The sequence below is a fragment of the Spirosoma radiotolerans genome (assembly GCF_000974425.1).
GTDB classification, from domain to species: Bacteria; Bacteroidota; Bacteroidia; order Cytophagales; family Spirosomataceae; genus Spirosoma; species Spirosoma radiotolerans.
In genome coordinates this window covers 173,015-403,700 of sequence record NZ_CP010429.1, presented here as the reverse complement: position 1 = coordinate 403,700, position 230,686 = coordinate 173,015, and the positions used below count along the sequence as shown (strand labels likewise).

Below are 230,686 nucleotides of genomic sequence, written 5' to 3'. Positions count from 1 at the left end.
GTTTAACCAAATAATCAACAATTTCGAGGTCATAGCAATCCAGCGCGTAATCGGACGAGCTAGTGGTCACGATCACTGGTGGGCGGTGTGGTGAGGTTCGCAACCAATCGATGCCCAGCTGGCCAGGGAGATTTAGATCCAGGAACAGTAAATGGCAAGGTTGCGTCATCAGGTGTGCCAGGGCCTCATTCACAGCCCCACATACAAAGACTTGTTTTAAAATTGGGATCAGACTAAGCTGATGTTTAAGTAACTCTACGTCTGCCGGTGAATCGTCAACAATTAGATAGGTGTGGTTGATCATGACCTGTTTAGTTAAAAAGAAGGAAGTATACTATTTACTACGTTGAGCAACAAGATTTACTAGCCTATTTACTTTGAAGCTACTCTGATCAAGTGAAAAAATCAACCTTAGTAAAGAATTACTAAAGATTATGAACTATATCTCATAACTAGAGAAAGGTGTTCTATGCGAATAAAACGCCAAAATGCAGACTGCCACTTGCTTTTAATGCACTAAACTTTTTTTCGGAAGACAGCCCGATATGCGTATTAAATGCTCTGAAACTCTACACGCCTATCACGCTAAATGCTACTGTTGCTTCTAATTCCTTTTCTATAGCAGACATTGATTTGTTACCAATCGAATCCAATGAATTAATAGATACTGATTATAGGTGCTTCATGTAAAACATAATATTAGTTTATATAATCATTTATTAGGCTACATAATTATATGACACTATACATAAAGCTGCCCATATGTTTCACTGTTGGCAAATGTATTTAAAAAACAGTAACCTACAAAGTAGTAAGTGCCAACCCTACCCTGACCTATTAAGAGTGAAAACGTGCCGGTTTATGAACCAAAGCCGACAAAGTCAGGAAAATACAAGTTTGTTATTTGGATAGTTCTATACGCAAACCAGCACTGACGAACGTTGTCGTTGATGCTGGTTTAGAGGCCTTACCCCTAATCCTCAGGGGCATTATGCAGAAATTAGGAAAATCCGGATTTTAACCCAGTATCGCCAAAATCCTGCTATCCATACATATAGCGTCGTCCATTTTATCGGGGTGAATCCGCCGATAACGACCGTTCGCTCAAGCGTATTTGGTTTATTCAAAAAGAAAAGCGTAGGTTTGTAGCCTTAACTGCGACCGCGCTGGCGGCTCCGACAACGCCCATGATTTTCCTCGCTTAAAACCGCACTATCGGTTTTTCTTCTTCTGATTTCTGCCGCCCGCCTGGGCTGGCCATTTCTGTTCGTCCATTCTTCCTGCACTGTCGGTCACCACATCGACTCGACATAATCCATTGTCCCAATGACCAAATTTATTCGGTTATTTCTGGCCGCATTGCGTGGATCAGAAACCAATTTCACATCCGGTAGTATTAACCGGGCTATCTTCCTGTTGTCAGTTCCCATGATTCTGGAGATGGTAATGGAATCGCTGTTTGCCGTAGTCGACGTGTTTTTCGTTGCCAAAATCGGAACAGAAGCCATTGCCACCGTGGGCCTGACGGAGTCGGTCCTGACCATTGTCTATTCCATCGCCATTGGCCTCAGCACGGCCGCAACAGCCCTGGTGTCCCGACGGGTTGGGGAAGACAACCACCGGGGCGCGGGTACGGTAGCCGGGCAGGTAATTCTCGTCTCTATTGCGATGAGCCTGTTGATGGGTGTTGCCGGTTTTGTGTTTGCCGAAAACATCCTGCATCTGATGGGGGCCGACCAACGGCTGATCGGAAATGGCGTAAATTTCACCCGGATGATTTTCGCCAGTTCACCGGCAATAATGCTGCTGTATACCTTGAGTGGTTGTCTGCGTGGGTCGGGCGATGCGTCCGTAGCGATGCGGTCGCTGTGGCTGGCTAACGGCGTCAACATTGTGCTCTGCCCGGTGTTTATTTTCGGACTGGGCCCTATTCCCGAACTAGGCGTCATGGGATCAGCCGTGGCCACCACCATTGGCCGAACGATCGGAGTTTTATACCAGTTGTATGCCCTGACCCGAGCTAAAGGAGCTATCCAGGTTCTTCGTTCCGACGTCGTGCCAGACGCCGGTCTTATCCGAAACTTGCTCAGTCTGGCCATCGGTGGAACCAGTCAATTCCTGGTTGGTTCAGCCAGTTGGATATTCCTGACACGCATTCTGTCAACGTTTGGCAGCGATGTGGTAGCCGGTTATACCATTGCCATCCGCATCATTGTGTTCACGATTTTGCCTTCGTGGGGACTTGCCAACGCAGCCGCCACACTGGTTGGGCAGAACCTGGGGGCCGGACAGCCCGAACGTGCCGAAACATCCGCGTGGCGGGCGGCTTTCTGCAACATGCTCTTTTTAGCGGCCGTAGGCATTGCTTTTTTTCTGGGTGCCACGCCTATTGTTGGTCTGTTCGACAACAACGTTCACGTGGTTGCCATTGCCGTCGAATGCCTTCGGATATTCTGTCTGGGGTATCTGTTTATGGCCTATGGTATGGTGCTAAGCCAGTCGCTCAACGGTGCCGGAGACACCCGTACCCCAACAATGATCAACATTGTGTGTTTCTGGCTGGTTGAAATTCCGTTGGCGTATACCCTGGCTCATGTGTTTAACTGGGGACCTCCTGGCGTGTTCTGGTCGGTGGCCATCAGTGAAACATTGCTGGCCGGTATTGCGGTTCTGGTCTTCCGTCGGGGACGCTGGAAAACGGTTCAGGTCTGATGATACCGGCTTGTTTCGGCGGGGGTCATGGCCGAAACTTTTACCCAATATGGCCCGTTATAATTTGTAGGCTTATCGCTTTTTCTGCGCATGATTCAGTTCATTTTCCGCAAGTAATAAACCGCCTAATCACCTTTAAGCATATCCATGTTCGACACACATAAACCACTCGAAACCGCTGTTCTGGTCGCTCTGATTACCCAAAAACAGACGGCCGAGCAGACGAAAGATTACCTGGATGAATTGGCCTTTCTGGCCGAAACGTCGGGCGTTAAAACGATTAAGTCGTTTACGCAAAAACTTGAGCACCCAGACAACCGCACGTTTGTTGGTAAAGGCAAGCTGGAAGAAATTCAGACATTCATTCTGGATAATCCTGTCGACTGCATCATTTTCGATGATGACCTGACGCCCTCTCAGGTGCGAAATCTGGAAGATAGTTTCAAAGAAATCAAAGTCCTGGATCGTAGCCTGCTCATCCTGAATATTTTCTCGATGCGGGCGCAAACTGCTCAGTCCCGCGTACAGGTTGAGTTGGCGCAATACCAGTATATGTACCCCCGCCTGACCCGGATGTGGAGCCACTTAACCAGCCAGAAGGGTGGTGTGGGGATGCGTGGGCCGGGGGAAAAAGAGCTGGAAACCGACCGCCGGATCGTGAAAGACCGGATTGCCTTTTTGAAGGAGAAACTTGAAAAGATTGACAAGCAAAGCGTGACCCGCCGTAAAGAGCGTGACCGCCTGGTGCGGGTAGCTTTGGTAGGATACACCAACGTCGGAAAATCTACATTGATGCGTACTCTGGCAAAAACCGACGTATTCGCCGAAAACAAGCTGTTTGCAACGGTCGATTCGACGGTGCGCAAGGTGACTCTGGGCAATATTCCATTTTTGCTGACCGACACCGTGGGGTTCATTCGTAAACTGCCCACGATGCTGATCGAATCGTTTAAATCGACGCTCGACGAGGTGCGCGAAGCTGACATTCTGGTTCATGTCGTGGATGTATCCCATCCAAACTTTGAGGAGCAGATTGAAGTCGTAAACGCGACACTGGCCGACATCAAAGCGGCTGATAAACCGATGGTACTGGTTTTCAACAAAATGGATCGGTTCTCTCCGAAAGATTCCTGGATGGAGAAAGCCGAATTGCCGGAAGAAGACGAGGTGTTCAACGGAGCCGAAGAAGTGATGATTCCAGTGGCCGTGCGCCGGAAAACCGCGCTGGAGTACCTGAAGAAAACGTATCTGTCTCAGAAAGCAGACTATGTAGCCTTTATCTCAGCTGAAACGGGCGAGAATGTAGGCGAGTTACGGGAGTTGCTCTATACGCTGGTGAAAGAGAAACATTACTTTATTTACCCAAACTGGGTAGGCGTTCCGCTCAGCGAATCAGCAGATGACTTTGGCGATGGTTTGGCTGGTTGAGGGATTTTCAGCAATTTTGCATAAACAAGCGAGCGGTCACTATGACCGCTCCTTTTTTGGTCCCGTAGTTCAACGGATAGAATAAGCGTTTCCTAAACGCTTGATATGGGTTCGATTCCCGTCGGGACTACATTTATATTGGGTTAACTTGTTGACGTTCTGCAAGTTAACCCATTTATTTTATTATTTGGTGACGGTTTTGTTGACGGATTCATATCATTTCTGTTATGTATAATGCAATTGACAAAGTTCTTAGTGCAGTAGAATTCATCAATATAATAGATGGCACTTTAAGAAATAATCCAACTTATGAACACTTTTTCAAACATGTAGAAGATCAGCCATACAAAAGCGTAGTTATAGATGACGTCATCATAAATGAGGATATCCATCTAACTGATACATTTAATACAAATGAAATAATATATATATGGGGAGGAACATTTAATGGTGTGATGTACCTTGACAAAGGAGTGTTTGAAAACTCATTTTATATTTGCGGAGGAGAATTTAAATCGTCTGTTAATCTAGGTAGTACGCATAACAGTTATATATCTATTTATAATGCTTCTTTTTCAGTGTTAAGATTCTCAGGAGGATACTATAAAGGCTGGGTTAGTATTAGTGGTAAATTTGATCAATTACAGATTGGCGGTGAGGCTGTTTTCAATTATATTTTTACTTTAGAAGACTGTGAAGCAAAATCTTTAATTCTTATTTCAGATGGATACTTCAAAGACAAGTTTGAAATAAGTGGTAAAATTATTGCAGAAAAGTTTCGAATAGGTACTAGTAGAAAAGATCATTCAAACCCTTTTTTTATAAATGAATTACATTTTATTAATGAAAACCCTATAAACATAACAGTAGTTAATAACCCAATCATAAACTACATGTACTTCAAAAATATAACTGTACATAAAGATTCAAAACTTTATTTTTCAGATTTTAAAATCAATCAAATTATTTTTGATAATTTTAGTAACCATGGATATATAAGCTTCAAAGACATCAATAAAAGTAATTTTAAAAATACTACCCTTAAGATGCTTCGCTTTCCTGAAAAGTATAGAAGGAAAGAACATGAAGATTTAATTAGGCCTATCTTAACGTTAACAAATAACAATAATATTAAAGCCAAAATTTCTATTGAATACTCGAATTTAGGTAAGATAGATTTTATAGGCTGCAACCTAAATGAATTTAACTTTGAATTTGCTTATTCTAAGATAACTGAAGTGTTCTTAGCAGGAACTAATATGCCCGATTTAATAAGCGTCCCTGTAAACAAAAGTGAAGAATTTTATAAACAACAAAGGTTAGGCTACAGCCAAATAAAGAAAATATATGAGAATCGTGGAGATTTTGTAGAATCTGGTAATTATTATGCAAAAGAAATGGATAGTTATTTTAAGTCCCTTAGCTATTCTGAGAATGGCTGGGAAAAGCTTAATCTACTATTAAGTAAAGTATCATCAAACTATGGCCAAAGTTGGATAAAGGGTCTTATCTCTTCACTAATTGTCTCCGTTTTTCTTTTTTCTTTGTACTGTAACTCTTTAGGATACAAGTTATCATTACCTGCAACGGATCACACTTTAAACAATTTTCATGAAATAGAATCATACTTACTAGAATTCATGAATCCTCTTCACAAGGCTGATTATATACCAGAGCAATTATACATTTTTGAAAATCACACAAAATTATCAGCAGAATACATTATCCCTCGTAAAGCTAGAGTACTAGACGTACTAAGCCGGATAGTCATTGGTTACTTTCTGTACCAATTCGTTCAAGCATTTCGTAGATATGGAAAGAAAAGCGCTTGATAAAAAGAAAAATAGTTTTATCTCACCAAGTACTCCTCTAAGCTTTTAAGCTTTGTTTTTTTCGATTTGTCAGCTATTTCAGTCCACCTCAATACTTTTTTAGCTTTGGGTGTCGGCTTATTTCGATAATGCTTCTTTACATAGGGTTTGAATAATTCATCGTAAGCAGCATCGAGCTTAAAATCAGGCCCGAACGTTTTATCTATCCATCTATAATGTTTGGAATAGGTTTGACTTTCATACAACGTTCCCCTTTGTGCTTTACGGGATGAAAAGTAATCACCAGCTTTATAAAGAGTTCGGCAACGCTCACCAGTCAACGGACAGATAAAGTACCATACAAACCCTTTACCTAAGTTACTTGGTATTTGTATAAGCTTAATTCGGTAACTTATCGGCCGACTGTCAACTGTATAATCTAGCTGAACATAGTTACCTTGTTGTAGAAGGTTGAGATTGACTACAATATTAATAGTTGCTCGCTTGTTGCCGTTTCTGGTCCATGTAAGGGCAGCAGAGAACCAACCTACCATGTAACCGTGTCTTTTAAGATCGGCTAAGCTAAATTTCAATAAGTCGTTATAGTTGTCTTTATATGTTGATGAGCGGCTCATATGAAGATAGAATGAAGCGATAGTTGATTAGGAACGATTATAGTTTAAGATTGCCTCCCTCAAAATAAAATTCAACTTAGTATTATCATCATTAAGAGATCTAATTAAAAAATCGTAACGATTAGGCTCTTTCAAATTATAAATTATTTCATCGTAATTTATACTGTCTGGTTTAATTCCTTTATAATACCTTAATAGGTCAATAATCACAGAGTCAATCATGAAAATATGCTCTGATTCTAAAAGATCGTATTTATTTTCTAAACTGTCATACTTATGTAAAAAATCAACTAGGACGTCGGCGGCAAAAGGGCTAACCAAAGTTTTGTCTAAAGGGCTAAAACCATTATCTAACATCGTATTTTAATTTAAATTATAATTAATAATTTGTCGATTTATATTGCTTGTTTTACCAGACTCATTATATATTCAATCTGGCTATCTTCGTCAACTTGTACTAAATAATCCCCATATCCTCTGTGGCCAATGTTTGACACGTCTTTAGCAATTCCTTTGGGGTCATCAAGTTGGCCAGCTTTAAGATTTATTGTAATTCTTATAGATTTCTTTAAAATTTCGATATATGCAAAATTATTTACCTTTTTGAACGCTACATACCATTTTTGAGGATTCACTTCTACACTGTCACTAAGGTTTAATATTGAGTTCTTATACTTTTCGTATAGTTCGGAAATAATATATGAAGCTTTATTTATATGATCTTGTTCCGTATATACCTTAATTTCATCAGTTATCTTCTTGAGAATATTATTCTTTTGTGATAGAGTTTTTACGCTTTCTGCGGATGGAGTCTTTTTGATCTGATTCACAACGAAAATGCCGTTTTGGAATCGTTTAATCTCCCACAATTCAATTGCAATATCTTTAAAATTAGTTGCTTGAATCTGGTTTTCAGTAAAACTTGGTGAGACAAAAACTACTCGTGATTGTGACCAATCAACGTCGTTACGTTTAAGTGGCTTCTTCAGATTCTCACTATATTCTACAATAAAATCAGCCCTGTTCTCCAGCATCAAACTCAAATAAGTAAATCCTTGATCAACAACACTTACATTTCTATCACGCTTATATTCAATTATTACAAAAGCCATTGAGGAAGCATCAAATGCAAGTGTATCAATTCGTCTACTTTTTATTGTAAACTCAGATTTCACAAGCTCTAATGACATAAGTGTCAACAAGTTCGCTTCAAATAAAGTCTGAATATCTCTTTCCAGCTTAAAAGGTCTCTCCTCTAATACAGTAAGTTGGTCGTCACTATTTGTAAACAAGGTCATGTTCAAGTTAGCTTTTATATTATATAATGTGACAAACCTAAATTCTTAGAGAAGATATGATTTAACCAAACATACTCTGTAAACTATTTTCTAGAAAAATGATACTAATGGACAGAAAATAAAAATGTCTAGCGGTATCGGCGTCGTTTGAATTTCCCATATTTTACGACCAATTTGCAAGTCGCCGTAAACAAACCTTTACGCCTAAATATCTCACTTGTTATGCAGTACCCCAATATACAAGCCATTTTGAAAGGGTCAAAATTCTCGTTATCAACGTTTAAAGAGGAAGAAATACAATTTATAGAGGACCGAATTCTAGCCCATAAGGATAAGAAAGGCAACGATGCTTATGTGATTGAGTGTCTCAAACGAGGTATCAATTTAAAGGTGACACCCGAAGAAGTGGTACGCCAAATCTTTCTTCATCGCTTGCTGACTCATTACAGGTATCCAAAAGACCGTATCAGAGTTGAAGATATGGTACGGTTCGGTACCGATACTTCTAAACGGGCTGATATTGTAATCACTCAGAAAGACCGTCCAGAAGCAGTGTATATCATCGTTGAGCTTAAGAAGCCAACAGCGAAAGATGGCAAAGACCAACTTAAAACCTACTGCAACGGTACAGGAGCTCCCCTGGGTGTGTGGACAAACGGTGGGGCAGTTGATTTTTACTTTCGGAAAGATCCTAATTTGTTCGACAGTATACGGGATATACCTTCTGTTAATCAAAGTATAGATGACATTCGGGATTCTCGTTTCACAATCTGGCACCTAATTACGCAAGATCAAACCAAAACCAAGACGCTTAAACGCATCATTGAAGAATTTGAGGATGAGGTACTTGCCAACGCCGGTGTTGATGTATTTGAGGAGGCTTTTAAGCTAATTTTCACCAAACTATACGACGAGCAGAAATCAATAGAAGACAAGAAAGCTATTAATTACTGGCTGTCGTTTAATAAGAATAAGGAGATTAGCGATATACCGGAAGAGGTAACAAATAATTTCCGCAACCTTGATTTTCGGAGTCGTGGGGCCGAGTCAGATACCAAGAAAGCGATTGACGATCTGTTTGATGAAGCAAAAGAAAATTGGAAAGGCATATTTCCTGAAAGTGCTAAGATTGAGCTAACCCCTTCCCATTTACAGACATGCGTTTCGTATTTAGAAACATATAAGCTCTTTAACTCAAACTTAGAAGTTGTTGATGAGGCCTTTGAGTACTTAGTTAACAAAGATTCGAAAGGTGACAAGGGCCAATACTTTACGCCCCGTTATGTTATCGATATGGGCGTGAAAATGCTTAATCCCAAACAAGATGAATACATAATTGATACAGCAGCAGGTTCGTGTGGCTTTCCTGTTCATACGATCTTCCACGTGTGGGAACAGATGAACCCCAACGGTGCGAATCATTTTACTATTGACCAAAAGACACCTGAACAAACTAAATATGTCAAAGAAAAAGTCTTTGCTATTGACTTCGATTACAAGGCTGTTCGTGTTGGTAAGACGCTTAATCTGATTGCGGGAGATGGTGAAACCAACGTTTTACACCTTAACAGCTTAGACTATCCACGTTGGGAAGCGGACTTTGTGGAAAACAAAATCTGGCAAAAGCAATTCGGTAAGGGCTTCGACAATCTAGCCAAGTTGGCTACTAAGAAGAATGAATATCGGAACTTCAACTTTGATGTCCTGCTAGCCAATCCTCCGTTTGCTGGAGATATAAAAGATCAACGAGTTATTCACCTCTTCGACATAAGTCGCAAGTACGAAGAGAAAGAAGACAAGACTACAGGTAAGAAATTGACCCGTGAAAAGGGCTGGCATGAAAAGATTTCGCGTGACGTTCTATTTATAGAGCGAAACTTAGATATGCTTAAGGATGGGGGTCGTATGTGCGTAGTATTACCCCAGGGCCGGTTTAACAATTCTTCCGACAAAGCTATACGACAGTTCATTGCCAGTCGGTGCCGTATTTTGGGCGTGGTTGGGTTGCATGGAAACAGTTTTAAACCACATACTGGCACTAAGACATCATTACTTTTCGTACAGAAGTGGCACCCCGAACTTTGCCCAAAACAGGATAACTACAACATATTTTTTGCTACGCAGCAGAAAGAAGGCAAAGACAACTCAGGCGAAAAACTGTATTGGGCAGACTTCTCTTCAGAGGCTTTACAAGCCATACAGGACGAAATAACTGAGGGTAAGACACCGACAATACCCGACCTGACAACGAATGAAACTGAAAGGGCACTCAAAGACCGCTTCGGCCACCCGATTGTTTACCACGACCTCTTTTCAACGCCAACGCAATATGAAGGTATTAGCACTCCTAAAGGCATAACTGAAGCCTTTACTGAGTTTGCAAAAAAAGAGCAACTCAGTTTTTTTCACTAAGCCCCTTCAATGAGCCGGAATATAAACGGCTATTGGAGGGGCTGGAAGTGTCTGAAGTTAGTTTAACAGAGATTGCAGAAGAGAATTATTCTTTCAGGATAGACAGCGAGTTTGTTATGAAGGAGTATCTACTGAATCAAAAGACGATCAAAAATTATTCACTTGGCTTCTCACAACTCGGAGCTTTAAGTACAGAAGTTACAGGCGGTGCTACACCATTAGGAGCTGCCTACTTGAATAGTGGTGTTATGTTTCTTAGAGTTCAGAACATTATGCCTAATTACTTTAACCTTAATGATGTAGTGTATATCTCATACAAAGATGATAATTCACTGAGTCGTAGCCGGTTGAAGTTAAACGATGTCCTTCTGACAATCACCGGAGTGTCTTATGGCAAATCCGCAGTTGTTGAACAGAGTTTAGTTGGTTGTAATATCAATCAACACTCAGTTAGAATTAAACTCAAAAAAGGTTTAAATCCCTATTTTCTCTCAACCTTTCTTAACTCAAAACACGGAAAGTTACAGTCAGATAAAAATGTAGTTGGCGTAACAAGACCCGCCTTAGATTATCCCTCTATTAGGAATTTCTACGTTCCTAATATATCTACATTGTTCCAGAACAAAATCGAAATGCTTGTCAAACAAGCGTACCAGGTTCAAGATCGTAGCAATACCTTTTATCAAAAGGCTGAAACAATGTTGCTAGCTGAATTGGGAATAAAAGATTGGCACCCTGTCACGGAGACTGTAGAGGTAAAATCATTTGCTGACTCTTTTGGTACTAGTGAGCGATTAGATTCTGAATTTTACCAACCTAAGTTTAGAGAATTAGAAGACAAACTACGAGCCACAAAAAAGGACGTTACTTTAGGTAGCGTATTAACCTTTTGTCAGCGGGGTACTCAGCCAATATATGTGGAAGAACGAGGAACAATTGTCCTCAACTCCAAACACGTTCGGGAAAATAAGATTCAATTCACAGACAACCGGATTGCTTCATTGGCAGAAACGCGCCCCGATTTAATAATTCGTAAAGGAGACGTTCTTATGAATGGAACAGGTGTTGGCACCATTGGCCGAGCAGCTGCTTATCTATCAGATAATAATGCGTTACCAGACAATCATGTAACTATTCTGCGATCAAAAACGATAGACCCTGTATTTCTGGCTTTACAGCTTAATAGTATTGTCGGCAAGTTACAAGTTGAAAAATATTACAAGGGGTCATCAGGTCAGATTGAACTTTACCCGGATGACATTAAACAGTTTATGATTTGGCAAGCTCCCGATGAAACGCAGAAGAAGGTGAGGGAAACTATTGAATCCGCTCAAGAACAAAGCAAACAGAGTAAACAGTTACTCGGCATAGCCCAAAGAGCTATTGAATTAGCTATTGAAACTTCAGAAAATGAAGCCCAAATCTGGTTAGATAAACAAATATGAAGTACAAAAACATAACTGTACGTAATCTATCTAAATTAGATGAAGAGTTTAATTTATCAGCAGAGTTCAATGTATCTGTTGATGAAAAAGAAAAAAAATATTTATCAGCCTTAGGTAGTAAATATAAAGGACAAAAAACACGGTCTTTTCATGAAGTAGCTGAGTTATCAAAACCACGTGTTATTGAGCGTGGAGCACTTTGTTATCAATCATCTCCAAATGGTTTGATAAATTTATATATCGCGAAAGAAAATAAAGAAAATAAGGGAGGTATTCAAATCATTACACTTAAAGATAGCAGAATAACAGCTAGTTATTTAGTTTGGTATATCAGTCAAACTTATGTTCAAGAGTACCTTTCTTTATTTGCTCTTGGAGCTGTGTTTTCATATATACCCATCAGTGCTTTCAATAAGTTAATTATCCCCATCCCTAAAAGTCAATTACTGAACGTAGTAAATGAATCAGTTGATGAAGTAAGAATTTCTATTAATAACAATCCGTTACGTCATCTGATAAGCTTGTATTACCAAGAGTTTACAGAAAATTTTAAGAGAGGTAATTATATGTCAGCAGCAATAATGGCTGGTGCAGTTGGTGAATCAATTGTTTATATGTATCTCTTAGAAAAGGAAGTGCCCGAAAGTTTATTACAAAGAAAAACCTTTGGAAACTTACTTGAATTTATACAAATAATGAAATCTGAAGAAACTGAGGGCTTCCCGTTAAATCACTTCATGGAATTACAAAAATTAAGAAATAAAGCTGTACATCCTGGAATAGCTAAAGATAATGTACAACCCGAAGCAGAGTTAGAAAAGCCAGACTTTGCATGCTTGGATAATATTGTACGATATTTTGGACTATAGCCCTATTCCGTTTCTCTCTAATAATAAAGGTAATTCAACCTTAAACAGTGTCGAATTATGGACAAAGTAGTTAATTACGGAATTCTCACATCTGTCGATTGGAACTCTAAAAAATGGCAAGCTCAGTCGGATGAGGATTTGCCACATGTAGATTTTGGATTCGTCAAAGAAAACGGCATAACATTTACGTCGCTAAACTTTGGACAAGACCTTTTCCCATCCGATGAAAAAGGTTACTATTCAGGATTGTTACCACAATTATACACGAAGACCCTTGATAAAAAAAAGTCCAAAAATCTATTGGTAGTATTTATCAAATCTAAAGACTGGCATAACGGGAACACTTATATTGTTGGGCTATATGCTTTTCCCCTATTTGACAAGGGAACAAAGAACGTACTGCTTGATAGAATTTTATACCCTTTCCTATACAATGTGATGTCATTACCGAAAGACATTCACGTACTTGATACTTTCATTAATATTGATACTTACCCAAAGAGCAAAAAATTTATTCCCAACGATAAGGAGTTTGGGAAACAAGGATTTAATTATTTAACTCAATCCAACGTCGGGAACATACTTGATGTTATGGAAGAGTTTAATCCAAACGACGCAAAACTGAGGAGTATTAAGGGTAGACTATTAATGGCTATGAGTAAGTAGCTTACACTAATTTCACTTACTAATCTCATGGCAGTTAACATACCAAAAAATGGCCAAATTGAAGCCTTTGCAATGATAGTTGATATTAACAGCTTCACAAAGATAGTTTCTAAATCAGAGGGAAATTCAATAGCCCAATACATTCGTGATATTTTATCTGGGGGTATTGATGCTGTTGAAAAATATGAAGGTGAAGTAGTGGGGTTCATGGGTGACGCTTTCTTAGCTATTTTACCAACAGCGGAAAGTGTGTTTCTGTCCTGCGTAAGTATTGCGAAGGATTTAGATAGATTGTGTGAATATCTTTCTGATAGAGATTGGAAAGCCGACTATCAGTACAAAGGCCCAAGTTTAAAAATAGGAATAGAATACGGCCTAATTGACACTTCTACCATTTACTCCGAGTTTTTAGGAGAGCAAGTTTTGTTAATAGGTGATGCCATAAATTATGCAAGTCGAATAACGTTAGGTGGTAGGGGTAATAGATGTTTAGTTGGGCCAAAAGCTATTGAACAGGGGTTATTGCAGTGGAGTAATCATGGTCCTTACGTAGTCAAAGGTAAGAAGGGAGAACAAACATATACGTATTACCAATTAGAATTGGGGGACATATGGCGTGAAGGAAGCGGAAAAGAAACTTATTGGGGGTAGTAATTTAGATCAGACAAATAGTTTGCCTCGCCCTGCCCTATTTTTGTCTAACACTTCTCGGATTGCCTGTATATTACCGCCAGCGGCTTTAAAGAGCAACGTAACAGCACTAGTACACAAGTAGCAAACAGGCTTTCTTGTGTCTCCATAGCAAACGTTTCACGTTCATAGGTTCCTTCTTGATTAGTGAGGTCAATCGTAATGTTTATACCTTTGGCTTAGGTATAATCTGATTAGGACGTGTAAAGCCATATTCATCTAACAGTTCTAGAACGATATTGTACCCATACGTTTCTAGAAAACCATACACGTTGTTAACAAACTCCTGTCCTCGTTTGGAGGGATCCGCAAGCATTTCGAGCCAATAATAAATGTATGGCTTTAAATCCTGTTTAGCTACCAAACCAGATTTTATGTAGATGCCAAACATAGTTAATTTATCAAAAAAAGCATCAAATAATTCTCGTACTTTCGCCTCTTCATCTGAAAAGCCTTCACCATTAATTCCACTCCCAAGAGGATACAGAGACGCAGTAACCATCGCCTCGTCCACTGTAAAAAATTTATCTTCACTTCTTCCTGGAAATAACTCAATTTGACCTTTGTCCCAATCAAGCATTGTCGTCACTTTTCGGACTTGTATATCCGTACTAAAATCTTTAATCTGCTGCCCAAGAAATTCGAATCGCTTCCACCGCTGTGCACGAATGTATTCATGAATGGCTTTGAATGCTAATCCAGCCGTAACAAGGAATGTGAGTGCCTTTAGAAGCAAATCAATGTAATCTTTAAGGTACATGGTACCAGCAGCGCCTAAGGAAGGGAGCATAGTTTAAAGGAGTTTTGAGGTCAAGATATCAAAATAATTATATTTTAAGAAAACTTTATGATCGGACGATTGGTGCTTGAATCTATGCTGTCATACAATGAATAGCTTTAAAGTTTGCCGTACGCATTATCCATAATAGCTCTATAAGCAGCTGTATTACCTTTCAGGGCTTTAGCAACTATGGTAATGGTGATAAGTTCTTCAATGCTTAATGTTACTGTTTCCTTTTTTAACTGGTTGTCAGCTTTAGTAGATACGCCCAAAACTTGCCGTATGCGTTTTGCCTTTCCCCGGCTTCCTTTGGGCCGTCCTTTGAGGTTTCCGCTTTGCCCCTTTTGAAAACGGGTTTCTATACCCTCTAAATAAATATCGTCTCGCATTGCTTGAGCCGTATAGCCTGTTAATAGCCTGTTATTGATTCGATAACCGGAAAGGTTGGCCGGTTTTTGGATTCACTAAATCAAACTGATTTATCAAATCCTGTAAAACCGGGTTTCGCTGATTCATTCGTTGCAATGTCTGTTCAAGGAGCGTTAACGGCAAGGGTGTAATATTTTGGTCACTGTTATTACATACAGCCGAAGTGCTAAGCGACTGAGCTGGAACAGCTAACGGGTTATAGTCCCAAAATAATGGATAACCGGAATCAGTCAACGCCCAACCTGCTAACGGGTCACGGTTACGAATTAGGTAATCCGCTAAATCATACCCTTTCTCTCGGTCGGCATCATTAGCCCGTTTTTCTAATACGTCCGAAACAGTAAGCCGACGACCAATAACGGGCCTAAACTCCTCAGCCTTTTGACTCCACTTCTCAAAGCCGTTCAGATCAGGAAATAGTGTAACAGATCGTCCGGCTACGGGTAGTAACTTTTCCGTTGATAGATTGCTCAGACTACCGCAAGCCAACCAGATGTATTTGGGTAAATAGACCGTTGCAAGAATGGCTGTCTTTTCGCTTTCAACAATGGCCACCGGGCGGCTATCGGGTTGGTTCTTCAATTGGTGCAACCCAAACAAACATTGACTTAACTCAAACTCAGCGAACCGGCCCTGTTTAGTCAGAACACTATGCACCCAATGAATATGACTGAAAGGCTGTTTAACCCTTTTTAACGTCAGCGGATTATACAGCATAATCTTACCCGTTCGAATTTGGCCGCTCTTATCGATCTGCCAAAACACAGTTGCCCCTGGCCAGTGTTTAGAAGTACCTATATAGAACCGGCTAATCAGATCGTTTGTAATCTCATTATTGAACAATCCCTGTAAGCCGTTGGCAAATTCGTTCCGGTCGTACTGATTCAGACTTTGCCGGAACAGGTTGAACGGAATATACGACGGTTGCGGGACCGGACGAGCGGATTTAGGCGATTGGTAAGCCGTTCGGGTTTTCGAGGCTATTTCGTCGTTCATCCATATTTTGTTATCCTCAAAGTATTGGCGGGGCGTGTAGTGATAGCCGCAGTCAGCTTCCCGATTACAGCGGCCAACATGGTCCGGTAATAGTTCACCCGTTTCCTTATCCAAATACCGGCTGAGTTGCTTTGGCTTTTCGCAAGCAGGGCAAGTGTAACGGGTACTCATACCTTTGTAGGGTTGCAGTGTATAACGGTATTGGTTCATGTTTTTGCGTAGAAAGCCCCCGTTTCCATTTGGAAACCAGAAACGGGGAAACCTAACCTCATGCGTTTAGCCATTTCCAAATAGTCCCTTTCCTCTTTGCATCACCTAATACATCAGCCGCTATCTCAGCGTAGTTTTTGCCCTGGCTGTACAATTTTCGGGCTTTTTCTAACTGCTCAGATTTTGTTAAAAACTTGTTAGTATCCTGACTTTTCTTTGGCTTAGGTATCTGGTTGTAAAGTCGCAAAACATGGCGTTTCAGCATTTCTACAATTTTCAGGGCGTTATCGAAATCTAAATCTGAGCAGGTCAACATGTCGGTAATTGCACCTGTATCAAAGGCTCTGAGCGTCGTAAACATCATAGCAATACGAAAAGCAATCAAACCCAACCGATTGACAGAACCATCTAAATCCTCGCTGACAAATTCGCGTATTTCATCTTTCCAGTGTTGAAACAGCCGAATAAACCGTCCTTCCTGATCGGGCGTTAACCGAATGGTCAGCGGCTCCGCAAGGCTTACCAAGTGGTCGTATATTTCGGCAAGTTGTTCGCCTATCCTCCCAAAATGAGCCGGGTAAGAGCTCTTACCCGAATCGAATACGTTTTTAAAATTCGGGTTAGGTGTCAGGTTGTAGAACAGGAACCTACTGAATAAACCGTTTTCAGCGGTTGGCATCAGATTTAGCAGTTGGTCAAATGTACTGCTGAGGACTACCGACATTTCTGGATTTTCAATCTCGCAGTATTCTTTGCCAGTTCGTCGGTAATAGGTTATTGATTCGTGGTGAAACGCTTTCCGTAAACCATCACTGTAATTGCCATAATCCTGCTTTACAGAATCCGCTAATGTATCGCCCTCAGTCTCAAAGATGATTCCCCGGCCTTCATTATTATTGAGTAATTCAAAAGCTCCAGTCCGGCTGTTATTAGCTGGAATAAATAGGACTGTCAACGGCGGTTCTGCGGGTTCGGCTGGCTCTTCAATTAGACCTTTTTTATCGGCTTGAAACGTTTTCAGCTCTTTCTTATACCGAGCAAGGTCTGCTTTGTACACCGTCAAGGCTTGTTGATATTGTTCTTTTTTTCGTCGGTGTACAACAGCCCCTAATAAATACGAAAGGCTTAAAGCTCCTTTGCCGGAACCATACCGGGCTAAGACGTAACAGTACAGATTAGTACTGTAATACCGGGTATCATAGAAACCTCGGACGTTGGGCAACAAACCACTAATAACGCCCAGTGCACCCACCAAGAAAACTTCCTTCTCGATACGGTCAGTAAGGATTGAACAACCATTTTTTAGTGTATCGGGTAAATTGTTAAAAATAGCTTGGGTAAAGTATTCGGTTTCTGGCGTTTCCGTTTCCGGTTGGAAACTACCTTTGGGTGTAAAGTCTGAACCTTCGGGCGGTCGGGGCTCGGTTTCCTGTTGTAAATCGTTAATAGGAATAACCGTTTCGGGCTGGCTAGCTATCCATGTATTAAAATCGAACACAGGGCCAACATCGGGGGTACCTTTTAAGGTCGTATCTTTGTGCTGCGAAGCATCGTTTGTCATAGCCTTGCTCTATTTGAGGTTCTTTCAGAGACCGGGTTTGTGGGGACGAGCCCGGTTTTGTTTTAGGTACGGTCGAGTCTATGCCCGTTGGTACTTCACAGTGTTGATCTCAGTTAAAGCGGCTTCTACATCTTCAGGACGGTATAGCACACGACGGCCTACCCGATAGCCGCGAATAATTCCGCGTCGGGTGTAATCATCCAACGTTGGCAAACTAATATTTAATTTTTTGGCCGTTTTCTGACGGGTAGATAAGTTCTCAGCGTTAATTGCTGATTTCGGCGGGGCACACGGGAGGGCTTTGAAGAATTGCTCTAGTTCTTGCCGAAACAGTTGCCGAACTTCGGGAATTGATAGTTGGGTGAAAACAAGATTTTCCATTTGCTCAACGATTTTTCGTGATTTCATTGAGCAAATATTTACGCCAAAAACTCAGTTGGGTAACCCAACTGAGTTACCCAACTAACCTCCTATTAAGGTTTATCTATCTCATTATTAATAGCTTTTACTACTTCTGTCGCTCCTAACTCTTCAAAAAATTTTCTTATAAATCGTAAATCATCAACCTCAGCGGTAAAGAGATCCTTGTTGTACGGATTTCGCCAAAGTTTGTATAGATTCTCCTTACTCTTACCTGTCAGAAAATGCAAGAATCTCTCAGCCGCTTTATCATTTGTAACGTTAATTTTGGCGTACTCCAGAAGAAACTTCATTGCTAGTACTTGCCGGGCTGTTGTATGATCTGGGGGGTGATTTGGCGTTTCAGCCTGAGGAACTGATATAAAAGGCAAGTATTTTTTACGCTCATTTATACGCTTTTTAAGTGAATTTATAGTTTTGTCACCTTCTTTTAACTGATGACAGTTAGTAGGGTTCTGGCAGCGTTTTTTATGGTCTTCTAAGGTTTGTACAACCCCATCTCTAACAAGCTCTAAAAATTTTATTGCTTGTGTATCAGTTAACTCTGAAATAGTATCGTCAAGTTTGTTATAATCACTTTTACTCAATTGGCCTTGACCAAAGTCATTAGCAAGGTATTGGGCATCATCCAAATAGGCTTGGGGCAATTCATTCTCCATGATCAAGCAGGGATTAGGAAGTTTTAGAAATTAGTTGGTTATTCCAATGCTTCTTAAGCAGTTTGGCGTGTTGCTTAGAATCTACTTTGATATAGCTGAGGAACGCCTTTTCTGTTTTATGGCCAGTAATCGCCCTGATTGTAATTGTGGGGACTCCTTGTAAATAAAGGTTGGTAGCAAAACTGCGCCGTTGTGTGTGAGTACTAACTAGCTCCCACTTCTCTGAGACCTCAGAAATACGTTCGTTGCCTCGTTTTCGGTTAATAACAACCGGGCTATTTAATTCTGCGACCTTAGCAATCTCTTTCAAATATTCGTTTGCTTTTTGGTTGCTAAGTACCCTAGGTAATTGTCCTCTATATTTTTCAATGATTGATTCAACTACGGGGTGAAGAGGTATATACACATCATCGTAAACCTTTTGAGTACGAATCTTGATGTAATTATTTTCTTCTTCTTTTATAAAGTGTTCAGAACGTAGTTCTGCTAAATCAGAGTATCGTAAGCCAACCCAACAACCTATCACAAACATATCCCGTACTCGTTCCAAACGTGGATTCTTAGTTAGGTCTAGTTCATAAAGTCGGTTGATCTCTTCTTCAGTTAAATAGATACTGTCCGTGTCATCGGCTAATGTTCGAAACGATTTTTTCTTAAAAGCAAAATTTTGATGTAAGTCCTTTTCAGCAGCATCATTCATCACAGACTTTAGCGTCTTGATATACTTACCAACTGAGTTATTGAAAAGCCCGCAGTCAGTACTTAAATAGCTTGTAAAGTCATGGTAAAAGTCTAAATCTATAGTATCAAAATCAACACGCTTCTTACGAGCTTTTGCATAGTTACTGAGGTGGTTAAGAGTTGTCTGTTTCACCTTCAACGTATTAAGCTTTTGTATGCTCCGGTTAGTTTCGATATGCTTATCAAAAAATCTAAGCAATGAAATAGACTCGTTTTTTTCTTTGGGAAACAGAATAGACAGAAGCTTTTCCCGTACCTGATCAACAGTTGGCCGTTTAATTCCACTTTCAACTAAAGTATCAACAGCATCTTTACCAGCTTGTTCGATCTCGTCAAACCGGTTGTTAAATTCTCTGTATTTGGGAAATTGTTTAGTTTCTCGCACTCGCTGGTTATTGGGATTCCAGTAAAGCGGATGGATTTTCTTTTCGGTTGGATATACCAGCCTTTGATTGTGGAAACGAACAATTAGATGAACTTTCGTTTCCTCGTCCGCGTCGGGGTCACGCAAGACAAACGAAGTTGTTGCCATACCTATACTGTTTCTTTATTGATTTGAGGTATGACAAATATAATGTTTGTTGACAGATTTGTTGACGGTATTTTCTTTTCTACTTTTGTTTTAGTTTGCTTAATTCACTTTAAGTATTCCTATAGATAACTGATTTACAATGTATTTAAGGGAAGGTACAATAAGGATAATAAAAAAGGTGTTAGTCCCGTCGGGACTACCATAAATCGCTGCTAGCTAGCAAGCGGTTCATTACGATTCGTTTCTTAAAGACGGTTTTCACATACAAGAGCCTTTAACGCTTACAGTAACCGTCGTTTTGGTAACGTGGATATGAATTTGTTCGCCACAACAGAAACTAAGCTTCTCTTCGGGCTTTGTAGAGCCTGTTTTATTCACGTTGGCCAGAACGACTTTCGCAAATCGGACAGGCAATATCAAGAGAAGGGATTTGCAGCACAGTTTATTTTCAACACTATACGCTGATTACTCCCTTATTTAACTGACTACGTTTGGTTGCTCATGTGAGTTACAGAACTTGACCCAATGAACCGTTTAGTGACAGGCTACTGCTCATTAAATAATAGGTTACGTTCCAGTCATAGTAGCGTAAGAATACGCATTGGTAATGTATTGATGTGTTTTTTGCGCTAACGGAAAGTCGTTACGAGACTGTAAAGATTTATCCAGAGTAGAGCGCACCGCGACGCCAGGCTGTACACTTAAGCAATGTGACTCGTCGTGCTTATGTTTGTTAGCAAGAATAGCCTATTAAACTCAACCCCGATGACCGTTCTACTTCACCTGCTTTTGTTGTTTAGCTCTGTTCGTTTTGTAAATCAACCCTTTCGGTCAAGTCAGCGGGTTGGCGCTGGTCATCTGCCAGTTTTGGTAGCCGATACCAAAGGGCAAGTCCATATCGTATATGGGCTGGATTCAACCATTTATTATGCGGTGGCCAGCCAAACACCCGATCAGTTTAATCCACCCATGGCGGTGGCTAAACTACCGCACCTGGTGGCCGGAGCTAAACGCGGCCCACAACTAGCCGTTACAGAAAGGTATGTCGTTATTACGGCCGTTAATCAGATGGGCGATCTGTTTGCTTATTCGCTTGATCGGCAACGTGGCCGATGGTCAGCTGCCGTACGGATAAACGATATAGCCGAGGTGGCCAAAGAAGGCTTCCAGGCGGTAACGGGCGCATCGGATGGTACGTTTCACGCCGTCTGGCTCGATCTGCGCCAGGACAAAGCCAACAAAATTGTGATGGCTACCTCCCCAGATGGGGGGCGCACCTGGTCAGCGAATCAGGTTGTTTACCGCTCGCCCAGCGGCTCAGTTTGTGAATGCTGTAAGGTGTCGATTGCCGCCAACCAAAGCGATGTCTACATTCAGTTTCGCAACTGGCTCAACGGCTCACGTGACCTATACCTGGCCCACTCCACCAATGGCGGAACTAGTTTCGGTTCGGTACAAAAACTTGGCTCAGGCACCTGGAAACTGAACGCCTGTCCAATGGACGGCGGAGCCGTCAGTCTTTCACCGACGGGGCAACCCTTTACCGTCTGGCGACGAGAAAATACATTGTATACCTGTCGACCAGGTGAACCGGAACAAGCTATCGGGACTGGCCGGAACGTTACTACAGCAACCGACTCAGTAGGACGTGCCCTGGCCTGGAATGAAGGGAATCTGGTTTGGCTGAAACTTGATAATAGGGAGCCCATTCGGCTCGGCACCGGACAGATGCCGAGCGTTGCATTGGTTAATGGGTTTGCCATCTGTGCCTGGGAAGCGGACGGGCAGGTGGTGAGCGCTGTCACGGCTCGCTAACTCTTCTTTGACTAAGGTGCAGCGTTACTTGTCTTAGTTCACAAAATGAATGATTGGCACAAACGTCACAGTCGTTACAAACTAGCCTTTGACCGATTCACCCGTACAAAGCAGGCAATCTTTCCAGGACAACAGTCCGTTTATTGGCGGGTCATCACAAAGGTTTTACGAAGCAGCTTGATTCCTTTGTATATCGTTACGGTTAGGGCACGTGGCTCCTCCATATGCACCTCTACACTCAACGACATGCCTGTTTTGGGGTGAGTCAATCGCCCACCGGTCCAGTCCGCTCCATTGTAGCCCAGATCACGAATCAACACGCTGTCTTTCACCAAACCATAATTTTTCTCGCCTGCCTGATCTACCTCCGCTACCCTGACAAAATAACGATTTCCCTGCCGGTAAATATTAACGCTGGAGCCCTGGGAAGGAAACAACCAGCGACCCAGGATCTGGTCGCCTGGAGGATCGGGCACGGCGCCTACCAGCGCGATGATTAATAATCCCAGAAAAATTCGGCACACACGGGTTACTACTAGCATTCGGAAACAGGATTTTTGCCCTTAGACTAGGTCTGGCAGTTTATTGGCAGGAGGTAAATAGCTCATATTGATAAACTTGTGCAATCAGAAAAGCAACCCCTCCCTTTATATAAGCCAAGTTGGCACTAATTGTTGTTAAAAACCAGTCGTATGCTGCATATTGGTGCAGTTATTCAGCAAAGCACCTCAAAATCAGAAGTATAGCTAAGTTTCCATTTTTGTGCCAGTCTAAGTCGTTGGCGGCATACGCCTGCAACGTATCCGCTTGTTTCTGCCTCTTTAAGCATACCATTCATCTTAACTGCAATCGTCTCCATGCGTCAACTCTCTCTGCTGGTAGCTTGTCTGCCCCTCATCGTTTCAGCAGCTCATGCCGATGATCTGGATGATTTTATCCGGCAACAACTGCGAAAACGACAAGTACCTGGCTTATCCATCGCCATCATTCAGGACGGCAAAATTGTTAAAGCACAAGGGTACGGTTTTATCGACAAAAGCGGCAAGATTCCCGTTACTCCCGCCACTTTATTTCAGGCCGGTTCGATCAGTAAATCAGTTGCAGCGGTTGGCGCGCTGAAGCTGGTAGAAGCGGGTAAGTTATCGCTCGATGAAGACGTTAATGCGAAACTACGCACCTGGAAAGTGCCCGAGAATGAGTTTACTAAAGAGAAGAAGGTTACGATCCGCGGGTTGCTTAGCCACACGACTGGGCTAACGGTTCATGGTTTTCCAGGCTATGAGGTTGGCAAACCGATTCCGACGGTCGTGCAGATTTTAGACGGGACCACCCCGGCCAATACCGCTGCGGTTCGTGTCGATTTTGTTCCGGGAACCCGTTGGCGGTATTCGGGAGGGGGATATACCGTTATGCAGCAACTTATGCTGGATGTAACAGGCAAATCGTTTCCGGACTATATGCAGCAAACGGTCCTGGGTCCGCTGGGCATGAAGCAAAGCACTTACCAACAACCGCTCCCTACCGACAAAGCAAAAGCAACGGCAACAGGCTACTATGGGGATCGAGGTGTCGTGAACGGGCGTTGGCATATTTATCCCGAAATGGCTGCGGCTGGTCTGTGGACAACTCCTTCTGATCTGGCGCGTTTTGCCATTGGTATTCAGCAAGCGTTTGCCGGTAAGGCGGGGGGCGCCTTGTCTCAGGCAATGACGCAGCAGATGCTTACGGATCAAAAGGATAACGATGGATTGGGGGTTTTCCTGCAAGGCAAGGGACATACCATGCGTTTTGGCCATACCGGTCGGGATGAAGGGTTCGATGCGGCCATGACAGCTGGTATTGAAACGGGACAAGGCGTCGTGATCATGATTAATGCCAACGATAACTCGCACATGGTCGACCGAATTATAAATGAGGTGGCTAAAACGTATCATTGGACTGACTTCTCCGAAGCAACCGCCATCAAGCGTATAGCAGTCCCCGTCCCGGCGGCACAGCTTATAGCCTATGAAGGACGGTACGAACTGGCCAATAACCAGATCATTACCTTTATGGCCACGCCGGATCGGCTGGTTACGCTGGCCGATGGCCTTCCCGATGAAGAATTCGTTCCTGAAACAACGACCCATTTTGCATCAATGGATCGGGATGCCTTTTTAACTTTCCAGCCCGACGCGAAGGGGAACGTAACGAAATTGGTCTGGAAACGAGGGAAAGACGAACGCAAAATACCCCGGATAGGTCCTCTATTCCAGACCTTAAAGCCCGTTCCGGACCCAGATTCGGCTCGTACCCATAAAATTGAAATAGCCTTAAAAGCCATGGCCCAGGGGGGTAAAGCCGTTGAGACAGCTCCCACTGTAACGGCAGGGGTACGGAAAGATTTCGCGAGTGGGGCCAATGTGCTCTCCGACCTCAAAAACCTTACGTTTGTCAATATAGAAAATGTTGACGGACGTAGCATCGAACGCCACGAGGGTAAAGTAAGTCAAATCGCACACTACACATTTGCTGGTGAACATGGTACGCGTTACTTGCTGGTCTACCTAACGGCCGACGGCCTGGTCACCGATTATGATGTAGTTGAGAAATAGTACGTCTGCTACCTGGCCCAGCCCCCGCTCTATTCCAAAAAATAATCGGTCAAGCGGGTAACAATACGGATAAATCGCCTTATTTCGGGAGTATTTCGAAAGCATACCCCCATGACTTTTCTGCGTTCTTTTTTCCTTACCGCCTTTTTGGTCTTCATATACTTTGCGGCCCAGGCGGCCAAAGTCGATACGGTAGACACCTACAGTTCGTCGATGAAGAAAACGATTAAAGCGGTTATTGTTACGCCAGATTCGTATTCCATCGGGCAGGAGCTGCCGGTTGTGTATTTACTCCACGGCTATGGCGGTAATTACAGCGATTGGGCCAAAAAAGTACCCACCATCAGTAATGCCGCCGACCTTCATAAAGTGATCATCGTTTGCCCGGACGGGAATGTCGGTAGCTGGTATTTCGATAGCCCGGCCGACCCCTCGTTCCGCTATGAAACCTATGTGGCCGATGAGTTGGTAAACTGGGTCGATGGACATTACAAAACCATCAAAAACCGCTCAGGACGCGCCATTACCGGCCTTAGTATGGGTGGACACGGTGCGTTGTACCTGGCATTCAGGCATCAGGCGGTATTTGGCGCGGCTGGCAGCATGAGTGGCGGAGTCGATATTCGCCCCTTTCCAAACAATTGGGATATGGCCAAACGCCTGGGGCCCTACGCGCAGTTTCCGGAGCGGTGGGAGCAAAATACCGTCATCAATCTGCTCTACCTGCTGACGCCGGGCGCATTGGCGCTGATTATTGATTGCGGAACGGAAGACTTTTTCTTTCGGGTCAATAACAACCTGCACGACAAGCTCCTGGAACGAAACATTGCCCACGACTATATAACGCGACCCGGTGGCCATAACTGGACCTACTGGACCAACGCCGTAACCTATCAAATGCTGTTTATGCGACAGTATTTCGATAGGCCCAAAGCGAATTGATTGATACCTGTTTACCACAGCTTAACATCAATCCGCAAAAAAGAATATTTTAGCCAAAAGCGGTGTTACCTGTGTATGGATTGCCAGGACATGTACTGAAAATCGGGCATTGACTCGGTAACCCGCTAATAAACCCATGAAAACCGAAGCTATTTACGAACTACTCACGAGGGCAGTCCACGAGATCATTACGGAACCCTGGACCATTGCCGAACTCAACATCCGATACCTGGTGTCGACCAATGAGGCTGAGTGCGATGGTACGTACCTCGACGCGTCGGGAGAAGCCCAGGTACTATCGACTGAATTTCCCGATGAGCTAATCGACGTGCTTCCCGAGCTATTTACGAATCGGGCGAGCGAAGGAAATCCACCCGCCAATAGCATTCAGTTGACTGTTTCTGCCCAGGGGCGCTTTGCCGCCGATTATGAATGGGACCAGGAGATTCAGGACGAAGATGACCATTTTACCAAAGGCGGAACCGTTAAAGAATGGCTGAAAATCCGAAAAGAGAAGTACGGAACTTCGCCAGAACCAGAATAAAACAGCGCTCGAATCCCGAAAGACATCCGGCTTCTGTTCATTCACGCTCGTCTCTAGCGAGGTCAATGATGAACAGAAGCCGGATGTCTGCGTCGAAGCCAATACCCCACAGGACTTTCGCTTAGACACAGAAAACAACGATTTCTGGCCCGATAAAACCAGCCTAAACAGAAACACGCTCCAGCCAGCGTTCGCCCTGCGTATACTTGGCCTCCTGAAGGTCTGTGAGGGCCCGCTGAAAGTTGAGCAATACACCCCAGACATCCATGACGAATCGGTTTTCGGCTTGCATTTGCCGGAAGAAGTTGACCGCTTCGGCATGCGACAGGCCGCCGGTTGTTTTGGCAATATTCATAAGCACCTCGAATACATCGTCGGCCATTTGCGCATCACCACAAACGTAGTAATGGCAATTAGGCTGCGAAAGTACATCCCACAGGTCTTTACTGCGCTGACCGATCAGATCCTGCACGTATATTTTTTCCTCGTCGAGCCGGGAAAAAGCCACATCCAGATGTGTCAATACACCCGCTTCGTGCCAGGTCTCCAATTCCTGTTGGTAGAGGTAATCGTTTAAATTTCGACAGCCGAAGAACAGCCGGGCGTGCCCGACAGGCGCCGACACGGGTGTGATGAACTCATGGCCATTGACATACTGATAACTTGTTTCATGCAGGGCCCGAAGCTGAACTTCGCGGTGTTGCAGAAAGCCCAGTAAGGGCGACAGGCCCGTTCCGGCCCCTACCATTAGCATGGGCGCATGAGGATCAACCGGTGGTCGGAATGTTGACGATCGCACACACATTCTTACCTGCGCATCCCCGTTCGGTATCAGGCCTGCCAGGTAATTGGAACAAAGCCCCGGAATCACCTTACCCGAGTCGGTCGTCAATTGAACAACGCCCACAATGAGGTGAACCTGCTTTGGGTGAACCAATGAGCAGGATGAAATGGAGTACAGGCGGGGTTTCTGTTTAGGCAACAGTTCAATGAGCTGCGCAAACGACAATTGGGCTGATGGAAATACATCCAGCAGATCGGCTACCGTTAGAAATGTATCGGCGATGTACTTCTTCAACGCCATATACTCCTCATTTTCTTCCTGATTTCGACTCAGTATCTCCAGCCAGGATTCCAGCCGGTTTTTATCCGTGGTCGATTGAGCCGTTTTCAGGATCGCACTAAACAGCTCGTCATAGGGTTCACGGATGGCCAGATCAATGTCTTCGGTTAACACCTGCCCTACCTGCACAGGATCTGGATAAGCATGCTCACCAGGAACCCTTATCCCTCGGCTATTGATGAGCGAGGTGGTAAACCAGGCATCGGTATCAACGCCCAGTCGATTGACCAGTCGGTGTACTAACTCAGGCGGGTTCTGCGGATAGATCGCTACGTGATCGCCGGTTTCATAGGTCTGATCGGTATTACTGATGTCAAGCGAAATAAATCGTGTGGAGCGGCTGCCAATAATCACTTTTTTCAGCAACTCCCGATTCTCGAGAACCGGAACGACACAACCCGGTAATCTCTGGTTTCGAACTGCGTCAGCTTCAGCCTTAACCGGCACCTCCTGGGGTTCTAAAAAAGAAACCTGTAGCCGTGTGTCGGCGGTGGTCGAAAGGTCGACGCTGGTTGGGTCTTCGCCCAATAAACGGGCCACCAGATCGAGCCATTTCCGAAAGGTATCCGCCTGCCCTTTGATCTCATCGCCCCGATGCATGGCAATAACGCGGTTGCCCCCCACACGCGCCAACTCACGATCGAGTGTGACACCGGCGGCACAGAAATGCGTGTATACAGTGCTTCCCAGAGCCATGACGGAGAAGTTCAGTTGCTTGAACGCTCCGGTCGGCTGCGCAGTAATCCGGGCGTGAAACTTCTGGGCATTGCCCGGCAAATCCCCTTCTCTAAATGTCGACGTGACAACGAGTAGTAAATCTTCCTGACTCAGGTGTGAAATGGTGTATTCATCAAGCGCCATAACGCGCGGATGGTAGCGACTCAGCCGACGCGCCGTTTTCCGGGCGTAGCTCTCGGCCGTACCCGTCTCCGAACCATATAAAATAAGAATACGCTGGGGCCGATGTTCGGGCGCCGTAGTCCGGTCTGGGCGAAGCGCCTGAACTTGCATTCGGCTCGTGCCCGACAGTTCCGTTTCGCCCTCTTCGTCTGCGGTCATCAACTCATCGTTAATCACTACCCACCGGTCGGCCGTATAATGATAGCTCGGACTGAGGAAAAAGTCACGCATTTCGTGGTGCCAGACCGGTGTGACGCTCCCTCCCGCCGAAGGAACCACCCACGACCACTGAGCGGGGCATTCGCGACCAGCCCGTTTTTCGCGCAGGTCGTGCGTTAAAAACTGCCGGGCGGCCGTCTGATGATCAACCAGAGTCACCTTAGCTTTGGAAAACGAGTGCAGGACAGCCGCATTCAGTTCCAGAAACGCCCGGTCGCGCCAGAGGGTTTGTTCACTGGACGTATCCAGTCCTATGGCACGGGCAATGGCTTCGGCCTTTTCATAACGCCCGTCTTCCCAGAGGTTACGGGCGATTTCAGTTTCCATGAACCAGCCGTTGAATGGAACACAGCCATACTGAATTCCCCCAATATCCATGCGAAAGTTGGCGATAGCGGGAATGGCGCACCATTTAAGGTCAAGCGCACTCATGGCCGGATAAGTCGGATGTTCGATGGATACTTTCAGGATATCGTCGTCGCTGAACTGATACATCCTGGGTGATTGACCAGGTACATCAATCACGAGCGGCAACGTGTCATAAGCCGTTTTGGTGGCTGGGGGCGTCCATCCCTGCCGAATAAGGGTTTGGGTAAACTTTAGATTTGCCTTATCGCCTAATATTGATCCGTCTTCCTGTTCATAAGCCGCAAAGCGAATGTACTGGCTGTTCCAGATGCGCGGCCCCCAGCGTTCCATTGGTTTTTTGGGCCGAAACACGTTCATCACAATCTGCACATTGCCGCCATTGGTGGCCATTCTTAGGTGTTCGGTGCATTCCCGAAACATCTCGTCGGGGTCGGTAATGTGGCGTAAATCCCGCACAATCATGTTGCGCCACGAAATCCGGCCAATGCATTTGGCCGAGTTACGCCAGGCAAGCTGGGCGCCATAAGCCAACTCTTCGTACGTATGCGTATAGCTTCCGGTTGCCTGAATTTCGCGCTTGATTTCTTCCCACCGACGTTCGCTGTCAATGGCATCCCAGGCTAGTTCATCACCAATCAGATCAATGTATTCCTTTGCCTTAGCCAGTATCCGCTGCTGATTGATCATGGGTTGCCGCAAGACGTTGGTCACCCGGTTCAGCAAAATACCCCAGGCGTGTTCCTGTTCGGCAGTGAAGTCAGGAATGTATTTTTTCAACACCGTCATCATGGGCCCAACCAGTTTTGGGTAGGCTTCGGGCGGTACCGAAAAATTAGTATGCACCTGACTCAAGTCACGTAATTCCTGAACAATGTTCAGGCCACTATCCAGCGACCGAACCAGAAACGCAATCGCCTGCATCAGGTGCTCGGTCAGGCTGTCTACGTCGGTACGGCCAAAAAACGGGATGATTTCGGGGTGCGTCTGAAACAGGATATGGTAGAAATCAGTCCCTATAACGCGCGCATCGGCCGCCAGTCGATCTCCTCCCTGCCGCATCGCCCGAATCATATCGGGTGTCAGAGCCTCCTCATAGTGTTTGGTGGCTGCCAGCGCAGGCGTTAAAATAACGATCGTGAAAAACCGGTACATGGCTGAACCCGGCCCTTTAGCCAAATTTTCGCGGTCGTATTCTTCCAGATGGGGCACGTGCTGTAGCATCCAGGTCCATACCCGGCGAGCCGTGAGCCAGTGTTCGGGACGCATGCCCAGGTCGGCCAGCAACGCCACATAATCGTCAACCGATTTGAGCCCTTCGGCCGGTTCAGGATAAATACCGCGGTAACTTTCGCGAAGAATTCGTTCGCTATGGGGCATCAGCCGCCGAACGCTCACATCGAACAGCGTAGCAAAATAGGCGGGAACCAAATCAACGGCATCGCCGAAGAGGTCAGCCAATTCAGGTTCTTCGTACAGAAGCCGCTCGAAAAACAGCTCAACGAGCATGTCCTGGTAAGCCAGAAGCTTGTTCCAGATGTCTTTGACCAGTACTTGCTCGGGCGCCGTTAGTTGCGGCAGATCCGTAACGTCTTCTGGTATGGTGAATTCGGCTGCCTTTCTGGCCGCATGAACGGGAGTCGTTGTGGGGGCGAAAAAGGGACAGCCTGCTAGGGTTGCGTTTGCGATATCGGTAGCCGAATGCATGAAGGGGGGTGCTATAGGTTCTTCTGCCAGCTCTCGGGTCATCCGAATACGAACCTGCATGTGAGGAGCCTCCTGCCAACCCCTTAATGGTAAATAAACATCAGTACTGCTTTGTCCGTCGGGTTGTGTGTGCAGCGGTAAGGTAAGTTGATCAATTCCATGCCAGCGCTGGCTACCCTCCTGACGGAACTGCAAAATTATATAAAGTTCGCCAGACCCCTTGTGCCGACCATTGACTAACCATTCTGGTTTGCGTCTTGTTTGCAAGATTTGCTCCCGCAAAATTGTACCCGAATCATCGTGCGCCTGAATTAATCCTCGGTACTCATACCCGTTTTCAGGATAGTCCAGGGCCACGACTTCTGTGATACGAACCACGCTCAAGGCGCCATGTTGCGGTTCTTTATCGGGGGTATTGGTAGAGATAGACACAGGATGATTATTTCGTAAGGTAGAACGCAGCGATAAAAGGCAAATAGGTTGGCTAGCTAGATTAAATTTAGCTCTATATTAGCTACTTTACCAATTAGTCCGTTCGATAACTATAATATTACTATTATATTTTTATGACGCTATTATTTTTTTAACTAAGGAGAGGAATAAACACTTAGAAGGCCTACCGAGCAGTCAGCGGGCATAAGTATAATCGTTATGTTAGCGTTTTCCCGGATCAGGGAAGATCCTTGCCGAACCAGACGTCTGCGGGTAGTACATAACTACCGCTGCGGGCAGCTATGTACGTTATCACAGCAGATTTAGCCGGTTCATTAATTCAGGTTTATTAGCCCGGCTAATGGGGATAACCTTATTGCTGATTACCAACGTATTATCTTCAATATCAACAATCTTGTCCAGATGGACAATGTAGGATCGGTGGACGCGCAGGAACCGAAGACCCAGTTTTTCTTCCAGATACTTCATGGTAGTGTACACAATGTGTGTTTGCGTATTGGTGAAGATTTTGACGTAATCACCCGTATTCTCGATGTAGGATATATTATCGAAAGGCAAGCGGATGTAGCGCCCGTCGGTTTTAATATAGATCTCCTTTCGCTCGTCTGATGGGTTCGTTTTAGCGCGCGCATGCAACTCCAGTACTTTTTCAACAGCTATGTTGAAACGAGGGAAGGTGATCGGCTTTTTCAGGTAATCGGTCACGTTATACTGAAAAGCCTCAAACGCATACTCGATCTTACTGGTCGTCAAGATCACGTAGGGAATAGACGGGAGCTGTTCCAGCAATTCAAAGCCCGACAGCCCCGGCATTTCTACATCCAGCCAAATCAGATCCACTTCCTGTTCAGCTAGGAAATCGAGCGCACTCACCGCATTATCGAACACGGCCAGCACCTCTAAAGCACTATGTTGCTCACAAAGGCGTTGCAACGATTTGCGAGACATGAGTTCATCTTCAACAATTATACAATTCAGACTCATACCTGCGAAAGCTTTTGTAATTCAGTTTGCAAAATGGGCAGCACCTTATCCATCTCAATCATAAAATCGTGGCAATACTCCTCGATCAAGTCCAAATCTTTATCCTGCCGAGCGCTGTTCTCCAGCCGACGCATTTTCTCTTCAAGATCCGATAGGCCAACCATGGCCAGCGTCGGCTTTAACTTATGAGCAGCACTGGCCAGATTGGGCCAATCTTTTGTCTCACAAATACCCGGTAACTTGCGTATATCAGGCACAATATCCGTCAGGAACATAGCGAACATTTCTGATGCATAGGCGGCATCGCCACCATACAATTCCGATAAACGCTGACGATCGAGGGCCTCATCGAATAAGATACACCCCTCACTTCTGATTTGTTCGACGGGTGCGAAGCGCTGTAGGACAGACAACAGCTGGTTCGGCTCGAATGGCTTGGTCAGAAAGTCGTTCATGCCAGCCTCCATGGCTACGCTTTTGTGATCGAGCATAGCCGAGGCCGTGAGCGCAATAATGGCCGTGTGCTGGTTCGGGTTCTGGGTGCTCCGAATCGCCACCGTTGCTTCGTATCCATTCATGATGGGCATTTGAATATCCATCAGAATAATGTCGAATCGTTGACTTTTGGCTTGCTCGACAGCCTGCTTTCCGTCTGACGCCATGGTGTACGGTATGTTCCACTTGTTGAGCAGACTACCAATGTACGTTTGGTTCATCAGGTTATCTTCCACAATCAGCACGTTACAGGTTTGTAGTTCTTCAACCTGCGTCAACTGCTTATCGATGTTCTTTTGATCGGCAGGCACCAGTGACTTAACATAAGGCACCGTGAATGTAAACGAACTACCAACATCAACCTGACTCGTCACCGAAATAGTACCTCCCTGAATCTCAACTAGTTCTTTCGTAATAGCGAGGCCAAGACCAGTGCCTTTGTGCTTGAAGCCATTTGGGTTTACCTGCTTGAATTTCTGAAAGACCATATCCTGCTTTTCGGCAGGAATGCCAACGCCCGTGTCGGTTACCGTAAACTCAACCCACTGTCTATGCTGTTCTTCTTTAGCGATCCGGGCAATGATCTGAATTTTGCCCTGCTCGGTAAACTTCTCCGCATTTCCGACCAGATTCATCAGGATCTGGTTCAGCATTACATCATCGCCAATAAACTCATCGGTAATGCGGTCATCCAGCACCACATCCACCGAAATCGGTCGATTCTGAAGTTTCATCTGAAACACTTTTTGCGTACTCCGAAGCAACCCGGCCAAATCGAACGGCCGGGCGTGAATCTCAATCCGACCGGCTTCAATTTTTGTCATATCGAGCAAGTCTGAAATGAGGCTATGCAGGAAATCGGCCGATGTCTTCAGAATGTCGATGTATTCGCGCTGCTGCTGGGTAGGCTGGGTATCGAAGAGCAGGTGCGACATGCCGATAATGGCGTTGAGTGGCGTGCGGATTTCATGGCTCATGTTCGCAAAAAATTGCTTTTCAGCCTGTTGGGCTTCTTCAGCAAAACGTTTAGCCCGAGCCAGTTCGTGCTCAAGCTGTTTGCGTTCCGTCATGTCATAATGGATGCCCATCGAACCCACAATCGTCCCGTTCTCATCCTGAATCGGAACGCCACTCACCAGTACCCAAATGCGATTTCCGTCTTTTTTAATCAACTGCAATTCATAAGAGCCCGCATTCCCTTTTTTCCGTTCTTCCTGTTGCCGGTCAACAACGGAGACAAACTCGGCAGGCACCAACAGATCAGTCGCATTTTTACCGATCATTTCCTCCTCCGTATAGCCCAGCATTTTACAGCAGCGCTCGTAAGACCGAACAATGATCTGGTTGTTATCTACCTCGAAAAGCCCCAGCTCCATGTTGTTCATGATGCCCCGGTACTTCTCTTCGCTCCGGCGGATCAGTTCCCGAGCCTGGTATTTCTCCGTTACATCGGTGTACTTCCAGAGATGACCCATGTACTGGTTGTCATCCAGGAAAATAGGAATGTAATCCAGTTCCAGAATACGGCCGTTGGCCATGCTGATTTCTTCGCCAACACGGGCCTGCCGGTTTTCCAGCAGCTCGTTCATTCGGTCAACGAACGCATCAGGATGCACAAACAGCGGTTTTACCTCCTGCCTTGCCAGAGAGCAATTGTAGCCAATCAAGTCATTGGCCGTAAGCGGAATCTCGAACAGGTCGCAGAACAGTTGGTTGGCCAGAATGACGCGCCCGTTTTCATCTTCAACCATTACGCCCGACTGTAGGTTGGTAATGAGGGTTGAAAGCCGCGTCTGGGTAGTTTCCAGTTCAATTTCGGCCAGCTTACGATCCGACACGTCGCGTGCCACGGCCACTAGTTCCAGTGTCTGGCCGTCCTGCTCAATAAGTCTGACCGTTTGCCCGATCCAGACGACGCGCCCATCTTTGGCCACAACCGGGAACTCGTTGTAGGTGCTGTCCTGCCGCTCCAGCATCATTGTCCGGTAAAACTCGATCAGCTTCATCCGATAGCCAACCAGCACGAAGTCAGTAAAGTGACTTCCCAGAAACTCCGCTTCGGTATAGCCCAGCAGTTTTTCAACTACAGGACTCACAAAGGTAAAATAACCGGCGGGCGAAATTTTATAAATAATATCCTGAACGGATTCAATGAGCTGGCGATAGCGCTGTTCGCTCTCCCGAAGTTCGGCTAGCTTGTTGCGAATCTGCTGCTCCAAATTTTCATTTAAGTGCAACAACTGTTCGTTGGCGTTGTAAAGCGCCAGTGCCTTCTTTTCCAGGATAGCTTCTGCCTGTAATCGAGCTGTTTTTTCGCGGACTAGCCGCCGTTTAAGTAGATCGATGTCCTCCATACCCTTACTCCTTCACAATGTCAAATAGAACCTGACTTCCGTCTTCTACAAGAATGGTTTTAGTGATTGTTGCTGTCTCACCAAAGGTTGCCAGGCAACCTTCAATCAGCCCATGGGCAAAATCGGCCAGTTTACGCTCCGATGTGTAGTGCATACGAAGGTGGTTCTCGGCGGGTTGGTCAATGGTAAAATGGGGAAGTTCGGCATCAGGATACAGCTTTCGAACTTCTACATGGATATATTGCTGAACGGAACTAAGTAGACTAAAAGCAGAATCGGCCCGGTCCACAAAGGGTCGGTAACTTCGGGTAAAGGCCGTAAACATATACTGCCCGTAAGCGCGGAGCAATTCCGGTACAGGCACTTTGGTTTGTTTACTCAGGTTCGTAACCAATGTCACCATTTCAGCGTGGTCATAGGTACCGATGGCGGTATAGATACCCCCCGATTGAAGACTGCTGTCCTGAAGTAAATGGTCAACTAATTCATAACCGAACTTCTCTTCGATCATTTCTAATAACTCAGTAAAGACAATCCCTTTCATTTAAGTAAAAATCCGTACGGTGAAACTTGACAATAAGTGATTTTATAGCGCAATATAGTAACAATTTGATACATTATTATGTATAGATTTAACTAAAAATGACCAAAAACCGGGCATTCCTACCAAAAAACCGGCAAAATATGCAGTTCATCGAAAAGTGGTCCGGTGTGTTATGTTTTAAGGACAAGTTTGCAGTAATCGAAGTTAGCAATCCACCCTTCAAAAACCGTAACTATTCCTGTCTATGAACCTCACTCTGAGTGATGAAGAAATGATCCGGCAGCATCTGAACGCAAATTTCACCGGTTGCCTTGAGAACCTATATAACCGGTATGTAGCTAAAGTATACAACCAGTGTTTTTCAATAACAAGAGATGCAGTGCAGGCACAGGATTTTACACATGATATTTTTCTCCGCGTTTTCGCTCGTTTAGACCAATTTCAGGGACGATCCAGCTTTTCGACCTGGTTGTACAGCCTTGCCTACAATTATTGCATCGATCAAATCAAGCGATCTAAGCGACTGGCAACAACCTATTTAAACGATGATGTAGAGTACTATTGTACGAGTACTGAAGAGGCCGAGAAGGTTGATTATACCTTACACCAACTTGCCCAGGTCATGAACCGCATCTCCCCACAGGAAGCTACTGTATTAAGACTCAAATATCAGGATGGTCTACCGCTGAGCCAGATTGGACTTCAGCTAAATTTAAAGGAAAGTGCCGTAAAAATGAGGCTTAAACGGTCACGAACAAAGGTTAAGCAGTTATGCCAGACGGCGATGGGTTAGTCATCGTCGTCCTCATCTTCCTCAGAGCCAGCCAACCAGGCGGGGTATCGTTTTTTACCTTTGGCCGTAAACCACAGAATCCGATTCAGCAGGTCGTCATGGCCCCGGTCAATCTGATGAAACCCATACCGGATCGACTGATTGGTGAACTTAAGTGATGCTCCTTTCAGCCCGGTTGGCGCTGGATTCATGTCAGTTAAGGAAACCCGGTTTGGCAGCGCCTTATAGGCAAATGACAAATCAGGCTTGTCGCTAAAACAGTCGAACATAGGCAGGGCCGTGGCGTCAATAACGTTCATGGGTGGCAGGCCCAGAATCTGCTCCATCGTTCGGACGACCGATGTTTGGTTGTAGTTGGTATGAACGGTTTTCTGTAAACGCGAGTATGGGCTGACAATATATCCCGTGGTGCGATAAGCCGACACATGGTCCCAACCCGCCTGTGAGTCATCTTCCGTAATAAAAATAACGGTTGACGCAGCAAACCGGCTGTGTGTGATGGCGTCCACAATTCGGCCCACGGCCAGATCGTTGTCGGCTACCATGGCCCTTGGAATCGGGAAGCCGGGGCTCATCCCCGATGTATGGTCATTGGGTAACGACATAACCATCAGATTTGGCAAGTCGGCGTTGGGGTTAGCGGCTGTTTCGTTGAGCTCTTTTATGAACGCATCGGCGCGCATCTGATCGCTGATCGTCTCGTCATCGCAACCCGGAAAATTCATAGCCAGTATGGGCCTCACCCGCGAAATGGTTGTTGTGTTGGTGAATGAGAACGGTTTGCTCGTCTGGCGTATCTGAAACAGCTTGCTCCAGTTGTACTCTTTTTTGTCGTAAGCACAGGAACAGGCTTCGCCGTACATGCGCACGGTTTTGCCATGATCGAGGGCGTTGTTCCAAATCAATCCTTTTTTGTCGTACACCATCGCGTCATACAACACGTGCGGGTAGCTCCGAAACCAGGCCCGCACGCTTTTTTCTGTGTAATCGGTCACCATGGCCGCACTTGCCCAGTGGTGCCCCTCGGCCGATGACTTCCCAGAAACATAGTAATTGTCCATCAGCAGATAGTCTTTTGTAAGCTGGTGCTGGTTGGGCGTAATGCTATCGCCAAATATGCATAGCTCGGGCATACCATCGCCCTGCGGCAGATCACCCAGCACCTGATCGTATGTCCGGTTCTCTTTGATGATGTATAGTACGTGCTTGAATACCGATGGCTCGCCAATGCGCTCGGGTACTGGTTTGGGAGCCACATTGGGGCGGGGAGCCTGCTCCGTCAAGGCCAGACGAAATTGAAGGCTGAGCTTTTTGACCTTCTCGGTATACGCTTCCAGTTGTTGTTGGTTAGGAACCGGAATAAAGGAAATTGACGCAAGTTGCTTGTGCGAATTATACGCTTTCAGGGTTCCTCCTGCGGGATTTTTTCCCTGCCCACCCTGATCGACCGGATTGGCAATCCGTGCGCCGATAGCTTCCAGATTGGTTACGTATAACTCGTTATTATGCAGCACAATTCCCGCCGGATAAGCCTGGGTAGGAATGTAACCTCTGATCGTATTGTTGCCTTTACCTGCACTGGATGCTTTGCTGCCTAGCCCGACCACACAGAGGGCGTTATCCAGTCCGTTCGCCACATAGAGTGTAGTTCCGTCGGGGCTGATTGCCAAACCATTAGGCGTACTTCCGATATAGCCATTTCCCCGGTTATACAAGCCGACAAAAACAGAATCAACGACTTGCTGATTCGCGACGTCGATAATGGACACGTGATCGCTGTTGCCATTGGCTACGTACAGAAACTTCTGGTCAGGGCTGCCAATGATGGCGTTCGGGTGCAGTCCGACCGACAGTTCTCGCTCCACTTTACCCTGTGTTATGTCAATTACCGAAACGGTACCACGGGCCATAGCCCCCGTTTTGGGATCAACGTAGGCGCTTCCCCAGGGAACACCGGCCGTTTCGAACCCATTGGTTACATCGGGAACCGGTCCGGCCCAGTTCGTCACGTAGGCTTTCGTATCCAGAATGGTCAGACCAAAAGGGGCTACGCCTGTGGGTGCCGTCCAGACTACCTGCTGGTCTTTCACCCGGAGTTTAACCAGTTGGTTGTTGCCATTCAGCACGGTGTATAACATAAGTTCACCGGCTTCTTCCTTCAATACGACTTCGTTGGGCAGAGCAATGGTGGCGGGTGCAATGGGCATGAAGGGAATCGCCCGAACCAGGCGAGCCCGCGAACCGTCCCAAACAACTTGCATCACGTGCGAATTGGGCTTTCCCCTGCCACCGGCACCCCAGAAAATATAGGTTGAATCGTGATGAACGATGGCCTTTATGCCCGAAAAAGAACTCATGCTCCCTTTAAGATCAGAGCCTTTGTTATAGTCCCAGCGCGAAATGAGTTTCCGCTGGTTTACATCGAAAAAAGCGATTCCAAACCGATCTTCAACCACGAGCGTCTTCTGATCGGGCAACAGCACGGCGTCCAGGCTATGGTTTTCAACACTGGCATCACCAAAACTAACGGATTGGCCTGCCCCGTCGATGATGCGGTTATAGGGCATCAGAAACGGCGATGTATCGCCCAGGGGACCATTGTCGGTGGGTGTTTTATATACCGATGAAAGCGGGCTCGGTTTAGTGCCAGAAGGACCAAAGTGATGGCATCCACCCAGCAAAAACAAGCTGATTAGCGTAAAAAACCCATAACCCACTGACGCAACGTTGATTTTCATGCGAGCAAACAAACTGGTTGACACTGTATCGAAACTGATAACGGCGACCAAGCTAAGGCCAAATCCACGTAAAAAAAAGGATTTCTTTTCTGCTTAACCTTAGCAGGTTATGGCCATGGTCCGTGAGACACGAACCACTCAGGCGTCAGCCACACCATCCGGTCAAGTGGCCCGTGGAGATCGGAACGCCAACCGCACGGACCACGGACATGCACAGACCACACAGACGTCAGCAAGGTCAGCCAAGCAGGGCAAAGTCCAACAACGCAAACTTTATAAAAAAGCCCGGCGTCGTAAACCATTCGTTCACGACGCCGGGCCTCTGTATGAAAATCTCCGCGTCTAATTCGTTTCTTTCAGGGTTGATAGAAAGCTAACCACATCCCGGATTTCACGCTTGGTGAGCAGGTATTTCATTTCGGGCATGCTCGATGGAGAGTTCGCGCGTTTGGCAATCTGATCTTTCCGAATGGCAACATCGGGCTGGTCACCTACTTTCACCATCACCTCGGTGTTGGTTTCGCCCTGCAGGATACCGCTTACGGTCTTGCCATTCTTAAGCGTCAAATTGACCGTTCCGAATCCGGGGGCCAGGCGGGCACTTGGGTTGATGAGCGCTTCCAGTAACTGCTCACGAGTGAGCCGACTGGCAACGCCATTCAGACGGGGACCGGCATTACCACCCAGATCATCATACGAATGGCACCGAATACACTGTGCCGTTTGGTGACGGAAGAAAATTCGGCGGCCTAAATCGGGCTCTCCACCCAGCAAACTACCCTTGTAGGAAGCCGCCAGCGCATCGGGCGACAGTTTGGCTGTAATGGCTTTGTACCGGGCCGTTAACTGGGGCGAATGGCTACTCTCAATCGCTTCCTCCAACTCCAGTTGAAGCTCGGGCGAAAGCGTACCCGCCGACAGTTTGGCCAGCAAGGGATCGAACACCTTTTGCGAATTGGCAACCGGCAGTTTTCCGAGCGTCAACAGAGCAGCCTGTTTTTCTTCGGTTGTGCGGTTATTGATCACCTCCGACAGCAGCGTTACCATGCGGTCTTTTGGCATGCTCGATTTGGCCACTAAATCCAGACCGGCCACCCGAACGCTTTTCTCATTATCGGCCAGCGCCGTTTCAATGGCTTTGCTCAGTTGCTTATCGTTCAGCGAAGCCAGTGCCCGCAAGGCAGCTACCCGCACAACGGCTTCTTTATCGCCCGTTAACCGGTTGAATAATGGCTCCGACGCGCCCGTTAAGTTCAATTTCGTGATCGCCTTGATGGCACTTAACCGGAGCGCTAACTCCTGGTGCGTCAATAGCTTGGTGTACAGATCAGCCGTTTTGCTTTTGACCAGGGCCGGATCGCGTTCGATAACGGCCCGATAACGCCCATCTACACGGTCCAGAACCGATGGCTTGGCCCAGGTACTAAGCGCTTCCATGGCTTCGGCGCGCATCGCTAACGGAGCCCCTTCTTTCTGTGCGTAGTCGATCAGGATTTGCATCGCTTCGGGCGTACCAACTCGCAGATTGGCGTTGATGGCGCGACGGATCAGCGGCTCATTCGTGAAACTCGTGCTCTGCATCACCTTGCCGAGCGCGGGCAGGGCCGCTGGAATGGACAAATCATCGTTGATGCCCCGAGCAGCTTCAGTGACAACGAATTCATCTTTATCGGCCAGGAAAGTAGCAATACCAGGGTCGTTCATCCGACGCAGGGCAACGACAGCGGCAATCCGAACGGCTTTTGACGGGCTGCTCGACAGCGCCACGACCGGAGCCGGTTTGCCAATACGCGCCAGTGCCAGACTACCTGCATGGCGGATGTAGGCATCTTCGTCATTGTTGGCTTCCAGCAGTTGAATGATAGGCTGAATGGCGGGTTCGTAGGCGATCCGTCCGAGGGCTTCAGCAGCAAAGAAGCGTGCACGGCTGTTGGCATCTTTCAGGACCGGAATCAGGGCATCACCCGCTTCTTTGTAGCGGACATCGCCCAGCCATTTGGCCGCCTGTGCGCGAATTTCAGGGTCTTTATCCTGCAACAAGGGTACTAAGGTCTGTGCATACTGCTTGTTCTGACGAGCCAATTGACTAATCCCCCAGATACCATGTACACGGGCCAGTTGGTTATCGGTTTGTTTGATGGACGCGGTCAATACATCAGCTCCTTTTGCCCCTCGTTTAACTAGTTCGAACTGGGCTTTCTGCCGAACCCGCATATCCGGATTCTTCAACAAGTCGCCCAGATCCGTTTCCGAACGAGCCCCAAATTTCTCGGCCAGTAACGCTTTGGTACGCTGCCGATCAGCGGAGCCAGCCCCGGCTTTGTCGTCCATTTTCCAGATGCGGCCATAATCTTTGGCATCCCAGCCATTGATCCAGTCAGCCACGTACAAGGCACCGTCGGGACCAAAATCAATACCCGTCGCTAGCACGCCACCTAACACCTTTTTCTGCTCACCCAACTCGAATGAGGCTCCTTTCGGCTTCAGTTTGAATGCGTGAATACCCGATTTGGCCGGATTTCCGACGAATTCGGCCACGAAAAACATGTTTTTGTACGCTGGACTCAAAGCTGTGCCGGGGTTGTAACGCATACCGGCCGGCCCACTCACATAGTTGGTAATGGTCGGAGTGATGTAGGCCGCCTGCCCTTCGAAGCGCGGTTTATACATCTGCTCATCCATCCAGACTTTATACGTGTTGTTGTTCGGATCGCGGTATTTACCGTACTGCCAGTTACTGCGCCAGCCCGTATCCGACCCGTTGACGATGTACACCAGCCGCTCTTTCTCGCCCGGATGGTCGCCGTCGTTATCCTCGCTGATCAGGTTGCCGTATTCGTCGAAAACAAACTCGTGGACATTCCGGACGCCATGAGCAAAAACCTCAAAGTCACTGCCGTCGGGGTTCGACCGCACAACGACGCCACTGTTCGGATGTTCCCACTTCTTGCCATCCGGTCCCTTCCCGTTGAAGCCAATGTCGCCGATCTGCCAGTAGATTTTGCCATCCGGCCCCATTTCGATTCCTGACATGCCGTGCCCACCGAAACCAACATGCACCCCGTATCCGTGCGAAATGGAGGTTTTTGTTTCGGCGATACCGTCGCCGTCTTTGTCTTTCATGCGCCACAGATCGGGCGCAACGGCTACATATAAATCGTCGCCATTAATCATCACGCCCCCGGCTACGTCGGTCACTTCGTCGTGAAAATCGTCCACGACCAGTTGCGATTGATCGGCTACGCCGTCGCCGTTGGTGTCTTCAATCCGGTACACGTTTTCTTTCTCAACGGTCATGTCGCGCCAGTCGTGAGAGCCATCGCCATTGAGGTCTTTCAGCCATTCGTTTTTCTTACTATTTTCCGGGGATAGCACTCGGTGGAGGAACGCCCGTTTGTCTTCAATACTTTGCAGTCGGTTCGATTCGATTTCCCAATCCTGGTGACCGCGAATGTCGAACTCGGTGTTTTTCTGCCGGTTTGTTCGGGTGTAATAGATCCGCCCGTTTTCGTCGGTGTCGATAGCGATTGGATCGGCAACCAGCGAATCCACACCCCACAAACGGAGAGTAAGTCCTTCGGCCAATTCGGGGGTTACCGTTGCTTCGATAGCCTTCGCTAGTGCAGCCGCTTTTTCAGGAGCCATCCGCTTGATGCGCCGGTCAATGGGGTCCTTTTCGTTCTGGTATCCAAGCAACCCCAGCATGGGAGCTAAGGCGCACAACCAGATCGCTTTTTTGTTTACTCGTAAAAATGCCTTGCCTTTTCTCATCCTAAACAGCTGTTAACAAGTCTATTGAAGGAACGTCGATTTGTCTAACAGGGTATACCTGACGTTTTAGCACCCATCTTTACAGGCCTAAAATTGACGCTCCATCTCAGGAGTTGAAAGGCGTTTTCCGGCCTACACTACTTTATTTTGGAAATATGTTTTCCAAATAGGCATGGCTCCTGCTTCGCTTATTGACGTGCACTGGTGTAAATCAGGATAGCTTCGGGCTGAACAACAACCGACGCCTGACCGTCCAGCAGCAAGGGTGCGGCCAGGGGACCGCGCCAGGCCGGCTCGGCCGAATCCAGTAACTTATGCCATTGGCTTTCACTGGCGGGCAGCGTAAACGATTGGGCTTCGCGGGAGAAATTCATTAAACAAACCACGATCTCCTCCAGAGCGAATGCACCGGGCTTCACCTCTTTTTTGTGTTGCCGGAACAAGGTGAGCGTCTGTTTAATGTCGTCAACAACTACGGCTACCGACTCCCGGTCCGGATGGCGAAGGGACGATGTTTTACGCAACCGTAACAGCGTTTGGTAGTACCGAAAAAGCGTCCGGTGTGGTTCCTGTGTGAGTCGCTGCCACTGTAGTTTCGAACGGTCAAACGTCCGTTCATCCTGCGGATCGGGAGCCTCGAAATCCGTTTGAAAATCAGCGAATTCTTTTTTTCGACCCTGCCGAACGGCTTCCACCAGCGTTGGTTCGGAATGGCTCACAAAATAGAGAAACGGATTTAGCTCGCCCCACTCCTCGCCCATAAACAGCATGGGCAGATAAGGGCTGCTCATAACGGCTCCGGCCATCAGTTTCTGCATCTCAAAACTAACCAGTTGACTGGGTCGTTCGCCCAGCATCCGGTTACCGATCTGGTCGTGGTTCTGCGAGAAAACCACAAACTGCCGACCAGCATGGCCCGCCGTCGATTTTCCCACGATCCGGGCACGACGGGGCATGTAGGTTCCGTCGTATACATAGGCATCCCGGTACGATTTTGCCAGGTCCTGCAGCCCATTATAATCGGCGTAATAGCCGTTGCGCTCTCCACCCGCCGTGACACGCAGCGCATGATGAAATTCGTCGTTCCACTGCGCATCCATGCCGTATCCATTGGTCGCCAGCGGATCAATGAACCGGGTTTCGTTTTGGTCCGACTCGATGATCAGGTAATGTTGCCGCCCGGTTTTCGCCATCAGCGCATCGACATATTGTTTGATCTCGCGAAGAATATGCGTTTCGCTCTCATCACAAATCGCATGGACGGCATCCAGACGTAAAGCATCAACGTGAAAATCCCGAAACCACATCAACGCGTTTTCAATGAAAAACCGGCGGATGCTATCGCTGTAATCGTCATCGAAGTTGAGGCCATTTCCCCAGGGTGTTTGGTGTTTGGCCGTGAAATACGGCCCGAAGTCACCCAGATAATTACCTTCCGGCCCAATGTGGTTATAAACGACATCGAGCACGACGGCAAGCCCCCGGCTGTGGCAGGCATCTACCAGTTTCTGTAGACCCATAGCCCCGCCGTAGGCATGCTGAACGGCAAAAGGCAATACGCCATCGTACCCCCAGTTTCGGTTGCCGGGGAACTGCGCGACAGGCATAATCTCAATGGCATTGATGCCCAGTTCGACGAGGTAATCCAGCCGGTTTTCAATCCCGGCAAAGGTGCCCTCGGGTGAAAATGTGCCCGTATGAAGTTCATAGAGCAAATAATCTTCCAGCGGCAGGTTGTGCCAGCCGGCATCTGTCCAGGCGAACGCGCCTGTATCCACCGCCTGCGAGGGGCCGTGTACGCCCTGAGGCTGTGCCATCGACGCCGGGTCGGGCCGTTCGAGAGAGTTGTTCAGCACAATGGTGTAGGTATCACCGGGCTGTAGCTGGGCGGTAGTGAGCTGCCAGTAGGCACCCTCTTTCAGGAGCGGAAGCGTTAATTGACGATCACCGAGACGAAGTGCAACACTGTTGGCAAAAGGAGCCCAAACTCGAGCCGTTGCGCCATCCTGGGTGAAGGTAACGCCAAGCATTCGGTGGCTTAATAGTGCCTGATTCATAAGGTATGCTGGATGGTTGAGTAAGTGGTTACTCAAACAACTCGCTGTAGCCGCTATGTGTTGGGAGAAATGGGATTTGACAGGCTTTATAGAGCCTCTCTTATACCATAACTGTCTGTTAAAGGCTGATTCCATCTATCCGTGGTCCGTGTCCTCACAAACCACCTGACCGGATGGAATGGCTAACGCATGAGTGGTCCGTGAAGACACGAACCACAGCATCAAGGATATGAACCATGAACTCCGTTTAGCGGGCTTTGCAGCAGTTATATTTACACGGCCACTTCGACGGTTGTTCCCTCTTCAATGAATACCCGGAAGGTGCCGCCTAACTCCTGCGCGCGGGTTTCCATGTTGCGCAGACCGTAGTGATGGCTGGCTACGGCACCATTCGTCCAGCTAAACCCCTGTCCATTGTCGTGTATCCGCAGGTTGATATGCCCATCGGCTTCAACGAACAATTTCACGATGGCCTCAGTGGCCCTGGCATGCTTAATAACATTATTGAGGGCTTCCTGCACAATTCGGAACAGGTTCAATACTTGCGATGAGCTCAGCTTGTAGGCCTGCGAGCCCGACACCTGCACATCGACATGAAGGCCGTCGGTTTCGTGCACGTAGCGATTGATGTACTGATTGAGCCGCTCGGCAAACTCTTCGACCGTAAAGCTTTCCTGATGAATGGCCCAGATCGTTTCGCGAAGCAGTTTCACCGCTTCGCGGGTGTGTGTAACGATGGTTCTCAGTTGAACCGACAATCGCTGTCCGTCGGTAATGGGTGTCTTTTCGGCCTGGTCGCTGATATGGGTCAGGTTCGTCACTACGAAAGCCAGGTGCGCGCCTACATTGTCGTGCAAATCGCGGGCGATGCGTTCCTTCTCGACCAGGAGGCTATTTTTCAGCCCTAACGTCTGCACTTCGGCTTCGTAGGTGCGCTGCTGCTGCACAGTACGCTCTTTGATAAGCCGTTCGGTTTGGTCGCGGTCGAGTTTATAGCGGTATGCCAGACCGACCATCAGTACCAGCACTTCAAACAAAGCGGCTGGTGCATAATAGGCAAAACAAGACACAGGCTGGTAGGTAGGTAACAAACCGAAATTAGCAAAAACCAACCCTAGGTTAAGGGTGTAAAAGGGAACAATGCCCACCAGATAAAGCCAGGCTTCCTGCACATGATACCGGCGTATGATGCTGATGCTGATGTAAGCCACAATAACCGGCAGAGGGAGCCAGTAAAGGGCCGTAAACAGCCGAACCAGAATCAGCTCCATCGTGGGTGATAGGGGGGTGAACCATTCGGCCGTCAGGGCAACCAGACACAAAACACCGCTCCAGAGCACAACCGTACCAACCGTATGCCAGCGGTGCGACGGGGTGTGCCGCAGATTTAAAAACCGCCGGACAAACGTTAGTTGCGAATAGAACAGAATGAGCGGAAACAGGAAATAAACGTTCTGGCGCGGCATCCAGAACTGCGCATCGAAACCAAATTGATTCAGAAAACCGTCATTGATGACAAAAAAGCCCACCAGCCCTAGCAGGCAGAAAATGTATCTCGAATAGATTTGATCGAAGGTGGTCAGGAAGAAGATGAGGCTCATTATGGCCACAAAGGTGAGCGCAAACAGCACCCCGCCCCAAAACAAATAGCTCTCCTGAACAACCGTTTCATAATCGGCCTCCCGAATCAGTTCGACAGGAAGTACCTGCGCACCCCGGTGTTTGACGACTCGTAAATAAGCCGTTACGACCTGCCCGCCCGGAACCGTGAATGGAAACCAGAAATGACGATTGTTTCGGATTCGCTGGGTAGCCCGCGTTTTCCAGCCAATGGTTGGTGACGTTGACAAGACGTTATTCTGGGCATCAACAAGATAAAGCTGAAGCTCGTCGAAGCACCAGAAGTCAATTTCGACAAGCCATTTTTGTGGCGTATTGACCGGGTTCTGCAACCGAACCCGGAGCCATAGCGGGGTGGCGGTTTTGGTGCCTGTAATGACACCAAAGTTAGGTACGGGCGATGTGATGGGCAGAAAATCGGACGTATTCGCCAGTTGAATTACGTCGGTGATTGTTCGTGTGTGGGATGAATCCCGTAGGTACGCCAGCGCTCCCCGAAGTGCCGGTTGATCTCCATTGGCGGGTAGCACCACAATGGGTTGACTACCTACCGGTTGTGCTGATACCCGTAGCCCTATCTGGCAACAAAGCAAAAACGACAGGACGAGTAGGCGCAAACGTATCATCAGTAGCAGAGGTCACCACTAATGTATAACGAGCATAACTAATAAGCAAGTAATTAGGAACCGGCCGCTGTTGAACGAAAATCTGGGCTCTTCCTTCCCGTCTATCACAGGCACAATAACAACCGAGTGAAGGGGCAAACCAGGGGTTCAGGAAATCGTCTGATCAGCCCATTCACTCGGCTACCGTTACCCCATTATCTGGCCCATTTTCATGGCAATACCCATATCACCTTTGATTTTGAGCTTACCCGTCATAACGGCCATCATTGGATTCAGGTCGCCGGTACCCATTTTAATGAGGTTATCGATGCTTACCTGCAAATCGCAATCGGCAGGTTTATCCTCATTAGACACAACAGCGGGCGATTGAGAGGCATCGATGTAGATAGGTCCCTGGTCGGTCACCAGCTTGATCGTAGCATTAATACTGTCGGCATGCGTAACTTTGGCCCGAATTTGCTCGGTTAGTTCTTGCAGAGTCATCTGATTTGGATTTCGTTGGTATAAAAGTCTTAGTAAAAGAAACTCAGCAGCGAAAATAAGGTTTCCAGGTAACGCGGACATCCTACCCGCTTAAATTTCATGGCAGACAGCAGTCTGCGTTTTCTATGCGTTCTCAATTCTTAACTCTCCTCTGCATCCTTACGTTTCTTAGTTGTGCCTGGGGCCTGCTGGATGCCATCGTCTCGTTTGTACAAGCAGACGCCGTTTCCGAAACGGTTTACGTCGAACAGAAAAGCACGGACCCGAAGCAGGAAAAACAGTCGAAGAAGTATTTCGAAGATCGCTCCTCCGACGATGTTCCCCTGCCGGGCAACCCCGAAAAAATCGAATCGCTGGCGGTGGCGCAATTCATCTATTCACTGCTCACACTCATTGGCGCTTTCCTGATGTTTCGGTTACGCAAGATCGGCTTCTGGATTTATGTAGCGGGGGTAGCCGTTGGCCTGATTTTACCGGTTATCCTGGCTGGATTTGGGGCGTTAAACACCTCGTTCGGTGTATTTTTTAGTGTAATTTTTGCGGGCCTATACTGGGTTTCGTTTAAGGAAATGAGTTAGATAACCAACTACGTGTTCAATTAACACATAATTTTTCAAGCGAGACTTTACAAAACTCCCTGAATCAACTCTAACGGATAAGCAGGCAATCGACGCATCTTTCCAAAAATGTGTTATTAGATATATCCTGTTTATTATAGAACGAATCGCATTTAGGGCAATTAATAGACAAACACCCCGGCGATTCCGTTTATATACCAAAACACGCACGTATGAACGCTTTTCGCTTAACTACACTACTCCTACTCGCCTGCTTTTCCTTATCGTCTTTCGCAGCCAGGGCCGACGACCCCGATGCGATCGTCGGTAAATGGCTTAGTTCAAAAAAGAGAAACCAGGTTCAGATTTATAAACAGGGGAACAAATATTTTGGTAAGCTGGTCTGGATGCTTGAGCCAACTTATCCGGGCACAAACAAGCCTAAAGTGGACAAAGAAAACCCGGACGAAAAGCTGCGTAACCGGCCGCTTATGCAGTTGGAATTGGTAACAAACCTAGTTTATAAGGGCAACAACACCTGGGGGGATGGCGAGATTTATAACCCGGAAGATGGCAAAACCTACAACTGTGAAGTGTTCCTCAAAGACGCGAATTCGATTGACTTACGGGGCTACATCATGGGGCTTAGTTTCCTGGGCAAATCCAAGACCTGGACGCGGGTGAAGTGAGAACCCGTAAAGTTGTGTGAAAGCGTTTTTCATCATCCCTCCTACATCGGGATGATAAAAAACGCAGGTAATCTTACCCTTTTACTCACTCAACAACCCACCTTGACAGGGTATTATACCGGCCTTCCAGCACAATTTTGTAGAAGCCCGTTGGCAACGCCGATACATCAATAGTGGCCGTCTGGGCGTTGACGGCCACCTCGGCCATAAGCAGGTAATCATCTCGCTTGCCTTCTTCGAAGTGATTCGTTGGGGATACCCAGACTTTAACGGTTCCCACTGGCTCAACGGCTTTCCAGTTCAGGGTAATTTTACGCGCTTCTTTCTTGACTGATGGCTCCGTAATGGACAATTTGCCCGTTAGCGGAACGCCGTCCAGTTCAAACGATTGCTCTTTTGGGATCGACAGTTGCAGGTGGCGGGCCATTGTTGGCATAATATCAACAATGCCGGGGGTGTTCTCTTTGAATTGGCTGTTCAGGTCTTTTGCGTTGGTTACTATCCAGGTAGCACGCTCCCGGTCCGACTGCCCGCCATGGTTTTTACCCGTATCGGCACTTCGGCCGTGGTCGGTGGTGATGAAGAACTGCCAGTCTTCGCCAGCTGTTTTCTGCCGATACTGGATAGCTTTCCACAGCCGCCCAATCTGATCATCCATAATCTTGACGGCCTTGTAGAACGGTTCGCTATCGCCGTATTCATGCCCCATATCATCTGTGTATTGCAGATAGACCCACGCCAGATCCGGGCTCTCCTCATGAATGTATTGAGTGGCTTCGTCAACTACTTTCTCGTCAATCCGGTGAATGTACTCCGACTCCCTGTCGTGGCGATAAAGCAGGGTATCCCGTTCCAGCCCATCAAACGAATAGTCAATGCGCAGGTGGCCCGTTTGTGGCAGGTCCTCACCAACGAGCTTGGTTCGGTTGTCGAGCCAGGTTGAAAAGACAGCCGTTCGTTTTTGCGGATACTGGCTTTCAAAAAAGCGAAAGATCGTCCAGTACTGGTAATTGGGCGCTTTTATGCTGTTGCCCCATACGTTGTGTTTGTTCACCCAGGTGCCGGTGAGCAGGCTGTTGTAACCTACCGCCGAAATGGTCGGCGTTTGCGAATAGGTGTTTTTTTTGCCACCCACATACGCTCGTGCGTAGCCACCTACGCTGGCAATAGCATCCAGATTAGGTGTTGGCTGCTTTTCAATTACATCGGCTGGAATACCATCAACGATGACAAATAAGGCTTTTTTCGGTTTACTCTGCGCCCAGCTATAGGGCGCTAGAAGCAGGCAACAGCCAAGGAGACATAGAAGTATCGATGTGCGGGTCATATATCTGGTGGAAACGCTCAAAGTACGGACAAGCCAGCCTATATATAAAACGCGGGGCTGAAATTTCACAACTTCATAATACGGTTTTCCCGTGGCCCGTGAGGACACGGGCCACGGGAAATGTACAGCTAAAAACCAATTGAATTGCCGCCATCAACGGGCAACGAGACGCCGGTAATGTATTTGGCTGCATCGGAAGCCATGAATACGGCCGCCCAGCCAATGTCGTCGGGTTGACCAAATTTCCCCATGGGCGTCCGGCGCATGGCGCGGGCAAACCGGTCGGGGTCGCCCCCCATAGCGGTTTTACTCATGGCCGTCTCGATGAAGCCCGGTGCAATGGCATTAACCCGAACGCCATTACCCGAAAATTCCGATGCCAACACCTTGACCATGCCTTCAACGCCTGATTTCGACGCGGCATAGGCGGCCACCCGATCGATACCGTAATAAGCGGCCATCGAAGAAATCATGATGATCGATCCCTGCTGACGAGCCATCATGCGTCGGGCGCAGGCCCGTGTCAAACTAAATACCGAGTTTAGATTTGTGTGTACGATGCGGTCAAAATCCTCATCCGTAACCTCCAGTGCCGGTTTTTTCATATTGATCCCGGCATTGTTGACCAAAATATCAATGGGTCCATACGTGGTCTCAATCTGCTCAACCAGGCCGTCGAGTAGTGCCCGCTCGGTTACGTCATTGACCATATAATGCGCCCGATTACCCAGCGTGTCAGTGGCTTCCTGAAGGGGTTGTTCTCTCCGGCCCGTTATGACAACAGTGGCCCCAGCCTGCACCATACAGCGGGCAATATCGAAGCCGATACCGCTGCCTCCACCCGTAATAAGAGCCAGTTTACCGGCGAGCGAAAAAATGGATTGACCAGGTATCGATTGATGTTCTTCCTCCATGTCTTGTCTTTTACTAGCGTAGTTTATAAATTTCAGATAATCGTTTTACATCCTCCAGCGTCCGGTCGGGTTTCTGAAACGGCGCGGGAATCGGTTGTTTCGAGTACGTCTGTAAATACAAAACCCAGGAGTCCCGCCACCAGATGGCTTCGTTGTGCTGGGTAGCCAGACGACCCGTTACGTCTGCAAAAATTTGCGGGTCAATAGCCGGTTTAACCTGTGCCCATTGCTGCTGCATCCAGCCAACTGAATCAGCGCCGGTGTAAAAGTGAGTACAAAGTTCATCCCAAAGCGTTCGCCCGGTAGCCAGCTTCTTTGTCCAGGGTACATGATGAAACCAGAGCAGGTAGGGCAGCGGACAAGTGTCCGGGTTCTGCCATATTTTTTGTACTTCCGGCCGATACTGTGCCAGGGCATTACTCCCCGTTGCCGTCCGGTCAAAGCCCAATCCGATCGAGTCGGCGCGATGGTAATAAATGGCGGTCCAGTCAGGACGGGGGCTTTTTTCCTGCCAAGGTTCGGGTGCAAAGTGAACACCCGCCCACGGACGCGACAGTCCAAGTGGGGTATTGTAGCTGACGTAAATATTCCGCGACCGGAGCATCAAGTCTGTAATTGTCTTTACGGCCTTCGGCTCCGACGTAAGCGTCATGTTGACCCACTCACGAGCGATGCCTTCCGACGTTAACGTATGATCCCACGCCAGCCGGCCGTAGGCGTACCAGTTGGCCTGCGCCATCGGGTTTCCGGTCCAGTTTCGATCGGAGCCCGTGTTCGCTACCCCCGCAATGGCCGTCATGGCGTACTGGTGTAAGCTGCCATCAATTACGTTCGCCACGGTCGAGCCCGTTCCTTTATCTTTTACGTGGGTATCCGTGTCCAGACATTCTTTAAACAAGGGCGCTTCATATACCCAATGCGTCGCGAAACCGAGATACTCCTGCGTGATTTGAAACTCCATGGCCAGGGGCGTTTTGGGCATGTTGCCAAACAGGGGCGAGTAAGGCTCACGGGGCTGAAAATCAATCGGTCCATTTTTCACCTGAATAATCACCTTCTTGTCGAACGTTCCATCCAGGGGCGTAAACTCTTCGTAGGCCGCTTTGAAACGGTCAGACTTAGGATCAGATTTATAGACAAAAGCTCGCCAGAGTACAATGCCGTCGTACGGTTTGAGGGCTTCAGCCAACATGTTGGCTCCGTCGGCGTGGGTACGGCCGTAATCCTGCGGTCCCGGCTCTCCCTCGGAATTCGCTTTAACCAGAAACCCGCCAAAATCGGGGATGGCTTTGTAAATATCTTTGGTTTTTTCGGCCCACCATTTCCTCACGGCCGGATCGAGCGGATCGGCCGTTTTAAGTCCGTTGGGCGTTAGGCTACCAAGCGTTTTAGGAGCCGGAAAATAAACCGACAGGTAAATCCGGATTCCGTACGCCCGGAAAACGTTGGCCAGCGCGGCTACTTTCTGAATGTATTCATCGGTCAGAAAACGGGCGCTGGCATTGACGTTATTGACCACCGTTCCGTTGATGCCCAGCGATGCATTGGCGCGGGCATAATCGCGGTAACGGGGATCAACCGTTTCGGGGAGTTCGTACCATTTCCAGAGCGACTCCCCCGCATACCCACGTTCGATGGTGCCGTTGGTATTGTCCCAGTGGTTAAGCAACCGGTATTGTATTTTGGGATTGCTGGTTACGGCAAGATTATCGATGGACTGACCCGTTTGCACCTGTCGCAGCAAAGCAAAAACGCCGTATAACACACCCGCGTTGGTCTTGCCAGAAATCGTCAGATTACCCGCTCTCCGGCTGGTCAATCGATAGCCGTCCGCCATAAGTATCTGTGATCCGGCAGCAGGTCCATTTGCCACCGATAAAACAATTCCCCCCGTTCGGCTTGTGGCATTGGCAATAATGGGCACCGATTTGCCGAGCAAGCCCTGCAAGCCCATTTGAAGTTCATCGGCCGCTGATTTCAGCATTGGGCTGGTACCCGTCACCGCAATAAACTGCGCCGAACGGGCATACGCTTCCCGTTTGGGCATGTCTTTAATCAGATCATATTTCAGCCACAGCCGGTAACCATCGTCCGCCACGGCCAACTGACTAATCAATAGAAGAAAAAGTAATATCCGTTTCATTTTCAGGTTGATTTTCAGACGCAGGTACATTGCGTCGCGTTAAGTGACCAGAATGTCGCCCTGGCATCCTCGGTCTGTGTCCTCACAGAACGCTTTGATGAAGACTAACCCCAGACGTTCTGTGAAGGCACAAATCGGGGATGCGGATGCTAAGCCAGCCAGACAAATACAATCCCAAATAGCTCTTTTTACAAACTCCGCTCAATGCCTATTTCTAATCCCCGAATCTCGGCCAATCCACGGAGTCGGCCAATGGCCGAATAGCCGGGATAGGTTTTCTTGTGCAAATCGTCGAGCATCTGGTGACCGTGATCGGGGCGCATGGGAATGGCCGTTTCGCCAACACCCTGTTGCGCCCGCCGTTTCTGTTCCAGCACAATGGCTTTCACGACGGCATACATATCGACATCGCCCGCCAGATGATCCGCTTCATGGAAATTGCCGGGCCGGGTCGCCGTTTCAGCTGACTCTCGTTTGGTTGTACGCAGATGGATGAAATGAATCCGTTCGCCAAATCGCTGTATCATACCCGGCAAATCATTATCGGAGCGAATGCCCAGAGAGCCTGTACAGAACGTAATGCCGTTGGCGATTACGTCGCAGGCGTCCAGCAGTCGGGCCAGGTCGGCTTCGGTACTGACAACGCGGGGCAGCCCCAGCAACGGATATGGCGGATCGTCGGGGTGAATGCACAGATTCACGCCCACTTCCTGCGCTACCGGAGCTACCTGTTGAATAAAGTAATAGAGATTCTGGCGAAGTTCGGCATCGCCAATGGACGCGTACTCGTTCAACAAACCCTGAAACGTATCGAGGGTAAAGGCTTCTTCGGAACCGGGTAAGCCGAGCAAAACAACATTCGACAAATCAGTAATCTGTCCGGGTGTCATTTGATCAAACTTCTGACGAGCCGATTCGACAATTTCGGGTTCGTAGTCGATCATGGCGCCGGGTCGTTTGAGTATGTACAGATCGAAGACGGCGAAATCTTCCCAAACAAACCGGAGTGCCCGCGAGCCGTCGGGCATTTCGTAACTAAGGTTCGTGCGCGACCAGTCCAGCACCGGCATGAAGTTGTAGCAAACGGTTTTGATACCACAAGCCGCCAAGTTTCGAATCGACTGTTTATACGTCTCGATATAGTCTGTGCGCGTTGGCCTCCCCTTCTTGATGTCTTCATGAACTGGCAGACTCTCGACCACTGCCCACTGCAAGGGCGAATACTGGTGATTAGCCGCTTCGATGAGTTGTTTTCGTTCGGTTATAGCCTCAACCGTCCATAATTCACCCACCGAAATCTGGTGCAAGGCCGTAACGACGCCCGCGCAGCCCGCCTGCCGAATATCCATCAATGAAACCGGGTCATTGGGCCCGAACCACCGCATGGTTTGTAACATTCCCATTCCTACTCTATTGCTTGTTTTGGTTAGTTGTGGTGTCGGGTTCTCTTCTGTGGTGTCGGATTTGAGATGGCACCGGCCACCCGGCCCGACACCACAGAAATTATTTCAACTTAAACTCCCGCTTCGCAAATTCCAGAAAAACAGGCCAGTCGAGTATGTCGACATGGCCGCCTTCGTGATTGCGGAAAGCCAGGTCGCCGTCAATGAGGGCCACATCGGGGGCAGGCATCTCGTTTGTTCCAACGCCCTTTTTACCAAGTAACGTATAAACCGGGCTTGCCCCAACGCAGGCCAGAAACTCCCCTTTGGGGTCGGCCCAACTATCTTTCGTGCCACCGGTAATAAACAGCGGTCGGGGCGCAATGAGCGCCATTAAGTCGTGGGCATCAACGGGCATCGCAGCCCAGTTGCCGCCATACTTCAGGAAATTTCCAGCCATCCAATGGTATTCACCCGAACCTGCTACGTTATCAATGGTTTCGCCGAAGCTGCGCTTCTCCAACGAAGCGCCCATCGACCCCGAGCAACTGGCGAAAACGATGGCCCAGCGTGGGTCGAGCGCTCCGGCCAGCAGGGCCGTTTTACCCCAACGCGAATGTCCCTGAATACCAATCTGTTTGGCGTTGATGCCGCTGTCTTTCTCAAAGTGATCGAGCACCCGGCTAAGTCCCCAGCTCCAGGCCGCCAACACGCCCCAGTCGTCAGGCTTCCGGTCTTTTCCTCCATTCATTAGCCCGATAATGCCTTCGTGTAAACCGGCGCCACTATCCATCTGAATGGCACCCGTATTGACGAGGGCAACGGCCCAGCCGGCATCAATCAGTTTTTCGATACTAGGCAACGGCTGCGGAAACGAGCCCCACACAATGACCATCATCGGAATTTTCCCTTTGGCATTAACCGGTCGGTAGTAGGTAATGGGAATACTCGGAGTTGCCGCCGGATATCGGGCGTTGTCAATGCGGCCAAGCAGCATTTTTCGGATCGCCTTACCAGCCAGAACTGTGCTATCGGTTCCGGTGGGGCCAAAGGTTACGCCGGGCGTGTTGGCAGGCGTTTTGCCGTAAATCTCCGTCTGGTAATCAGCCAGAATTTCGGGTCGGCGCTGTTTCCACCAGGTAGCCGCATTCGTGACGGGCTTGCCGTTTTTCAATAACAGCGGGTCAGGAAGTTTATAGTTGCTGGCTATAACTTCGTCGTAATTCGTCCAATTCCCCCACCCCGACCGGACGTGTGTCTGGCCTGCTTCATCGAACCAGTTGGTAGAGCCCTCTTTTGGGTTGAGATGCGGTGGCCGTTTAGGATCTTCGGCAGGAGATGGCAGGGTCGGCAACGTCAGATGGAGCTTATCCATCATTTTCTGCCAGTCTTCCTGGCTGGCCGCCCGCATTTTATTCATATAGGCCGTCCGTTCCTCCGGCGTCATTTTCTGAAAGTCGGGGGATTGGGCAATTAGATTGGCCATTGACAGCAAACCCATTATACCTACACAAAACACCCGTTGGCAGCGTTGATTGACTGATGGACGATTTTTCATTTTCAGGCAGAGGATTGGCAGCGTGCTGGCAGAAAGGAGGTCTGATGGCGCGAACGTTTTCGTTCGTGCTGACTATTCATCGGCCTCTGGCCGACTAGCTACGATTTCCTAACGGCCAGAGGCTGGTTCATAACTGGCACAAACGAAGACGTTCGCGCCATCAAGACCATCAGGCACGAGCTTTCACCCGGCTAAAAACGAAAATATACAACATCGTCCAGGCCGCCAGATACGCCAGACCCGCAATGTAGAATATAATGTAGTACCCTTGTGAAAGACTTCCCAGCGCTTTGTAATGATCCAGGATGCGCCCTACAATGAGTGGAAAAACAGCCCCTCCCAGTGTTCCGGCCATGGTGCCTAAACCAACGACCCGGCTGATGACCTGCTTCGGAAACTGATCGGCGGCAACCGTAAAAATATTAGCGGACCAGGCCTGGTGAGCGGCTACAGCCAGGGATAAAATGGCAATGACCGGCCACATACTGCTCATTTGGCTGATCAACATAACGGGCATGACAAAAATGGCAAACAAGGCCATGGCCCACTGCCGCGCCCGTGTTGGATGCCAGCCTTTGCGAATCAGCATCGACGACAGCCATCCACCCCCAACGCTGCCAATGGTCGCAGCCAGATAAATAACGATCAATGGAAGACCCAGCTTTTTGAGATCAAGGTGGTAGATATTGGCCAGGTACGAAGGCAACCAAAATAGGAAAAACCACCAAATAGGGTCGGTCAGGAGCTTGCCACTCATGAATCCCCAGATGGCCTTGTTGGCGAAAATCGGATAACGGGTTGTTTTATCGGCCAGCAGATCTGTGGCGGCAGCATCACCGGCAATGGTTGCGTCAACGGGATCGGATGTGATATAGGTTAATTCAGCAGCACTTACACGCTTGTGCCGAGCGGGTACTTCATAGTAAAACCACCAGGCCACAATCCAGAGGAAACCCAACGCACCTGTAAGAATAAATGTCATCTGCCAGCCTAGCATCAGGGCCAGGGGCGGCACAATAGCCGGGGCAACCACAGCGCCGATATTGGCACCGGAATTGAAAATACCCACCGCCAGCGCCCGCTCTTTCTGCGGAAACCACTCGGCCACAGTCTTGATCGAAGCGGGGAAGTTACCGGCCTCGCCAATGCCCAGCATGGCTCGGGCCACCATGAATCCGGCCGTACCACCCGCCAGCGCGTGGCCCATGGCGGCCAAACTCCAGACCAGAATAGCCCCGATATAGCCCAGTTTGGTGCCAACCCGGTCGATGATGTAGCCAGCCAGCAACGTTGTCGCTCCGTAGAAAAACGTAAAAACGGTGACAAGGTCACCATAATCCGTTTCACTCCAGTTAAATTCTTTTTCCAGAACGGGCTTCAGCAAACTCATAACCTGTCGGTCGAGGTAGTTGATCGTTGTTGCAAAAAAGAGAAGCGCAACAATTATCCAGCGATAATTGCTGGAGGTGGGCAACGTACCACCGGTAGGCCGCAGGATATCGGCAGCAACGGGAGTGGGTTTTGTTGTCAAGTGAACAGGTCGATTAGGATGAGTGTCTGTCAGACTACGCTAAAACACGATTAGCCCGGTTAAATACTGTATGCCACAAATGGAGGGATGCATTTGCCCTATTTGGGGGTCAGTTTTGTCTACTAACATGCCAGGATGTTGTGTAATCCGCCGGCTTTATCCACAGATAAAAAAGTTATCCACACATTTAGGCAGAAATGGGCTTACTTGTCCACATTAGCCTGGCAAATACCAGGTCATTTTTTTCAGACAGAATTAACAGGATATGGTGTCAGCAGCGTGTCTAAGAAACCGTCTGTTTAGAACAATCCAGTCTGATTCAGAATCAACCGGTCAATCCTGTCTGAAAAATTTACTATACAAAGAACGGCACGTCTTTCGGTGCATATTTCCGCATACCCTCTTCGTTGATTTCGACACCGATACCCGGCTTGTTGGATAACGGAATGAATCCTTTCTCTACCATCGGCCCGTCGAAGGTGACGATCTCCTTGAACATTGGCTCTTCGTGGAAGTAAATCTGCCACTCCAGAATCAGGAAGTTCGGCACGGATGCGCATACGTGGCTCGATGCCATCGCGCCCAGATACGAGGCCACCATGTGCGGAGCAAACGGCACGTAGTACAGGTTGGCCAGGTTAGCAATCCGCTGCGCTTCGCCCAGACCGCCCGCTTTCTGCAAGTCAGGCATAATAATGTCGACGGCACCTATTTCGAGAAGCTTACGGAAGCCGTGCGCCAGGTAATGGTTCTCACCGGCGCAGATCGGCGTGTTCGACGCTTCCCGGATTTGCCTGTACGCTTCGGGATTTTCGGCCGGGATGGGCTCTTCCAAAAACAGCAGGTTCAGGGGTTCCATCATCTTGGCAACCCGGCGGCCGGTTGTTACGTCATACTTCCCGTGCATATCAACGCAGATGTCGATTTTTGGACCAACGGCTTTGCGGACACCCGCAATCTGGTTGTACATCCGCTCGAGTTCGCCGGGGCTGGCCGTCCAGTTGTAAGCATCGTATTTGTTGGGGTCGTTCCGTTCGTCGATGTCATATTTCACCGCCGTAAAGCCCATATCAACGGCTCGTTTGGCGCTTTTCCCGAACGCATCGGCGCTGGTATCCGTTTCCCGATAAGCGCCGGTATCGCAGTAAACACGAATTTTATCCCGGAATTTACCACCCAGCAGCTGATACACGGGCATACCAAGAGCTTTACCGGTTAAGTCCCAGAGCGCGGTTTCAATGGCCGACAATACAGAAATATATATTCCGGATTGTGCCCCTTCGAAGAAACCCGACTTCCGGACATCTTCAAACAAGCGATTGACATTAAGCGGACTTTTCCCCTTTATACGCTCGCCCATCAGTTTTACCAGATGGTAGGTTCCCACGGAGGCATCGACGGCTTCGCCACAACCCCAAATGCCCTGATTGGTGTGGATTTTAACGAACAGGCTATGTCCACCCCGTGTGTATCCGCATTTGATATCAGTAATTTTCAGGTCGGATGGGGCCGACGATAAGGGCGCGTTATGAACGGCGGTTTCCAGTCCTTCGCCAAACGTTGTTAGTGTACTGGCAGCTAAGGCACTGGCAATGGCTCCTTTGGTTAAGAAAGAACGACGGGATGTTTTCATGATTTAGGAAAGGAATAGGCGTTTGCTTGTGATGTGAGGTTAGTACCAAACAACTGGAAGCTGATTGGTACATAAAGCTACCAGGTACGGGTTTTGAGGTATTCCTGAATTTGTTCTTTTGGTACGGGCAGTTCGCTGACGTGGGCATTGAGCCACTGCGAAAAATCCTTCTCGATCGCATCCGACCAGCGTGAATCAATCTGACCCGGTGTGTACTTCTGCTCCCGCAACCGCAAATGCCCGAACATATCCCGCAAGCGTATAATCTCCGACGTTTTCACCACTTTCTCCGCCAGATGGGGCGGAATGAACGCCACACCACCATCACGGCCCAGTACGATGTCTCCGGGCATCACCATCACCTTTCCGATACGCGTCGGGCGGTTGATGCCCACCAGCGTAGTATTCAAGTTACCCTCCGGATTGTGGTGCGACGGGTGATAACTTCTGAAATACGATGTAAAACCGCCAATCTCTTTTAGTCCGGCTACATCCCGAAGAGCCCCTTCGTAGACAATGCCATTCCCCGTTTTGGCAAAAATCGAGTTGCCCAGGTTATCGCCAATGGTCGGCCCATCTTCGTGCATACCATACTGATCTACCACATACACATCGCCTTTTACGAGCATGTCAATTGGCCAGGCGTTCTGCGATTTTACCCGGCCATCTTTGGTATGTCCTTTTTCGTCGGTTACCCGATGCACATCCGGCCGGCCAGGCATAAACGTTGCGGTGAGGGCGCGGCCTACGAGTACACTATCGGGGTTGATCGTTTGCCAGTCACCGGCATACTGATAGCGGTAGTTTTCGCCTTTCATAACGGCCCAGGCTTCTTCGTGTGTTACGAGTTTCATGCGTTTGATGATCGCATCAGGCACTTTCGGGCGTCCATCGGGGAAACGCTCCCCTTTCCAGTCGGGTGTGAGGAAGATGAGTTCTTCCTTAGAAATCTGCTGCGCAACTGACACCGACGCCAACCCGGTCAGCAACAACACAGCGGTCATTACGATTACCTTTTTCATTCAAAAAATGCGCTAGATTAAGTGTTTAGGACTCGGACGAAATAAGGCATATAAGCGGTGCATCTACCCTTCGCTTGGCTAAGGAATCTGATGAATTAAGTAATATGTCATCCTATGGCTTGACCAATTTACCGCCGTCAAATTCTTGTTGCCAATAAGTAAAGGTTAGTCCAGATATGGTTTATATTTCGAATATTGTTTCACTACGTCTGCCAACCAATGGTTTCAAAGCAAAAAAACACGGCTCTTTTCGTTTCGATCAGCTTATTAACTTTTCTCTTTTCCGGACCACTGTCTGCTCAGGATCTCCGCCCACCCGCCTATCCACTCATTACACACGACCCCTACTTCAGCGTCTGGAGCACCACCGATAAACTAACCGATTCGCCTACCCGCCACTGGACCGGAAAATCGCAATCGCTGGAGGGCATTGTTCGGGTAGATGGCCAGGCGTATCAGTTTCTGGGCGCTGTACCAACAACGTATGAAGCGATTGCCCCAACGGGCGAAACCCAGGCATATCCAGCCAAATACACGTTCAAGAAACCTACTGCGGGCTGGGAGAAAACGGATTATGCCGCCACTGGCTGGACATCAGGAACGGGGCCTTTTGGTGATACACCAGAGGCTAAGACCAAGTGGACCAACAGTGGGCCATCGAACGCATCGACCGATATCTACTACCGGCGGGAGTTCAATTACGACGGCAATGCCGACCCGGCCAAGCTGGTCATGTCCATCAATCACGACGATGATGTGGTCGTTTACCTCAACGGCACGAAGATTCTGGACAAACCCGACTACATCAACGAATACATTTATCTGCCGCTATCGGCCGCTGGCCAGAAGGCCATCCGCAAAGGCAAAAACGTGCTGGCCGTTCACTGTGTGAGTCCACGGGGCGGGTCGTTCATTGATGTGGGTATTTTCAACCCAGTCAAGACAACGGGTGTGACGACCGCCACCCAAACGGGCGTAACGGTATCGGCTACGCAAACGAATTACACCTTTTCGGCCGGACCAGTGAATCTGGCCGTCACGTTCATGTCGCCCCTGCTGCTGGACGAGCTGGAGGTGGTTGCCCGTCCAATTACCTATGTTACCTTCGAGGTTCGGTCGCAGGATCGCAAGTCGCATTCGGTGCAGGTGTTTTTGAGCGAATCCGGCACAATGGCAACCAACACCATCGGACAGGAAGTCGTGCTGAAAGCCGGGCAGGCTCCCGGCCTGATCTACCAAACCGTGGGCACCGAGGCTCAGCCCATTCTGTCAAAAAAAGGCGATAATGTCCGCATCGACTGGGGTTACGCTTACTTAGCCGTTCCGCAGGAAAGCGGTAACCAGACGGGAAATGGCATGGCACCGGGTCTGAAACAGGCCTTTCTGATGACGGGCCAACTCCCCACCGACAATAAGGCGTCGGTACCTGGAAACAAGCCCCGCGCAGCCGCTGACGTAGCCCTCGCGACCGTACTTGACTTCGGTAGCGTGTCGAAACCGGCCGAAAAGCACCTAATGCTGGCCTACGACGACTTGTATTCCGTTCAGTATTTTAAGCAGAATCTTCGTCCCTGGTGGCGACGGGACGAAAAAACAACGATGCCCGCCCTACTGCAAACAGCCGAAAAAGACTACAGCCGCCTGAAAGAGAAGTGCGACAAATTCGACACCAGATTACGCGCCGATGCCAAAAAAGCAGGCGGTAAAGAATACGCCGATTTGTGCGTGCTGGCGTACCGGCAGGCCATTGCCGCACACAAAATTGTAGCGGGCCCGAAAGGCGAAACGCTTTTCCTGTCGAAAGAGAACTTTTCCAATGGCTCGATCGGTACGGTAGATATCACGTACCCGTCGGCTCCGCTGTTTCTGCTGTATAACCCAACCCTGTTGAAGGGCATGATGGAGCCGATTTTCCAGTATTCGGAAAGCGGTCGGTGGAAAAAACCTTTCCCAGCACACGATGTAGGGACGTATCCACAGGCCAATGGGCAAACCTACGGCGAAGACATGCCCGTTGAAGAATCTGGCAACATGCTGCTACTGGCCGGTGCCATTAGCGGAGCCGAAGGTAATGTTGACTATGCCAAACAACACTGGAAAACCCTGACAACCTGGGTCGAATATCTTAAAAAAGATGGCTTCGATCCGACAAATCAATTATGCACCGACGACTTCGCGGGTCATATCGCCCGCAACGCCAACCTGTCGGTGAAGGCGATTCTAGGCATTGCGGCTTATGGTCAGATGGCCGCCCAGTTAGGGGATAAAACAACGGCACAGAGCTATCTGAAAACGGCGCGGGACATGGCCGTGAAATGGCAACAACTCGCCCTCGACAAAACACCTGGCCAGAAAGAACACTATGACCTGACCTTCGAGAATCAGGGCGATACCTGGAGCCAAAAATACAACCTAGTCTGGGATAAACTGCTAGGACTCGACGTGTTTCCGAAGGAAGTGACAGCGGTTGAAGTCGACTATTACCTGACAAAACAGAAACCGTACGGGCTTCCATTGGACAGCCGTAAAACCTACACCAAGTCGGACTGGATCATCTGGACGGCCACGTTAGCCAAATCAGACCGCGACTTCGAAGCGTTTGTAAAACCGGTTTGGAAGTATGTTAATGAAACGCCAACGCGAGTCCCCCTCTCCGACTGGCACGAAACGACAAATGCCAAGCAGGTGGGTTTCCAGGCGAGATCTGTTGTGGGCGGGTATTATATCAAAATGCTGGAAGGGAAGCTGAGTAAGTAATTAATTAAACCACCCCCAACTCCCTTCTTTCAAGGAGGGGCTTGGGGTGGTAAACCGAAACAACCAAGCCTATTCCTTTTAAAGCATGAAAACTCTCCGGCTTTTATTGACTTTACTTCTCCTTCTGTTGGCAGAAGGCCTCACCCATTCACAAACGCCAACACCCACTCAGAATTTACCCCGTGCAGCGCCCATCATGAGCCGGTGGGAAAAACAGCTCACGCCCGAAAATGCCTGGCGTGAATACCCGCGCCCGCAACTGGTTCGTAAGCAATGGCAAAATCTCAATGGCATGTGGGATTATGCGATCACGGCAAAAACAGCTCCGGTCCCAACAGACTTTTCAGGGAAAATTCTGGTTCCCTTCGCGGTTGAATCGACCGTCTCAAAAGTCAACAAAGGGCTCACGGCCGATCAACGCCTGTGGTATCGCCGAACCGTTAACCTCCCTACCGATTGGGCCGGGCAACGCGTCTTGCTCCACTTCGGTGCTGTAGACTACGAATGTATGCTATGGGTCAACGGGGGGCTTGTGGGGTCGCACACGGGCGGGTCCGACGCCTTTAGTTTCGATGTTACGGATTACCTGAAAGATGGGCAGAACCAATTGGTTTTAGGCGTAACAGACCCTACGTCTACCGGCGAGCAACCGCGCGGTAAACAGTTACTGAATCCAAACAGCATCTGGTATACTCCCGTATCCGGTATCTGGCAAACGGTCTGGATGGAGCCCGTGCCAAAGCAAGCCTACATCGAAGAAATTCAGCTAACACCCGAAGTCGACTCAGGACGTATTCGGGTCGATGTATTGCTCGACAAACCAGCTAATAATTACACAACAGCCATTCGATTGACGGCTATGGATGGTAGTCAGACAGTGGCCACCACGCTGGTTCGGGCGGGAAGAACGGCTTACCTATCCCTGAAAAATCCCAAATTATGGTCGCCCGACAGCCCGTTTCTGTACAATTTAAAAGCAGAACTGGTGACTGTTACCGATCCGTTTGGCGAAATGCCCCGTAACCAGCGCCCACGCCAGGATGCGGCCCTGAACAAAGCATTTTCCAGCGCCACGGTGACGGGCAATCCGCTCGATGTTGTCACCAGCTACTTTGCCATGCGTAAAATAGCAATGGGCAAAGGCCCGAGTGTTGCTACGTCGGTAGCCAACCAGCCAGTGCTGTTGCTGAACAACAAATTTGTGTTTCAAAACGGCCCTCTCGATCAGGGCTGGTGGCCTGGTAGCTTGCTGACACCACCATCAGATGAAGCCATGGCGTTCGAAATCGACTTCCTCAAAAAATCCGGTTTCAACATGCTTCGCAAGCACATTAAAGTTGAACCCGACCGCTATTATTACCTCTGCGACAAACTCGGTATTCTGGTTTGGCAGGACATGCCATCGGGTTTTCTGGAAGGTCAGAACGAAGCGCCGGGCGATCAGTCCGAACCCATTCGCCGGTCAAAAGGGAAAGAGCAGTTTGAACTTGAATTGCGCCGAATGATGAACCGGCTACACAACCACCCCAGTATTGTGACCTGGGTCGTGCATAACGAAGGCTGGGGCCAGTACGACAACAAACGACTGGCTGATTGGGTAAAAGCCCTTGACCCAAGTCGGACGGTGAATGCCAGCAGCGGCTGGAACGACTTGGGTGCCGGCGATTTCTATGACATCCATACCTATCAGGAAGAACCACACGCACCAGCGCCCAAAGCCGACCGCGTGGTCGTTATTGGGGAATTCGGTGGTATCGGCTGGCCAGTTCAGGGGCACCTCTGGAATCCTGAGATGCGCAACTGGGGCTACCAGACCTATCAATCGGCCGATGATGTATTAAAAGCCTATCAGAAAAAGTACGCCAAGATCATTGAGTATTATCAGAAACAGGCACTTTCGGCGGCCGTATATACGCAGACGACGGATGTAGAAGGTGAAGTAAACGGGCTACTCACCTATGATCGGGAAGTGATCAAGATTCCGGTCGAAACGCTTCGAAAAATCCACGCGCCATTGTTCAAATAGCCAGTCGCTTTCCCTCCAAGGCCTGAACCGGGCAGCAATTAAAATACCCCTTTCCAGCGCTGGAAAGGGGTATTTTAATTTTATCAAACTTTTAACTAATATATTAGTTGTAAAACTAAATCATTAGTCATATCTTTCAATCGTAATCACTACTATTCATAAAAATCATGCCGATACGTGAACTTACCAAAGCCGAAGAGGAGATTATGCGCGTGCTTTGGCAGCTCAAGAAAGGCTTTGTCAAAGATGTTTTAGCTGAACTGCCTGAGCCCAAACCCGCCTATAACACGGTTTCGACGATTATCCGCATTCTGGAGAAGAAGGAATTAGTGGGCTATACAGCTTATGGAAAAACGCATGAGTATTACCCGCTTATTTCGGAAGAAGAGTACCGGCGTTTCCAAACGGAGCAGTTGATGGCCAATTACTTCGATAATTCGCTCAAGAAGCTGGTGTCATTTTTCGTGCAGGACAAGACGATCAGCCTGAACGAAGCTGATGAAATTATCAAACTCTTAAACAAACAGAAGGACCAATGAACGCGCTCGACTATCTACTTAAAGCGAACCTGTACGGGCTGCTGTTTGCGAGCTGCTACTGGTTCTTCCTGCGTCGGCACACGTTTTTTACGTTGAACCGGGTGTATCTGCTGATGTCGGCGGTTCTGTCGCTGGTTTTACCATTGGCCAGTTTACCTGCGCAAACGGTTGAGACCTTGCCCGCTGACTGGCCGGTACCCGTGGGCGTCATCAACTTACCCGTGACCACTGTGGCTATGGCACCCACCCAAATTAGTCAGGTGAATACAGCGCTCGACTGGCAGCTAATAGCCATGCTTGCGTATGGCCTTATTGCCCTGGTGTTCGTGCTGCGCCTGGCTGTCCGGGTGGGCCGTTTATACTGGCTCATTGAACGATCCGAGCGGCAGGTTCAGGCCAATCACATACTGGTGGTAAACCTATCCGGACAGGCCAGTGCCTCTGACGCACCTACTTTTTCGTTTTTCCGGTATCTGGTTCTTAACCCAGCCGATAAACACAATACCCTCATCATCCGGCATGAGCTGGTGCATATTCGCCAGTACCACAGTGCCGATGTGCTTGGCCTGGCCCTGCTTCGGGCGTTGTTCTGGGCGTGCCCGGCCTTGTGGTTCATCGACAAAATGCTACGGCAGGTACACGAATTTCTGGCAGATAAAGAAGCCAGTCAGCCAACCGAATACGCCCGCTTTCTGCTTGACTACACGTTTGGCCTACAACCCGACGCGCTTACCAACGGCTTTTTTAACCCGCCTTTACTCAAACAGCGTATTCAGATGCTTTATCAGACAGCTACGCCACGCTGGGCACTAGGAAAATATATGCTGGTGCTCCCTCTGATGCTGAGTTTACTGGCCATGACTACCGCCCGGAAAGAGATTAAAACTCTCATCCGTCAGGCAACTGAGGATACAATAACCATTACAGGGCGAATAAAAAGCGCCATAAGTGGAAAGCCGTTGGCAGGGTCTATTGTCTTAATTAGCGGCACAAGAAAAGGGACACAAACAAATGCAAAAGGCTTCTTCACTCTTATAAATGTTCCCAAGAATGCGACATTAAGCGTCAGTTTTGTTGGATTTCAAACGATGACCATACCGGTTGATGGGCGAACAGCGATTAGCGCATCATTAGCCTTGACCGACCCAAACGAACTACCCACTATGGGCGCTACGGCAGCGTATAGAGCCGTCAAACCTAATCCTGCTATGCCGATACGTACACCGCCATCAGTTGATACCATCAATGGTGAGGTGTATAGGGCGGTCGAAGAACGGGCTGTTTTTCCAACGGGTATTCCAGGATTGATGCAATATGTAGCTCACGCACTGCGCTATCCGGAAAAGGCTCGGACCAATGGAATTGAGGGCAGTGTGCTGGTATCGTTCGTTGTATTGCCAACAGGTGCTATCGGCTCAGCCAGCGTGAAAAGGGGCATCGGTGGTGGTTGTGACGCCGAGGCCCTCCGTATCGTGAAACACATGCCGTACTGGCTACCAGCTAGACAAAACGGGCAGGCAGTTGCCACACAGCACGTTTTACCTATTCAGTTTTCACTGGAAAAGAAAACCGAGGATAAACGAACTGGGCAGGTCATGTCTGGCTCAAAAACTAGTTCGGAGCAGCCAGCCGTCAATATTCTGGACAACAACAAACATGACGGTATTGCCTTATATAACGAGATGTTAGCCAACAGTAGAACTCGTTGGAGATACCTACCGGATTCCATTAGAAAATCTAGTTCGAGTGTCACTATTCGGAGTAATGGATTCAGTATAGGTGATCCACTGTATATCGTTGATGGTGTTGAGGCCAAAAATGGCATTGGTTACCTCACCCCAAAAGACATTGACAATGCCACTGTTTTAAAGGGTGAATCAGCCGCTAGCTACGGCGAGAAAGGCAAAAATGGAGTCGTACTCATAACCACAAAAAAGAAATGATCGGCTTCCTGAACTACGCACTTTATCTCACATCGACAGCCCTGATGTGGGCAGGGCTGATGGGTAACTTTTTCAGCCAGCATACACAGAACCTCGCTGGCCGCTCGCCCGTATTCATCCGGGCTAGAAAAGGCTCAATTATTCAGTCAGACACCCTTAAAAAGCAATCAGCAAAGCTTCATACCAAGTCCGTTCATCCAGCAAAGCAAGCCAGCGAAACGCGGTATTCGGCACCGGGCCATTATACCGTTACGGTGCCAAGGGAAAATACGCCCGGTGGCAAGGCCGATTTAATTCTGGTCAATGGCACGAAACAGGTTGATCGGATTGGCGATGTTGATTCGAACACCATTGAGTCGATTGAACTGCTCAAAGACACCAAATCGATTGCCAAGTATAAACTTCTCTACGGCGAAAAAGCGGCAAAAGGCATCGTCATTATTCATCTTAAAGGAACGAACACGCTATGAACGCTCTTCCCTATCTCCTGACGGCCAGCCTATATTTGGCCCTTTTCTACGGTTGCTACGGCCTGCTTCTTCGCCGAAATACCTTTTTTGGCCTGAACCGCGTCTATTTACTAGTATCAGTGGTTCTGTCGCTTCTGCTTCCACTAGTCGAGTTGCCGGGTGGTACAGCGAATTCGTTGCCTGTTGGCGCCATTACACTACCGACATTTGTGGTAGGTAACCCGCATCCATCCCAGAATGATGGCCTCACCACAGCGCACTGGATCTGGCTGCTTTACGGCTTTGGCGTCATCGTGATGCTCGTACGGCTTGGTGTACATTTGCGAGCGGTGTTTGCCCTGATTAAGCGGGGAACTGTAGAGAAACGGTCGGAGTATACGCTCGTTCTACTGCCTGATGACTCGAAAAGTCAAACGCCATCTTTTTCCTTCGGACGGTATTTAGTGCTGAATCATTCCGATGCCCTCACCCAACCGGAGGTATTGATGCGCCACGAGAAAGCCCACATTCGCCAGCGCCACACTGCCGACATTCTCTTTATCGAACTGGTGCGGGCCATGTTCTGGTTGAACCCCCTTCTTGGGCTGTACAAAGGTGCCCTGCAGGAAGTTCACGAATTTCTGGCCGACCGGTCGGTTCTGCAAACACCCCAACCCGACTATCCGCGCCAGTTGGTAGCCTACGCTCTTGATATTCCATCCGCGGCCTTAACAACCCCTTTTGTCTCTAAATCAACCCTTAAACAACGCATCGTTATGCTACAAAAACCGCAAACAAACCGCCGGGCTCTACTCAGTTATGCCCTCGTACTCCCACTGGCCGCTTTACTGACCATGTGTACCCAATCGGAGCAGGATCAGACCGCCCTCACAACAGCCGACGCTTCGGCTCAAAAAACGGTGAAGGTAGAAGGTGAAATCTTTACCGTTGTCGAAAACCAGCCCGAATTTCCGGGAGGCATGAAGGGATTAACAACTTATATGGAGAAGAATCTGAAATACCCCGAAGCTGCGCAGAAGGCGAATGTTCATGGACGGGTGTTTGTTAGTTTTATTGTCACGAAAATGGGTGAAATTACCGATGTACAACTTCTAAAAGGGATTGGCTACGGTGCTGATGATGAAGCGGTGCGGGTCGTACAAAATATGCCTAAATGGACACCCGCCAAGCAAAATGGTCAGCTTGTCAATGTGAAGTATAATCTGCCGATCAACTTTCAGGCGGATGAGGCAACGCCGGTTACAAATGAGTCAGCTTTTAAGGGTATAGATGTATTTTTGGTTGATGGAAAGCCCGTTACCGAAAAAGAATTCAAGGCTATTTCACCAGACAAAATTGCCCGGATGGATGTAGATACGCCCAACAAGAGGGTTTCTATTACCACCAAATAAGCTACATCCATCCAAACAGTTTTACCCATTTCGTGCCCTGGTGCTGATTAATCAGCACCAGGGCACGTTCTTTTTATCCACTTAATGAACCAAGAACGCCCGCTCATTCCTTAGTAGTAGATAATCGTTCTCTGCTACCAATGAATCGCATTTTATACTGGTTCCGTAACGACCTTCGTCTGCACGATAATGAGGGATTTGCTCGCGCGCTTGACGACGCCGATCAGGTACTGCCCGTCTTTGTGTTCGACCCACGCTGGTTTACGCCACACCCTCGGCTGGGCTTTCCGAAAACAGCGGTTTTTCGGGCTAATTTTCTGCTTGAAAGCGTTGCCGATCTTCGCCAGTCGCTTCGAAACAAAGGAGCCGATCTGATCGTACGAATTGGAAACCCAGCCGAGGTGCTGGCCGAACTTGCCAGCGAAATCAGCGCATCAGCCATTTATACGAGCAAAGAGATTACACAGGAAGAAACTGACATGGAGTCGAAATTGAGCAACAAACTTAAACCGCTCAATATCGACATTAAGTTCTTCTGGATGAGCACACTTTACCATGTCCGGGATTTACCGTTTACGATCTCGCGGCTACCCGACGTGTTCACGCAGTATCGGCATCAGATCGAGAAAAGCGTCAGGATTCGGCCAACGTTTCAAACGCCGGAAGCTGTATCACTCGTGCCCAATGTGTGGCCCAGCGATATGCCTACGTTGACAACACTTGGTTTCGATAGCGAAGCCAGGCAACAGATTGAACACCCAGATTCACGACGGGCGATAGCCTTTCAAGGGGGCGAACACGTAGCGCTTGACCGGCTTAACCGCTACCTGTGGCAAACGGATCGGATTACTACCTACAAAGAAACCCGCAACGGGCTTCTCGGCGATGACTATTCGAGTAAGTTTTCGGCCTGGCTGGCCAACGGATGCCTGTCGCCCCGGTTCATTTATGAAGAAATAACGCGTTACGAAAACGAGCGGGTTAAGAATGAGTCGACGTACTGGCTGATTTTCGAGTTACTGTGGCGCGATTTTTTCCGGTTCGTCGCCCTGCGGTTCGGTACCCGAATCTTTAAGAGCAGCGGGATCAAACATGACCTGAATCGAAAATTCATTCAGGATGAAGCGCTATTCCAGCGGTGGGCAGAAGGTAATACCGGCATCCCGTTTATCGACGCCAATATGCGCGAGATGAACGCCACCGGATTTATGAGCAACCGCGGCCGACAAAACGTTGCCAGTTTCCTGGTCAGCGACCTCGGCCTTGACTGGACCTGGGGAGCGGCTTATTTTGAAAGCAAACTCATCGACTACGACCCATGTAGCAACTGGGGTAACTGGAACTATGTAGCCGGTGTGGGCAATGACCCACGCCAGTTCAGCAACGGGCAACCACGCTATTTCAACATCTACAGCCAGGCCATGCGGTACGACGAGCAAGGCAATTATGTGAAACACTGGCTTCCGGAATTGGCTCGGGTACCCGCTGAGCTGGTGCATCTTGTTTCGAACCTAACGGCCGCGGAGCAGGAACAGTACGGCGTGGTACTGGGTATCGATTACCCGTCACCGGTTGTCGATCCGAATAAGTGGATTACGAATCCCTCCCCTTAATCTGCGCCTGCGTTCAGATGAATGCCTTTTCTACATCTGATTCTTCGCCCAGCGTTGCAACCTTTTTCGTAACGCAGTGACCAAACTCTTGCTTCATTGATCACTCCATGGTTCGTGTCCTCACGAACCATCTATCCGGCAGGAAACTCTGGCTGATTCGTGAGGACACGAACCATAGAAATAGATTCATGACACGAGGTTTTGCGAACTGAGCGGGCGGCCCCGCTGACTGCATGGACAGATACCAGTTAAAGATTCTTCTCGATGAAATTGGTCAGCATTTGGTAGAGGTGAAGCCGCGTGTTGCCACCATAAATACCGTGATTGCGGTTCGGGTAATAAAACGACTGGAACTGCTTGCCAGCCGCAATGAGCGCATCTTCGAAGGCAATAGAGTTTTGAAAATGGACATTGTCATCGCCGGTGCCGTGAATGAGCAGGTACGGCCCGCTTAGTTTAGCCGCGTGCGTGACCGGGGAGTTATCGTCGTAACCCGATGCGTTTTCCTGTGGACGTTTGAGGTATCGTTCTGTATAAATCGTGTCATAGAAGCGCCAGTTCGTAACGGGTGCCACCGAAATGCCCGCCTTGAATACATCCGCGCCCAGCGTCATGCAGAGCGCGCTCATATAGCCGCCGTAACTCCAGCCCCAGATACCAACGCGAGCCGGATCGACGAAAGGTAATGTTTTCAGATAGCGCGCTGCGGCTATTTGATCTTCGGTTTCGAGTTTGCCAAGTTGCGCGTAGGTAGCCGTACGAAAGGCGGCCCCCCGCGCCCCGGTCCCGCGCCCGTCGACCGATACAATGATATAGCCTTTTTGCGCCAGTGTCTGATACCAGAAAAAATCGCGGCTGTCCCACTCATTCTTAACCGTCTGCGAGCCCGGCCCACCATAAACAAACATCAGAACAGGGTGCTTTTTTGTCCCTGTGCTATCGAACTCTACAGGCCGAATCATCCAGCCATTTATGGGCGTACCATCGGCGGCTTTGGTCTGGAAAAACTGTTTTGGGGACAACGCATAGGTCGTCAACCGCGTTTTTAGGGTTTCGTTTGACTCCAGTACGCGTTGGTCGTTAAGTGATTGGGTATCCCGTAACGTAACCCTTACAGGGGCGTTGGCAGCCGTATGATACAACAGATAAAATGCGAGATCAGGGCTAAAGTTGGCGGTATAGGTGCCAGCTTCACTGGTCAGTTTTTGTTTGTTCCGGCCATCCAGCCCAATACGGTACAAATGCCGGTCGAGCGGTGAAGCTTCCGTAGAGGTAAAAAAAACGGTGCCCGTCTTCTCATCGACACCCGATACGGTAGCCACCTCAAAATCACCCGATGTGATGGGTTGCATCAGTTTACCACCCATGTCGTAGCGATACAGATGCTTGTAGCCACTGCGTTCACTACTCCAGAGAAACGATTTACCATCGTTCAAATACGTCAGGTCATCGGTAAATTCCAGGTCGACATACGTAGGGCTGGTTTCGGTTAATACCGTTGTGGCCTGCCCGGTAGTAGCATTGACATGCAGTAAATCGAGCTTATTCTGCAGGCGGTTCATCCGCCGAACGGAGAGCAGGTTTGCGTTTTCTGTCCATTGAATCCGGGGCAGGTAGGTATCCGTCTCTGTGCCTGTTTGCGCCTGTACTTTTTTGCCCGTCAGCACATCCGCTATCCAGACCGTTACAACTGAATTGGCTTCACCCGCTTTGGGGTATTTGAACCGATATTCTACCGGATACAAACCACCCCAGATCTGCATGTCGTATTCGGGCACACGGCTTTCATCGAACCGTATCCAGGCCAGGTGCTTGCTGTCTGGCGACCATTCGAAGGCACGCGCCATGCTAAATTCTTCTTCGTACACCCAGTCCGCTCCGCCGTTGATGATGGCATTCTGTTTACCGTCCATCGTTAATTTGGTTTCCTTCCGGGTGCCCAGGTCAACGACAAACAGGTTGTTATCGCGCATGAATGCAACGCGCCTGCCATCGGGCGAGAAAGTCGCATATTGTTGTTTTCCGCCCTTACTCAGGGGCACTAATTGACGCGTACGGAGGTCATACACATAAAACTCGGCCTTGCTCGATCGGCGATAAATAGGTTCTTCCTGCGTTGTAATGAGCATTTTCCGCTCGTCTGCCGAAAGTTGATAGCCGTCTACCGTAACTTTTTTCCCGCTTCCCGACACGGTTGCCTGCCGGGCATCGAAAAGCGTTTCTACCGGCGCACCAGTGGTGATGGTAAACTTAATAATCTTGCCGCCATCGAGGGTAGTATAAAAACCGCCGGTTTTCATCCAGTTCACCGCTTCTACGGTACGTTGGTTGAAGACGCCCTGGTTACGTCCCCAGATGTCATCGAGCGAAACCGTTTTCAATGATTGACTACTGGCCGAAAACGTAATCAGCAACAAGGTCACTCCTGTCAGAAAGCGCCGGATTTTCATGGTATCAGTTTGTTAATGATGGCTACAAACAGAACGGTTCGCCGTTGCAGTGGCGGACCAACGCAACGGCGAACCGTTCTGTTTGTACTGAGTTTATTTCACTGTTTCGGCGGGAACGCTGCCTGGCAACAAGCCTTTGCGTTTCAGTAAAGCGTCGGTAAAGCGCAGGTCGTTATCGCTGGTGAAAATGTTAAATGGCAGGTACAGAAACTGCGCTTTCGAGAGGCCTTTTGTAACGGTTCTGGCAATCCAGTTGGCCTTTACATTCGACATCGCTTCGGCATTATCCAGAAACAGGATGTAGGCATCTTTGTCCTTGATCACGCTATCAATCTGGCTCCACTTCAAAATGCCGCCTTCTTTGGCATTGATGCGCATTAAAATCTGACGGCTATCAATTTCATAAACGTATTTCTGAAACAAGGCTTTGCTTTGTTCCATCTGCGCAATACCGGTAATCTGAACGGCCCAGAAAAGCACATATAGAATGGTGAGCAACACAATGACAATATAAATCCAATAATTTGGATACACGTTTGTCAAGTTCAGAACCACATTCAGCACAATAAGAGCCAGGGGCACAAAGGCCCACTTCCAGTTCTCTTTTACCCACTGCCGTAAGGCGATATTAATATACGTTTTTTGGTCTAACGCGTATTTTTTAGTCTTAACAATCATAGTACCTCTACATGAAAGTGCAAAGATAAGAGAAAGATATAGGATAAGAGATGTATGAGGCAGGATATAGGGTGTATGATGTATTGCTTTCGCGGTCAGATACACCCTATATCCTGCCTCATACATCTCTCTCTACTCTTTCCTGAAGTGCAGGGCATTGATCGCGTATTGGTGATCGGGCGTCTGACGCATGAGGACATAGACCGAGAATACCTGCCCGCCGGTCTCATAGGTACCTGTGGTGTAACGAAGTTTATCCGACGCTCCCCGATAAACGAATTGGAAACCGTGGGGCGGGTACTTGCGAAAAAAAGAGCGTAAGATCAATTCAGCGTGGGTAGCTTGCAACGCCTGAAAGTCAACGTTTTCGGTGTCAATAACCAACTCGATCGTTTTGGCAAAACGCGCTGATAACCGAACGGCATCGCCATTCCGTAACGATGTACCCACCATTTGAGTAATATCAGTTTCTGATGGGGCCTTGCCGGAATGCAGGCAGACCAAAAGGCTGAAAACAAAACTAACAAGCATGTTCATAGATGGCTAAAGCTTCACTAGCTTTCCACCACTAAAGGCGAAAATTGTGCCAACTAAATACATTGCCAATCGTTCATTGGCTAATGGCTTTTTCTCCATCTTTACAGCGCCAATAATTTTGTTGATTTACCGATGAATACCGTCCAGCCGACGCTTATCCTGAATGCCGAGCAGATCCGTCAGAAAATCAGGCGGATAGCTTTCCAGATTTATGAAAATAACTTTGAAGAACCGGCTCTGCTACTAGCCGGTATTTCGGGGGAGGGTTATGTACTGGCACAAGCATTGGCAAAAGAATTGCAGACCATCGCTCCTTTTTCAGTCAACCTGCTTAAACTTAATCTCGATAAGACACAGTTGGCCCAACCGCTTGTGCAGGCTGACCAGCCCGCCACTGCTTATACCGATACAGTCGTTATTGTAATCGACGATGTTTTATATACTGGCCGTACGCTGGCTTTCAGCTTACAGCCTTTCCTGGCTGTGCCCGTTCGCAAGTTGCAGGTTGCTGTTCTGGTGGATCGTAATCACCCGCGCTATCCTGTTTCTGCCGATTATAAGGGGTATGAGCTAAGTACAACCCTCACCGAACACGTCGATGTGGTGCTCAGCGATGAAAGTCGTATGGGCGTTTATTTGACGTAGCACCTAATTAAATCAAACGTGGTAAGAAGCTGACGCATAGAAACTTTATATGTCAGCTTCTTACCACGTTTGATTTGCTAGTTCACGCTCTTGTGCTGCGAATGAGGCCAACACCGGCAAAGAAAAAGATGCCACCTAAAATGACATACACAAAAGAGGCTTGAGACACACCCCCCTTGGTGAAGTCGATACCACCGTAAATAAGACCGATTAAACCGACAAGTGTCAGCATAATACCCAATGCACTTTTAGCGTTCATACGTCGAGTTTTTTAGTGAGAATGACAGGTTACCGGGTGAATAACTATCATCCGCCAAAATCCTCCCAAAAATTATGCTTTCCGGTCAATGCTTTACTCCAGAAGCACCATAATATCTTCCTTCGTCAACGACTTCATGAAGTTTTCTTCTGTCGTGACCAGGCTCCCGGCCAGCTGCTGTTTGGCTCGTTGTAGCGATAGGATTTTCTCTTCGACCGTGTTTTTAGCAATGAATTTATACGTGAATACCGTTTTCAATTGCCCGATGCGGTGCGCCCTGTCTACAGCCTGCGCTTCAATGGCCGGATTCCACCAGGGGTCCAGAATAAATACATAATCGGCAGCGGTCAGATTGTGGCCCAAACCACCCGCTTTCAGTGAAATCAAAAACAGCTTTACCGAATCGTCGGTCTGAAATAGCTCCACCTGGCTCCTGCGGTCAACTGTAGATCCATCCAAATAGGCGTATCGGATGTTTTTCTCTTTCAAATACTGTTGAACGACATTCAGGTGCTTAATGAACTGGCTAAAAATCAGCACTTTATGATTCTCGGTCATGGCCGTCTCCAGCCGCATCAGCATATCATCCAGTTTACCCGAATCGCCTTCATAATCCGCATCGACCATGCGCGGGTGATTGGCAATTTGCCGCAGTTTGGTCAACCCCTGCAGGACGATCATCTGCGATTTGGCAATGCCTTCTTCTTCGATCCGCTCCAGAATCAGGTTTCGATAATACGATTTGGCCTCTTCATACTGAGCCGACTGGTCGGGGGTCATATCGCAATATAGGACACTCTCTACTTTAGCTGGCAGATCCGTCGCGACTTGCGCCTTGTTTCGTCGGAGCATAAACGGCTTAATGAGCGCGTATAATTTTCCGGTTTTTGCTTCATCGTGCTTTTTCTCGATCGGAATCTGAAACTCATTCCGAAAAAAGGACTGACTTCCCAGCAAACCTGGATTAATGAATGACATCTGCGACCAAAGATCCATCGTGCTGTTTTCGAGTGGTGTTCCAGTCAGAATCAGCCGATGGCTTGTATTGAGTTGCATCACCGCCTTTGTAATGTGCGACGACGGATTTTTGATCGCCTGCGACTCATCCAGTATAACATAGTTGAACCGGTAATCACTCAACAAATCAATGTCGATCCGGACGATACCATACGAGGTCAAAATCAAATCATACTCATCGAATTGAGCGGTGTTTTTTTCACGGTATGTACCGGTGTAAACCATCACCCGTAGATTGGGCGTGAATTTTCTGGCTTCCAGTTCCCAGTTGTATAACAACGACGTGGGCATAACCAGTAAGCTCGGTCGGGCTGCGTCCGGTTCGGTAGCGCCCGCTTCTTTTTGACCCTGGAGCATGGCCAGGGTCATAACCGTTTTACCCAAACCCATGTCATCGGCCAGGCAACCGCCGAACCGGTATTGGCGCAGGAAATTCATCCAGTCATAGCCCGCCTGTTGATAGGGTCGCAGGCTCCCGTTGAAGCCTTTGGGTAGCGGAAACCGCTCGATTTCTTCGAAGTTGCGTAAGCGTTCGAGCTTTCGGCTGATGATGGTTGTGGCCAGATTATCCCGTTCCAGTTCCTGCACCAGCGCCAAATGGTATTTCTGCAACACCAGTCGGCCATCATCATCAATCCCATCGGCATGTTCCAGAAAACCAAACAGTTCGGAATACTTGGTAAACCAGGCATCGGGAATAACAGCGATCTCACCGTTGGGCAGCGTGAACTCGTGTTTTTTATTAAGGATAAGCGTTCGTAACGTCAAAAATGGAATCTCAAACTCACCGAAACGAACGTTGGCATAAATATCGAACCAGTCGCGCCCTTCTTCAATAGACACCTTAATGCTCGAATAACCGAGAAAGTAGCGCTTGGTGTCCTGCGCATCCTGCCGAAGTAAAAACCCGGCTTCCTGCAGTTGGCTATTGTTGTTCGAGAGCCATGTGAAGGCTTCGGCCTTCGACACAGCGAGCCGGCCATGGCGTAAATCCAGTCCAGCGTCCTGTAGAAAGGTAAGCTTGTTCCGTTCCAGACGCTGATCCCGACGTATTTTATGAAAAATGTACTCGTCGTTTTTCTTTTCCAGACTTACATTGGCCGACGCGCCGGAACTCTCGAACCGAAACATAAAGTCGCCATATTGGAACGAGAGATCGAACACCATACGCTGGTTTGTGCTCTCCTCACTATCGCCTGCCTCCGGGCCACCCTGAAATACAGGAACGGCTACGGAGCGGCTCGACTGCACCATCTCCGAAACTGTCAGAACGGGCACCGGTTCGATGGCTTCGGTACGAATTTCAAAACCCTTGGCATATACGTCATACGAAGCAATCAGGGGCGTGACGAAGCGCTCGTAGTATTGCTGTTCAATGTTTCGGGGAATAACGATATGATTTTTCGTGAAGAACGGCCGTAGCTTTTTGCCATCCACGTTTTTACTGAAATGATAAAGCCGGTTGCCCACCATCAGATAGGCGGGTTCATCGCAAATCATCAGGGCATCCTTAAACTGGAATTCAACCCGTTCGGTTTCGCTGGTCTGGCCATCTTTCGCACCACCTTCGCGAGGAGTAATCGGATAGCGAATAATCGGAAAATAGTGCGTCGACTCGGCATTACGGACAAAGTGAAAATGCACACGTGCCGGTTCGGGCATCCAGACGATTGGCTCCCAGGCAGGATTACCGTCATTTCCCATAATATAGAAAGGCTTACCTGGCAGCAACGCCATAATTTTAGCCTTAACTGTTTCCAGGTGCCCGCCAATGGTTTCCTGGATTAGTTTATCGCCCTTTTGTGGGTCGTATATTTTCAGGAAGAAATCAACGGCCGGTAACTTCTTGGTATTGAACTTTTTAACGATAAAATCCTGCTGAATACTATCAATCAGTTTTACTAAATCGAAATCCCGATCGTCCAGTCCTTTGGCAAACTCGCTGACGTTTTGGGTAGATAATGTCTGATTTTGTAAGGTCAGTTCGCCCTTACTGTTGCGCTGCACCACAAAAGCCTCAATCAGATAACCCAGAAACTCGTGATCCAGTAATGAATACACGATTTGAAACGGCTGCAAAGGCGATACTTTCATGATAACAATATCGTTCAGGCCAGCCCGCTGGGGGTTGAGTAGAACGCCGGGAATAGGTGAACAATTTCAGAAAAGAAACTGCGTGGATAATATGGTTGATACGTGTAGAAAGACGACCAAAATGCGCTCATAATGAGCGCATTAACCTCCGCCTACATTTATCAAAGGTGTCAAATATACGAATCAAAATAAAATGTACAAGTGAGAATTTGACAAAATCAGTAAACGGGAAATTACTGAAGTAAACCTGTTGTAATGGCGTAAAATAGGAGCAAAAATTAACGTGTCAATTAAGCAAAGGGTATGGCAGTCAGTATGCATACAGATTCAGGGACTTATGCTTATGTATTCTTAAAATGCCTTGTTTAACAAGTGCTAAACAGTCTGAATGAACTAGCAAATAAGTCACCAGTCTTATCGTAAGCAAACTGTTTTTCAAACTTTTTGACGCGAATAAATCGGCTGGCGAACTATGCTAATTTAAGTCAAAAATAGCTATATTATAAGTTGATTATAGTCCTGATTTTGGTTATTTTTAATCTATGAAACACATCTCCATCCTCATCCCTAAAGGGCACAGTAGTTTAACAAATATTGAGGGCTCTCACCAGATATTTTCTGAAGTAAATAGCTTTCTGATCAGTATGGGAAAGCCTCCTGTATTTACCATTCAATTCGTTGGCCTTTCAAAAGAAACCTCACAACGAAATGGCTTATTTACGGTGAATCCAGATTTTTTAATAAACGATATAAAGAAGACAGATTTAATTATTATTCCGGCATTGCACGGTGATCCCGTAAAAGCAATCGAACTAAATAAAGCCTTTATTCCCTGGATTTTACAGCAATACAAACAGGGCGCTGAAATTGCCAGCTTTTGTATAGGCGCCTTCTTTCTGGCTTCTACGGGTCTATTGAAAGGCAAACAATGTGCCACTCACTGGAAGCTGGCCAACGAATTTCGAAGCATGTTTCCGGATGTCCATCTTGTCGATGATAAAATAATGACCGAAGATGGCGGTATTTACACCAGTGGGGGCGCTTATTCGTATTTAAACCTACTGGTATACTTAATCGAAAAATATGTGGGGCGGGCTATGGCTATTTTAACGGCGAAAGCATTTATGATTGATATCGACAGAAATAGCCAATCCCCTTTTATTATTTTTCAAGGTCAGAAAAATCATGAAGATGAGCCTATAAAAAAAGCGCAGGAATTTATTGAAACTAATTTCCAGGATAAAATATCCGTTGATCAACTGGCCGATAGGTTTGCCATAGGTCGGCGTAGCCTAGAACGTCGGTTCAAAAAAGCGACCTCTAATACCGTTAGTGAATACATTCAACGGGTAAAAGTTGAAGTCGCCAAAAAGAATTTAGAAACCAGCCGAAAAAATATAAATGAAGTCATGGATGACGTTGGCTATTCTGATATAAAAGCCTTCCGGATTATTTTCAAAAAAACGACGGGCATGACGCCCACCGATTATAGAAATAAGTATAACAAAGAAGCTATTTTTTCTTAGGGAAGTTTATGCTGAAACAGTACAAATATACTTTATGAAATAACATGAGTCATCCCGAATTTTTCAGCTAAGTGGTCTGGTGCCGGTGGTGCCTGGCAAAAGTAGTCATCGGGTACGTGTTGGCCATAGTCTTTGACTAGGGCCGGGTGTTCTCCGGCCTCTGACCGGTTTTCATCACGCCGGTCAGAGACCGGAGAACGCACCGACATAGTCAAAGACTATGCCGAGCATCACCAGCCATTTAGTTAGCTCAACCCATCATTAGAGCCGATTAAAAAATTCGGGATGACTCATGCTATTTCATATAGCACTGTTGGCCGCTTACCAACGTCACAAACTGTTCTAGAAGAAATTAGGTCGTGCTTCACTCCTCAGCCAATGTAGCTCATATTCATAGCCCCCATGTATCTTTTGTCATATTAATCAAGAAATGATTTCACTCCTCTGGGTAGAGCAAACCCGAAAGGATTAGCTTCCATTCTTGGATCTGGATAAATCTTGCCTTCATGTAACATAGCTGGGCAAAATTTATCATGTTTCGTGTCAGTCACAAACATAGCGGAGCCAGGTTTGTCATTTTTAGTTATCATAATACCGTCTCCAACTCGGCCGTCGTATTGAGAAGGATTGCTAAGCTGATAGATGACATTCCCCTTTTCGTTCACTCTCACTTTAGTAAACTTAATGCCATTGGTTTCAAGAATCTTAGTGGTCAAGGCCGTTAACTGTCCATGGCGCATACCAATGTGCCCAAGTGAACCTACGCCCCATTCACCCGGTATTGAAACTATTCCATGGCCAACTGCCTTCTCAAGGTCATCAATTAGAGGTCCCCAATCCTCTTCATTTTCGGATGGATAAATCGTTATAAACTTATTAGTTTCACCAAAAACACCTGGCTCTGTATCTACCTTGTGGTTGAATTTATGTCTGTCTAATATAGGCAATACTTTCTCTAAAACTGTAAATGCTGACTCCAGTGTAGCACCTATATGGGCCTTCCAACCCACATGCGGATCAAACGAGTTATTATTTTTTACCCAGTACTGACCTGTATCCTTGTATTCTCGATCTGACAAAAAGTGTTTTAAAGCTGATTTGTATTCTTCAGGATCAATCGATATACTTTTTGGTTCGGAAAATCTTTTCTGTTCCTTTTTGTCATCATCAATAATTATTCGTCCACCATTGTCAAGCCATATTGCCTCCGAATAAATTTCATTTTCCAGACTAATGATTTCACTTAGTTTGTTGCTGTATTTGTTTGTTTCCTTATCTCCTTTTGCATTATTTACCTTTTTATGGGCCGTTTTGAGCCATTCTACTTGTAATTTCCTGATTTCCAGCAAGAGTACTTTTTTATTTTGCTGATTGTTAGTTTTGTTATAATTTTCAATTAGCGTTTTTATTTTACTTCGTTTGCCGCCAAAAAGCCCGCTGCTTTTTCTACTCATAGGAGTAAGGTTTCCGCCTATGGAGCGTTGCCCTGTTGATCTAGCCTCATAACCCGGTCCGCTCGCACTGGTGCCTTTCTTATCTAATGCTTTAACTTTTTCGTAGAATGATCTGATTGGCTCTCTTTCCATTGTCTTCTTCTCATGTTACACATATGTAAGTTGATCCCTGAAGAGTCGAAAATCAATCTATTTCAAACAAATGGTGTATATTATAAAAGCGACCCTACCCACGAATTGACTATGATCAAAATCAAGAAGGAAAAAATGAATCGTGTGTTTACCAAGTACCACATTAAAGGATTGCCCTTTGACCTGGTGATTCACCACTTCAAATCAGTTGCCGGAGAGAATGCCCATGATCACCCCTTTGCGTTCCAGAGCATTATCCTGTATGGTGGCTACACCGAACGGATCTACACACCAACCGGAGAGTCTTATGACGTATTTCGCGCTCCTGGTTCAACTCATACGGTAGCTGCCGACTGCATCCATGAGTTGATTGATCTACCCAAAGGTGAATGCTGGACAGCCATATTGCCACAGGCCAAAACAAGAGAGCCGGGGTTCTGGAAGTTTGACGAGAAAGGCCCATGGTTTCGTCAGTGGAATAAGCGCTGGAGTAGAGTTAAATAAATCAGCTATTTACTTAACTCATAAATCCCTTACCAAACCGGCCAGGCCTTTTCGCTTATAGCAGGTTAAGTAAACCATTTTGATTAAACGTGGTTCTTCTTCTAAGTTAAAATTATAACCCCATTCAGCATATGAAAAATATAATGATTGCAGCAACGGCAATGTGTCTTTTATCGGGTGTTGTTCACGCACAGGATGCACCCAAAAAGGTGGCTAAAATGGAAGCCAAAGAACTCAAACACGATGCCAAAGTAGCTAAAAAAGAAGCTAAGACAGAAGGCGATTATATGAAGGCGGATAGTGCGAAGCAAAGCAAGCATGAGGCCAAGATGCTGAAAAAGACGGTCAAAAATCAATAATTGGCCGTGAAGGTGGCTGATAAGCCATCCCTTTTCTAACATAACTTATTGATTATAGCAGCTAGCAGGCTCAATAGATATTTATGTAGCCATTATGAATACCGGGATTACCTTTCAAGGGTAGTCAAGGCTGAAACGCCTTAGTAACAGATTGGGGAGGTAGCAATGAAAGCTACCTCTCTTGTTTTTTGCGGATTTTCTGGCAAGTGGTTAGAGCATCAATCCGATACTTGGCTTGAGTTGCTTTTTCAGGTTATCTAACGAAGAGACATCACCCGGTAAGAACTCCGTTAAATTGCTCTAAGAATACAGGTTTATTAAATTCCAGGAGGCAAGATAAGACGCCGGATCGTAAGCCGAATTAATCAATGCCTAGGCTTTGGCTTTAAAATCCTCAAGAGCCGTAGCCACATCATCAGTAGACGTAAGCCCATAGAAAGCTTCACTGGCCAGCATAAGTGATGCAATGAAAGATCGAAAGGGGCTTTGTGGCACACACTTTCTCAGCCAGTAGCCATTTATTCACGTGTCATCAAAGCTGGGGCAGAAAAGCTGAAGCAGCCAATAACCGGCTGCAAAGTAATAAATAATAAAAGTATTGATGAATCGGCGCATAGCTTCCTTTGGCGTGTAAAATAGACAATAACGCAATTTGCCTGAGGTCGCTAAGCGTTATCAAGAGCAAATCACTCCCAGGTATGTCTATAAGTGGTTTACCAGCTTATCTGACTTAATGTCGCTGTATTGAGCATAAAGCACACAGTTGATAATATTCTGTGCCCGTTGCGACTGAGCCAACGTAAGCGACCGCTCCTGAGTCGATAACCTAATGCTAATAATCTGCTTTTCCTGAAACTGTTCGATCTCACTTTCGGTCAGCCTAAGCAGGCATTGATTCACATCAACTACCCCTTTAGGGCTAGCCATGACCTTAGCTTGAGGCCACGCCAATACGGTACCATCTTTGAAGATGACGTATGCTCCTTTTCGATCCACCAAGGAGCCTTCCAGGGCGTATATATGTATATAAAATTGAGTTGTTCCGTTATCTGTCACCTGTTCATACTGAACTGGTTCGGTCCAACCATTGCCAACACTTATGCTTTTAACAATAATTCTATCTACTTGCTTATTAACTTCTCTAACCACTTGGTTACACTGGGCCATACTGATTGATGATGTCAAGCTAATAAGTAGTAGTGAATGGAGAAATTCGCGCATCATAATTTGGGATTAAAATTCGCACAAACGTAAACAACTAGTTACTTTTACTCAGTGATATTTACTTGCTGGTATATTTTCATAGCCATACCATTCTTTATAAATATATTTTATTCGAATAAGTACAATATCAACTGAAGCCTTAGGATTATTTATTTATGCGCGTAGGAGGTGTTTTAGATATAGGCAAAAAGAAATCTTTTTACTTTTCTTCCCTTTTCTGTCACCTGTGGTCATTCTTACATTAAACCTGTATCATCGGTATTGCCCAGTTCAGCGAGCTGGGCATTTTTATTTTATAACGATCAAACTGGCATATTGGAAAGGTGATCCCCTGACTCTTATTGGTGTAGTCAGTATGTCGAGCTTGATATCAGGCAGCGGGTAAAGTCTGATTAGGCATGAAGTTACCAACGTAGCGCGCAGCCAATCCTTTCCAGGCAATGCCCAAATGTCAGCTATACAAATTGGCAATATCTGTGAAATGCTTGCAGGAAAGCGAGTATATCGAGCCGGAAATCAGGTAAGCGTTAGGCTGGATTCCGATGCTTTGGCTCCATCAGGATTTCCCATCGTCCTAGTATCATCACGAGTAGATGTTGTATTGGCTGGAGTAGGCACACTTGGCTGTTTACATTGATTGTATGCAAAAACGAAGGAGAGTATTAGCCAAATTCTTACGGCCTTTCAATGATTTCAGTACACAAATTGGTATGCACCTAAAAAGAAAAACCTCTAATCATCTGCATTTCAGACAATCAGAGGTTCTCTTGGTACCAGGAGCGGGAGTCGAACCCGCACGGGCTTGAGGCCCACAGGATTTTCGTACCAACTACAGCTTTCGCTGCTCATTGCCAATTGCAATGATTTGTGGTCTGGACTTTCTCTTCACCATATCCTGCCAATGGCAAGGAAGTAGGTGCCGCCTGTTAAGTCTCTACACCTTCCACGTCAGATTTCTCTAACGGGCTTGGCTCGGGATTGCCAATCAAGTTACACTTGATAAGGTTTCCCCGAATTTAAGCGGTTCTACTGCGAACGTTTCCATTCGCGCACTCAAATCTTTAAGTCCGGCGTGTCTACCAATTCCACCATCCCGGCATTCCATGCTCTGCAAAAGCGGAGCAGCATTTACAAAAAAAGCACCGGGGTCGGTGCCTTTTTGTGGAGCGAAAGACGGGGTTCGAACCCGCGACCTCGACCTTGGCAAGGTCGCGCTCTACCAGCTGAGCTACTTTCGCGTTTCAAGTTCGCCTGCCTATCGGCGAATTGTGGATGCAAAGGTAGCTTATTTTCAGCGCTTGTCAAGAGCTGGCGGCAAAAAAATTTCAACAAAAATCTAGAATTTTGCCTCAAAAGCTGATTTAGAACGAGTTAAGGCCTATTCTACAATAAGGGTTCATTGACTTGCGTATCGAACACACCCGTTAATACTTGCCCATTGCGTTTAACCTGCACCCAAATCCGATAATGTCCGGCACGAGGAAAGGCGTAGGGAAACTCAACCATGTTGTTCGTTTTCATCTGATGGCTCATGCCTGGTATGGCAGCCGCCAACAACTTGTTTTTTTCCACTTCCGGCATTGTTTTGAGCTTGGCAATATAGGTGTCGATGCTATCGCGAAACTGAACAGCGTTCGGATAGTGAAATGTTCGGGCGGTGTCAGCAATGCGGCCAACCAGCGAGCCTTCAGCCGCCATCGAGTAGGTGCCAACGGGGTGAAGGTGAATGTAAACCGTACCGTCGGAGCGTAAAATAACAGCATGGCCACCCATCCCCAGGTAAGGCTCTAACGGAGCGGCTTTTCCCTGGGCATCGGCCACCGCAAATTTCAGCGTGTACAGCTTACCGACCTCCAGAACCTGCGACTGTTTATCCATCCACAACATGGTAGAACCATCCGCAAGCTTGACACTGGCTCCGGGCTTGCCACAAACCACCATGTCATTATCCAGATGAGGAACATTCTCGGCACCCGCTTTTACACCCATCGGTTCGGCTACCAGCCAGCTATCGTCGATGTCTGAAGGTTTGGCCGCACTAGCCACTTTCGCACCGGGAAGTGAACCAGCGGTCTTCAGAGCAGGTACGTCAACGGTATCTGTAAGGGTTTCGGCAAAACCACTTCGATAAACCACGTCGGCATAAAGCAGGTATCTGCCCCCCGGCAATGCAGGCAACGTAGCTTCATACGTCAGGGTATCACGCCGGTTCGGATGCAAATGGGCGAAGGCATCTAGTCCGGCGCTGGATGGACCTGGCATACGCACCAGAAACGCGTGCATTAGTTTTCCATGATCGGGTAAGAGGTAACTCAGCGGCCGGCGTTTTTGCCGATCCTTACCAAATCCGGTTGTATCGAATTGAATCGTGAGCTGCCGTTGGGCATCCGCGACTTGTATTGAAGAACGAATAGGCGTTGGGCGATATAACTGAACATTCCGATAGTCTTCGGCGGTGCTATTCCACCACGACCGCCAGCCAGCCAGAATCAGCACGATAACAACCAGCCCTACACTCATACCTGCCAACCGCCGACGGCCGATTTTAGCCGGGGGAGCCTGACCGGGAGCTACAATACCGTCGGCATTACTAGCCCCGATAATGGTAATCAACATGACGACGAGCAATAACCCCATAGCGGCTAATCCAAAGCCGGTTCCTTCAGGCATCTCACGCAGGGCGGTGGCAACAGCCATAACGGGCACAACGACCTGCTGTTTCCCATCAGGACCGTCTATGCTTAACTCAATACTCGATGAACCCGAATCCATCAGCCACAAATCACCCTCGTATCGATTCTGGCCGGTGGGCGTCAGGATGTCATGCGTTGGTGCACCCTTGTCGCCAGAACGGAAATAAATTGGGCGGGCACCAATACTGCTCACACGTCCATTCTCAACAAATACCGTAACGCTGGCCGTTCCGGGGACCACGTCAGGTGGTTTTATACTAATCAGGAGTTGATACTTTCCGGCCTGTTTCTGCACAATTACGCCTGAACTACCCACATGGGCAGATACCACTGGCGAATATGTGAGCGCCAGAAGAAATGCATAGAGGAATAGAAATTCCTTGGGCCAATTATAGTTTCTATTATAAATCATGTGCTTGGATCGACTATCTTCCATTTCTATCGTACGATTCGTTTCATCCAGTTGCCCCAAAGCAGGCCGATACGGGCCGAAAGGGTAGCATACAGCAATGCTTTAGCAAAACCAATCCCAAAATCAGCGGCCGTCTGTAGATACCAGGGGGCCATTATAAAACGGTACGCCCGGTTAGGATCGCTGTTATACGGGGACGTGTAGCCCAGGAAAAATCCATTGCGGGCGTACGGTGATGTGTGTAAAAACTCACCAAATGGCCACTGAATAATTAGCAGAGCAACCAGAAATGCCGTTGCATATAACCCGGCGAGTACCCAGTCAGATACTTTCCGACGTTTAGCAGTCGTCGTATCAAACCGATGCATTAGCCAATCCAAGGCTACAGCCGGAACGATGAGCAGCATTGGAAAATGAAACGGCTGATAGTGCGTAATTGGATTCAATACGGGACCTAGTCGGGGTGTGGCGGGGAAATTTTGAATAATCCAACTTGGCAATCCCTGCGCCAGGAAATAAAGCCCGGCAATGATGGTAATAGGCCAGCGTAACAACGAGGCCCGCCCCACGGCCAACAGAAAGAACGGAAAAACAATAGCGGCTGTGATGTAATAACTCGAATGGTGTGATCGCCCTGAACTCATTGTCGCCGATGCCATTACAAACAGCATCGTTAACACAAGGGCTGCTGAAATGGCAAACAACCATTTCAGGCGGGTGGCCCGTTGATTCTGGTCAAGGCTTTGCGTACCAACGGGAGTACGGTATTGATTCTGGAGAGCCAGAACGCCCACCATAGCCCCGAATTGAACCGTCATGATGCCAATGGCCAGAATCGTATGCGGGGGCGTCAAAATCTGAACGTCGAGGCCATAGGTGTTATGCCACCAGTCGTCGAAGGGAGCCGATGTCAGCATGGCCAATGCCCCCCAGACGCTGAACATGGCCCCCAGCGAACCGTAGAAAACGCCCCAGAACGGTACTGCACTGGCCCGCCCCGGATGCTTTTTGGTCAACGTCAGATTGAGAATCTGGTAGGCCGAAAACAAACCTGATAGTATAGCCCCTATATAGATCAGCGCGTGCGGAGGAGCTAACAGTCCATCTCGCCCGATACTGATGTGCCACATGATGTCCCAGATTAGTCCCCAAACGACGCAAAGTGACGAAAAGACGACCGCATAAATATAGGTCGGTATACCTAAGCGCCAGCTGACCGATCGCGTGGTTGACTGCTCACGATCGGCCTGGATTGACGAAGGAATTGCAGATTGCATAGAGGAACGAGTTACAAAATTAAGCTCTAAATATAACGAAATTTACGCCTTGATTTACTTAGAAAACCACTAAGCACAGCCAATGACGACGCGCTTTGCAACGGTCGTTCCATCGATGACCGGTTCCCGGCCAATGTGCTCGAAGTCGATTTATCAATCCGCCGATGCCTTATCGGGCAATTCGTTTCATCCAGCCACCCCAAAGCAGGCCAATGCGGGCTGAAAGGGTAGCATAAATCAGGGCTTTCCCAAAGCCAATCCAGAAATCAGCAGCCGACTGCGTATTCCAGGGTGAGAAGGCAAACCGGTATTGCCAGTCAGGTGGGCTGTTGTAGGTCCAGGAGTATGACAGAAAAAAGCCATTCTGGGCGTAGGGCGAGGTAAGCAAAAATTCACCAAACGGCCATTGAACAGCGAACAAAACAACCATAAAGGCAATCCCATATAAACCGGACAGTAGCCAGTCGTTCAGTTTCTTTTTACCCTCTCTGGCCGAGTCGAAGCGGTGCATCAGCCAGTCGAGAACGACTCCCGGTATACCGAGCAACAACGGAAACACAAATGGCTGATAGTGCGTGATCGGGTTCAGAACAGGGCCAAGCCGGGGTGTGGCAGGGAAATTCTGAAGTATCCAGCTTGGTACCAGCATACCCAGTATATAAATGCCGGTAATGATGGTGATTGGCCAGCGCAGCATGGATGCCCGACCAACGGCCAGTAAATAAAATGGCAAAATGATAGCGGCCGTCGCATAATACCCGGATTGGTGCGACTTGGCCATATCTAAGGATTCCGACATCAGCGTATAGAGCATAATCAGAAGCAATCCGGCCGCCAGCGCAAAAAGCCATTTTAAGCGAGACAATTGCTGTACACTATTGCCATTAGGCATAGTCGCTTGCATACGATACTGGTTTTGGAGAGCCAGAACGCCCACCATAGCCCCGAATTGAACCGTCATGATGCCAATGGCCAGAATCGTATGCGGGGGCGTCAAAATCTGAACGTCGAGGCCATAGGTGTTATGCCACCAGTCGTCGAAGGGAGCCGATGTCAGCATGGCCAATGCCCCCCAGACGCTGAACATGGCCCCCAACGGCCCGTAGAAAACGCCCCAGAACGGTACTGCACTGGCCCGCCCCGGATGCTTTTTGGTCAACGTCAGGTTGAGAATCTGGTAGGCCGAAAACAGACCCGATACGACAGCGCCAACGTAGATGACAACGTGGGGAGGAGCCAGTAAGCCATCTCGCCCGATACTCATGTGCCACATGATATCCCAGAGGAGACCCATAACCACACAAAACGACGAGAAAACAACCGCATAAATGTAGGTGGGTATGCCCAGCCGCCAACTACCCGAACGAGCACCTGACCGCTCGCGGCTGGTTTGAAATGAGGAAGGAAATGCCGATTCCATAAAAATAAATGGGATGAAGAGCAATACGGTAAGGAAGTCCAAACTTACTTAAAAGTTGCACATAGTACTTTAAAATAAGTATATACGGCAGCCATTTTTACCAGGACATCCTGCTGTCCGTCAGCGCCGTAGATTTTGCTCGTGTAGGATCCGAAAGTCAATGTCCTGCTTGACTAAGTAAGCTCAAAATGGCCAACTTGAGCCAACGGGACACCAATCAAGGGGTTTATGACGTTATTTGCACAACCATTCGTGTTCCGGCCCTATCACCATGCTACGTATAACCTCATCGGTACGCATTTTTCTGTTTTCGGCAAAGACACTTCTGTTTCTGGGACTCGGCCTGTCAATGAGCGCTTGTGTCCCCGACTTTTTACTGTCCGACCCCGACTGGGTCGTGATTGAAGCGGGTGAGCATGAGCCCAATCCAAAACGTAAAGTAGGGATTGTTATTAGCCCCAAAGAAGTATCGGCAACGGTTACCTTCGATAGCTCCTGTATCTACGACGTTGGCGCGGTCGATGCCGACGACTGGAACAAAGTGATAGGCCTGGGCTTTGTAGGCTCTAAAGATCAGGACATTACAACCGGCGTTCCTCCGCATCAGGTTGATGGCGCACGGGTAGGCTGGCGCTGGAATCCGCAACGGGGCCGCATCGATCTGGGAGCTTACATCTATGTAGAAGGCGTACGAACTGACTTCAAGGTGGCAGAAGCATCGCTGAACACACCCACCAAATTAACCATCAAGATCGACTACGAACGGAAAGTATACCAGGTTTTGGGCGGAAAAACCGTACCCTTCACCCACAACAAGTCGTTTGCCTACAACACGGGCCTTTACTTCGGTGGTAATCAGGTGGCTCCGCATCGCATTCGGGTAAAAATCGTCGATTAAAGTTGGTTAGCCTATAGCGGCAATCGTTTAGTCCACATACCTTGGCTAAACCCTCAACTGGTTTCATTCGTTAGGTAGTGATCAATATTGATCACACAATGGCCAATTACCAACCTCTCCACGACTGGAACGTCTCCCCTACCGAAGCCGTCGCGTTACAACAGCAGTTACGTTCGCAGATTCGTATTCAGCCGCTGGCCGAGCCACCCAAAACCATTGCGGGCTGCGACATTTCGTTCAACAAGTTTGAGGAGACAGTATATGCCGGAATCGTTGTTCTTCGGCTGGACACGCTCGAAACGATTGAAGAAGCCGGGGTCGTAAGCACGGCACCATTTCCGTACATTCCGGGCCTGCTCTCGTTCCGTGAGATTCCGTCGTTGCTGCAAGCCTGGCAAAAATTGACAATTGAGCCTGATGTTGTCATGTTCGATGGCCATGGTACTGCCCACCCGCGTCGGATTGGCATTGCCTCCCACGCAGGCCTGTTTCTGAACCGACCCACGTTTGGTTGCGGCAAATCGGTGCTGGTCGGCAAATACGATGAACCGGCACCCGAGCGCGGCAACTGGTCGCCCATGACACACTATCGGGAGGTGATTGGGGCAGCTCTGCGAACAAAGAATAAAGTTAACCCGGTCTACGTATCGCCGGGTCATCTGATTGACCTCGAAACTGCTATTTCGCTCACGCTGGCCTGTAACGGTGGCTACCGAATTCCCGAACCTACTCGTCGGGCGCATAATCTGGTGAACGCATTAAGGCGCGGTGAACGAACGTAGGTAGCTGATAAACGGCGTAGGCAAATACAACTCAGTAACTGTGTTCTTCCAGCTTCACCTTCCCCCGAAAGGTCCAGAATATAAACAGAGTGTATGTGGCAACCAAAGGCATGCCGACAGCGGCAAAAAGCAGCATTGTTCGCAATGAACCATCCGATGAGGCAGCTTCGTAAATGCTGATGTGGCCTTTGGGATCAATGCTGGACAAAACAAGGTTGGGATACAGCCCCATTGCAAACAGAATCAGCAAGAGTGCGGTCGTAATGGACGATGAAATGAACCCTCGCCCATACTGCCGCTTCTCAATGCTTCGCCGGATGTTCAGCACGATCAAAACGGCGGTAATGGGCAGGATAAACAGTTCTGGATACTGCTTAAAAATGGCCGTCATGTGCGGCACGTAAATAAGCGTTGTCAGCGAGGTGGCGATGAAACACAAAATGAAAAACTTGCTGGTGTTATTGGCAATGATGGTCAGGCGGGCGAAAATCCGGTCTTCCGTTTTCATGATCAGGTACATGGCCCCGTGCATCATAAAGAGCGACAGCACCGTAACGGCAATCAGCAGCGCATAGGGATTGAAAAAATCGCGTAGTCGACCCACGAACTCATGTTTTGCGTTTATTGGAATGCCCTGAATCAGATTGCCCAATATCAGACCCAGCAGCAGAGAAATGACAATGCTGGATATACAGAACGAAACATCCCATAGCTGACGCCACCAGGTCATTGTTTCTTTGCTTCGAAACTCAATTGAAATAGCCCGGAAAATAATGGCGGCTAGGAACAGAATAAATGGCAGGTAGAATACCGAGAGAATGGTGCCGTAAACGAGTGGAAAAGCCGCAAACAACGACCCCGCGCCAATAACGAGCCAAACCTCATTGCCATCCCAAACCGGCCCAATAGCGTTGAGCGCAATCCGCCGACTGTCTTCTTTGCGAAAAAACAAGTGTATAGCCCCGGCCCCCAGGTCGAAGCCATCCAGAATGCCGTAGCCGGTGATCAGCGCGCCAATTAGCAAAAACCACCAGGTAGGAAGATCAATACCAAGAACGGTGTCCATGTGTAAAGAGTGAAAGGGTGAATGAGCGAAAGAGTGAATGAGTGTACGGCCTTACGCTCATTCACTCTTTCACTCTTTAGTTTAGTACTGGATTCATGCGCGATGACGGTTCGGCACGGTCATCTTTCACGTCTGGTCCGTGCTGAATTTTCTTGTTCAACAGGTACAGAAACAGAGCAAACAGCATCACATATATAAACGTGAACAGAATCAGCGAAGCCAGCACGTGTTCGGCCTTAACAGCCTGCGACAGAGCGTCGGAAGTTCGTAGCAGTCCATACACTACCCAGGGTTGACGCCCTACCTCCGCCGTGTACCAGCCGACCTGGTTAGCAATTTGTGGAAGCAGCACCGAGAACACGAAAACGACCATCAGCCAGCGGGTTTCGAATAGCTTTTTTCGATAAAGCAGGTATAAGCTGAAAAGCGTCAGGGCGATCAGCGACATGCCGATGGAGACCATCAGGTGGTACGTTTGAAACACGAAATTAACCGCCGTTGGGCGGTTCTCGGGCTTTATGCTGTTCAGGCCGGGAATCGGGGCTTTGAAGTCCTGATACACCAGAAACGACAAACCACCGGGAATTTTGAGTCCCGTCGTTTTCTGTTCCTTCGCATTAACCCAACCCATCAGATACATATCCGCAGGCGCTATTTTTTCGAAATGGCCCTCCATAGCCGCCAGTTTTGCTGGTTGGTATTTCGTGACCACTTCAGCCGATTTATGGCCCGTAAACAACTGCGCCAACGCCGATACAGCCGCTATCCAGAGAGCAATCCGAAAGGCCGCTTTGGCATGAACCAGGTATTGTTTTTTCAGAATATACCAGGCGCTGACACTCAGCACCAGAAACGAACCGGCCAGTAACGCGCCGATCAGCACATGCGAGTAGCGCTCCAGCGACGAGGGATTGAAAACCATCGCCCAGAAATCGGTCACGATGGCGCGTGCCTGCAAACCTGTCCCTTCGATCCGGTAACCGGACGGCGTTTGCTGCCAGGAATTGGCGACCACAATCCAGAGCGCCGAAAAGATAGAACCCAGGGCCACCAGTACGGTTGCCATAAAATGGACTCGCGGGCTAACCTTGTTCCAGCCAAACAGCAGAATACCCAGGAAAGCCGACTCCAGCGCAAATGCAAAAATACCTTCGGCCGCCAGCGCCGAGCCGAAAATATCGCCCACATAGCGTGAGTAAGTTGCCCAGTTGGTGCCAAACTCAAACTCCATGACGATGCCCGTAGCAACGCCAATACCAAAAATTAACGCAAAAATTTTGACCCAAAACCGGGTCAACTCCTCATAAACCTTATCTTTTGTTTTTAGATACAACCCTTCCATCACGACCAGGCACACGCCCAGACCAATACTTAAGGGCGGATAGATGTAATGGAAGGCAATCGTGAAAGCGAACTGAATCCGGGAGAGGATTTCGACATTGAATGGTGTACTTGTGCCCATAATCAGTGTGATAGCCGGGACAGATCGCCAAAGGCGCACATAAAGTAGAAGTTCGGGACGCGGGGTCCGGGACGCGAAGTCCGAAGTAGGTTGCCGGGGTGCACCTGGCGATGAAACTATCAGCCGAAAGGTACAACCGGAACCGACATGTTGAATGGTATAGAGTGGGTTTTTCGCTAAAATTTAACGGTTGCTTTATTCGCCGGTAACGCCTAAACGTGTATATTCAATTAATTGATGCATCAATCCTATTTCTGTGCAGCCCGTCCGTAGTCAGTCCTTTTCTCAACGAATCAGAAACTATACCATCGCGTTTTATCAGACGCAGCGAAACGCGTTTGTGGTGATCATTACGCTGCTCCTGTCGCTCTATATTCTGACCGTTCCCGATCAGGCCGCCGACATGATCAATGCCGTTATGGATGGTGGTGTATTCAACGGCCTTTTCCAATACATCCTGCTCAGCACGTTTGTCTGGAGCTGGCTGGTTTATGGCAGCACGCGTATGATCCTGCATATTTCGCCCGTTGGGCTTCGGATCAACGAAGAATGTGACCGTTTACTCCGCTGGCTACCCAAACTCGGTGGCATGATTCCGGCCCTGATTCTGACGTACGCTTTCTGGAAGCCAGACCACCTGCAACCTTATCTGCTCCTTCTCCTGAGTGGCCTGATGCTGGCCCTGTTCCAGTTTGTGGAGCAATCGGTTCCGGTTTTTGCGCTGCCTGCACACTGGCGATTCTCGGATCGCTACACCGATTTTTCGCAGGACATTCGGGAATTATGGCGGCACCCGCTGGGGCGACTGGTTATGCAGACGGGCGTGTTGCTAACGGTGTTTCTGATTACGCTGTTCAGCCTTCCCGTCGAGTGGGGCATAGCACGCGGACTGCGCCCTACAGCCGTCATCATTTTCGGCATCACGATGTACACGTTCTGGGGAAGTGTTCTGGTCTACTTCAACGACTACCGGTATCGCCCACTTGTGTTGCTATCGGTGGGGTATCTGATCATCATCAGTGCGTTTAATGACAACACAAGTGTTCGACAAGCCACAGGCGGATCAGTAAGACCGATTTGGCAACGTCCGACGGTCGAGACTCATTTTGCCCAGTGGGTAGATGCCCGCCGACAGGAAGATGGCGATACAATTCCGCTGGTGCTGGTAGCCGCCGAAGGGGGTGGCATTCGTGCTCTGAACTGGACGGCCGAAACGCTCATTCGGCTCGATTCCATTATCCCGGGCTTTAGTCGTCATGTGTATGCGCTGAGTGGTGTATCGGGTGGGGGCGTTGGCACGGTCTTCTACACGGCCTTTCTTCGGGATGTGGCCGAACTGGACCGCACAAATCGATTCGAGCAGTTTCGGAAAGTAATTCGGGATGATTATTTATCGGCCGTATCAGCCGCCCTGCTGTTTCCGGAATCCATTCAGCGGCTGGTACCCGTTCCGATGCCCGCCCTGGAACGGGCCAAATGGCTTGAAGACTCCTGGGCGGGTTCTTACCGAACGAATCTTGCGCTATCAACCCTCGATTCTGCCCTTACCCAATTGTACCAGACGCGGGCGGGCTATAATTACAACCTGCCGTCGCTTCTGCTCAACGGAACCCTCGCCGAGTCGGGGCAAAAAGCCATCACCTCCAACCTGCAACTTGATCCGCGTTACTTTAAGAATGTAGTGTCGACCCTGGATGTTCTTGGTTCAGATGTTCCACTCAAAACGGCCGCATCGCTGTGCAGTCGTTTCCCAATCGTGACCAATGGTGGGCTTATTCAAAAAGATACGCTTGTGGGCAACGGCCGCAGGCAACGGTACGGCGGCCACGTGGTTGATGGGGGCTACTTCGATAATTCGGGCGTCGAAACCTGCATCCAGTTGCTGAATAATCTGGTTCCTTCCATCCGTCGTCTGGACACAACCGAACGAGTCACCGTCATTCCCTACATTCTTTTCATCCAGAACAGCAACACCATTGGCCGGCTGCCTCACAAGCGTTCCATTTTGCAGGAAGTACAAATACCCTTATTGGCGTTTCTAAATGCCTGGGACAACGGCTCCGTCACCCGCGATAATATGTTCAATTCCTTCATGGACCGTTTCACCAGCCCAAAAACCAGCTACCTGACGCTCCGCCTGGCCTATAACGAAAAATATCCGCTCGGCTGGTTCATGTCCGACAGTGTGGCCCGGGACATTAGTCAGCAGGCCAAAGATTCGATTAGTTTAAAAAACCCGGCGTTGGTTCAGTTGAAGGGTGCGTTCAGGAAGATGAACGTGAAGCGGGTAGCGAATTAGCGGATCGGTCGTACTTTAGCTGCCAGAACAAATTTTCGTTTTTGGCATGAATCTGCGAATAAACGGCCGCATCTGGCTTGAAACCCTATCCAACGATACCGCTGAACGATTCATGGGCATTGGCCGACTGGAATTGTTGGGCCATATCCAGCGCACCGGCTCCATAAATCAGGCCGCCAAAGCCATGAATATGTCTTATAAACGGGCTTGGGAACTGGTGCATTCCATGAACACACAAGCTAAGGTGCCACTCGTAACAACCCAGACGGGTGGTGAAAAAGGGGGGGGAACAATCATCACGGCTGAGGGCCAGAAATACCTTACGTATTACAGCAGCCTGCAGGAACGGTTCCAAAAATTTCTGGCTGACGAACTGGCTAACCTGCCTTAAGAAAGATATTGATTACCCAAATCCATGTAACCTTACGACTTGAGTAAGCTAAATTTCCTTTCCTGAAACAGTTGAAGCTGAGCCAAGTAAGCAACGTAATGTTCCTGAACAATTCTATAATGCGCAAGCAGCTGGGCCTGTAAGGGGCTGGAATGGGCAGCAATTTTTGCCCGCGCAATGAGGGAACCCATTTCCTGCACGTGCTGAAGGGTAGCGTCTATCTGGCGCTGATTGGCGGCAATCGCCCGGTGTATAAGTTCTTTCGTAGCCTCATCCAACCCATTTTTCTTCGCCACGGGTCTGCTTAGCGCTTCCTGCCACTGCTGCTGTAAATCGCTGAAGGGCGACGCCACAACCGTTCCGGTAGCTACATTGATTGGCGGAATAGCATCCTTGTTGCTGTCTGACGGGCGTTTGCCAATTGTATTGAGTAAAGTAATTAAAACAGTTTGATTCTGGGGAGAAGCCTGACTGATGAATTTCGAAGAAACATTAAATACGTACGATTCCAGCAGCGACATTAAGGGTTGTTCAGGAAGCATTAAGTAGATTATTATGTTGAGTAGTTAAACGGTATATTTATTATTCTGCATATAAACATACACTAGTTTGTAGATTTTTCCCAAAAACATTATTTTATGAACATAAAACCTTACGTGCGGCATATATGATAACACCAATATTCAGTTTATACCTTTCGATAAACAATATTGCGGTCCATATCATTAGTTGGTAAAGTCGTTAGCAAGTGCTATTTCGCCAAGAACATATCGTACGTTTCATTCGAAGAGAAATAGTAGCTTATAAGAAGTATCTTTCCTTTTTTAGTACCATCCAGTGTGCCCAAGCGCATGCCTTGTCTGGTAGCACCATCACACATTTTACAAGCCAGAATGGATTACAAACGTGGCGAGGACACTCACGTCGAATGTTTAATTTAGCTGGTCACTAGCTTTGTCAACGATGGGTAGGTATTGCGTGCCTACAGCGCGCTGGCCTACTATATCGCAAACTATTGGGATAAACCCTGGACCGCTATGCGGCTATTATTCACTTACTTCAGCAAATCTTTTCGAATGAAACTATAGGTGTTTGGGTCGAAGCCGGGTTTGCGGATAAACGCTTGCGGAGGTTGCTGGATAAACCGCTGCATGCTCGTATCGTTTTTGTAGTACTGCGCAATTTCGGTGCGGAAAATGATCAGGTTGATGTCGTTCTGCTCGACGAACTTATAGAAATCAGAATACCGCTTGTAGCGGTCATAGGAAATCGACGTTCCGCTGAGGTGCGTGGGTAGTTCGTCCGGATTATCGAAGATACGAATCCGGGTTTTGTCCGCTATCGGTGCTGTCAGTTGCTTTGTGTATTGAAGCAATTTACGGCCGTTCATTGTCGCGGGCATTTGATGCTGCCATTCCCAAACCATCCAGACGCCTACACCGATCAGAAACAGCCCCGTCAACGCAGTACCAATCAGCCGAATAACTGGCTTTCGGCGGCCAATGATAGCCGTTACCCACGGACGAAATACAAGGTTCATTACCAGTACGCCAACAACGACCGGAATAAAAAAGTAAAACGCGGGCAGGTAGCGAATCTTGATTCCCATGGAATAAACCGAGCTGACAATAGGCGGAATAATGGCCGTTGTTGCCACGATATACGGCCAGGGATTGTCAAGAACCGTTCGACTCACCGCCAATCCCGTCTTCCGAACAGACACCAGCGCAAAGAAACCAATGAGCAGAAAAAGCCAGGTAATTTTTCGATGAATCAGGGATTCAAGAATACGTCCGCCCGGCAGGTACGTCAGCGGTTGAACGTACGAATCGAGTACTGTTCCGAGCAATATGCCAAAATTGTAAATATTTGGCAGCAGGTGGTCGGTCAGCACAATTTTGGGATGTTTCATCAGGGCGTCGCCAAATCCCTTTACCCGTTCACCAAAAATAATCTGCGACATCACCTCCGAATCGACCCAGTTGCTATAGGTACTCAACCGCTTGTCTTCGGGGTGGCGCATGGCATAGTTGTAGGAGAAATCCTGTTTGAAAGCCTTTTCGCCTTTTTCGGACAGCGGGCTTCCTACACCAAAAAATAGCACCAGAACAATCGCTACAATGCCCGCAATCGGATAATATGATTGCCGAAACCAGACCGTAGCGGCAATCAGCAAGACTAAACACAGCCCGAACGGTACCACAAACTCCGGCCGGAAATAAGCAAACAAAAAGTACGAAAGCGTCAGCAGGGCAAACGATAGATGCAGGCGATTCCGCAAATAACGGGCGCAGAGAATGAACAAAAGGAGCGTCAGCAGAAAGAGAAGAATAGATACTTTGACACCTTCCGGGAAGTTCATCCGGGAAAAATGAAACACCAGCGTAGCGTATAAAGACCAGTACCAGCGAAAACCAACCAAGCGGAGCGCTATGTAGAGGGCAATCGTCGGTAAGGACGACAGCAAGGCCATGTTCAGGTAATAAAGCCGAATGGTGTCGCGCTCAAACAACGAAAGAAACTTGTACCAGAGTGAATAAGCGGGGCCCCAGTCGGTTTGTAAACCCAGGCGAAAATTACTGATTCCTTGATACATATAAAATCCCTCATCGCCCATTTGCACATCGGATATGGTGGTGAGCTGGTGATCGAGAACGTAAATGGCAAGAGCAATCAGAAGCAGGCTTATTCCGTCAAAAAGTCTATCTTTCATTCAATCAAAGTAATATATAATCAGTCGGCAAAGGTAGGTTTAAAGTGACAAAGCATAAAAAAAACGCGTATTACCGAATGGTAATACGCGTTTTTTAAGCGTCAGGCTTTGACGCCTGACAGACCAGAAGACTGTTTCTGTCCTATTTTTTCGCGGTGTACATCACCCGCCAGACTTTTCCTTTTACGGAGTCAGAGATGTAAAGCGAGCCATCCGGCCCTTGCGCCAGACCAACCGGGCGGGCTTTTGCATCGCCGGGACTGGCCAGATCGAGTTTACCCGCGTTCACATTGGTACCGGGCTTGCCCTGCTCTGCTACACCCGCAAAGTTCTCAGCGAATACTTCATATTTACCCGAAGGCCGACCGTCTTTTCCGAACGGAATAAAGGCAACAAAATAACCACCCTGTTTCAGCGGAGCCCGGTTCCAGGAGCCGTGGAAACAAACAAATGCTCCGTTTTTATACTTGGCCGGGAATTGAGTGCCGGTATAAAATAACAGGTCATTGGGTGCCCAGTGGCCCGGAAAGGCCATAATGGGCTTGTCTTTTCCGGCGCAACGGTCCACTTTCGTGCCATCGCCACCGTATTCCGGGGCTAGAAGTTTCTGATTTTTCTCATGGTTGTTATAACAATAAGGCCAGCCAAAATCGGAGCCTTCTTTCACCATCAAAAACTCTTCTGAAGGAAACTCAGCGCTGTACTCATCGGTGAAAATACCACCCCAGTTATTTAAGTTATCGCGACCGTGCTGAAGCGCATAGAGTGTATTCGTCGCCGTGTTCCAGTCCAGCGAAACGGCATTCCGAATGCCGGTAGCGTAGCGTTTGCCATCAGCTTTGTGCTGATTCAATTTGTTGGCATCGAACTGCCAGATGCCCGCATATTCTTCCAGAATTGGACAGGGGTCCATGCCCATTGAGCCTTTCTGCCGGTCTTTCTCCTGACAGGCGTTGGAAGGAGCGCCAAAGTTGACAAACAGTTTGCCGTCTGGCGAGATTGCGAATGACTTACTGGCGTGCTGACGCTGAAGCGTCAGCCCGGCAATAATGGGCTCCATGGGCGTTGTGTCCATCACTTTGCCGTTCGTCAGTTTGTAACGGTAAACCGATGTATCAGAAGAGGCATAGAGATAGCCATTATAAATGCCCATGCCTGTCCCGGTGTTGTCACCAAACTTGATGGTCTGGTCGGCGCGTCCGTCACCATTGGCATCAACCAGCTCAACGATGCCTTTGCCCTCGTTTAGTTTCTCCAGCTTCACGAATACGGTTCCAACATTGTCAACAGCCATATGCCGGGCTTTACCAAGGTTATCGGCAAAGGTCAGGGCTCCAAAGCCGGGCGCTAATTTGAGGCCACCATTGTCCGGGTCAGGGGCAATGGCGCTTTTGACAGCGTGGGGCTTAGCTAAATTTGCTTTAACGTTTCTGGCGGGCGGTACCGTAGCCGGGCTGGCCATAGCCCCGGCGGCAACGACCGTCAGCAAGAGTAATGTAGCTTTCATAGGTAAAATAGAGATTGGTTTACGATAACATTGGGGTAACGGGAGGTATCGGGCAAAAGTTTTTAAATAGGTCTTCGAATTAATAACCTTGTCGTAAATTCTAAGGGTACAAAGTTACAGGTTAAGGCTTTATTTTATGTACTATGTTCATAGTCCGTGTCCTAATGGACCACTTGTGTGTTAGCTAGCTTTGCCTGTCGGACGCATGGTCCGTGAGGACACGGACCATGGAAACAGATTCGCGTTTTGCTCTGTCTATAAGCCAAAGCTGCTCTTCTTTTCTATCCTTATCTTTATATTGTCGACCTGTTATCCTTTCACTAGATAGCCCATGACACCAAACACCCTTAGTTGGTCTGATTTCGAGAAAGTTGATATTCGTACCGGTACCATTCTGGCGGTCGAGGCTTTTCCAAAGGCCCGCAAACCAGCTTATAAACTAACCATCGACTTTGGCGAGTTGGGGATCAAGCGCAGTTCAGCTCAACTCACCGCCCTGTATCAACCCGAAACGTTAATTGGCAAACAGGTCGTGGCTGTGGTTAATTTTCCGACTAAACAAATAGCCACCTTCCTGAGCGAATGTCTGGTGCTGGGAGCCGTTGCCGACGATGGCACGGTAACGCTGCTCCAGACCGAACGTCTCACCGAAAATGGGCAACGCATTGGGTGATGGGGCGACCGCTTATCCTTTCGTAATGACATTTTCGGCAGGAGCGTCATTATTTTTACGGCTTACAGTTGCTCAACTGCCCTCTTTTTCGTTCTACCCTTATGCGAACTGTTTTACTACTGACAACACTCCTGCTGCTCACCTTATCCGTCAATGCCCAACGCCGACGAGACGACGATACGTCGCACTACCGCAGTGTACCCATCCCGGCGCATTTGCTGCCCATTGAGCGAGCTTACGGGTCATCGTCGCTGGGAAGCCTTTATTATTATGGCGGTAAGAAACTCTCATCGACTTATTCGCTGGAAATTCCCTTTTACGAATTAAACGACATGACCGTAAACCATCGGTTTCAGACGTTCCGCACCTTAACGACCCTCAGCCGCCTAACGGCGCTGGTACCCCTGGCCTATATCGTCCTAAGCACCAATCGGACCGGCGGTACCTACTGGACAGTATATGGCGGTTCGATTGTAGCCTCCCTAACCCTCTCGATCATCGGCAATGGGCAAATCAACAAGGCCGTTACCCGCTACAACGAACTACTGCGCCAGCCCCGAATGGGCATATCGCTTGCGCCCATTCCCCTGACCGGCCAGCTAGCCACAGGCGTGGGGATATCCTACGGCTTCTGAAACCAGTACACGGTGAATCAATCCTGACATCTCCTTGTTGCACAGAAACGAACCATCCTGTTTTCTATGAGATGACATTTCCGTTTCACTCAATGCAAAAAGTACCCATTGAGTCCTATTTTGAGCGACATTTCTCCGACGAGAGGCTAAAGCGGGAAGTCCAGCGAGCGGGCGTATTATCGGCGATTTTTCTGTTTACAACAGTGATCTTGCTGCTTTTACAGCCTTTCCTTCGGGACGACAACCTGATGTACCTTCCTGGCCCGATCATGCTCACCATTACGCCCTATTTTTTGGGAATGAGCGCGTATGAATGGAACATTCGTCGTTGGTTGAAGAAACAGCTTCAACGTCACCAGGATTTACCAGCGATCTTCAAATTTGCCAATGCGTCGTTTGAGATCACCTCGATTTCATTTATTGTGTTCATTGTATCGCGGCACCTCTACGATCCCTTGCTGATCCTGAATAGTCCGCTGGTATACATCTACCTGTTCTTCATTATTCTCTCTACACTGCGGCTTACCTTCTGGCTATCAGCCTATACCGGCATTATTGCCGGGGCCGAGTTCATTGCGCTCTATTATCTCATTACGCACCCAACCCTGGCAGAGCCTTATCTGGAAATAGATATGTTCGTGCATTTGCCGCTGATGTTCATTGCCAAAGGCGGGCTACTGATGATGGCGGGTATAGCGGCAGGATACGTATCCCGCCAAATCCGGGACATTATTCGGGATACGATCAAGGCTACCGAAACCGAGCAGCAGGCCGTTTTGCTCTTTGGTCAGCAGGTATCGCCCGAAATTGCCCATGCGGTGCTGGAGCAGAAAGGAAACTACCAGAGTCGGCACATGCGCGTGGCGATCATGTTTCTGGATATTCGTAATTTCACCAATTACGCCAGCCACCATACGCCCGAAGAAGTCATGGACTACCAGAACACCTTTTTCGGAATCATCATTCGTATTGTCGAGGAATACCACGGGGTTGTCAATCAGTTTCTGGGCGATGGATGTATGATTACATTTGGCGCACCAGTAGAAGTGGACAATCCGGCCGAGATCGCTGTGGAAGCCGGTTTCGCCATTCTCAAACAACTCCGTAAAGCGGTCAACGACGAGCTGATGATTCCCACAACGGTAGGCATTGGTATTCATATCGGCGATGCGGTTGTGGGCAATATCGGCACCGAAACACGCCAGCAATACTCGGTTACGGGCAATGTAGTAATTTTGTCAGCCCGCATTGAACAGCTCAATAAATTCTTCAAGACCCAGTTTCTGGTATCGAGTGATGTGTATAATGCCCTGGCAACTCCACCCGAAACGGCTCAGTCACTTGGCCCGACGTTTATCAAAGGCGTCGATCAGGAAATAGAGTTGTATCAGCTGTTTTAAGGCGTAACGTCGTTGTGACGTCCTTGTGACGTCCTTGTGACGTCGGGTTCTCAAACCCGACGTCACAAGGTTTCTTAAAACCTCGTGCGGCTGGCTATCAACGAGGTTTCTTAAAACCTCGCTCGTCAGGTCTAAGGACCTGACGTCATGGGATGAAACTAATTAAGACACAAGCTGCACAAACTTCCTTACTTCAAAAGAAAAACCCGACCCGAAGCATCGGAATGCGATCCTCTTTGGAAAGAGCATAAATCAGCGAAATAACGGCGGTATTGTACGGTGCCAGCCAGATGCCGCCCCCGTAGCCATGATGCCAGGTCTGCGACCGTTCGCCGTCGAGCCACACGCGCCCAACGTCATTGAACGCCAACACACCCGCATAAGCCGGAAAAAGATAGGTTCGGATGGTGAACAGACGCATCCGTAAATCGAGGTTGTGATAAAAAGCATTCTCCCCCGCAAACCGCGTCCGCCGGAAACCCCGCAGGTTGGTCAGGCCGCCGAGCGTGCTGGCCTGAAAAAACTCGTAGTTATCACTCAGATTCAGACTCGTACCCACCCGGGTAGCAATCGTCACAAGGGCTGGTAAACGGACGCTGGCATAGAACGAGAGATCGGACTGGAGCTGCGTAAATGAATTAGACTGAGCGTTCAGTCCCTTATAGGCCGTCAAGGATGTTCGCCAGAATAGCCCACGGGTCGTCAGCAACGGATTATTGCGAGTGTCGACGGTAAAGCCGGCTTTCAGTCCTCCATACCAGAACGACTCGAACAGGTGCCGCCCGTTCGGAATACTTTGCGCATAGTCCTGAATAAACTTTTGCTGTTTCTCTTCAAGTTCTACCCGTTCGATGGCAGGCCCGTAATAAAAAGCGGCCTTCCCGACCCGGTGCTGGATCAGCGCATTCAGGTTCCAGTTTTCGAACCGAACGCGGTAATAATTAACGCCCAGCGCTTTGTTGAACACCGTTTCATTGCCCAGACCAAAGAAGTTCTGCACAAAATTCGGGGCTTTGATATCGGCATTAAGCACTAGATCGGCCCGGCCAATGAGATCCGTATAGGTGCCATCGTAGTGAAACGTAAACGCATCTGTGGCAAACGCGTGGCTGGCCGTCAGGCGGTGTTGCTGTGCGAAAGGTTCTTTACGAAAGCCCTGCGTGCGGTGCAAAACACCGCCCCCCAGAAAGAGACCATCATCCGGGTTAGCCTGGATGGTCAGCAGCGGCATGGTCAGGTTGTAGCGAAACGCCATTCGGTCGTAGGTGTTGACGGCTTTGTCGTCGGATAAACGACTGCGCGTTTCCGAACCGCCCGTAATGGTCGTGTTTTTACGCAGGTCATACACCCACGTTTTCCGCGAAAGACCCCGAACGGATGAGCTGTCGGTGATAATATCATCGCCCTTTCCCCCGATGATGCGCACCAAGCTGCCTTTAGGGGCCGTTCCGTGAAGTACGAATCGGTCATCGCCCCCCAATCCATACAGTCGAACCTCGTCGGTTTCGGCCGGGCTGAATCGACGAGCGTATAGCTGCTGGGTAGGGTTGTTGTCTTTATTTAATTTGTAAACTACGACATCTGTCTGGCCATCCGGCCGCCGGGTCACATCGAACAGTTCCTCTTTATCACTCCCCACCACATCGACCGCTTTCGCCAGAAACAGGTACTGTTCATCGGCATAGCGTGCTAAATCAGCCCGACGCTGACGAAGTTTAGCGGTTATTGTTTCAGCCGTCAGCTTCCGGGCCGACTCGGGCAGTTGGCGCATGGCTTCGTCAATGGCCTGATCGGTCAGGCTTTGTTTGAGCGAGTCGGCCATAGCCCGCCAATCGGCCCGGCTGGGTTCGGTCAGGAACGAGCGGTCGAAGAAACGAGCGTTGGTATTGAAACCGGGCACATACCGGATTTTATTTTCGAAGCCCTGTATTTTGGGCATTAGCCAGCGTCGGCTGGCAAGGCGGGGTAAAACGCCCTCGTTGACAAAAAACGCCTGGTCGCGGTCACGCGGAACCGGCTCAAACCGAAGCCCCTTGCCCGATTTAAAACTAGCCCATCTCCACTGGTCGTCGTGGCGATCCCAGTCACCAATCCACATATCGAAAATTCGGGCCCGCAACACCGATCGCTGGTCAACGCGATTGTCGTTGTCGTCCTGAAGTTTATCGAGCAGTTTGGGGGTGCTGTACAGTTTGGTCGTATTGCCAAACAACCCCGTTCCTTTATAATTACCGTCGGCCCGCTCTTCATAGAGCATAAGTGTATTGGCAAAGGCCTGCTGGTAGTCGTGCAGGCTGGTATCGTTCGGCATCACGACGACGCGTGGCCGCGTATGATACACCCCGGCCGCTTCGGCCAGAGGTGCCACGGCCAAAGCCGCAAATGGATGGGAAGCCGAAATCTGGTCCTGCACAATGTCGTTCACCAGGCCACTCCGAAGAGCTGTAGGAATCGCCTTTTCGGGATATTTTTCAATGGAGCGTACCGCAAATTCGTGTTTATTTCGGTCGGTGAGCCGCAGAGACAGTGTCTGCATTCCGCCCCCGCGCTCGGTTGGGGTCAATCCTTCGGCCCTTAGATTCAATACCGGCACCAACAGGGGCTGTGCCCAGACAGCCCTATAGTTGGTGCCGAACCAGAATCGCTTGACGGGGCCAGCCGCATACTGGTTACTCGGCACAACCCGAAGGCTATCGGGCCGTTTTTCGGCGCTGCCGACCTTGGCGGGTATGGGTGCTGGCCGAAGTTGAATCGTCGTTTGGTAGAGTAATTCGCCGTTGGGCTTCTGTTCATTCGGCACATAAAACGAAATTGTCACCTGGTCGCCAATCCCGAAATCCAGCCGGGCAAATCCCTTCCGCTCAATAGCAAACAGCGTTTCTTTGCGCTTGCCAACGGGTTCGTGCTTGGCTCCGCTGCCGCTGGTGACGTAATACAGACTGTCATGCTGAATGAGCTGAAGGTTATGGTCGTGCCCATTGGTATAAACCAGGTTTCGGTATTTGTTAAAAATGGCCACCATGCCATTGCGCATCTCGCGGTATACGGGGTTAGGCAAATCCTGCAAACTCCCGAATACCGACCGATAGACCGGATAAATGGAGCCAATAACGGGTAACGGAATGTAGAGCGGTTTCCGAATGGCCGTTAGTGGAAACAGATGGTCTTTAAGGGTGAAATGTCCGCCATGCTGCCCATGACTATACATCGGGTGGTGCCCAGCCACAACCACTCGTTTGTGCCGGTTTCGATAGAGAATATCGTCCAGCTTGGTCAGAAAATCGGGCAGATTTTTCGTGGCGCAGTCCGAGCCTTCGCCGGGTTTATCCCAGGGATGAAGCCAGTATTGCGTGTCCATCAGCACCAGTGTCAGCGAATCCGATAATTGGATTTCGACCGGGCCAGGGCAACCATCGGCAGGAAAAAACACATCGTCGCGGCCCGTATACTGCTGCACGTAGGCTTGCTGATTTTTGATCCGCTGCCAGCCTTCCCGGCCGCTTTTATCCCAATCGTGGTTTCCCGGAATGGCAAATAGCCGCCCGTCAAAAGCCGTTCGTAAATCGAGTTGTTCCCGGATTCGTCGTTCGGCTCCGGCACGCTCGGGATTATCGGCATCGGGCAGGCCATACTGGTAAATATTATCGCCCAAGAGAATCAATGAACTGTTGGTGCCCGACTTCTGAAGTTGCGTGCGCAGCGTATTCAGCACCGGATCATTGCCGTTAGCCTGCGGGGCACCGGCGTCGCCAAGCAAAAAAACGGTGTAGCTCGGCTGAGCCTGCGCCCATGCACTGATTCCGTCGAGCCAGTTAATGAAGATCAGAATGGTAAGAACGTATAAAAATCGCATACAGTAACAGTTAGCTGAATATATGTGCCCGGCACATCGAAAAGAGCAAACCACTGATAACCAATAAGCTACCAATGAAAAAACCGGGGCTAATTGGTAACGAAATCGGAAATTTGTTCGTTAGGTTGTAGCTTACGACACGCATTGTAAAAGCAAACTCCATGATCGCCCAGGAAACCTCGCTGCTTCAACAAACCCAAATCTACGCCGAATCGTTGCTAAAGCACCTTGCTGTAGATTATACCTACCACAATCTGAGTCATACAAGGGCGGTAGTGGCGTTTGCCAATGAGATTGCTGACCATGAAAAACTATCGGATACCGACCGGGAAACTGTGCTCATTGCCGCCTGGCTACACGATGTAGGGTATAAGGAAGGCTGTGACAATCACGAAGCAAACGGAATCAACATAGCGCGGCCCTTTCTGGAAAAACAGGGACTATCACCTAAACGCATTGAGGAAATAGAAGCCTGTATCCAGGCAACCAAAATGCCCCAGAATCCGCAGGGCAAACGGTTACCGGAAATCCTGTGCGATGCCGACCTGGGCCACCTGTCGGCCGACGATTTTCTGGAACGCAGTGAAGATCTCCGGCAGGAAATGAAGCATACGTTCGAAAAAATCAGCAAAAAGAAATGGCGAAAAAAGACAGCCGATTTTCTGGAGAATCACCATTATTTCACGCATTACGGCAAAACGGTTTTAGAACCACGTCAGCTAGCGAATCTGGAGAAACTCCGGCAGCAGCTAGGCGACGACGATGCCGAGGATGAACCCAAACATGGGAAACACGACAAAGACAAGTCGGATAAAGACAAGAGTAAGCACCACAAAGAGCAGAAAGATGCGCTGAACGAGCTATCGAAAGAGCCAGACTTACCTCATCCACTAAGTGAGTCAAAACCAGCAGATACCGTCAAAAAAGAGCGCAAGCCCGAACGCGGTGTAGAGACCATGTTCCGCCTGACGTCAGCCAACCATTTTCAATTGAGTTCGATGGCGGATACCAAGGCGAACATCATGATCTCGATCAACACCATTGTGTTGTCGTTGATTGTTAGTATACTGGCTCGAAAGCTGGAAGAATGGCCCATTCTGACCATTCCAACCGTCATGCTGGCCGTTACCTGTCTGGTGGCTACCGTGCTGTCGGTACTGGCTACCCGACCCAATGTAACGAGCGGTTTCGTGAGCCGGGAAGACATCGAAAACAAAACCGCCAATCTGCTCTTTTTTGGCAATTTCCACCAGATGGGGTTGTCGGATTACGAATGGGGAATGCGCCGGATGATGGATGATTCTGATTTCCTGTATTCCAGCATGATTCGCGACATCTACTTTTTAGGCAAAGTACTGGGGCGAAAATACAAGCTTCTCCGCTGGTCGTATTCTGTCTTTATGTTCGGGCTGGTCATATCGGTCATCGCCTTTGGCATTGCAACATACATGAGCAAATAATAGATTAGCTTATTTTGCCTGAGTGTCGGTTGACAAAATATAAATCGGCAGTAAGCGTACCCGGAAGCGCAAACTAGGCTAGTTTGCGCTTTTTTAGTAGCTTCGCCTATTCAATCAGCAAACTTATGCAACCAAAAGCGTTACTTCCTTTTTTCCTCGCATTCCTTCTCGTTTCTCCCCTACTCAACGCGCAAACCATCCTGAACCGCGACCCTCAGATTGCGGACCTGATTAGTCAGATTTCTGCCGATAGCCTGCGCGCACACATCAATGGTCTTGTTAGTTTCGGGACGCGCCATACCCTGAGCGTGCCCGCCGATGCCACCACGCAGGTGGGCAAAAAAGGCCTTGGAGCCGCCCGTCAGTGGATTCTGGGCAAATTCAATCAATACGCCAAACAGTCGGGCGGACGCATGACGGCCACCCTCGATACCTGGACCCTCCAGCCCGACGGCCGGCGTGTCGACAAGCCTGCCAATATGGGCAATGTGATGGCCACCCTCAAAGGGACCGATCCGAACGATACCCGCGTTTTTATTGTGCAGGGCCACATGGATAGCCGCGTCACCAATGTTATGAACCGCGAATCGGACGCGCCGGGAGCCAATGACGATGGCTCGGGTACGGCGGCTGTCATTGAACTTTGCCGGGTGATGAGCAAATCCTCGTTTCCGGCAACGGTCATCTTTGTCACCCTGACGGGCGAAGAACAGGGCTTACTCGGCGCTGAGCACCTGTCCGAACGGGCGCTGAAGGAGAAATGGAACGTAGAAGCTGTACTCAACAACGACATCATGGGCAGCAACAACAGCAGCGATACCCGCATCATTGACAACACACGGCTGCGGGTGTTTAGCGAGGGCCTGCCGGGTGTGCTGCTGAAAGACACGACCGGGCGTATTGGCCAGATTCGGCAGTTTGGCAACGAAAACGACGGCAAAGCCCGCACGCTGGCCCGCTATCTGAAAGAAGTTGGCGAGCGATATGTCGAAAATCTGGAAGTGGTGATGGTATATCGAAATGACCGATACCTGCGCGGGGGCGACCATACGCCGTACGTTCAGCGTGGTTTTGCGGCCGTTCGCCTGACAGAAATGAACGAAAACTATGAACACCAGCACCAGGATTTACGTACGGAAAACGGGACTGAATTTGGTGATTATGCCAAGTTTATGGACTTCGAATATCTCCGCAAAAACACGGCGATCAATCTGGCTACACTGGCCAACCTGGCGAAAGCGCCCATTGTGCCCCAGAAAGTAACGGTCGACGTTCGAAACCTCACCAACGCAACCGTTTTGTACTGGCAAGCCCCGACAGCAGGCAAGGTAAAAGGCTATTATGTACTCATGCGCGAAACCTACTGGCCGTTCTGGCAAAAAAAGTTTTTCACAACGAAGCTAGGCATGACCCTTCCTTACTCGAAAGACAACTATTACTTCGCTGTACAGGCCGTAAGTGAAGATGGCAACGAGAGCTTGCCAGTCCTGCCAGTGCCGAACCTTCGGTAAGATTTTTAGTTCGCCTTACCATTGCGCCGGACGGACGCTGCCGTTAAAACCCGGTGAATTATAAAAAACTCGTTCCAATGTCTCCCCTCTCCAAGCGACAGTTTCTTAAATCCCTCGTCGGTACCGCAGCCCTGTCGACCTGGGCAGGGCTGGACAAAGCACTGGCCAGCGCAGCAACCACACCGCCCCTTGCTCTGGCGCAGCAAGAGGATTTCTGGGCCACGATTCGGGCAGTGTATCCGGTCACGACCGATTTCATTCAGCTCGAAAACGGCTATTATTCGCTGGCGGCCCAGCCAGTAATGGATCGTTACCTGAAACACATCCAGGCTATCAATTCGGTGTCGTCTTATTACATGCGAACGCGCCAGTTCGACGACAAGCGGGTCTCCCAAACTCAGCTGGCGAAGTTGCTGGGTTGCTCCCCCGACGAGTTAATCATCACCCGAAACACAACGGAATCGCTCGACACCGTCATTGGGGGCTTGAACTGGAAATCGGGCGATGAGGCCATTATGGCCCAACAGGATTACGGTGCCATGCTGGATATGTTCAAGCTCCAGGCCCGTCGGCACGGCATTGTGAATCGGGTGGTGTCGCTCCCGAATAACCCCAAATCCGATGCGGAGATCGTGAGTCTCTACGAGAAAGCCATTACGCCCAAAACCCGGTTGCTGATGGTTTGCCACATGGTCAACATCACCGGGCAGATTTTACCGATCCGTCAGCTCACTGACATGGCGCATAAGCGTGGAGTTGAGGTATTGGTCGACGGTGCCCACGCATTCGGGCAGTTGAACTTTACAATGAGCGATCTGGGCAATGTTGATTATTATGCCAGCAGTTTACACAAATGGCTTGGCACACCCCTGGGGGCGGGTATTCTGTATGTGCGCCGGGACAAAATTGCGGGTCTTTGGCCTCTATTTGCTGATAGCAGCGTGGCGGATACTGATATTCGAAAACTAAACCATACCGGCACCCACCCTGTAGCAACTGATCTGGCTATTCAGGATGCCATTGCCTTTCATAACAGCATTGGAATCGAGCGTAAAGAAGCACGACTTCGTTACCTGCAACGCTACTGGACAGACCAGGTGCGGCACCACCCGAACATAACGCTGAATACCCCCGAAGCACCCGCCCGTTCCTGCGCCATCGCAAACGTGGGCATCGTGGGTAAAACGCCCGCCGAACTGGCGAAAGCCTTATTCGAGAAATACAAACTATTCACCGTTGCCATCGACTCACCGCCCGTGCAGGGCGTCCGCGTTACGCCCCACCTGTACACAACGACTGCCGAACTGGACACGTTTGTGCAGGCGCTGAAAGAACTGGCGGGGTAAGTATATTAGTACAAATTTGCAGTATGGATAGCGCGAACGTCTTCGTTCGTGCTGACTATTCACCGGCCTCTGGCCGAAAGCAAGTAATCGTCAAACGGCCAGAGGCCGAAGAATAATCAGCACGAACGAAGACGTTCGCGCTATCACTCATATTGATAACCATGAAAAACCGATCGCTACTTTTAGCTTTCCTATTCTTCTCAACGCTCGCGACGCAGGCGCAGACGCCAGTAAAAAAGCGGCCTATCAGTACAAAGGATATCTACCGACTCCAAACGATCAGCGACCCGCAGGTTTCGCCCGACGGTAAATGGATCAGCTACGGCCTGTCGACGGTCGATACGACAAAAGACAAACGTAATTCTGACATCTGGATGGTGAGCTGGGACGGAAAGGAGTCCGTTCAATTGACCAGCACACCCGACGGCGAATCGAGAGCGCGGTTCAGCCCGGATGGAAAATATATCTCGTTTGTATCGGCCCGGCAGGGTGCTACTAAAGGGCAAATCTGGCTGATGGATCGGCGGGGCGGTGAGGCTAAGAAATTAACCGATCTGAAAACCGATCTGGAAGACTACGTCTGGTCGCCAGACGGCAAAAAGATCGCCATGACGCTGCGGGACCCCGACTACGCTGATTCGGCCAAAACGAAAGTTCGCAAGCCGTTCGTACTTGACCGCTATCATTTCAAAGCCGACGTAAAGGGCTATATTGAAAAAGGCTCCGTTCACCTGTATGTATTTGATGTAACGACCAAAAAACTGGATACCCTCACCACGGGCCTCTACGACGAAAGTTCGCCTGTTTGGTCGCCGGATGGATCGCAACTGGCCTTTGTCAGCAACCGAACTGAAGACCCGGACCGGAATCAGAATACCGACATTTACGTGATCGACGCCAAGCCCGGCGCCACCCCGAAGCAATTGACCACCTGGGCAGGCTCGGATAATAACCCAGTATGGAGTCCGGACGGTAAGCGGATTGCGTACACCCGCTCAACGGCGTCGGGGAATTTTCTGATGTACGACCAACCCGTTCTGGCGGTCATTAGCCGGGATGGTGGCGAGCCAGCCTTATTGTCAAAAACACTGGATCGGCCGGTGCGGAACCCGCGCTGGGCCAAAGACGGGCAAACGATTGGGGTACTGGTGCAGGACGACCGCCAGACGTATGTTGGCCAGTATGCCCTTGCCGATGGAAAATTCATGAAAGTCGCGAGTGGCAACCGGGTATTTGGCGACCTGGAAACCGTATCGGCCGGTAACTGGCTAACCCTGATGAGTGAGCCCCACATTCCCGGCGAACTGTATGCGGTCGAAAATGGAACAACCCGTCGGCTTACTCACACACATGATGCGTTTCTGGCCCCACTCGAACTGGCGTCGGTCGAAGGGTTTACGTCGAAAAGTAAAGATGGCGCGCAGGTATCCAACGTTTTGTATCGACCAGCCAACACCCCTGCGAATAAAAAACTACCCACTATTTTCTACATTCACGGCGGCCCGGTTTCGCAGGACGAGTTCTCCTTCGACCTGACCCGGCAACTGTTGTCGGCGGGTGGATATGCTGTGGTGGCGGTCAACTACCGGGGCAGCAATGGCCGCGGCCTCGACTATACCAAAGCCATTTATGCCGACTGGGGCAACAAAGAAGTACTGGACATTTTGGGCGCAACCGATTACCTCGTTGACAAAGGCATCGCCGACCCCGACCGACTGGGGATTGGCGGCTGGAGCTACGGCGGCATTCTGACCAACTACACCATTGCCACCGACACACGCTTCAAGGCAGCCGCCAGCGGAGCAGGGAGCTCACTACAACTGTCCATGTATGGCATTGACCAATACACCAATCAGTACGAAACGGAGCTGGGGGCACCCTGGAAAAACACAGATAAATGGCTGAAGTTATCTTATCCATTTCTGAAAGCCGACCGCATCAAAACGCCAACCCTCTTCATGGCGGGCGAGAAAGACTTTAACGTACCCACGGCGGGTAGTGAACAAATGTTTCAGGCATTGCGGTCGTTGGGTATTCCTACCCAATTGATTATTTATCCGGGTCAATTTCACGGCATCACGGTTCCCAGTTATCAAAAAGACCGCGTTGACCGGTATTTGCAGTGGTTCGACAAGTATCTGAAACCAAAGACGCTGTAAGGCGATTAAGCGACATTAGATCTGGATGGAGTAGAGATGGAGTTCCAAACTGTATCCCTACTCTATCCAGATTCCAGATCTGAAAAACGCAAAGCAGGCGTTGCCCTGCATCAGTACGATTACATTCTGCGTAAAAAGAAGTATTGTGTTAGTATTTTTTTTGTAGTTTAGAGTCGCTTGTTCCTATTTTGTTCTGACTTTATTGAAAATTACTTACTTATGAAACATTCCGTATACATGACCTGCTTACTAATTGCTCTTACGGGCTTATCTTCCTGTAATAAGAGCAACGATCCTGAACCAGTATCTCCTGTGGTAGGCCGTTGGGAGCTAAATAGAGGGTTATTAAGTGGTTTTGTTGCCCCATATACAAGTCTCAATGGTGCGGGAATAGACCTTTATAATTACAGTTTTGGCTCTTATTCATCAAGAATCGATATTCGTACAGATAAATCGTTTCTTGATAATATTAAATCAGATGGTGGAGTTGGTGATGCTGTAGGTACTTGGGATTATACGAACTCCCAGTTAACATTAAGCTACGATGATGGTACAAAAGATACTTATACGTACACATCGTCTAAAGGCGTGGAGGAATTAACTTCGGTTACTTCCAACATAACTTTTCCTGTTAGCAATACATCTACAGCACCTGCCAAACTTCAATACGTATATCGGAAATAAGACTTTCTAGATTCGAGCTGTTGCGAAACAAAGCTTATGACTAGCCGAGTACCATTACAGACTAGGCCGATGCATCCGCATCGGCTTTTTTTATGGGCGGAGTGGTAAAAATCAGTCTGGTTCTCTTTTTAAAGCAACTAACTCTTTACCCTTATGCAAGCGATTCGTTTACTTCTCACAAGTACGCTCCTACTCGTTTTCGCCTTTACTAATTTCCTCTTTGCCCAACAGCGAACTGCAGGTTCGTTCAACGGACTGGACATGAATCTGGGGAATCTTTCCCGGCTGTCGAACGCTAAAACCCGGTCCATCAGCCCCGAAAATTTTACGGGCGAAAAAGGCAAGGGCGGTATGGACGACCTGACCGATACGCGCCCGAACCATGCCAATGCCAAAGATGCCGCCCGCGATCTGGGTCGGGGTTGGAAAGTGAATCCGTTTATCCGCATCAAAGCCGGTGAGACCTTCACACTGGCTGATGTGCAGGGGCCGGGTGCCATTCAGCATATCTGGATGACGCCCACCGGCAACTGGCGCTTTTCCATTCTGCGGGTTTATTGGGACGATGAAACTACGCCCTCCATCGAAGTACCCGTGGGCGATTTTTTCGGCATGGGTTGGGGCGAGTATGCCCAGCTCAACTCGCTGCCGGTCAGTGTCAATCCGGGGAGTGCGTTTAACTGCTACTGGCAAATGCCATTTCGGAAACGATGCCGGATAACGATGGAAAATATAAATGAGAAAGACCCGATGAACCTGTATTATCAGATCGACTACACACTCACCGAGGTGCCCGATGACATGGCTTACTTTCACGCGCAGTTCCGCCGAACAAACCCGAACCCGTACAAGAAAGACATTACGCTACTGGAAGGCATAAAAGGAAAAGGCCAATACGTGGGCACGTTTCTGGCTTGGGGCGTCAACAACAATGGCTGGTGGGGCGAAGGCGAGATCAAATTCTTCATGGATGGCGACACCGATTTCCCAACCATTGCCGGTACAGGTACGGAAGATTATTTCTGCGGCTCCTACAACTTCGACCGGGGTGGTCAATACATACCTTTCTCGACGCCCTATGTCGGTCTGCATCAAGTTACTAAGCCCGATGGTACATATAAATCCCAGCAGCGTTTTGGTATGTACCGCTGGCACATCATGGACCCCATTCGGTTCGAAAAGGACCTACGGGTTACCATTCAGGATTTAGGCTGGCGTAGTGGCGGGCGTTACCTACCCCAAATGTCCGACGTATCCAGTACCGTATTCTGGTATCAGGCTGAACCACATGCACCGTTCCCTAAATTGCCACCAAAAGACGTACTTGAAGTGAATTGACTTTTTTTATTTGGCCTATAGTTGAAGGTGACTATATAAATTTTGATCATACAGCTATTAGCAAAATATTTTAAAAGCGTTTTCGGTTCGAAGACGCTTTTTTCTTGGCATTAATTCGTACTTTCACAAAACCCTATCTACTAAGGATTTAGATTTTAATTTACTTTTATTTAATCCTAGATAAGTACAAAAACCTACAAATATGTCATCGCAACTAACTCGCCGGGACTGGCTTCGCGCCAGCGGCCTCCTAACTGCTGGCCTCGGCTTGAGCCGGTTCACGCCTGCCACTGCCAGCCGCCCTAATGCGCCATTTGTTTCGGGATTCACCAACGAGTTTGCCTTCACTGATGATCCGTTTGACAAGATGCCTAAACTGCGGGCTCGCTTGCTGGCAAACGAGAACCCACTGGGCATTTCACCCAATGCCAAAGAAGCCCTTGTGAAAGCGGCCGACTTGGGCAACCGCTACGCCTGGATGGAATTTGCCCAACTGAAAACGCTCCTGGCTACCGATGAAGGCGTAAAGCCCACAAACATCATGATGTCGCCGGGTTCGTCAGACATTCTGATGGCGGCTGCCGATCATTTTGCGAAAGGGGGTGGCACCATCCTGACCAGCACCATGACGTATGATGACCTGCTCCAGCGCGCCGAAAAGTTTGGTGCAAAAATCAAGGCATTGCCGATGACAAAAGACTACAAATTTGACCTACCGGCCATCAAGGCGAACATTACGCCTGATGTGAAGATGGTTTACATCGTCAACCCCAATAACCCAACCGGCACCATTATTCCAACGGCCGAGCTGGAAGCCTTCATCCGTGAAGTAGCCCCTAAAGTACCCGTGTTCATCGACGAAGCATATATCGACTTTTTCGAACCCGCCGAGCGCCCGAAACTGGGCAAACTGGTAAGCGAAGGCCAGAACGTAATTCTGGCTCGTACATTCTCAAAAATTCACGGCTTCGCCGGCCTGCGCTTAGGCTATGCCATTGCCCAGCCCGAAATGCTGAAAACGCTGCACGCTTATACCAACGGTGAGTTTGCGGTAAGCATCACGACACTGATGGCTGGCATTGCCAGCTATAAAGATGTTGACTGGCAGAATCACTGCCGGGCCGAAAACGCAAAAGCACGCAACTACACCACAAAAGCCCTGACCGATATGGGTTATGAGGTCATACCGTCGTCCGCTAACTTTATCCTGTTCCCCATTCGGATGAAAACATCGGCGTTCAGCAATCAGATGTTTGCCAACGGTATTGGTATTCAAACCCGCGACTTCAACGGGCAGCCTTACTGCCGGGTCAGCGTTGGGACGATGGACGAGATGGCCATGTTTATGGATAGCTTCAAAAAGGTAGTAGGCTAAGTGACTGGCGCAGCGGGAGGCTGTGCCAGTCGCCAGGCTAATTCCTTACTCATCTTAGCCGCAATGACGGCTGATACAGCAGCCTGCTGTATCGTATGAATACACTATGACAAGAAGAGACTTTATTAATTCAACCAGTGCCAGTTATGCCAGCCTGTTGGCGTGGGGAATGTTACAGCCTGCACCAGCGTCGGCGCTTACTTTACCCGCCAATGGTAAAACAGGTGAGGGTAAAGGTCGAAAAGTGATCATTTTAGGCGCGGGGCTGGCCGGTATGGCAACCGCCTACGAGCTCGGAAAACTTGGCTACGATTGTACCGTACTGGAAGCCCGCTCTCGGTCGGGCGGGCGCGTCTGGACGATTCGTGGCGGCACCAAAGAAACGGAAATGGGCGGTGGTATGGATCAGACCTGCCAGTTTGGCGAGGGTCTGTATTTCAACGGTGGCGCTGCCCGTATTCCACATCATCACCAGTTAACCCTGCATTATTGCCGTGAATTGAATGTGCCGCTACAAATTTTCAACGGCAACAACGAAGCCGCTTATCTATTCAATGATGGCGGAACGGGTGATCTGGCCAACCGACGGCTGCGCATCAAAGAGTATCACAACGATATGCGCGGCTATACCGCCGAACTGCTGGCAAAAGCCTTGGACCAATCGGCACTGGACCAGCAATTGACGAAAGAAGACGTTGAGAAACTGGTTGATTTCCTTAAAAATGAGGGCGATCTGAATACAGCCCATCTATACAAGGGCACCAACCGACGCGGGTACAAAACCAAAGCAGAACCCGGTGCCGGTACCATGCCGGGCAGCCAGACCGATCCATTCGGCCTGACTGACTTGTTACGGTCGGGGTTTATGCAACCCGTGTTCTACAACGTCGGCGATTACATTTACGAACAGCAAACAACGCTGTTACAGCCCGTGGGTGGTATGGACGCCATTCCGAAGGCGTTGGAAAAGAAGTTAACCGATAAGATTATTTTCAACGCGCCCGTTTCTGAACTGCGTAAAACGGAAAATGGGGTTCGGGTTGTCTATCAGAAAGACGGCAAACCGGTAGAACTGACGGGCGAATTCTGCGTCTGTACATTGCCCTTACCGATGCTCAAAAACCTGGAATCCGACTTGTCAGGCACCATCAAGCGAGCCGCTGACTTCGTACCTTATATCAAAACTGGTAAAATCGGACTCCAATTCAAGCGCCGGTTTTGGGAAGAAGATGACTGGATTTACGGCGGCATTTCGCGTACCAATATGGATATTAACCAGATCTGGTATCCGTCGTTTGGTTTCCAGGGGAAAAAAGGCGTCCTGATTGGCTACTACAATTTCTACAGCCGAGCCGAAGCCGTGGGCGCCCTGCCCGTTGCCGAACGCGAAAAAGTGGCGCTCACACAAGGTGCCAAAATTCACCCGCAATACCCGACTGAGTTTGAAAATTCATTTTCGCTGGCCTGGCACCGGGTGCCTTATAGCGGAGGTGGCTGGGCGACCTACGACGATACCACCCGGAAGAAATACTACCCTTCCCTGCTGGAGCCCGATGGCAATATCTATTTTGCCGGCGAGCACACGACGTACCTGACCGCCTGGATGGCCGGTGCGTTTACATCCGCACACCGGGCTGTCGAAGCAATCCATGCCCGAGTGGGCGAGTACACAAAAAAATAACATGAAAAACAACCTACTGTCTATTCTGATTTTCTGCTGCTGCGCTGTCGCAACGCAGTTTTTGAGCCAACGCGTTTCGGCGCAAACGGCATCGGCCAGCGCCAGTATGACCGTTGAGCAACTCAAGGCCATCAAAGCCATTAAAGTAGCTAACCTCGACAAGGATACGTATTTTAAATCCGGCGGTTTTATTCTGGATCGCTACGAGGAACGCCCTGCTTACGTGTTTACCTACAGCGACGGCATTACTCGTAAAATTTATCTCTACAAGGTATTCACAGCCGAAGACACGAAAGAGCTTGGCTTGCTGGCCATTTACCAGAATACGAAAACATCGGAGATAAAGCCGTTTGTTATTCCCGGTGCATCAGCCGACCGCAAAGCCTGGGATGCCTACATCGACGACCTTAAATACGTAGGCGAGAAAGAACCCGGCCTGATGTCGACGTTAACGTTTGTGTTATCGCGTGAGATGGCTGGTTTGCTATCGGGTGGCGGGGCTAAATCCGACGAAGGCGGTGCCAAGAAAAAAGAAGAATACAACTTCTGCTTTGCACCTAATGCCCCTGTGACAATGGCGGATGGTTCCTCAAAAAACATTAGTGCTATAACGGCGGGGGATGTTGTCCTGGGTTATAATGTCCAAACAAAAACACTTCAGTCAACAACGGTAACCCGGCTGGATATACACCAGGGTAACTTTGAATTAACGGGCGTATGGCTCGCTCCCGTCAACGAGGTTACGGCTGACATTCGTGCTGCCCTAACGGCCCCGATATTGCTGGAAGCAACAGCCAACCACCCGGTTCTGACGACTAATGGCCGCAAAGCATTGGGCGATGTAAAAGCGGGCGACGTTTTGTATCGGTACGATCCATCAACGAACGGGACTGCGGCCTATACCGTAGTAAAAACCAAAAAAGACGTTCGCTCGGTGAAAAGCGTGTATAACCTGGCTACGCAGTCGGGCGCTTATCTGGTTGATCAGACAGTGGTTATGGATAAATAAGCGATAAGACTCCCCTGTAGTTAAGGAGTACCTATTCATAAAAAGGCCAGGTCCAGTAATAGTGGGTCTGGCCTTTTGTGCGGCCATCGCCCTGGCAGTGTGTCTGTCTCAACACAAACTGTTCTTTCTTTTCTTAAAGCGTTTATCGATTTAACCCAAATTTATTGCCTCATTCAGCTTTTGCCATTACTTTTGCCTGACTGAAAACCGTATGCATGCATACTAATTTTTCACTAAAATTATGGCTGAAGCCTTCATTTATGATGCCGTACGAACACCTCGGGGACGAGGCAAAAGCGACGGTTCGCTGCACGATGTGCAGCCTATTCAACTCCTTACCAGCGTGCTGCGCGAACTCCGCGACCGTAACCAGCTCGATACCTCATTGGTCGATGATGTAATTATGGGTTGTGTAACGCCTATCGGCGAACAGGGCGCAGACATTGCCCGCACGGCCGCCCTCGAAGCCGGTTATGATGAGTCGGTGGCGGGTGTGCAGTTGAACCGATTCTGCTCATCGGGACTGGAGGCCATCAACATGGCTGCGGCTTACGTCATGTCGGGGCAGATCGACGCTATTGTCGCCGGTGGGGTCGAGTCAATGTCACGGGTGCCAATGGGTTCCGATGGCGGAGCTATTTTCATGAATCCACAGATTGTAGCACGCCATAACATCGTCCCCCAGGGCATTTCGGCCGATTTGATCGCGACCAAATATGGATATTCCCGGTCCGATGTAGATGGCTTTGCGGCTGAATCCTACCGTCGGGCCGGTCAGGCACAGGCCGATAATCGCTTTCACAAAACCCTTGTTCCGCTAAAAGACGAAATTGGCATCACGGTCCTCGACCGCGACGAAGGCGTTCGCCCCGGCACAACGGCCGAAAGCCTGAGCAAACTCAAACCCGCTTTCGAAGCGATGGGCCAAATGGGCCTGGATGCGCTTGCTCTGCTCAAATACGCTCAATTTGATAAAATCAATCACGTTCACCATGCGGGCAATTCGTCGCAAATTGTTGACGGAGCGGCTGGCGTCTTAATTGGGAGTGCAGCCTTTGGTGAGCAGTCGGGGCTCAAACCCCGCGCCCGGATCAAAGCATTTGCCATTGTCGGTTCTGAACCCACGATCATGCTAACGGGGCCAGTTCCAGCCACGCGCAAAGTGCTCAAACGGGCAGGCATGACCATTAGCGATATTGATCTCTTCGAGGTAAACGAAGCCTTTGCTGCCGTGCCGCTGCTCTTTATGGAGGAGTTTGGCGTAGATCACAGTAAGTTAAATGTAAATGGGGGCGCCATTGCACTGGGCCATCCGCTGGGCGCTACGGGCGCTATTATCTCGGCTACACTGATCGATGAGCTGGAACGTTCGGGGAAGCAATTTGGCCTATCAACCCTCTGCATCGGGGGCGGCATGGGCATAGCCACCATTTTTGAACGGGTTAATTAAAGAGCTACATCGCTCACCGAACGGATAAGCTGAATGGCTTCGCCCAAACAAGCGGATGCAAAGTCAGCATCGTAACTGGCGATTTTCTCAATTCCATTGAGTTTACAGGTAGCGAGAATGAGCGCATCGTTGGGCAATAGATTATACTTTTCCATCATTTCGAGATGTATCGGTATAATTGTCTTATCTGCGTCGAGCCACTTTAACTTACTCAACAAACCGGCGGGATTGTATAGCCGTAAAACGTCGGAAATCGTTCCGTCTCTTTTCAAAGTTACCGGGGCTTTCCCGCCACCAACAGCCAGCCAATAATAAGTAAACTCACTAAGTATGATTTGACTGATGAACAAGTCAAATGAAGAACGTAGTAAATGATTGAACAAGTCAGGTTGCGTTTTCTTAGCCCATTCAACTAAAATAGAACTGTCTAAAAATATCTTATTGCTCATAAACATTCAAAGAATTCCAGTCTAGGTCTGGGTTCAGAGCGGGTAATTTATCGAATAACTGCCGTGACATGTCCAGCAATGACGCTCGTTCTTCGTCCTGAACTGGACGGAACTCGATAATGATGGTCTCATCACGCATCTCATCGGGTACGTTAAATGTAATCTGCCCGTTTTCTGGCTTTTGAATAAGTCTTATGGCGCCCATATCAACTTTGTTTTTGGTAAAAATACAACAAACTTCTCAAGCATGATCAAGTACAGCATTGACCAAAACGTGGCTATTATTTCGTGGGAGATGACCTCGTCGCCGATGAACGTTCTCAACGACGAATCCATACCGCAGTTCGAAGCTGCCCTACAACAGGCCATGGCCGACGAGTCGGTTAAAGGGCTGATCATTACTTCGGCCAAGCCTGAGTTTGTGGCCGGTGCAGACTTGAAAATGATTCTGCGCAACAATGATAAAGCACCAACGGAGATGCTGAACGTCTCCTCGGAGTTGAATCGCATTTTTCGCAGCATCGAAACCTCGGGCAAGCCAACCGTAGCCGCTATTAACGGAACGGCCCTCGGTGGTGGCTACGAAATCTGCCTGGCCTGCCACCACCGTATTGCCCTCAATAACCCAAAAACCCTCATTGGCCTGGTCGAAGTAACCATTGGCTTGTTACCCGGAGCGGGCGGCACACAACGCCTGCCCCGCATGATTGGCATACAGGCTGCATTACCGCTGCTCCTCGAAGGGAAAAAGGTGGGCGTTCAGGAAGCAAAAAACCTGGGTATGATCGACGACATTGCCGAGAGCCCCGATGAGATGATGGCCAAAGCCCGCGCCTGGATTGAGGCCAACGGAACGGCTACCGGGCAAAAACCCCTGAAACCCTGGGACGAGATCGACCGGAAAACGGGTAAGATCGTCGGAAAGGATAACTTCAAGGTTCCGGGCGGCAATGTCCAGAGCCCGGTCGGTGCCCAGACGTTCGCGGCTGGTACGGCCATGCTGATGGATAAAACCAAAGGCAATTACCCTGCCCCACTCGAAATTATGGCGTGTGTATACGAAGGCTTACAAGTCAATATCGACCGGGCCTTGGTTATTGAAGCGCGCCACTTCGTAAAGGTGGCCACCTCTAAAGTGGCGAAGAACCTCATTCAGACCATGTTTCTGGGGATGAACGAGGCTAATAAAGGCGCCAGCCGCCCGAAAGACCGCCCAAAAACGGATGTCAAAAAACTGGGCATTCTGGGCGCGGGCATGATGGGAGCAGGAATCGCTTACGTCTCGGCACAGGCAGGTATCGAGGTCATTCTGAAAGATATATCGGTAGAAGCGGCTGAAAAAGGGAAAGATTATTCGCGTGGGCTGCTCCAGAAAGGCGTCGAACGGGGAAAAGTACACCCGCAGAACGTTGACGGTATTCTTAGCCTCATCAAACCAACAGCCGATACCGCCGACCTGCAAGGCTGCGATTTAATTATTGAAGCCGTTTTCGAAAACCGGGAATTAAAGGCACAGGTGACTAAAGAAGCCGAACCCATGCTGGCCTCCGATGGCCTGCGCGTTTTCGGCTCTAATACCTCTACCCTGCCCATTAGCGGATTGGCCGACGCGTCGGTCAATTCTGCCAATTTTATTGGCATTCACTTCTTCTCACCAGTCGACAAAATGATGCTGGTGGAGATTATTATGGGTAAACACACATCGGACTATGCGCTTGCCGTTGCCATTGATTTCACCCGCAAGATTCGCAAAACACCCATCGTTGTCAATGATGCCCGTGGTTTCTATACTTCGCGTTGTTTCGGTACGTATTCGTCGGAGGGCATGGAGTTGCTGAAAGAGGGCGTTAACCCTGTTTTGATCGAAAATGGCGGGAAAGATGCCGGAATGCCCGTCGGGCCACTGGCCGTAACCGACGAAGTGGCGCTGGATCTGGTCTATAAAATCGCAGGTCAGGGGATTAAAGACGGAGCTGTTCGCAAAGACGACACGAGCTACGACGTGGCCAAAAAATTCGTTGACCTTGGCCGCTTGGGCAAGAAGTCGAAAGCCGGTTTTTATGACTATGCCGATGACAAAAGCAAGAAACTGTGGCCGGGATTACAGGATTTATTCCCAAGGTCTGCTGATCAACCCACGCTCGATGAGGTGAAAACACGGTTGCTCTACCGGCAAGCCGTTGAAGCGGTACGCTGTTTTGAAGAAAATGTCGTACGCACCAAACTAGACGCCGACCTGGGCTCAATTCTGGGTTGGGGTTTCCCAGCCTACACGGGTGGAGCCCTGTCCTTCGTCGATTTTGTTGGCATCGAAACGTTTGTCAGCACATGTGATCGTCTGGCCGATCAGTATGGCGAACGTTTCCGGCCAACGGAACAATTGCGGGAGCGAGCGCGAAAGCCTGAAGCAGTGTAGGTTACATTAGAAATTACGCTTTATTCGCTACGTAGCGTATTATGGAGGCTACCCAAGCTTTTGTTTTATATGACGAAGTGGTTTTTTTCTGTCATTCCGACGAAGGAGTAATCTTTGATGAGAGCGAAAAATTAGTCCTCCTACCGAAGATTCCTCCTTCGTCGGAATGACAGAAAAACAATTACTTCCAATCTCTTTTGAAAACTCAGACAGCTCCATGATTTCACAAACGCTCTATCCTTAAGCGGTTTCAGTTTTAGTATTTAAATACCTCCCTTTCTGATAGCTGACCGGCGTGGTACCCGTCCACCGCCGAAAGGCACGATTAAAAGCACTTAGCTCATTGTACCCCAGAATGTAAGATACCTCTTTTACGGGATGCCGGCCAGCCTGAAGGTAGTGCAGGGCCAGTGACTTACGCATGGAATCGGCCAGTTGCTGATACGTCACACCCTCTTCCTGTAGCTTTCGTTGCAGACTTCGGCTGCTTACGTTTAAGTTCGACGCAATGGCGTCCAGCGTGGGTACGCCCAGATAAGCGTTCGCCAGTAGGTAGTTAGTGATCCGTTCGCTTAAGGATGTTGTCTGCCTATGGGTTTCTTCCAATGTGCTTATCTTCCGCAATAACACGGCCTGCAATTCATAATCGGCGGTTAGGATGGGTTCCTCCCAGAACCTGGTATCAAACTCGATCTCATATTTATCGCTGTTTTGAATCGACTGGCAGCGTAATACGCGTTCGTACTCAGCCAGATCTTCGCCATTGACGGGCATCGCCACCTTAATCGGCTGGATTTTTCCCAGCACAAGGCCGTCAACCTCATGGAGCGTAAAGGCCATAAAGAAGTTCATCATCTGCCGAAAAACGATAGGCGACTCAGCCCGTCGACTGGTACTGAGCTTGAATTGAATAGTGAACGCCTGGTCTCCTGAAACCACCTCCATCGTTAGCCAATCGGTAATCAGATGAGCGAAAGCAGTTGCATGCGTCAGCGCTTCACCAATTGTCCGACTGTACCGGATCAACTCACCTACAACGCCCAACGCGGCCACCTGCATCGACTCGCCAAAGTGCAGACCAAACAACGGATCCTGGCTCAATCGGGTTGCATTGAGCCAAAGCGCATTGATTTGCTGACTTGTCGGAGCAGAGCTGTTTTCATTTTTTAACTCGCTCAATACCAAACCCGAAGCGCTGCACAGATCGCCTAAAGGGATATTTTTTTGAATGGCATAAGCCAGCAGACTAAGCACTAACCGTTTCTGATAATCTTGCATGAAGTAAAAATACGAAAATAGTCTATCCCGAATTCCCCCTGTCGCAAAGTGGTAATTGGTTGGCGTTTGAAGGTAAAATACGCCCCAGCCCGGCCCAATACCTTTGTCAAAAAAAAACGCCATGAAAACAATCCTAATTGCCGTTGCCCTGGCCTTTTCCCAACTGGCAAACATGCAAACAACCGACAAAAAAGCAAATCAGTCAATTCATCAGAACGTCATTAACCAATCAAACTTAAAAGCAATGGAAACGCAATCTATGCAGGTCGTTCGTGATTTTCTAACCGCCGTTCAGCAGGGAAACCAGGCAAAATTGGCGTCATCGCTCCACCCGAATGTAGAATGGGATCAACCCGGAAATAACCGGTTTTCGGGGGTTAAAAAATCAAGTGCCGACGTCTTCAAAATGGTCGGTGGCATGTTCGAGGTTTCGTCCAATAGCCTGGCTCTTACCGACGTGAAGGTACTGACAGCTAACGGCAACAGCGTGGCCTGTCTGGTACACTGGAAGGCGGTTCAGCCAAACGGTGGCAGACTCGATGTCGATAACATTGACGTGTACACCGTGGAGAAAGGGCAAATTGTCAAGGCGAAAGTGTACTCCGCTGACATAGCTCAGGAAGATGACTTCTGGCTGAAGTAAACGTAGCGCATAAAAATCCCCCGCCCGAGCAGGCGGGGGATTTTTATACTAACCGGAAACTCATTCGATGGTATTTCGTGGGGCCAAATTGCCAGATGGCGGCTCGGTGAACACTAGGGTAATTCTGTTAGCAAACGATCCAACGTTTCGTGGCTTATATCAGTCTGCTCAGACTTATCGTAGATTGATACCAGATAAACAATCTCGTCGACAACACGCACGCAGGTAATTATGCGTGCTCCGCTCCGTTTACCCTTACCTTTAGAACGAATACCCAGGCGTATTTTATAGAATCCGTCACGGATGGCAACTCCTTGAAAAGGGTTCTTTTCCAAGTCGTCGATAAGTTGACTTAGTTCAGCTTTTAATGATTTATATTTTTTCTTAAGTCGTTTGGCTTCACGCTCAAAATTTTCAATCGTCTCAACGCTATAACTCATAAGTCATTGAGAAACTCACGAGCTGGACGCGACTTCATACTACCCTGTTCTACAGCCCGTAACTCGTTTAACCCTTGCCGAATATTATTCACAACAGCTTCGTCGGAATCTTCTCCCCCCCCTTCATTCTGAATTCGGACAAACGGTAAATGATCGATTAGATTCTTGAAGAAACTAACCTCTTTATCATCGATTTCAAGTGTCAAAACAGCCATAATTGTTTACTTTTAGCTATAGTAAAGATAACAAATTTACTTAATAATTATTCCGGACGCTGTTTGTTTTCCTTGCAAAGACCTGCTGGGTCTTATACTAACCGGAAACTCATTCGATGGTATTTCGTGGGGCCAAATTGCCGGATGGCGGCTCGGTGAACAGGTGTTGGATAGCCTGCATTGCTGGCCCAGCCGTAGGCCGGAAACTCCAGCCCGAGTTGCGTCATCAGGTCATCGCGGTACGTTTTGGCAAGGACCGATGCGGCAGCAATGGCTAAATAATGGGCATCCCCTTTGATGATGCAGGTGTGCGGAATCATGGGGTACGGCACAAACCGATTCCCATCGACCAGCAAATGCTCCGGCTTGATCGTCAGCGCATCGACCGCCCGATGCATGGCCAGAAAACTGGCATTCAGAATATTGATTCGGTCGATGTCTTCGTGCGCTACTTCGGCAACCGCCCAGGCCAGTGCGTCGCGTTCTATGTCCTTTTTTAGACTTTCGCGCTGAACACGGGACAGTTGCTTCGAATCATTCAGGATAGGATGTGTGTAGTTCTTCGGCAGAATAACCGCTGCCGCCACCACAGGTCCGGCTAAACAGCCCCGCCCCACTTCATCCAGACCCGCTTCAACAGCCTCGGCGTTATAATAGGATTTCAGCATAATTTATTGGTTTACGGTTTGTGGTTTACGGTTGGCAAACGCTTATTCATAGGTAGCTTTTACCCGTTAAATAAACCGTAAATCATAAACCGAATACCGTTAATCTTCCAGTACATTACCAAAAATTGTGTTTTTCAGGAGTAAGGCAATCAGCAGAAAAGTGATTCCCCAATACACGTAAATTCGATAATAATCCTGAACATCTTCGTAGACTTGTACGCGTATTGGCGACTTCTCCAGTCGGCTAATCTGGGCAAACACGGCCTGTAAGCGTCCGGCATCGGTTGCCCGAAAAAAACTCCCGTTGCCGATGGTAGCAATGGTTTTCAGAACGCCTTCATCGACCGTAGTCGCCATCGTTGCCGACGCCATTGGGCGGCCTACCGCAATGGTATAGAGCTTGATACCAAATGCTTTAGCCAGTTTCGCAGCGGTAATCGGATCAAGGTTTCCGGCTGTGTTGTCCCCATCACTCAGGAGAATAATTACCTTACTGCGCTCCAGTTTCCAGGCATCTTCGTCCCGCGACACCGTGTCTGTCGCCGATACCGTACGGTCGCGCATGCGGTTAATGCAGCGAGCCAGCGCATCGCCAATGGCCGTACCCGAGGTGCGAATCATTCGGTCGTTCAGGTCGCTCAAGTATTGTTTTAGCAGACTGTAGTCGGTTGTGAGTGGGCAAAGGGAAAACGCTTCTCCCGCAAAGACAACCAGCCCGATACGGTCATTTTTACGGCCGTTCACGAACGTCTGAGCGACCCGCCGGGCCACAGCCAGACGCGTCGGACGTAGGTCCGTTTCACTCATCGACTCCGATACATCCAGCGCCATCATAATGTCGATGCCTTCGGATTGCTCACTGCGTTGTTGCTTAATGATTTGCGGGCGGGCCAGCGCAATCAGCAAACAGGAAAGGCTAAGGAACACACTGACTGGCAACAGATACCGCCCTATACTCAGTAAGGAACGGGACGCCTGAAGCCGTCCGGCCCGGCTGCTGTTTGCGCTGAGCTGCCCGATGGACATATTCAGCCGCTGTTGCGCATTCCGGTATAAATAGTAGCGCAGGAAAAACAGAAACAAAATACCCGGAATCAGCCACAGCGCCAGCGGTTGTGCCAGTTGAAATTGCTGCCATTGCGCCAGACTAAACCAATAAAATGAATACCAAGGGTGCATAGGTTAGGATAAAGAAGTCGGTTCGGCCGGGGAAACGGATATAGATTCCTTTCTGCGGCCATCGGACTGCATTAATTTTGTTCGGCCCTGCAGGTACATCTGTGTGGCCACCTCCTTCAATACCTGTAAAGCTGATTGCGACTGGGGCGTATAAGTGCCCCCATAAATCATCCGGTCGGCTTCGCGAAGGGCAATGGCAATACGCTCGTCGCGAAGCCGATTAGCCAGTTCAGGGGTAGTTAACGACATATAGGGCTGCGGGTCCAGCTGCTCCAGATAGGCTTTCCAGACCACCACAGCCTCATTGGCTGTTTCGGCGGCTGTAAATGAACTGAGCCGGTCACTCAACCGGGTATATTCATTCAGGAAACGAACATGCCGCCGATTGAACAGGTAGAGTCGCCATTGCCGACGGGTTAGCCGGCCAAACAGCAAATACAGTACACCCATTCCCAAACTGGCACTTATAAAGCCAGCGGCCAGCGCCATGTAATTAAACTGTTGTTGCAGCGGGGCCAGTTTTGTATCAGTAGCCAGCCGAAGCGTTCGCGAAGCCAGCGAATCAGGTAGAGCCCGTGGTAGTTTCGACCGGAGGAAAACGGTGTCTATCTGAGTCCACTGGGCCGTACAATCGACAGTATTGAGTACTCGAACAGGCACCTCCAAAAATTGAATGGAATCAGTTTCAAACGAAACCAACGTATAAACCGCGCTATCCCGACTAACGGCCGTTGGGCCGGTTCCAACGGTACTCGTCGCAAACACCGCTACTTTCTGTACTCGGTAAGGGGCAAAATAACGGGCCGTGTCAGGGAATAACACGTCGATATTGGCCGGATGATGGTACGCCAGCGAATACCGAAAGGGTCGGCCAATCTCAATGCTATCTACTAGAAAATAGCCCTTTAGGGGATATTGACGCTGTGGATTCTGCCGCAATGGAGATTGCCGCAATGGAAATTGCTTCGGCGCATCCTGCCGTAGTGGCGACCGCCCTGACAAGAGTTTGGCCTGGCCTACGCTAGTCAGAAAACAGAAAAAAAGAAGAAGGAGAAAGCCGAATCGGTTCATCAATATTTTCTGACTCTAAATAATTCGACAAGTTTCGGTACAAAATCCTCCTGCGAATCAAGCGCCAGATAATTCGCATTGTATTGTTTGCAAAGCCGTTCGAGTCGCACTTGATTCTGGCGAAACGTATCGTGCAGCTCCGTCCGAAACGAAACCGACGATGTATTTACCCATACCGTGCGGCCAGTTTCTGTATCGTGTACTGGAATAATGCCCAGTTTGGGGAGCTTCACCTCCCGTTGATCGTAGAGATGAATAACGACCAGATCATGTTTTTTGGCCAGCGCCTTCAGATTATGTTCGTAACTCAAATCAATAAAGTCGGAGAGCAGAATGACGACACTACGGCGTTTGAGGGCATTAAGCGTAAAAAGCAGGGCATCAGCAATACTGGTTCTGGTTGATTGAGGCTGTAGTTTAAACAAGTTCATAATCAGCTGATAACCCGTCTTTAGCCCGTTACCCGGTTTGATGTATTTCTCTTTTTGATCCGAAAAGCAATACATCCCTACGTGACTGGCCTCCCGAATGGCCGACAGAGCCAATACACCACACACTTCTTTGGTCGTCTTTAATTTGTCGCGGTGGCGGGCCCCAACCTGCTGTGATGCACTCACATCGACCATAAAAAAAACGGTCTGGTCTTTCTCTTCCCGAAACACTTTCACGAACGTACCGTGGCCTTTCGATGACACGTTCCAGTCGATGGCCCGCACGTCGTCGCCATACTGATACGTTCGCAGATCGCTGAACTCCAGGCCTGTTCCTTTAAACACCGACCGAAAACTACCCCGCATCTGCGAGTTGACCGCTTTGCGGATGCGGATATCGAAATTACGGAGCCGGGCCAAGAACTCGTCCATGCAGAACAGGCGTTATACTATTTTAACAGTCAATCCCGAACTTTGCTACCGGAGATTCACTTACAAAGTTACCCATTTCAGCGTATGCATCGAAACCTATTTCAACGGCATCTGTGGAGTCTGCTGCTCAGTGGTTGGCTGGTATCGGCCTGCACAGCACCCGAAAACAAACCACCCGAGAATTTGATCAGCGAAGCGAAAATGGCCGACATCCTGACGGAAGTGCACATGGCTGAAGCCCGCATTAGCCGAATCAATTTGCGGTCTGTCGATTCATCGCAGATTGTGTATAAACGCCTGGAGAACCAGATTTTCAAAAAATTCGGCGTCGATACGGCCACCTACCGAAAGAGTTACATTTTCTATTCCTCGCACCCGGCCGATATGGAAGCCATCTATAAGCAGGTGACTGAAGAATTGCAAAAGAAAACCAAGATAAAAACAAAGAAGCCCTTATGACAATCGGAATTATTGGGGCGGGAATTTCGGGCCTGACGGTAGCGTATGAATTACAAAAGCGCGGGATTGATTATCGACTATGGGAAGCAGCCAGCCAGCCGGGCGGCTACATTCAATCCCGATGGGAAGGCCCTGTTACAGCTGACAACCCTGATCACGGAAAATACCTGTGCGAGATTGGCCCTAACTCCCTGCTTGGCGACGCCGACCTGCTGGCCTGGCTCGATGACCTTGGCCTGACACCTGACATAACCTTTAGCCGACCCGTCAGCAAAGCCCGGTATATTTTTCGGGCAGGCAAGTACCGGCAGTTGCCTTCCGGTCCCCTCTCCCTGCTATTTGGCCCTTTTGGCGAACCTTCCTTTTTTAGCTGGAAAACCAAGCTCGCCATTTTCCGCGAACGAAATAACAAAACACTTTCTCCGCCTGGCGAGACACTGGCCGACTTTTTCAGACGGCGGTTTTCCAGCGAAATTGTCGATTACGCTCTGGGACCCTTTGTGGCCGGAATCTACGCTGGCGACCCTGAGCAATTGCTGGTTTCAGAGACCTTTCCCGTATTGCTCACGTACGAAAAAGAATACGGATCTGTGCTGCGTGGGCTGATCAAAAACCAATCCGCTACGGGCAGACGGCAATCGTTTAGTTTTCGGGATGGCATGCAAATGTTACCTAATGCCCTGGCCGCTAACTTAACCAACCTGTCTCTCAATGACGCCGTCCAGTCGATTAGCCAGGCCAACGGCGGCTGGCAGGTCGAAACCCGTGGAGGTACTCAATTTGTCGATCAGCTAATTCTGGCCGTTGGCACCGATGCTGCCGCCCGACTGGTGGAGCCATATGATGCTGACTTTGCCCGCTCGCTTCGCCAGGTTATCTACCCACCCATGACAGCCGTTCATTCGGTGTATAAACGTGCCGATGTTCGCCATCCGTTAAATGGATTCGGTGGATTAAATCCAAAAATTGAAGGTCGTTTTGCCGCTGGACATATCTGGAGCAGCTCCATTTTTGAGGGGCGCTGCCCAGCCGACGAAGTACTTTTTACCACCTTTGTGGGCGGCCAAACGAGCGCCCGCAACACTCAGTTTCCAGACGACGTACTGGCAGACAACGTTCATCAGGAACTGGTTAATGGCTTTGGCATTTCAGCCAGCAAACCCGTTTTTCGAAAAGTTTCCCGCTGGGAACGCGCTATTCCTCAGTACGATGCAGGAATCGTGGCTGTAAAGCAACCGGTACAAGCCGCCGAGGCTGATCAATTGTTTGTATGTGCCAACTGGTATGGTGGGGTTTCGCTGTCCGATTGTATTGGCAAAGCCAAAAGGCTAGCGGCTCAACTGGCTGACAGCCTTCAGATTAACAATTTTTAATGATTTTATTAGACAAAAAAGGAGTAATTTGCTGTTGTAGTTATATACCCTCCCTAACTTACTCGAAATCCTGTGAAAGAGCGCCTGGTCGTCATCCCAACCTATAATGAAATCGAGAACATCGAAGCCATCATTCGGAAGGTGTTCAGCCTGCCGGAGCCTTTCGATGTTCTTATCGTAGACGACGGTTCGCCGGATGGTACGGCTCAGCGTGTCCGTGATTTACAGGATGAGTTTCTAGCTACGGGCTCTTCGCCACGGGGGTCAATGGCCCGGCTGCATTTGCTCGAACGACGGGGCAAACTGGGTTTAGGAACGGCCTATATTGACGGGTTCAAATGGGCTTTATCGCGCGGATACCAGTATCTGTTTGAAATGGATGCCGATTTTTCGCATAACCCCGAAGATTTAATCAAGCTCTATCACGCCTGCGCCGATGAAGGTCCTAACCGGGCCGATGTCGCCGTGGGTTCGCGTTATATTCGGGGCGTCAATGTAGTGAACTGGCCAATGGGCCGGGTTTTGATGTCGTACTTTGCAGGGGTCTATGTCCGCTTCATAACGGGCATGTCGATCATGGACCCAACAGCGGGATTCATCTGCTACCGGGCTGAGGTACTGGAAGTGATTCTGCATAATCCAATCAAGTTCGTGGGTTATGCCTTCCAGATCGAGATGAAGTTCACCTGCTGGAAATATGGTTTCAAACTCCGGGAGGTCCCCATTATATTCACTGACCGCACACGGGGCGTCTCCAAAATGTCGTCCAAAATCTTTAAGGAAGCCGTTTTTGGCGTACTTCAAATGAAGATCAGCAGTTTTTTCCGGCACTACATTCCCCGCCGGGAATCGACAAAGAAAGTAGAAGAACCGGTCGACGCTGTATAGTAGCCGTATCCGTGGTTCGTGAGGACACGAACCCGCTTTCCGACAGGCAACTCTGGCTGAGGCATGTGTGGCTCGTGAGGACACGGGCCATGGATAACTACACGATTGCAAACAGTCCGTGGCTGATTGAGTTAACTATCCATTATAACAATTCGGACGTTTGGCAGTATTAACTTCGGTACTATGCCAGTGTGTGAAGGGCAAATGTGAAGAGAAGTGAGGATAGCTGCCCGTACGATTCCGTATCGTTTTCGTGTTTGGCAACCTATCTTAACTGTGTGGCCATACCCAATAATAAATACGAAAAGCCCGATGGTCATCAGCACTTCCAGTTAACAGTGGATTGCAATGATGCAACTAATCTATCACCAGGCTGCGTGTCAGTTTTTCACGCGGCTTCCTCTTTTTCTTAGCAGTTTCCTAACGGTTTTCGTTCTTTTTACGTCGCCAGTACACGCGCAGAAGGGCGCAAAAACAGGCCAGGTCGATAGCTTACCCATTATCCCGCAGCCGGGCATTCCCGTCGATAGTATCATTGCCCGACTTGAGAAAGGACACACGGCGCTCAATGACATCAACAACCGAACGCGCCGGGGATTCAATACCTGGCAAATTGACGAAAACCTGCCTGAAGTTCAGTCTTACATAAAGACCATACGCACCAACCTGGCCCTGTATAGCAAAGTGCATGACATGAAAAACATGCTCATGTTTCAGGTCTTGCTGGGTGATATTCAGCAACAACTCAAGGACTGGCGGGGAGGATTATCAGACTACGAAAATCAGCTATCGGACATGAACGGCCAGTTGATTGGTTTGGCTAAAGACTCGATTTTTGTTGTTCCCGCCGACAGTAATTACCGGGCGTTGTATGCCAAGTCGCTAAAAGAGTTGCGTCAGCAGTGGATAGCCGCCAGCGAATCGACGAACAAAAATCTGACTCGAATCAACAAACTACAGGCCGCTGTTTCGGATGGTTATTTCGAAACGGCTGAACTAACCAACGTTGTCAATGAGCGGATTCGGGAGTTTAATGCCAAGATCATTGGCAAAGAATACGACGTTATCTGGTCAATTCCGAAGAGCGAAGGGTCTGATGAAAAGCTGGATAACCTGGTGGCCAAATCGTATGAAGGCCAGCGGGATATGTTGGGCTATTACATTAACCGAAGTGCCGAAAACTGGTTCTATATGCTCGTTATAGGCCTGGTGTTTTTTGGTTGGGCCTATTCAAACTTCACCCTGATCAAGACGCACGAGCCTGTCGATAAAATTCTCACCGAAGCCAAAATCCGCTACCTTAAACCGGTCCCTGTCTTTGCGACATTAGTTATCGTCTTCAACATCGCTCCCTTTTTTGATCTGCGTCCACCAGCCGTTTATGTCGAACTGATGCAGTTCATTCTGCTCATTGCCCTCACATTTCTGTTTTATCGAAGTTGGACAAGGCAGCTGTTCTACTATTGGCTGGCCATTGTGGCACTCTATATTCTGGTGGTCATAACCCGATCGTCGATCATTGATCCGGGCTTACTTTTCCGGCTGTGGTTCCTGCTGTTGAACCTGGTGTCTATTCTGTTTGGCTTCCTGTTTCTGTTTCGAATCCGAAAAGCGCTGGCCCTGACCGGCTTTATCAAACAGGTATCTATTCTTTACATCATTCTGAACATACTGGCCGTGTTTTGCAATGTATTCGGACGGCTTAGTCTGGCCAAAATTTTTAGTACGGCCGCTATTTTCGGGTTGACACAGAGTATTGGCTTATTCACGCTCGTGCAGATTGTTAATGAGGCATTTGCCCTTCAGGTCATTAGTGGCCGGTTATCGAAAGGCGTTGCCTCACGCTTCAATTACGAAAAAATCAAGATTGGCTTACACGCCTTTCTAAGCTTTGTCTCACTGATTGCCTGGGTTATTATTTTCACCAATAACCTATATATCTACAACGCCGTTTATGGCCGGATCGAACACTTTCTGTCGGCCGAACGCAGCGTAGGCAGCACCACATTTACCTGGGCCAATATTATCATGTTCGCTATTGTGCTGTACATATCCAGCGCGATGCGGAAATACATTGGGTACTTTTTTGGAGAAACCGAAGACGAAGTCGGCGGATCAATCAGCAATTCCGACTCCCGGCTGGTTATTGTCCGACTAATTATCCTGATCGGTGGCCTGCTGCTGGCGGTGGTTGCTTCCGGAATCGGGCTGGATAAAGTTACGGTTATGGTCGGCGCGCTGGGCGTAGGGATTGGTCTGGGCCTTCAAAACATCGTGAACAACTTTGTTTCCGGCATTATTCTGATCTTCGACAAGCCCTTCCAGATTGGCGATTTCATTGAAATTGCGAGCAAAAAAGGGCGTGTCAAAACGATTGGTATCCGCTCCAGCCGACTATTAACCACCGAGGGATCGGAAGTGATCATTCCGAATGGCGACCTATTGTCCGGGCAGGTTGTCAACTGGACAATCAATCACAAAGCCAAGCGCATTGAACTAACGCTTAAAGCCGATGCCGAACATGATATTCATACGCTTGAGCCACTCATCAAAGAAGAGATCATGAAGCATCCGAATGCGGTGAAACGCATTGCGCCCGAAATTTTCCTGTCGGCAATTACCACCGACGCCATCGAATTAAAAGTGAGGGTTTGGATCAATTCGGTGAACAAGGAGGACCAGTTCAGAAGCCAGGTATTATTGAGTATTTATAGACGATTCAAGGAAAATGGCATCAAGATGATGTAAAAAAATAGCGAAACTAAGCCGTTTACTGACTTAGTTTCGCTAAAAAAGCGGCATAAACATCGGCGGACACATCGATATCAAGCCGTTTGTTCGGATTCGTAAACCCAGAGACTATCGTAACGTTCGACTTGGCAGTGCCAAGTTGTTTGGCCAGAAACTCAACGAGATACGCATTGGCTTTTCCATCCTGCGCCGGAGCCCGAATTTTCGCATTGAGCTGACCAGCCGCATCATAAAATAGCTGGTCGACTTTACTACCAGGCTTTACTTTAAGATGGAGCGTCATGGCGTCAAATAGCAACCGTATAGTTGAGCTTGATCTCATCGCCCGTCATGCCCCGGAATCCCCAATTGTGAGCCGGGCTTTCCAGAATACAGATTTCCAGGTCGGTAACCGCCAGTCCAATTTGTTCGCCGATGCGTTGATAGAGCAGGTGAATCAGTTTCTTTTTGGTCTCAACTGTGCGCCCCTCCATCATCATAAACTCCAGAATGATATACCGTTCTGAAGCGGTGGCGGGTCTGAAGAAATCTTCGTTTTCCAGATAAAAAAAACGGTGTGCCCGCTTGTCGTGCGGAAACTGAAGAGCCTCCACCACGCACGAGTGAATGGCATCAGAGAGCGGCTGCCGAATGGGCTGTAGCTGTTCCCGCACTCCATAAATTTTCACCTGGCCCATCCGCGTACGTTAGTTAAGTTGTTCAGCCAGTACGGCGATCCCTTCGGCGAAGCTATGCGGATTGTAACCCAATACCGTTTTAGCCTTGTCCAGAATGAATCCTGTGCGCGGAGGGCGCCGGGCCACCTGCGTAAAGGTCGACGCATCGGCCTGGGCGATCAACGATTTGTCCAGACCAAAATAATCCGCCGTTTGAATGGCCATTTCGTAAGGCGTCAGCACCTCTTTGCCGGAAATGTTGAAAATGCCTTCCGCTTCCTGATCGGCAATTAGGTAACACCCCATCGCCAGGTCTTCGGCCAGCGTTGGACTACGCCACTGGTCGGTCACGACTTTAATCGTTTTACCGTCTTCCAGCGATTTTTTCACCCACAAAATAATGTTGCTCCGACTCATATCGTGGGCAATGCCATAGACCAGCACCGTCCGGGCAATGGCCCACCGGAGTTTAGAGTGCCGAACGGCTGATTCGCCCGCCTGCTTGCTCCAGCCGTAGAAACTAATGGGGTTGGCTTCGGCGGCTTCGTCATATGGACCAGCGGCCCCGTCAAATATGAAATCGGTTGATACGTGCAGCAGAAACGCATTGGCTGCCTGGCAAGCCTCAATGATGTACTCGACAGCATGCACATTCTGCGCCCAGCAGGCATCTTTCTGTACTTCGCACTTATCCACATCGGTCATAGCGGCTCCGTGGATAACGACATCCGGCTGCACATCTCCAATCACATCAAGCACCTGCTGGCGGTCTGTAATATCCATCGACCGGTAGGTATACCCATCCGAGAAGGGCAACCGATTTTCGCCCCGTGCCGTGGCGACTAGTTCAACGTTTGGTTGCTGCGCGAGCAAGCCAACTAATTTCTGACCCAGTAGCCCATTGGCCCCGGTGAGAAGAATTTTTTTCATAGTTTGCCTGTAGCAACCGGCGGGCCGGTCATTACAATTGGTATTTATATCCGTACTGTTTTGTAATCTTCTTTTTCTTTACCCAATCCCCGGTCATGGTCATGCGAACGTTTTTTTCGGGTCGGTCCATTTCATTCCGGGGTTGTTTGGCAATGCTGTCGACAATGGCTAACCCATCAATTACTTCGCCAAAAACGGTATAGTTCCCATCCAGATGGGGCGCACCACCAAGCGTTTTATAGACTTGTTTTTGCTCATCTGTCGGTACATGGCCTTTCAGTGTCTGGATACGGTCGATCTGTTTTTGCAAACCGGCATCATCCCAAACGCGTCCCTGCACGATATAAAACTGGCACCCACTCGACGCTTTTTCGGGATTGTTGTCTCGGGCAGCCGATAACGCCCCTTTCTTATGGAACAGAGCTGGAACAAACTCAGCCGGAATTTTATAGCCCACATCGCCATTGCCCAGCGGCTGATCATCCTGTGCCTTTCGGGAGTTAGGGTCGCCCCCCTGAATCATGAACAGCGGAATGATGCGGTGAAACAACAAGCTGTCATAGAACTTCTGATTGACGAGTTTAATAAAATTCTCCTTGTGCTTCGGCGTTTGATCATACAGCACGAGCCGCATGGTTCCAAAAGACGTAGTAAGCGAAACAAGGTAGTCTTTTTTCTTTCGGTTCTGAGCAATCGAAAGAACTGGAATGAACAACAAAATTAGTAAAAGTTTACGCATAGAACGTTTATCGATGTTTTCAGCCGCCAAAAACAGACGTGAACGAACAGGTTAAAAATTAGAGATTTACACGATTCTGGAAAGCATCTTTCAATCGCTGGTCGTGGGTAACCACAATCAGGCTGGCCCCAATCTGCTCTGACTGCTGGCGCAGGAGGGTTACAACGCGGCTGGTATTTTCGTCGTCAAGGCTGGACGTTGGTTCATCGGCCAGAATAACATCTGGCTGGTTCATTACAGCACGGGCAATACTGACCCGTTGCTGTTCGCCCTGGCTGAGTTGATTTGTTTTCTTGGCCAGATGATCGGCAAAGCCCAGTTGACCGGCCAACTCCCGCGCGCGGGCTTTGTCCTGTGGTTTATTAGCCAGGTAATTTGCCATCAACAGGTTGTCCAGCACCGATAACGAGCTAACAAAGTGAGGTTTCTGATAAACGATGCCCAGGTGTTTAGCCCGAAAGGCCGCCGTTTCGGCCGCGCTGAGTTTGGTTAAATCCGTCTGGTCTATAATAACCGACCCACTTTTGGGCTTGAGCAGCAAGGCCAGCAAATGCAGAAACGTGGTTTTGCCGGTGCCCGACTGCCCCAGAATCAGGAAAGCTTCGCGATTGGCGCAGTGAACGTCGGGAAACGTAAACTGTTTCGCAGGGCTATAGTCAAACGTGAGTTGATGGGTTGCCAGCATAGGATTTGAGCAAGTACTGACAAAAATAGGCAAAAGTTGTAATTTTGATGGTGTCCTGTGGCGTCGGGCTTAAGAGTCTGACACGGCCTACCAATCCATTACTTATTCACCTACCTTGAAACACATCGCCCTCTTTGCCTCCGGTTCTGGCTCCAACGCCGAGAAAATTGCTGATTACTTTGCCGATAGTACTGACGTTAAGGTTTCGCTTATTCTTTCAAACAACCCCAAAGCGGGGGTTATTGACCGCGCCCGACGGCTCCACATCCCCGTTCTACTTTTTGATCGAACGACCTTCTATTCCACTAATCAAATTACGGAACTCCTGCTCAATCAGGGCATTGACCTGATTGTTCTGGCTGGTTTTATGTGGCTGATGCCCGCCGATCTGGTGCGGGCTTTCCCGAATAAAATTGTTAATATTCACCCGGCTTTACTGCCTAAATTTGGTGGAAAAGGCATGTACGGGCATTTCGTTCATGAGGCCGTTGCGGCAGCCGGCGAAACGGAGTCGGGCATCACGATCCATTATGTAAATGAGCACTACGACGAAGGACAGATCATTTTCCAGGCCTCCTGCCCCGTTACTCAATCAGATACGCCCGACGACATTGCGCGCCATGTGCAGGCGCTGGAGCACATACACTATCCGCGTGTTGTCGCCGAGGTATTGGCCACCCTTACCACCCAAGAATCATGAAAAAACTATCCGTAGCGGTGCTCTTACTGGGTTTAACCGGCTGCTTTAAGCCGATGATCTACCTGCAAAACAAACCCAGCTATCCGGTGGATGTATTTTACGAGAACCAACGTCCTGAACGCCCGTTCGACCCGCTGCAGGATTTGGAAGTAAAAGGAGAAGTACCGCTGGATGAACGCCAGTCAACGAACCGCCGGATGCTCAGCCGGGGCAACGATATGCAACAGAAAGAACTTATGCTATCCCGCCTGACGATTCAGGCGAAAAAGCTGGGTGCCGACGCCCTCGTGTCGGTACGTTATACGTATTACACATCCACAACCGACAACGGGTACATCATGAGTGGGCTAGCCGTACGCTACAAAGCGGAGCACTGAGGCTATTATGGTTCCGTTTACGGCGCTAGTGGCCTCATGAAATTGCGTTATCCCGTTTTTCACCGTTCGACTGTCTCACAAATTCAGATGGCATTCCGTAAATGATATATTGAAATCTGAGACGGCAATTAAGATAAGTTTTCCACGCCATTTCAAGAACAATATGCAACGATCAATCCATCTCCGTGAATGGGGTGATTAAAGAGACGATAGTTTAGCTGGTGCTATAGGGTGTTAGGTAATCTCATGTCTCACACAGCTGGCTACTATGACTTTTCATTTTTAATTCGGATGAAAGCCTTGCTTAAATTTAATTGGGGTTAAGCTCGTCTTCTTTTTAAATAGTTTATTAAACGACTGAGGATAGTCAAACCCTAGTCGATAGGCTATTTCGCCGACGGTCATATCCGTTCCCGACAAGTATTCTTTTGCTTTTTCAACCATTTTCTGGTGAATGTATTGCTGCGCATTCTGTCCGATCAGCGTGCGCAGCATGTCGCTCAGGTAGCGGGGAGATACATGAACCTGAGCAGCCAGAGTTTCGACCGTCAGCAAGCCGGTTTGTAACCCCTGTTCAGCCAGAAAATAGTCGTCCAGTTGCTTTTCTAGTTTGGTCAATAGTTCGTGGTTGACCGTTTTACGGGTAATGAATTGCCGTTTATAAAACCGATTACTGTAATTGAGTAAGGCTTCCAGCAGCGAGATAATAATATCCTGACTAAAATCGTCCAGGCTGCGTTTCAGTTCTTCGTCTATGTTCCCCAGAATTGCCAGTATCGTTTTCTGCTCCGGCTCGGAGAGATGCAGGGCCTCATTACTTTCATACGAAAAGAAACCGTACTGCTTCATGCGTCGACCTAGCGGGTGGTTGCGAATGTAGTCGGGGTGAAAAAGCAGCGAAATGCCAAAATAATCTGTATCCTCGTCGGTCGAAATTAATTGGCCAGGTGCAGTAAAGACTAGGGTACCCTCGTCAAAATCGTAGTAATGCTGCCCGTAGCCTGTTCGTCCTTTGAGCCGTTTCTTGTAGGAAATCGTATAAAAATTGAAGAGAAACGCCTTGGGTAACCGGCCTTTCTTTACGATCGTCTGGGTATTATCAAATAGACTTACCAAGGGGTGTAAAGGCCCTGGTAAGTCCAGTAACTGATGCAGTTCAACGGGTGAACTAATGATCGAGGGGCGATTCAACTTGTTTTTCATTCACCTACGTTTCGGTTTTACTTCCCTAAAAACGCTGTTTCCATAAAATGCCTGAATCCCTCATCGCCCAGTTGTAACCGTTGGCCATAGATCGCTTTAGCATCTTCCCCGGCTAGGTAACGCAATTGATCTTTCCCATCCGTAGCGGCTTCGTAGACAACCTCGGCGATCGTCTCGGCCGGGCTAAAGGTAACCTGGTCAACGTTGGCAAAGAAACGGTTAAATAACTCATCGTAAGCCCGATGATACGCCTTGTCGTAGGATCGACTGATAAAATCCGTTTGAATGGCACCCGGTTCGATGACTTTGATACCAATGTTAAGGCTTTTCAGTTCATATGCCATACTTTCACTCCAGCCTTCCAGCCCCCATTTTGTGGCATGGTACAAGGAGGAAAACGGAAAACTGACTAATCCGCCCATTGAACTAGTGGTAATGAAAAGCCCGCTGCCTTTTTCGCGGAAATAAGGGATAAATGCTTGGGTGACCCGGATCACCCCTAACAGATTCGTGTTGATCTGACGGGTCAGTTGCTCGTCCGTAGTAGCCTCCAGGGGTCCGGATAGGCCATAGCCCGCATTGTTGAAAACGACATCCACATTCCCGCTGGCAATTGCCTGACTAACCGCCTGACTTATCTGGCTGGAATCTGTTACGTCCAGCGGCAAAAGTGTTACGTTGTCTAGTTGACCCAGATCATTTGCCCGCTCGGGCGTACGCATCGTGGCGATTACCTGCCATCCTTTCTTTTGGAATAAGATTGCTGTGGCCTTTCCTAAACCCGAAGACGCGCCGGTGATAAAAATTGTCTTGCTCATTGGACGATTGTTTAGGGAGCAAAATTGGCTGGAAGGTTTCAGCACGATGTGGCCATATTGAGTTTGGTTGTGTCCAAAATGACAAACCACGGCTTACGTTGTCGGCGATAGATACTGTTTGTATAGCGAGGTGATCCTCCTAACAGTTCGAAGTATGTCGCCCAGTCCCTAGATGTTACAGGTATATGGCTCAGAGGCCGGTGGAGACCGCCGGGTGTTGGCATCTAGCCTTAGACGTACCCTCCTCGGTGATGCCATTAGGTATCAACTACCTACTTCCCTCAGCCCACAATAGTTATGCTTCTATACGTGTGATTGACGAGGAGCCTCTGGCTATTGACCCCCGGATATGGTCGAAGTAAGCCAACTTAAAGCCCGATTAGCAATCTATAGTTCTCCAGACGATCAACTAAAATTGCTATTTAGAAGATTGATATTGGGAGTCGCTTTGCCTTTCCTACCGCAAACGCGGACAGGCGCAACGGCAGACCGAGTCTGCAGCCCGGCATAAAATCCATTACTTAACCAATCTAGCGAGATAGATCAGCAAAGTCATTTTAAATCCTATAAGTTACACCTTTTTGAACCTAGTTGCCTTTAGGACTTTGTCAATTAAACCTGACCAAAACGAAGATCAGAAAAACAGGAGCAGCAATTCTTTCGGCTTTGACTTTGTAAGGTCAACTTTTTAGCCCAAAAACAATGATAATCAATCCATTAATTAACAGAACAGCTCAAGAAATGGCAGCGACCGACCGTAAAATTCCGACAAAAATGCCCTAACTACCCAACTAAAAGGCCATCTCATAACTGACTTATGCGATGGCCTTTTTGATTTTATATCGAATTCTTTTCGGCTAATTTATTGCCCTGTTTTAGTTAACAATAGGGCTACCGAATCGGGTTTTGCTAAGAATGCCGAGTGGCTGGTGTTTAATTGATAGACTGTTTTTACGTTGCCGGACGCGATCATTCTGGCTTGCAGACCAGGCGAAACCACACGATCCTGTAGCGTTTTAATGTAAACCTTCTCAACAGAGCCGAAATTAGCCGCAGTCAATGTCACCGGATTGGTAAATGGAATGGCTGGTTCAGAGCGATAATTTTGTAGAACAAGATTTTGTACCTGAGCCGAACCATCCTGGATAAAAACGTTCACGAGCTGGTCACGTAACACATCCAGGGTTCCGTTCGCATTTTGGGTCAGTATGGGAACATGATTAACCGAGTCGCCAAGTGCTGAGCCAGCATCGGTACCAGCAAGAGACAGTAAGGATTGCCCCGACGTTGGTAAATAAGCTGCGAGATAAACAAGTTTCTCAATTTTTGACGGATTCTGCTCGGCAACGGCAGAGATGATCATACCACCCAGGCTATGGCCTACCAGTATTACGTTGCCGTTTATTCCTGACATGGCATCAAGAACTTTGTCTCTGTAACTGGTCAACGTCAAGGTGGAGGGAACGGTTTGATCGCTGCCGTGGCCAGGCAGTTCCACAACGGTCACCTTGTTGCCTGCATTAATCAGGCTGGCTTTTACGGCATCCCATACATAAGGAGCTTGCCATGCGCCGTGTACCAACACATAATTTTTAGCAACGGGTTTCACGTCATCATTCTTTTTGGAACAGGCCGTGAACAGGATAGTAGCCGTAGCTACAGAAAGCAAGAGTACGATAAGTTTGTGCATGATTTGAGGTGCCTACTTGTTTATGATTAGGACACCACAAACCTCGGGCCCGGCTGCGGCAATAAGTTTAACCCAGGTTAAAATCGAAAATAAGGCAAAGCAATCCCTATGCAGCAACCCAAACGGTGATTTATCCGTAATGAGAAGGCACTAGGTTATCGGCACATGTCGATACTTGATATTACTAAAATTTATATTTTTATAGCATGCTGGAGAATAAAATAGAAACCGAGATAGACGTATTACGAACGATCCTGGGCTCTGCCGGTATGAAACCGGAAGCGTTTGATCTGTCATTACCGTACTGGCAATCCAGGCAGTATAAAAAAGGTGAGTTTTATAATGAATATAGAAATGTTTGCAAGCACCTTGGCTTTGTGATCAACGGGGTATTCAGAATATACCGGGTAAATAATGATACGGGAGAAGAAAAGAATATGCTGTTCTTTACGAATCACCAGTTTGTAGCCTCCTATAAAAGTTTCTTAGCCCAAACAGCCTGCGATTATTACACGGAGGCTATGGTTGATTCGCATATACTCTATATACATATTGATCATCTGAATGAACTGTACGGACAGTCACACCAATGGGAACGGTTTGGAAGAATTGTTGCCGAAACGGCTTTTCATGAAGTTATGAGCAATACCGAAGGTTTTTTATTTAAAACGCCGGAAGACCGCTACCGGGAAATGATGGAGAAACATCCCACTATTTTTAATTCGGTACCACTCTACCATATTGCCTCTTACCTGGGTATCCAGGGACCATCCCTGAGCCGGATTCGGAAACGAATGGTTGGAAAGTAAAACCCGGCATCTTCTGGCGATACCTACTGAAACCTGCTAAACAAGTTCTTTAGCGGGTTTTTCGATTTTAACCTGGGTTAAACTTATTGCCGCAACAGAGCCCGAGGTTTGTGGTGTCCTAATCATAAACAAGTAGGCACCTCAAATCATGAAAGCAACAATAATAGCAATGGCCATGAGTGTACTAGGTTTTTCGGCTCAGGCCCAAAACACAACCAGCAAAAATTCTAAAACGGTCGTACTGGTTCACGGCGCCTGGTCAGATGCATCGGCATGGGATGCAGTAACCCCTTTGTTAACGGCCCAGGGCGAGGAGGTGATTAAGGTTAATCTGGCAGGCCATGGAAACGATACCACTTCATTTGCCGGTATCACCTTGCAAACGTATGTTGGCCAGGTAAAAGCAGCAATCGGCACCCGCACCAATGTAGTTTTGGTGGGCCATAGTTTTGCCGGACTGGTGATCAGCCAGGTGGCCGAAGAAATCCCTTCACAAATCAAAAAACTGATCTATCTGGCAGCAGCCCTTCCGCATAATGGCGACAGCCTTTTAGGCCTGGCAAAAGGGGACCCCGCTTCGCATATCGGCAAGTTTCTTACCGTCGATAAGGAGCATGGCGCGGCAATCATTGCCAAAGAAGGGGTAGCAGATATTTTCGCGGCCGATGCCCCTCAGCAGGTTCAGGAATATATTGCCGCTACGATTAAAGCAGAACCCTTGCTACCCCTTGCTACCCCGGTACAACTGACGGAAAAGAATTTTGGCAGTATCAGGAAGGTATATATCCACACAGAAAACGACCATGCGATTAGCTATCCTGCCCAACAATACATGGTAAAAAATAGCAAAGTTGATAAGGTGTATACCCTGCAAAGCAGCCATACTCCATTCATTTCTATGCCGGATAAGCTGGCCGCTATACTGACTGCCGAAAGCAAGTAATAGCCAGAACAACAGCAAAAATAAATTCTTCCAATCGAGCTTCTTCTTCCAGCAGGAAGAAGCTCGAGCATAAATTACAACATCATGTCACTTTCTTTAACCAGCAGCACCCATACACCTACACACGAAACCGTGCCAACCGCCTTTATCGATGTAAACGGTGCAAAATTCGCCTATCGATCATTGGGGCAGCCAGAAGGCATACCTATTGTATTCCTGCAACACTTTACCGGTACGTTAGATAACTGGGACCCGGCCCTAACCAATGAATTGGCCAAAACACACCCGATCATCTTATTTGATAACAAGGGTGTCGGTAGCAGCGAAGGCGATACGCCCGCTACAGTAGCCGAAATGGCCAATGATGCCTATGCCTTCATTCAGGCATTAGGTCTGAAAGAAGTATATCTGCTTGGCTTTTCATTAGGCGGTTTTATTGCACAAAACCTGGCAGAAGGGTATCCTGAATTGGTAAGCAAAGTCATTCTGGCAGGTACCGGCCCAAAAGGCAGTGAAGGAATAACCGACATTGTGAACGTGGTAACCGCTGGTATGTCGGATGGTCCTGCCAAGGTTCTGCGAAATATATTTTTCACAAAAACAGCGAACGGTGTAGAAGCTGGCGAACAATTCTTGGAACGTCTGCAACGAAGAAAAGAGAACCGCGATACCCCTACGACCGGAGCAACGGTTAATGCACAGGCAACAGCCATCATCACCTACGGGTATGAAAAAGATCCGGAATACCAGCAGCTGCGCCGTATTAAACAGCCTGTTTTGATCGTAAACGGAACCAACGATTTGATTATGCCTTCCATCAATTCATTCACGCTAGCCCAGTACCTGATCAATTCAAAACTCATTCTGTGGAGCGATTCAGGGCATGGCGCGCTGTTTCAATATAGCCCGGACTTTGTTAAGGAAGTTAATTCTTTTTTAGCTGCATCATAAAGCCTGTCATGAAATCGACATCAGGCATAAGCCTATTAAATGTGCTTGTGCCTGATGAGTTTCAATACGATTGATAACCACCAGCCAATCCCATGAAAAAGACAATTTTACTTTTTTTGCTAAGCATCGCTATGCTACGTGTTGTAGCGCAACGCCCTTCAGAACCGGCCCTTCAGCATGGACCCGAACTCCAGGGGGATAGTATCGTATTCCCATTGACACTTGTCGACGCTTTCCCTTTTGTATCGGCAGAAGTAAATGGCGTTAAGGGGAAATTTATGTTCGATACCGGCAATAAGTGCTACATTGAAATCAACGACAACCTGGTAAACTTACCGCGTAAACGAGCGGTAAGTAAGGGACAGGTTGGAAGCGGTCAATCATTTGTGTCAAACATGAACGATACCATTGCCGAAGTTAAATTTAAGAACGGCCTTACTTACCGTAACCTGTTGAATATTACCAGTGCTAATCTTGATTTTCTTCAGGATCACATCACGCCCGATTGCATTGGGTATATCGGACATGATTTTTTCAAGGGGTATCTGTTTAAACTCGATTATGTAAAGAGAAAGCTCACTTTTTATAAAGTCACACAGGATCGAAAACGGTCAAAGGACTTCCTGAAAGGTGAAAAGGTAGTGGCCGTTCTCAATTTTGAAACCAGGAGGCTGCCTAATCACCCAATGGTTCGCGTAAAGATCGGAGGGGTTGACCTGCTTGGCTCATTTGATACAGGGCAATATGGATTGATCCAATTGGAGGATCAGGCAGCGAACGTTCTGAAAAAGAAGAAGCTGCTGGTTGACGCCGGAAAAAATGGCTACGATGATTCGACGGTCGATGTGAATAACCTAGTGATAAACGGAAGCTTTAACGTAAGTGTAAAAGGTATTGCGCCCTTCAGCCTTGAACAAACAGCGCCATTTAGAAAGGGAATGCAAATTACGGAGGCCAACTATATCTGCTTTGGATACCGCTTTTTCGAGCAGTACAAAACGGTTTGGGATTATGATGAAAAGAAAATTTATGTTCTTGAAAAATAAAAGCCGTTAACCATTCCTCAGGTTTACTAATCATTCGGCACTCGTCAAAAAGAATCATACCAGGAAATTGTCACTTAGCACTTGTGACTGCGAAATTTCCAACGCCTAAGGTAGCTGTAATTGATATTGTATAATCTAACGTTATGTTGGCTAAAGTACGGGGTCTTAGGATTAATACTACTGAGTTCTCAATCTTATTAAACGCTCCACTTGAGACGCAGGGGAGATCATTTATAGGCTGGCATGGGGTGGTCCTGTGGCGCCGAACTCAGGACTTTGCCGGCCTCACGGTTTTCCTTAAAGGGAAATCACCAAAAAGAAGAAGGCCCATGCATACTTCAATGAAGCCGCCTGTCAGCGTAGTGACTAACGAGTGCATGTTGGAGGCAAATAAACCATAAGCCGATACACCTAACAGACCGCCTAATAACCAGAATAGTTTGTTGCCATAGAGCGTGCGAAACGTTAAATAGCGGCCGCCGATGATCAGTAACATGCCTTGAAAAAACCATTCTGCCCGTAGTAGAGCGAGCCCATACGCGATAGGAATCGTCATCAACATAAAAACGGTTCCTTCCATAGCCAGGCCAGTCAACGGGTTGTCGTTGTTGGTAGCCGCTTGCAGACCCATCCTTTTATTGATCAGCGTGCTTATAGGATGAATCAGGGCACCACCGACTAAAAGTGTCCAGATCGCCTGTTTGGTTGAAAAGTTGTAGAGGACACCGGCTGTTGTGAGCCATACGATTCCCGAGACGAGTACACCAGTCGCGCCATTTCGGTACTCGCTTCTCATATGGGCTTGGGCTGCTGTTATTGAATCAATTGAGGAGTTATGCTGCATGGCCAAACGTATAATCAAGATTAACTGGGCCTAAAGCAATAGGAAGCTTTCTGTAGCTACAATACAAACAGGCCTGGAGGTCAATAGAGATTATGAAAGGTAATTAATTGGATTAAGCAGGTGCTATTATTTCTGATTCGTATAGATCGGTCAGTTTGTTGTCTTAAATCGATAGGTTACACTCAATAACGCGCTTAGCCCACCAGCTCCAGCTTTTGTCGTAACATTGTATGAAGAGGAATTCCCACTCTGCTGAAGTTGGGCCGATCGATTCACAATATTCTTACTACTGAATAGGCGATTCACCTGCACATTTATATCGAATAGGCTTGCTAGCTGGTAGGTAAGGCTAACGCCCAAGCTTGAGGAAAGAAAATTTTTTCTATACAGAGTGGTAATAGTGGAGCGAGTAGTCGTCTGACTACCATCTGGATTCGTCTTGGTGGCTATAGTTTGGTAAGTGGGAGATAAGAGGCTTTCCCCTAATTCTGTGTTGACAGCTAAGCCTGCCAGGGCATTCAAGTCTAATTGTTTGGCCGGGCGCCAAATGGTATACTGGATGTTTAACGAGAACTGCCAGTAAGTAACTTTTGTGGCACTACCCACAACGAAACCTGGATCAACCACAAATCGATACCCGGTATAAACTGGGAGAGTAGTGGCTCCACTTTCGACAGTCACTCGTCCGATATGATAACCAACAAGCAGGCCATACCGTGAATTCCGTAAATCGAAGGCATCAGCATTCGTAAAACCGTTGTCTCCCTGTCTGGTCATACTGGACCAGTGTAATCCAACGGCCGGTTTAAGATAATAGTAAGCGGGGTGAGTTTTGTACTGATTTAAGAGAGAATCTGGTGAATAATACTGACCCCAACAGGTCGATAAAGAAACCAGGCAAGAAGCGACAAGGCCATTGATTCGCAAATACCATGACAAAATGATCATGCAAGTCAGTATGTGCTGAGTGAAGAAACAGATTTGTTTTCCTTAAGGCTTTTGAAGTTGTGCCCATGCAGTCGGAGGGAGACCCATTAAGAGACAGTATTGGGCAGCACGATAATAGCCAAGTTGGCCAAGGGTTTACTCCTTGAACGTTAAAGTCTCCAAAACCGTGTAAATTAACACACGCTCTGATTGTTTAATTTGAGTGGCGGTATATCATTAGCAGAAAGTTGACCGTATGCTACGATTCATATTCAGTAGGGATTGAAATAAACCATCTAATTAATCGCCCCTTTTATGAAGCAGGCCTCTGAACCTTGCCTGGGCTCTCTATACAGGGTTCCAACATACGCTTCCCTTTACCTTCATAGCGCTTATAGAAGCCTGGAATCCTAAAAGTAGTCCTCAGTTCTTACCAACTGAACATGCTGACTAAAGTCTGAATGTTCAGTGTTGATGATGTAATTGTGTTCGTAGATAATGATCGCCGAAGGAACCAGGGCTAACAGGAGGAGCACCTGTTCTTTGACGTTTTCCTTAAAGGTCGTTGGTGGCTTTTTATATTCGCGGAAGGTTTTGACGCTCACATTAAGCCAGTCCGAAATGATGTATCAGTAAAGTCAGTCAAGGCCTTAATGGCATTGATATGCTGCCGGTTGACCTCTCTGAAGTAGAGCCAGGAAAGGATTTCACTATCATTGATGTGGTCAGGCACATCTCGTAGGAGCAGATGTTGAGGTCAGGCAACTGGTTTCATCAGGCGTTTCCTTTGCGACTACAAAGTCAGGTAATTTTACCTTTACCAGAAGGCGCGATTTCACGTTACAAATACTTCAGTGAATCGAAAGATGTATGCCACGAGTTGAGTTAGACAGGTAGTAGTACTACCTTCTGCATGAAACTCATTCGTCTCAAGCAGGAGCCTTTTCGTAAAATCCTTTATTTGCGTAGATTAGTCTCCCTGTATATGCAATTTGACTCTACTAACCCCATTATCCAACTTTGCGTCAGAGGAATGGAGATGGAAGCTGAAAGTCCAGATCAGGCAAAAAATCTTTTCGCACAGGCGTGGGGCTTGGCCACTACCGAGCTTGAAAAGTTTACAGCAGCTCATTATTTGGCACGCCATCAAGACTCAGCAACTCAAAAACTAGAGTGGGATCTGATCGCTTTACACTGGGCTCTCCAAATTCAAGATGGTAGCCTGAACGCTAGTTATCCCTCCTTATATTTAAATATAGGCAAAGGGTACGAAGACTTAGGGGCTTTAGATCAGGCCAAGCACCATTACCAACTGGCCCTTTCCTATGTTGATCATCTGCCCGCTGAAGGCTATGGAAAGATGATTAAACAAGGAATCGAAAGCGGTTTACAGCGGGTAATTCCTTAGCGCTATTCTTATCTGTTTCTGAGAGTACTAGCATACCCTACTGGTAGAGATAAAGCTAGGGAATGAGAAGGCCCTACTTCCAGTATATGGGGGGTGCTGTCAAACATCCGGTTTAAACCAAGAGAGCCTTTTCGTCTCACCTGGGATCAGATAAAGCAAGGTTCCTGGTCCCACTAAGGAGCCTTTGGGAAGACATCAATTTTTTAATATTTCTCAAGCGCCATCAGTTGCATACGCTTTAAGATACTGCAAAAAAATATTAACAATATACCATTTGATAATTTGTCTATGAAACGATAACACTAAGTCGGTCCACAGGGTTATGCTACCATTCAACCAACTGGTTGATCTACAACTAACAAACTCAAGGTTATGAAAAAGATCGTATTAATGGGGGCTATGCTATTGGCCGTAGCCTCTTTCAGCGCCCAGGCGCAATCGGCTACCAATGGAACGACATCAAATAGTAGCACAGGAAACAGAACAAATGGATCTGCCAGTCAAAATGGCACCTCGTCAACTAATGGAACAAGCAACGGCTCAACCATGGGCACCAGTTCGGACAATGGCTCCAGTTCGTCGGGTAGTAGCAAGATGAATCGCAATAGATCAGGACGCCGTTCAACAATGGGCACAAACTCATCCAGTAACGGAACGATGAATGACGGTTCAACCAGTGGTACGACAACCAATGATGGCAATTCGAGTTCTCAGGGCTCAACACAAGGTCGTAGCGGCCGTCGATCAAAAAGTATGAGCGGCAGTCAGGGCACTAGTTCTTCTTCCTCTGGATCTACGGGTACTACTCCGCCTAACAACTAGTTAATGAGATGGAGACCCATTGACGAAGGTTTAGCTTGGCTGAAAGGATTATTTTTTCTTACTGTTTCGTGTCAATGAGTATGAGTCGGCTACTAGATGTTGCCGACTCTTTTTTATGTAACCAACTTAACCGAAGCAGACTTGGCTCATAATAGGGAGGATTTTATGAGAATAAGCAGATAGGCATTCTACGTGGCTAGAAAGTCTAGTCCATTTACCGACTGCGAAATGTATTTTCACTTAGCGAACATGTTGTTTCTCTGATTGTTGTCACGCAGCGAGCGTTTGAGTTATTTTGGTAGCATGATTATAATTCACGCCTGCTAAATCGATACAAGAAGGCGAATTCGGTATTCCATACTTTCTGCTCGTACCGATTCATCGTACAATCTTAAACTGGCATAAGCCAACCCATTAGCACCTGAAAAGGCAGCAACTCATAGTGTCAGGCCTGTACTAAGGTAATGCCTTGACCAGTACAAAATCCAGATAGGCCAGATTAGACCCCTTATTATAATGCAGGGTAAGCAAATTAAGTCCACCAACGGGAAAGCTAATCTGCCCGACCGTTGCCTGAGTCCAGTGATGAAAGTCGCCCGTATTCTCCGGCAGTACCAACTCAACCGCTTTTTTATTATTCAGCCATAAGGACGATTTGTTATCCTGATAACCATAGACTGTGATGATTTTATAGAGGCCTGGTACTTTTACATCAACCGTATAATTTGTCCATTCCCCATCTTCCTGCCAGCCAATGTACAATTGATTTACTTTGGGGTCGACTTTGTTGGGATGATTAAAGTCGGCAAAGTCCTTGGTAAATGAAATATCGACTCCTTCCTGCTCCCTGAAGTGCACCAGAGCAAGTGGAACGCCGGGCCGCTGATGATCGGGTTTACGGTTAAGTTCTCCGCTCCCTTTATTGATCGGATCGGTATCATGATAAGCCACTCCTTCTCCACCCAGGTCATAATAAGCCAACTCCAGTCGACCTGGGATCGTTTGAACTCCCTTTGTGTATTCGGCATCTGTAAAGGGTTTGCCTTTATATCCGGTTGGTACTTGCCCCACAGCGACTGAAGCAACTGTGGTTAAAAGGATGGCAAAGCTGAAGAATTTGTTGTTCATGCGAGTATGTGGGAAACAATGGATTATTCATTCTACCAATCGGTTGCTCCCTATAGTGAGTAGTATGTAGTGAGGCTAACGATAGAGAGATTTATGAACGTAAAGGCATCGTTAGACTACATCTACCAGCCGTTGCGAAACAGTTAGGGCATATGTCCAAGCGTATTCAGTAGTTCGGCTGCAAAATGAATTTAGAAATCCATTGCTGGTCAATAGCTGCCCGAGGTTGAGTCAATTGGCCGATTCAAGAAGTGCCTCTTCAAAGAATGTATTTCTGGAAGAGGCCTTACCTCTCAATCCATTGCTACCCAGATAACCTTACCAATCGGCCGCTTTATCCACTTATGGTAAAAACGTATCGACTATCATGTCCGTCAGTTGATGGCTGGTCCAACCCGCCCACAAACTTTTTGCCTTTAGTACAGCCCATGCCATTAGGCCAGCCCCCAACGCAATGGCTATACTCTTTTCGGTTAACCCATGAGCCAGGCCGAATACCACCGAGGTCCAGACGACGGCCCACATTCTAGTCCAATAGCGAACGCAACAAGCCAACAGTAACCCTCGACAAATTATTTCTTCATACAGATTGGTAACACAATTGATTCCGTAGCGATAAACATCTATTTCAGGACTGAACTTTTGTCCCCTTGAAGCAAGAATCAGTAATGGAATAGCGGCTAGTATTGTTGCGGCCATCAATCCATATTTTAACGAAAGTAAAGTATACGTAGTTGTCCCACTCCATTGATCATTATAATCCATTTTTAGCAGGTACTTGCCGATAAGCAGGAGGGCAAGTGCTACGGGAAGTAACCCCAGAAGCCCGTTTCCGTAATCATAAAACAATACACGATTCAACTTGTCGCTGAGGCCCAACAATGACACTACAAATTGACGCGTAACTTGAATACTATACAATCCTGCAAAGATGAAACTGCTCAAACAAAATGGAATGTAAATTTTGTCATGAAGTAGTCGCATCCTACTCCCTAGAAATCCAAACAGGGCTAAGAGTATGAAGGCAATAGACACGATTAAATAGTCGTTCATCGAGGTGATTTTTCCAATGTGGTAAAACCTGGGCTTGCAAGCCCAAGAAAGGCAAACAAGCAGGTTTCACGGTAAAATACCACCACATTAGGTGAGTCTGCATAATGGCTCCCTATTTTTTCTGTACGGTTGCCAGCAGTTCCTGCGGATACCCCAACGCAATGGCACTGATTTCATCCAAAAGATTTACCTGATCCGCCTGTAAACGAATATCGACCGCCCTTAAACTTGTCTCAAGATGCGCTAGTGTTCGAGCGCCAATGATCGGAAAGACGCCTTTACTCAACGCCCACGCTAACGCAATCTGCCCCGGCGTTGCTTTGAGTTCGTTGGCCAATAACTCCAGTTGATCAAGTATGGTCTTTGTTCGCTCGTCTTCCTGATAATCGCCAGCCGCAGAAAGAGTCAGTCGCCCAGATGATCCCTGTCGGTATTTCCCTGTCAGCAATCCTCCCGCCAGCGGAGAATAACCCATCATACCCAAACCGAAGTGCTCCGCCATTGGCGTCAGCTCCCGTTCTGCTGTTCGTTGTAAGAGGTTGTATTCAAATTGGATTGCCTTCAGCGGTGTAGAAGTCGCAATGGCAGCCGCTTTCCAGGCCGGGAAATTGGCCAGACCTGTATATAAAACTTTACCAGCGCTAAGCAGGTCTTCCAGACCACGAACCGTTTCTTCTAAGGGTGTCACACCGTCATCGAAATGCGGTATATACAGGTCTATATAATCCGTTTTCAGACGTCTCAAACTACCCTCTACTCCCTGGCGCATAGCTTTGCGGTGGTTACCGGCATTGGCCAGCGAAGGATTGGGTAAGTTGCTTCGGGTATACTTGGTACAAATAATAAAATCGTGCCGTTTGTACTCGATAAACCTACCGACAGTCTCTTCCGCTTCGCCAAACTGATACTGATCAGAAACATCGATAAAATTTCCACCCGCATCTGCATAAGCCGAGAGTATCTGAAGTGCGTCTTGAACGGCGGTGCCATACCCCCGTCGATCCCCCAATTGTGAGCCACCTAGTATCAGTTCGCTAGCGGGTAAACCGGTCTGTGTTCCAAATAATTTATGTTTCATACGACAAAGGTCAGGAGCGAGTAAAGCACAATCAAGTAGGGCTAAATTCAGCCGTATCTAATAGATCCTCACCTATCTTATATTTGTAGTATGTACGAAAGAAAGTTACCTGTTAAGCTCGACTGCGGTCTCCACCTATTTATGGAAGTAATGAATGGGAAGTGGAAGATCAGTCTTATCTGGAGCATTCATTCGGGCATCAAGCGGCCCGGCGAACTGCATCGCAAAATTTCTAAAGCGTCTCGGAGATTGTTAGATACCCAGTTAAACCAGTTGGTGGAACATGGTATCGTTTACAAAACCAGTTTTGATCAAAAGCCGTTGAAGGTAGAATATAGTCTCACCCCTCTTGGCGAAACACTAATCCCCCTTATTGAATTGACCGCAAAATGGGGAGAAGACCATCGTGGTGTATTAGAGCCGCTGTTTACTAACGTGCACTATGCGTAACCCTAAACTTGCTCTCTCGAGACGCCCTATTTTTGAAGCAGACACAGATGCTGACAGCTGAACAATGGTGGTACGTAAATAAACATAGATTGCTCTAGCCAGATTGCAGCTGATAGTGAGAATTGGGGATAACCTGGTAGCACGAAAATACGAACCCAGGGGCACAGAATCAGTTTAATGCTCATTTAACCGGATAGCGACTGGTACCTTTCCCTAATAAACAGTCCCTTTAATAGCTTTGAGCCACCTTGTCAACCTACCTTGACGTGATGGATTGGATCTATGAATTACCAAACTGGTTGTTTTTTCTATTTTGTACGGGCATCAGCGTCTCTTTTGCTACGCTGGGACTACTCGCGACCCGACCATGGGTTCGGCGACACGCTGATCAACACGACCAGCAAAACGATTTAGTCAGTTACTTTCTGGGAGCTTCCGGGGTCATCTATGGCATTGCCCTGGGCTTAGTGGCGGCTGGCGTGTGGACTAACTTTCAGACGTTATCCGGTGAAGTGGATGACGAAGCGGGTATTACAGCTGCCATCTATCAGGATGTAAGTTCGTACCCTATGCCCAACCGTCAGCTTTTGCAACAGCATTTGCGAGCGTATGTCCAGGCCATAATTAAGCAGGATTGGCCCCAACTGCGGCAGGGAAATACGCCCCAGGCCAGTACCCGTATCCTCTACCAGTTTAAACGAGAGTTATTTAATTTTGTACCCACCGATGCCGGTCTGCGCCTGATTCATGAACAGGCGCTGGAACAGTACAACGAGCTGGCCAAAGTTCGGCGCGATCGCCTGCAAGGCAGCACTAGCAGTTTGCCGGCTGTTTTATGGTGGATCATTATTTTAGGCTCCTTTATCAACATTATCATCACCTGGTTTTTTGTGAGTGATCATGTAGGCTATCACTTGGGCTTAACCATCTTATTGGCGCTACTACTGGGCTCACTACTGTTTTTGACGGCCGCTATGGACAACCCCTTTCGAGGAGATTTCAGTATAGACGCGGAGTCATTTAAACAGGTACTGAGTCAGATGCCCGATGAAAAGTTGCGTTCACCGCAATAGGTCATGCTCAATCATCAAACGACACCAACCCCTTACTGATGGTCATTGTACCGCCCTTTATTGATAAGTAAAGAATATAGCATTAATGCGATTTTATTAACTTGTATATACTATTTTTACTTCTTCATAAACAAGTCACTTGTACTATTTTCGTTTTCTTAACCTATGAAAACGTTACCTTATATTTTAACGCTGCTAATCTGTCTGATAAATGGTTGCAGGCCTTCAATTAGCACTCGGGTGGCTCTGGATGTGGCTGGTACATACCAGTTAATTTTGTTCTCCAGCTCGACTACAACGGATGATAATCCCAGTGGTACAGTTCAAGCAACTGAATTTGACGGTAACCACATCAATCTGGTTGTAAAAGGCCAATCGGGTAAAGTAAACATCAATTATGCGTACAGCAATGTTGTGGTGACAGAGACGACGGCTAGCCACTCAGGTCAAATCGATTACACTCTCACATTTAAAAAGCAACTCATTGGATCAGCTCATTTTGATGGCGTAAGTCGTTCTATTGTTGTAACGCCTTCTTCGAAACTTCGGTTGGAGGGCTTGGAACTTTAACAAAGCCTGCCCGGAGTACCGGGTAACCTTTTATCAGGCAAGGCCCTCTCTTAAGGTATAAAACGCACATTGTTTGATGCCGGATGGATGGTGGGTATGACCTATAAACAGGCCTGAATAGAGTAGATTATGGTTAGCGAAGTTACTATTGGACAACAGGTGAACGATGCCCCTATCGAGAAGCAAATTCTTGAATAGGAGCGTTTTCCTACGAATAGGCTTACATCTGTTTCTTTCGTTGATAGTACCGCCGGGCCTTCTGGTGACTGCCACAGCTTTGCATATCGCACCACTTCCGACCCTGGTTCTTGGTGGCATCCAGGAAGTACCAGCGGCAGGCACCGCACTGTTTAATTCGCCTTTGGTCCTGACCGCTCAATAACTCGTAGGCCGACAAGCTAAAGACCCAAACTGCTTGCAGTAGATTTATTTGAGAGCTTTGCCAATCTAAGGTGAGTTTGTTCGCTTGCCCTGAAAACCCTCGTTGGTTCAGTGCTTCATTCACGTGCCCGTTAAAAGCTGTCAAAACCGAAGCTGGAAGGGCTTCTACCGTCCCCTTGACCAACGATGCGAAAACTGTCAGCATCGACTGCCGTACTTCTCTTGCTTTGTCTAACACGCCGGCTGCCTGTTTGGGATCTGCCTGGGCCAAAGCCGTTAAGGTGTCAAGTACCTCCGTATCCAGCAGGCTTAACCGGCGGGCGAGAATCAGTAGATCAGTGTATGTATGCAAACGCTCCACGGGGGTATCAAAGTCAAGGGCTGTATTGGCAAAATCAAGACAGGCAACCCCGCCCGTCAGGTCCATTTCGGTGATTGTAGTGAGCTTTGCCATAGCCTAAACGTAAAGAAATTTTATTACCACTAAAACAAGCATAGAAGGTTATAGTTCTTAGAAGATAAATCATACCGTCAAAAAGAATTTAGAAGGTAATACTATGAAAACAGCAATCGTCTCACGGGTATGGCTGGTGCTGGCGTTTATAGCCATCTATTTTATTTGGGGAACCACCTATCTGGCTAATTTATACGCGCTCAAAGCCCTGCCCCCCTTTATCATCTCGGCCCTTCGTTATGTGGTGGCGGCCTTGATACTGGCTACACTGGCTTATGGCAAAAAACAAGCGGTTCCGCACGGGGCCGAGATCCGTGATTTGGCCATCAGTGGTATTCTCATGCTGGTAGGGGGCTCGGGGCTGGTGGTGGTTGCCGAGCAGTATATCTCATCAGGATCGGCAGCCGTGATTGTAGCTACCGAGCCACTTTGGTTTGTCGTGTTGGATTATTCGCGATGGAAACTCTATTGGCGCAATAAACAAGTGATTGCAGGTCTGCTACTTGGCTTCTTAGGTATTGTTTTCTTCACTCTTTTTGCCCCTGAGTCTACCTCGCCAGCCATCCAGTCTGAGAATTTACTCTTAGGTACGGTGATCGTAGTGGCGGCTTCCGTGTTGTGGGTAGTGGGGACCTTATTTGCTGCCCGGCGTATAAAGCCAAGCCGCTATACGCTTTGGCACCCAACGATCCAGCTGATGGCGGCTGGTTTTTTTGCGGGTTTGATTGCCTTGGCCAATGGGGAATGGGCTGACTTTGATCTGAAGGCAGTAGAGCAATCGGCCTGGATTGGCCTTGGCTTTTTAATCGTGTTTGGCTCGCTGATCGCTTATCTGGCCTTTGGGTGGCTGGTCACTGTTCAGCCGCCAGCCTTGGTCAGCACGCATACGTATGTTAATCCGCTGGTGGCCGTACTGATTGGCTGGCTGGTAGCCGGAGAGCCCGTTGCTGGCCCGCAATTGCTGGCGTTGGCCGTGGTCTTAACGGGAGTGGTGCTTACTCAGCTAAGTACAGTCCATACGGAGTCCTAGACAGGTTAATAAGCAAATCTAAACCCTACCGTTTTAGCCTTATGAAGAGTAGGTCAAGAACTAATTTCGGGACCACAAACTATTACTGAGCCATCAAAGACCTGCTTAAATTACCGTTTATTTCTCGGTTGCTTTCTCGAAGTCGAAACGTCGAAAAAGCATCTGTTGAGCCAGTTAAAGTAGCCACTATCGTAGCCACTATCGCAAAAGGCAAGTACGCCTTTGGATACATATAAGTCAGTTGCTAAAAACCCACTAGTGTGTAGTCCATTGATACAGTTTTCGTTGAATGGCGGGCAACCCGAAGCCAAAGGCAGGAACTAGAATGGTGGTGCTCTCGCCATAGAAGAACTGATATCAACACGAGTGAATGCCTCCAGCATGATACAAAAGAAAGCCTTTACCAATCATTATATCGGTAAAGGCTTTTGTAAAACGAACCACTCCCTGAAGCTTACCAGTGAACTAGTGTTGAGGCCGATCCCAGAAAGCAGGCGGTTCTACCCCTAGTGTGCGTAAGTAGACATAAGCCTGACCGCGGTGATGAATTTCATTGTCGATCAGGTAGAAAAGAAACCAGTAGATTGGCCCTTCATACAAACCAAATGCCTTATCAACTTCCTGGAAACGAGTGAGGGGAATCTGTGGCCAATAGGCATTAATCTTTTCGGTCACCCGATCCCACTGGGCCAGTACCTGCTCCTTCGTAGTCGCTTTTGGCGCTGCCTCCGCACCTTCGCCATAGGAAGGCCACTCTCCCGAAACCACACCCTGCATGCTCTGGTCAGCCATCTGCAACACTTCATCAATCAGTGCCGAACAAGGTCGCATGCTCCCCAGGGAATACGAAAAGAAGTGCTCCTCAGGGTAGACTTCGATCAACCGGCGGGTGAGCCCCCGGTGTCCCTGCCAATGGGCAAGAAGTTGTTGGGGTGAGATGACGATCTGCTCTATCATTTGGTTAAGCTGAACTGTGTTTTCCATAGCCTGTTATTGGTTGAAGTTGTCAATTTGTTTCCAACACAAAGAACAGCCAGTTGGGTGACAGCCGTATGTCAGCAGTGAACTCAGGAAGCTGTAATTAATCGACTCGAAGCAGCTAGCGTGATGATGTTAGCTGGTGAAGCGGCTCCAGGTCAAGAACAAAGCCGCTATAAAGATTAGGCCCCTCTATCGTATTCTGATCCTATATGACGTAAAGCCGTCAGACGCTTTTCAAAAAGGTCTCACGCGCCGTGGAGCATCTAAACAGCTATGAGTAGGTGTTCGATGGGTTGGATAATGCCCTCATTGGCGAATTGGCTGAGTTCATCAAATTCGAGCGGCTCTGTTGTCCGTAGTTAGTGTTTCAACTGAACGTTCAACCCGAAGCGGGACCAATTTCGCTAGAAATAAGCGATAGGTATCGTCTCAAGCACAACCCAAAATACGCTTCTCCAACCTGCTTAATGCTATTGTCGTCTCACTTTGGAGCGTTTTCTGAGACACGATAGCTTCCAAACTATTTAACTCATGAGTGGAATGTATAAGTATATCCTTAGAATGTCGTAGCTGGTGCCTTTGCAGTTGCTGAACTTTGTGCCAGTCAAAATATAAAAACATGGACACAAATCACCAGCCTAAAATTGTCTTAATAACCGGTGGAAGCCGGGGTATCGGTAAGAGTATCGCGCTGCATGCAGCAAAACGGAACATTGGCGTCATCATTACCTACAATAAAAATCCCGAGCTAGGCAACGATGTTGCGAACACCATTAATCGCAATGGAGGTAAGGCTATTACTTTACATCTGGATACCTCAGACACTGCTTCATTCACCAGCTTTGCCAGCCAGGTTCGGCAAGATCTCAAAAGTAACTGGGGCCGTGAGGACTTCGACTATCTGGTCAATAACGCTGGCATTGCTCAACGGTCGCTTATTGCCGATACAACGGAGGAGATCTTTGACGAACTGGTCAATGTGAATTTCAAAGGCGTCTTTTTCCTTACCCAAAAATTGATCCCGCTGGTAATTGATGGCGGTCAAATCATTAATATATCATCAGGGTTGGCACGTTTTGCTTTTCCCGGAGTGGCGGTCTATGGAGCCCTGAAATCGGCGCTAGAAAGTCTGACAAGATATTTTGCCAAGGAATATGCGGCCAGAAAGATTCGCGTCAACAGCGTGGCGCCGGGGGCCATCGATACTGAATTTGGCGGGGGAAAAGGCAATGAGAGCCAGCGCGCGCAAGTTACTGCTATGACTGCTCTTGGGCGTTTGGGAAATGCTGACGACATTGGCGGCTTTGTGGCATCGCTGCTGTCAGATGACAGTCGTTTTGTCAATGCGCAGCGTATCGAAGTAGGGGGCGGGGTTTATATTTAATTTTGTTAAGGGGCAAACCTGGCGTTTAGCCCTTTAATTTTGTCACACCAGATCGTTCGTTTAGCTAGTTGACCGTGGAATACATCGACATCAAATCTATTTCAGAACTTCTTTCTTTTTTTCACTACGAAAAGCCCGTTCATCCGCTGATAGCCGTTGTCGATTTATCAAAAGTTGATAGGTCACACCGAAAAGAAGGCGTCTTCTATCGATTGGATCTCTATTCAATCGCTTGCAAGAAAATAGAGGGTTCATTCAAATATGGACGCACAGACTATGACTTTTCGGAAGGTTCTTTGATGTTTACAGCGCCAAACCAGGTTTTGTCACCTGGCCTGGAAAATAAGGTCCAAGGATGGGCTATTTACATCCACCCCAATTTTTTGTATGCCACTGAAAAAGGCGTGAAGCTGACAGAATACTCCTTTTTCGGTTATGATACCCATGAGAGCCTGCATATTTCAGAAGCCGAAAAAGACATCCTGGAAAATTGCTTAGCCAACATTACCAGAGAAATATCGATCAACTTAGATGCTCACTCTCAGAATTTGATAGTAACCAATCTCGATTTGCTCCTTTCCTACTGCTCCCGGTTCTACGACCGGCAATTTTTAAGCCGAGCCAAAGCAAGTAACGACGTCGTCGAAGCCTTCGATCGGATTTTGAGTGAGTATTTTTCCAAAACCAACTTAATCGAAGTCGGATTGCCCACCGTTAAGTACTTTGCCTCACAGCTCAACTTATCGGCAAACTACTTGACCGACTTACTAACCAAATACACGGGTAAGTCGACCAACGAGCATATTCATTTGAAGTTAATTGACAAGGCAAAGAGTTTGTTATGGAGTACTGATCGTCCAATTAGCTCGATTGCTTACGATCTTGGCTTTGAGCATCCTTCGCATTTTACTAAACTCTTTAGAAATAAGACCGGTTACTCGCCAAGAGAGTTTCGTCAGTTGAACTAATGAGCTTGTGTCTCGATAAGGATCAATGGCTCGCTTATAACCTTCTCACCAGGCAGTTGTGACTCTGGGTTCCTGAACAACTCAGATATGGTTTTGCCGAAGCAATGCTGAAGGCATCACCCTGCGATATTGGATGAAGCGGTTGTAAAAATGGATCGGTATCAGGACAGATCCTGTTTTTTACTTACTCGTCAAAGATGGTTTAATATCGTTGATCTTGCGGATAACGGATGCGTTTACTACATTTACATAACCAGTTATATAATAGGTTATGAAAATTTTCGAAAGGACCGGCAAAATGGCCTTAGGAAGCCGATTACGCCTTTTCACCATGCGTATTACGGAGGATGCGGCCAAGATATATGCACTCTATAACGTAGCGTTTTCGCCCAAGTGGTTTCCCGTGTTTTTTGTCCTGGCCAACGATGGCGAAAAAGCAGTATCTGAACTAGCGGATGAAATCGGCCATTCCCAACCCTCAGTGACGAAAATCATAAAGGAAATGGAAGCAGCAGGGATCATAAAAGCCAATCTGACATCGAAGGACAAACGCAGAAACCTTGTCGGGTTGACCCAGCAGGGAACTGATTTAGCCGAAAGGGTAAAATGGCAAGCTGCTGATGTCGATAAGGCAATCGATGGAATCATTCAGGAAGCCACGCATAATCTATGGGAGGCTCTGGTGGAATGGGAGTTTCTGCTGGATCAGAAATCATTGCCTGAACGGGTTCAAGAGCAGAAAAAGCTTAGAGAAGGTGAACACATTCAAATCGTTCCGTATCAGGAGCACTATCAGGCCCAGTTCAAATCCCTTAATGAGGAATGGATTTCGGCCTATTTCACTATGGAGGAGTCGGATTACAAAGCCCTGGACAACCCCAAAGCGCATATACTGGACAAGGGCGGTCAGATTTTCGTCGCCTTATACCGAAATGAACCGGTGGGGGTCTGCGCTTTAATCAAAATGGATGACCCTGTCTATGATTTTGAGCTGGCCAAAATGGCCGTCTCGCCAAAAGCACAAGGGAAAAGTATTGGTAAGCGGCTTGGTGAAGCCGCCATCGAGGCAGCCCGGGAAGTGGGTGCTTCCCGGATTTATCTGGAAAGCAATACCCGGCTTACCCCCGCTATCAACCTGTACTATAAGCTTGGTTTTCAAAAAGTGGTCGGCCGTCCTACGCCTTACCAACGCTGCAACATTCAAATGGAATTAACTCTCACTCAGTAAGCAATGTACGATCAGAAAGTGGCCATTATCATTAAGGACGATCTACTGGCCTGGCAAAAATTGAACGTGGTTTCGTTTTTGGCCAGCAGCATCGCTATCCAGTTCCCGGAAACACACGGAGAAGCCTTTATTACTTCGGATCAGGTTGAATTCTTACCTTTTATGAAGCATCCAATTCTGGTTTACAAAGCCGATACATCGGAAAAGCTGCAACGGGCTTTTCAACGAGCCAGAGACCGAGAGCTCGCTATCGGCATTTACACCAACCCGCTTTTTGGGACGAAGTCGGGCCAGGAGAATGTGCAGGAAATAGCCCGTCACAGAGTTAATGAGCTGGACCTGGCTGGTATCATCATCTACGGAGAGAATAAGAAAGTAGACAAGGCGTTAGACGGGTTAAAATTTCACGACTAAACGTGCGCAAGCCGCTACGAACGAATTCAGCAACGTTTTAACTTAACTTAACTTGACTCTGGTTAACCAGTAACTTCTTCTAATGGTCCGGTTCGTTATATGGCTCGTGCAGCCCTTATACGAGTCTGCCTCAGGTTGAGTTAGTTGAAAGTTGCTCTGAATGCTAAGGGAGAGAGGTTAGTCTTGCTTTTAAATAGCTTGCTGAATGACTGCGGGTGCTCAAAGCCAAGCTGATAAGCGATTTCGGCAATGGAGAGTGAACTAGTACTCAACAAATCTTTCGACCTTTCGATAACCGCTTGTTGAATATACTGCTGAGTGGTCTGTCCCGTTAGCGAACGCAGCATGTCGCTCAGATAACGAGCGGATACATTGAGCTGTAAGCTGATGTACTGCACCGATGGTAAACCGGTTTGCTGGCCTTGACTCTTCTCAAAGTACTGAGTCAATACGTTGTCCAATGAAGAGATGATATCGTGATTAACCGTTTTACGAGTTAGAAACTGGCGATTGTAAAAGCGAAGGCTGTAGTTGAGCAACACTTCGATCTGCGATACCAGTACATCCTGACTGAAGGCATCGATATTCGTGTCTAACTCGCTTTGTATGGCATAAAACAGATGACTGATGATTTCTTTTTCCTTAGCTGATAAAAAAAGGGCTTCGTCAACGGCGTAGGAGAAAAAACCATATCGGTTGATGGCCCTGCCTAAAGGGTAGTGCCGAATAAAATCGGGATGAAAATAGAACGCATAGCCTTCATAATTGCTTCCATCATCAGGGGTAAAAACAACCTGGTTCGGCTTTAAAAAAGCGAGCCCTCCTTCATCAAAATCATAATAGCGTTGCCCGTATCTCACCCTTCCCTTAAAGCTCTTTTTAAAGGAGACTTTATAGAAATCAAGTATGATTTTCTCCCCCTTCTTTAAAACCTCAAACGGAGTCTTGCCATAATCGATGAGCGCAACCAACGGATGCAATGGCGGAGGGTGTCCCGCATGCTTCATCAGTTGAGAGATACTGTTAAAATGGTAGGTTATTTCACTTTCTTTCATGTGCGGTATAACGGAATCGTTCCCAATTTAATCTTGTGCTGAGGGCCGGATGACGATGTCGCCCACTTCGATATCCACGGGCTGACTGATTGCATAAATAACGGCATTAGCCACGGCGACCGGCGCTAACCCTAATCGCTCCATGGCCTGTAGCACCTGTTGGCGTTTTTCTTCATCTTTCACGGTATTGACCAGGTTTGTTTTGACATACCCCGGAGATATACCAGTGATGCGAATGGTCCCATCCGATTCTTGCCTAAATGCTTCGGTTAGAGTTCGCACGGCATTTTTGGTGCCTGCATAAACGCCCTGGGTTGGCACAATCTTCAGGCCCGAGGTGGAGACAATATTGATAATGTGACCGGCCTGTTGCTTTTTGAAAACAGGAATAGCTGCTGCCATGCCATACAAGACCCCTTTCAGGTTACTGTCAATCATGTCGTCCCATTGGTCCACCTCCAGTTCATCGATACGGCTTATGTGCGCAACCCCCGCATTATTGATCATCACATCCAGCCTACCATAGGTGTTTACCGCGGCATCAACCAACTGAAGCAAGTCTTGCTTTTTCTTTACATCAGTTACCACCTGCACTACTTCACCACCCGAGTCTTTGATTAGTTGGGCCACTTCGGTCAATGACGCTTCGGTGCGGGAGCCTATTACCACTCTGGCTCCGTACTTAGCCAACTCTATAGCGATGGCCTTGCCAATGCCGCTTCCTGCACCCGTAATGGCAATTACTTTATCTGAAACTTGCTTTTGCATACCCGTCAATTTGTTTATGCAAAGGTCTCAATCCATCATGGGTAAAAAGTAGTCAGATCGGTATATGTTGTAGTTAGCTATGCAGAAACTGATTTACATACCTTATAAAACTAGGTTTACAAAGAGGAGACAAAGCCGCTTCGTCTTATTTGAGCATATGCCTTACAGAATCCCTAAGATCAGGCTGGACTGTATGTTAGAAAGGAGAGCGAAAAGGCCGATATTATGGTAAGGGCCTACCCGTAGATCAGGCCTGTTAGTTGCGAGTGAACCCCTACGTAGGGAAAAGCAAAAGCCAGACAACACGAAGTCACCTGGCTTTCTTTTCACTCTGTGTGCAGGCCTAGGGCTGCGTTTTAAGTGCATCTAAGACTACTTCGAGCGAAATATAAGAGTAAAACTAGCTAGCCAAGAAATTGTTTAACGTATTGACCCATTTTTAGAGATGTAGAAAATATAGCGGTTTATTTTTCAAATTAATCTTTTATTGACCGTTCAGTAGATGCTTTATAGAAGGTCAGATTAACATTGAGCAGATTAGGCGACAAATTCGTCTCACCTCCTTTTATGAAGCTTACAAGAACTGCTCGCCTTATAGTAGCCTTACTAATCGTATTTGTCGGAGGAATACTATTCGTAACAGGCCATGCTAGCCCATCAGGTAGCCGTGTGACAAACATAGTTGTATCTTACTCCGGTGCCATAATTGGTTTTTTAGGATTAAGCTGGCTTATAAAGATAGTCAAGTCAAAAGAGTAATATAACGGCACCTACACAATACGTCTTTGAAAAGTAAAATGGCTAAACGCTGCTTGAATTAACTAGGCATTTTACTTTTTTCTACGATGAAGGAGTCTATGACAGGTTTATATTACTCAAGGCTTTGTCTCAAATCTAGAATAGTAACCGCGTCGCAGACTCCGCTTTCTATGCGTGAGTTAACAAAAAGAGATTACATAATGTGGCTATCGAAAATAACTTCTGCCTGGTATTTATTGGCTATCTCTTGATAAACAGGGCGTTTTATGTAGTTAGTGGCCGACACGTTTCTATGGCGTGTACGAGTTATCAGTATAGTCGGATTTAGACGGCCTATTTATAAAAGTAGGAAAGATGTTTTAAGCGGTTTGCAGAAATAAAAAGCACATTAACTTTTACATGCTAATAGACTACATTCCTGATAAGGCACTATAAATATATGTTAGCATAAAAACAGAACTTCATAGCGGGTCGCAAAAGAGGTCAATAATGTACAATTATTGAGCCTTACTAGCCATCAATGCTACTTTTTTAATTGATTGATGGGAGGACCGACTCGCTTAAATCCATGATCCTCCCGAAACTTGTCCTGCTCGGCTTCGCTCATCGTCTTGAGCGCACCTTCGCTTACCTTTTGGAAAAACGCTTCCATTTTACCCGCTGGCTGGAAAGTCATCAATAATCGGCCATCACCAGAACCTATCTTGGCAAAACAATGAGGTACGTTTCGCGGGCCAAACACCGTATCACCCGCCTTCGCCTGGTGGATTACATCACCCACTTTAATTAAAAATTCTCCTTCCAGCACATACCACATTTCATCCTGATCAAAATGGGTGTGAAGTGCTGGTCCTCCTTCTTTAATACGACTGGATTCATACACGTACATATCCCCATTGGTGTCTTTCGTGGATACCTTCGTCATAAAGGTATCGCCATCAAAAAGAGAGATGGCATGATTAAATCGGTCTTTCCCGGCATCGACTTTAAACCCTTTGTCAACGCGGTAGTTTTTTAGGGTGTCCGCAGCCCACAAGAAAGGGGAGGCCAGAAAGGTAGCGGTTGCCAAACCGGCTTTCAGGAAGCTATTTCGTTGCATAGTCGTTGAGGCTTTATTATCAAGATTGCATCATTCCCACGAATAAACGAGTAGTTGCAACACCTTTGGCAAGCTGTTTAGCCAGTGGTCAATACAGCGGCATAAATGGCATTACGCCAACCAATTCTGCTTTAAAGAGCATTTATGACTTAGGCCGATCCAGCTCTGATCTAATCTTCGCCGAGCAAGTTCGTGAGCAATTTTAGCAGTTCCCTAAAATCCACTGGCTTCACCAGATGGCCATCGAAGCCCGCTTCCCTGGTTCGCTGCCGGTCTTCCTGCTGACCATAACCCGTCAAGGCAATCACTACCGCTCCACCCCAGGCCTGCTCCCGGATTAGCTGACAGGTGGCATACCCATCCAGGTCAGGCATACCAATATCCAGCAGAATAGCCGCTGGCTGTAACTGCTCACCAGCTTCGAGACCGGCTCGTCCACTGGTTCGACTATGGGCTTCATAGCCTTTCAGCTTCAGCAGCATGGCCAGCATCCGAGCCGCATCCGCGTTATCATCAATGATCAAAATACGGTGTAATGGTGTTGAGGCCGTATCTGGTTGAGTAGGTTTAGCTTTTGGTTCGGCAGCAGGCAGTGTCGGTAGATGAACCGTGAAGAGGCTGCCTTTTCCTAACCCTCCGCTTTGAGCCTCCACCCGGCCGCCATGCATCTCGACTAATCGCTTGACCAACGTTAGGCCCAGGCCTAAGCCCCCTTTCGAGCGAGCGATCGAGTTGTCGACCTGCACAAACAGTTCAAAAATAGCTGATAGCTGATCCTTCACTAAACCAATACCGTTGTCTCTCACTTGAAGAATGGCCTCTTTATAATTAGACGTCAGACTGAGCCACACCTGACCCTGCTCACCGGTATAGCGCAGGCCATTGGTTAGCAAATTGGTCACCACTTGCGTTAATCGGGTCGCATCGCCTTCCAGGTAGACTGGCGCCTGGGGCAGTTCAACTTGCAAGCGCTTTCCCTGCTCTTGATACAGAGGACGCATCGAGTCAGCGGCCTGATGCACCAAATCCACTAGATTCACCCGCTCTCGTTTAAGCTCAATTTTATCCCGACTGATACGGCTCACGTCCAGCAGGTCATCCACCATGCGCACCAGATGGTCTGTTTGCCGGTTCATCATCGTTACCGTCGAGCGACTTATGTCATCTTCCCCTGTGGTGAGTTCCAGGATTTGTAAGCCCGAACGAAGGGTAGACATGGGATTGCGCAGTTCGTGAGCCAGCATGGCCAGAAATTCATCTTTGCGCTGGTCCGCTTTCAGCAGAGCGTCTTGCTGTTGTTGGTGTTGCGTGATATCCACGCTCGCGCCGACATGGCCCGCAAATTGGCCATTCGGTTCGTAGAGCGGCTGGGCGTAATTCTCGAACCAGCGCCACTCGCCGTCGGCGCGCCGAAGACGGTTCGTATTGCGCCAGCCTCGCTGCTCGCGAACGGCGCTCAAGTAATCAGCGATGTAATCTTGTTGATCGTCGGGATGGATAATTGAATGCCAGCCAACCCCTTCAATCTGCTGGGGCGACAGGCCTACAAACTCAATGAAGCGCTGGTTGATGAATTGGTTATTGCCTTGCTCATCATTCTGCCAGATCAGGGCGGGGGCCGCGTCGGAAAGGGTACGAAATCTCTGCTCACTGGCCAGTAAGGCGTCCTGGACCCGCCGACGCTCATCCACATCGAACATTACTCCACTCATACGAATGGGCTGGCCGTCGCGCTCTTCGGTGATACGCCCGTAGCTGCTTATCCAACGCTGGGTTCCATCCTCCCGCACGGCGCAGAACTCTGTATCATAGACGCCCCGCTCGGCAATGGCCCGCTCCAGCAGTTGGCTGACCCTGACTTGTTCACGGGGGTGAACGTGGCGCATAAACTCATCCGTGCTGATGGGGTTGGGCTGGGGCGCCATGCCAAAGAGTCGGAAGTGCTGTTCGTTCCAGTATACTTGGTTGGTGTCCAGGTGCCACTCCCAGGTGGCTAGTTCGGTGGCTTCGATAGCTAGCCTCAACCGTTTTTCGGATTCCTGTAAGGCTTCCTGGGCTAGTTTGCTCTCGTGAATGTCGGTGGCTGCACCATACATCTTGACCACCTCACCGGCCTTATCCTTAAGCGGTGAGGCACTGACGACAAACCAACGATACACGCCGTCGTGGCGCCGAATCCGGTGCGCCTGCTGCAACGACTGGCCAGCTTCCACGGCCTCGTTGTAGTGTCTGAACGACGCGGCCCGGTCATCGGGGTGAATGGCATCTATCCAGCCCCAGCCGATGGCCTGGTCGAACCGCTGCCCGGTATAGTCCAGCCAACGCTGGTTGTACCAGGTGGTGGCCCCAGCCGGTTCGCTGTCCCAAAGCAGGTCGGGCACCAGATTGGCAATCGACTCAAAGCGCTTTTGCGAATCGCGCAGGGCTTCTTCGACTTTGGCTCGTTCCAGAGCTGCCCAGGTACGTTCGGCCACTTCTTCGACCAAAACTATCTCGCCTTTCGTCCACCGGCGAGGCAGGGCCGAGCTGGCGACCATGGACCAGAGCGGTTTGTTCTCTTTGCGTAATGTCGCGGCTACCAGGGTACGCATGCCCAGCTTTTGGCTGTTGTGCTTCTCTCCGTCTGACAAGCCTTGTCGCTCAAAGTCGTCTTCAATGACGACTGTCTTTTCAAATATGGTTTTAAACGCTTCAGGGTAGTGGGACAAGACAAAATGGTCGGATAAAGGCGGCACGCTGTCGTTGCCGATCTGATAGTCCAGGTCGGCCCGGTCTTCGTCTATATAGTATGTTACAATGTAACTACGGTCGAGTCCAAGTTGCTCGATGAGCAGTTGGATAGCCCGCTTCGCAACGGCATCGGCTGTTGTCTCTGTTCGCAGCGTGTCGGAGAACTTGAGCAGGAACGCCTGCTGCTGCTCAGTGTTCCTGCGGTCGGTGATGTCATTGTATAAAACGGCAAACTGGTCGCCCTGCATGGGGTAGGCCCCGATTTCGTACCAGCGCTCAACCTCCCTGAAATAGTGTTCGAAGGACATTGGCTCCCGGCTATCCACCAGTCTCGTGTAGGTTTCACTCCACCACCAATCAAGTGTCGGAAACGCTTCCCGGGCCGTGCGCCCCAACTGGCTTTGCAGGCTGATGCCGGTTTGCTTCTCAAAGGCGGGATTGAGTTCCAGAATACGGTAGTCTACACCCTGGCCCTTTGAGTCCCGAATCAGCTGACAGAGAGCAAACCCCTGGTAAATGGAATTAAAAAGGGTTAGGTATTTATCGGTCGCGGTTTGGGCTAGTTCTTCCTTGAGCCGAATCAGTTCGGTTTGGGCTTGCTTCTGGGGTGTGATATTGCGCGTGGTCATCGCTACCCCATCGTCGGTTTTGACCAGTGCCTGGTAGAACCAGCCATTAAACTGCTCCTGGGCATAGTACTGTTCCCCCTCGAAGGGGACGCCGGTCTGAGCCACTTCGACCATGCGGGCAAAAATGCCCGTCGGTACTATACCGGGGTTCTGTGTCAGCAGGCTTTTGCCGATAACATCACCATTTTGGATAACGGCTTTCTGGTTGTTCATCACCCAGAAGAAGTCCTGGATCTGCCCCTGCTCATCCCGCACGGCCTGGTAGACCTGAATCACATCCAGACTGCTATCGATCACCGACTGCAACAATGCCTGATTCTGCTGAAGCTGCTGTTCGGCTTTTTTGCGGGAGGTGATATCGGCCGTTGTGGTGGCCACCCCATCATTCAACTTCACTAATGATTGATGAAACCAGCCATCAAACTGCTCGTGCACATACTGCTTTTCATACTGCTGAGGCCGGCCGGTTTCCACCACGTGTTTAAAGGCGTCAAAAATGCCTTCTTCCACCACACCCGGTTGGCGTTGCAACAGGCTTTTGCCCAACACATCGCCATAAATTTTTTCGGCCGCATAATTATTGAGTATCCAGGTGAAATCAACAATGTCGCCCTGCTCATTACGAATAGCCTGGAAGACCTGAATCATATCCATAGAAGCGTCCAGTGTCGCTCTGAGCAGCTTCTGAGTCTCAAGTAGTTCGTCGAACCGTTGGTCACCGTTTGAGGAAGATGAAGCCTTTGGTGGAATGTTGTTCATTTACTAAGAAGCCGGGTGCTTCTTAGTAACTAAAAAATAGAAGACCAAGACCCTATGTTAAACTTTTTTGTTTAATGAATTAGCTACCGGTCTCCTTGAGTAGCTTCCTATCATCTTGCCTCTCGAAACGCCCTATTTAAGAACCGAGGAATCGACTTTGTTGCAGGTAAGAGCGTTTTTATAAGAAATCGCGGAGGTAAGCCCTCCATCAAGAATTGTTTTTCCAGAAGTATGTCGCTTTCCTAAACCCAGCGTAGAGTATAGGCTCCGCGGCAAGCAACGTTGCGCCCTAAACAGCGTCCTTGTCTCGTATCAATATCAATAGCTATTATGAGATTAGTCTACTTGCTGGTAGCGTTTCTGTTGACTCATTCAACCCTGGCCCAAACCACTCCCTTCCGCAAACAGATTGACGCCTTATTTAAGCAGGCTTCTCCCAAGCCCCAGGTATTGCTGCTTGGTACATTTCATTTTGCTGGGGAACAAGTTGATGCCAACACCACGCCAGCTGATCTGCGGGTAAATATCCTGAGCCCAACCCGGCAAGCCCAGGTGGAGGAAGTCATCAACCAGATTGCCCGCTTCAAACCCACGAAAATTGCCATTGAGGCATCGCCAAACTCAAAGAATTACATAGACTCTGTTTATAGCGCCTACCGAAAGGGGAAATTTCAGGGGGATAAGCTAGTCAGGGTTGATGATGAACTCTATCAAATCGGTTTCAAACTCGCCGAACGGTTAGGCCATAGCGAGCTTTTCCCTATTGATGCTCAGCCTTTTCGTATTCGCTTCAGTCCGGCGGACTCCTTGACTATGTTTACCAAATACGAACGCCAATCCGATACTACCTTCATCTATTGGGACAAGCAGTACACTACCTATTCGAAACTGCAGGATTCTTTAAAATATCAGTCAACGGTGGGCGACTATTTGCGCTTTTTGAACGAAGAGGACACCCAGGCGCGTAGCATTGGACGGTGGCTGATCACCACAAAGAAGGGGACCAACCGAGAACCGATTGGCGCCGATCAATTCATCTCCCGGTACTATAATCGAAACCTCCGTATTTACTCAAATATACAGCGGCTAGTAACTAGCCCATCGGACCGTATCCTGGTGTTGTATGGCAATACCCATCTGTATATTTTGAAACATCTACTCAAAGCTAGTCCTGAATTTGACCTTGCAGACACATTGGGCTACTTAAAATGAGTGACCCATTAAACTTGGGGCTGTTCTTCTCACCTGATGGAGCTTCGGCGGAGAATAAATGCGTAGTGACCTGCTAACTACTGGCTGAATCAGAGGATTTGTTTCGTACCTAAATGCGTATGCCAAAAGCTATCGGGGTATTTAAGGCACGTACCAATCACTCGGTCTAGGTTGTTATGGGCTAACAGGATTAGTCCCGTTACCCTTAAGTTAGGATTTCCTTTTGAGTCACCATGGGATGGTCAAGTTATGGCAACTCGCTGACACCTGGGAGCGAATCGCTTCACTTTATAATAAAATTCTAGGCAAAAAAACGCTGAACTTACCGTTTTTTCGTCGATTTATACCGCTAAGAATAGCTGACGACTGGCTAACTTTATCAGGCTGAATCGAAGAATTTTATGCCTCCCTGGCAAGCGACTCAACTAAAAAATTTACGCTTCTTAACAATCCACTAAGTATCAGAAAAGAAACCTATGCAAACATCCACCCAACATCAACCCGAATTTTTCCTCTCAGAAGAGGGATTGAAAGTAGCTTACAAGCACTGGAAGGCCGTCAATCTTCCTAAAGCGATCCTCGTTTTTGCACACGGCTTCAATTCCCATAGTGGTTATTTTCAATGGCCTGCTCAACAGTTAACGGCTCAGAATTTTGAGGTGTATGCCATTGATTTTCCAGGCCGCGGAAACTCCGATGGCGAACGGTACTACATTGCCGACTATCAACAGTTTGTTAACGAACTGGATAAGCTGGTTGACCTTGCCCAATCCACCCATCCTGGCCTACCAACTTTTCTCCTGGGCCATAGCGCAGGTGGCGTTTTATCATCCATCTATGTCCTGGAGCATCAAGATAAGCTCAACGGGTTCGTCTGTGAAAGCTTCGCTTTCCAGGTGCCAGCCCCTGATTTTGCCGTTGCAGTCCTCAAAGGGCTAAGCCATCTGTTTCCGCATGCCCACGTGCTGCGGTTGAACAATGAAGATTTTTCCCGCGATCAGGCGGTCGTTGAGTTTATGAACGCTGACCCATTGATTGCCAACGAAGTGCAACCGACCAAAACCGTACAGCAATTATCGCTGGCTGACGAACGGCTCAAGACAGACATGTCGGCTATTCACCTCCCCTTGCTGATTCTTCATGGGACGGCTGACAAAGCCACCAAACCTAGCGGAAGCCAGTATTTCTATGACCATGCCTCATCAGTCGACAAAACCCTGAAGTTGTATGAAGGGCATTACCATGACTTGCTCAATGATTTAGACAAAGAAATTGTCATGGGCGATATATTGGCTTGGTTAACTGAAAAGGTAAGTTGATAAAAAGACCACAGCTGGAATAAGAAAAAACCAGTCCTGGAAGGATAGTCAAGCTACTAATTGTGTTGTTTGCCGCCTGATAAAGTACAGCAAAAAAAGTATAAGTAGCCGTCTATTTCATGGTAAGTCCCATTGCAGATTCGAAGACCGTTTCTCCATCTCAAACAGGAGTGCCTTTAAACGACTTTCAATTTTACTAGCTGTACAACATAGTTGGTAGCCTATGGCTGCTGTTTACTCCACTCGTTTTTATAACCTGTGCCCACTCAGCCATCCACTCCCTCGACTAGGCATAAAAAGCCTGCCTTAAGCTTAGGGCAGGCTTTCTCTTTCTATCCACACCCATAGACTCACCCTAAAATGAACCTATGGTACCGGCAAGATAGAACAAGAACCGTGTACTCGATGTCAATCTTCTATCAAGGGCAACCCAAATTCCTGCTTTGTCAAAACTGAGTCTTTAGCCCCAGGGTAGGATAAATTTGCAGGTGATTTTTAGTCGTAAGTGTATGATAAAACAGGTTGACTCGCGAACCGATGGACAGCGATTTAGTGAGTTTCAGCCAGCATTGTGGATCGCCGAAAAACGCAACTTTTTTCCCCATCAGCTCTTTTGTCGACGGAGTTCCCTGATTGCGGTTTTCACTCCAGGCGACCAGACTACCAGCCACCAGTAGCCGGTAGTTGAAAAATCCTCGGCCAAAATAGAAGGTGAATTGGGGATCGTAACTTGGCCTGGAGAACAAACTCGTACGACAGACCAGACTCGTCGTGAACCAGCCACCTTTCCAGGTAAAGGGATAGGCCGCGCCAAGACCAACCGTATTCGTGATCGAATACCCAAACGATGGCGGAGAAATACCCAAACCACCACTGTATGTCATTGCCAGTTCCACTTTTGGCTTCCAATAGCGGATATTCTTACTGACTTGCAGGAAAACCTGTCCTACATTACTATTTTCGCTCGACAAGTCGGTTTGCATCTTAAATAAGAAAGAACCCGTCGAATCGTTTCCCTTAAAATACTCGAAGGTAATGGATGCGAAATTAGTTTGAGTCAATTCGGGATCAAGCGAGTGCCGAAAATCGTAATGAAATTGAAGTTGCTGGGCCTTCGTCCCAAAAGCCATAACCCAAAAGATAAGAAGCAGACCTGTTTTCATGAGCGACGATTTTTAGAGAGCAAAATTTCGTCGGCGATTGTAAAAGGGCCTGAATTGTAGCGGAATTGTGGCGGAATTGTGAATTTTAGTTAACAACTGACGATAGGGGCGCTCGATCCAACTCGCCTTAAAATACACCCGACTTTATGGATGAAATTGACCGTAAAGCATTTGCCAATCTTGTCAAGGCGGTTGTCATAAAGTGCTTTGGCCATCCATTAAACAGCCCACTTTCTGAGCCGGAAAGTAAGCACCTGAGCACCGAAATAAACGAAAGTACCGGACTGGTTATCGGCTGGCGAAGCATAAAAAATTATGCCGCGTTTGTGCTTAACCCCACACCGGAGAAACAGGAAAATCCTTCCGTTGCTACCCTTGACACATTAGCTCGCTATGTGCTAAAGGCACCCCCAACGACTGAAGCTGAACGAAAGAAAACGGAAGCCCATTTCCCGTACTGGTTCCTGTATCGTGAGCAGGCAGGCCTTCCCGCTAAGGCTGACTTAAGCAGACCCAATGCTCACAAGGCTACCTGGACTTGGAAAGCGTTGCTAGCCATTCTTTTTCTAGGGGTACTCATCGGCGGCTTTTTATTTTTAAGGCGGCCCGCTGATTTGACAATTCAGGAAGATTTTCATCGCATGGAAGAAACCTATCTAGCTCAACAGGGCTGGTTTTTACAGGCTGAAAATAAGCAATATTGGCGTCGCAGGGCTGACCAATCGGGTTGTCTAACGTTATTCACACTTGAAGGAGATAACTGGCCCAAAACAGGAGAAACACCACGCATTCAAAATCTGCTGTTGCATCAACTTCCGTCTGATTGCTTCCGGACGGAAGTCCATTTCGGAGATTTCGCACCTAATGGCAACTGGCAACAAGCAGGGCTATTGTTGATGGAAGACACCCTGTTTAGGAGGAAAAGTATTCGGCTGTCGCTTTCTTATAATGACTATTTCGGGGGTTACAGACAACCTGGCGAAATCCTTATTCAGGCCATTGCTTCCAACGGCATAGGGGATAAAAATCTGGAAGAGTTCATTCATCAACCCCTATTCTCGCTAGCCAACGACAAGGCTCGACAGATCGCCAGGACTAATCTAAAAAACCTGGCGTTTCGGCTGGAGAAGCGGGGTAAACGTTTTCGTGTTTTATACGCTGTCAGCCCGGTCGACAACTTTTCTTTCAAGGAAATTACAACCTATGAGTTTGGCATGCATCCAAAATACATCGGTTTGTTTGCGCTCAAAGGGTTTGTCGACTCCACGGAAGTCAGGCCCGTTCATGTCCGTTATTTTCGACTGGACGATCAGTGGTGTGAGTAATCCTGCTGACGGACGTGGTGCCGACGGGCTACCAGACTGCCGAGCAGGGCGGTATTCAGAAGGGGATACCGTAGTGGTGGTTGGCGCTGGCCCAGTGAGTCTGATGGTGGCCCGGGTCATTGTGACCGACCACGTCGACTACCGCCTGGAGTTTGCCCATAAGTCTTCCTTCGCCGAGGCCTACAACTTCCGGATCACATCATAAGCAGTAGCATCAATCCCAAGGAAATAATCACGCACCAGCAGCCCATCGACATCGAGGTCTTTCATTCGGTGGAGCGACCGGGCGTTACGCGGGTCTTTCGCCAACACCACCTTCAGGCCTCAGTGGGGCGATATGGAGCGAATCTGATCGACGGTTGGTGGAACACTGCCTGTAACGTATGAGCGGGTTCCCGACCCGACTGGCTTGCCGGTGCGAAATGACGAAGCCTATAGGTTCTGACTTGTTTGGCAATTGGGTAAACCGTATGCCGAATCAGAAACTTGGTTCACAATCTAACAACGACGAACCAGCAGCGGTTACCAAGAAAAAGTTACTCACAAACCAAGTGAACTCTCCGTCTGAACTGGATCAGCAGGGCTTCATCCGCGTACGCGGAGCCCGGCAGCACAATCTCAAAAATATCGAGGTGGCCATTCCCCGGGATGCCTTGGTGGTGTTTACGGGCATCTCCGGTTCCGGCAAATCATCCCTGGCGTTCGGTACGCTGTACGCCGAAGCGCAACGCCGTTACCTGGAGTCGGTTTCGCCCTACACCCGGCGACTCTTCAACCAGATGGCGGTACCCGAAGTCGACGCCATCGAAGGCTTACCCCCTGCCGTGGCCCTGCAACAGCAACGAGGTACGCCAACCATCCGCTCGTCGGTAGGTAGTGTCACGACGCTCAGCAATCTGGTGCGGATGCTGTATTCGCGGGCCGGAGATTACCCGCCGGGGCAGGGAATCCTGTACGCCGAATCCTTTTCCGCCAATACGACTGAAGGGGCCTGCCCGACCTGTCACGGGCTGGGCAGCCTCTACGAGGTTACCGAGGCATCGATGGTGCCCGACCCTTCGCTCACTATCCGGGAGCGGGCAGTAGCGGCCTGGCCGCTAGCCTGGGGCGGTCAGAACCTGCGCGATATCCTGGTGTCGCTGGGCTACGATGTCGACAAGCCCTGGCGGGAGCTTCCCCGAAAGCAACGCGACTGGATTTTATTCACCGAGGAGCAACCCGTTGTTCCAGTATATCCCGGATATACCCCCGAGCAAACCCGCCGGGCCATTCAACGAAAAGAACCGCCCGATTACATGGGCACCTTTAGCAGCGCCCGGCGGCACGTGCTGCATACGTTCGCCAATACGCAAAGTCAGTTGATGAAAAAACGGGTATCAGCCTTTATGCTCCAAACCCGTTGCCCAACCTGCCACGGGAAACGGTTGCGACCTGAATCGCTGAGCGTCACCTTTGCAGGACTGGATATCACGGAACTTTCCGAATTACCCCTTAAGAACCTAGCGACGCTGCTTCAACCCTATACCAATGACCCGAATGAATCCCAGCCCGAGCGGACGGAAGTAATTCGCCGAATCACTACCGATCTGGAAGCCCGTCTCCAGGTATTGCTGCAACTGGGGTTGGGGTATCTGTCCCTGGAACGGAGTACACCGACGCTATCGCCGGGTGAACTGCAACGACTGCGGCTGGCCACGCAGTTGTACTCGAATCTGTTTGGGGTGGTGTACGTGCTGGATGAGCCTTCGGCGGGCCTGCACCCTTCCGACACCGAAGCGCTGCTTTCTGCGCTGGCGGGTTTGAAACAGGCTGGTAATTCCCTGTTCGTTGTGGAGCATAACCTGGATGTAATCCGACAGGCCGATTGGCTGGTCGATGTCGGGCCGGGGGCTGGTGAGCAAGGGGGGCAGATTCTGTACAGTGGCCCACCGGCGGGCTTAGCCAGCGTTAACGCATCGCAGACCCGACCCTATTTGTTTGATTCGGAAAAAGACACCTTAGCGCCCCCCCTTCGCCCGTCGGACTGGCTTCAGTTGGCCGGGGTAAGCCGCAATAACTTACAGGCGTTGGATGTAGCCATTCCCCTAGGCGTGCTGACAGCGGTGACCGGCGTGTCGGGGTCAGGCAAGTCCAGCCTGATTAGCCAGGTGCTAGTCGAGCTCGTGGCGGCCCATCTGGGGCAGTCATTGATCGATGAGGAAGAAGGAGATACGATGCAGGAGGAAAGACCCGTCACGACAGGCGGTCAAGTCATCAGCGGCCTGGAGCAAATCAAGCGCCTGGTCCGGGTCGATCAGAAGCCCATTGGCCGTACGCCCCGCTCCAACATGGCGACCTATACGGGCCTTTTTGACACCGTTCGAAAACTGTTTGCCGCCACGCCGATGGCCCGCGAGCGCGGCTACGATGCCGGCCAGTTTTCGTTCAACGTGGCGAAAGGCCGATGTCCAAACTGCCAGGGAGAAGGGTTTGTGATGGTCGAGCTTTTGTTTCTGCCCAGTGTTTATAAACCCTGCCCGGTTTGCCACGGTGCCCGCTACAATGACCAGACCCTAGCGGTTCGATACCGGGGCAAAACCATTGCTGACGTGCTGGCTCTCACGGTTGATGAAGCGCTCGCTTTTTTTCAGACAGAACCGGCGGTTTTGCGTTCGCTGAGGACACTGGGCGAAGTGGGACTAGGGTATCTGCGGCTGGGCCAGCCTGCCACGGAGTTATCCGGCGGAGAAGCCCAACGGATCAAGCTGGCGACCGAATTGCAACGCACCGCCAACGGCTCTACGCTTTATATCCTCGATGAACCCACCACCGGTCTTCATCCGGCTGATGTGGACAAGCTCCTGGGGCAGCTACGCAAGCTGGTGACGGGGGGTAATACCGTCATTGTGGTGGAGCATAACATGCGAGTCGTTCGGGCCAGCGATTGGGTGATCGACATGGGTCCGGGCGCGGGCGATGAAGGTGGTCAGGTGGTGGCTCAGGGACCTCCGATGGAAGTGGTTCAACAGCCCGGTAGCCGAACCGGTCCGTATTTAAAGCCGTATCTGTAGAGGCTGGCGGTGGATAGCAGGAGCGCCCAGGTAAAGGATCAGCCGGAGCGCCCACATCAGGCTGCCCCCCTTTCCCAGTCCGTATGTCTAATTGGGTTCACACTGTAAGCAAAGGGAATGGCCGCTAAAAAATAGGTACCAATTTTATAAAGCCTGGTAGGATGTACGCGCCCCTGTCACTTCACCGATTACTTTGGCCCGGCCCAGTGCCTGCAGATTATAGGCGAATTCTTCAGATGCGGAAAAGTAATCCTTGCTAACAGTTATGTACAAGTCCTTATTGGCTAGCTTTGGGCCAGGAACAACCGGCATTGTCCAAGTTTGACGCATCGTCCTGGCATCACGATCATAGCTATCATTCCACTGGACTGGGTCAGTAAAGAAATAGCTGGCAATCAAATAGCCACCATCAGAAAACCCATGGTTCCTGCGAATATCAATACTTATAGCATCGGTGTTGGCCAGAAACGTCATGGATGACTGAACCAGGTCTTTAGTCCACTCTACTGAAAAAAAAGTATCCATCTACAACAGGCCAATATTACCCACCAGGATTTCGACCTTTTTGAGATTGAAATTGCTGCGTGCCCAGGTTTGGCGAAAGGCATTGACCGTTTCTTCCGAGGGTGCCTCGGGTTTTCGTCTCCCGACCGGAGTGGGGTATAGCCTACGCTCAGATGTCCGTCTTTATTGATGGCATGAAGATCTGCAGTCAGCCTTTAGCCCAGGACTGTTCGCTGGCTAATGGTGTCATAGCCGTGATGTTTTTGATGCTGGCGGATGGATGCGGTCATTTTCTGGGCTACATCTTCATAGATATATAGACTGTTGACTTTGGCAATGAGGGTATCGATCACCGATTGCCGTTCTGCGGCCGTAAGCCGGGGCAGTTGGGCCTGCTGCTGGGCGTTGACAGCAAAGCTCAGCAGCCAGCCGAGTAAACAACTACTTCTTTTCATCATGCATAGTTTATAGGGCAGGAATCCTTCATCTCAACAAACTTGCCTGCTGTCCGTTGAGCGCATGTCGAACGGTTACTCAGCAGAAGAAAAAGCCGCAAGCCGGTTATAGAACGGGCTTCTTTCTATTTCTCCAGCATGTTTTCCCTTTCTTTAACTTCTTAAAAGGGGCTGTTAAGTAGTTTCGAAACGTATACTTGGGTATTAGCCGTTCAACAACGTTAAATTTTCGGGCAATGTCAGCTCTGATTAAAGGGGGTTGAGGATAGAGCCTTTATTCATGGGTTAACCGCGAGCGTAAAAGTGCCGATAGCGGTTTCACCAGCGGAATCGGTCACCCGAAGCTGGAGCAGATAGGTACCTGTTGTAGTAGGTTTGCCCGAAACTGTTTTTTTGACTGAGTCAAGGTGCAACCAACTGGGCAAGGGGGTGCTATCGGCCATCTCCAGCCGGTAGGTCAGCCGCTCTTGAGTGTCATCGTCAACGAACGCATCGGCTGGGATAGTCAAAACAAAGTCTTTTCCGACCCTTACTACCTGATTCGTCAGGGACTTTTTCAGGTAAGGGGCGTAGTTGGTCTGTTTCAAACGCTTCAACAAGCGATCAAACCGTATCCAATACAGCTTACAATCTTTTTCGCTCGTCCCCTTTGTATAAATCAGGTACTTATTGTCAGGGGTAACGGTCTGCCCAAACCGATGGGCCAGGCCATCATTGATTGCGGGACCAAGACTTTTTGGATTAGTCCAGGTTTTGTCCGCCTTTCGAAAGCTGATGTATAACTCGCTGTCAAACGTGGGCGTTTCGTTGGCGCTCAAGATGAGATAAGACTCGTCGGGCGCAATATAAAAGTCGCCTTCGAACCCATTTGTGTTTACGGGAATACCCAGGCTTTGTATAACGGTGTCTGTTTTTGACATAGTCAACGTGCAGATGTCATAGGTTGTAAAATCAGCTTTACTTCCCTGATGACCATTACTGCCTACGTAAAAAACACCACTATTGGTCGGTTTAAAATTATAGAGGCCATACGGTTTACCAAGCCATACAACTGGGGTGTGCCAGTCCCCATTCGTTTTCAGAGCACGCCATACCTGGCTGGCCCGCCCTCCAGCATAGAGGATGTTTTCGTCAGGCGAAAGAGTAGGGCTGTTCAGCGTTTCGGCGATCAGAATCGGTTGGCTCCAACGATGGCCGTCGAACACTCGTTTCTTGATGCCTGAGTTAACCCGGCTAGTCCAGCTTTGTGCATAGCCATAATAAAACTCCCGGCCATTTTTAGAAAACACGACTGACCCCATAACAATCCCCGAATCAACCAGCATGGCAGGCGCAAAGGGTTGAGGTAATTCGGAGGGAGGAGTTTGCCCAAAATAGGCATTGGCACTAGTCCAAAAAGTAGACTTAGCCGTTTGACCTATAAGTTTACCGGGCGTGCTCAAAAGAATGGTCAGAAAAATCACCTTTTTCATGCGTCATTAGAATAAGCCATACGGCTACTGTTTGCTTTATTTTGCTTAATTTCCTGTAAACGTAGCGGCAAAGGCACTGGCTGGGCAATTCATTTGTCGTTCAAGATTTTTCATGTTGTATCACATTGATTAGCAATGACTTCAGAGAACCTTGATTTGCGCCAATGCAAACAATTAATTGAGCAGAAACTCAATTGGGGAACGAGTGATTCCTGGACCAGCGCCGATTTTGAGCAGCTACAGCAACGGGTTCTTGACGAAACGGGCATTTCACTCAGTGCCAGTACGCTCCGGCGTATTTGGGGGCGAGTCGATTACGGACACGTACCAAGTCATACGACGCTGAACACGTTGGCCCGGTTTGCCGGCCATACCGACTGGCGCGAATTTGTTCGGGCACAGAGCTGTCGTTCTTTGCCTATAAATCAGGCTGAATCGGAAGCTGAACCGTCGTTAGCTAAGGGTGTTGACTGGTGGTGGTTCGGGTGGGGTATGGGTGTACTAGTCGTTGTGGGTTTAATCACCTTCGTTGCGGTTGATCGAACCCCTACTCCGTCGTCTGTGGGTTTGTACCGTTTCGCTAGCAAACCGCTTACCCGCACCCTACCGAATTCTGTGATCTTTACCTACGATGCCTCAGCTGCCCCAACGGATTCGGTTTACATTCAGCAGTCGTGGAATCCCAGGCGAAGAGAAGTTGTCAGTAGAGCAGGCCATACACACACATCTATTTATTACGAACCCGGCTTTTACCAGGCCAAGCTGGTAGTTGGTGACCGGGTGGTGAAGCAACATCCGCTCTTGATTCCAACCGATGGCTGGCTGGGGACTATTTCGACCAGGCAGGTACCGATTTATCTCAAACCAACTGAATATGTAGAGCCAGGGCAACTGAGACTGCCATCTTCGACCATTCAACAACTGAATGTGTCACTCCAACCCCAGCCTCCCTTAGTGCGATTTTCCAACGTTGGCAATTTTGAGCCAGTGTCGGTCCAGAATTTCTCGTTTAGCAACGATGTTAAGAGTGAGTATGGTGAGGGGGCAGCCGCCTGCCAACTGTCGTGGATTGTCTTAATTACTACTGATATGCCGATTGTCATACCGCTTGGCGCAAAGGGGTGCGTGTCGGAATTGTCGCTGCTGGATGGTACCCGGATGGTGTCGGGAAAGCATACCGATTTATCGTCCTTCGGTGTCGACTTCACGAACTGGGTGCACGTGAATTGTAAGAGCAACGGCAAAAAACTCGTCATTTCAATCAACGAGAAGGTGGCATATACCTCGATGCTTCCTGCGCAACCTGTAAATATTGTTGGGCTCTCGTACTGGTTTAGAGGAACCGGGGCTGTAAAAAACGTGCGATTACAGGAGAAGGACAAACTGGTATTTGGAGCGTTTTAAAGCTTATGCTGTTGGCGTTCCACCCTACCCTGCTCCTCATAAACGGGCTCTTATGCCCCTTGTGGGTATACATACAGTCAGTAATCGAAGTCGGCATTAGAACATGCTGGCCCGAACACGCAGTTTATCAGGATTGCGCACGTACAAAAGGCGTGTGATTTGGGTAGCATTCCAGCCGATATAAGTCATCGAGTCCAGATCACCGGTTTGCTGGTCAAAAATAAGGGAGCCAGGTTGCCCGTTGATAAAAGCTGGTCGGTGGATAAACTCATTCCGCTGATTATCTGGCAACTGCATGACACCTAATAAAAATTTAAGCACCTTTTGAAGGCCAAACAAAGGCTTGAGGCCAGCGGCACGTTTGCCTCCGCCATCACTGAATAATTCGATATCTGATCGAAGTAACTGGTTGAGCGCAGCACGATCCTGATGTTGTAAAGCGACCAGAAACGCTTGCGTAAGAGCTCCTTGAGTAGCAGGCTCTACCACTTGAGGTGTTCGACAGGCAAGTTTTTCACGCGCCCGGTGCAACAGCTGACGACAGTTGTCAGCTGTTGCACCGGTGAGTTCAGCAATACTGCGGTAGTTCTCCGAAAAGCTTTCCCGCAGGATAAATACCGCCCGTTCAAGGGGATTGAGTCGTTCCAATAGGAACAAAAGACCGTATTCGAGCGTCGGAGGCTGATCTGCATCTAGCGTAATATAAGGTTCGGGGAGCCAGGGACCTGTGTAGCTTTCCCGCTGCTTCTTTAGCTCCTGGAGCCGGTCAATACTTTTGTTGACCGTCATGCGTCCCAAGTAAGCTTTTGGATCCTTGACGCTCTCAACCGACATCCATTTTTCGTACACGTCCTGAACGATGTCTTCTGCTTCTTCGATCATACCTAACATACCGTAAGCAATCCCAAACAGGTAAGGACGAAGATGAAGGATTTGGGTTGTGATCTCCATAAGCCGTTTAACAGAAGGGTAGTAAAGCTAACCTTTTAGTTTAGTTACACTGTAGCAGCTACCTCCGTAGCGTCGGCAATAACTTTCTTCTGCGCTATATCGCAGATCATGTCGGAGTGAATATTGAGGCCAATATTACCTATGTTATAGTAAAATTCGGAGGCAATAATCCAGACAATCTCGCAGATTGAGCGTTCGTCGTAATGCTGGGCCAGTTTGTCAAACAACTCGGCTTCCATCTGGCGGTCCCGGGTGAGCCGGGTAACAAAATCGAGCAACACCTTTTCCTTTTCCGAAAAGAGTGGGCTGCGAGCGTAGTCAGACAGAGCATCAAACTTAGCCTGATTCATGGCAGCCATGATGGTATAAGCTCGGCCAATATCGATGCAGAAAAGGCATACATTCAGTTGGGCCACCCGCTCTCGCACGAGCATGACCGTTTCAGCCGGCAGTTTGAGCTTTTTGTCGAGCTGGCCGATTTTGCCGGAAAACGAGCCAAAGGCAACTGGGAGCCGGACGGCCATAACTTTCAGCGGGGTAATAACCTTACCGAAACGTTTACGGGTGAAAAAGTAGAGCAGTTTCCAGAGTAAGCTTTTAGGCTTTTCAATGGGCGTCAGAAACGGAGTATCCATTTGTATTAGCGTTTTAAGCTAAGACCGGATACTAGTGGTTTTGTGACAAGACGGACCTAGTTTTTATTAGCCTCTGGGCTCCATTGACTTTTATAAAGACAGTGACTGAAAAAAGCGAATATACCCTCCGAAGATTCTTATCTTTTGGAATAATTGAAAGTATAGTTTTGACCGGCTATATTTCTATTCAGTTGGTTTATAGGGGATTCCCTTCCGTCTTAAGTAGTCTCTTATAAAAGGTCCGGTTAGACTATGAACATCTACACGAGCGCTCCTCGGTCTCAATTTGGGGAGCTCACTCCGTGACTGAGGGTTAATGGCGGTTGTATTCACCCAGCCTCTCCAGGTGGTGGCCCAACGCTAGTGCCTATATACACTTGGCCAGTTGAGCTGCTTTCTTAATACGGGACGGACGGTTAGTCGCCGGAAGTCTGAATTACTCATTCCGGGTAAGTCTAATGAACAAACCCGTGCCACGAGCATAAACCCCCATGTTGGCGGCTGCGCGACCGTCATTTGGATAGGGCAAAATCAACCGCTGCTTGACAATGGATGGCAATGGTATCAAAAATTGGCAGACTGCAATCTGTTGGTTTAAGCAGTATGGACAATTCAGCGCTGCCAAAGACAATTCCCTCGGCTCCCCTACCTTTTAGTTTGTCAATAATTTCGATATATCTGTGTTTTGTGTCGTCGTTGAAAAGGCCTTTTGTCAACTCGTTAAAAATTGAAGCATGAATATACTCTTTATCCGCTTCGTCGGGCAAAATGGTGTTAATCCCAAACTGTGAAAGACGACTGCTAAAAAAAGGGTGTTCCATGGTAAATTTTGTTCCCAAAAGAGCAACCTTATTAATTTTTTGGCGAACAAGTTCTTTGGCTGTTTCCTCGGCACTGTGCAGCAAAGGAATGTTTATTTTCTGGCTAATCGTGTCAGCAACTAAGTGAACGGTGTTGGCGCACAGTACAATGCAGTCAGCACCTGTATTCTCAAGTTGGATGGCAATCCCTGACAACATCTTTTCAATGGCGTCCCAATCGCCCGCTTCTTGTAGTAGTCTGACTTCTTCAAAGTCCACCGAAAACAGAAGGAGTTGAGAGGAATGGGCGTTGCCAAGCCGTTGATTGGTGAGTTGATTGAGTGTTGTATAGTAAACGGATGTGGCATACCAACTAAGCCCACCAATTAGTCCTACTGTTTTCATACGTTAGTTGATTAGTAGCATCAAGCCAAAATTTGTTTTAAGTAGCCGCCAACGACTGCTGACGAGGAACCCATCATTTAGTACGAATGAATAGACTTAACCATTACACACTCATTTAGTTGGGTTGCCACTTTCCTAATTTTACGTCTTCATGGCTGGATAAAGTTATGTCAACTATTTTCGATCGCCCATTAGTTGCTTAAAGCAACTAATGGGCGATCTGCTACCATGAGAGAAAACATAAAACAAATCCGGTACTTCAACCGATTCTATACGGCCCACCTTGGCCTTTTAAATCACCCTATTTTAGAGAGTGACTATTCCCTGTCAGAAGTACGGGTATTATATGAAATTGGCGAAGCCAACCAGGTCACTGCTCAGCAATTAAGCGAACGCCTGAAACTGGATAAGGGCTACTTAAGCAGACTAATCAAGTTGTTAACCAAGCAGGGAATCCTGCTAAAAGTGCCTTCATCATCAGATGGTCGAGCTTTGCAAATAAGCCTGTCAGATGCAGGACGCTCGTTGTTAAAGCGGCTTCAAGTCAAGTCGGATGAGCAGATCGAAGGCTTTCTTGGTCGATTAAGCCCTGCAGAAGGAACGATGCTGGTAAACGCCATAAAAACGTAGAGGATTTATTATCAACCGAGTATACTAGTCAGCTACTCGCGCAACAGGTTGTCTATCGAGAAGGCTTGAAACCAGGTGACATTGGCTACTTGATTTATCTGCATGGGGTGTTGTATGCGCAGGAGGAAGGCTATTCCCAGGAATTTGAAGGCTATGTGGTGAAGACGTTTTATGATTTTCCAGCCCATTATAATCCTCAGAAAGACAAGATATGGCTGGCTATGTACCAGGATCAAATTATTGGCTGTATTGCCATTCAAGCCAGGCCGCAAAATGAAGCGCAACTGCGGTGGTTCCTGGTCCACCCTGTTTTCAGAGGTACCGGCATTGGTAGACGGCTATTAAAGACGGCCCTTGCTTATAATAAAGAAGAGGTATTTGATCGGGTTTATTTGTTGACCACGGATGTTCAGCAAAAAGCCGTATCCATGTATAAGAAAGCCGGTTCTGAACTGAGTTCATCCATTGAAGTGAATCAATGGGGTAAGGTGTTGCACGAAGAACGGTACGGTTTGCAGGTAAGCCAGGCGTCGGTAGGCTAACTTATTTAGCCCTTTTGTATATACTACCCATATGGCAGCGGCCCGGCAATGGGTTGGAGAAAACACGTTAAACGTTTACAAAAGCCATTTCAACCATACATAAAACAAACAAATCAGTTGCGTTGATTTAAACAACAAGCTGTGTTTCCTATAGAATACCCGAGCGGAGGCTACGGAATGGTCAATAGTTTATCGACCTAGCTACTACTAGCGGCCCTGGGCTACGTTGGCCATACCGCAGTAAGAGAGCGAGTTTGGAATCGCACCGCTTTTTGCCCGCTATTTTCTCTGCATGAGCTCGCACGACGCTTGTTTAGGCCAGGGCCTTTTCGCGCGCGAGCCGTTGGTACTTCGCAACGGCCGCACCTTTCCCAGCCTGAATTTCTTCCAGCAAATCAGGCTCGACGACAGTGGGGCAATGTTTAGTTCCCCCCAGAAGGAGCTCAATAATAATAGGGACCGTTTCAACACCTTTTTCTGTCAGGCGGCAGGTGAACTTCGATTTCTTATCAGAAGCCACCGCCTTGGTTAAGAGGCCTTACGACTCCAGGACGGCCAGGCGGTTGGCCAGCACGTTAGTCGTTATCTTTTCCGCTGACTGCAGGAACTGGCCCTATGTAGACTTGCCAGCGAACACCATGTCCTGCAAAATGAGTAGACTCCATTTATCCCCCAGCACGTCAAGTGATGTGCTGACAGGACAAGTAGAGCGCTGCTTTAGCTCTTTCATAGAAAATGATTTATTTTACTTGCATTTTGCAAGTATTTTTTCTTACCTTTGAACTTGCATTTTGCAAGTAAATATACACTGATTTTTTCTTATTTACCATGATCCTAGTAACTGGAGCCACCGGTGGGTTAGGCCACCAAACTATCGACTTTTTACTCACCACCACCCCGGCCGCAGAAATCGCAGCCCTGGTGCGCGATCTCAACAAAGCCACTGACCTGGTGAAGCAGGGCGTTGATGTCCGACAAGCCGACTACGTTGACTACCCCGGCCTGGTACAAGCCTTTCAGGGTATTGAAAAGGTGCTGCTGGTTTCTGCCGTGGCCTTTACCGACCGGGTGCGCCAGCACCAAAACGTCATCGATGCCGCTAAGGAAGCCGGGGTGAAGCACCTTTTTTACACCAGCATCCAGCGCAGTACAAATTTTGTGATGCCGGAAGTCACAGAAAGCGACCTGGCCACGGAAGCTTACCTCAAAGCGTCCGGTCTTACATACACCATTCTCAAAAACGGCTACTATTTTGAAGGCCTTAGCTACCTGATTGGCAGCGAGGTGCCAGACACCGAAATACGTTTCCCGGCGGGAGAAGGCAAGATCGCTTTCGTTAAGCGGACCGAACTGGCCGCAGCCACGGCCGCCCTGTTGACCAGCGAAGGGCATGAGAACCAGGAGTATACTCTGTCGGGGAGCGAAGCCTATTCGTTTGATGATATCGCCCGGGAACTCTCCACGTTAGCGGGTCGGCTCATCGCTTATAAAAGCAGCGAGATGGCACCCTATATCGCGCAGAAAGTAGCCGCTGGCTTCCCCGAGGTGGTCGCCAACTTCTTTGCTCAGTGGGGTGCTGCCACCCAACACGGCATGCTGGCCGGGACCCACGATACCGTCGAGCGTCTGCTGGGCCGTAAGCCAACCTCACTGCGGGAATATCTGGAAACGACTTATTTCCCGGGTGCCTAACCGCTTCTGGCGCTGGCCGATACTCTCCTGCCTACAGACCGGGCAAGTGACTTCCCACAGGAAGTCACTTGCCCGGTCTGGCCATCCCTAGTTGTTTACCGCTTCCAGGCCACCAAGCCCATCCCTCCCTCAAGACCCTTACCATGCCCCAGGTTGACCCTATCGGTAAAGGCGCTGGCCGCGACGATTGTACAAGCGGGTAACCGCATCATCCTCCACAATGGGCAACGGCCCAACCCGCTTACCGGCTCTGTTGCCAAGCTTGGCTCGTTGGTTGGGCAAGTACCGTCGCCAAGGCGGCTCATGTCGAGGTGGTACTCCAATCTCTGCAGTGGGCTAACATCGGCCAGGCCCTGCAAGGTCTGCCCAACTTAGGTAACTATCCATGCAATGGCTCAAGTCTTTGGGCACCGATCTTACGACATTTATAGCTGAAGGCTTCTACGCATCTGAAGGTGTAAATGAATAATGTGTCTCAGGAAGAGGAGCCTTTGCTGAGACGAAGGTTTTCACTATTTGTCCAGTTATATCAGAAGTATCCGACGCGGAGCGCCTTTCACAAATCTTCTCAAAAGGACGCTCATACCGGACACGGTTAGGTCTATAAGATGCACCCGCCATTTATGCATGACAAAACAGCTTGAAATTGTAGTGTACAAAGTCATGTTAAAATGCGCAACTAGTGCATGGCCTAATCAACGCTTGCCCTAATTTACGGGTATAGCCAACCCCTTAACTTAAGAGCTATCAGAAAGACGTCCATTACAAGGCGCAGCTTCATGCCCGCTCCCTCCTCCCAAGAAGGAGCCTATTTTGAGAATTGGTCAAACGTCGATTTCTTACTCCGATGCTAAGCGCGCCTTTTTCTCAATGATTAGTTGGGGGAGTAAATCGGGCAGTAGGCTCAAATTCACGGGTTTAACCAGATGAGCATCAAAGCCCGTTTCTCGGACCCGCTTTCGATCTTCCTCCTGCCCATAGCCCGTCAGGGCAATGACCAGCACATCACCACTACCGGGCTGCTCACGCAACCGCTCACAGGTTTCGTAGCCATCCATGCCGGGCATACTAATGTCGAGCAGAACGGCGTCTGGCTGCCAGGATTGACTTATCGTCAACGCTTGTGGACCACTTTGAGCGCTCTCAACGGCAAACCCCTTTAGTCGTAGCGACATACTCAGGATCAGCGTGGCATCGACATTGTCATCGACCACTAAGATACGACAGTCCGCGTTTGCAGGAACAGAGTCAATTCTCATAGTGAGCTAGTAATTAAAGCTGGTAGATAAACCACAAACTCACTGCCTTGTTCGAGCCCTGGACTATGGGCCTCGACCTGACTACCGTGCAGATGGACCAGTTGTTGCACCAAGGCCAGCTCCAGACCCAAGCCACCATGCGAACGGGCGAGCGAGTGATCGATCTGCACGAACCGTTCGAATAACGTTCCCAATTGATCGGCGGCCAACCCAATGCCGTTGTCAACACCCCGCACGATTGCCTGCTGGCCAGACTGCTCCAGGGTGAGCCAAATCTGGCCTCCCTCGTGGGTATAGCGTAAGCCGTTGGTCAGCAAGTTGACCACCACCTGATGGAGCCGAGTTGCGTCACCGGCCAAATAGACTGGATACTCAGCCAACTGGACACGCAGCTGCCGACCCGCGTTCGCATAACAGCGGCTGCATCACTTCAACCGCCTGAGCGACCCGTTTCGGGACGTGGCGGCTACGACGAGTCCTTTAGCCAGTGGCAATTTAACGAGGGCTAAGCCCATCCCTTTCGAGGCCCCGGTGATAAACCAGACGGTTGTTTTTTTCTCGCTTTCCATGCTATTGTTGCCTTGCGTATGACAGCGGCAAAAATAGCAGGAGACACGGCGAGTTAGGCTAAGAAGTATCCGAGTTGATATTGGCTGAGACGATTATTTTCAATAGCTCTCAACCCTAGTTCGTCGTTCCGTATTTTATTTTTTTTTGGGAAGCGTTGTTGAATGAAGTAGTGTTAGTTTCCACTGGCCTTCATTTTTAGTTAAGACGGCACTCTCTAACCAATTGATGGTTCCTTTTCTAGCATTCAGTTCCATATCGGCTTGGTTAAAATAAACCACCCAAGCACTGGTTCCTTTTATAACTATTTTCTTGAAGTCGATTTTGTTGATGCGCCTGGCCCCTTGACCAAAATAAGGCTTTATCTTAGCCTCCAAGGTATCCAATGACCAGATTTCTCCACTCTCTAACAATGTAAAGTCTGTTCGGCAGTAACTTCTCAAAGAAGGTATATCCTCATCAGATAAAGCCTGAAAAAAGCCATTTATAACCTGCTTCACGTTCTGTTCGTCTGTTTTACTTTGTCCATAGAGTGGACTAAAAGCAACGGCTGTTAATAAGATTATTACAGATAATAATTTCATAGCGATTTAAATAAATTAACAAGTTTTAGTCAAAAAACACTAACTATCAATTGCATCTTTTTAAAGGTATTCCTAGTACTAGTTTTAGATGGTGCAAAAAATTGTTAGGACAATAAAAGATAATATGGGCAAATAAGCCAGTGTTCAGAACGCTGTTTCGTTAGCGCTAATTTAACCGCCTGGTACAAGTCTCCAACTATATCTGATTGGTAAGTGGCGAAGCGATTCTGATGAATAAATGGTACAGCAAATCAAGCCTGGATAAACTATGTCGTCTTCGGCAGGAGGCTTTTTTGAAAATTGCTCGATTAAATCCAATTTTGGCTGGCTTGAAAGCAGCCGGCTTGACCCTATAACCCAACTCCTGATGAGTGACCCCTTGATTGCGCTGATTGAGACAATACGGCAAATCGTACCACTCAGTGAAACAGATACTACACTGATCAAGAGCGTCTTTCAGCCTTACCGGCTGAAAAAAGGCGAGTATTTTGTTCAACAAGGGCAGGTTTGCCAACACGTTGGCTTTATTCATACCGGCTTAGTGCGGTATTTTGTCAATCAGGACGGCGACGAAAAAATTTATGACTTCGGCTTGGAAAATGACTTTGTCTGTGACTATGAAAGCTTTCTGCCCCAACGGCCCTGCCGACGAACTATTCAAGCCATTGAGGAGTCAGACTTACTGGTTATTTCATTATCTAATCTGCAACGGTTGTTTGCCCAATTGACCCATGGGGAACGATTTGGCCGGGTTGCTATTGAACAGATTTTTGTCAAAACCATTGGGCAACTGGTCTCCCTCTATACTGACGCTCCCGAGTTGCGTTATCAAGCCTTTCTTGAGAACTATCCTACCCTTTCAACCCGCATTACCCAGTATCATATTGCCTCCTACGTGGGGGTCAAACCCCAGTCTCTAAGCCGCATCCGGGCGCGATGGGCTGGTAAGCACTACAGCCGTCTTTCTTCACCTGAGTGAATGCAGAGCTTGGGCTGGCTCCTGAATTTTGTGCTGTACTTATAAACGCACAAGATCATGACAACGCAACAGATTCCTACCCCCCTCCGGTTGATCAGCTTACTCATTGGTGTAGGCATGCTTTTCATCGGCGCTCGTTTTTTGCTGGCTCCCGAAGTAGCGGAAGCTGGATTCGGCCTTCGTTACAACCAGCCTAACTACGCATTTCATTCTATCAAGGGCATCCGGGACATCTTCTCAGGCTTAATTGTAGTGCTGTTCGCTTGGCATCAATACCGTAAACCCTTGTTTCTTACCTTGCTGGCCGGCTCTATCATTCCTTTGGCGGATATGCTCATTGTTTGGAATACTCCCGGCAGTGATCTGTGGGCCATGCTCATTCATGGTAGTACGGTCATTACCCTATGGCTACTGTGTTATTTTTTAGGTAAGTCAACACCAGAAACTACCGCAGGCCCGTCGGGCAATACCAACGCTTACGTAAAACGAATTTCGTCAGTAACCGAAGGCGGCATTAGTGTACTCGAATTTAGGATCCTGCCCGGCGAACGTACGCCCTGGCACTACCATGAATTATTCTCCGAAACCTTCGAGGTACTGAATGGCGAGTTAATCGTTGGGCGGGGTGATCAAACGCTCACTCTACAGGCCGGTCAGACGGCCACCATCCAGCGGGGGCAAACGCATTTTTTCCACAATACGTCCGATCAGCAATGCCTGATTCGGGTAACGGTTTCGCCAGGAAACCTGGGTTTTGAGCAAGCCCTGCTCATCGCCAAAGGACTGGCCAAAGATGGGTTAGCCAGTGAAAGCGGGACCCCAAAAAGCCTGTCTGATTTGGCCTTATTTACTCATTTGAACGACTCGCACATGGTAGGCTTACAAAGGATCGCCCAACCCCTGTTCAGTTTTCTGGCCACTCGTGCCATCAAAGGAGGAAGACTGGCCTACTTAATCCAGAAATACGCTACTCATGCCGTCATAGAATGATTGAAATGATAGTAGATGGGTTTGCCTCTGGGCTCTAGTGTAGGCGAGGTTACCAAGTATCAAGGCGCTATGCATTTGTCCCTGATAACTTGTTGAAGCATCAAAACCAGTCATCACTGCTGCTATTTAGCCATTCCTCCTATAGCCTTCATTATTGATTACAAGCAGAACGAAGCATCAACTAACTAGTCAGACGTTATGCCCTGAGAGCTCCCATTTGAGAAGCGAATGAATTAATCCTACTTCGTCTTAATCGGGAGCGCTTGTGAAAATCCTTTATTTGGATAGATTAGTGATCAAGCAATCTCTTATCCACGCAATTTGATCCTACTAATCCCATCCTCCTGTTCTGCATCAGAGGCATTGAGAGAGAAGCACAAAGTTAAGAGCAGGCAAAGAGTCTTTTCTTACAGGCCTGGAGCTTGGCTTTTTAACCAGGATACACCTTGTAAAAAATTTCTCCGGATGATGTCCTATTCTGATCATCTCGTTTGTCTGTAACCTATAAACCAGTTCTCCGGTAACAGGGGTGAGCTGAATCAATCACTTAGCGCTTACTACTATGACACCAGTAACCCTTACCCCTCATCTATTCTTTGGCGGAAATTGTCAGCAAGCCATGGAATTTTATCAGACTACATTTGGCGGTGAGTTGACACTGACTACCTTCGGGCAGGGGCCGGCCGGTGCCCATAAAGATCCCAATGCCAATAGTGATGTCATGAAAACAAAGATCATGTTTGCCAAACTAACCGGCGATATCATTCTGACAGCAAGTGACAACCCTCATCTTTCAGAAACTAAAAACACAGGGCAATTTGGTTTATCACTGGCAGGCACGGACGAGGCTCAATTAACCAGTTACATGGAAAAGCTAGCGGCTAACGGGCAAATAACGGCCCCGCTGATAAAGCAGTTTTGGGGGGATATCTTTGGCATGGTCACTGATCAGTATGGCATTAGCTGGATGATTACTATACCGGCCAATAGCCGCTAAGCTGATCGAACTCAGGACCCGGATGGACCCGATCTTGCCAAAGAAGACGAATTCATAGTCAATTGTACTGGCGTTTTTAAAGGACGCTATCCGATCAGAAACCCTCAAGTTAATTCCTACCAGGTTAAACCGTTAAAACGAACAGATCATGGACGAGTTTGCACTCATTATGCGGCATGAAGACGGCAAAAAAATTGCCTCGCCGGAACAAATCCAGCAATGGATGAAACAAACTATGGAATGGATTGACGGGATTACAGCCCCAACGGAATTTGTCAGCGGCATTGGCTTACCCTTTGATAAGGCACGGGTGGTGACGACTAAAAATTCCAGAACGCTGATTACTAACGGCCCTTTTGGTGAAATTAAAGAAACTCTGGGCGGACTCATTATTATAAAGGCCAATTCACTTCAGGAAGCGCTGGAGGTGGCAAAAGGTTGCCCCATATTACAAGAGGAGGGCAATAGTGTAGAAGTGCGCCAAATTAGTGAACATTCATCCTCAAACAGTTGATTGCTTCATGAGTTCTCCAGGGCGGTCAACCCACGCAACAAAAACTACCCACTACGCCCCCAATTTCTCTAATAAGTGCTGGCGATTAGGCAGAGGCTTAGCGAACGGGAACGTATTACCATCCCGTTTGTTAAGCCACGTCGATCTATTAAGCGCGTAACGGTCCGATATTGATCGATTTAAGTTTGTGAATGTCTTCTAGTGATGACCCCTGCAGATCTGATCCCCCACTTATTCAGGAGCGAGTTTAGTAAAATTTGCGCGGTCCTCTCCAAAACCGTTGGTGTGGATAACTTAGACTCCATCGAGGACATTGTCAGCGACACCTTTTTGCTGGCCTTAGCGACCTGGCCCTACAAAGGCAAGCCCGAAAATCCCACCGCCTGGCTGTATACGGTGGCTAAAAACAAGACAAAAAATCACCTGAAGCGGCAGGCCTTGTTTCGACAAAAAATTTCAGGCGAACTTCAATTAATAACGTCCACGGTTGATGAATTGCCCATTGATTTTTCGGACCAAAGCATTGTTGATAGCCAGCTACAGCTATTTTTTGCCATCTGCCATCCCTCCATTCCAGTAGAAGCCCAAGTTAGTCTGGCCCTTCGCATTTTGTGTGGGTTTGGCATTGACGAGATTGCTAATGCCCTCTTGAGCACGAAAGAGACAATCCATAAACGGCTCTATCGAGCCAAAGCGAAGTTAAAAGCTGAAAAAGTGACCCTCCAACTTCCCCCGGAGAGCCAAATCGAAAGTAGGCTGGAAACAGTTTTAACGACCCTTTATCTGTTGTATAACGAGGGGTATTATTCTGAAAGTCAAGACGCGATTCTCCGCCTAGAGCTTTGCCAGGAAGCCATGCGCCTAACTAATTCATTAATCGCCACTCCTAGGACAAGCCTGCCTGCCGTAAAAGCCCTCTACGCCCTGATGTGCTTTCATGGCTCCCGATTTGCCGCCCGAAAGACAGAAACCGGTCAATTCATTCTACTGCAGGATCAGGACCCCACTCGGTGGGACGATGAATTGATAAGCCGAGGGGCGTATTATTTACATGAGGCCTCCCAGGGCGAATCGGTTTCCAGATTTCATCTGGAAGCCAGCATTGCTTATTGGCACACGCTCAAAGAGGATACCCCCGAAAAATGGAAACATATACTTTTCTTATATGACCGCCTGTTGCAACTGGTTTATTCTCCCATAGCGGCTTTAAATCGATTAGTCGCTGTCTCTAAGGTGTATGGTAATCGACAGGCTATTGAGGAGGCAAAGCAGCTAAATCTGTCCACGAATCACTTCTACCATGTGCTGCTGGGCGAACTCTATACGGGTACTGACAACGCAGCTGCTCAGGCGTCTTATCACCAAGCCTTTTTATGGGCAAAAACAGAGACTGACAAACAAACGATTCGTCAAAAATTGAATTCATTTTAAGTGGGTACGCCTTTACTATTTCTTTACCTCACGCGGATGCGTTTTTGTAAGACAGTTGTATATCCAACTACTTAGAGGCCAAAATCCATAGCAGTCTGTAGAAGCAACTTTTACGTTTCGTTAACATTCTTTTACAGGTAATTAACAGACGCCAGGATACAGACTTTTAGTTTTGTGGCCTACTGCAGTGGTTGAAATCCTTGACAAAGGAATGCCTTGAACGGATATGATTTATCAGGAAAAAGATTTATTTTAATTAAACCGACAAAACTATGAAACGAATCATTTATGCTTTGATCTTACCGTTGGTTGTCATAAGCGGACTATTATATGCTAATCGTGAAATTAAAGATGAAGCTTCTAAAAAGTCAATCTCAAAACCACTCTCTGCTGCTGAACGGAAAGCTGCAATGAAAAAATGGGAGGCTACCCCTGATGGGATAAAGTACAAAAAATGGGAAGCGTCTGCTGAAGGCAAAAAAGTGTATGCCGGTGAAGCTAAAATAAGGAAGCATATACGTGCTTTTACCAATATGGACGCTGTTGTAACCTCGCTTTCTCTTCCGCCAGGCTCACGATTAGGTTTCGGAGTGATGGTCAGGATTAGCGGTGACGATTATATTCTTAGTTTTGGGCCAGAAAAGTATGACAAGAATTTTTTGAACGTTAACAATGAATTTCAGCAATTGCATAGCCTGAAAGTTAACGACAAAATAAGTATAAGAAGCCATAATGTATCGCACGCGCCCAAGTATTTATATCCAATAATAGTGGGCGATTATGTCGAACGGGATGGTAAACTAATTTATAAACGTGCCCCTCGCAAAGGCGGTTGCTAAATGAATTATGCATACAAAACAGCCTCCTAAAAGATGGAACAAAAAACACTGACTATAATGGCGATGTATATTATCAGGCTGTATTTCTTACTCGAATAATCAACGAAACAGATAACCTTTTGAATTGACGATTAATTTTTCTTTAGGTTCATTTGAAATTCACCCCAATCGCCACGTAAAAATAATCCTTCCGACACAATGACACGTGATAAAAAGGAATACGTGAGCCGAATAAGTTAAGGGGAATTTTACAGGTGTTGACAACCTGTCCTTCTTTGTTAAGACATTGTGCGCTAGTGGACGGGGTGCTGACAATCCCGCGGCCGTCACTACACGATGCCAAGGTATCAGGCGATGAAGACCCCTCAAATCACCTGGTACCTTGTCGGTTTTTAGCATTGTGTTTCTACTTTTGGCTGACAAGGTAATCCTACCCCCTTGTGCCAGGCTTTCCCATGCTAAAAAACCATTTCTTCCTTGCCGTTTCGCTACTGCTAATTCACTTTTGCTACTCCCCTCAAGGCGTTTATGCCCAGGTTGCCCAGTTGCCAACCCGTTGGACGAAAGCAGCCCTGGCTGCCTCACAACCACTAGCTGAATACCCTCGCCCACAGTTGCAACGGAGCCAGTGGCTATGCCTCAACGGCACCTGGAACTACCAGGGAGGTAAAGCGGTCTCCTCGGCTAATAACCCCGCCAGCCCATTAACTTTCCCAACAACCTCCCAAAAAATACGGGTGCCTTACTGTCCTGAATCAGTGTTGTCGGGTATTCAGCGAAAGCAGGAAATTAATATGTGGTATCAGCGTTCGTTTACCTTGCCCGCTTCCTGGAAGGGCAAGCAGATTTTGTTGCACTTTGGGGCCGTCGATCACCAAGCTACCGTTTTCGTTAACGGTCAGAAAGTGGGCAGCCACGCTGGCGGATATGATGCCTTTTCCTTCGACATAACCGCTTGGCTGGCTCCGGACGCCAACAGCCTGGTGGTGGCCGCTTATGATCCGAATGACGGCCGTACGCCTTCCGGAAAAAACGGTCCCCGGGGTGATTACACGTTTACCTCCGGTATCTGGCAAACCGTATGGCTCGAACCGGTCAACCACGATTACATTCAGGCCATTCGTCTGCTGCCGGATCTTGCGGGCAAGCAGCTCAGGCTGGAGGTCAAGGCCAGTGGGGCGGCCCGAGTTACGGCCGTTGTACTGGAAGGCAAGAAGGAAGTGGCCCGGGTCGAAGGAAGGGCGGGAACGGCTTTCTCTGTGCCCATTACTAATCCGAAGCCCTGGTCGCCAGATTCTCCGTTTCTTTATGATATCAAACTTACCTTGACGGCCCCCAACGGGCGGGTATCGGATGAGGTGATGAGTTATGCTGGCCTGCGTGACGTCAATCTGGGGAAGGTCAATGGCGTCGTTCGACCGTTGCTGAATGGGAAATTTGTCATGCAACTTGGTTTGCTCGATCAGGGCTACTGGCCCGATGGTATTTTGACCGCGCCAACGGAGGAAGCCCTTAAATTCGACATCGAGTATACCAAAAAAGCCGGCTACAATCTCATCCGTAAGCATATGAAAACCGAGCCCCAGCGATTCTATTATTGGGCGGATAAGTTGGGGCTACTGGTTTGGCAGGATATGCCCGCCATCTGGTATCCCGATGAAGACACCCTAGCCACCCGGACCACATTTCGTAACGAATTAAAAGCGATCATAGATGACCATTATAACTCACCGTCCATTATTGCCTGGGTGCCTTTCAATGAAAACTGGGGCGCTTTCGATGTAGCCACTATCACCGACTGGGTCAAGGGGTATGATCCGTCCCGACTGGTCAATGGCAATTCGGGTTTTAATAACAATCCGTCCTATCAAAAAGCATACGGCGATCCCAAAAATGGCGATTTTGTGGATACCCACATTTACGTGGGGCCTAACAAAGCCTCGGAACCCGACGACAAACGGGCGGCATCTCTGGGCGAATTTGGGGGAGTGGGTTTGTTTGTCCGGGGGCACATGTGGCCCGTCGAAAATAATGCGTATGCCTATGAACCGACGAAAACCGCCCTGACCGACCGCTACGTTATGCTGCTTGATCAGGTCGAACAATTGATGCGCTACCGGGGACTAAGCGTAGCGATTTATACGCAAACCACAGACGTTGAGCACGAAGTAAACGGGGTGCTCACCTACGATCGGGAAGTAGAAAAAATGGACACAAATCGAATACGAGCCGTTAATCAGGCCGTGATTCAAGCGGGTTTGACGCCGGCAGGTAAACAAGAGTAGCCCGTGCAGATGCCTATTTTACTCCTTACCCCCTGGTATTGACAGCGCCGAGCAAGCTTAGCCCGAGGCAGAAAGGAGCGTTTTGTGCCATTACTAATATGTATTACCCCGCCTTTTGAACAAAGTATATTACGCCTTTTCAACAAAGCTGTACCTGCTGTTTTACTCGAATTTTGGGTCATCAACCATTAACAGATGACGACAAAAGCAAATTCCGAAAAAACAGTGCTGGTGACCGGTGGATCCGGCTTTATTGCTGTCCATTGCATCCTTCAGTTGTTACAGGCTGGCTACCAGGTACGAACAACGCTGCGGTCCTTAAACCGAGAAGCCGAAGTGAGAGCCATGCTGAACGAAGGCGGTAGTAAGGCCTCTCAGCGATTGACCTTCCACGAGGCTGATCTGTCAGCCGATGCGCCGTGGGATCAAGTGGTGAACAACTGCACCTACGTGCTGCATGTGGCTTCACCGACCCCTATTCGCAACTATAAACATGAGGATGAGATGATCAACCCAGCACGCGAGGGCGTTCTACGCGTCCTTAGGGCCTCCAGAGATGCAGGCGTAAAACGGGTGGTATTGACCTCGGCCATTGGGGCAGTTGTGTACGGCCACCCCCCACAAACGGCACCTTATGACGAAACGAATTGGACCAATCTTGCCGGTAAAGCACCTGCCTACCAGAAATCAAAAACATTGGCCGAACAAGCGGCCTGGGCGTTTATTGAACGAGAAGGCCGCGGGCTGGAACTGTCGGCGGTCAATCCGGTAACCGTTTTGGGTCCAGTATTAGGCCCTGATTATTCGCATTCGATCCATCTAATCAAAAACCTGCTAACGGGTAAAATGCCTGGATGCCCCAAGATTAACTCGGGTTTTGTGGATGTACGCGATGTTGCTGATCTGCACCTGCGGGCCATGACGCATCCGGCGGCTAAGGGTGAGCGTTTCATAGCCACGGCGGGAGAAAGCGTCTGGCTGGTTGAAATCGCCAGAATACTCAAAGCGCATCTGGGTCAGGACGCCAGCAAGGTTAACACCAGAGAACTGCCGAATGCGTTGTTGCGGATTGCCGCCCTGAGAGACCCCATGGTTAAATCGATGATCCCCTTGCTGGGCCGGGTAATGAACACCACTAGTGCCAAGGCCATTCGCCTGCTGGACTGGTCGCCCCGTTCGACCGAAGAGGCCGTGCTGGCAACGGCAGAAAGCTTGATGCGCCTACATTTGCTTGACCAATAAGTACTAGTTTTAGGGAATGGAGATCGCTGAAGTATTTATCGCCTGCAAGAAAGAGATTCACTACAGCCGGGAGTTGGTGCTGCCCCAGCCAGCCTTGGTGCGTGTGATCTCGGGTGAAGTCAGAGTCGTGGCGGCTGAGCGGAGCTATCACTTTTATGCTGGTGATACAGTGCTGTTCCCTCGAAACCAGTTGGGTAAGATGAGCAAACTTCCCCTGGATGGACTGCCTTGCGTCACTATCTCGATGGTGTTTCAGAAGGAACGGTTACAGCACTTCTACGCCCACAACGGGCCTGCTTCAGCCGCCCACCCTGCTGATCAACCCAAACAGTTCCAGCGCCACCCTTTATTGGAAAGCCTGTTCAATTCCTTGTCACCTTATTTTGAACTAGCGGATGCCCTACCAACCGATATTGCTGTTTTTAAGGTTGAAGAAGCGATTCGAGTGCTGCGTGCCATTGATCTGGAAGTAGATGGGCTACTGGGTAATTTTGAGGAGCCAGGTAAGCTGGATCTTGTTGATTTTATGGAGCGGCATTATATGTTCAACCTACCGCTGGCCAAATTCGGTTATTTGACAGGTCGAAGCCTGACTACCTTCAAAAAGGATTTCCACAAAGCGTTTAACAATTCGCCCGGCCGATGGCTCACCCAGAAGCGGCTAGAAATGGCGCACTATCAAATTGTGGAAAAGAAACGAAAGCCCTCAGAGGTGTATCTAGAAGTGGGATTTGAAGACCTTTCCCATTTTTCGTTCGCTTTCAAGAAGACCTTCGGTTATCCGCCTACTCAGTTTCGATTGGCCTAATGAACGTATACAAAGGGCTTTACTTGACGGTTCAACCGCTTGGTTATCTGAGACAATGCGTAAGATTGCTTCGTCTATGGTTGGAGCGTTTTGTGGGAAACTGACTTTTCAGTGTATGTCAAACTTAATCGATCGGTCGCGTACAACCGGCGGTCAGGATTCTCATAGACTAATTTAACCAAGCCCGATTGAAAAACAGACTCCGCAACAGGTTTCATCGGCCTTCAGCAGAAAGTCACCTTTTCGATAGGCTCTAGCTTGTAAGGCTTACTTCTCACTTCTTGTCGATTTCATTAAACGCTCTTGCCGAGCAATAGTAAATGCCTCACGAATAAGGACTTAGGGAGAATTAACTAATGTACACGGCCAGGGGAGACCTTCGGAGCAAAGCGAACTAGTTGAATGATCGTCTGAATGCCAAAGGAGATAGATCTGTCTTCGATTTAAAGAGTTTACTAAACGATTGCGCGTGTTCGAAACCTAATGCATAAGCGATTTCGCTAACTGTCAAGTCAGTCGTGGACAGTTTTTCTTTCGCCTTGTCGATCAATTTTTCGTGAATGAATTGTTGCGTGGTCTGGCCGGTGAGTTGTTTCAGCAAGCTGCTTAAGTATTTGGTGGACATGTTAAGCGTATCGGCAATATAGTGTACAGTAGGCAGGCCTTTTGTCAATAAATCTTCATGGGTAAAGTAACGGCTCAGTACCTCATCTACCCGATTCAATAGTTGATTATTGGTGATCTTCCGGGTAATAAACTGGCGTTCATAAAATCGCTGCGCATAGGTAAATAAAACCTCCAGGTGAGCAATCATCACATCCTGGCTGAATTTATCCATGTTGGCATGATACTCTTGCCTGATCGTATCAAGAATACCATTAATGATGGCTTCTTCTTTGTCGGACAGAAACAAGGCTTCGTTTGCCGAATACCCAAAGTAGTCGTATTGTTTAATTTTCTTGGCCAGTGAAGTATTCCATAAAAAATCGGGATGGATAAACAGCATCCATCCATCCAGTTGGTGAGGCATACCGTTTGCGTCGCCCCGCAAGAGTTGCCCTGGCGAGATAAAAGCCATCAGCCCTTCATCGAAATCGTATTTCTGCTGACCATATACGAGTTTGTCGCAGCCTCGTTTGAGCGACACCACATATAAGTCAGTTATAACGGCCGCAATACCGGGGTCACTTTTCAGACCTTTCAGCTCAATCATACCAATGAGTGGGTGCTGTGGCTTTGGCAAATTCATCAGGCGGTGTATTTCCGCAATTGATTTAATTCGGAATGGTTTTTTGTTGTCCATAGCTTATGTTCAATGCTTGAATGGATAGGTTAACCAAATCAGAAGTAAAGGCAGGGCGAGAAAAGGAATTTCGATTAGGGCCGTTCTGGTAATGCCTGCTCGCAATGATAAGGCCATGATCCATAAAATGGTGATCGCATTCAGTAAGTTGCTGATAAAAAATGTTTTTGGAAATAAAATCATCAACCCGACGATGATTGAAAATACCCCCAAGAAAGGTTTGACCGTCTCCCCGATGCCTAAGTCGGTCATCATTTTTGTTTGTTCAGCATTAGCTGGCTGAAAGGTGTCCCAACCGTGTTTAAGGCTTAGGAACGATGACAGTAAAACGAGTAAGATACTTATGATTTTCATGTCTTCTTTTGTCTGCAAGTCAATCTGCTAAATTTTAGTGGTTTACGTGGGCAGGAGACACCTAAGAGGACCGGTTGTTTTGATTCTCATACATAAATGAAGCTCCCATCTTGGCTGATTGCGAAAGGATAAATTTGGGAGCCACTCGACTCAGAACCCGCATCAACTTGGCAAGGCCTGGGTAAATTTCAGCCTGATCCTGTTGCATGCCTTTAATAGCAGCATCGACAATTTTTTCAGGCGCCATTAGTGCGTTGGCACTAAACCCATCTTCCTGTTGAAATTTGTCGTTTAGCGGTGTGGAAGAACCCGGCGCAATCAACTCAAATACGCTAATGCCGGTGTGTTTAAGTTGTACGCGTAAAGCCTGGGTATACGCACGAAGCCCCGACTTACTGGCACTATAAATCGGAGAAATGGGGAAAGTCATGAGCGCAATGCCTGAGCTAACGTTGAGAATAGCTGCATTGGTTTTTGTTTTCAGATGGGGCAGGAACTGCTGCACCATACGAATAGGCCCCATCAGGTTGATTTCTACTTCGCGGGTTATGTCAGTAAGCTCATGTGGATGATGAAGACTGATCTTGCGCATTTCACCGGCATTGTTGATGAGGATATTGAGGTCGGGGAATTCCTTGATTACTTTATCGTATAAGTTTATGATGTCCTGCGCTTTGCTTACATCGCTTTGCAGGGTATGTACCCCGGGAAGCTTTCGTTTTACCTCCTCGAGTTTTCGGGCGTTTCGTCCGGTGATAATGACGGTGTTCCCCAGTGCCATTAATTTGGTGGCAAATTCAACGCCGAAGCCTCCTGTTCCGCCAGTGACTAGAATAGTGTTATTCGTTAAGTTCATGGTTTCCGTTTTTGTTGCTGCAAAATTCAGCTGTCTTGCAAAAACGGATGTAGTCAAAAGTCGCTAAGTTGTAGTTGAAAGGAAAATGGCAACGAGCCCGTATAAGCCAGAGCAGGACTACCTGATCTTAACCTTTCAGAAGCAACTTATTGAGTAGGCGAATCTTTAAGAAATATGGCAAAAGGGTGAGCAGTCGTCAAGAAAACGATTGCTATAAGCCTTGGACACACGAGTGTTCCTTCGGCTTACTCAGAAGAAGGTTTAAAGAGACATTGATTTTAATAGATGTCCACTACTATCCGTAACATAGGCTACGTAGTTCACTGTTAAATTTATCTAAGCTACCGATTACCCAATCGTATCAGTTGGGCGGATAGGTAGGTTATTTACTAGCAACGGGAAATAGTTTTTCATCCACCTGCGTTCCCTGACCGGCTACGCGGCACCAGCCAGCGGCCGCTTTATGGTACACTTCCAAACGACGTACTTTAATGTTTACATCTTGCCCGTCAACCACCAGCTTTACATCGATCAGCGAGTTAACCACGGCCATAGAGCCATCATAAATTCGGATGAATTGATTGCCCGCAATGGGTTGCACCGATTTAAAAACCAGCTTTTCTTTTTTCTGCACCTCAACCCATTGTTGATGTGAAAAGGAAATATCGCCTTTGGGGCCAACCGCAATAAAATCATGGCAATCGATCAGGGTGCCGGGTTGCTGGTGGCGTAGTAATTCTCGGATCGCCTGTCGTTCGTTCGGATAGCTGGATGTATCTACCTGTGCGAACACGCTGGTGGTTGCGATGCTTATTAAAAGCAGGGTGAGAACAAGTTTCATAGGGTTCGTTTTTCTCAAAAATAGGCAAGCCCTTACTCTTTTAACCGAGAAGTCGCCTAACAATACGGCCCAGAAAACATACAGTGTTTTTTTGACGATAAGATGAGTTGGTCGACGACCAACTCATCTTATCGTCAACTTATTGACCTTGATCGAATAAGTACTTGATCTTCCTTTTATCTGGTTACCGATCCGTATCTTAGTAGCAGACCCCTACAACTCATGGAGCAGCTACCTTTCATTTATTCAAAAACTACAGGCTGGCGTTTCGTGCGGCATCTGACTTTCTGGCTGCTTTGGTTTCTGTTCCAACTGCTCCTGTATTCCTTTTCGCCATCACCAGCCTTGCAACGGCACTCCTTTCTGCATCGACTGTTTATTACCTTACCGGAAACGCTGATTTACCTGATTCCAAGTTTATTTCTGGCTTATTCGCTCATGTATCTGGTTATACCCAGGCAAGTCATTCCCGGTAAGTACATCCTGGCTACCCTTTGTGCAGTTATATTGGTCTTACTAACAGCGGCTTTATCAGCTACGCTGTCGATGACTATTATTGATTACTTCCGCCATCAAGTTGCTGATAAGTTAGCACCCGTTGTGGCCAGGGAGCCGCACCCCACCTTCTATGTTCAGTTCGGCGTAGCTATGCTGGCCGGGTTACGAGGAAGCATTACCGTGGGCGGGGTAGCTGCGGCCATAAAATTGTTGAAATGCTTCCATGAAAAGCAACAGGCTGCTCTTCTGCTTGAAAAAGAAAAGGCAAATGCCGAGCTTCAGATGTTGAAAGCCCAGTTGCACCCGCACTTCTTATTCAATACGCTCAATACGATTTATTCATTTACACAAGATGTATCGGAGAAAGCATCCGGGATGATCTTGGGGTTTTCGCAATTGCTGCGTTATATCTTGTATGATTGCAATTATCCGTTGGTTCCCCTCGAAAAGGAACTGAACATGATCGGCGATTATCTACATTTGGAAAAGGCCAGGTACGATCAAGGGCTTGATATGGCGGTGCAGTTGCCTAAAACGACTACTCATCTCATTGCCCCACTCATGCTTTTACCCTTTATCGAAAACGCATTCAAGCATGGAGCCAGTCGTATGATAGAGAGCCCCTGGATCAGCTTAACCGTAACCCTACACGACGATAAACTGGCAATGAAACTAATTAATGGCAAGCCAGCTGGCTATGAGCATCCGTTACCAGGTATAGGCATAGCAAACGTTCGGAAGCGGCTGGAATTAAGTTATCCGAACCAACATGAACTAGCGATCCATAATGAGGAAGAGATGTATATTGTTAACTTGACGCTTACGTTAACACACGCCTATCCTGAGCCTGTCAAATCAGTATATGATGGAGTCGCTGACTAACTATAATTGCCTGATCGTCGACGATGAGCCCCCCGCTCGGGAAGTACTGCGTCGGTATATCAATCAGGTGCCCATGCTTACCTTAATCGGCGAATGTACCAGCGCTATTCAGGCACTTACGGCCTTAAAACAGCAGCCGGTCGATCTGCTGTTTCTTGATATTCAAATGCCTCAAATAACGGGTATTGAGTTGATTGGAACGTTAACCCAACTGCCTAAAATTGTCCTGACAACGGCCTTTGAGCAATATGCTGTACAAGCCTTTGAACTAGGCGTTACCGATTACCTCGTTAAGCCTATAAGTTTCGAACGGTTTTTAAAGTCGGTCAATAAAGCATTACCCGACCACACGCTTTCACCAATAAGCCAACCGCTCATGCCGCACCATACCGAAACGGCTACAGATGCTTTTCTCTATTTCCGGGCGGACAGGAAAATGGTTAAGGTTTTTCTGAGTGATATTCTTTATGTAGAGAGCCTCAAAGATTATGTCAGGATTCACACAACAAAAGGTGCCATCATCACTAAATACGCCATCACGGCACTGGAAGCCATGCTGCCCGGAACCTCATTTCTGAGGGTGCACCGGTCCTTCCTCGTCTCACTTAACAAGATTGATTCGTTTACATCTGAGGAGATCGCTATTCGAGATCATTTGATACCAATTGGTAAATTATACAGGCAGCAGGCGTTAAACTTGTTGAACCATGCCTAGTCTGACCGCCTAAAAAAATGGCTTTGCTGAAAAGCAGACCACATTCAAGTTCTCCGTTTATAGCACTCAGGGTATTTTCAAATTCCGAACAAACGGCACGAACCCGCTCAATTTATTATGTTGACAATAAGCCGTTTACTTTTAAAAAGTGAGTGACTTATTTCTCTATTGATCCGTGGTTCAACCTCTTTATTTTTACTATTAGAGATCCCTTATTCGCCCCAATTTAGCAGGTCTTACGATGGAGCGTTTTGTGGTACGTTGATTTTTAATAGCTCTCCAACCTAATCAGCCGCATATGTGTAGTGACAGAAGACTTCAGAGACTGACTTTTTTATTGGGCAAATAACCAGACTATGCCCCCAAAAGTCAGTATAATAATCATCCAGTTAATAAATACTTCCAGGCCACTCTCAATAACAAATTTATCCGGATTGTCTTCCTTATAGTAAACTGTCACCTCTTGGTGAGCGCTAAAGTAATTCAGTTCATGGTATAAGGAATGGTCAGGCTGACGCTCAATCCAGCTAGTATCGCGCGTTTGAAAGCGAACAATGGGTACCCAAAGCTGGCGAAGTATAAAAAAATCACTTCGGTCAAAGGAAGTAATTGTTCCAGTTATCTTATTAGCCCCTCTAACTAATTGATAATAAGAGTATAGGAAAAGAATAGAAAAAATAGACGAAAAAATTCCGCCTATCAGCAAGGGTATCAGAAATTTCATAAGATATACAATAGCGGTTTACACGTATTGGGTAGCCTAAGTAAGTAATACGCGTTCTGGAAGTTTGTTTCCTCTTGTAGATCAGGCTTATTGTAGAAGTTGTAAGGGGAGTGAGTGTAGCCACATCATAAAATAGACGTGCGCTGACCAGCCTGTGATCTGTTCGAATTAGGAGATGGCCTAAAGCCAGTAGCCTGGTCGAGCTGGCGGCTAATTCACACGCCCAGCCCAGGGCTATGGGCTATACCTCTTCATACTCGGCTTCAAAACCAGTAAAATACTCCTGACACCCTGGAAAGTGGCCATGAAGAACCAACGGGCTTATCCAGTCTGGCCCACCCAGAGGCAATAATAGCGAGTATACTATGAGTTAAGCTTCCTGGTCAGTTGGTCGAAGATGACCCAGCCCATCACAAAGCTGTAAGCCATCAACTGGCCTGGTACCAAAAGCACCTGAAGATAAAATAGCCAGCGGTTGACATTGTCCGAGCTCCGAAAGGGATTATCCAGTAGACCGCCCCACCAGCCCAGATTGGTGTAATCAGGCTTAGCGCTCACGCGATAGCTGGCCCATCCGTACAGACTCAAGCCGCCCAACTTGAGTAGCCATTGACTACCTCTCAGCGAGGGCCATTCAGCAAATACCCACAGCAAGCCCACCTCCCAGCAGGCAATACCCAGTAGGATAGCGACCCAAATCATCCACTTCTTAGGTGGGGGCTGGTCCAGTGGTTCTGGAGCATCCACTTGGAGCTTACCCACCGGACCTGGCTTATCTTCCAGAAACCAGGCTAGCCATTTCATAACTGTTTCATTTGTGGTTGAGTAACACTTTAGTGTCCGTTGATCAAACGCCCATAACCGCTTGGATCAACGAAAATGGCCCAGCAAAACCAGGCCACTCCTGTGGGCTTCGCTTAAGGGCAGCAGCAGTGGTCCAAAGGTAAACCAAAGGGGGTGGCCACAACAGCGGATAACTACGTATCTTACCAGGTAGAGTAACGGGTTAGAAGACACGGTAGGCATTTTGAACCTACTACTCTACTTAAATCGATTACAAATGGCTTATTGAAGAAAACAGAAAATGAAGTACTAGTATCTCACAAAACCGCTGACATGTTACTAGTTGTCCTGCTCAATTAGTAGCCTACATCGAGCGTGTAACGGACGACATTCGCACGTTGATAAGGAAAAAGCATAGGGGAAGGTCACTAGCTAAAGCAGCCTAGCCAAAATGACTGATTTTGGGTTATGAGTAAAACCGCAACTCAACGATGAAAAACACCCTTTACCTGATTGTCCTATTCGTAGCCTGTTCGTGTGCTAGCATCCGCCAGCGCAACGATACCACCGCTCTCAATCAAATATTTCAGATTCCGCGCCACCAGACGATGTATTCATACACGAAAAAGGGGGGCGTAAAAGCAAAAATACTGTCCCAGCGGGTTAAGGCAGCTTTGTATGAGCGGGCCGACACGCTCTACGCTGAACTTTTATCTGAAACCCTGCCTCCGCCCGATGGCGATCCCAATACGATTGACCAGTCGGACTCGCTGGCGGTATTTTTTCTACATTATAATCCGTCGCTGAATAAGATCGAGGAGAAGAGTCCCTGGTTTCGCTATCAGACCACGGCAATTGACATTGACTTATTTACACTACCCTTTAAATACCGGTTTCGAACGGCCAATCAGCCGGGGCAACTGGAAGACAAGCTGAACGTAGGCATTTACATTGGCGAACGTTACGATCTGGGCCGCTATCGAACGGTTTATTTTAGGCACAACCAGCGTTCCGAAATCTCTACCTTCAGTATAGGGATGGGCGGCTTTTTATGTTTTGCTCCCGCCACCATTACCTCCTTTAGTACACTGGGCCGAGTGCAAGACGACTACCAGGCACTGGGACTGAACTACGGCCTGAACACCACTTTTAGTTTCTCGAACTTTTCGGCGGGTCTGGCAGTGGGTATCGAGTCGATTACCGACAGCAACCGAAGCCTCTGGATTTATCAGAACAAGCCCTGGCTGGGAATTACTGTGGGGCTAAACTTGAATTAAAAAAGCCTGTTTAAATCTTTCCAAGTCCCTGCGTTAGCAACAAAAGACGTGAACCCATTAGCACTAGTTTAACCTTTTCTGAGATTGAACCAGTAAATAGAACAAGCTTCTTTACCTGTTAATCGTAAACGAAGAAAAATCTGACCGTTCAATACGTTTCATTCGTAGTAGATTCTGTTTATACATGAAAATGCCCGGCAACGTATAGCACATTGCCGGGCATTTTCATGTATAAACAGAATCTACTTGACTTCTTCGTAATCGACGTATTCGCCACCTTTGAAGGGGTAACTACCGTCTTTCTTCTGAACATTATCGACTCGAACCTCCCCTTCCCGACGACCTCCACGCACATCACCCTGCCTTTTTTGCTCTTTCACCAGTTGACGACCAACCAGCAGATAAAACACAAATCGACGTACCGGCGGTACGAAGAGGATAACCATCGTGATGATGAACAAATATTTGAACAACATAGCAGAGTCTTGTTAATACTGAATAAACGTTGGGATGGCCTGTTTAGTTTTCCGGTATGATAATCGGCGTTTAGCCCGGATAAACAGTGGTCGCCTGCCTCATCATAAAAGCATATCGGCCGAAGAGCCTACTGGCCATACAATGCTTTTCCGGCCGCTTCATACTTATCGCCCGCCGACCATTGCGGGCGTGTTGCCCGGTTAGCGATCAACCGGGCGGCATAGGCATAAGCCTGGCAATAGCGAAGGGTATAGCCGAAATCCAGACTTTCGGGGTTGTCGATGGCCTGGTGGTAATATTTACCAATGGCTTCATCGAAGGCTTTGAAACCTGCCGAAAACGTAGGAGCCGGTATTCCTTTAGCGGCAAAATGTACATTGTCTGACCGGTCAAACAATCCCTGTTCAGGAGCCGGTTCAGCAAAAACACCCAGCCCGAAGGCTTTAGCCGCCGTTTCAATTTCGTTTTTTGCACCCGTCCGTTCCAGACCGATGACCGAGACAATGGTGGTGTCGTTGTAGCCTGCTCCGTCGGTGTTAAGATCGAAAATTGTTTGTTTAAGCGGTACTAATGGGTGTTCAGCATAGAAGCGGCTTCCGAGTGTACCGGCTTCTTCACCCGTTAGGGCCAATACCAGCACCGACCGTTTGGGGCGTTGCAGTGACAGCGTTTTGGCGGCTTCCAGAATAGCCGCCGTTCCCATGGCATTATCCCGCGTTCCGTTGAAAATACTATCGCTGGGTTGATACGGTGTTCCACTCGCTTTGCCAACACCAATATGGTCGAAGTGAGCCGACAGCACAACATACTCGTCTTTAAGTTTGGGATCAGTGCCTTCAATAATTCCGGCTACATTCGCTGACAAGGCCGAGGTGCGCAGCCGTCCCGAGGTCTGAAGTGTAATCGTTTGCCCAGCCTCTTTAAGCTGTTTGTACTTGTTATTAGCATTGTTAACCCACAAATGTGCGACAGGCGCAGCTGTCTCTCCATTTGTTGGAATAGCCAGTTGTTCGCGGTTAAAATACTGATTGACAAATCCCCAGGGAATGGATTCGCTGTACAGCTCAATAAGGGCAGCCGCCCCTTTCTCACCCGCAAGTTTGCGTTTCGCTGCCGATGCGCTAAAAATCTCACGGGGACTTTTAGCATCGGGCGACCCGCCCTGCGCTACCAGAATCCGACCTTTCACATCGCGCCCCTTGTAGCCATCCTCACCATCGGTCAGGCCGTACCCTACGTAGACGACTTCGCCCGAAAGGTTGGTCGGGCCACCAGCCATCACGACCAGTTCTTTGCCAAGGTGCAGGGTATCTTTCCCAACCAGCATCGTAGCCGAACTGGCCGCTTTGACGCGTTCCAGGTCAATAGGCTGCAAATAGTCAGGCTTGTTGGCAATCGTACCGGCCGGTTTTAACCCCAGTTGTCGGAACTGTTCAGCAATGTACCGAGCCGCAATCCAGTTGCCCGGCTCACCTACTTTACGGCCCTGTAACTCATCAGATGCCAGAAACCGGATGTGGGCTTCGACCTCGGCACGAGACAGACTAAACTCTGGTAATTGAGCGGCTGAATTGGTTGTTTTCGCCTTGGAAGAACTACGTTGAACAGGGTGGTTTTGTGCCTGTATCGAACTGGTAACGACTAGCAGGCCCGCTAAAAAAGGAACGATGATCGATGACCGCATAATAATTGAGTTGACTGTGTAAAAGTACGAAATTCCTGAACGGCTTACGGGCTTTCCAGGGATGTCAGCGAATTTCTGTATTTTCGCTGCTCTTTTTACGAACCTATGCCAGCCCGTTTCGCGACCTCAACGACCGAAAAAACGTATCTTCTCATTGCCATTGGGTTGTTGGCGCTCTACGTTTTCCCGTACGTCTGGCTCGGCGAAGGCGCCCACTTAACGATCCACGATAACCTGGATAGTGATTTCCTTTACCTGTATCTGCTCAAGATTACCAATACCGCGTTCAACTTCGATCTGAACACGATCATTCCGAACATGATGAGTAGCAGCCCCGATGCGGCTACCTCATTCAGCGGAATTCCGCGCTCGGCTTTCCGAACGGGACTCAATTTCGAAGTGCTTTCCTTTTACCTGCTACCGCCTTATTCCGCCCAGATTGTCAACTTTACGGCCGTTCACGGCATTGGGTTTCTGGGCATGTACCTGTTGCTGAAAAAGCACATCTTGCCCGAAACGCACTGGGCGCTCACCCGCGTAGCCATCGCGTTTCTGTTTGCGCTGGTTCCCTGCTACATCGTTCACGGCGCTTCGGTTACGGGGCAACCGCTGCTGTTGTTCGCCTTCCTGAACCTGTTGAAAAAACAGGATCGCCCGAGCGATTGGCTCATTATTCTGCTTTTCCCATTTTACTCTTTTTTCGTTTGGGCGGGCTTATTCATTTGTATTGCACTGGGTATTCTCGGGCTGGTAGCCATGCTCCAGTCGCGGCAGGTTAACTGGGGCTATGTAGTGGGTTTGTTCCTGCTTTCGGCGCTGTACATCGGTAGCGAGTGGGAATTGATTTACGGATTCATCAACCAGACCTACATTTCACAACGGGTCGAGTTCGACTACAGCCAGTTGCGCTCCATGAAACTCGTCGACAGCCTCCGCCGAAGCGCCGATTTATTTGTCTGGCCCATGTTCAACACGGGCGCTTTCTTCACGCTGGGCATTTTAGTCGTTGCCGGGCTGGGTACGTGGCGAGCTTACCGTAAACAGGATAAGCCCGCCATGAACTGGCTCATTGGCTTGCCCATGCTGGCGGGCATCATTTGCCTGATTCACGGGCTTTACCATTACTGGGTCGTTTGGCTGGGCGATAGCTCGCTAGGAATCAAGTTTCGCGTATTTCAGTTCGACCGGTTTTATTTTCTTCTGCCGACCCTCTGGTTTCTTCTGTTCGCTATGGCTTTGCGGCAATGGCGGGCCAATAGCCGCTGGGTATACCTCTTTGTGGTGGGTCAGTTTGTGCTGATGGTTATTGCCAATAAGGAATGGCGCATTAACGTAGGCAAAATGACAGGCTACGTGTCTGAAGCGCAACACCCCTCCTTTCGGGCCTTTTTCGCCGAAAAGCAGTTCGCCCAGATTCGCAACCACATTGGCAAACCGCAATCTGACTACCGGGTCATTTGCCTCGGCATGCATCCGTCGGTGGCGCAATTCAACGGATTCTACACGCTGGATAGTTACCAGAACAACTACCCTCTTCCGTACAAACACGCTTTCCGAAAAATCATCGCAACCGAACTGACGAAAGGTACGCGGCAGATGCGCGTGTATTATGATGCGTATGCCTGCCGGGTGTATCTCTATACGGCTGAGCTGGGCATGAATTACTTGTTCGGGAAAACGCAGCACCCGGCGCTCAATCACCTTCAGTTAGATACCGGCGCCTTAAAGTCACTGGGTGGTCAGTACATTATCTCGGCGGTACCGATTGGCAATGCGGCCCAAAACGGGCTTCACCTGGAAAGCATCTTTACCAATACAGAAAGCTATTGGAAAATCTGGCTATACAGAGTGAACTAGCGCCGAACCGGGCCAGCTGACTTAGAATTGCACCTTTTAACCCCGCCGGTAATGTTGGCGGGCAAAGCGCATGAAGGTATCGGCCAGCCCCTCGCTAACCCCCTGCAACTGAATGGAATAAAAGTCGCGTTGAATGGAAAGCCCCTGTACGTCAAGAATTTTGAGGCTGCCCGCCTGAAGTTCATGCTGCACGGCAAAAACAGAAACAAAGGCCATACAGCGCGAACTTCCAAGGTATGACTTGATACTCTCAGTGCTGCCTAGGTGCATGTCGATCGTTAAATCCGTAAGTTTCAGTCCTACACCCCGCAGGGCATGTTCGATGACTTCAAGTGAGCCGGAGCCCCGTTCGCGAAGCACGATGGGGACCGTTCGAAGTTCGGCCAGTGTAATCTCGTCCCGGTCGGCCAGCGGATGGTCGGCCCGGCAAATGAGCACAAGTTCATCTTTCACGAAGGACGTATACCGAATATCGCTATGATGGGTCCGGCCTTCAACCAGACCGAGATCGATGTCATTATTGAGCAATTGCTGCTCGACCTGTTCGGTATTCCCCGACACCAGCGAGATAGCCACATCGGCCGACTGCTCCCGAAAACGGGCCAATACCGGCGGAATCACATATTGCGCCACCGTCGTACTGGCACCGACTCGCAACGTTCCACCCGACTCACCCTTGAGCGCGTTCATGTCAAACTCCAGTTGGCGATAAACGCCCATAATGGTTTCGGCATGACCGAGCAGCACATTTCCGGCCGTAGTCAAACTAATCTGGTTACCCCGCCGGTCGAAAAGGGCCGTTCCAAACTGGTGTTCAAGTTCCTGAATGTGCTTTGTTACAGCAGGCTGCGTGACATACAGTTCGGCCGCTGCTTTGGTAAAACTAAGCCGTTTGGCAACGGTGTAAAAGACATTCAGACGAAAGTCGAGCATAGCACTATTGAACGTTGAATAACCGGTTAAGTCAGCTTACAAAACCAAAATACGCAGTAATATGACGATTACCCAAACGGCCCGCTATACAAATTCAATAGCGGGCCGTTCGGTGTAGTTAATGACTTGACTCCTTTACTTAAAGCATATCCACCTTCACAAGATTATCGTCCGAAACGCGGTCGATCAGCTTGTTATAGGGGTCGATCCCGGCTTTTACAGGCTTACCTTTCACGGTCACTTCAATCACGTGTTCGCCGGGTGATAAACTACGTTTTTGAAGCAGCAGCGGCACTTTTGTCGTCAGACCATCTTTGTTTTTACCGTCGTCGGTCAGCACTGCAATGTCGGCGATCACGGGGCCTTTGCCCTTGCTGATTTCTTTGCCCGCTTTGTCATAGTATTCCGTTGTTGTGCGCACGTGCAAGGTAACTCGGTACTGGCCGTTGCCGAGTGACTTCGCTTCGGCCTTGGTAATGCGGTTGTCATAGAGCGTTAGTTTCTCGAAATTATCCGTCAGCCAGGGCTTTAATGAATCCGGGGTAGCAGCTTTCAGGAATCCGTACCACTCCAGCGAGGTCGTAAAGGGTGCTTTCTGGCGGAAGCGGGCCGCTTTCATGTAGTCGTTCATGGCTTTGTTTACCCGGTCTTCGCCAATGTAATCCTGCAAAGCATACATCAGCATCGACCCCTTCTGATACCAGACATACGCGCGTGTATCGTTATCGAGCATGTTGGCTTCGAATTTGTCTTCATTGGACCGGCCACGCAGATAACTATCCAGACTGTATTTCAGAAACTTCGGCATCGCATCGGCACCGTACCGCTGCTTAAGCACCATCAGCGCCGAATACTCCGCCATCGTTTCTGAAATCTGGTTGGCCCCACGCGTCCGGCTGGGCATGATCTGGTGACCCCACCACTGGTGCGCCACCTCGTGGGCCGTCACGTAAAATGCGTAGTCGGTCTTGCTGGGGTTGTGGAAGTCACCTACCCAGCCAAACTCCTCCGAATACGGAACGGTGGTCGGAAAGGACTGGGCAAAGCTGGCATAACGCGGAAACTCCAGCACGCGCAATACCGGATACGGATAGGGCGCATAGTTTTTAACATAATACGTCAGCGACGCTTTCATGCTGGCAATAAACCGGTCGATGTTTTTGTCGTGACCAGGGTGGTGATAGACTTCCAGCGCTACGGTTTGCCCATCGGCCCCAGTCCATTTATCGCGTTTAACCGCATAATTAGCGGAGCACATGCTGAAAAAATAATCGGAGAAACCGGGAAGTTTATAGTGGAAGTATTTACGTGGTTTTCCGTTGGCCCCGTTCTTCGTCCAGGTTTTCAGTAGTTCGCCGGGCATGATAGCCGTTTGGTCGGGGTTGGTCGAAATGGTGCCTTCGAAAGTGACCCAGTCGGCGTCGTTGGTAAACAGGAAATCACGCAACCCACGCGGGTCATTTTGCGCAGGCACCGTCCACTCTTTTATTGGTAGCCCGTATTTTTTCCGGTATTTGTCACTGCTCAACTCGTCGTCCTCGTTATAGCCAAAAGCGGGGAAGATATTAACATTAAAAAATGTTCCGTTGCCAACCACATCCCGGCTATCGCCATTATTGGCAAAGCCAACATATTGTCCCGTCACATCCATAGTTAATCGGGCTGAGTCGCCGGGATTCATTCGTTTGGGCAGCCGATAAATGTAATAGCCAAGCTCGGTGTCGTTCAACACAAGATTTGGCGCTTTCCCATCGACCATTAGCTTCGTTAGTTGCCGGTGAAAATTATCAGTCGGAATAGTCAGAAACAATGAATCAATCGGTTGATCTCCTTTGTTGACCATCACAAAGGCCCCCGATGCAAGCGCCTTGAACTCATCAGGATAGATATCGACATTGACCTTTGCGCTGGTGATTTTAGGTTGCAGCACATTGGTATACTTATGGTATGTTTTTTCGAATGTCGCCTGCCGTTCACGCTGTTCATCAATGGAGTAGTACCGGTTTTTTACACTCACATTCGTATAAATCCAGGCACCCATACTCACAAAGGCAAGAAGAAGCACGGCAAACAACGCCACCGAAGCTTTGCCCATCCGCTGGCGGGCCAGTTGCCAGCGGGCTTTGAAACTGGTGTCGGCCCCCCGATTCCAGAACCACAGCGCCAGCACTAGCAGTAGGCCACCAAAGGCATACCAGTAAAGCCGGAACGACGCGATACTGGCCAGATAGTGCCCGAACCCGTTCATGTCCGAAATCTGGACACCCCCACCCGAAAACGGGATCGCCAACTTGTAATTGAAGTCGGCGAATTGCGGCACCGCCCAGATAACAATGTAGACAGCCAGCGTGACAATGTGCCCTACGAACTTTTGGTTGACCATCGTATGCACGAAAAAGGCCAGCATCACCAACTGGAAATACTGCGTAAAGGCAATGCCCAGCAGGTCGCGAAAGTAGAGCGAGAATTCATAATTAAAATAGCCTTTTACCGTCTGATTTAGGACGCCGGATACCAGAATGAGCGCGCACAGCAACAGACAGATGTAAATCATGGACAGCAGCTTGGCTCCGTAATTCATCCAGTCAGGAACGGGCAGCGCATCGGCAATTGTATCGTAATGAACAACTTTGTCGCGGTGAACGACCTCGCCTGTGTAGAAGATCAGGACGATCAGCACAAAGAAGAAAAACGTGCCGTTGCGAGCTTCGAGCATGGCATAGGTTGTGGGCAACGACGGCGTGCCGTAGGTTTCTACCCCAAACCAGCCATCCAGAAACAAAAACAGTACGGCTCCGAGCAAAATGGCAATGAAGTAAGGGTCGCGGACAATGTTCCCAAACTCGATACGAGCCTGCCGGAACATTTGCCTAGCATACGTACTTGCCTGAAAAACAGGCGTTGGTGTGGGTAAACTCGCCAACGACGGAACGCCCTGGCCCACTGCATCTTCTTTCTGCCGCTTGCCCAGTTTAACGGCCAGAAAACGCGAAAAGCTAAACCGTACCAGCGTCAGAACAAACACGAGCACTGCCACGCCAAACCAGATGAGTCGATTCGTCAGTAAATCACCTTCCAGAGGAGCGAGCAACGTGTTCTGCTCCACCGGCGACCAGTATTTCGTAGCTGTATCATAGGCATATGAGCCAAAGGGATCGAGCAAATTGACAAGCTGCTTGTTTTCCAGATCCTGCGATAGTGTAGAACCGAGCAGGTAGGCAATAAACAGCAGAATGCTACCGGCATAGGTCGCGAAAACCTGGCGCGAGAAGGCCACCAGACTAAAGAAAATACTGCCTACCAAAAACATGTTCGGCACAACGAACAGCACAAACGGATAGGCATAGTCGCGGAACCGAATGGGGCCAAAGCGCTCGGTGTTGTCGGCCAAGTTGAAAACAGGCCCCAGCAGCGACCCAATCACGATACCCAGCATACCAACGGCCATAATGCCCAACAGGACCACAAACGAGCCCAGATACCGGCCCAGGATGTAGCCCCGTTCAGTAATGGGGAAGGTAAAGAAGTAATTTTTGGTATTGTGTTCGATGTCCCGGTAAACCGGTACACCCATTACGGCTGAGGCTATTAGCATGCCCAGAATAGTCATCACAACCACAAACTGGCTGATGGCATAAGGCGAATTTATATTCGTTTTTTCCGACGCGGGCCCGTTTCCGTAAATAACAAACAGAAACGTAAAGAGAAATAGTATGAGGGCGTAGAGATACGTAGCAGGCCTTTTCAGCCGGTATGCTAGCTCAAATTTAAAGATTTCGAGGAACATAGAATGAAGGTGTTAGGAGTAAATAGCGCAATCACGAGTAGGTTTTACCATTTCTCCTCGGTCTGTGTCCTTACAGACCGCTTATCCGGAGGCCTTGGTGAGAACGGTTTATGAAGACACAAATCGAGGAGAAGGTCAGGCAAACCAGCCGGTCGGTTGGCCTGTGAGGACACAGGTCATGGGATGGTTCCGACAGGAGACTACCTCCTTATACCGTAACGACATCCATTTTCTCCGTAATTTTGGCAAAATACACATCCTCCAGATCGGGGGAAACGGGCTCGAAATCAGCCAATGGCAAGTCACTATACGCATGAAGACGGGTTTTGCCGCCTTTAAGCTGGGTTGAGATGACGCGGTGGGTTTTTCGGTACGTCTCGATCTCGGATTTCTCGACGAACGTCTGCCAGATTTTTCCTTTCAGATCGGTCACTAAATCGTTCGGATTGCCCGCAGCCACTACTTCGCCAAGGCAAATGATAGCCATATCGGAACACAGGTTCGTTACATCTTCCACAATGTGCGTCGACAGAATAACAATGGTGTTTTCCCCGATTTCGGAGAGCAGGTTATGAAACCGGTTGCGTTCGGCGGGGTCCAGGCCGGCCGTTGGCTCGTCAACGATAATCAGTCGCGGGTTACCAATGAGCGCCTGAGCAATTCCGAATCGCTGCTTCATACCGCCCGAATAGGTACCCAGATTTTTCTTCCGGACCTGATACAAATTGACCTTCTGCAACAGTCCTTCCACAATGTCTTTCCGTTCCCGACTGTTGGCAATGCCCTTGAGCGTCGCAATATGATCGAGCATTGTCTCGGCCGTCACGCGTGGATAAACGCCAAACTCCTGCGGCAAATAACCCAGCACCCGGCGCACGGCATCTTTTTGTGTCAGCACATTCAGGTCCGTTTCCGGCATGGACAGGCGAACGCTGCCGCTATCGGCTTCCTGCAGGGTGGCAATTGTCCGCATCAGGCTTGATTTGCCTGCGCCATTGGGACCGAGCAGGCCGAACATTCCCTGGGAAATGGTCAGCGTAACCCCTTTTAGTGCCCGGACGCCGTTGGAATACGTTTTTGTAAGGTCTTTGATTTCGAGTTGCATACAGAAAAACAGGCGGGTATTTGGTTTGTAGGAATAATAAGCAAATATGTTAAATGCTACTGAATATAAAACCAAACTTTCGCGGACGGTCATAATTGACGCTAAAAGGCATAAAAAAAGCTTCGCCTTACGGCGGAGCTTTTTTTATGCCAAAAATCAGCCCTTAATTGAGCAAGTCGGATAAGGCAGATTATTACGATGATGACTTGAACGTCAATTGGGCATTTCCGCTAAAAGTCAACTTTCCAGTGTTCGCGTCCCCCCTTCACATTGGCTGTATATCCCACCGGCACTATCACTTCGTGGTTACTATAGGCCACCTCCGTAAGCCCCTATTCAGGCTACTCACTCATGTAGTCTTCGGCCGTTTGTAGAGTGGCACCGTGCTGCAGGGTTCCCCAAACAGCAGGCTTTGCACCACGGGCCGCAACACCCGGCTGATTTCTACATAAGCAGCCGTTGGCACAGGTACTTTGGAGCAACCCTTCACAACGACGCGGGCATCCCGGTAGTCTTCAGGCTGAATCCTGACAATGGCTTCGTAGTAAAGTTTTTCTTCCAGATCAGCCAGCGTACCGAACACGATGGTATGGGCCACCGGTTGCAACTGCAACGTCAGCAGCATATACGCCCAGGTTGGTACAATGGCGTCTTCCGTACAGGTGATCGCCACGTTTTTACCCGCATACTGGCTCCAGTCATGCTCTTTCAGAAAAGCACGAAAGTCTTTCTCTTTCAGAATCAACCCCATGTACAGGTTGTCTTTCAGGTCATAAACGACACGCTCGCCAGGGTGATAATATTCTTCCAGATCCAGTGTAACAAGACCACTATTGGCCACACGGTTAACGATTTCGGCTTCCATAATTCTCAGGATAATACCCTCTAAACAGCAGTTGATGGCCGCCCGTTCACTACCATTGCAATACTATTGCCCATTGCGAAATAACCCACTTAACAGTCCGTATTTTTTGCTACTTTTGTTCTTATATGGCCAAGTCTTTCGCTGAGAGCCGTACCGCAGTTCTTCCAGATAAGAAACAGCATCGGCACAGCTCTCGGCAAAAGACTTGGTATCATCAAAAACGCCTTAGACATTTCTCACATGAAATTTATAGTTTCCTCGTCTGTACTGCTGAAAAACTTACAGCATATTAATGGCGTCGTGGCAACGAACCCGATTGTCCCTATCCTCGAAAATTTTCTGTTTCGTATTGATGTAGGAGCCGACGCAGGGGGAGGGACACTGACGGTCACGGCGTCGGACCTGCAAACGACCATGACAACGCAGATTCCGGTAGAAGCCAGCGAAGGCGGTGCCATTGCCATTCCGGCAAAATTACTGCTGGATACGCTTCGTAGCCTGCCCGAGCAACCCGTGACGGTGAACATCGACACGGATACGTTTGGCACCGAAATCCTGACGGATAACGGTCGGTACAAACTCTCCGGCGAAAACCCAATCGATTTTCCGAAACTACCGACCGTCAACAAAAATATGTCGGTTGATATGACGTCCGACGTCTTACTCGGTGCAATCAACAACACCGTTTTCGCAACCAGCACCGACGACCTGCGCCCCGCCATGACCGGAGTGCTGCTGCAACTGAATGAAGACAACGCCACGTTTGTCGCTACGGATGGACACCGGCTCATTCGGTATCGCCGGACCGACCTGAACGCATCGGCCAGCACGTCGATCATCATTCCACGGAAAGCCCTGCAATTATTGAAGGCATCGCTGCCCGAAAACGTACCCGTTACGGCGGAGTTCAGCCAGGCCAATGCCTCCTTTAGCTTCGGACCAACGCAGTTGATCTGCCGCCTGATTGATGAGCGTTTCCCGGATTACGAAAACGCAATCCCGACCAACAATCCGAATGTAATGACCATTGGCCGGACGGATCTGCTGAATTCGCTGAAGCGGATCATGATTTATGCCAACCGGACAACGCACCAGATTCGGTTGTCGCTCAAAACGAATTCATTAACAATCTCGGCTGAGGATCTCGATTATTCCAACGAAGCCAACGAGAAGCTCCTCTGCGACTACGATGGTGACCCGATGGAGATTGGTTTCAATGCCAAACTGATGGCTGAAGTATTGAGCAACCTGAGCGCCAAAATGATCACGCTCGAAATGTCGGCCCCAAACCGTGCCGGTCTGCTCATTCCAGCGGATAAAGAAGAAAACGAAGACATCCTGATGCTGGTGATGCCCGTGATGTTGAATACGTACGCTTAAAAAAAGAATGATGAAGGATGAGTGATGAATGATTTTCCGGCTGATTGCAGATCACTCATCCTTCATCCTTCATCATTCATCCTTTATGTCCACTCCTCCCGTTTCCACCAGACGCGGCCCAGCCCTCGTTTTCATTTTCATTACCCTCCTCATTGACGTAACGGGGCTCGGAATTATCATCCCGGTTTTTCCGAAGCTAATTGAACAGCTCATCCATGGCAACATTAGCCAGGCGGCAAGCTGGGGTGGCTGGCTGTCGTTTTCGTACGCTGCCATGCAGTTCCTTTTCTCCCCAATTCTGGGTGGGTTGAGCGACCGTTTCGGGCGTCGGCCTGTCTTACTGTTTTCTCTGTTCGGATTTGGTCTCGACTACATCCTTCAGGGCTTTGCTTCCACCATTGAGTGGCTCTTTGTGGGTCGTTTGCTGGCGGGGATAACCGGGGCCAGTTTCACCACTGCTACAGCCTATATTGCCGACATCAGTACCCCCGAAAAGCGGGCACAGAATTTCGGCTTAATTGGGGCAGCTTTTGGCGTGGGCTTTATTCTTGGTCCGGCTGCCGGTGGTTTCTTAGGGCAATATGGCCCACGCGTACCGTTTTTTGTTGCAGCAGGGCTAACAATGGTCAATTTCTTATACGGCCTTTTCATTCTACCCGAATCACTGGCGCCCGAAAACAGACGCCCTTTCGACTGGCGACGGGCGAATCCGATTGGTTCCCTGATGCGACTGGGTAAATATCCCGTTATTCTGGGTTTGGTGGCGTCGTTGGTGCTAGTTTACATTGCGGGATTTGCGGTGCAGGGCACCTGGACGTTCTACTCCATGGAGAAATTCAAGTGGGACGAGAAAACCGTTGGGCTGTCGCTGGCAGCCATTGGGCTTTCTTTTGCCATTGTACAGGGTGGCTTGAGCCGGATCATCATTCCTAAACTGGGGCAGCAACGGTCGGTTTATGTCGGGTTGATGTTCAGTGCGGTTGGCTTTCTGCTGTTTGCCATCGCCACACAAAGCTGGATGATGTTTGCGTTTATGATGGTGTATGCCATGGGCGGTATTGCTGGCCCCTCTATCCAGGGAATTATTTCCAATCAGGTACCGGCCAACGAACAGGGCGAACTACAAGGCGCTTTAACCAGCCTGACCAGCACAACCTCCATTTTTGGGCCGCTCATCATGACAAACCTGTTCTCGTTTTTCACGTCGCCAGCGGCCCCAGTCTACTTACCCGGTGCTCCCTTTTACCTGGCTTCCGTGCTGGTGATAGTCAGTGCTATTTTGTCCCGGCGCGGCCTGAACCGTAGTTTGGCCGCTAGTTGATTTTTCTGAAGTCCATACCATCAAAAACCAGGTTATCGACTTTGCCCAGCGTGTTCAAGTTAAACCGGGCCATGGCCTTACCGTACCAGGCTTTTTGATAAGGCCCATAAAAGGTATCGTAATGCCAGTGCGGCAGGACTGCATTCAGCGAATTGTCGTTCACGTTGATTGACAACTGATTGCCAGCAACACTAACTTCCGCTTTACCATAAAGCGGGCTGGTGTAGGTTCCGGCATATTGGACAAGAGGCACTGACGGCGAGGTATTAAGGACCCGTTTACTATCGAAACTTCTCTGAGCTTTCTTCCCATCTTCCCGAAGTTTGGAATAGAGCGTTTTGAACTCGACACTCCAGTCGCGGTTACCGCCCAGCGCAAACCAGTCGAAAGCTTTGTACATCAAGGCATGACGGACTTCGGCATGGTCGTAATTGCCAAATATGTAAACGCCCAATTTCGCTTCGGGTAACTGCCCGGTTATGGCCGTCAAACCCGCCAGACTACCCGTATGGAAATTCACTTTCTTCCCTCTGTAGTCATGCTGATACCAGCCTAAACCATAGGTGCGCCAGTTGGGTTTCAGCAGGTGCATGGTTGGGTATTCGTCTTCCGGGAAAAACGTTTGTGGAGTAAAGATTTCAGTCCAGGTTTCGGGTTTCAGCAAGCGACCGCCGTTGTATTTACTACTATCGAGCATACAAATAATCCATTTGCTGATGTCGTCGGCTGATGACCAGACCGCCCCCGCCGAACCAACCTCACTGTCGGCACCGTACTCAATTACCTTGATGGTATCGTTGATGTTGTAATGCGGCTTTGTCAGATTGGCGTCGGTGATATAACCCCGTTTGGGTGCAGTCCGGGTCATACCTAAAGGGGTAAAAATCCGCTCTTTTATCGTTTCTGCCCATGTTTTGCCCACAATGCGTTCAATAATCCGACCCGCGGCTGAATAGAACGTATTCTGATAGACGAACCCGGCCCTGAAAGGGTAACTGGGCTTCACCATGACCATGCGCCGGAACATTTCATTGACGGGAATGGACATGGCACCGGTCATAAAATCTGTACTACCCACACCCGTATCATGAATGAGTAGATCACGAATCGTCAGCGCACGGGTTACGTACGGATCATATAACTGAAGTTCGGGCAGGTACTTGGAAACCGGATCGTTCCAGGCAAGTTTTCCTTCATCGACGAGCATGCCCATCAGCGCCACAGTCATCGCTTTTGTGGTCGATGCACAGGCAAACAGAGTCTGTGTATCAACGCGTTCGGGTTTACCAAATTCGCGTACGCCGTACCCTTTTTTAAAAATAACCTGATTATCCTTAACAACAGCGATCGAGAGGCCCGGCACGTCCCATTGTTTGCGGGCGGCTTCCACATAGGCATCGAATTCCTGAATCTGTTTGGGAGAGATCTGCTTTTGCGCCAAAGCAGTAAACGCCGTACTCACAAAGAACAGTAGAAATAAATTTCGCATGGAAGTCAGCATGATGATCAATTTCAATGCGTCCTCCTATAGGTTCATCAAAAAGAGCGCATTTTTGTCATTCCGACGCAGGAGGAATCTTAAAGTAGGACAACCCTCAAGATTCCTTTTGCGTCGGAATGACAAAAATGCGCTCTTTTTGGCTCAATAACGAGAAATAATAAGCTCAATCGTTATTTACTCAATATATTCATAAAGCAAAGACCACGTTGAACCGAAGTTGCATTGCATCCTCCGTTTTCAGGCCCATAAGCGATGGGCGCTCAACGTTATGATCACTCATGTTTACCGGAAATTCGCCGGTCAGCGTCATTTTTCCACCCACATCTTTGCGTGTCGCCTGCAAGGTAGCAGGCTTGGCAATACCATGAAAAGTGAGCGTCCCTTTGGCCATTATCGTACCGTTATCACCCGCTTTTATATCTGAACTCACGAAGGTTACATTGGGGTATTTCAACCCTTCGAGCACCTCGATCGCGTGCGAATCACGGTTGTTATTGTCACTGTCGAACGAGGCTACTTTGATGGATACAGCTATCGTTTCGGGTAGCTTTGTTTCGTCGTTGTAAATTAGGGCACAATTAACATCATGACTCACCCCATCCCACTTATGGAGCGGGTGTTTGGCGGAGTACGTGACGGTCGACAGCGCTTTATCGGCCATTAGTTTTCGCTTGCCCATTGGGCTGACAAAAGCGCACAGGATCCCGATAGCTGCCCAGCAGCTATACTTCAGTAACGTGTTCATGTTTTTAGAAAGTTATGGCGAGAATCGAAGCCGCATAAGCACCAAAGGTTGTGTAAGCAGCCGCCCGGTGATAGGGTTTGAGCGATGGGTTCTCATCAATCATGTGAGCCAGCACGTTGGTGGCAACCATGCCCGTCAGGTGAACAATGGCCAGGTATTTATGGAGCTTGATGGTTGTGAACCCTTTTCGCGCACCCACCACCGGCGGTGGCGCAGTGAGCGAAAGCAGTAACGTCGTTCCATACGTAACGTTGATAAACGCAGCCGACCGTTCATGCCACTTTTTGGTATCGACGTAATCCTGACCCTTGGCGTTATACAACTTTGCTCCGATAATTCCCTGCGCTATAAACCCGGCCAGCGTGACAAAACCGCCAATCTGGTGCGCAATGAGCATCGTTCGCCGAACTTTCAATTCGTGAGCGCGTCCTTCGGGCGTTAGGGGAGCAATGTTCATTGACCGAAGCAATCCTTTTGGGCCCCAGAATGCCCGTTGCGTAAAGATCATTTTATGCGGCAGTAAGTCCGGCTTCGCTTCGGTTGAGTCGCCCAGCCCAGCCAGCAAGTCGGTGGCATCTGTTGTCGATGGCGAAATGGTAGTATCCCGGCGGACGGCGGTCGAATCCTGAGCCTGGAGCGCACCCGCGCTCAGGTACATGAAAAAGGCAAAACAAAGGTATTTCATCGGCTGGAATTTAGCAGTTAGGCAGTTACCGTCAAACTATTCCCGTCTGTGCTCAAGGCAGTTTTGTACTGCGTCAGGGCTTTGGCAGCCGGACCTACTTTTACGGCCCCGGTTGTTGTAAATTCGGAGCCATGATTGCTACAGTAAATGTCGTCGGAGTCAGACCGATACTGTACAGTTGTGCCCTCGTGGGTGCAGACTTTCGAGAGTGCAATGAAGTTTCCTCCTTTTACTTTAGCCACCAGCGTACTGCCGACAATGGCATATTGCCCCGCCGTTTTCAGTTTGCTATAGTTCGTATCGGTCAGGTCGAGGGTATAGTTGATCGCTCCCTTAGCCGAATCAGCATTCCCTGTTAAGCCTGTTCCTGTTGTTGTTCCAGTTCCCGTACCGGGCGTAGCAGGTGCTGGGTCATCGTTGCTTTTCGAGCAGGACGTAAGTGTGGTTCCCATGCAGTAAAAGGCCATCAGGGCGGCACTGCTCATACCCAGGCTACGCAGAAATTCGCCACGCTTCATTTGGTCGGTCGTTGGATTGCTTTTCATCGGTTGTTTGATTAGTTTATTTCGTGTAGTTACAATAATTAGCCGGTGATTTTGGGTGTGCAGAAAAAGGCGTGGTTCTTACAACTTATATCGGATTGAGAAAAAAGTGCCGCTGCTGATGAGATTGATGTTCAGATAACCCACTTTCTTAAGTGGCATTTTCATAAAAGGCTCTATTTGCCAGGACAACCGTTTGGTAATAGCCCGCTCATACCCAACGGACAGATTTAATTGACTGAATCCGTAGTTGCCACTTTTACCATTCCAATCTGGAATAGGCTTGTGTGCGTATCCAGTGTAATTATAGACGTAATCCTCCTGCTCGATAACATAACTCGTTACTCCGCCACTGATGAACCAACGACTAGGTGACCGCCCATCAGACCGGGGCTTCAACAAAAAGTCATATCGTACATTGATTGGAATATCCAGCATCTTACACTGACCATCCACGCTCTGCGGAACAGTATACATCCCTTTCTTGTAATAATCATTCAGCTCGTATTCCGATCCGGATGCCTTATAAATCTTCGTGCTCTGGATAATGCCAGTCTGTACACTCCAGTGCCGAGCCAGTCGGTATTCCAGCAGTACGCCCACATTAGTACCTGGTCGGGCAAAGTTCTTCAATCCTATCGAACTTAAATCGGGGGCAACGGCCAGCCGAACACTTAACCCACGCTCTACGGGCAGTTTCGGTACAACCATTGCAGGCTCATCGGGCGCTTCTATCGTCGGTGGTAGGTCAACAGGGCGCTTCGTAAATACCAACGGCTTTGGCCAATTGGCGGGCCGGATTGTCATTTCGCGAACGTCTGGCAATCCGGCTGGTTCCGCCTGGCTAATTATAGGTTGGATAAAGGTCTCAGAAGTATTGGTCGCGGTCAATTGAGCTTTGCCAGCGGTCTGTTTACGCAACCGTTTGGTGAACGTTGGCAAAGAGGCCGCTGCATCGTTCGCAGCCAGAAAAGACGGTCTGTTTGGCAGCCACTTTGCTCGCGCTTGCTTACGGGCCGGTGTTCGCTCTGCTACTGTCTTGTCCGTTCGTTGTCTAACGCCCTTTGTGTCATTTGTCCTCGTCGCGGCTCGTTTTGTCAGAACGGTTGGCGCAAGGTCAGCTGGCACAGGCTTCGTTTTCGACGGGCTTGTTTTTCCCCTGTACGCACCTGCATTCTCCTTCGTTTCATCGATGGCTGTTGGCCTGTGCGTTTCATCAGCCTGGGTTACCAATTCATCAGGTCGGTTGGCAGATTTGGTCGGGGTAGATGCTATAGCGGGCTGTTCGCCTACTGATTCCGTCAGCTCAGTCGATTGCTTAGTCAGGTCAACCGACTGGGCTGACGATTCAGTACTTGTAGTTGGTGCGGAGCCGGCATTATTTAGCTGAGGCTTGGCAGCACGCGGCCGTAGCGTAGCGGTTCCAGCTACTCCAGGCTGAGCGCTGGTATGAGTTGGCGATGCCGTACTGACTTTACCGGGTAAATTATCACGGTTGCCCGCGTTACGACGATACAGGTACAAGCCACCCACTGTCAGCAAAAGCAAACAAATGGGCAATCCCCAGCGAAGCAAAGTTTTCCAAAGCGGTGTACCGCCACCGGGTGTTGGCCGATCATGCGTGTCCAGCCGGGTTTTCATGTCCTGCCAGGCCGCCGGATCGAAAGGAGGATCAAACTCTTCAGCCGACTTTCTGAAGAGCCCGTCCAATTGGTCATCGGTTAGCTCTGACATACTCATCGTTGTTTAAGCGCTTTACTAACAAGCGTAGATTCTCCCGTGCCCGGGCCAGGTTCGACTTCGACGCGCCAACTGAAATGCCGAGTTGACCGGCAATTTCCTCGTGCGTGAATCCATCCATAACATACAAATTAAATACTAGTCGATAAGCGGGCGACAGCCGCTGAATCAGACCCATCAAATCTTCGTGTGCCAATTGACTAAAGGCATCGGCCGACTCTGAAGCAACGGTCTGTTCAAGCTGCTCAACATCCTCATGATGATGATGACGCACCTCCTGTCGGTAGTGATCGATGGCCGCATTGATTAAAATGCGCCGTAGCCAGCCCTTAAATGGCTGTGCAGAATCGTACTGGTCCAACCGCGTAAATACCTTCAGAAAACCATCATTCAGTACTTCAAGTGCTCCCTCACGAGTGGGAGCATACCGCAAACAAATGCTCATGGCGTACCCGTAGAACTGCCGGTAAAGCAACTCCTGACTTTTCCGCTGGTTGCGCAGACAGCCAGCCAGTAGGTCGGTTAAAGCGGGTATGTTAGGCGTGTTGGACAAAGTGACCTATTTTATAAAGTACTACTTCCGGTTTACTGCACGTTGGTCGTTTGATCACTTGCTTACGAAATATGTTTTTAAATGAGTGATCGACTCTATAAACCGATAGTCATTCAACTCAATTTGGGGCAACAGGCGAAGTCGTATTCACCACCGGCCAAACACCCGGTCTGGGAACACTCACTCCTTTTGTGTTTCCACGAGTAGCCTGATCAGGACCGAAATAATAAAGAGGCCAGCCTTTATACGTCAGTTGAGTTTTCCCTACGGCTGTAATCGTTTTGAAATCGTTTTTGTCCAACACAGACGGCACTTCCCCGACCGTCGACGCCACAAATATTGGCCAGGTAGCATCGTTGCTCAGGTCAGCTTTTGTGTATTTGTTCACGCTATTTTTGTCGAAGGCATATGCATACAACGTGCGGCCTACACTATCGACTAAAAACACTGAATTACCCGTTCCTTCTTTGGTATCGAATGTATAACTTTTTCCATCATTACCAACAAGTTGACGAGAAGCCAGCATAACTGTATAATTCGTTTTGGCAGCCATCCAGACGTTTCCAACTTTATCACCAAGAACATCCCCGGCTTTGGCGTCATTTTTGAAGTAATACATGGGCCAGCCCCGGAAGGTGGTCTGTTTGCCACCGTCGGCCCGGGTTATAGTTCCAAAATCACTGGCCTTCAAACCAGCACTAAGGGTTGGCGTTTCTTTGTAAAAAACCGGCCAATTGTCTTTGCAGGCGCCCGAGCAGGTAGCGTCTCCGGCCACATCACCGGCAAAGAAATAAAGCGTTTTTCCTCCTTCGCCAGTCATTATGTTGCCGAGCGACGAGGTTTTGATGGCAACGTCTGGGGAGACGATGGTTGGGTTTTCTTCCTTACAACCAAACAGGGCCATGACCAGCATGACCGTTGCCATTAGGGAGCGATTGACGTAAACGACTTGTTTCATTTTATCAACTGTATTAAGAATTAAACAAGAACAGTTGAACCGGTTCGTTCGTCAATACGGGAGGTTTTTGAAACAGGTTGCGTGAGCCACAAAAAAAAGTCAGCTTTCTTCGTCGGCACGCCGATCTGCGCGAATTTCGGGAATCGTGTCGGGGTCAATTAGGCCAAGCGAGGCCGCATGTTCGGCCGCTGCCACGGTGTCGGGCACGAGCAGCATCGGTACGTTATGTGCTTCCGTCGTCTGGATAAGTTCACGAACCGCTTCGTCGCGCTGCTCCGTCGATACATCGCGAATATACACGGCCAGAATTCGGTCCGGATTTTCGCGAACCACCTGCGCGTATATTTCGGGGTCCTGCTGCCCACTGTCGCCGATCAACACAAACGGCAGTTTGGGATTCACATCCAGCACTTTACGAATCATGGCCAGCTTATGGGTATGATGCCCACCCGACGAGAACAATTTCGCACTCAAATCAAGATCACGGAGCAAAATGGGCCCTTTCGGAATGCCCTGTATTCGGAAGAAATCGACCAGTAAATCATACAGATTCCAGGGGCTGCTCGACACAAAATAAATGGGATTGAAAAGCGTCGTGAGTGGCCCGCTCTGCAACGCCCGATAAAAAGCGGCTATTCCCGCAAACGGCAGCCGGGTGTAAGCATTCCCCAGAAATGTGAGTTTGGCCGTCTGGAGCAGATTCGTGGCATCCGTCACCAGGACCGTATCATCAATATCCGAGA

General features: G+C 48.5%; 196 protein-coding genes, 2 tRNA genes and 1 pseudogene (2 of these 199 cut by a window edge). 91 read left to right on the top strand and 108 right to left on the bottom strand.

Translation table 11 applies throughout. The annotated features are described in order from the left end of the window. On the bottom strand, positions 1-304 hold the start of the coding sequence (locus SD10_RS01680) for a LytR/AlgR family response regulator transcription factor (RefSeq protein WP_046375394.1). 428 nt of this gene lie to the left of the window's left edge; only the first 304 of its 732 coding nucleotides appear in the window; the start codon lies at positions 302-304; its stop codon lies beyond the left edge, outside the window. Positions 305-1,326: 1,022 nt separating this feature from the next. Between SD10_RS01680 and SD10_RS01675 the strand changes: the two genes are divergently transcribed. From SD10_RS01675 to SD10_RS01660, 4 genes are all read left to right on the top strand, one after another. Beyond that, positions 1,327-2,712 carry an MATE family efflux transporter gene (locus SD10_RS01675; protein ID WP_046375393.1) on the top strand — a complete coding sequence of 462 codons (1,386 nt, stop codon included), beginning with the start codon at positions 1,327-1,329 and terminating at the stop codon, positions 2,710-2,712. A 147-nt stretch (positions 2,713-2,859) separates the two neighbouring features. Beyond that, positions 2,860-4,140, top strand: coding sequence for a GTPase HflX (gene hflX / locus SD10_RS01670; protein ID WP_046375392.1), 1,281 nt, complete (start codon positions 2,860-2,862; stop codon positions 4,138-4,140). Positions 4,141-4,198: 58 nt separating this feature from the next. Next, a tRNA-Arg gene (locus SD10_RS01665) sits at positions 4,199-4,270 on the top strand. A 97-nt stretch (positions 4,271-4,367) separates the two neighbouring features. Continuing rightward, a complete protein-coding gene (locus SD10_RS01660; protein WP_046375391.1) occupies positions 4,368-5,972 on the top strand; it encodes a hypothetical protein in 1,605 nt (534 codons plus the stop codon). Between the two features lie 17 nt (positions 5,973-5,989). Here the strand turns inward: SD10_RS01660 and SD10_RS01655 are convergent, their stop codons facing one another. Genes SD10_RS01655 through SD10_RS01645 form a run of 3 tightly spaced genes read right to left on the bottom strand, consistent with a single transcriptional unit; the run spans position 5,990 to position 7,884 of the window. Then, complete coding sequence (locus SD10_RS01655; protein ID WP_046375390.1) at positions 5,990-6,586, bottom strand: hypothetical protein; 597 nt, start codon at positions 6,584-6,586, stop codon at positions 5,990-5,992. A gap of 27 nt (positions 6,587-6,613) precedes the next feature. Then, positions 6,614-6,943 carry a hypothetical protein gene (locus SD10_RS01650; RefSeq protein WP_046375389.1) on the bottom strand — a complete coding sequence of 110 codons (330 nt, stop codon included), beginning with the start codon at positions 6,941-6,943 and terminating at the stop codon, positions 6,614-6,616. A 38-nt stretch (positions 6,944-6,981) separates the two neighbouring features. After that, positions 6,982-7,884, bottom strand: coding sequence for a DUF5655 domain-containing protein (locus SD10_RS01645; protein WP_046375388.1), 903 nt, complete (start codon positions 7,882-7,884; stop codon positions 6,982-6,984). A gap of 222 nt (positions 7,885-8,106) precedes the next feature. On the opposite strand from SD10_RS01645, the gene SD10_RS01640 reads away from it, so the two are divergent. From SD10_RS01640 to SD10_RS01620, 5 genes are read left to right on the top strand one after another with little or no spacing between them, the layout of a single operon-like run. Next, a complete protein-coding gene (locus SD10_RS01640; RefSeq protein WP_046375387.1) occupies positions 8,107-10,296 on the top strand; it encodes an N-6 DNA methylase in 2,190 nt (729 codons plus the stop codon). A gap of 32 nt (positions 10,297-10,328) precedes the next feature. Continuing rightward, on the top strand, positions 10,329-11,741 hold the full coding sequence (locus SD10_RS01635; protein WP_046375386.1) for a restriction endonuclease subunit S domain-containing protein: 1,413 nt from the start codon (positions 10,329-10,331) through the stop codon (positions 11,739-11,741). Continuing rightward, on the top strand, positions 11,738-12,610 hold the full coding sequence (locus tag SD10_RS01630; RefSeq protein WP_046375385.1) for a hypothetical protein: 873 nt from the start codon (positions 11,738-11,740) through the stop codon (positions 12,608-12,610). The genes SD10_RS01635 and SD10_RS01630 overlap by 4 nt, the downstream gene beginning before the upstream one ends. A 57-nt stretch (positions 12,611-12,667) precedes the next feature. Beyond that, positions 12,668-13,276, top strand: a complete 609-nt coding sequence (locus SD10_RS01625; RefSeq protein ID WP_046375384.1) for a hypothetical protein — start codon at positions 12,668-12,670, stop codon at positions 13,274-13,276. A 27-nt stretch (positions 13,277-13,303) separates the two neighbouring features. Beyond that, the gene (locus SD10_RS01620) at positions 13,304-13,927 is read left to right on the top strand and encodes an adenylate/guanylate cyclase domain-containing protein (protein WP_046375383.1); all 624 of its coding nucleotides are present in this window, start codon (positions 13,304-13,306) and stop codon (positions 13,925-13,927) included. Between the two features lie 205 nt (positions 13,928-14,132). Here SD10_RS01620 and SD10_RS01615 read toward each other — a convergent pair whose 3' ends face one another. From SD10_RS01615 to SD10_RS01585, 7 genes are all read right to left on the bottom strand, one after another. Next, entirely contained in the window at positions 14,133-14,756 is a 624-nt protein-coding gene (locus tag SD10_RS01615) for a hypothetical protein (RefSeq protein WP_046375382.1), read from the bottom strand. A gap of 107 nt (positions 14,757-14,863) precedes the next feature. Next, complete coding sequence (locus SD10_RS01610) at positions 14,864-15,136, bottom strand: DUF5681 domain-containing protein (RefSeq protein ID WP_046375381.1); 273 nt, start codon at positions 15,134-15,136, stop codon at positions 14,864-14,866. 31 nt (positions 15,137-15,167) lie between these two features. Further along, positions 15,168-16,382 (bottom strand): DUF6371 domain-containing protein, encoded by a 1,215-nt coding sequence (locus SD10_RS01605; RefSeq protein WP_046375380.1) that lies wholly within the window; start codon positions 16,380-16,382, stop codon positions 15,168-15,170. Between the two features lie 58 nt (positions 16,383-16,440). After that, positions 16,441-17,943, bottom strand: coding sequence for a DUF3987 domain-containing protein (locus tag SD10_RS01600; protein ID WP_046375379.1), 1,503 nt, complete (start codon positions 17,941-17,943; stop codon positions 16,441-16,443). A gap of 78 nt (positions 17,944-18,021) precedes the next feature. Next, complete coding sequence (locus SD10_RS01595; RefSeq protein ID WP_227699114.1) at positions 18,022-18,351, bottom strand: helix-turn-helix domain-containing protein; 330 nt, start codon at positions 18,349-18,351, stop codon at positions 18,022-18,024. Positions 18,352-18,416: 65 nt separating this feature from the next. Next, positions 18,417-19,022, bottom strand: a complete 606-nt coding sequence (locus tag SD10_RS01590) for a hypothetical protein (protein WP_148562364.1) — start codon at positions 19,020-19,022, stop codon at positions 18,417-18,419. A 13-nt stretch (positions 19,023-19,035) separates the two neighbouring features. Next, complete coding sequence (locus tag SD10_RS01585) at positions 19,036-20,295, bottom strand: site-specific integrase (RefSeq protein ID WP_046375377.1); 1,260 nt, start codon at positions 20,293-20,295, stop codon at positions 19,036-19,038. 765 nt (positions 20,296-21,060) lie between these two features. Here SD10_RS01585 and SD10_RS01580 point away from each other — a divergent pair. Continuing rightward, complete coding sequence (locus SD10_RS01580; RefSeq protein ID WP_046375376.1) at positions 21,061-22,110, top strand: sialidase/neuraminidase family protein; 1,050 nt, start codon at positions 21,061-21,063, stop codon at positions 22,108-22,110. A gap of 140 nt (positions 22,111-22,250) precedes the next feature. Here the strand turns inward: SD10_RS01580 and SD10_RS01575 are convergent, their stop codons facing one another. Beyond that, entirely contained in the window at positions 22,251-22,652 is a 402-nt protein-coding gene (locus SD10_RS01575) for a DUF2147 domain-containing protein (protein ID WP_046375375.1), read from the bottom strand. 315 nt (positions 22,653-22,967) lie between these two features. Between SD10_RS01575 and SD10_RS28525 the strand changes: the two genes are divergently transcribed. The 3 genes from SD10_RS28525 to SD10_RS01560 all read left to right on the top strand — a co-directional run bounded on the left by SD10_RS28525 (position 22,968) and on the right by SD10_RS01560 (position 26,190). Next, a complete protein-coding gene (locus SD10_RS28525; protein WP_052731035.1) occupies positions 22,968-24,704 on the top strand; it encodes a serine hydrolase in 1,737 nt (578 codons plus the stop codon). A gap of 111 nt (positions 24,705-24,815) precedes the next feature. After that, complete coding sequence (locus SD10_RS01565) at positions 24,816-25,646, top strand: alpha/beta hydrolase (protein WP_046375374.1); 831 nt, start codon at positions 24,816-24,818, stop codon at positions 25,644-25,646. Positions 25,647-25,782: 136 nt separating this feature from the next. Continuing rightward, a complete protein-coding gene (locus SD10_RS01560) occupies positions 25,783-26,190 on the top strand; it encodes a hypothetical protein (protein ID WP_046375373.1) in 408 nt (135 codons plus the stop codon). A 163-nt stretch (positions 26,191-26,353) separates the two neighbouring features. Here SD10_RS01560 and SD10_RS29010 read toward each other — a convergent pair whose 3' ends face one another. The 4 genes from SD10_RS29010 to SD10_RS01540 form a co-directional block, all read right to left on the bottom strand. Further along, positions 26,354-30,937: a nitric oxide synthase oxygenase gene (locus SD10_RS29010; protein WP_227699113.1), complete on the bottom strand. Its 4,584-nt coding sequence runs from the start codon at positions 30,935-30,937 to the stop codon at positions 26,354-26,356. A gap of 312 nt (positions 30,938-31,249) precedes the next feature. Further along, positions 31,250-31,906, bottom strand: a complete 657-nt coding sequence (locus SD10_RS01550) for a LytR/AlgR family response regulator transcription factor (RefSeq protein ID WP_262507351.1) — start codon at positions 31,904-31,906, stop codon at positions 31,250-31,252. 32 nt (positions 31,907-31,938) lie between these two features. Next, a complete protein-coding gene (locus SD10_RS01545; protein ID WP_046375371.1) occupies positions 31,939-34,791 on the bottom strand; it encodes a PAS domain S-box protein in 2,853 nt (950 codons plus the stop codon). A gap of 4 nt (positions 34,792-34,795) precedes the next feature. Further along, the gene (locus tag SD10_RS01540) at positions 34,796-35,335 is read right to left on the bottom strand and encodes a heme NO-binding domain-containing protein (RefSeq protein WP_046375370.1); all 540 of its coding nucleotides are present in this window, start codon (positions 35,333-35,335) and stop codon (positions 34,796-34,798) included. Positions 35,336-35,579: 244 nt separating this feature from the next. Between SD10_RS01540 and SD10_RS01535 the strand changes: the two genes are divergently transcribed. Further along, positions 35,580-36,128: an RNA polymerase sigma factor gene (locus SD10_RS01535; RefSeq protein WP_046375369.1), complete on the top strand. Its 549-nt coding sequence runs from the start codon at positions 35,580-35,582 to the stop codon at positions 36,126-36,128. Here SD10_RS01535 and SD10_RS01530 read toward each other — a convergent pair. Further along, complete coding sequence (locus SD10_RS01530) at positions 36,125-38,866, bottom strand: alkaline phosphatase family protein (protein WP_046375368.1); 2,742 nt, start codon at positions 38,864-38,866, stop codon at positions 36,125-36,127. The two genes, SD10_RS01535 and SD10_RS01530, sit on opposite strands and share 4 nt — an antisense overlap. A 109-nt stretch (positions 38,867-38,975) precedes the next feature. Between SD10_RS01530 and SD10_RS01525 the strand changes: the two genes are divergently transcribed. Next, the gene (locus SD10_RS01525) at positions 38,976-39,212 is read left to right on the top strand and encodes a hypothetical protein (protein WP_046375367.1); all 237 of its coding nucleotides are present in this window, start codon (positions 38,976-38,978) and stop codon (positions 39,210-39,212) included. Here SD10_RS01525 and SD10_RS01520 read toward each other — a convergent pair. From SD10_RS01520 to SD10_RS01505, 4 genes are all read right to left on the bottom strand, one after another. Then, positions 39,209-42,637: a DUF7133 domain-containing protein gene (locus SD10_RS01520; RefSeq protein WP_046375366.1), complete on the bottom strand. Its 3,429-nt coding sequence runs from the start codon at positions 42,635-42,637 to the stop codon at positions 39,209-39,211. The two genes, SD10_RS01525 and SD10_RS01520, sit on opposite strands and share 4 nt — an antisense overlap. A 188-nt stretch (positions 42,638-42,825) precedes the next feature. Further along, complete coding sequence (treZ, locus tag SD10_RS01515) at positions 42,826-44,694, bottom strand: malto-oligosyltrehalose trehalohydrolase (protein WP_046375365.1); 1,869 nt, start codon at positions 44,692-44,694, stop codon at positions 42,826-42,828. A 272-nt stretch (positions 44,695-44,966) separates the two neighbouring features. Then, positions 44,967-46,940, bottom strand: coding sequence for a sensor histidine kinase (locus SD10_RS01510; RefSeq protein ID WP_046375364.1), 1,974 nt, complete (start codon positions 46,938-46,940; stop codon positions 44,967-44,969). A gap of 186 nt (positions 46,941-47,126) precedes the next feature. After that, the gene (locus tag SD10_RS01505; RefSeq protein WP_046375363.1) at positions 47,127-47,423 is read right to left on the bottom strand and encodes an SCP2 sterol-binding domain-containing protein; all 297 of its coding nucleotides are present in this window, start codon (positions 47,421-47,423) and stop codon (positions 47,127-47,129) included. Positions 47,424-47,548: 125 nt separating this feature from the next. On the opposite strand from SD10_RS01505, the gene SD10_RS01500 reads away from it, so the two are divergent. Both SD10_RS01500 and SD10_RS01495 read left to right on the top strand, forming a co-directional pair. Then, positions 47,549-48,001: a hypothetical protein gene (locus SD10_RS01500; protein WP_046375362.1), complete on the top strand. Its 453-nt coding sequence runs from the start codon at positions 47,549-47,551 to the stop codon at positions 47,999-48,001. 212 nt (positions 48,002-48,213) lie between these two features. Further along, positions 48,214-48,669: a DUF2147 domain-containing protein gene (locus SD10_RS01495; protein ID WP_046375361.1), complete on the top strand. Its 456-nt coding sequence runs from the start codon at positions 48,214-48,216 to the stop codon at positions 48,667-48,669. Between the two features lie 85 nt (positions 48,670-48,754). Here the strand turns inward: SD10_RS01495 and SD10_RS01490 are convergent, their stop codons facing one another. The 8 genes from SD10_RS01490 to SD10_RS01455 all read right to left on the bottom strand — a co-directional run bounded on the left by SD10_RS01490 (position 48,755) and on the right by SD10_RS01455 (position 60,179). Beyond that, a complete protein-coding gene (locus tag SD10_RS01490) occupies positions 48,755-49,996 on the bottom strand; it encodes an alkaline phosphatase family protein (RefSeq protein ID WP_046375360.1) in 1,242 nt (413 codons plus the stop codon). A gap of 128 nt (positions 49,997-50,124) precedes the next feature. After that, positions 50,125-50,910 carry an SDR family NAD(P)-dependent oxidoreductase gene (locus tag SD10_RS01485; protein WP_046375359.1) on the bottom strand — a complete coding sequence of 262 codons (786 nt, stop codon included), beginning with the start codon at positions 50,908-50,910 and terminating at the stop codon, positions 50,125-50,127. A 13-nt stretch (positions 50,911-50,923) separates the two neighbouring features. After that, positions 50,924-53,053 (bottom strand): alpha-glucuronidase family glycosyl hydrolase, encoded by a 2,130-nt coding sequence (locus SD10_RS01480; RefSeq protein WP_046578908.1) that lies wholly within the window; start codon positions 53,051-53,053, stop codon positions 50,924-50,926. A gap of 188 nt (positions 53,054-53,241) precedes the next feature. After that, positions 53,242-54,456: a mannonate dehydratase gene (uxuA, locus tag SD10_RS01475; RefSeq protein WP_046375358.1), complete on the bottom strand. Its 1,215-nt coding sequence runs from the start codon at positions 54,454-54,456 to the stop codon at positions 53,242-53,244. A gap of 100 nt (positions 54,457-54,556) precedes the next feature. Next, entirely contained in the window at positions 54,557-55,993 is a 1,437-nt protein-coding gene (locus SD10_RS01470; protein WP_046375357.1) for an alpha/beta hydrolase family protein, read from the bottom strand. A gap of 169 nt (positions 55,994-56,162) precedes the next feature. Then, a complete protein-coding gene (locus tag SD10_RS01465) occupies positions 56,163-57,491 on the bottom strand; it encodes an MFS transporter (RefSeq protein ID WP_046578906.1) in 1,329 nt (442 codons plus the stop codon). 388 nt (positions 57,492-57,879) lie between these two features. Then, positions 57,880-59,157 (bottom strand): mandelate racemase/muconate lactonizing enzyme family protein, encoded by a 1,278-nt coding sequence (locus SD10_RS01460; protein ID WP_046375356.1) that lies wholly within the window; start codon positions 59,155-59,157, stop codon positions 57,880-57,882. Between the two features lie 77 nt (positions 59,158-59,234). Next, positions 59,235-60,179 (bottom strand): RraA family protein, encoded by a 945-nt coding sequence (locus SD10_RS01455; protein ID WP_046375355.1) that lies wholly within the window; start codon positions 60,177-60,179, stop codon positions 59,235-59,237. 219 nt (positions 60,180-60,398) lie between these two features. Between SD10_RS01455 and SD10_RS01450 the strand changes: the two genes are divergently transcribed. The 7 genes from SD10_RS01450 to SD10_RS01420 all read left to right on the top strand — a co-directional run bounded on the left by SD10_RS01450 (position 60,399) and on the right by SD10_RS01420 (position 70,918). Further along, complete coding sequence (locus SD10_RS01450) at positions 60,399-62,936, top strand: glutaminase family protein (RefSeq protein ID WP_046375354.1); 2,538 nt, start codon at positions 60,399-60,401, stop codon at positions 62,934-62,936. An 85-nt stretch (positions 62,937-63,021) separates the two neighbouring features. Beyond that, a complete protein-coding gene (locus tag SD10_RS01445; protein ID WP_227699112.1) occupies positions 63,022-64,962 on the top strand; it encodes a glycoside hydrolase family 2 protein in 1,941 nt (646 codons plus the stop codon). A 167-nt stretch (positions 64,963-65,129) separates the two neighbouring features. Continuing rightward, the gene (locus tag SD10_RS01440; RefSeq protein WP_046375353.1) at positions 65,130-65,501 is read left to right on the top strand and encodes a BlaI/MecI/CopY family transcriptional regulator; all 372 of its coding nucleotides are present in this window, start codon (positions 65,130-65,132) and stop codon (positions 65,499-65,501) included. After that, positions 65,498-67,444: a M56 family metallopeptidase gene (locus tag SD10_RS01435; RefSeq protein ID WP_046375352.1), complete on the top strand. Its 1,947-nt coding sequence runs from the start codon at positions 65,498-65,500 to the stop codon at positions 67,442-67,444. The genes SD10_RS01440 and SD10_RS01435 overlap by 4 nt, the downstream gene beginning before the upstream one ends. After that, positions 67,441-67,914: a hypothetical protein gene (locus tag SD10_RS01430; RefSeq protein WP_046375351.1), complete on the top strand. Its 474-nt coding sequence runs from the start codon at positions 67,441-67,443 to the stop codon at positions 67,912-67,914. Before SD10_RS01435 ends, SD10_RS01430 begins: the two co-directional genes overlap by 4 nt. Further along, positions 67,911-69,305, top strand: a complete 1,395-nt coding sequence (locus SD10_RS01425) for a M56 family metallopeptidase (RefSeq protein ID WP_046375350.1) — start codon at positions 67,911-67,913, stop codon at positions 69,303-69,305. The genes SD10_RS01430 and SD10_RS01425 overlap by 4 nt, the downstream gene beginning before the upstream one ends. 140 nt (positions 69,306-69,445) lie before the next feature. Further along, positions 69,446-70,918, top strand: a complete 1,473-nt coding sequence (locus SD10_RS01420) for a DASH family cryptochrome (RefSeq protein ID WP_046375349.1) — start codon at positions 69,446-69,448, stop codon at positions 70,916-70,918. Between the two features lie 248 nt (positions 70,919-71,166). Here SD10_RS01420 and SD10_RS01415 read toward each other — a convergent pair whose 3' ends face one another. The 3 genes from SD10_RS01415 to SD10_RS01405 form a co-directional block, all read right to left on the bottom strand. Next, entirely contained in the window at positions 71,167-73,368 is a 2,202-nt protein-coding gene (locus tag SD10_RS01415) for a S9 family peptidase (protein WP_046375348.1), read from the bottom strand. A 93-nt stretch (positions 73,369-73,461) separates the two neighbouring features. Further along, positions 73,462-74,046 carry a YcxB family protein gene (locus SD10_RS01410; RefSeq protein ID WP_046375347.1) on the bottom strand — a complete coding sequence of 195 codons (585 nt, stop codon included), beginning with the start codon at positions 74,044-74,046 and terminating at the stop codon, positions 73,462-73,464. A gap of 132 nt (positions 74,047-74,178) precedes the next feature. Continuing rightward, positions 74,179-74,577 carry a DUF4783 domain-containing protein gene (locus tag SD10_RS01405; protein ID WP_316933124.1) on the bottom strand — a complete coding sequence of 133 codons (399 nt, stop codon included), beginning with the start codon at positions 74,575-74,577 and terminating at the stop codon, positions 74,179-74,181. 138 nt (positions 74,578-74,715) lie between these two features. Here SD10_RS01405 and SD10_RS01400 point away from each other — a divergent pair, with 138 nt between their 5' ends. Further along, positions 74,716-75,228 (top strand): phosphoribosyltransferase family protein, encoded by a 513-nt coding sequence (locus SD10_RS01400; protein ID WP_046375345.1) that lies wholly within the window; start codon positions 74,716-74,718, stop codon positions 75,226-75,228. Positions 75,229-75,310: 82 nt separating this feature from the next. On the opposite strand, the gene SD10_RS29795 is transcribed toward SD10_RS01400, so the two are convergent. Next, positions 75,311-75,487 carry a hypothetical protein gene (locus SD10_RS29795; RefSeq protein WP_169750806.1) on the bottom strand — a complete coding sequence of 59 codons (177 nt, stop codon included), beginning with the start codon at positions 75,485-75,487 and terminating at the stop codon, positions 75,311-75,313. A gap of 93 nt (positions 75,488-75,580) precedes the next feature. Beyond that, entirely contained in the window at positions 75,581-78,598 is a 3,018-nt protein-coding gene (locus SD10_RS01395) for a DEAD/DEAH box helicase (RefSeq protein WP_046375344.1), read from the bottom strand. A 542-nt stretch (positions 78,599-79,140) separates the two neighbouring features. On the opposite strand from SD10_RS01395, the gene SD10_RS01390 reads away from it, so the two are divergent. Further along, positions 79,141-80,124, top strand: a complete 984-nt coding sequence (locus tag SD10_RS01390) for a GlxA family transcriptional regulator (protein WP_046375343.1) — start codon at positions 79,141-79,143, stop codon at positions 80,122-80,124. A gap of 419 nt (positions 80,125-80,543) precedes the next feature. On the opposite strand, the gene SD10_RS01385 is transcribed toward SD10_RS01390, so the two are convergent. After that, positions 80,544-81,710: a class III lanthionine synthetase LanKC N-terminal domain-containing protein gene (locus SD10_RS01385; RefSeq protein ID WP_046375342.1), complete on the bottom strand. Its 1,167-nt coding sequence runs from the start codon at positions 81,708-81,710 to the stop codon at positions 80,544-80,546. Positions 81,711-81,821: 111 nt separating this feature from the next. Between SD10_RS01385 and SD10_RS01380 the strand changes: the two genes are divergently transcribed. Together SD10_RS01380 and SD10_RS01375 are read left to right on the top strand one after the other, a co-directional pair. After that, complete coding sequence (locus SD10_RS01380; protein ID WP_046375341.1) at positions 81,822-82,214, top strand: hypothetical protein; 393 nt, start codon at positions 81,822-81,824, stop codon at positions 82,212-82,214. A 131-nt stretch (positions 82,215-82,345) separates the two neighbouring features. Further along, on the top strand, positions 82,346-82,573 hold the full coding sequence (locus tag SD10_RS01375) for a hypothetical protein (RefSeq protein ID WP_046375340.1): 228 nt from the start codon (positions 82,346-82,348) through the stop codon (positions 82,571-82,573). Between the two features lie 702 nt (positions 82,574-83,275). On the opposite strand, the gene SD10_RS01370 is transcribed toward SD10_RS01375, so the two are convergent. The 5 genes from SD10_RS01370 to SD10_RS01345 form a co-directional block, all read right to left on the bottom strand. Then, positions 83,276-83,797 carry a hypothetical protein gene (locus SD10_RS01370; RefSeq protein WP_148562362.1) on the bottom strand — a complete coding sequence of 174 codons (522 nt, stop codon included), beginning with the start codon at positions 83,795-83,797 and terminating at the stop codon, positions 83,276-83,278. A 1,162-nt stretch (positions 83,798-84,959) separates the two neighbouring features. Continuing rightward, positions 84,960-85,035, bottom strand: a tRNA-Gly gene (locus SD10_RS01360). A 145-nt stretch (positions 85,036-85,180) separates the two neighbouring features. Further along, positions 85,181-86,902, bottom strand: a complete 1,722-nt coding sequence (locus tag SD10_RS01355; protein WP_046578901.1) for a hypothetical protein — start codon at positions 86,900-86,902, stop codon at positions 85,181-85,183. 26 nt (positions 86,903-86,928) lie between these two features. Then, complete coding sequence (locus SD10_RS01350) at positions 86,929-88,179, bottom strand: hypothetical protein (RefSeq protein ID WP_046375337.1); 1,251 nt, start codon at positions 88,177-88,179, stop codon at positions 86,929-86,931. Between the two features lie 169 nt (positions 88,180-88,348). After that, positions 88,349-89,599 carry a hypothetical protein gene (locus SD10_RS01345; RefSeq protein WP_046375336.1) on the bottom strand — a complete coding sequence of 417 codons (1,251 nt, stop codon included), beginning with the start codon at positions 89,597-89,599 and terminating at the stop codon, positions 88,349-88,351. Between the two features lie 271 nt (positions 89,600-89,870). Between SD10_RS01345 and SD10_RS01340 the strand changes: the two genes are divergently transcribed. Both SD10_RS01340 and nfi read left to right on the top strand, forming a co-directional pair. Beyond that, a complete protein-coding gene (locus SD10_RS01340) occupies positions 89,871-90,497 on the top strand; it encodes a hypothetical protein (protein ID WP_046375335.1) in 627 nt (208 codons plus the stop codon). Positions 90,498-90,595: 98 nt separating this feature from the next. After that, positions 90,596-91,279, top strand: a complete 684-nt coding sequence (gene nfi / locus SD10_RS01335) for a deoxyribonuclease V (protein ID WP_046375334.1) — start codon at positions 90,596-90,598, stop codon at positions 91,277-91,279. Positions 91,280-91,310: 31 nt separating this feature from the next. Here the strand turns inward: nfi and cydB are convergent, their stop codons facing one another. Then, positions 91,311-92,345 carry a cytochrome d ubiquinol oxidase subunit II gene (cydB, locus tag SD10_RS01330; protein WP_046375333.1) on the bottom strand — a complete coding sequence of 345 codons (1,035 nt, stop codon included), beginning with the start codon at positions 92,343-92,345 and terminating at the stop codon, positions 91,311-91,313. A 76-nt stretch (positions 92,346-92,421) separates the two neighbouring features. Further along, a complete protein-coding gene (locus tag SD10_RS01325; RefSeq protein ID WP_046375332.1) occupies positions 92,422-93,807 on the bottom strand; it encodes a cytochrome ubiquinol oxidase subunit I in 1,386 nt (461 codons plus the stop codon). A gap of 256 nt (positions 93,808-94,063) precedes the next feature. Between SD10_RS01325 and SD10_RS01320 the strand changes: the two genes are divergently transcribed. After that, complete coding sequence (locus SD10_RS01320; RefSeq protein WP_046375331.1) at positions 94,064-96,106, top strand: hypothetical protein; 2,043 nt, start codon at positions 94,064-94,066, stop codon at positions 96,104-96,106. A 46-nt stretch (positions 96,107-96,152) separates the two neighbouring features. Next, positions 96,153-96,497 (top strand): winged helix-turn-helix domain-containing protein, encoded by a 345-nt coding sequence (locus SD10_RS01315; protein ID WP_046375330.1) that lies wholly within the window; start codon positions 96,153-96,155, stop codon positions 96,495-96,497. 32 nt (positions 96,498-96,529) lie between these two features. Here SD10_RS01315 and SD10_RS01310 read toward each other — a convergent pair whose 3' ends face one another. From SD10_RS01310 to SD10_RS01300, 3 genes are all read right to left on the bottom strand, one after another. Further along, positions 96,530-97,039, bottom strand: a complete 510-nt coding sequence (locus tag SD10_RS01310; RefSeq protein WP_148562360.1) for a hypothetical protein — start codon at positions 97,037-97,039, stop codon at positions 96,530-96,532. A 512-nt stretch (positions 97,040-97,551) separates the two neighbouring features. Then, the gene (locus SD10_RS01305) at positions 97,552-99,210 is read right to left on the bottom strand and encodes a hypothetical protein (RefSeq protein ID WP_046375328.1); all 1,659 of its coding nucleotides are present in this window, start codon (positions 99,208-99,210) and stop codon (positions 97,552-97,554) included. Between the two features lie 142 nt (positions 99,211-99,352). Beyond that, positions 99,353-100,717 (bottom strand): PQQ-dependent sugar dehydrogenase, encoded by a 1,365-nt coding sequence (locus SD10_RS01300; RefSeq protein WP_046375327.1) that lies wholly within the window; start codon positions 100,715-100,717, stop codon positions 99,353-99,355. A gap of 331 nt (positions 100,718-101,048) precedes the next feature. Between SD10_RS01300 and SD10_RS01295 the strand changes: the two genes are divergently transcribed. The 3 genes from SD10_RS01295 (at position 101,049) to SD10_RS01285 (ending at position 103,425) form a co-directional block, all read left to right on the top strand. Continuing rightward, a complete protein-coding gene (locus SD10_RS01295) occupies positions 101,049-101,390 on the top strand; it encodes a tRNA-binding protein (protein WP_046375326.1) in 342 nt (113 codons plus the stop codon). A gap of 101 nt (positions 101,391-101,491) precedes the next feature. Next, a complete protein-coding gene (locus SD10_RS01290) occupies positions 101,492-102,025 on the top strand; it encodes a hypothetical protein (RefSeq protein ID WP_046375325.1) in 534 nt (177 codons plus the stop codon). A 92-nt stretch (positions 102,026-102,117) separates the two neighbouring features. Then, positions 102,118-103,425, top strand: a complete 1,308-nt coding sequence (locus SD10_RS01285; protein ID WP_158500532.1) for an adenylate/guanylate cyclase domain-containing protein — start codon at positions 102,118-102,120, stop codon at positions 103,423-103,425. Between the two features lie 193 nt (positions 103,426-103,618). On the opposite strand, the gene SD10_RS01280 is transcribed toward SD10_RS01285, so the two are convergent. Further along, complete coding sequence (locus tag SD10_RS01280) at positions 103,619-107,278, bottom strand: BamA/TamA family outer membrane protein (protein WP_046375323.1); 3,660 nt, start codon at positions 107,276-107,278, stop codon at positions 103,619-103,621. Positions 107,279-107,439: 161 nt separating this feature from the next. Between SD10_RS01280 and SD10_RS29005 the strand changes: the two genes are divergently transcribed. The 10 genes from SD10_RS29005 (at position 107,440) to SD10_RS01235 (ending at position 121,291) form a co-directional block, all read left to right on the top strand. Continuing rightward, on the top strand, positions 107,440-108,738 hold the full coding sequence (locus SD10_RS29005) for a Pycsar system effector family protein (RefSeq protein ID WP_046375322.1): 1,299 nt from the start codon (positions 107,440-107,442) through the stop codon (positions 108,736-108,738). A gap of 125 nt (positions 108,739-108,863) precedes the next feature. Next, positions 108,864-110,249: a M20/M25/M40 family metallo-hydrolase gene (locus SD10_RS01270; RefSeq protein WP_046375321.1), complete on the top strand. Its 1,386-nt coding sequence runs from the start codon at positions 108,864-108,866 to the stop codon at positions 110,247-110,249. A 77-nt stretch (positions 110,250-110,326) separates the two neighbouring features. Beyond that, complete coding sequence (locus tag SD10_RS01265) at positions 110,327-111,595, top strand: aminotransferase class V-fold PLP-dependent enzyme (protein ID WP_046375320.1); 1,269 nt, start codon at positions 110,327-110,329, stop codon at positions 111,593-111,595. A 161-nt stretch (positions 111,596-111,756) separates the two neighbouring features. Then, positions 111,757-113,754 (top strand): S9 family peptidase, encoded by a 1,998-nt coding sequence (locus SD10_RS01260; protein ID WP_046375319.1) that lies wholly within the window; start codon positions 111,757-111,759, stop codon positions 113,752-113,754. A 219-nt stretch (positions 113,755-113,973) separates the two neighbouring features. Beyond that, entirely contained in the window at positions 113,974-114,438 is a 465-nt protein-coding gene (locus SD10_RS29000) for a hypothetical protein (RefSeq protein ID WP_082111480.1), read from the top strand. Between the two features lie 153 nt (positions 114,439-114,591). Continuing rightward, the gene (locus SD10_RS01255) at positions 114,592-115,776 is read left to right on the top strand and encodes a glycoside hydrolase family 172 protein (protein WP_046375318.1); all 1,185 of its coding nucleotides are present in this window, start codon (positions 114,592-114,594) and stop codon (positions 115,774-115,776) included. A gap of 202 nt (positions 115,777-115,978) precedes the next feature. After that, entirely contained in the window at positions 115,979-117,151 is a 1,173-nt protein-coding gene (locus tag SD10_RS01250; protein ID WP_046375317.1) for a pyridoxal phosphate-dependent aminotransferase, read from the top strand. Between the two features lie 106 nt (positions 117,152-117,257). Further along, positions 117,258-118,832, top strand: coding sequence for a flavin monoamine oxidase family protein (locus tag SD10_RS01245; RefSeq protein WP_046375316.1), 1,575 nt, complete (start codon positions 117,258-117,260; stop codon positions 118,830-118,832). Position 118,833: 1 nt separating this feature from the next. After that, on the top strand, positions 118,834-119,841 hold the full coding sequence (locus tag SD10_RS01240) for a Hint domain-containing protein (RefSeq protein WP_046375315.1): 1,008 nt from the start codon (positions 118,834-118,836) through the stop codon (positions 119,839-119,841). A 241-nt stretch (positions 119,842-120,082) separates the two neighbouring features. Beyond that, positions 120,083-121,291, top strand: coding sequence for an acetyl-CoA C-acetyltransferase (locus SD10_RS01235; RefSeq protein ID WP_046375314.1), 1,209 nt, complete (start codon positions 120,083-120,085; stop codon positions 121,289-121,291). On the opposite strand, the gene SD10_RS01230 is transcribed toward SD10_RS01235, so the two are convergent. Together SD10_RS01230 and SD10_RS01225 are read right to left on the bottom strand one after the other, a co-directional pair. Further along, on the bottom strand, positions 121,288-121,740 hold the full coding sequence (locus SD10_RS01230; RefSeq protein WP_046375313.1) for a type II toxin-antitoxin system VapC family toxin: 453 nt from the start codon (positions 121,738-121,740) through the stop codon (positions 121,288-121,290). The genes SD10_RS01235 and SD10_RS01230 overlap by 4 nt on opposite strands. Continuing rightward, complete coding sequence (locus SD10_RS01225) at positions 121,730-121,945, bottom strand: hypothetical protein (protein WP_046375312.1); 216 nt, start codon at positions 121,943-121,945, stop codon at positions 121,730-121,732. Before SD10_RS01225 ends, SD10_RS01230 begins: the two co-directional genes overlap by 11 nt. Positions 121,946-121,987: 42 nt before the next feature. On the opposite strand from SD10_RS01225, the gene SD10_RS01220 reads away from it, so the two are divergent. Continuing rightward, the gene (locus SD10_RS01220) at positions 121,988-124,156 is read left to right on the top strand and encodes a 3-hydroxyacyl-CoA dehydrogenase NAD-binding domain-containing protein (RefSeq protein ID WP_046375311.1); all 2,169 of its coding nucleotides are present in this window, start codon (positions 121,988-121,990) and stop codon (positions 124,154-124,156) included. A 240-nt stretch (positions 124,157-124,396) separates the two neighbouring features. On the opposite strand, the gene SD10_RS01215 is transcribed toward SD10_RS01220, so the two are convergent. Then, positions 124,397-125,557 carry an AraC family transcriptional regulator gene (locus tag SD10_RS01215; RefSeq protein ID WP_227699111.1) on the bottom strand — a complete coding sequence of 387 codons (1,161 nt, stop codon included), beginning with the start codon at positions 125,555-125,557 and terminating at the stop codon, positions 124,397-124,399. Between SD10_RS01215 and SD10_RS01210 the strand changes: the two genes are divergently transcribed. Continuing rightward, positions 125,556-126,077, top strand: a complete 522-nt coding sequence (locus SD10_RS01210; protein WP_227699110.1) for a nuclear transport factor 2 family protein — start codon at positions 125,556-125,558, stop codon at positions 126,075-126,077. The two genes, SD10_RS01215 and SD10_RS01210, sit on opposite strands and share 2 nt — an antisense overlap. Positions 126,078-126,190: 113 nt before the next feature. Here the strand turns inward: SD10_RS01210 and SD10_RS01205 are convergent, their stop codons facing one another. The 6 genes from SD10_RS01205 to SD10_RS01180 all read right to left on the bottom strand — a co-directional run bounded on the left by SD10_RS01205 (position 126,191) and on the right by SD10_RS01180 (position 130,513). After that, positions 126,191-126,517: a type II toxin-antitoxin system RelE/ParE family toxin gene (locus SD10_RS01205; RefSeq protein ID WP_046375310.1), complete on the bottom strand. Its 327-nt coding sequence runs from the start codon at positions 126,515-126,517 to the stop codon at positions 126,191-126,193. After that, positions 126,514-126,732 (bottom strand): hypothetical protein, encoded by a 219-nt coding sequence (locus tag SD10_RS01200; protein ID WP_046375309.1) that lies wholly within the window; start codon positions 126,730-126,732, stop codon positions 126,514-126,516. The genes SD10_RS01205 and SD10_RS01200 overlap by 4 nt, the downstream gene beginning before the upstream one ends. 92 nt (positions 126,733-126,824) lie before the next feature. Continuing rightward, positions 126,825-127,400, bottom strand: a complete 576-nt coding sequence (locus SD10_RS01195; RefSeq protein ID WP_046375308.1) for a ribonuclease HII — start codon at positions 127,398-127,400, stop codon at positions 126,825-126,827. A 99-nt stretch (positions 127,401-127,499) separates the two neighbouring features. Beyond that, positions 127,500-128,579 (bottom strand): VWA domain-containing protein, encoded by a 1,080-nt coding sequence (locus SD10_RS01190; protein WP_046375307.1) that lies wholly within the window; start codon positions 128,577-128,579, stop codon positions 127,500-127,502. A 3-nt stretch (positions 128,580-128,582) separates the two neighbouring features. Continuing rightward, positions 128,583-129,650: a hypothetical protein gene (locus tag SD10_RS01185; RefSeq protein ID WP_227699109.1), complete on the bottom strand. Its 1,068-nt coding sequence runs from the start codon at positions 129,648-129,650 to the stop codon at positions 128,583-128,585. Continuing rightward, on the bottom strand, positions 129,650-130,513 hold the full coding sequence (locus SD10_RS01180) for a DUF58 domain-containing protein (RefSeq protein WP_046375306.1): 864 nt from the start codon (positions 130,511-130,513) through the stop codon (positions 129,650-129,652). The genes SD10_RS01185 and SD10_RS01180 overlap by 1 nt, the downstream gene beginning before the upstream one ends. Positions 130,514-130,597: 84 nt before the next feature. Between SD10_RS01180 and SD10_RS01175 the strand changes: the two genes are divergently transcribed. From SD10_RS01175 to SD10_RS01160, 4 genes are all read left to right on the top strand, one after another. Beyond that, positions 130,598-130,972 (top strand): DUF4296 domain-containing protein, encoded by a 375-nt coding sequence (locus tag SD10_RS01175; RefSeq protein WP_046375305.1) that lies wholly within the window; start codon positions 130,598-130,600, stop codon positions 130,970-130,972. Next, a complete protein-coding gene (gene hemG, locus SD10_RS01170) occupies positions 130,969-132,345 on the top strand; it encodes a protoporphyrinogen oxidase (protein ID WP_046375304.1) in 1,377 nt (458 codons plus the stop codon). The genes SD10_RS01175 and hemG overlap by 4 nt, the downstream gene beginning before the upstream one ends. Before the next feature lie 72 nt (positions 132,346-132,417). After that, complete coding sequence (locus SD10_RS01165; protein ID WP_046375303.1) at positions 132,418-133,233, top strand: polyprenol monophosphomannose synthase; 816 nt, start codon at positions 132,418-132,420, stop codon at positions 133,231-133,233. A gap of 348 nt (positions 133,234-133,581) precedes the next feature. After that, positions 133,582-135,981 (top strand): mechanosensitive ion channel family protein, encoded by a 2,400-nt coding sequence (locus SD10_RS01160; RefSeq protein ID WP_052731034.1) that lies wholly within the window; start codon positions 133,582-133,584, stop codon positions 135,979-135,981. A gap of 22 nt (positions 135,982-136,003) precedes the next feature. On the opposite strand, the gene SD10_RS01155 is transcribed toward SD10_RS01160, so the two are convergent. Genes SD10_RS01155 through SD10_RS01135 form a run of 5 tightly spaced genes read right to left on the bottom strand, consistent with a single transcriptional unit; the run spans position 136,004 to position 138,994 of the window. Beyond that, entirely contained in the window at positions 136,004-136,267 is a 264-nt protein-coding gene (locus SD10_RS01155; protein ID WP_046375302.1) for a DUF167 domain-containing protein, read from the bottom strand. A 4-nt stretch (positions 136,268-136,271) separates the two neighbouring features. Beyond that, the gene (locus SD10_RS01150; protein ID WP_046375301.1) at positions 136,272-136,661 is read right to left on the bottom strand and encodes a tautomerase family protein; all 390 of its coding nucleotides are present in this window, start codon (positions 136,659-136,661) and stop codon (positions 136,272-136,274) included. Positions 136,662-136,670: 9 nt separating this feature from the next. Continuing rightward, a complete protein-coding gene (locus SD10_RS01145; protein ID WP_046375300.1) occupies positions 136,671-137,570 on the bottom strand; it encodes an SDR family oxidoreductase in 900 nt (299 codons plus the stop codon). 31 nt (positions 137,571-137,601) lie between these two features. Then, positions 137,602-138,309 carry a peptidylprolyl isomerase gene (locus tag SD10_RS01140; protein WP_046375299.1) on the bottom strand — a complete coding sequence of 236 codons (708 nt, stop codon included), beginning with the start codon at positions 138,307-138,309 and terminating at the stop codon, positions 137,602-137,604. Between the two features lie 58 nt (positions 138,310-138,367). Continuing rightward, the gene (locus SD10_RS01135) at positions 138,368-138,994 is read right to left on the bottom strand and encodes an ATP-binding cassette domain-containing protein (RefSeq protein WP_046375298.1); all 627 of its coding nucleotides are present in this window, start codon (positions 138,992-138,994) and stop codon (positions 138,368-138,370) included. A gap of 115 nt (positions 138,995-139,109) precedes the next feature. Between SD10_RS01135 and purN the strand changes: the two genes are divergently transcribed. Next, the gene (gene purN / locus SD10_RS01130; RefSeq protein ID WP_046375297.1) at positions 139,110-139,694 is read left to right on the top strand and encodes a phosphoribosylglycinamide formyltransferase; all 585 of its coding nucleotides are present in this window, start codon (positions 139,110-139,112) and stop codon (positions 139,692-139,694) included. Beyond that, positions 139,691-140,071: a YbjQ family protein gene (locus SD10_RS01125; RefSeq protein WP_046375296.1), complete on the top strand. Its 381-nt coding sequence runs from the start codon at positions 139,691-139,693 to the stop codon at positions 140,069-140,071. The genes purN and SD10_RS01125 overlap by 4 nt, the downstream gene beginning before the upstream one ends. Positions 140,072-140,353: 282 nt before the next feature. On the opposite strand, the gene SD10_RS01120 is transcribed toward SD10_RS01125, so the two are convergent. The 3 genes from SD10_RS01120 to SD10_RS01110 all read right to left on the bottom strand — a co-directional run bounded on the left by SD10_RS01120 (position 140,354) and on the right by SD10_RS01110 (position 143,782). Further along, a complete protein-coding gene (locus SD10_RS01120; protein WP_046375295.1) occupies positions 140,354-141,274 on the bottom strand; it encodes a helix-turn-helix domain-containing protein in 921 nt (306 codons plus the stop codon). A gap of 17 nt (positions 141,275-141,291) precedes the next feature. Next, entirely contained in the window at positions 141,292-142,092 is an 801-nt protein-coding gene (locus tag SD10_RS01115) for an SDR family oxidoreductase (RefSeq protein ID WP_046375294.1), read from the bottom strand. Between the two features lie 862 nt (positions 142,093-142,954). Beyond that, positions 142,955-143,782 carry an alpha/beta fold hydrolase gene (locus tag SD10_RS01110; RefSeq protein ID WP_046375293.1) on the bottom strand — a complete coding sequence of 276 codons (828 nt, stop codon included), beginning with the start codon at positions 143,780-143,782 and terminating at the stop codon, positions 142,955-142,957. 206 nt (positions 143,783-143,988) lie between these two features. Between SD10_RS01110 and SD10_RS01105 the strand changes: the two genes are divergently transcribed. From SD10_RS01105 to SD10_RS01090, 4 genes are all read left to right on the top strand, one after another. Next, a complete protein-coding gene (locus SD10_RS01105; RefSeq protein WP_046375292.1) occupies positions 143,989-144,591 on the top strand; it encodes a Crp/Fnr family transcriptional regulator in 603 nt (200 codons plus the stop codon). Positions 144,592-144,739: 148 nt separating this feature from the next. After that, positions 144,740-145,534 carry an alpha/beta fold hydrolase gene (locus SD10_RS01100; protein ID WP_046375291.1) on the top strand — a complete coding sequence of 265 codons (795 nt, stop codon included), beginning with the start codon at positions 144,740-144,742 and terminating at the stop codon, positions 145,532-145,534. Positions 145,535-145,618: 84 nt separating this feature from the next. Beyond that, positions 145,619-146,485: an alpha/beta fold hydrolase gene (locus tag SD10_RS01095; RefSeq protein ID WP_046375290.1), complete on the top strand. Its 867-nt coding sequence runs from the start codon at positions 145,619-145,621 to the stop codon at positions 146,483-146,485. Between the two features lie 92 nt (positions 146,486-146,577). After that, positions 146,578-147,531 carry a hypothetical protein gene (locus tag SD10_RS01090; protein ID WP_046375289.1) on the top strand — a complete coding sequence of 318 codons (954 nt, stop codon included), beginning with the start codon at positions 146,578-146,580 and terminating at the stop codon, positions 147,529-147,531. Between the two features lie 268 nt (positions 147,532-147,799). Here SD10_RS01090 and SD10_RS01085 read toward each other — a convergent pair whose 3' ends face one another. The 3 genes from SD10_RS01085 to SD10_RS29930 form a co-directional block, all read right to left on the bottom strand. Next, the gene (locus SD10_RS01085) at positions 147,800-148,327 is read right to left on the bottom strand and encodes a DUF7010 family protein (protein ID WP_046375288.1); all 528 of its coding nucleotides are present in this window, start codon (positions 148,325-148,327) and stop codon (positions 147,800-147,802) included. A 198-nt stretch (positions 148,328-148,525) separates the two neighbouring features. Beyond that, positions 148,526-149,152: a hypothetical protein gene (locus SD10_RS01080; RefSeq protein WP_046375287.1), complete on the bottom strand. Its 627-nt coding sequence runs from the start codon at positions 149,150-149,152 to the stop codon at positions 148,526-148,528. 560 nt (positions 149,153-149,712) lie between these two features. Continuing rightward, positions 149,713-149,907 (bottom strand): hypothetical protein, encoded by a 195-nt coding sequence (locus SD10_RS29930; RefSeq protein WP_052731032.1) that lies wholly within the window; start codon positions 149,905-149,907, stop codon positions 149,713-149,715. A gap of 308 nt (positions 149,908-150,215) precedes the next feature. Between SD10_RS29930 and SD10_RS01070 the strand changes: the two genes are divergently transcribed. Both SD10_RS01070 and SD10_RS29295 read left to right on the top strand, forming a co-directional pair. After that, positions 150,216-150,710: an rRNA adenine methyltransferase gene (locus SD10_RS01070; protein WP_227699108.1), complete on the top strand. Its 495-nt coding sequence runs from the start codon at positions 150,216-150,218 to the stop codon at positions 150,708-150,710. Between the two features lie 372 nt (positions 150,711-151,082). Continuing rightward, a complete protein-coding gene (locus tag SD10_RS29295; RefSeq protein ID WP_148562359.1) occupies positions 151,083-151,532 on the top strand; it encodes a hypothetical protein in 450 nt (149 codons plus the stop codon). A gap of 456 nt (positions 151,533-151,988) precedes the next feature. Here SD10_RS29295 and SD10_RS01060 read toward each other — a convergent pair whose 3' ends face one another. The 3 genes from SD10_RS01060 to SD10_RS01050 all read right to left on the bottom strand — a co-directional run bounded on the left by SD10_RS01060 (position 151,989) and on the right by SD10_RS01050 (position 154,791). Then, positions 151,989-152,660 carry a carbohydrate-binding protein gene (locus tag SD10_RS01060; RefSeq protein ID WP_046375285.1) on the bottom strand — a complete coding sequence of 224 codons (672 nt, stop codon included), beginning with the start codon at positions 152,658-152,660 and terminating at the stop codon, positions 151,989-151,991. A 342-nt stretch (positions 152,661-153,002) separates the two neighbouring features. Continuing rightward, on the bottom strand, positions 153,003-153,713 hold the full coding sequence (locus SD10_RS01055) for a CPBP family intramembrane glutamic endopeptidase (protein ID WP_046375284.1): 711 nt from the start codon (positions 153,711-153,713) through the stop codon (positions 153,003-153,005). Between the two features lie 112 nt (positions 153,714-153,825). Beyond that, positions 153,826-154,791 (bottom strand): aldo/keto reductase, encoded by a 966-nt coding sequence (locus SD10_RS01050; protein ID WP_046375283.1) that lies wholly within the window; start codon positions 154,789-154,791, stop codon positions 153,826-153,828. A 90-nt stretch (positions 154,792-154,881) separates the two neighbouring features. Between SD10_RS01050 and SD10_RS01045 the strand changes: the two genes are divergently transcribed. From SD10_RS01045 to SD10_RS01035, 3 genes are all read left to right on the top strand, one after another. Further along, entirely contained in the window at positions 154,882-155,241 is a 360-nt protein-coding gene (locus SD10_RS01045; protein WP_046375282.1) for a winged helix-turn-helix transcriptional regulator, read from the top strand. Positions 155,242-155,510: 269 nt separating this feature from the next. After that, complete coding sequence (locus tag SD10_RS01040; protein WP_046375281.1) at positions 155,511-156,314, top strand: bestrophin-like domain; 804 nt, start codon at positions 155,511-155,513, stop codon at positions 156,312-156,314. Positions 156,315-156,479: 165 nt separating this feature from the next. Further along, on the top strand, positions 156,480-156,884 hold the full coding sequence (locus tag SD10_RS01035; protein WP_046375280.1) for a hypothetical protein: 405 nt from the start codon (positions 156,480-156,482) through the stop codon (positions 156,882-156,884). A gap of 220 nt (positions 156,885-157,104) precedes the next feature. On the opposite strand, the gene SD10_RS01030 is transcribed toward SD10_RS01035, so the two are convergent. Next, a complete protein-coding gene (locus SD10_RS01030; protein WP_046375279.1) occupies positions 157,105-157,719 on the bottom strand; it encodes a CGNR zinc finger domain-containing protein in 615 nt (204 codons plus the stop codon). Positions 157,720-157,822: 103 nt separating this feature from the next. Here SD10_RS01030 and SD10_RS01025 point away from each other — a divergent pair, with 103 nt between their 5' ends. Continuing rightward, positions 157,823-158,749, top strand: a complete 927-nt coding sequence (locus tag SD10_RS01025) for an EamA family transporter (protein WP_046375278.1) — start codon at positions 157,823-157,825, stop codon at positions 158,747-158,749. A gap of 465 nt (positions 158,750-159,214) precedes the next feature. Here SD10_RS01025 and SD10_RS01020 read toward each other — a convergent pair whose 3' ends face one another. Continuing rightward, complete coding sequence (locus SD10_RS01020) at positions 159,215-159,733, bottom strand: DinB family protein (protein ID WP_046375277.1); 519 nt, start codon at positions 159,731-159,733, stop codon at positions 159,215-159,217. A gap of 616 nt (positions 159,734-160,349) precedes the next feature. Here SD10_RS01020 and SD10_RS01015 point away from each other — a divergent pair. From SD10_RS01015 to SD10_RS01000, 4 genes are all read left to right on the top strand, one after another. Further along, entirely contained in the window at positions 160,350-161,114 is a 765-nt protein-coding gene (locus SD10_RS01015) for an SDR family NAD(P)-dependent oxidoreductase (RefSeq protein WP_046375276.1), read from the top strand. A 74-nt stretch (positions 161,115-161,188) separates the two neighbouring features. After that, positions 161,189-162,082: a helix-turn-helix domain-containing protein gene (locus SD10_RS01010; RefSeq protein WP_052731326.1), complete on the top strand. Its 894-nt coding sequence runs from the start codon at positions 161,189-161,191 to the stop codon at positions 162,080-162,082. A gap of 271 nt (positions 162,083-162,353) precedes the next feature. Further along, positions 162,354-163,310 (top strand): bifunctional helix-turn-helix transcriptional regulator/GNAT family N-acetyltransferase, encoded by a 957-nt coding sequence (locus tag SD10_RS01005; RefSeq protein ID WP_046375274.1) that lies wholly within the window; start codon positions 162,354-162,356, stop codon positions 163,308-163,310. A 3-nt stretch (positions 163,311-163,313) separates the two neighbouring features. Next, positions 163,314-163,724 carry a DUF2000 domain-containing protein gene (locus SD10_RS01000; protein WP_046375273.1) on the top strand — a complete coding sequence of 137 codons (411 nt, stop codon included), beginning with the start codon at positions 163,314-163,316 and terminating at the stop codon, positions 163,722-163,724. Between the two features lie 140 nt (positions 163,725-163,864). On the opposite strand, the gene SD10_RS00995 is transcribed toward SD10_RS01000, so the two are convergent. The 4 genes from SD10_RS00995 to SD10_RS28505 all read right to left on the bottom strand — a co-directional run bounded on the left by SD10_RS00995 (position 163,865) and on the right by SD10_RS28505 (position 171,523). After that, positions 163,865-164,779, bottom strand: coding sequence for a helix-turn-helix domain-containing protein (locus SD10_RS00995; protein ID WP_046375272.1), 915 nt, complete (start codon positions 164,777-164,779; stop codon positions 163,865-163,867). Between the two features lie 27 nt (positions 164,780-164,806). Further along, positions 164,807-165,547 carry an SDR family oxidoreductase gene (locus SD10_RS00990; protein ID WP_046375271.1) on the bottom strand — a complete coding sequence of 247 codons (741 nt, stop codon included), beginning with the start codon at positions 165,545-165,547 and terminating at the stop codon, positions 164,807-164,809. Between the two features lie 1,282 nt (positions 165,548-166,829). Beyond that, positions 166,830-167,405, bottom strand: a complete 576-nt coding sequence (locus SD10_RS00985; RefSeq protein WP_046375270.1) for a cupin domain-containing protein — start codon at positions 167,403-167,405, stop codon at positions 166,830-166,832. Positions 167,406-167,575: 170 nt separating this feature from the next. After that, positions 167,576-171,523 (bottom strand): PAS domain S-box protein, encoded by a 3,948-nt coding sequence (locus tag SD10_RS28505; RefSeq protein ID WP_052731031.1) that lies wholly within the window; start codon positions 171,521-171,523, stop codon positions 167,576-167,578. Positions 171,524-171,853: 330 nt separating this feature from the next. Here SD10_RS28505 and SD10_RS00975 point away from each other — a divergent pair, with 330 nt between their 5' ends. Next, positions 171,854-172,735, top strand: coding sequence for a DUF5694 domain-containing protein (locus tag SD10_RS00975; protein ID WP_046375269.1), 882 nt, complete (start codon positions 171,854-171,856; stop codon positions 172,733-172,735). A gap of 89 nt (positions 172,736-172,824) precedes the next feature. On the opposite strand, the gene SD10_RS30410 is transcribed toward SD10_RS00975, so the two are convergent. Then, on the bottom strand, positions 172,825-172,923 hold the full coding sequence (locus SD10_RS30410; RefSeq protein ID WP_394330482.1) for a hypothetical protein: 99 nt from the start codon (positions 172,921-172,923) through the stop codon (positions 172,825-172,827). A gap of 288 nt (positions 172,924-173,211) precedes the next feature. Here SD10_RS30410 and SD10_RS00970 point away from each other — a divergent pair, with 288 nt between their 5' ends. Further along, complete coding sequence (locus SD10_RS00970) at positions 173,212-174,054, top strand: alpha/beta hydrolase (protein WP_046375268.1); 843 nt, start codon at positions 173,212-173,214, stop codon at positions 174,052-174,054. 446 nt (positions 174,055-174,500) lie between these two features. Here SD10_RS00970 and SD10_RS00965 read toward each other — a convergent pair whose 3' ends face one another. Then, positions 174,501-175,217: a DUF5020 family protein gene (locus SD10_RS00965; protein WP_046375267.1), complete on the bottom strand. Its 717-nt coding sequence runs from the start codon at positions 175,215-175,217 to the stop codon at positions 174,501-174,503. Between the two features lie 146 nt (positions 175,218-175,363). Here SD10_RS00965 and SD10_RS00960 point away from each other — a divergent pair, with 146 nt between their 5' ends. The 3 genes and pseudogenes from SD10_RS00960 (at position 175,364) to uvrA (ending at position 179,592) form a co-directional block, all read left to right on the top strand. After that, entirely contained in the window at positions 175,364-176,542 is a 1,179-nt protein-coding gene (locus tag SD10_RS00960; RefSeq protein WP_046375266.1) for a hypothetical protein, read from the top strand. Then, positions 176,542-176,735: pseudogene (locus SD10_RS00955) on the top strand (glutathione-dependent formaldehyde dehydrogenase); the annotation flags it as partial. The gene SD10_RS00960 and the pseudogene SD10_RS00955, both read left to right, overlap by 1 nt. 277 nt (positions 176,736-177,012) lie before the next feature. Then, positions 177,013-179,592, top strand: a complete 2,580-nt coding sequence (gene uvrA, locus SD10_RS00950) for an excinuclease ABC subunit UvrA (RefSeq protein WP_227699107.1) — start codon at positions 177,013-177,015, stop codon at positions 179,590-179,592. A gap of 144 nt (positions 179,593-179,736) precedes the next feature. Here the strand turns inward: uvrA and SD10_RS00945 are convergent, their stop codons facing one another. The 3 genes from SD10_RS00945 to SD10_RS00935 all read right to left on the bottom strand — a co-directional run bounded on the left by SD10_RS00945 (position 179,737) and on the right by SD10_RS00935 (position 182,023). Next, positions 179,737-180,117: a S41 family peptidase gene (locus tag SD10_RS00945; RefSeq protein WP_046375264.1), complete on the bottom strand. Its 381-nt coding sequence runs from the start codon at positions 180,115-180,117 to the stop codon at positions 179,737-179,739. A gap of 194 nt (positions 180,118-180,311) precedes the next feature. Then, positions 180,312-180,554 carry a hypothetical protein gene (locus tag SD10_RS00940; RefSeq protein WP_148562358.1) on the bottom strand — a complete coding sequence of 81 codons (243 nt, stop codon included), beginning with the start codon at positions 180,552-180,554 and terminating at the stop codon, positions 180,312-180,314. 275 nt (positions 180,555-180,829) lie between these two features. Beyond that, entirely contained in the window at positions 180,830-182,023 is a 1,194-nt protein-coding gene (locus tag SD10_RS00935) for a putative Ig domain-containing protein (RefSeq protein WP_046375262.1), read from the bottom strand. 135 nt (positions 182,024-182,158) lie between these two features. On the opposite strand from SD10_RS00935, the gene SD10_RS00930 reads away from it, so the two are divergent. Next, positions 182,159-183,427 (top strand): hypothetical protein, encoded by a 1,269-nt coding sequence (locus tag SD10_RS00930; protein WP_046375261.1) that lies wholly within the window; start codon positions 182,159-182,161, stop codon positions 183,425-183,427. A 96-nt stretch (positions 183,428-183,523) separates the two neighbouring features. Here SD10_RS00930 and SD10_RS00925 read toward each other — a convergent pair whose 3' ends face one another. The 3 genes from SD10_RS00925 to SD10_RS00915 form a co-directional block, all read right to left on the bottom strand. Further along, on the bottom strand, positions 183,524-184,378 hold the full coding sequence (locus tag SD10_RS00925) for a sigma factor-like helix-turn-helix DNA-binding protein (RefSeq protein ID WP_046375260.1): 855 nt from the start codon (positions 184,376-184,378) through the stop codon (positions 183,524-183,526). A gap of 44 nt (positions 184,379-184,422) precedes the next feature. Next, complete coding sequence (locus SD10_RS00920) at positions 184,423-185,013, bottom strand: carboxymuconolactone decarboxylase family protein (protein WP_046375259.1); 591 nt, start codon at positions 185,011-185,013, stop codon at positions 184,423-184,425. Positions 185,014-185,525: 512 nt separating this feature from the next. Then, positions 185,526-186,218, bottom strand: a complete 693-nt coding sequence (locus tag SD10_RS00915; protein ID WP_046375258.1) for an aspartate/glutamate racemase family protein — start codon at positions 186,216-186,218, stop codon at positions 185,526-185,528. A gap of 228 nt (positions 186,219-186,446) precedes the next feature. Here SD10_RS00915 and SD10_RS29925 point away from each other — a divergent pair, with 228 nt between their 5' ends. Continuing rightward, positions 186,447-186,848 carry a MarR family winged helix-turn-helix transcriptional regulator gene (locus SD10_RS29925; RefSeq protein WP_227699106.1) on the top strand — a complete coding sequence of 134 codons (402 nt, stop codon included), beginning with the start codon at positions 186,447-186,449 and terminating at the stop codon, positions 186,846-186,848. Between the two features lie 65 nt (positions 186,849-186,913). After that, positions 186,914-187,390 carry a GNAT family N-acetyltransferase gene (locus SD10_RS29920; RefSeq protein ID WP_227699105.1) on the top strand — a complete coding sequence of 159 codons (477 nt, stop codon included), beginning with the start codon at positions 186,914-186,916 and terminating at the stop codon, positions 187,388-187,390. 313 nt (positions 187,391-187,703) lie between these two features. Here SD10_RS29920 and SD10_RS29915 read toward each other — a convergent pair whose 3' ends face one another. Beyond that, positions 187,704-187,910 carry a hypothetical protein gene (locus SD10_RS29915; RefSeq protein WP_227699104.1) on the bottom strand — a complete coding sequence of 69 codons (207 nt, stop codon included), beginning with the start codon at positions 187,908-187,910 and terminating at the stop codon, positions 187,704-187,706. Between the two features lie 308 nt (positions 187,911-188,218). On the opposite strand from SD10_RS29915, the gene SD10_RS00900 reads away from it, so the two are divergent. Beyond that, entirely contained in the window at positions 188,219-189,082 is an 864-nt protein-coding gene (locus SD10_RS00900) for an SDR family oxidoreductase (RefSeq protein WP_046375257.1), read from the top strand. A gap of 839 nt (positions 189,083-189,921) precedes the next feature. On the opposite strand, the gene SD10_RS28500 is transcribed toward SD10_RS00900, so the two are convergent. The 4 genes from SD10_RS28500 to SD10_RS28490 form a co-directional block, all read right to left on the bottom strand. Further along, positions 189,922-190,341 (bottom strand): response regulator, encoded by a 420-nt coding sequence (locus tag SD10_RS28500; protein ID WP_082111479.1) that lies wholly within the window; start codon positions 190,339-190,341, stop codon positions 189,922-189,924. After that, the gene (locus SD10_RS28495; RefSeq protein WP_158500531.1) at positions 190,338-190,721 is read right to left on the bottom strand and encodes a sensor histidine kinase; all 384 of its coding nucleotides are present in this window, start codon (positions 190,719-190,721) and stop codon (positions 190,338-190,340) included. Before SD10_RS28495 ends, SD10_RS28500 begins: the two co-directional genes overlap by 4 nt. 45 nt (positions 190,722-190,766) lie before the next feature. Beyond that, a complete protein-coding gene (locus tag SD10_RS29290) occupies positions 190,767-190,910 on the bottom strand; it encodes a hypothetical protein (protein ID WP_316933123.1) in 144 nt (47 codons plus the stop codon). 135 nt (positions 190,911-191,045) lie between these two features. Further along, positions 191,046-191,492 (bottom strand): nuclear transport factor 2 family protein, encoded by a 447-nt coding sequence (locus SD10_RS28490; RefSeq protein WP_052731027.1) that lies wholly within the window; start codon positions 191,490-191,492, stop codon positions 191,046-191,048. A 367-nt stretch (positions 191,493-191,859) separates the two neighbouring features. On the opposite strand from SD10_RS28490, the gene SD10_RS00885 reads away from it, so the two are divergent. The 9 genes from SD10_RS00885 to SD10_RS00840 all read left to right on the top strand — a co-directional run bounded on the left by SD10_RS00885 (position 191,860) and on the right by SD10_RS00840 (position 201,577). After that, positions 191,860-192,471 carry a Crp/Fnr family transcriptional regulator gene (locus SD10_RS00885; RefSeq protein ID WP_046578886.1) on the top strand — a complete coding sequence of 204 codons (612 nt, stop codon included), beginning with the start codon at positions 191,860-191,862 and terminating at the stop codon, positions 192,469-192,471. 57 nt (positions 192,472-192,528) lie between these two features. Beyond that, entirely contained in the window at positions 192,529-193,461 is a 933-nt protein-coding gene (locus tag SD10_RS28485; protein ID WP_052731026.1) for a DUF4267 domain-containing protein, read from the top strand. Between the two features lie 562 nt (positions 193,462-194,023). After that, the gene (locus SD10_RS00870; RefSeq protein WP_046375256.1) at positions 194,024-194,458 is read left to right on the top strand and encodes a VOC family protein; all 435 of its coding nucleotides are present in this window, start codon (positions 194,024-194,026) and stop codon (positions 194,456-194,458) included. Positions 194,459-194,606: 148 nt separating this feature from the next. Then, on the top strand, positions 194,607-194,972 hold the full coding sequence (locus tag SD10_RS00865) for a YciI family protein (RefSeq protein WP_046375255.1): 366 nt from the start codon (positions 194,607-194,609) through the stop codon (positions 194,970-194,972). A 204-nt stretch (positions 194,973-195,176) separates the two neighbouring features. Then, the gene (locus SD10_RS00860) at positions 195,177-196,403 is read left to right on the top strand and encodes an RNA polymerase sigma factor (RefSeq protein WP_046375254.1); all 1,227 of its coding nucleotides are present in this window, start codon (positions 195,177-195,179) and stop codon (positions 196,401-196,403) included. Positions 196,404-196,675: 272 nt separating this feature from the next. Next, positions 196,676-197,242: a hypothetical protein gene (locus SD10_RS00855; protein ID WP_046375253.1), complete on the top strand. Its 567-nt coding sequence runs from the start codon at positions 196,676-196,678 to the stop codon at positions 197,240-197,242. A 455-nt stretch (positions 197,243-197,697) separates the two neighbouring features. Next, a complete protein-coding gene (locus SD10_RS00850; protein ID WP_082111477.1) occupies positions 197,698-199,527 on the top strand; it encodes a glycoside hydrolase family 2 protein in 1,830 nt (609 codons plus the stop codon). Between the two features lie 195 nt (positions 199,528-199,722). Then, the gene (locus SD10_RS00845; RefSeq protein ID WP_046375252.1) at positions 199,723-200,769 is read left to right on the top strand and encodes an SDR family oxidoreductase; all 1,047 of its coding nucleotides are present in this window, start codon (positions 199,723-199,725) and stop codon (positions 200,767-200,769) included. Positions 200,770-200,785: 16 nt separating this feature from the next. Then, positions 200,786-201,577, top strand: coding sequence for a helix-turn-helix domain-containing protein (locus SD10_RS00840; protein ID WP_046375251.1), 792 nt, complete (start codon positions 200,786-200,788; stop codon positions 201,575-201,577). A gap of 394 nt (positions 201,578-201,971) precedes the next feature. Here SD10_RS00840 and SD10_RS00835 read toward each other — a convergent pair whose 3' ends face one another. From SD10_RS00835 to SD10_RS00820, 4 genes are all read right to left on the bottom strand, one after another. Further along, complete coding sequence (locus tag SD10_RS00835) at positions 201,972-202,880, bottom strand: helix-turn-helix domain-containing protein (RefSeq protein ID WP_046375250.1); 909 nt, start codon at positions 202,878-202,880, stop codon at positions 201,972-201,974. Between the two features lie 9 nt (positions 202,881-202,889). Further along, positions 202,890-203,234: a hypothetical protein gene (locus tag SD10_RS00830; protein ID WP_046578878.1), complete on the bottom strand. Its 345-nt coding sequence runs from the start codon at positions 203,232-203,234 to the stop codon at positions 202,890-202,892. A 61-nt stretch (positions 203,235-203,295) separates the two neighbouring features. After that, positions 203,296-204,090, bottom strand: coding sequence for an SDR family oxidoreductase (locus SD10_RS00825; protein ID WP_046578875.1), 795 nt, complete (start codon positions 204,088-204,090; stop codon positions 203,296-203,298). Positions 204,091-204,472: 382 nt separating this feature from the next. Further along, positions 204,473-204,931 carry a nuclear transport factor 2 family protein gene (locus SD10_RS00820; protein ID WP_046375249.1) on the bottom strand — a complete coding sequence of 153 codons (459 nt, stop codon included), beginning with the start codon at positions 204,929-204,931 and terminating at the stop codon, positions 204,473-204,475. Positions 204,932-205,153: 222 nt separating this feature from the next. Here SD10_RS00820 and SD10_RS29910 point away from each other — a divergent pair, with 222 nt between their 5' ends. After that, positions 205,154-206,311 (top strand): sensor histidine kinase, encoded by a 1,158-nt coding sequence (locus SD10_RS29910; RefSeq protein ID WP_227699103.1) that lies wholly within the window; start codon positions 205,154-205,156, stop codon positions 206,309-206,311. Beyond that, positions 206,292-207,026 (top strand): LytR/AlgR family response regulator transcription factor, encoded by a 735-nt coding sequence (locus SD10_RS00810; protein ID WP_227699102.1) that lies wholly within the window; start codon positions 206,292-206,294, stop codon positions 207,024-207,026. The genes SD10_RS29910 and SD10_RS00810 overlap by 20 nt, the downstream gene beginning before the upstream one ends. 334 nt (positions 207,027-207,360) lie before the next feature. Here SD10_RS00810 and SD10_RS00805 read toward each other — a convergent pair whose 3' ends face one another. Both SD10_RS00805 and SD10_RS00800 read right to left on the bottom strand, forming a co-directional pair. Further along, positions 207,361-207,750, bottom strand: coding sequence for a DUF3592 domain-containing protein (locus tag SD10_RS00805; protein WP_046375247.1), 390 nt, complete (start codon positions 207,748-207,750; stop codon positions 207,361-207,363). Between the two features lie 363 nt (positions 207,751-208,113). Next, on the bottom strand, positions 208,114-208,554 hold the full coding sequence (locus SD10_RS00800) for a hypothetical protein (protein ID WP_046375246.1): 441 nt from the start codon (positions 208,552-208,554) through the stop codon (positions 208,114-208,116). Positions 208,555-209,024: 470 nt separating this feature from the next. On the opposite strand from SD10_RS00800, the gene SD10_RS00795 reads away from it, so the two are divergent. Continuing rightward, positions 209,025-209,810 (top strand): hypothetical protein, encoded by a 786-nt coding sequence (locus SD10_RS00795; RefSeq protein WP_046375245.1) that lies wholly within the window; start codon positions 209,025-209,027, stop codon positions 209,808-209,810. Positions 209,811-210,052: 242 nt separating this feature from the next. On the opposite strand, the gene SD10_RS00790 is transcribed toward SD10_RS00795, so the two are convergent. Together SD10_RS00790 and SD10_RS00785 are read right to left on the bottom strand one after the other, a co-directional pair. Beyond that, entirely contained in the window at positions 210,053-210,286 is a 234-nt protein-coding gene (locus SD10_RS00790) for a hypothetical protein (RefSeq protein ID WP_046375244.1), read from the bottom strand. Positions 210,287-210,414: 128 nt separating this feature from the next. Beyond that, entirely contained in the window at positions 210,415-211,971 is a 1,557-nt protein-coding gene (locus tag SD10_RS00785) for a M28 family peptidase (RefSeq protein ID WP_046375243.1), read from the bottom strand. A gap of 105 nt (positions 211,972-212,076) precedes the next feature. Between SD10_RS00785 and SD10_RS00780 the strand changes: the two genes are divergently transcribed. Beyond that, on the top strand, positions 212,077-213,828 hold the full coding sequence (locus tag SD10_RS00780; RefSeq protein WP_227699101.1) for a DUF6044 family protein: 1,752 nt from the start codon (positions 212,077-212,079) through the stop codon (positions 213,826-213,828). Positions 213,829-213,864: 36 nt separating this feature from the next. Here the strand turns inward: SD10_RS00780 and SD10_RS00775 are convergent, their stop codons facing one another. From SD10_RS00775 to SD10_RS00760, 4 genes are all read right to left on the bottom strand, one after another. Beyond that, positions 213,865-214,761 carry a LysR family transcriptional regulator gene (locus SD10_RS00775; protein ID WP_046375242.1) on the bottom strand — a complete coding sequence of 299 codons (897 nt, stop codon included), beginning with the start codon at positions 214,759-214,761 and terminating at the stop codon, positions 213,865-213,867. A 139-nt stretch (positions 214,762-214,900) separates the two neighbouring features. After that, positions 214,901-218,548 carry an ABC transporter permease/M1 family aminopeptidase gene (locus SD10_RS00770; RefSeq protein WP_046375241.1) on the bottom strand — a complete coding sequence of 1,216 codons (3,648 nt, stop codon included), beginning with the start codon at positions 218,546-218,548 and terminating at the stop codon, positions 214,901-214,903. 208 nt (positions 218,549-218,756) lie between these two features. Then, positions 218,757-219,653 carry an ABC transporter ATP-binding protein gene (locus tag SD10_RS00765; protein ID WP_046375240.1) on the bottom strand — a complete coding sequence of 299 codons (897 nt, stop codon included), beginning with the start codon at positions 219,651-219,653 and terminating at the stop codon, positions 218,757-218,759. Positions 219,654-220,002: 349 nt separating this feature from the next. Further along, on the bottom strand, positions 220,003-220,518 hold the full coding sequence (locus SD10_RS00760) for a DUF2480 family protein (RefSeq protein WP_046375239.1): 516 nt from the start codon (positions 220,516-220,518) through the stop codon (positions 220,003-220,005). A gap of 240 nt (positions 220,519-220,758) precedes the next feature. On the opposite strand from SD10_RS00760, the gene dnaN reads away from it, so the two are divergent. Together dnaN and SD10_RS00750 are read left to right on the top strand one after the other, a co-directional pair. Continuing rightward, complete coding sequence (dnaN, locus tag SD10_RS00755; RefSeq protein ID WP_046375238.1) at positions 220,759-221,898, top strand: DNA polymerase III subunit beta; 1,140 nt, start codon at positions 220,759-220,761, stop codon at positions 221,896-221,898. Positions 221,899-221,983: 85 nt separating this feature from the next. Continuing rightward, a complete protein-coding gene (locus SD10_RS00750) occupies positions 221,984-223,219 on the top strand; it encodes a TCR/Tet family MFS transporter (RefSeq protein WP_046578870.1) in 1,236 nt (411 codons plus the stop codon). On the opposite strand, the gene SD10_RS00745 is transcribed toward SD10_RS00750, so the two are convergent. The 8 genes from SD10_RS00745 to SD10_RS00710 form a co-directional block, all read right to left on the bottom strand. Further along, positions 223,212-224,708, bottom strand: coding sequence for a serine hydrolase (locus SD10_RS00745; protein ID WP_046578868.1), 1,497 nt, complete (start codon positions 224,706-224,708; stop codon positions 223,212-223,214). The genes SD10_RS00750 and SD10_RS00745 overlap by 8 nt on opposite strands. Positions 224,709-224,907: 199 nt before the next feature. After that, positions 224,908-225,465, bottom strand: a complete 558-nt coding sequence (locus tag SD10_RS00740) for a YceI family protein (protein WP_046375237.1) — start codon at positions 225,463-225,465, stop codon at positions 224,908-224,910. A gap of 4 nt (positions 225,466-225,469) precedes the next feature. Further along, the gene (locus SD10_RS00735; RefSeq protein WP_046375236.1) at positions 225,470-226,150 is read right to left on the bottom strand and encodes a hypothetical protein; all 681 of its coding nucleotides are present in this window, start codon (positions 226,148-226,150) and stop codon (positions 225,470-225,472) included. A gap of 17 nt (positions 226,151-226,167) precedes the next feature. Next, on the bottom strand, positions 226,168-226,695 hold the full coding sequence (locus SD10_RS00730) for a QcrA and Rieske domain-containing protein (protein ID WP_046375235.1): 528 nt from the start codon (positions 226,693-226,695) through the stop codon (positions 226,168-226,170). A 78-nt stretch (positions 226,696-226,773) separates the two neighbouring features. Continuing rightward, positions 226,774-228,426: a porin family protein gene (locus tag SD10_RS00725; protein WP_046375234.1), complete on the bottom strand. Its 1,653-nt coding sequence runs from the start codon at positions 228,424-228,426 to the stop codon at positions 226,774-226,776. Next, positions 228,407-228,985: an RNA polymerase sigma factor gene (locus tag SD10_RS00720; RefSeq protein ID WP_046375233.1), complete on the bottom strand. Its 579-nt coding sequence runs from the start codon at positions 228,983-228,985 to the stop codon at positions 228,407-228,409. The genes SD10_RS00725 and SD10_RS00720 overlap by 20 nt, the downstream gene beginning before the upstream one ends. 118 nt (positions 228,986-229,103) lie before the next feature. Continuing rightward, complete coding sequence (locus tag SD10_RS00715; RefSeq protein ID WP_046375232.1) at positions 229,104-229,943, bottom strand: hypothetical protein; 840 nt, start codon at positions 229,941-229,943, stop codon at positions 229,104-229,106. 99 nt (positions 229,944-230,042) lie between these two features. Beyond that, positions 230,043-230,686: the 3' portion of an App1 family protein gene (locus tag SD10_RS00710; RefSeq protein ID WP_046375231.1), read on the bottom strand. The gene runs 511 nt beyond the window's last position; the window shows 644 of its 1,155 coding nt (coding positions 512-1,155); its start codon lies off the right edge, out of view; it ends in the stop codon at positions 230,043-230,045.

Excerpts from the sequence above, each read along its gene's own strand:
- SD10_RS01540 (WP_046375370.1), bottom strand. The coding sequence starts at position 35,335 with ATGAAAGGGATTGTCTTTACTGAGTTATTAGAAATGATCGAAGAGAAG.
- SD10_RS01045 (WP_046375282.1), top strand. The coding sequence starts at position 154,882 with ATGTACGAAAGAAAGTTACCTGTTAAGCTCGACTGCGGTCTCCACCTA.
- SD10_RS29000 (WP_082111480.1), top strand. The coding sequence starts at position 113,974 with ATGAAACATTCCGTATACATGACCTGCTTACTAATTGCTCTTACGGGC.
- SD10_RS01400 (WP_046375345.1), top strand. The coding sequence starts at position 74,716 with ATGAATACCGTCCAGCCGACGCTTATCCTGAATGCCGAGCAGATCCGT.
- SD10_RS00985 (WP_046375270.1), bottom strand. The coding sequence starts at position 167,405 with ATGCAACGAAATAGCTTCCTGAAAGCCGGTTTGGCAACCGCTACCTTT.
- SD10_RS01605 (WP_046375380.1), bottom strand. The coding sequence starts at position 16,382 with ATGAACCAATACCGTTATACACTGCAACCCTACAAAGGTATGAGTACC.
- SD10_RS01620 (WP_046375383.1), top strand. The coding sequence starts at position 13,304 with ATGGCAGTTAACATACCAAAAAATGGCCAAATTGAAGCCTTTGCAATG.
- SD10_RS00790 (WP_046375244.1), bottom strand. The coding sequence starts at position 210,286 with ATGTTGTTCAAATATTTGTTCATCATCACGATGGTTATCCTCTTCGTA.
- SD10_RS01085 (WP_046375288.1), bottom strand. The coding sequence starts at position 148,327 with ATGAGAAGCGAGTACCGAAATGGCGCGACTGGTGTACTCGTCTCGGGA.
- SD10_RS00810 (WP_227699102.1), top strand. The coding sequence starts at position 206,292 with ATGATGGAGTCGCTGACTAACTATAATTGCCTGATCGTCGACGATGAG.
- SD10_RS01210 (WP_227699110.1), top strand. The coding sequence starts at position 125,556 with ATGAAAACAATCCTAATTGCCGTTGCCCTGGCCTTTTCCCAACTGGCA.
- SD10_RS01195 (WP_046375308.1), bottom strand. The coding sequence starts at position 127,400 with ATGCTGAAATCCTATTATAACGCCGAGGCTGTTGAAGCGGGTCTGGAT.
- SD10_RS01280 (WP_046375323.1), bottom strand. The coding sequence starts at position 107,278 with ATGCGATTTTTATACGTTCTTACCATTCTGATCTTCATTAACTGGCTC.
- SD10_RS01290 (WP_046375325.1), top strand. The coding sequence starts at position 101,492 with ATGCGAACTGTTTTACTACTGACAACACTCCTGCTGCTCACCTTATCC.
- SD10_RS01615 (WP_046375382.1), bottom strand. The coding sequence starts at position 14,756 with ATGCTCCCTTCCTTAGGCGCTGCTGGTACCATGTACCTTAAAGATTAC.
- SD10_RS00915 (WP_046375258.1), bottom strand. The coding sequence starts at position 186,218 with ATGAAAACAGTAGGACTAATTGGTGGGCTTAGTTGGTATGCCACATCC.
- SD10_RS00740 (WP_046375237.1), bottom strand. The coding sequence starts at position 225,465 with ATGAACACGTTACTGAAGTATAGCTGCTGGGCAGCTATCGGGATCCTG.
- uxuA (WP_046375358.1), bottom strand. The coding sequence starts at position 54,456 with ATGGGAATGTTACAAACCATGCGGTGGTTCGGGCCCAATGACCCGGTT.
- SD10_RS28485 (WP_052731026.1), top strand. The coding sequence starts at position 192,529 with ATGACAACGCAACAGATTCCTACCCCCCTCCGGTTGATCAGCTTACTC.
- SD10_RS01050 (WP_046375283.1), bottom strand. The coding sequence starts at position 154,791 with ATGAAACATAAATTATTTGGAACACAGACCGGTTTACCCGCTAGCGAA.
- SD10_RS00935 (WP_046375262.1), bottom strand. The coding sequence starts at position 182,023 with ATGAAAAAGGTGATTTTTCTGACCATTCTTTTGAGCACGCCCGGTAAA.
- SD10_RS01395 (WP_046375344.1), bottom strand. The coding sequence starts at position 78,598 with ATGAAAGTATCGCCTTTGCAGCCGTTTCAAATCGTGTATTCATTACTG.
- SD10_RS00805 (WP_046375247.1), bottom strand. The coding sequence starts at position 207,750 with ATGAAATTTCTGATACCCTTGCTGATAGGCGGAATTTTTTCGTCTATT.
- SD10_RS01285 (WP_158500532.1), top strand. The coding sequence starts at position 102,118 with ATGCAAAAAGTACCCATTGAGTCCTATTTTGAGCGACATTTCTCCGAC.
- SD10_RS01485 (WP_046375359.1), bottom strand. The coding sequence starts at position 50,910 with ATGGAGGAAGAACATCAATCGATACCTGGTCAATCCATTTTTTCGCTC.
- SD10_RS00835 (WP_046375250.1), bottom strand. The coding sequence starts at position 202,880 with ATGGACAACAAAAAACCATTCCGAATTAAATCAATTGCGGAAATACAC.
- SD10_RS01545 (WP_046375371.1), bottom strand. The coding sequence starts at position 34,791 with ATGGAGGACATCGATCTACTTAAACGGCGGCTAGTCCGCGAAAAAACA.
- hemG (WP_046375304.1), top strand. The coding sequence starts at position 130,969 with ATGACAATCGGAATTATTGGGGCGGGAATTTCGGGCCTGACGGTAGCG.
- SD10_RS01625 (WP_046375384.1), top strand. The coding sequence starts at position 12,668 with ATGGACAAAGTAGTTAATTACGGAATTCTCACATCTGTCGATTGGAAC.
- SD10_RS01520 (WP_046375366.1), bottom strand. The coding sequence starts at position 42,637 with ATGAGAAAAGGCAAGGCATTTTTACGAGTAAACAAAAAAGCGATCTGG.
- SD10_RS01215 (WP_227699111.1), bottom strand. The coding sequence starts at position 125,557 with ATGGCGTTTTTTTTTGACAAAGGTATTGGGCCGGGCTGGGGCGTATTT.
- SD10_RS01370 (WP_148562362.1), bottom strand. The coding sequence starts at position 83,797 with ATGATGCGCGAATTTCTCCATTCACTACTACTTATTAGCTTGACATCA.
- SD10_RS01150 (WP_046375301.1), bottom strand. The coding sequence starts at position 136,661 with ATGGGCCAGGTGAAAATTTATGGAGTGCGGGAACAGCTACAGCCCATT.
- SD10_RS00745 (WP_046578868.1), bottom strand. The coding sequence starts at position 224,708 with ATGCGAAATTTATTTCTACTGTTCTTTGTGAGTACGGCGTTTACTGCT.
- SD10_RS01610 (WP_046375381.1), bottom strand. The coding sequence starts at position 15,136 with ATGCGAGACGATATTTATTTAGAGGGTATAGAAACCCGTTTTCAAAAG.
- SD10_RS00865 (WP_046375255.1), top strand. The coding sequence starts at position 194,607 with ATGGACGAGTTTGCACTCATTATGCGGCATGAAGACGGCAAAAAAATT.
- SD10_RS00765 (WP_046375240.1), bottom strand. The coding sequence starts at position 219,653 with ATGCAACTCGAAATCAAAGACCTTACAAAAACGTATTCCAACGGCGTC.
- SD10_RS01525 (WP_046375367.1), top strand. The coding sequence starts at position 38,976 with ATGGCCATGGTCCGTGAGACACGAACCACTCAGGCGTCAGCCACACCA.
- SD10_RS01300 (WP_046375327.1), bottom strand. The coding sequence starts at position 100,717 with ATGAAAGCTACATTACTCTTGCTGACGGTCGTTGCCGCCGGGGCTATG.
- SD10_RS01120 (WP_046375295.1), bottom strand. The coding sequence starts at position 141,274 with ATGAAAAACAAGTTGAATCGCCCCTCGATCATTAGTTCACCCGTTGAA.
- SD10_RS29295 (WP_148562359.1), top strand. The coding sequence starts at position 151,083 with ATGAAAAAGATCGTATTAATGGGGGCTATGCTATTGGCCGTAGCCTCT.
- SD10_RS01160 (WP_052731034.1), top strand. The coding sequence starts at position 133,582 with ATGATGCAACTAATCTATCACCAGGCTGCGTGTCAGTTTTTCACGCGG.
- SD10_RS00795 (WP_046375245.1), top strand. The coding sequence starts at position 209,025 with ATGAAAAACACCCTTTACCTGATTGTCCTATTCGTAGCCTGTTCGTGT.
- SD10_RS00830 (WP_046578878.1), bottom strand. The coding sequence starts at position 203,234 with ATGAAAATCATAAGTATCTTACTCGTTTTACTGTCATCGTTCCTAAGC.
- SD10_RS01105 (WP_046375292.1), top strand. The coding sequence starts at position 143,989 with ATGCTGGAGAATAAAATAGAAACCGAGATAGACGTATTACGAACGATC.
- SD10_RS01095 (WP_046375290.1), top strand. The coding sequence starts at position 145,619 with ATGTCACTTTCTTTAACCAGCAGCACCCATACACCTACACACGAAACC.
- SD10_RS01260 (WP_046375319.1), top strand. The coding sequence starts at position 111,757 with ATGAAAAACCGATCGCTACTTTTAGCTTTCCTATTCTTCTCAACGCTC.
- SD10_RS01250 (WP_046375317.1), top strand. The coding sequence starts at position 115,979 with ATGTCATCGCAACTAACTCGCCGGGACTGGCTTCGCGCCAGCGGCCTC.
- SD10_RS00975 (WP_046375269.1), top strand. The coding sequence starts at position 171,854 with ATGAGATTAGTCTACTTGCTGGTAGCGTTTCTGTTGACTCATTCAACC.
- SD10_RS01040 (WP_046375281.1), top strand. The coding sequence starts at position 155,511 with ATGGATTGGATCTATGAATTACCAAACTGGTTGTTTTTTCTATTTTGT.
- SD10_RS00920 (WP_046375259.1), bottom strand. The coding sequence starts at position 185,013 with ATGGATACTCCGTTTCTGACGCCCATTGAAAAGCCTAAAAGCTTACTC.
- SD10_RS00970 (WP_046375268.1), top strand. The coding sequence starts at position 173,212 with ATGCAAACATCCACCCAACATCAACCCGAATTTTTCCTCTCAGAAGAG.
- SD10_RS01495 (WP_046375361.1), top strand. The coding sequence starts at position 48,214 with ATGAACGCTTTTCGCTTAACTACACTACTCCTACTCGCCTGCTTTTCC.
- SD10_RS01630 (WP_046375385.1), top strand. The coding sequence starts at position 11,738 with ATGAAGTACAAAAACATAACTGTACGTAATCTATCTAAATTAGATGAA.
- SD10_RS00760 (WP_046375239.1), bottom strand. The coding sequence starts at position 220,518 with ATGGAAGCCGAAATCGTTAACCGTGTGGCCAATAGTGGTCTTGTTACA.
- dnaN (WP_046375238.1), top strand. The coding sequence starts at position 220,759 with ATGAAATTTATAGTTTCCTCGTCTGTACTGCTGAAAAACTTACAGCAT.
- SD10_RS01380 (WP_046375341.1), top strand. The coding sequence starts at position 81,822 with ATGATCAAAATCAAGAAGGAAAAAATGAATCGTGTGTTTACCAAGTAC.
- SD10_RS01505 (WP_046375363.1), bottom strand. The coding sequence starts at position 47,423 with ATGACTCTGCAAGAACTAACCGAGCAAATTCGGGCCAAAGTTACGCAT.
- SD10_RS01270 (WP_046375321.1), top strand. The coding sequence starts at position 108,864 with ATGCAACCAAAAGCGTTACTTCCTTTTTTCCTCGCATTCCTTCTCGTT.
- SD10_RS00855 (WP_046375253.1), top strand. The coding sequence starts at position 196,676 with ATGAAACGAATCATTTATGCTTTGATCTTACCGTTGGTTGTCATAAGC.
- SD10_RS01480 (WP_046578908.1), bottom strand. The coding sequence starts at position 53,053 with ATGAAACGGATATTACTTTTTCTTCTATTGATTAGTCAGTTGGCCGTG.
- SD10_RS01345 (WP_046375336.1), bottom strand. The coding sequence starts at position 89,599 with ATGGAATCGGCATTTCCTTCCTCATTTCAAACCAGCCGCGAGCGGTCA.
- SD10_RS01560 (WP_046375373.1), top strand. The coding sequence starts at position 25,783 with ATGAAAACCGAAGCTATTTACGAACTACTCACGAGGGCAGTCCACGAG.
- SD10_RS28500 (WP_082111479.1), bottom strand. The coding sequence starts at position 190,341 with ATGAGAATTGACTCTGTTCCTGCAAACGCGGACTGTCGTATCTTAGTG.
- SD10_RS01305 (WP_046375328.1), bottom strand. The coding sequence starts at position 99,210 with ATGAAAGATAGACTTTTTGACGGAATAAGCCTGCTTCTGATTGCTCTT.
- SD10_RS01580 (WP_046375376.1), top strand. The coding sequence starts at position 21,061 with ATGACCGTTCTACTTCACCTGCTTTTGTTGTTTAGCTCTGTTCGTTTT.
- SD10_RS00995 (WP_046375272.1), bottom strand. The coding sequence starts at position 164,779 with ATGAAAGAAAGTGAAATAACCTACCATTTTAACAGTATCTCTCAACTG.
- SD10_RS28490 (WP_052731027.1), bottom strand. The coding sequence starts at position 191,492 with ATGAAATTATTATCTGTAATAATCTTATTAACAGCCGTTGCTTTTAGT.
- SD10_RS01265 (WP_046375320.1), top strand. The coding sequence starts at position 110,327 with ATGTCTCCCCTCTCCAAGCGACAGTTTCTTAAATCCCTCGTCGGTACC.
- SD10_RS01080 (WP_046375287.1), bottom strand. The coding sequence starts at position 149,152 with ATGACCAGACAGGGAGACAACGGTTTTACGAATGCTGATGCCTTCGAT.
- SD10_RS01595 (WP_227699114.1), bottom strand. The coding sequence starts at position 18,351 with ATGAAATCACGAAAAATCGTTGAGCAAATGGAAAATCTTGTTTTCACC.
- treZ (WP_046375365.1), bottom strand. The coding sequence starts at position 44,694 with ATGAATCAGGCACTATTAAGCCACCGAATGCTTGGCGTTACCTTCACC.
- SD10_RS01375 (WP_046375340.1), top strand. The coding sequence starts at position 82,346 with ATGAAAAATATAATGATTGCAGCAACGGCAATGTGTCTTTTATCGGGT.
- SD10_RS01500 (WP_046375362.1), top strand. The coding sequence starts at position 47,549 with ATGCGTTCTCAATTCTTAACTCTCCTCTGCATCCTTACGTTTCTTAGT.
- SD10_RS01350 (WP_046375337.1), bottom strand. The coding sequence starts at position 88,179 with ATGCAATCTGCAATTCCTTCGTCAATCCAGGCCGATCGTGAGCAGTCA.
- SD10_RS01585 (WP_046375377.1), bottom strand. The coding sequence starts at position 20,295 with ATGGCAACAACTTCGTTTGTCTTGCGTGACCCCGACGCGGACGAGGAA.
- SD10_RS01110 (WP_046375293.1), bottom strand. The coding sequence starts at position 143,782 with ATGCACAAACTTATCGTACTCTTGCTTTCTGTAGCTACGGCTACTATC.
- SD10_RS01405 (WP_316933124.1), bottom strand. The coding sequence starts at position 74,577 with ATGCTTGTTAGTTTTGTTTTCAGCCTTTTGGTCTGCCTGCATTCCGGC.
- SD10_RS01240 (WP_046375315.1), top strand. The coding sequence starts at position 118,834 with ATGAAAAACAACCTACTGTCTATTCTGATTTTCTGCTGCTGCGCTGTC.
- SD10_RS29910 (WP_227699103.1), top strand. The coding sequence starts at position 205,154 with ATGGAGCAGCTACCTTTCATTTATTCAAAAACTACAGGCTGGCGTTTC.
- SD10_RS01340 (WP_046375335.1), top strand. The coding sequence starts at position 89,871 with ATGCTACGTATAACCTCATCGGTACGCATTTTTCTGTTTTCGGCAAAG.
- SD10_RS01440 (WP_046375353.1), top strand. The coding sequence starts at position 65,130 with ATGCCGATACGTGAACTTACCAAAGCCGAAGAGGAGATTATGCGCGTG.
- SD10_RS00730 (WP_046375235.1), bottom strand. The coding sequence starts at position 226,695 with ATGAAAAGCAATCCAACGACCGACCAAATGAAGCGTGGCGAATTTCTG.
- SD10_RS00825 (WP_046578875.1), bottom strand. The coding sequence starts at position 204,090 with ATGAACTTAACGAATAACACTATTCTAGTCACTGGCGGAACAGGAGGC.
- SD10_RS00770 (WP_046375241.1), bottom strand. The coding sequence starts at position 218,548 with ATGTTCCTCGAAATCTTTAAATTTGAGCTAGCATACCGGCTGAAAAGG.
- SD10_RS01655 (WP_046375390.1), bottom strand. The coding sequence starts at position 6,586 with ATGAGCCGCTCATCAACATATAAAGACAACTATAACGACTTATTGAAA.
- SD10_RS01005 (WP_046375274.1), top strand. The coding sequence starts at position 162,354 with ATGAAAATTTTCGAAAGGACCGGCAAAATGGCCTTAGGAAGCCGATTA.
- SD10_RS00735 (WP_046375236.1), bottom strand. The coding sequence starts at position 226,150 with ATGAAATACCTTTGTTTTGCCTTTTTCATGTACCTGAGCGCGGGTGCG.
- SD10_RS01035 (WP_046375280.1), top strand. The coding sequence starts at position 156,480 with ATGAAAACGTTACCTTATATTTTAACGCTGCTAATCTGTCTGATAAAT.
- uvrA (WP_227699107.1), top strand. The coding sequence starts at position 177,013 with ATGCCGAATCAGAAACTTGGTTCACAATCTAACAACGACGAACCAGCA.
- SD10_RS01410 (WP_046375347.1), bottom strand. The coding sequence starts at position 74,046 with ATGATTGTTAAGACTAAAAAATACGCGTTAGACCAAAAAACGTATATT.
- SD10_RS01445 (WP_227699112.1), top strand. The coding sequence starts at position 63,022 with ATGAAAACTCTCCGGCTTTTATTGACTTTACTTCTCCTTCTGTTGGCA.
- nfi (WP_046375334.1), top strand. The coding sequence starts at position 90,596 with ATGGCCAATTACCAACCTCTCCACGACTGGAACGTCTCCCCTACCGAA.
- SD10_RS01115 (WP_046375294.1), bottom strand. The coding sequence starts at position 142,092 with ATGAGCAAGACAATTTTTATCACCGGCGCGTCTTCGGGTTTAGGAAAG.
- SD10_RS01530 (WP_046375368.1), bottom strand. The coding sequence starts at position 38,866 with ATGAAAATCAACGTTGCGTCAGTGGGTTATGGGTTTTTTACGCTAATC.
- SD10_RS00885 (WP_046578886.1), top strand. The coding sequence starts at position 191,860 with ATGAGTGACCCCTTGATTGCGCTGATTGAGACAATACGGCAAATCGTA.
- SD10_RS01185 (WP_227699109.1), bottom strand. The coding sequence starts at position 129,650 with ATGAACCGATTCGGCTTTCTCCTTCTTCTTTTTTTCTGTTTTCTGACT.
- SD10_RS01070 (WP_227699108.1), top strand. The coding sequence starts at position 150,216 with ATGAAACTCATTCGTCTCAAGCAGGAGCCTTTTCGTAAAATCCTTTAT.
- SD10_RS01230 (WP_046375313.1), bottom strand. The coding sequence starts at position 121,740 with ATGAGCAATAAGATATTTTTAGACAGTTCTATTTTAGTTGAATGGGCT.
- SD10_RS01675 (WP_046375393.1), top strand. The coding sequence starts at position 1,327 with ATGACCAAATTTATTCGGTTATTTCTGGCCGCATTGCGTGGATCAGAA.
- SD10_RS00750 (WP_046578870.1), top strand. The coding sequence starts at position 221,984 with ATGTCCACTCCTCCCGTTTCCACCAGACGCGGCCCAGCCCTCGTTTTC.
- SD10_RS00860 (WP_046375254.1), top strand. The coding sequence starts at position 195,177 with ATGACCCCTGCAGATCTGATCCCCCACTTATTCAGGAGCGAGTTTAGT.
- SD10_RS00840 (WP_046375251.1), top strand. The coding sequence starts at position 200,786 with ATGGAGATCGCTGAAGTATTTATCGCCTGCAAGAAAGAGATTCACTAC.
- SD10_RS01030 (WP_046375279.1), bottom strand. The coding sequence starts at position 157,719 with ATGGCAAAGCTCACTACAATCACCGAAATGGACCTGACGGGCGGGGTT.
- SD10_RS01135 (WP_046375298.1), bottom strand. The coding sequence starts at position 138,994 with ATGCTGGCAACCCATCAACTCACGTTTGACTATAGCCCTGCGAAACAG.
- SD10_RS01175 (WP_046375305.1), top strand. The coding sequence starts at position 130,598 with ATGCATCGAAACCTATTTCAACGGCATCTGTGGAGTCTGCTGCTCAGT.
- SD10_RS01645 (WP_046375388.1), bottom strand. The coding sequence starts at position 7,884 with ATGACCTTGTTTACAAATAGTGACGACCAACTTACTGTATTAGAGGAG.
- SD10_RS01145 (WP_046375300.1), bottom strand. The coding sequence starts at position 137,570 with ATGAAAAAAATTCTTCTCACCGGGGCCAATGGGCTACTGGGTCAGAAA.
- SD10_RS01470 (WP_046375357.1), bottom strand. The coding sequence starts at position 55,993 with ATGAAAAATCGTCCATCAGTCAATCAACGCTGCCAACGGGTGTTTTGT.
- SD10_RS01180 (WP_046375306.1), bottom strand. The coding sequence starts at position 130,513 with ATGGACGAGTTCTTGGCCCGGCTCCGTAATTTCGATATCCGCATCCGC.
- SD10_RS01450 (WP_046375354.1), top strand. The coding sequence starts at position 60,399 with ATGGTTTCAAAGCAAAAAAACACGGCTCTTTTCGTTTCGATCAGCTTA.
- SD10_RS01355 (WP_046578901.1), bottom strand. The coding sequence starts at position 86,902 with ATGATTTATAATAGAAACTATAATTGGCCCAAGGAATTTCTATTCCTC.
- SD10_RS01565 (WP_046375374.1), top strand. The coding sequence starts at position 24,816 with ATGACTTTTCTGCGTTCTTTTTTCCTTACCGCCTTTTTGGTCTTCATA.
- SD10_RS01100 (WP_046375291.1), top strand. The coding sequence starts at position 144,740 with ATGAAAGCAACAATAATAGCAATGGCCATGAGTGTACTAGGTTTTTCG.
- SD10_RS01140 (WP_046375299.1), bottom strand. The coding sequence starts at position 138,309 with ATGCGTAAACTTTTACTAATTTTGTTGTTCATTCCAGTTCTTTCGATT.
- SD10_RS00725 (WP_046375234.1), bottom strand. The coding sequence starts at position 228,426 with ATGTCAGAGCTAACCGATGACCAATTGGACGGGCTCTTCAGAAAGTCG.
- SD10_RS01190 (WP_046375307.1), bottom strand. The coding sequence starts at position 128,579 with ATGCACCCTTGGTATTCATTTTATTGGTTTAGTCTGGCGCAATGGCAG.
- SD10_RS01235 (WP_046375314.1), top strand. The coding sequence starts at position 120,083 with ATGGCTGAAGCCTTCATTTATGATGCCGTACGAACACCTCGGGGACGA.
- SD10_RS00965 (WP_046375267.1), bottom strand. The coding sequence starts at position 175,217 with ATGAAAACAGGTCTGCTTCTTATCTTTTGGGTTATGGCTTTTGGGACG.
- SD10_RS29795 (WP_169750806.1), bottom strand. The coding sequence starts at position 75,487 with ATGAACGCTAAAAGTGCATTGGGTATTATGCTGACACTTGTCGGTTTA.
- SD10_RS29005 (WP_046375322.1), top strand. The coding sequence starts at position 107,440 with ATGATCGCCCAGGAAACCTCGCTGCTTCAACAAACCCAAATCTACGCC.
- SD10_RS28525 (WP_052731035.1), top strand. The coding sequence starts at position 22,968 with ATGCGTCAACTCTCTCTGCTGGTAGCTTGTCTGCCCCTCATCGTTTCA.
- SD10_RS01385 (WP_046375342.1), bottom strand. The coding sequence starts at position 81,710 with ATGGAAAGAGAGCCAATCAGATCATTCTACGAAAAAGTTAAAGCATTA.
- SD10_RS01575 (WP_046375375.1), bottom strand. The coding sequence starts at position 22,652 with ATGCTAGTAGTAACCCGTGTGTGCCGAATTTTTCTGGGATTATTAATC.
- SD10_RS00775 (WP_046375242.1), bottom strand. The coding sequence starts at position 214,761 with ATGCTCGACTTTCGTCTGAATGTCTTTTACACCGTTGCCAAACGGCTT.
- SD10_RS00990 (WP_046375271.1), bottom strand. The coding sequence starts at position 165,547 with ATGCAAAAGCAAGTTTCAGATAAAGTAATTGCCATTACGGGTGCAGGA.
- SD10_RS01490 (WP_046375360.1), bottom strand. The coding sequence starts at position 49,996 with ATGACCCGCACATCGATACTTCTATGTCTCCTTGGCTGTTGCCTGCTT.
- SD10_RS00960 (WP_046375266.1), top strand. The coding sequence starts at position 175,364 with ATGGATGAAATTGACCGTAAAGCATTTGCCAATCTTGTCAAGGCGGTT.
- SD10_RS01660 (WP_046375391.1), top strand. The coding sequence starts at position 4,368 with ATGTATAATGCAATTGACAAAGTTCTTAGTGCAGTAGAATTCATCAAT.
- SD10_RS00900 (WP_046375257.1), top strand. The coding sequence starts at position 188,219 with ATGATCCTAGTAACTGGAGCCACCGGTGGGTTAGGCCACCAAACTATC.
- SD10_RS01015 (WP_046375276.1), top strand. The coding sequence starts at position 160,350 with ATGGACACAAATCACCAGCCTAAAATTGTCTTAATAACCGGTGGAAGC.
- SD10_RS01390 (WP_046375343.1), top strand. The coding sequence starts at position 79,141 with ATGAAACACATCTCCATCCTCATCCCTAAAGGGCACAGTAGTTTAACA.
- SD10_RS29290 (WP_316933123.1), bottom strand. The coding sequence starts at position 190,910 with ATGGAAAGCGAGAAAAAAACAACCGTCTGGTTTATCACCGGGGCCTCG.
- cydB (WP_046375333.1), bottom strand. The coding sequence starts at position 92,345 with ATGGACACCGTTCTTGGTATTGATCTTCCTACCTGGTGGTTTTTGCTA.
- SD10_RS01415 (WP_046375348.1), bottom strand. The coding sequence starts at position 73,368 with ATGAAAATCCGGCGCTTTCTGACAGGAGTGACCTTGTTGCTGATTACG.
- SD10_RS00945 (WP_046375264.1), bottom strand. The coding sequence starts at position 180,117 with ATGGATACTTTTTTTTCAGTAGAGTGGACTAAAGACCTGGTTCAGTCA.
- SD10_RS01420 (WP_046375349.1), top strand. The coding sequence starts at position 69,446 with ATGAATCGCATTTTATACTGGTTCCGTAACGACCTTCGTCTGCACGAT.
- SD10_RS01550 (WP_262507351.1), bottom strand. The coding sequence starts at position 31,906 with ATGTCTCGCAAATCGTTGCAACGCCTTTGTGAGCAACATAGTGCTTTA.
- SD10_RS01295 (WP_046375326.1), top strand. The coding sequence starts at position 101,049 with ATGACACCAAACACCCTTAGTTGGTCTGATTTCGAGAAAGTTGATATT.
- SD10_RS00850 (WP_082111477.1), top strand. The coding sequence starts at position 197,698 with ATGCTAAAAAACCATTTCTTCCTTGCCGTTTCGCTACTGCTAATTCAC.
- SD10_RS29925 (WP_227699106.1), top strand. The coding sequence starts at position 186,447 with ATGAGAGAAAACATAAAACAAATCCGGTACTTCAACCGATTCTATACG.
- SD10_RS00930 (WP_046375261.1), top strand. The coding sequence starts at position 182,159 with ATGACTTCAGAGAACCTTGATTTGCGCCAATGCAAACAATTAATTGAG.
- SD10_RS00820 (WP_046375249.1), bottom strand. The coding sequence starts at position 204,931 with ATGAAACTTGTTCTCACCCTGCTTTTAATAAGCATCGCAACCACCAGC.
- SD10_RS01125 (WP_046375296.1), top strand. The coding sequence starts at position 139,691 with ATGAAAAAACTATCCGTAGCGGTGCTCTTACTGGGTTTAACCGGCTGC.
- SD10_RS00845 (WP_046375252.1), top strand. The coding sequence starts at position 199,723 with ATGACGACAAAAGCAAATTCCGAAAAAACAGTGCTGGTGACCGGTGGA.
- SD10_RS01640 (WP_046375387.1), top strand. The coding sequence starts at position 8,107 with ATGCAGTACCCCAATATACAAGCCATTTTGAAAGGGTCAAAATTCTCG.
- hflX (WP_046375392.1), top strand. The coding sequence starts at position 2,860 with ATGTTCGACACACATAAACCACTCGAAACCGCTGTTCTGGTCGCTCTG.
- SD10_RS00800 (WP_046375246.1), bottom strand. The coding sequence starts at position 208,554 with ATGAAATGGCTAGCCTGGTTTCTGGAAGATAAGCCAGGTCCGGTGGGT.
- SD10_RS01255 (WP_046375318.1), top strand. The coding sequence starts at position 114,592 with ATGCAAGCGATTCGTTTACTTCTCACAAGTACGCTCCTACTCGTTTTC.
- SD10_RS01090 (WP_046375289.1), top strand. The coding sequence starts at position 146,578 with ATGAAAAAGACAATTTTACTTTTTTTGCTAAGCATCGCTATGCTACGT.
- SD10_RS01600 (WP_046375379.1), bottom strand. The coding sequence starts at position 17,943 with ATGACAAACGATGCTTCGCAGCACAAAGATACGACCTTAAAAGGTACC.
- SD10_RS01225 (WP_046375312.1), bottom strand. The coding sequence starts at position 121,945 with ATGGGCGCCATAAGACTTATTCAAAAGCCAGAAAACGGGCAGATTACA.
- SD10_RS01055 (WP_046375284.1), bottom strand. The coding sequence starts at position 153,713 with ATGAACGACTATTTAATCGTGTCTATTGCCTTCATACTCTTAGCCCTG.
- SD10_RS01245 (WP_046375316.1), top strand. The coding sequence starts at position 117,258 with ATGACAAGAAGAGACTTTATTAATTCAACCAGTGCCAGTTATGCCAGC.
- SD10_RS01590 (WP_148562364.1), bottom strand. The coding sequence starts at position 19,022 with ATGGAGAATGAATTGCCCCAAGCCTATTTGGATGATGCCCAATACCTT.
- SD10_RS01510 (WP_046375364.1), bottom strand. The coding sequence starts at position 46,940 with ATGATACGTTTGCGCCTACTCGTCCTGTCGTTTTTGCTTTGTTGCCAG.
- SD10_RS01425 (WP_046375350.1), top strand. The coding sequence starts at position 67,911 with ATGAACGCTCTTCCCTATCTCCTGACGGCCAGCCTATATTTGGCCCTT.
- SD10_RS01325 (WP_046375332.1), bottom strand. The coding sequence starts at position 93,807 with ATGGGCACAAGTACACCATTCAATGTCGAAATCCTCTCCCGGATTCAG.
- SD10_RS01650 (WP_046375389.1), bottom strand. The coding sequence starts at position 6,943 with ATGTTAGATAATGGTTTTAGCCCTTTAGACAAAACTTTGGTTAGCCCT.
- SD10_RS01430 (WP_046375351.1), top strand. The coding sequence starts at position 67,441 with ATGATCGGCTTCCTGAACTACGCACTTTATCTCACATCGACAGCCCTG.
- SD10_RS01060 (WP_046375285.1), bottom strand. The coding sequence starts at position 152,660 with ATGAACAACAAATTCTTCAGCTTTGCCATCCTTTTAACCACAGTTGCT.
- SD10_RS01315 (WP_046375330.1), top strand. The coding sequence starts at position 96,153 with ATGAATCTGCGAATAAACGGCCGCATCTGGCTTGAAACCCTATCCAAC.
- SD10_RS00780 (WP_227699101.1), top strand. The coding sequence starts at position 212,077 with ATGCCAGCCCGTTTCGCGACCTCAACGACCGAAAAAACGTATCTTCTC.
- SD10_RS01155 (WP_046375302.1), bottom strand. The coding sequence starts at position 136,267 with ATGACGCTCCATCTTAAAGTAAAGCCTGGTAGTAAAGTCGACCAGCTA.
- SD10_RS28505 (WP_052731031.1), bottom strand. The coding sequence starts at position 171,523 with ATGAACAACATTCCACCAAAGGCTTCATCTTCCTCAAACGGTGACCAA.
- SD10_RS01000 (WP_046375273.1), top strand. The coding sequence starts at position 163,314 with ATGTACGATCAGAAAGTGGCCATTATCATTAAGGACGATCTACTGGCC.
- SD10_RS00925 (WP_046375260.1), bottom strand. The coding sequence starts at position 184,378 with ATGGAGATCACAACCCAAATCCTTCATCTTCGTCCTTACCTGTTTGGG.
- SD10_RS01220 (WP_046375311.1), top strand. The coding sequence starts at position 121,988 with ATGATCAAGTACAGCATTGACCAAAACGTGGCTATTATTTCGTGGGAG.
- SD10_RS01535 (WP_046375369.1), top strand. The coding sequence starts at position 35,580 with ATGAACCTCACTCTGAGTGATGAAGAAATGATCCGGCAGCATCTGAAC.
- SD10_RS01025 (WP_046375278.1), top strand. The coding sequence starts at position 157,823 with ATGAAAACAGCAATCGTCTCACGGGTATGGCTGGTGCTGGCGTTTATA.
- SD10_RS01435 (WP_046375352.1), top strand. The coding sequence starts at position 65,498 with ATGAACGCGCTCGACTATCTACTTAAAGCGAACCTGTACGGGCTGCTG.
- SD10_RS01200 (WP_046375309.1), bottom strand. The coding sequence starts at position 126,732 with ATGGCTGTTTTGACACTTGAAATCGATGATAAAGAGGTTAGTTTCTTC.
- SD10_RS00870 (WP_046375256.1), top strand. The coding sequence starts at position 194,024 with ATGACACCAGTAACCCTTACCCCTCATCTATTCTTTGGCGGAAATTGT.
- SD10_RS00715 (WP_046375232.1), bottom strand. The coding sequence starts at position 229,943 with ATGAAACAAGTCGTTTACGTCAATCGCTCCCTAATGGCAACGGTCATG.
- SD10_RS00785 (WP_046375243.1), bottom strand. The coding sequence starts at position 211,971 with ATGCGGTCATCGATCATCGTTCCTTTTTTAGCGGGCCTGCTAGTCGTT.
- SD10_RS01460 (WP_046375356.1), bottom strand. The coding sequence starts at position 59,157 with ATGAAAACATCCCGTCGTTCTTTCTTAACCAAAGGAGCCATTGCCAGT.
- SD10_RS01455 (WP_046375355.1), bottom strand. The coding sequence starts at position 60,179 with ATGAAAAAGGTAATCGTAATGACCGCTGTGTTGTTGCTGACCGGGTTG.
- SD10_RS01205 (WP_046375310.1), bottom strand. The coding sequence starts at position 126,517 with ATGAGTTATAGCGTTGAGACGATTGAAAATTTTGAGCGTGAAGCCAAA.
- SD10_RS01020 (WP_046375277.1), bottom strand. The coding sequence starts at position 159,733 with ATGGAAAACACAGTTCAGCTTAACCAAATGATAGAGCAGATCGTCATC.
- SD10_RS01310 (WP_148562360.1), bottom strand. The coding sequence starts at position 97,039 with ATGCTTCCTGAACAACCCTTAATGTCGCTGCTGGAATCGTACGTATTT.
- SD10_RS00940 (WP_148562358.1), bottom strand. The coding sequence starts at position 180,554 with ATGATGAAAAGAAGTAGTTGTTTACTCGGCTGGCTGCTGAGCTTTGCT.